We start from the raw sequence: 230,686 nt of genomic DNA, 5'->3' as shown, positions 1-230,686 counted from the left end.
GAGCCATGCATGGCGCGAGATCGTCCGATGAAACGAACGGCAGTGGCGATCGGTCCAGTCCATCATCGGGGCGACGGACACCCGGCGCGGACTGAGGGCAGGCGAAGCGGACATAGGCGGTACGGAAAAGCGCCGGGGCGCGTGGACAACCCGGCATTTTACCGCAAGGCGGCCATCGGGCGTCGCGGGCCGGGCGTGCCGCCGCCGGCTTGGCGCGGACGATCGGGAGCGGCCCGGCCTGTGCGAGTGCGCGCGCTACACGCGCTCCGTGATTTGCGGCGATTCGCGCGACGCGTGGCCGCTGTCGGGGTCGGCATCGTCGCGCGGGTCGTCGAGCTGGCCTTCCCACTTCGCGACGACGGCGGCCGCGATCGAATTGCCGACAGCATTGGTCGCCGATCGGCCCATGTCGAGGAACATGTCGACGCCCATGATCAGCAGCAGGCCTGCTTCGGGCAGGTGGAACTGGTTGAGCGTCGCCGCGATCACGACGAGCGACGCGCGCGGCACGCCGGCCATGCCCTTCGACGTCAGCATCAGCAGAAGCAGCATCGTGATCTGCGTGCCGAGCGGCAAGTGGACGCCGTATACCTGCGCGATGAACAGCACCGCGAACGTGCAGTACATCATCGAGCCGTCGAGGTTGAACGAATAGCCGATCGGCAGCACGAAGCTCGAAATCTTGCGGTTCACGCCGAAGCGGTCGAGCGCGTCGAGCAGCTTCGGATACGCGGCCTCCGAGCTTGCGGTCGCGAACGACAGCAGGAACGGCTCGCGGATCAGGCGGATCAGCGTGAACGTGCGCTTGCCGAGAAACACGATGCCGGCGAGCGTGAGCACGCCCCACAGCAGCGCAAGTGCGATATAGAAGCTGCCCATGAACTTCGCGAACGTGAGCAGGATGCCGAGCCCTTCCGTCGTGATCGTCGACGCGAGCGCCGCGAACACCGCGACGGGCGCGAACCACATCACGGCGCCCGTGACCTTCAGCATCACTTGCGCGAGATCCTCGATCACGCCGGTCAGCCGTTTGCCGGCGTCGCCGAGCGCGGACAGCGCGGTGCCGAAGAAGATCGAGAACACGACGATCTGCAGGATCTCGTTGTTCGCCATTGCCTCGGCGATCGACTTCGGCACCAGGTGGATCACGAAGTCCTTCAGCGTGAACGAGCTGGTCTTCAGATTGACGGCGGCATCGGTGGCGGGCAGCGGCAGGCTCAGATGACTGCCCGGCTGCAGGACCGTTGCGGCCAGCAGGCCGAGCAGCAGCGACGTGAACGACGCGATGAAGAACCAGCCGAGTGCCTTCACGCCGACCCGGCCGACCGCTCCGGTGTCGCCCATGTGCGCGATGCCGACCGTCAGCGTCGCGAACACGAGCGGCGCGATGATCATCTTGATGAGACGCAGGAACACGTCGGACAGCAGCGAGACGTAGCCGGCGATTTCCTTCGCGATCGCCGGGTCCGGAAACGCACTGTGGCAACCATAGCCGACCGCGATGCCGAGGATCATCGCAATCACGATGTACGAGGTGATGTTGCGTCTTTTCTTCATGAGGAGTCCAAATTGCACGGCAGGTATTGCAAATGACGGCGCGGCTCGCCGGCGTGCAAGCAGTGGACTGACAACCTGAGCTGTTCGCGCGCCTTCCGGTACGGCACGCACCAGACAACGCTCGCGGGAGACGGGCGGCAGGAGGCGGCCGCTCGACGCAAGCGGGCCCTATGTTACCTCAATTGACCGGGGCGCTTTCAAAAATGAAAGCGTTCGCTCGGGACAGGGTGTCGCATGTCTGTCGCGCGACTGTCGTCGCGCGTGCCCTCGGGCCTGCGGCGGCGCGGTGCGCGCCGTTTCGGCGACTCGCGATCGCGCTCGAGCTGGGGCGGCCGAATGCGGTCGCGCCGAACCGGCGGCCGATGGCCGCGATCGTCCGTCTTCATCGGTCGCCGCGGCGTTTTCTTCGGTGCCGCGTTTCGCCGCCGCGCAGCGGACGGTGTTTGCGGGGCGGCGCGCGACCGCGCCGGTTCGCAGATCACGAGGGCTTGCCGCGCCGATCGGAGAGGTGCCGCGCGTCTTGCATTCGGTTGGACGAACGGTTCGCGCTCCGAAGTTTCGTGTCCGGCGATCCGCGACGATGTGTCGCGCACGGCTGAGGCGATCGGGAGGCGCGCGCGGGGCATGGACGATTGCCTACCCGGCAATGGACGGTTCGAGCGGATCATGCCGCGACGGCCGTCGCAGCAGCGGTGGGGGCGATACGCCGTCTACGCCGCCGGCTGCGGCGGGATCGCGGTCGACTTCATAAGCGGAGTCGGCGATAGCGCTTGCGCCGTTGCGCGCCTCCTTGTCAGTCGCGCGATGAGGTCGCAGCGGAGCCGGTGCATTTGACGCGGCGCATGTCGATCGTCGCGGATGTCGCGAACGTCGGGCAGTACGAGCGATTGCCGCGGATTCGTGCGTGGCCGGGCTTGTCGCCGCTCCCGAGGCGCAAAAGCGGTCTTGCCGGCATGCGGAAAACCGTGGCCGGATCGGCCGCCGCCCAATTCGCGACGCGATGAGCGAGCGCGTATCGCGACGATCCGGCTCATTCTCGCGATCCGGCGGCTGCGCGTTGCGCGCGCAGCGCGTGTCATGGCGCGGATCGTTCGCCACGCGCTCGTCGGCCTTCCCTCATGCGGGCGCCGGATCGCGCCGCGAGCGTCGCCCTTGCGGACGGGAGCCGTCCGCGCCGTCACTCGACCTCCGCCTGTCGCTCGGCCCAGCCGGGCCCCGGCATCGGCTCGACTTCCCGCGGATCGATCGGCTCGCCGCATTCGGAACACACCATCACCGGGTGCATTACGCGAGCGCATCGGCGGTGACGCAGCACGACGGGCGGACCTTTGCCGTCGTCCTTCCAGCGGTCGCCCCACGCGGTGAGCGCGAGCAGTACCGGATACAGATCGAGGCCTTTCTGCGACAGACGATACTCGAAGCGCGGCGGCCGCTCCTGATACGCGCGCTTCGTGAAGATGCCTTCCTCGACGAGCCGCGCGAGCCGCTCCGCAAGCACGTGTCGGGTGAGCCCGAGTTGCGTCTGGAACGCTTCGAAGCGGCGATGGCCGAGAAACGCGTTGCGCAGGATCAGCATCGTCCAGCGGTCGCCGAGCACGGCGAGCGTGCGAGCGACCGAGCACGGCATCGAGCCGACGTCGTCCCATTTCATGATCGGATTCCGTGAAAGCAGGGGAAAGTGCGTTCGATTATAGAACGCACGCTCGAGTCGGCCGCGCTTTCGTATGTTGACAGCCGATGGGCGTCTGCCAATAATGGGCGTCGCATTAAGTTCTTTTTTGGAACTAACGGTGCGTCGCGCCGCGTTCCGCGTCACTGCAAGGAGTGTTGTCGATGAATCCGCTTTCCCTGTCCGGTCTCGAACTGTTGCGCGCCGCGGCGGCGGGCGACTTGCCCGTCGCGTCGATCGCCGAGACGATCCCGATGCGGCCCGAGAGCGTCGAGCTCGGTTACGTGAAGATGACCGCGCGCGCCGATGGCCGGCATCTGAATCCGCTCGGCGGCGTGCACGGCGGTTTCGCCGCGACGGTGCTCGATTCGGTCACGGGGTGCGCGGTGCATACGATGCTCGATCCGGGCGTCGGCTACGGCACCATCGATCTGCACGTGAAAATGCTGCGCCCGGTGCCGCGCGACGTCGATCTCGTCGCCGAAGGGCGCGTGATCCACCTGTCGAAGAGTCTCGGCGTCGCGGAAGGCACGTTGAAGACGCCGGACGACAAGGTGGTCGCGCACGCGTCGGCGACGTGCTTCATTCAGCGGCCGGCATGAGCGGCGTGTGGCACGTGTGGTGCGTTCCGCGCCTGACGCCTGCTGGGCGATGCCGTGCGCCCGGGGGCCGGCGCGCGGCAGCGGCGCAGGCAGGCGCGGAGCGATTCCGGCGCGGGCGGAATCCGAGAGCATCGCTGCCGCGCCGGCGTCGCGAGCGCGGCTCCGGCGGCAACAACGGGGCGATGCCCTGAAGCAATCGTTCCGATGTGTTAGGTTCGGATCTTTGCATCCGAAGCGACAGGAACCTCAGCATGGAATACCGCACACTCGGCGATTCAGGCGTCAAAGTCAGCCTGATCGGTCTCGGCACGATGACCTGGGGCGAGCAGAACACCGAAAGCGATGCGCATGCGCAGCTCGACTACGCGATCGACCAGGGCGTCACGCTGATCGATACCGCCGAGATGTATCCGGTGCCGCCGAAGGCGGACACGCAAGGCCGCACGGAGGCATATCTCGGCAGGTGGCTCGCGAAGCGCCCGGCGCTGCGCGAGAAGCTGACGATCGCGACGAAGATCGCCGGCCCCGCGCGCCAGCCGCACAATCCGACGCACATTCGCGGTGCGGGCAACCAGTTCGATCGCAAGAACTTGACCGAGGCGCTCGACGGCAGCCTGAAGCGCCTGCGCACCGACTACGTCGATCTGTACCAGTTGCACTGGCCGGATCGCAGTACGACGACGTTCGGCCGCCCCGCATATCCGTGGATCGACGATCCGTACACGGTGCCGATCGAAGAGACGCTCGCCGTGCTCGGCGATTTCGTCAAGGCGGGCAAGGTACGTCACATCGGCGTGTCGAACGAGACGCCGTGGGGCGTCGCGCAGTTTCTCCACGCGGCCGAGAAGCTCGGCCTGCCGCGCATCGTCGGCATCCAGAATCCGTACAGCCTGCTGAACCGCACGTTCGAGAACGGCTTGTCGGAGTTCAGCCACCGCGAACGAATCGGGCTGCTCGCGTATTCGCCGCTCGCGTTCGGCTGGCTGTCGGGCAAGTACGAAGGCGGCGCGCGTCCCGAAGGCGCACGCATCACGCGGTTCGAGCGCTTTCAGCGCTACAGCAGGCCGCACGCGGTGCAGGCGACGTCGCGCTATGTCGCGCTTGCGAAGCGGCACGGGCTGTCGCCCGCGCAGCTCGCGCTCGCGTTCGTCAACAGCCGGCCGTTCGTGACGAGCAACCTGATCGGCGCGACGTCGCTCGAGCAATTGCGCGAGAACATCGCGAGCGTCGGCGTGAAGCTGTCGCCCGAGATCCTTGCCGAAATCGACGCGCTCCACGAACAGCAGCCGAATCCCGCGCCGTAGCGGCCGGCGGGCTGTCGGCCTGTCGGACCGCGCGGCGCGCCGCCGCGTCGCCGGACATCGTTCGGCAGGGTGCCGAGCGACGCCGTCGCATATGTCCCGATCGGAGAATCGCGCGCCGCGTGCGATAATCGCCGCTTTCCGTTGACTGTCCGGCCTGTCGGGCCGGACGCGTAATCACGCATCCGAAACCGAGGAAGCCGAGGCGTCGATAAGCCGCCGTCCGTCGCGCATGGTGCGACGCGGCATGCGTCCGCTTCCGGTTTCCGCTTCGATGCGCCATACCATTCAAACACACGCATACACGGCGACCAGCATGAGCAGCTCCCGTTCCTACACCCCGCATCCGGCGCTCGGCCTCGCGACGTTCGTCGTGTTGGCCGTCGCGGGCCTCTTCTATGTGAAGTGGTTTCCGTACTATCACAAGGCGTTCGTCGCGGCCGAGCACCACTCGATCGGCCAGTCGATCCTGATGGGCACCGCGGCTCACGCGCCGGAGCCGTCGCTGCAGGCGGCGCTCGACTATGCGTGGGCGTACGGCAAGGCGATCTGGCAGGCGATGGTGCTCGGCCTGCTGCTCGGCTCGGCGGTGCAGGCGCTCCTGCCCGCGCACTGGGTCGCGCGCGCGCTCGGCGGCACGGGTTTCGGCAGTGTCGCGGCGGGCGGCCTGCTCGCGCTGCCGGGCATGATGTGCACATGCTGCGCGGCGCCCGTCGTCGCGGGCCTGCGCGAGCGCGACGCGTCGCCGGGTGGCGCGCTCGCGTTCTGGCTCGGCAACACCGTGCTCAATCCCGCCGCGCTCGTGTTCATGGGCTTCGTGCTCGGCTGGCACTGGAGCGCGCTGCGGCTCGTGCTCGGCGTTGCGATGGTGTTCGGCGTCGGTTATCTGATCAATCGTCTCGCTGGCGCGCAGACGCGCGTCGTCGACGATGCGTTGCGCGCGAGGCTCGTCGCTGAGCAGGCGGCGGCCGGCAACGCGTTCGTGCGGTGGATGAGGATTTTCGCGCGCATGACGGTGCGCCTCGTGCCCGAATATCTGGTGCTCGTGCTGCTGCTCGGCGCGGCGCGCGCGTGGCTGTTTCCGCACATCGGGCCGGACATCGGCAACGGGATCGGCTGGATCGTCGCATTCGCGATCGCGGGCATGCTGTTCGTGATTCCGACCGCGGGCGAAGTGCCGATCATCCAGGCGATGCTGTCGCTCGGCATGGGCGTCGGCCCTGCGGGCGCGCTGCTGATGACGCTGCCGCCCGTCAGCGTGCCGTCGCTCGCGATGCTGGCGCGCTCGTTCAAGCCGACGACGCTCGCGCTTGTCGCGGCGCTTGTCGTCGCATTCGGGGTGGTCGGCGGGCTGGCGGCGGTCGCGCTCGGATTCTGAGCGGGCTTGGCCGAACCGCGGGCGGCCAGCCGGCGAAATCCGTTCGGCGCGCGCGTGCGGCGTGACCTGGGCATCGGCGCGTACGCGGGGCGGGCGATGCCGGAACGCGTGACGGGCCTCGTGCGACCGGCTGCCGGCGAGCGCCATCGCGCACGATGCGCGTCAGACGACGCCGATCGCGCGACGGGCCGGGCGCGGCGAGCCGGCATGGCCGCCGCGCGGACAAACCGGCCGTCCGCATGCGGCGCATTCGATTAGGCCGGTCTCGGAAGAATCGAGGCCGGCCGTCATTTTTCAGAAGCAGAAGCAATCGGGAAAACGCATGACGCAACACAAGGTACATCCCCGCCTCGAACAGGCATTGACGCGCGGCGATCTCGCGATTCGCCAGGCCAACTCCACGCGCGCGACCGCCGTGCTGAACGCGCTCGGCAAGATGATCGTCGAGGCGTCGGCGACGATCGGCGTCGAGGCGAGCATCGACATTGCGCAGGGCGAGCGTGTCTACGATCCGGTCAACGGCGTGTGGCCGCAGAAGATGCTCGTGTCGTTCGACGGCCCGGTCGAGGATGCCGATCCGGAGGAGTTGCGTACCGTGTATCTGCTTGCCGACGACCCGGGCACGATGTTCCGCGTCGAATGGCACCGCGCGGACGGCAAGCTCGGCCGGCAGGAGGGCGGGCCGCTTGCGACCGTCGCGTTCCTGACCGACGTCGAGATGCCGTGGAGCGACGACGACGAGTAAGCGGCCGCGTGAAGGTTGCGTGGGCGGCCGCGCGCCGCATCGGGGCGGCGCGGGCCGAACCGCCGGCTCGTCCGGCGTTCGGCGCCGCGCGCCGACCCGCGCGGGCCGGTTCGGTCAGCGCATCATTCGGCGCCTGAACAGGCGCGCGCAGACGAAGAATCCGCCGACCGCATATGCGGCGAGTATGGCGACGTGAAGCGCGACGTCGGTCGCGGGACGATCGAGCATCGCGGGGCGGATCAGGTCGACCGCATTCGCGAGCGGCAGCGCGTGTGCGATGTGTCGCGCGAATTCGGGCAACTGCGCGAGCGGGAAAAACACGCCCGACAGCAGCAGCATCGGCGTCAGCACGAGCGTCTGATAGAACATGAAGAAATCGTAGGACGGCGCGAGCGAGGTGACGATCATCGCGAGGCTCGCGAACGCGACGCCGGCGAGCGCGATCACCGGCAGCGCGACGAGCATCGACGGAAACTTCGCATAGCCGAGGACGCCGGCGACGAGCATGATCGCCGCGCCCGACAGCATCGCCTTGCTCGCGGCCCAGATGATCTCACCGAGCACGATGTCGCCGAGCGACAGCGGCGTGTGCATGATCGCTTCCCATGTGCGCTGCACATGCATGCGCGAGAAGCCCGAGTACATCGACTCGAAGCTCGCCGAGATCATCACGCTCGATCCCACCGTTCCGGCCGCGAGGAACGCGATGTACGACACGCCCTCGACGTGCCCGACCATCAGCCCGAGCCCGAGACCGAGGCCGAACAGATAGATCATCGGGTCGGCGAGATTGCCGAACATCGACGCGATCGCGAGCTTTTGCCAGACGAGATAATTGCGACGCCAGACGGCGATCCAGTTGGTGGCGTTCGCGGGCAGCGCGAGCGCGAACGCCGATTCGCGCCGGCGGGGGGCGACCGCCGGCGACGGCGTGTAGTGGCGTGTATCCATCGTTTCAATCCTGCATCTCGCGACCCGTCAGCCGCAGGAATACATCTTCGAGATTCGCGGGGCGGTGCAGATAGCGCAGACCGGCGCGGCCCTTCAGGCGCGCGTTGACCGGCTCCGGATCGTCGACGTAGCAAAAGAGCGTTTCGCCGCTGATCTCGGTTCGCTCGGCGAACGGCGCGAGCTCCTCGCGAAGCTGCGCGGGATCGGGCCCGTAGATCTCGATCACGTCGCAGCCGATCTCCGATTCGATCAGCGTGCGCGGCGCGCCTTCCGCGATCTTGCGGCCTTCCTCGATCACGCACAGGCGGTGGCACAGGCGCTCGGCCTCTTCCATGAAGTGCGTGGTGAGCAGGATCGTCTTGCCGCGAACGAGAAGCGAGCGCAGCCGCTCCCACATCAGATGCCGGGCTTGCGGATCGAGGCCCGTCGTCGGCTCGTCGAGCACGAGCACGTCGGGATTGTTGACGAGCGCCCGCGCGAGCGTGAGCCGCCGCTTCATCCCGCCCGACAGCTCGCCCACTTTCGCATCCGCCTTGTTTTCGAGTTTCGCGAACTCGAGCAGCGGAGGCACGAGCGCGCGCGCTTCGTGCGCAGCGAGTCCGAAGTAGCGGGCGAACACGAGCAGGTTCTCGCGAACGGTGAAGTCGGGGTCGAGGTTGTCGAATTGCGGCACGACGCCGACGCGCCGCCGCGCGTGCCGCGCGCGGGACGGCACGGGCTCGCCGCACAGGCTGATCGAACCCGCGTCGGGATGCGTGATGCCGAGCAGCATCTTGAGCGCCGTCGTCTTGCCGGCGCCGTTCGGGCCGAGCAGGCCGAAGCATTCGCCGGGCTGCACATGAAACGACAAGCCGTCCACGACGAGCTTGTCATCGTAGCGTTTCTCGACTTGTTGAAAATCGATGGGTGCGACAGACATGGGCAAGTGACTTTCAATTGGAATCGTGCGACACGAACGGGCCATTCTAGTGCATCGGCCGCATTGCTTCAGCGCGCTTGCTTCATCCCGGCGCAGATGTCGCTGCTTCCTGCGTCGCATCATCGCGCGTTCCCGGTGCGACGCGAATCAGCGTTTTCCAGCGCTTGCATCCGGAATTGCGGCGCAGCATGATGAATCTATGCGCGGGTCGCGCATTGGGGAGGCCGCTATGGCTAGCTACAAGAAAATTCTGCTGTGCTACGACGGCACGCTCGAAGGCCGCAAGGCGTTGCGATGCGGCGCCGATCTGGCGCTCGATCTGAAGGCGGAGACGCATCTGCTGTCGGTCGTCGACATGCGCTCGAGCATTGCGCAAAGTGCAGGCCTGCTAACCGACGTCGCGTGCAGCCGCTTCGAGGAAACCGCACGGGAGATCCTTCAAGAGGGCGTCGACTGGCTGACCGAGCGCGGCGTGCACGCGCAGGGGCATTTCGCGTTCGGCTATCCGATCGACGAGATCGCGAATCTCGCGACGAAGCTGAACGTCGATCTCGTCGTGGTCGGCCATCGTTGCCGCAGCGGCTTGTCGCGATGGTGGATGGGGGCCGGCAATACGCAACTGCTCGATCGCGTGTCGTGCAGCATTCTGGTTGCGTGTTCGTCGCCCGCCGAGCAGAAAGCGGAGAGCGCGAAGGAAGCTACCGCGACAGCCGGGCACTGACGGGCTGCCGGTTTCGCCGGCCGGCGAAACCGGGATCGACGGAGCGGCTCTCCCTGGCCGCCGGCCTTCGGCGGTATCGGCTCGATCGGGACAATGGACCAAACCGGTTCCACCCCGTCCACGACGAAGGGCGCGCGGACGAATATCCCGGCGGTTTGCTTCGACGCGGGGCGCATGCCACCGTCAGTCAGCTCGCGCGCGGCTGACGCGCCCGCGCAGCATGCGGCAGGCGCATGTGCCGATGTGCGTCACCCCAGACGGGCGTACAGCGCACCGGCCCTCGAGTCCCGGGCCGGATTCAATCGTCGTGTAAATCGACCGCCGACAATTTCCAGCCGAAGATCCCGCTGCGACGAAAGACTGCGGCATAACGCGCGCCGCCGTCGTCGCGGCGATACGTGACGACGAATTCGTCGACGCTTCGATAGCCGGCGCTTGTTTGCGGCGATCGGCCGGACGGCGCGCCCGATGCGGCGGACGGCATGCCCGGCGTGGGGGCGGCTTGCGCTGCCGCACCGCTTGCCGCAGGCGACGGACCCAGCGCGGCCGCTGAGTCGCCCGCGCTGCCCGACGGCGTGCTTGCGGCGTTGGAGGCGGCCACGGTTGGACTTGCCGCTTGATCGCCGGGCCGATTCAATCCGGGGAGCCGTTGTCCGGGCCGCGCACGCGGCGGCACGCCGCTCATCAGCATGGCGACGCCTTCAGGTGTCGCATAGGCATCGACGAGCGGGCCAACAAGCGCCGACCCGATCATCGCGCCGATGATCGCGAGCGGGTTGTCGCGCGTCCGCGCGTCGATGCGCCGCATCAATTCATCGGTCAATTGCTGCTTCAGGCTGATTCGCAGCGCGGGGAAATCGACATACGCGCTGATCGCCTGCGCGTCGCGCGCGTCGATCGCCTGCTTCATCTGCCTGAGCGCGAGATAGGGCGATGCGTACGCATACACGACCAAGCCCGCGGCGACAATCAGCGCCGCGATGATCGACGCCGGTTTCAGGAAGCGCCCTCGCGGGCGCGCAGTGGAATTCAAAGGGCCTCTCCGACGAAAGGAACGGACCAGGGGCTTCGTCATTCGCGTGAACAGGCCCTAGCAGGCTGCTGAAAGCCCCTCGCCTTGACCACGAGATCGCTGCGTAAAAGGATGTCGTATGCGATGGGTCGCAACGCTGCTGACGGATCGTCGTGGCTGGACCGCTCGCGAGCGGTCCGGCCACGGTGCATTGCCGTATGACGGCCGCGCTTGGGCAGCCAGCCGCAGCGGCCTCAACGGGTGATCGACCGGCACAAGATCTTCCAGCTTTACCGTCGTGAACTGCGGTTCTTGCATCTCGTCCGTTCCACGCGTCGGCTCACCTGCTCGAGGTCGTGAACACGATATCTCTAACGCACCGCTCTGTGGGCCCGCTTGCACCGTTCCCAATTTCAACAGCCTGCTAGGCCATCACAGGCCTTGTTGCGTCAGCGAACGTTCCTCGGCGATGCATCGATCGATCATTCGGCAGATCGCGTCGACCGTGCCGACCATGATGAATCGCGACGGCCCATGATAGACGCGAACCGGGGCGCGCCTCGCGGGCTCCGCATGATGGAGCGAACCGTTCAGCGATACGCGCGCGAACGCCGGAAGCGCAGACGGCAGCAGCGACGGCTGCGCGTTGGCGTTGTCGCGAGCATGAGCGGCGACGAGCGGTGTGCACGGCGTACGCCCGCGCAGATGGCGCAGACGGCCGAATTGGCGGAAGGGCAGCAGGCGGGCGAGGCGTTCCATAGGGTTCTCCAGATCCAGTCGAATGGCGGATAGACGGGCGGGGCCGCGGCTGGCCGAAAGGCGATCAGAACTCACCCGGGCGGATCAGCCCGACGGCGATGCCTTCTAGCGCGAATTCCGCGCTGCCGGCCTTCACGAAGATGTTCTCGTAGTCGGGATTCTCGGCGATCAGCTCGACGCCGCCCGGCCGGCGCTTCAGGCGCTTGACCGTGACGTCGTCGCCGAGCCGCGCGACGATGATCTGGCCGTCCTTCGCCTCGGCGCGCTTCTGCACGGCGAGCAGATCGCCGTCGAGGATGCCGGCGTCGCGCATCGACAGGCCGCGTACCTTCAGCAGGTAATCCGGCTTGCTCGAGAAGAGCGCCGGGTCGCACGCGTAGTGCTGCGAGATATGTTCCTGCGCGAGGATCGGGCTGCCCGCCGCCACACGGCCGACGAGCGGCAGCGACAACTGCATCAGCGCCGCATGCGGCAGCGTCAGCTGATGCGGCGCGTCGTCGAGGCCGAGCAGACGGATGCCGCGAGACGCGCCCGCCGCCAGTTCGATCACGCCCTTGCGCGCGAGCGCCCGCAGGTGCTCCTCGGCCGCGTTCGGCGAGCTGAAGCCCAGCTCGGCGGCGATTTCCGCGCGCGTCGGAGGAAAGCCCGAGCGCTCGATCGCGCGACGAATCAAGTCGAACACTTGCTGCTGGCGGGCGGTGAGTTTGATCATGGCATGACTGTATGGATAGACAGTGAGCTGTATTTTTATACAGTGTCGCGGGAAATTCAAGCGTTACTTGAGGTTCCGCGCTATCGCGGCGATTCCGTCGCGATCCGGCCGCGTCGAAGCGGCGCTTCGGGCGCGATAGCCGAGATCCGGGCGCGCCTTACCACTTTTGAGTATTAAAAAATGAGGAACGATTATTTTTAATGATGAAACCTGTTCGTTAGACTGGCCCGACATCGCAAACAAATCGCAAGAAACCGTAACGAACGACCCACGCATTTGGAGAACAACGGATGGTCAAGCGCAACACGGGGCCGGCAGGCGGGGCGCGCCGTCTCATCGCATCATTCGCGCTCGGCGCGGCGGCGGTGCTTGGCGCCCTCACGCCGGCGCTCGCGGACACGACGTTGCTGAACGCCTCATACGATCCGACGCGCGAGCTCTACCAGGACGTCAATCAGGCGTTCGGCAAGGAGTGGAAGGCGAAGACGGGCGAGACGGTGAACTTCAAGCAGTCGCACGGCGGCTCGGGCGCGCAGGCGCGCTCGGTGCTCGACGGGCTGCAGGCGGACGTGGTCACGCTCGCGCTCGCGTACGACATCGACGCGCTCGCGAACAAGGGCCTCATCAACAAGGATTGGCAGAAGCGCTTGCCGGACAACGCGTCGCCGTACACGTCGACGATCGTGTTTCTCGTGAGGAAGGGCAATCCGAAGGCCATCAAGGATTGGGACGATCTCGCGAAGCCGGGCGTGTCGATCGTCACGCCGAACCCGAAGACCTCGGGCGGCGCGCGCTGGAACTACCTCGCCGCGTGGGCGTATGCGCAACACAAGCCGGGCGGCAGCGTGCAGACGGCGAGGGATTTCGTCACGAAGCTGTACAAGAACGCGGGCGTGCTCGATTCGGGCGCGCGCGGCGCGACGACGAGCTTCGTGCAGCGCGGCATCGGCGACGTGCTGATCGCGTGGGAAAACGAGGCGTTCCTGTCGATCAAGGAATTCGGCGCCGACAAGTTCGAGATCGTCGTGCCGTCGGCGAGCATTCTCGCGGAGCCGCCCGTGGCGGTCGTCGACAAGGTCGTCGACAAGAAGGGCACGCGCAGGCTCGCCGACGCGTACCTGAATTTCCTGTACAGCCGGCAAGGGCAGGAGATCGCCGCGCGCAACTACTACCGGCCGCGCTCGAAGGACGTGCCGGCGGCGCTCACGAAGCAGTTCCCGAAGCTCAAGCTGTACACGGTCGACGACACGTTCGGCGGCTGGACCCAAGCGCAGAAGACGCATTTCGCCGACGGCGGCGTGTTCGATTCGATCTACCAGCCGCAGTGAGCGCGCGCGTGTGCGGCGCGCCGCACGCGCGCGCCGTTTCGCGACAACACGATATCGGGTTCGGCGGACGCGCGTTGCAGCGCGTCCGCCGAGCCGTTGAACCCATGTGCATCACCCTGGAAGAGCATTCCGCATGACGACGTTCACCTTCCGCAAGCCGAGCGCGCTGCCCGGATTCGGCGTGACGCTCGGCATCACGCTGGCCTATCTGAGCCTCGTGGTGCTGATCCCGCTCGCCGCCACCTTTCTGAAGACGGCCACGCTCACGTGGGACCAGTTCGTCGCCGCGACGACGTCGCCGCGCGTGCTCGCGTCGTACCGGCTCACGTTTGCGGCCGCGCTGGGCGGCGCGCTCGTGAACGCGGTGTTCGGCTTTCTCGTCGCGTGGGTGCTCGTGCGCTACACGTTCCCGCTCAAGCGGCTCGTCGACGCGATCGTCGATTTGCCGTTCGCGCTGCCGACGTCGGTCGCGGGCATTTCGCTCGCGGCCGTGTACGCGCAGAACGGCTGGATCGGCAGCCGTCTCGCGCCGCTCGGCATCAAGATCGCGTTCACGCCGCTCGGCGTGCTCGTCGCGCTCACGTTCATCGGCCTGCCGTTCGTCGTGCGCACCGTGCAGCCCGTTCTCGAGGATTTCGAGCGCGAGCAGGAGGAGGCGGCCGCGTGCCTCGGCGCGTCGCGCTGGCTCACGTTCCGCCGCGTCGTGCTGCCCGCCGTGACGCCTGCGCTGCTCACGGGCTTCGCGCTCGCGTTCGCGCGCGCGCTCGGCGAATACGGCTCGGTGATCTTCATCGCCGGCAACGTGCCGATGAAGTCGGAAATCACGTCGCTGCTCATCATCACGAAGCTCGAGCAGTACGACTACGCAGGCGCGACCGCGCTCGCCGTCGTGATGCTCGTCGTGTCGTTCGCGATGCTGCTCCTCATCAACACGCTGCAGTGGTACCTACAGCGCCGCACGAGCCGCGGCGCGAGCGGCCCGGCGCCGGCCGCGCACGCAGCGGCGGCGCTCGGAGGCACGCAATGAGCCGCGATACCGTTCGATCCGTCGCGGCAGCCGCTCATGCCGACGCCGGCCGCGATTTCAGCCGTGAATCCGGCCGTGAATCCGTCCGTGAGGTGCGTCGCGCCGCCGGCGCTCCGGCGCGAGCGCGCCGTCTCGATCCCGTGAGCGAGCCGCGCGCGGTGCGCTGGCTGCTCACGGGCGCGGCGCTCGCGTTCCTTGCGCTCTTTCTCGTCGTGCCGCTCGCCGCGGTGTTTTTCGAGGCGCTGCGCAAGGGCGTCGATTTCTATCTCGAATCGCTCGCCGATCCGGACGCGTGGTCGGCGATCAAGCTCACGCTGACCGTCGCCGCGATCGCGGTGCCGCTCAATCTGGTGTTCGGCGTGTGCGCTTCGTGGGCGATCGCGAAGTTCGAGTTCAAGGGCAAAGCGCTGCTGACGACGCTCATCGACCTGCCGTTCTCGGTGTCGCCCGTGATCTCGGGCCTCGTGTACGTGCTGCTGTTCGGCGCGCAGGGCTGGCTCGGCCCGTGGCTGCAGGCGCACGACGTGCAGATCATCTTCGCCGTGCCGGGCATCGTGCTCGCGACGATCTTCGTCACGTTCCCGTTCGTCGCGCGCGAGCTGATTCCGCTCATGCAGGCGCAAGGCTCCGACGAGGAGGAAGCGGCGCGCGTGCTCGGCGCATCCGGCTGGCAGATCTTCAGGCGCGTCACGTTGCCGAACGTGAAGTGGGGCCTGCTGTACGGCGTGATTCTCTGCAACGCGCGCGCGATGGGCGAGTTCGGCGCGGTGTCGGTCGTGTCGGGGCACATCCGCGGCCAGACCGACACGATGCCGCTGCACGTCGAGATTCTCTACAACGAGTACAACTTCGCGGCCGCGTTCGCGGTGGCGTCGGTGCTCGCGCTGCTCGCGCTCGTCACGCTCGCGCTCAAGCTCTTCGCCGAGCGGCGGCTGTCCGCCGAACTCGCGCACGGCCGCGACGACGCGCCCGCCGCCGCCGCGCACCCGGGCGCGGCCGTCACTTCGTCGATTTCGTAAAGAGGCAAACCAGATGGGCATCACCGTTCGTAATCTGCACAAGCGCTTCGGCGATTTCACCGCGCTCGACGACGTCACGCTCGATTTTCCGGCGGGCGAGCTCGTCGCGCTCCTCGGGCCGTCCGGGTGCGGCAAGACGACGCTGCTGCGCGTGATCGCGGGCCTCGAGCACGCGGATTCGGGGCAGGTCGTGCTGCAGGGGCTCGACGTCGCGTCGGTCGGCGCGCGCGAGCGGCAGGTCGGCTTCGTGTTCCAGCACTACGCGCTGTTCCGGCACATGACGGTGTTCGAGAACGTCGCGTTCGGGTTGCGCGTGAAGCCGCGCCGCGAGCGGCCGGGCGAAGCCGCGATCCGCGCGAAGGTGCACGAGCTGCTGTCGCTCGTGCAGCTCGACTGGCTCGCGCAGCGCTATCCGTCCGAGCTGTCGGGCGGCCAGCGGCAGCGGATCGCGCTCGCGCGCGCGCTCGCCGTCGAGCCGAAGGTGCTGCTGCTCGACGAGCCGTTCGGCGCGCTCGACGCGAAGGTGCGCAAGGAACTGCGCGGCTGGCTGCGCCGGCTGCACGACGATCTGCACATCTCGACGATCTTCGTCACGCACGACCAGGAGGAGGCGCTCGAGGTGGCCGACCGGATCGTCGTGCTCGATCACGGCCGCGTCGAGCAGGTCGGCAGCCCGCAGGATGTCTACGATCATCCGCGCAGCGCGTTCGTCTATGAGTTCCTCGGCGCGGCGAACCGGCTCGACGGCACCGTGAGCGGCCAGGGCTTCGTCGCGCACGGCGCGGCGCAGGCGATCGCCGTCGACGCGGATTTCGCGGGCCCGGCGCGCGCGTACGTGCGCCCGCACGATCTGGAGCTCGCCGCGCCGCACGCGCGCGCGGACGGCATCGCGGCCGACGTGCGGCGCGTCGTGCCGCTCGGCGGCTCGGTGCGCGTCGAGCTTGCCGCGCGCTCGGGCGGCGTGCTCGAGGCGGAGCTCGATCGCAACGCGTGGCGCGCGCTCGCGCTCGACGTCGGCGACGCGCTGACCGTCGTGCCGCGCGCGGTGCGCGTGTTTCCGGCGCGCTGACGGCGCTCCGGCGAGCGGCGCGCGCATGCGGATTTCACAGACCAACAAAGACATCGCCTGAGAGGCTACCCATGAATTTCCAACAGTTGCGCTTCGTGCGCGAAGCGGTGCGGCAGAACATGAACCTGACGGAAGTCGCGAACGTGCTGTACACGTCGCAGTCGGGCGTGTCGAAGCAGATCAAGGATCTGGAGGACGAACTCGGCGTCGACATCTTCATTCGCCGGGGCAAGCGCCTCACGGGGCTGACCGAGCCCGGCAAGGCGGTCCATCAACTGATCGAGCGGATGCTGCTCGACGCGGAGAACCTGCGCCGCGTCGCGCGCCAGTTCGCGGACCAGGACAGCGGCCACCTCGTCGTCGCGACGACGCACACGCAGGCGCGCTACGCGCTGCCGAAGGTGATCCGCCAGTTCACGGAGGTCTATCCGAAGGTGCATCTCGCGCTGCGCCAGGGCAGCCCGCAGCAGATCGCGCAGATGATCCTGAACGGCGAGGCGGATCTCGGCATCTCGACCGAGGCGCTCGACCGCTATCCGGACATCGTCACGTTTCCGTGCTATTCGTGGCATCACGTCGTCGTCGTGCCGAAGGGGCATCCGCTCGTCGGCCGCGAGAGCGTGACGCTCGACGACATCGCCGAATATCCGATCATCACGTACGACCAGGACTTCACCGGCCGCTCGCACATCGACCAGGCGTTCGCGGATGCGGGCGCGGTGCCGGACGTCGTGCTCACGGCGATCGACGCGGACGTGATCAAGACCTACGTCGAGCTCGGGATGGGGATCGGCGTCGTCGCCGCGATGGCGTATGACGCGCAGCGGGACACGGGGCTCGTCGCGCTCGACACGCAGCATCTGTTCGAGGCGAGCACGACGCGCGTCGGCCTGCGTCGCGGCGCGTTCCTGCGCGCGTATGCGTACCGGCTGATCGAGATGTTCGCGCCGCATCTGTCCGAAGGCGAGATCGCCGGGCAATTGCGGGAAGCGGCCTGACCGGGCCGGGGTGTGAGTCGGGTATGAGTCGAGCGTGAGCGACGGCGCGGTTCGGTTCGGCCTTCGCGCTTTTCGCCGCCACGCGCCGCCGTTCGATTTCGTGCCGCCGCGCCTGTCGTTTGCCTTTCCGCCGGGGCTCCGCACAAACCCTTAATTGCCCGAATCGGCGTTGCGTAATGCGAAGAAAAAGCTGACGATAGGCGCTCCCGATATCAAGAAAAAGGACCGGGATGCGCAGTTTGCGCGACCTACCGGACGCAGGCAGTCTCTTCCGACGTATTCCCTTCGTGGCGCAGATGTTTGACACGCCTTGCCGGTTTGGTCTTCGCAAACGTTTGCTCGTCGTGAAAACGACACTCGATCCGTCCGGGACCACAACCACTGCCAGGAGAGTCGCATGGATGTCAGCCTCCGCCGCCGCGTGCTAGCCGCCGCGGCCGTTTGCGTCGCCGTCGCCGCCGCCGGACCGTTCTCGATCGCGCGCGCCGAGACCGCGCACAAGCCGAAGGTCGCCCTCGTGATGAAGTCGCTCGCCAACGAGTTCTTCCTCACGATGGAGAACGGCGCGAAGGAATACCAGAAACACAACGCGAGCCAGTTCGATCTCGTCACGAACGGCATCAAGGACGAAACGGACACCGCGAGCCAGATCCGCATCGTCGAGCAGATGATCGTGTCGAAGGTCGACGCGATCGTGCTCGCGCCCGCGGATTCGAAGGCGCTCGTGCCCGTCGTCAAGAAAGCCGTCGACGCGGGGATCATCGTCGTCAACATCGACAATCGGCTCGATCCGGACGTGCTCAAGTCGAAGAACCTGAACGTGCCGTTCGTCGGCCCGGACAACCGCAAGGGCGCGCGGATGGTCGGCGACTATCTCGCGAAGCGGCTGAAGGCGGGCGATCAGGTCGGCATCGTCGAGGGCGTGCCGACGACCACCAACGCGCAGCAGCGCACCGCAGGCTTTCAGGACGCGATGAAGGCGGTGGGCGCGAAGGTCGTGTCGGTCCAGTCGGGCGAATGGGAGATCGACAAGGGCAACGCGGTCGCCTCCGCGATGCTCAATGAATACCCGAACCTGAAGGCGCTCCTCTGCGGCAACGACAACATGGCGATCGGCGCCGTGTCCGCGGTGCGCGCGGCGGGCCGTCAGGGCAAGGTGTACGTCGTCGGCTACGACAACATCAACGCGATCAAGCCGATGCTCAAGGACGGCCGCGTGCTCGCGACGGCCGACCAGTACGCGGCGAAGCAGGCCGTGTTCGGCATCGACACGGCGCTCAAGGCGCTCGCCGAGCATCGCAAGCAGGCCGACATGACGGGGGTCGTCGCGACGCCTGTCGATCTCGTGACGAAGCCGTAACCCGGCGCGGCGGCGCGCGGCGCGCCGCTCAAGAACGCCGCGTGGCGGCCGATATCAGGTCAGAGCGTGACCTCGGCCGCCTCGCGCCCTCGTCCGCGCGGCTCGCGCGGATCGCGACAACCGCATTTCACCAGGATCGCGATGGATTCGACCGACCCAGATTCGACGCCCGGTACGTCGACCATGCCGGCTGCGCCGACGCTCGTCGTGACGGGCATCGGCAAGACCTACGCCGAGCCCGTGCTCGCCGACGTGTCGCTCACGCTCTATCCGGGCGAGGCGCTCGCGCTGACGGGCGAGAACGGCGCGGGCAAGAGCACGCTGTCGAAGATCGTCGCCGGGCTCGTCGCGCCGACGACGGGCGCGATGCGGCTGGCGGGCGCGGAGTATGCGCCGCAAAGCCGCGCGCACGCGGAGGCGCTCGGCGTGCGGATGGTGATGCAGGAGCTCAACCTCGTGCCGACGCTCACCGTCGCCGAGAACCTGTTTCTCGACCGCCTGCCGCACCGGTTCGGCGTGATCGACCGCAGGCGGCTCGCGGCCGACGCGCGCACGGCGATGGCGCGCGTCGGGCTCGATTCGCTCGATCCCGACACGCCCGTCGGCGCGCTCGGAATCGGCCATCAGCAGATGGTCGAGATCGCGCGCAGCCTCGCGGGCGACTGCCGCGTGCTGATCCTCGACGAGCCGACCGCGATGCTGACCGCGCGCGAGGTCGAGCTGCTGTTCGACCAGATCGCGCGGCTGAAGGCCGACGGCGTCGCGCTCGTCTACATCTCGCACCGGCTCGAGGAGCTCGCGCGGGTCGCGCAGCGGGTGGCGGTGTTGCGCGACGGCCGGCTCGTGCACGTCGACCGGATCGACGCGCAGCCGATCGATCGGCTCGTCGCGCTGATGGCCGGGCGCGAGATCGCCGAGCAGGCGGTGCACGGCACGCGCACGCCGGGCGCGCCTCGCCTGAAGGTGGAGCGGCTCTCGCGCGGCGGCGCGGTGCGCGACGTGTCGTTCGACGTGCGCTCGGGCGAGATCTTCGGCGTTTCCGGGCTGATCGGCGCGGGGCGCACCGAGTTGCTGCGGCTCGTCTACGGCGCGGACATGGCGGACGGCGGCACCGTGTCGGTCGGCGATCCGCCGCGGCCCGCGGCGATCCGCTCGCCCGCCGACGCGGTGCGCCACGGCATCGCGCTCGTCAGCGAAGACCGCAAGGGCGAGGGGCTGCTGCTGTCGCAGTCGATCGCGGCGAACCTGTCGCTCGGGCAGCTTGCGCGCGTCGCGCGCGGCGGGGTCGTCGACGGCGAGCGGGAAAACGCGCTCGCCGCCCGGCAGATCGACGCGCTGCGCATCCGCGCGCGCGGCCCCGCGCAGCCGGTGTCGGAGCTGTCGGGCGGCAATCAGCAGAAGGTCGCGATCGGCCGCTGGCTCGGCCGCGACATGGGCGTGCTGCTGTTCGACGAGCCGACCCGCGGGATCGATGTCGGCGCGAAGTTCGACATCTATGCGCTGCTCGACGCGCTCGCGCGCGAGGGCCGCGCGATCGTCGTCGTGTCGAGCGACCTGCGCGAGCTGATGCTGATCTGCGACCGGATCGGCGTGATGTCGGCGGGGCGGATGCATGCCGTGTTCGAGCGCGGCGCGTGGACGCAGGACGCGCTCCTCGCCGCCGCGTTCGCCGGCTACGCGCGCCGCGATGCGGCGTTGCACCCGCCCGGCGGCGCGCGAACCGCCGCGTAGCGGGCCGCGCTCGACGCGGCTCGGAAGCCGGCGCACGGGCTCACTCCATATCGACGCAGCAACACACAGGATTTTCACGATGAACGACCGATCCATCGACCGAAACGCCGATGCCCCGTCCGGGCAGCCGGGGGCCGTCGCGGCGAAGCCGGCTGGCGTGCGGCTCGGCCTGTCGAACTACGTCGGGCTCGCGCTCGCGCTGATCGCGCTGATCGCGCTTTTCTCGACGCTCAGCTCGCATTTCCTCACGTACGACACGTTCAGCACGATCGCGAACCAGATTCCGGACCTCGTGGTGCTGTCGGTCGGCATGACCTTCGTGCTCATCATCGCGGGGATCGACCTGTCGGTCGGCTCGGTGCTCGCGCTCGCGGCGTCGGTCGTGAGCGTCGCCGCGCTGCGCTGGCAGTGGCCGCCGCTCGCCGCCGCGCTCATCGGCGTCGCGGCCGCCGCCGCGACGGGCACGCTCACGGGCGCGGTGACGGTCGGCTGGCGGATTCCGTCGTTCATCGTGTCGCTCGGCGTGCTCGAGGCGGCGCGCGGCGTCGCGTATCAATTGACGAATTCGCGCACCGCCTACATCGGCGATGCGTTCGACTTCCTGTCGAACCCGATCGCGCTCGGCATCTCGCCCGCGTTCCTGATCGCGGTGGCGGTGATGATCGTCGCGCAGTTCGTGCTCGCGCGCACCGTGTTCGGCCGCTACCTCGTCGGCATCGGCACGAACGAGGAAGCGGTGCGACTGGCCGGGGTTAACCCGCGGCCGTATAAAATCATCGTTTTCGCGCTGATGGGCGCGCTCGGCGGGCTCGCCGCGCTGTTCCAGATCTCCCGGCTCGAAGCCGCCGATCCGAACGCGGGCGCGGGCCTCGAGCTGCAGGTGATCGCGGCCGTCGTGATCGGCGGCACGAGCTTGATGGGCGGTCGCGGCTCGGTCGTCAGCACGTTCTTCGGCGTGTTGATCATCTCGGTGCTCGCGGCGGGGCTCGCGCAGATCGGCGCGAACGAACCGACCAAGCGCATCATCACCGGCGCCGTGATCGTCGTGGCCGTCGTGCTCGACACGTATCGCAGCCGGCGCGCGCGGGGATAGCAAAGAACAACGAACCAGAGAGAAACGGAATGGCGACGATCAAGGATGTGGCGGCCATCGCCGGCGTATCGTTCACGACGGTATCGCACGTGGTCAACAACTCGCGGCCCGTGTCGGCTGACGTGCGTGCCAAGGTGGAGCGGGCGATCCGCGAGCTCAACTACGTGCCGTCGGCCGTCGCGCGCTCGCTGAAGGCGCGCTCGACGGCCACCATCGGCCTCGTGGTGCCGAACAGCACGAACCCGTACTTCGCCGAGCTCGCGCGCGGCATCGAAGACCAGTGCGCGCTGTCCGGCTACTGCGTGTTCCTGTGCAACTCGGACGACGATCCCGAGAAGCAGCGCAACTACCTGCGCGTGCTGCAGGAAAAGCGCATCGACGGGCTCATCATCGCGTCCGCGGGCGACGACGCGGTGCTCGCGCAGACGCTCGCCGACACGCGCGAGCCGCTCGTCGTGGTCGACCGGAACATCGAGGGGCTCGCGGCCGATCTCGTGCAGATCGACCATGAGCGCGGCGCGTATCTGGCCACGCGCCATCTGCTCGAACTCGGCCACGCGAAGATCGGCTGCATCACGGGCGCGGTGTCGACCGCCGTGAGCGCGATGCGCGTGCACGGCTTCATTCGCGCGATGGCCGAGCGCGGGATCGACATCGTGCCGGGCGCGATCGCCGAAAGCGACTTCTCGTGCATGGGCGGCTATCACGCGGCCGTGCGCCTGTTCGATAGCGTGCGCCCGAGCGCGATCTTCGCCGGCAACGATCTGATGGGGCTCGGCGCGCTGCGCGCGGCCGCCGAGCGCGGCATCCGCGTGCCCGCCGACTGCTCGATCATCGGCTTCGACGACATCGAGCTGTCGCGCTACACGTATCCGGCGCTGTCGACGGTCGGCCAATCGGTGCGCGCGCTGGGCGAGATGGCCGCGCAGACGCTGATCGAGCGGATCGGCGGCGGTGCGTCGGGCGCGCCGCAGCGGCGGCGCGTCGTGTCGCCGCGCCTCGTGCTGCGCGAATCGACGACCGTCTATGTGGAGCCGGCCGACGCCGGATATCGCGGATGACGGCCGCCGTCGAACGCGCCGCCGGGCGGGCCGCGCCCGTGCGCACCGGCAAGGTGATGGTGGTCGGCAGCCTGAACATGGACCTCGTCGTGCGCTCGCCGCGGCTGCCGCAGCCGGGCGAGACGCTCGCCGGGCGCTCGTTCGCGCAGGCGGCGGGCGGCAAGGGCGGCAATCAGGCGGTCGCGGCCGCGCGGCTCGGCGCGCAGGTCGCGATGCTCGGGCGCGTCGGCTCGGATGCGCACGGCGCCGCGCTGCGCGCGGGGCTCGTCGCCGAGGGGATCGACTGCGGCGCGCTGTCGGTGAGCACGACGGCGACGACGGGCGTCGCGCTCATCGTCGTCGACGACGCGAGCCAGAACGCGATCGTGATCGTCGCGGGCAGCAACGGCGAGGTGACGCCCGAAGCGATCGCCGAGCACGACGCGGCGATCGCCGCGGCCGACGTGCTGATCTGCCAACTCGAAACGCCCGGCGACGCGGTCCGCGCGGCGCTCGCGGCCGGCCGCCGTCTCGGCAAGACGGTCGTGCTGAATCCGGCGCCCGCCGTCGGGCCGCTGCCTGCCGACTGGCTGCCGCTCGTCGACTATCTGATCCCGAATGAAATCGAGGCCGCCGCGCTGACCGGCTCGCCGGTGCGCGATCCGGCGAGCGCCGAGGCCGCCGCGCGCGCGCTCGCGGCGGCGGGCGCGCGCAACGTGATCGTCACGCTGGGCGGCCAGGGCGCGGTCGCGCTGACGGCGGACGGCGTCGCGCGCCATTACCCGGCGCCGCGCGTCACGCCCGTGGACACGACGGCCGCCGGCGACACGTTCATCGGCGGCTTCGCCGCACGGCTCGCCGCGGGCGACACGCCGCACGACGCGATCCGGTTCGCGCAGCGCGCGGCCGCGCTGTCGGTCACGCGCGCGGGCGCGCAGCCGTCGATTCCGACGCTCGCCGAGCTCGACGCGTTCGCGCCGGACCCGGCGTGACGCGCGCCACGTCGCGCCGGGTTTCGTAAGTAAATAGAAAGAAAATATCGAATCCGGCGGTCGTGGCGAACAAGATTTTCTTTGCGCGGGCGGCTGCCCGGATCAAGTCTTCCTGTCGAAAGCCGTAAACAAGCATGGCCGTGCAAACGTTTCGCCGTCGCGGAACGGGCCGCCTTCGTCGTCTTTGCGACGCATCACAGGAAGAACCATGCTGCTGAAGAACCTCTCGATCAGGACACGCCTCGCCGTCACGATGACGCTCCTTTCCGTTCTGCTGTGCGTCGTCGGCGCACTGGGCCTCTTCGGCATGAGCCGGGCCAACGATGCGAACGAGCAAACGTCGTCGAACCAGTTGCCGAGCACGATCGACGTCGCGAGCGCCGAGCTGTTCGCCGCGCGCGAGCGCCTCGTGCTCGACCGCGCGGCGCTTCTCGCGGGCACGCCGGACGCCGCGCCGACGATCGAGCGCGCGCGCCACATGCGCGGGGTCTCCGATTCGTGGTGGAAAAAGTACCTCGACTTGCCGCGCAACGGGCAGGAGGATCGCCTCGCGCAGGACGTCGCGGCGAAACGGCAGGTCCTGCAGCGCGAGCTCGACGGATTCGTCGAGCTCATCAACGCGAACGATCGCGACAGGATCATCGAATCCGCGAAGCGGATGCAGAACGTGTTCAACGATTTCGCGCTCGCGAGCGAGGCGCTGCGCGCGTTTCAGCTCAAGCAGGCGAGCGTCAATTTCAGCGATGCGCAAAGCGTATATGGGGCGAGCCGAATCGCCAGCATCGCGGCGCTCGTGCTTGGCCTCGCGATCTCGCTCTATTGCTTCCTGAGCCTGCGCGCGGCGATCGCGCGGCCGCTCGCCGACGCGCTCGGCCACTTCGACGCGATCGCCGCGGGCGAATTGCGCCGGCCGATCGTCGTCGCGCGGCGCGACGAGATGGGGCTGCTGCTCGAAGGGCTCGCGAAGATGCAGGCGAGCCTTGCGGACACCGTGCGCTCGGTGCGCGTCGGCAGCGAATCGATCGCGACGGCGGCCAGGCAGATCGCGGCGGGCAACATCGACCTGTCCTCGCGCACCGAACAGCAGGCGGCGGCGCTCGAGGAGACGGCCTCGAGCATGGAGGAACTGACGGGCACGGTGCAGCGCAACGCGGACAACGCGCGCCAGGCGAGCGCGCTGGCCGCGAGCGCATCGGAGATCGCGAACAAGGGCAATGCCGTGGTCGGCCAGGTGGTCGGCACGATGGGCGACATCAACCAGAGCTCCGCGAAGATCGCCGACATCATCACGATCATCGAGGGAATCGCGTTCCAGACCAACATTCTCGCGCTGAACGCGGCCGTCGAGGCGGCGCGCGCGGGCGAGGAAGGGCGCGGCTTCGCGGTCGTCGCGGGCGAGGTGCGCAGCCTCGCGCAGCGTTCGTCGACGGCCGCCAAGGAGATCAAGGAACTGATCGATACGTCGGTCGAGCGCGTGCGCACGGGCTCGTCGCTCGTCGACGACGCGGGGCGCACGATGAGCGAGGTGATCGGCGCGGTGCAACGCGTGACCGACATCATGGGCGAGATCGCGGCGGCGTCTGACGAACAGAGCACCGGCATCGACCAGGTATCGCGCGCCGTGTCGCAGATGGACGAAGTCACGCAGCAGAACGCGGCGCTCGTCGAGGAGGCCGCGGCGGCCGCGCAATCGCTCGACGAGCAGGCCGCGCGGCTGCGCGAGACCGTTTCGGTATTCCGCGTCGATGACGGTGACGCGCGCGAGGTCGCGCCGCGTGCGCCAGCGCGGCCTGCGGCCGGCGTCGCGCACCGGGCGGGGCGCGACGCCGCGCCGACGCAGGCCGCTGCGCCTTGCGGCGCGGCGGCCGCCGTCGCAAAGGGCAAGGCGCCTGCGAGGCCCGCGCGTTGCGAATCGGCCGTGAAGGCTGAATCGGCCGCATCTGCGCCGGCGCCCGCCGCCGCCCCGGCAGCCAAGCCCAAGCCGGCGCCTGCGGCGCCGCGCGCGGTGCCGGCTGCTGCGGCGTCCGCCGCAAGCGACGACGATTGGGAGACCTTCTGATATGAACGGGAAAACACATCGGACAACGATCTATCCCCAATTTGATTGAACGACGACGCCCGCTGCCCGCGGGCGTTTTTGCATCGCAATCGGTCGGTCGCAGGTCCGTCTCGCAGGTGGCAGCGGGAGCGCAATGCGTGAAGAGGGAGGCATCGGTATCTCGATATTCGCTGCAGAAAGACGCGCGTCGTTGCAGCCGACGTGTCCCGAACAGGCATGTCCCGGACGGGCATGTCCCGGACGGCAAATCCCTCGCTGCGCGCATTGTCATTGCGCCCGTCATCGGCGCATTCACCGGCATCGCGCGCGACCGATCTCGCCACGGGGCCGCGATGCCGCCGATGCGCGTGCGCCGCCTGCAATCGCCCGCATGGACGTCAGGGACGTCGCGCCGTCGCACGCACCGCAAAAAATTTGTAACGGCGCGTTCTCGCTGTCGTCGCAATCGATGCGTCGTGCGTATATGGAAAGAAGCGGGGAAGGGAGCGGCGAGCGCCGGAACGTCAACCGACGAGCCGATTCGCTGCCGGAGTGGAGAGCGCCGATGCAGCGTTGACGCGAAGCGGGAGAACCATTCTAGAGCAGCGCAAAGTGCTTTCCAAGCAGCGTTTTCCGCAATGTTGAAAACCGCTGCAAGGCCGTTGAAGTAGTTCGTGAAAAAAAAAGTAAATGGGTTTAGGATGAAATCGAACGGTCCTGCTTCGACACGATCTATACGAAGGCAAGATCGTCTTCAGACTCAGGCGAGGAGGTAGCATGGATATTTACAGCAGCTTCGCGAACCGCTTCGAAAAAACGCGAGAAGAAGAGTTCTCGCTGGAGGAGTATCTCGCGCTCTGCAAGAACGATCCATCGGCGTACGCCGCGGCGGGTGAACGCATGCTGGCGGCCATCGGGGAACCGGAACAGATCGACACGCGCAACGATCCGCGCCTGTCGCGGATTTTCGCGAACAAGGTCATCAAGGTGTACCCTGCGTTCCGCGAGTTCTACGGGATGGAAGAGGTGATCGAGCAGGTGGTCGCCTACTTCCGCCATGCGGCGCAGGGGCTCGAGGAGAAGAAGCAGATTCTCTACCTGCTCGGTCCGGTGGGCGGCGGCAAGTCGTCGATCGCCGAGCGCCTGAAGCAACTGATGGAGCGCGTGCCGTTCTATGCGCTCAAGGGCTCGCCCGTCAACGAGTCGCCGCTCGGCCTGTTCGACTACGACGAAGACGGTCCGATCCTCGAAGAGCAATACGGCATTCCGCGCCGCTACCTGAAGAGCATTCTGAGCCCGTGGGCGGTCAAGCGCCTGCACGAATACAACGGCGACATCCGGCGCTTTCGCGTCGTGCGCCGCTTCCCGTCGATCCTGCGGCAGATCGGCATCGCGAAGACCGAGCCCGGCGACGAGAACAATCAGGACATCTCGTCGCTCGTCGGCAAGGTCGACATCCGCAAGCTCGAGCAATACGCGCAGGACGACGCCGACGCGTACAGCTACTCGGGCGGCTTGTGCCTCGCGAACCAGGGCCTGCTCGAGTTCGTCGAAATGTTCAAGGCGCCGATCAAGGTGCTGCACCCGCTCCTCACCGCGACGCAGGAAGGCAACTTCAAAGGCACGGAAGGCTTCGGCGCGATCCCGTTCGACGGCATCATCCTCGCGCACTCGAACGAGTCCGAATGGAAGGCGTTCCGCAACAACCGCAACAATGAGGCGCTGCTCGACCGGATCTTCGTCGTCAAGGTGCCGTACTGCCTGCGCGTGTCGGAAGAGATCAAGATCTACGAGAAGCTGATTCGCAACTCGTCGCTCGCTGAGGCCGTGTGCGCGCCCGGCACGCTGAAGATGATGGCGCAGCTCTCGGTGCTCACGCGCCTGCACGAGCCGGAGAACTCGAGCCTCTTTTCGAAGATGCAGGTGTATGACGGCGAGAATCTGAAGGACACCGATCCGAAGGCGAAGTCGTATCAGGAGTATCGAGATTACGCGGGCGTCGACGAGGGGATGACGGGCGTGTCCACGCGCTTCGCGTTCAAGATCCTGTCGCGCGTGTTCAATTTCGATTCGACCGAAGTGGCGGCGAACCCGGTGCACCTGATGTACGTGCTCGAACAGCAGATCGAGCGCGAGCAGTTCCCGCCGGAAACCGAGCAGAAGTACTTGTCGTTCGTAAAGGACCTGCTCGCATCGCGCTATGCGGAGTTCATCGGCAAGGAGATCCAGACCGCGTACCTCGAATCGTATTCGGAATACGGTCAGAACATCTTCGATCGCTACGTCACGTACGCGGACTTCTGGATCCAGGATCAGGAATTCCGCGATCACGACACGGGCGAGAGCTTCGATCGCGCGGCGCTCAACGCCGAGCTCGAGAAGATCGAGAAGCCGGCGGGCATCAGCAATCCGAAGGATTTCCGCAACGAGATCGTGAATTTCGTGTTGCGCGCGCGGGCGGCCAACGGTGGAAAGAACCCGGCATGGGTCAGCTATGAGAAGCTGCGCGTCGTGATCGAAAAGAAGATGTTCTCGAACACGGAGGAATTGTTGCCGGTCATTTCGTTCAACGCGAAGGGCTCGGCGGAGGAACAGCGCAAGCACGAAGACTTTGTGAACCGGATGGTCGCGAAGGGCTATACGCCCAAGCAGGTGCGGCTCCTGTGCGACTGGTATCTGCGCGTGCGCAAGTCGTCATGACGCGTGCGACGCGACGCCCGCGCGGCCGCGCGCGGGCACCTTGAGAGACGCCGCCCGCATCGCGGCAGCCCCGCGTGCGCGGCGTGCGTCCCGGCGTATCGACATTCGAGCGGGAGACCGGGCGTGCTTCATCAAATCATCGACCGCAGACTGGCCGGCAAGAACAAGAGCATTGCAAATCGCGAGCGCTTCCTGCGCCGCGTCAAGAACTACATTCGTCGTGCAGTGTCCGACGCGGTGCGCGATCGCAGCATCAAGGACATCCAGAGCACGCAGAGCATCACGATTCCCCGCAAGGACATCGCGGAGCCGACGTTCCGGCACGGGCCGGGCGGCAAGCGCGAACTCGTGCATCCGGGCAACGCCGACTACGTGCGCGGCGACAAGATCCCGCGTCCGCCAGGCGGCGCCGGGGGCGGAGGCAGCCAGGCGAGCAACGAAGGCGAGAGTCAGGACGACTTCGTGTTCGAGCTGTCCCGCGAGGAATTCATGCAGTACTTCTTCGACGATCTCGAACTGCCGCGCCTCGTCAAGACCCATCTGCTGACCGTGCCGAGCTGGAAGAACGTTCGCGCGGGCTGGGCGGCGGAGGGCACGCCGAACAACATCGACGTCGTGCGTTCGCTCAGAAGCGCCCTCGGCCGTCGCATCGCGCTCGGCTCGCCGCTCGTCAACGAACTGCGCGAGCTCGAGGAAAAGCTCGCCGCGCTGAAGGAGGAGCAGGGCGATCACCGCGTCGAGATCGCGCAGCTCGAGGATGCGATCCACCATCTGAAGGGCCGCATCTGGCGCATTCCGTTCATCGATCCGTTCGACCTGCGCTACGTGAATCGCGTGAAGCTGCCGCAGCCGTCGAGCCAGGCGGTGATGTTCTGTCTGATGGACGTGTCGGGATCGATGGACGAGCAGCGCAAGGATCTCGCGAAGCGCTTCTTCATCCTGCTGTACCTGTTCCTGAAGCGCAACTACGAGCGGATCGAAGTCGTGTTCATCCGCCATCACACGCGCGCGGAGGAAGTCGACGAGGACACGTTCTTCCATTCGACCGAAAGCGGCGGCACGGTCGTGTCGAGCGCGCTCGAGCTGATGCGCAAGGTGATGGACGAGCGCTATTCGCCGACCGAATGGAACATCTACGGCGCGCAGGCGTCCGACGGCGACAACTGGACCGACGATTCGCCGAAGTGCCGCAAGATCCTCGACGAGGACATCCTGACGAAGGTGCGCTACTTCGCGTACATCCAGGTGACGCCCGAGGAGCAGAACCTGTGGCTCGAATACGCGCAACTGGCGTTGTCGCAGCCGCATCTCGCGATGAAGAAAGTGGAATCGGCCGCCGACATTTACCCCGTGTTCCGGGAACTCTTTGAAAAGCACGTGGAAACCTGATGACGACACGCCACTTGCACAACGAAGCGCGCGGCTACGAGCCGCGGCGCAAGAGCGACGAAGCGTCGGGGCCCGCCGCGCGCGAGCGCGGGGCATCGCCCGAGGCGGCGGCGCAGCACCCAGAAGCGCCCGCGAGCGGGCTCAAGGAAGCGCGTATGAACGTTGCCGACCGCAAACCGTTGCCGTGTCCGTCCGATTGGACTTTCGAGCTGATCGAGGAGTACGACACCCACATCTCGCAGGTCGCGGAGCAGTACGAGCTCGACATCTATCCGATCCAGCTCGAGCTGATCAGCGCCGAGCAGATGATGGACGCGTACGCATCGGTCGGGATGCCCGTCAACTACCGTCACTGGTCGTTCGGCAAGCACTTCCTCGCGACCGAGAAGAGCTACCGCCGCGGGCAGATGGGGCTCGCGTACGAGATCGTCATCAACTCGAATCCGTGCATCGCGTACCTGATGGAAGAGAACACGATGACGATGCAGGCGCTCGTCATCGCGCACGCGGCATACGGACACAACTCGTTCTTCAAGGGCAACTACCTGTTCCGGCTCTGGACCGACGCGCACGCGATCATCGATTACCTCGTCTATGCGAAGAACTACGTCGCGGAATGCGAGGAGCGCTACGGGCTCGATCGCGTCGAGGAACTGCTCGACTCGTGCCACGCGCTGATGAACTACGGCGTGGACCGCTACAAGCGGCCGCAGAAGCCGTCGCTCGCGAAGGAATCCGAGCTCAGACGGGAGCGCGAGGCGTATCTGCAGTCGCAGGTCAACGAGCTGTGGCGCACGCTGCCCGCGCGGAAGCCGGAGTTCGCCGACGAGGAGCAGGAGGATCGCTATCCGCCGGAGCCGCAGGAAAACCTGCTGTATTTCGCGGAGAAGAACGCGCCGTTCCTCGAGCCGTGGGAGCGCGAGGTGATCCGGATCGTGCGCAAGATCGGCCAGTACTTCTATCCGCAGCGGCAGACGCAGGTGATGAACGAAGGCTGGGCGACGTTCTGGCACTACACGCTGCTCAACACGATGTACAACCAGGGCAAGCTCGCGGACGGCTTCATGATGGAGTTCCTCCATTCGCACAGCAACGTGATCTACCAGCCGCCCGTGACGAAGCCGTACTACAGCGGGATCAATCCGTACGCGCTCGGCTTCTCGATGATGAGCGACATCCGCCGGATCTGCGAGGCGCCGACCGACGAGGACTACAAGTGGTTCCCCGAGCTCGCGGGCAGCCCGTGGCTGCCGGCGCTCCACTACGCGATGCGCAACTTCAAGGACGAGAGCTTCATCGCGCAGTACCTGTCGCCGCACCTGATCCGAGAGATGCGCCTGTTCTCCGTGCTCGACGACGACATGCGCGACGCGCTCGAAGTGTCGGCGATTCACGACGATTCCGGCTACCAGTACGTGCGGCAGGCGCTGTCCCGGCAGTACGACATCCATCACCGCGAGCCGAACATTCAGGTGTGGTCGGTCAACACGCGCGGCGACCGCAGTCTCACGCTGCGTCACTTCATGACCGACAACCGGCATCTGTCGAACGATAGCGAAGAGGTGCTCAAGCACATGGCGCGGCTCTGGCAGTTCGACGTGTTTCTCGAGAGCGTCGACGAGACAGGCACGGTCCGCAAGCGCTACGAGTGCCGCTACGCGGCGCCGGAAATCCGGCTCTGACTGGCGGTGGGGCGCGCCGCTCGGGCGCGCCCGCGCCGACTCGATCGGCCCGCCCGGCCGTGGATGCCGCCTCGACGCCGAAGTCGACGATGGCCATGTTCGCGCGCCCGCGTCGCGCGTTCCGCCCGCCGCTTGCGCGGTGCGCCGCCTTGCGCGAAACGCGAGCCCGACGGCACGCGTTTTCGTTGGATGAGCGGCCGGTCGGAAATTATTTTTCGACATCGGGGCGATCCCGGGCATCCAGAGACATTACATTTCGCTAAAATCGCCGCCACGCCGAGGTGGAACCGGTGTCACCGCGTGCGTTGAACAAGAAGGCGGCAGTTGTCGTCTCCGCCAGGCCATCCAGAGAACTTCAAGGAACAGACCATCCATGAATGACCAGACCGCCGTTGCCGCCGTCGCGCGGCAAGACGTCCGGCGTCGCGTGCTCGCGATCGTCGGCGCTTCGTCGGGCAACCTCGTCGAGTGGTTCGACTTCTATATCTATTCGTTCTGCGCGCTGTACTTCGCGCCGGCGTTCTTCCCGAGCGGCAACACGACCACGCAGCTTCTCAACACCGCGGGCGTGTTCGCCGCGGGCTTCCTGATGCGTCCGATCGGCGGCTGGCTGTTCGGCCGGATCGCCGACAAGCACGGCCGCCGCGCCGCGATGATGATCTCGGTGCTGATGATGTGCGGCGGCTCGCTCGTGATCGCGGTGCTGCCGACGTACGCGCAGATCGGCGCGTTCGCGCCGTTGCTGCTGCTCGTCGCGCGGCTGTTCCAGGGCCTGTCGGTGGGCGGCGAGTACGGCACGAGCGCGACGTACATGAGCGAGGTCGCGCTCAAGGGCCGCCGCGGCTTCTTCGCATCGTTCCAGTACGTGACGCTGATCGGCGGCCAGCTCTGCGCGCTCCTCGTGCTCGTGATCCTGCAGCAGACGCTTTCGACCGCCGAGCTGAAGGCGTGGGGCTGGCGGATTCCGTTCGTCGTCGGCGCGGCGGCCGCGCTGATCTCGCTGTATCTGCGCAAGTCGCTCGACGAGACGTCGACGAGCGAATCGCGCAAGGCGAAGGACGCCGGCACGATCCGCGGCGTGTGGCAGCACAAGGGCGCGTTCCTGACCGTCATCGGCTTCACGGCCGGCGGCTCGCTGATCTTCTACACGTTCACCACGTACATGCAGAAGTACCTCGTCAACACGGCGGGCATGCACGCGAAGACCGCGAGCAACGTGATGACGGCCGCGCTCTTCGTCTACATGCTGATGCAGCCCGTGTTCGGCGCGCTGTCGGACAAGATCGGCCGCCGGATGTCGATGATCCTGTTCGGCACGGGCGCCGTGATCGGCACGGTGCCGCTGATGAATGCGCTCGGCGGCGTGACGAGCCCGTTCGCGGCGTTCGGCCTCATCGTCGTCGCGCTCGCGATCGTCAGCTTCTACACGTCGATCAGCGGCCTCATCAAGGCCGAGATGTTCCCGCCCGAGGTGCGCGCGATGGGCGTCGGCCTGTCGTACGCGGTCGCGAATGCGATCTTCGGGGGCTCGGCTGAATACGTCGCGCTGTGGTTCAAGTCGGTCGGCAGCGAATCGAGCTTCTACTGGTATGTGACCGTGCTGTGCGCGATCTCGCTTTTCGTGTCGTGGCGGATGCGCGATCCGAGCAAGGACGGCTACCTGCGCAACGAGCCCTGAGTGCGGCCCGGCCGCGCGGCGGGCGGCGTCCGGTTCGGCGCCCGCCGCGCGACGCGCCTTCTGTGGCGGCGCGGCGGGGAATCCGTGTCGCGCATGCACACGGCGTTTCGCGCGGCCCGCGAAGCGCCGTTTGTTCATTGCGCGCACCGTTATCGCCACGGCCGATAAGCGTAGCGGATTTGCTTCGTTGACCCGCGCGCGCGAGCGCTCCTGGATTTGCTGTCTCGACGCAATTCAAGGAGCATCGCGACACGCGCATCGTCTTTCACGCGACGTTCGCTCGCGGCCGCTGGCCGTCGTGCTTGCCGCCGCATGGTTTCTCGCCACGCCCTCCGCACGCGCGGCCGGACGTATTCGGAACGTTTCGGCAAGATTCGGCGCGAGATGCGAGATGCGAGATGCGAGATGCGCGGCGCCGCGATTGATGCGGCCGGCATCCGGCATCGAAGCCACGTCAATGCCACGTCAATGCGGCGCGCGCGATATCCATATCGAAAATGCTTCGTTGTGCGCGCCGACGGCGAGCCTTAATCTGAACCCGTAGTTCGTGTGACACCTCCTTGACTGGGATTCTCGCCCGCTCTCGCAGCGGGCATTTTTTTGTGACATCGTTCCGGCGGGGGGCGTTTGAGCGCGATACATGGCGGCAGAGCCGTCAACCCTGTTTTCGAATCCGGCAGCCGCGGCGGATGTGCGGGCGACGAGCCGGGCAAGCTCGTCGCCGTCAACGGTGTGGCGCGCGAATACCGCAATCGCGAACGCATCACGCGCGCGACGCAGCCGGTCAGCTTCGACGTCTACGGCGCGGATCGCTTCGTGCTGCTCCGGTCGTCCGGCTGCGGCAAGTCGACGGTTGCTCAAGGCGATCGCGGGTTTCGTCGTGCCGTCGAAGGTGCGATCACGCTCGCGGGCGACCCGGTGCGTGGTCCGGGCATCGACCGGATCGCGGTGTTCCAGGCGTTCGATCGACTGCCGCCGTGGATGGCGGTGCTCGGGAACGTCGCGTTCGCGCTTTCCGCGCTGGCGGTGACGACGCGCGTCGGCCGCGACCTGCTGACGATGCTGACCGCGATGTTTAATCCGCTGCGGTCGATCGCGTGGCGGTGATTCGGCCTCGGCACGGACAGCCTGCCGTTCGTGCTCGTGCATGCGGTGCTCTGGCCGCTCGCGTTGAACGCGTTCGCGGGCTTTCAGACGGTGCCCGCGACGCCCTGGATGCGTCGGCCGCAATGACGGGCTGACGGGCTTGGGTCACGTCGTCGCGATCCTGATTCCGGCCGCGCCGCCTTCGATTCTCGCGGGCCTGAAGCTCGGCTGGGCGTTCGCGTGGCGCGCACGATCGCGGCCGAACTCGTGTGCGGCGCAAGCGCGGGCGGCGTCGGTCTCGGCCGGTACATCTTCCGGACCCGCAACGAGCGCTACACGAACCACGTGTTCGCCGGCCTCGCCGCGATGATCGCAATCGGGCTTGTCGTCGAGCACGGCGTGTTCGGCGCGCTCGATCGCGCGACCATCAGGCGCTGGGGCGTGCGCGCGCAGCGGCGGGCACGCTCGGCGAGGATTCAAACAGGATTCAAACGACTGAAGAAAGCGACGCGCCGAACGCGGCGCAAACTCGCGCATTCGCCGGTGCCGCACACTCGCGCGCCGCCGACGATTCCGGCGCCGCGCGATTCGGCCCGGCCCCGCGGTTCCTGCGGAACGATGCCGAGATCGGGTATCGGCCGCGCCCGCCATTTATTCCGGATGCCGAACCATCTGCCGGAAATCCGCCGCCATTCGCCCGCGCGTTTCTTCATTCGATTGGCCGCGTAACGGTGAAATCTGACGGTTGAATTTCATCCGGCCTTCGAAGCTTGCGTCGGAGCCCGAAATATATAACGGGCGTGAGGGTTTGCCCGACTATGGAACGTTTGCGCGGCGTCCGTTATTCGGTATGGAAAGTCAATCTTTCCGGCGCCGTGCTCGCGGCGCTTCATCTTGCAGCCGTTCTATCAGGAGACTCTCATGCTGCGTTTCATCCAATCGCTCTTGCGCGACGAGCGCGGGGTCAGCGCACTCGAATATTCGGTGCTGGCCGGTATCGTGGTGGTGGCAGTCGCTGCGGCAGGCGCTATTTTCGGTGGCGGTTCCGGCCTGCCGAACCTGTTTCAGAACATGATCACCAAGGTGACGAGCGTACAGACCAACGGTCATTGACGATGATCGGCCGGCGCTGCTCGCCGTGGCGCGCCGGCCGGGTTCCCCGATTTCACGAATGCTCATGATTCTCCCGCTCAAGATCGTCGCCAGCTGGACGCTCGCGTCGCTCGCGCTCGCCGATCTGCGCACGCGGCGGCTCGCGACGTTCGCGGTCGCGCTCGTCGGCGCGCTGTATGGCGTGCAGGCGCTCGCGGGCGCGCCGGGCGACGGCGGCTTCGCGCCGCATGCGGCGATCGGCGCGATCGCGTTCGCGTTCGGTGCGGCGATGTTCCGCATCGGCTGGATTGCCGGCGGCGACGTCAAGCTCGCGGCCGTGGTGTTTCTGTGGGCAGGCCCCGCGCACGCGTGGCCGGTCGCGTTCGCGATCGGCGTCGGCGGTCTCGCCGTTGGCGTTGTCTGCATCGCGGCCCGGCGCGCGCCGCGCGCGCTCGCGTGGTTCGCGCCGGCGCGCGGCGTTCCGTACGGGGTCGCGCTCGCGGCGGGCGGCGTTCTCGCCGTGTGGGCGCCGGCCGCTTGCCGGCTGCCCGCATGTCTCGGATGACAGGCGGCCGACATGTCCCATTTTCTCAAGCTCGCCGGTCTGATGCTCGTCGCGGTGGTCGGCGCGTTCCTGTTTCGCGCGCTGTACGTCGCGGCGTCGCAGCCGCGCCCGGCCGCGCCGCCGCAGCAGGTGCGCGTGCGCGTCGCGGCCGCCGATCTGCCGGCGGGCCTGCTGCTGCGCGACGTCGATCTCGGCTGGAAGACGATGGCGCGCGGCGACGTGCCAGCCGGCGCATTGATCGAAGGCGATGCGCGCGGCGACGGCCGGACTGCCGGCGCGGCGGTCGATGCGAGTGCAGCCGCAGCCGGCGATCTGAAGGGCGACTTGCTGCGCCATCCGGTGCGCGAGGGCATGCCGCTCGGCCCGGCCGACGTGATCTTGCCGAGCGCGCCCGGCTTTCTCGCGGCCGCGCTCAAGCCCGGCATGCGTGCGATCTCGGTCGCGATCGACGACGTATCCGGCAATGCCGGCCTGATTGAACCGGGCGATTACGTTGACGTGCTGCTCACGCAGCAGCTCGCCGCGCCGGGCGGCGCGCCGGCCGACCCGGAGCGCGCGGTCGAATCGGAGACGATCGCCGCGCGCGTGCGCGTGCTCGCGGTCGGCTCCGCGTTCCAGCGGCCGAAGGACGACGCCGCGCAGCCGAACACGCGCGCGCGCACTGTGACGTTCGAAGTGAGTTCGCACGACGCGCAGGTGATCACGGTCGGCGCGCATCTGGGCGCGCTGTCGCTCGCGCTGCGCAGCTTCGCGACGAGCGATCGCGGCGCGGTCGGCTTGGCGTCGGCGGAGCCGCCCGCGCCGCCCGTGTGGGCGGGCGACGTGTCGCGCGCGCTGCGCGCCGAGGCGCCGGCCGCGACGTCGGCGCAGCCGCGTCGCGTCGGCGCGCGCGCGGGAGGCGAGCGGCACGTGATTGTCTATCGCGGCTCGAAACAGGATGACGGGGCGGGCGCCGGCGCGCCGCTGCCGGGCGGCGTGCCGCCGATTCCGACGCTGCCGCCGCTGCCGGGAACGGCGGCGGCGCCCGCCGGCGCGCGGCCGGCGGCGTGAACGATGTCGATCGATCTGGAGGACGAGTCGAAATGTGGAGCGTGATCGGCGGGATCGGCGTGCGGCAATCGGCGTCGGTTCGGGCATTGGCTTTTGCTGCGGCGTCGCCGCACGCGGCGCGAGCGCGGGCGCATGCGATCGGGCGGCGCGCGGCGGCGGCCGCGCTGTGGTGGCTCGCGCTCGCGCTGGGCGCGGCGGTCGCGCCGCGGCTCGCTCGTGCGGCCGAGCCCGCGGCGGTGCTCGCGGTGCCCGCCGGCGGCGGCGAGATGGTGAAGCTGCCGCAGCCCGCGGTCGCGGTGTTCGTCGCGGACCCGGACGTCGCCGACGTGCACGTGCCGACGCCGCAGGCCGTGTTCGTGCTCGGCAAGAAAGCCGGCACGACGACGCTTTTCGCGCTCGGCGCGAACGACCGGACGATCCTGCGCGAGACCGTCGTCGTCAACGTCGACACGCCGTCGCTGCAACGCATCCTCGATGCGCGCTTCCCGCAACTGCATCTGACGCTCGCGGGCGCGCCGGGCTCGCTGATGGTGAGCGGCCGCGTGCCGAGCGCCGCGGACGCGGACGCCGTGGTGCAGACGCTCAAGCCTTACCTGCGTCAGCAGGAGTCGCTCGTCAACCGCCTCACGCTCGCGCGGCCGATTCAGGTGCATCTGCGCGTGCGCATCACCGAGGTCGACCGCAACATCACGCAGCAGCTCGGCATCAACTGGAGCGCGCTCGGCGCGAGCGGCAATTTCGTCGGCGGGCTGTTCAACGGACGCACGCTGTTCGACACGGCGTCGAAGGCGTTCGATCTGTCGCCGTCGGGTGCGTTCTCGGTGGTGGGCGGCTTTCACACGTCGCACTACTCGATCGACGGCGTACTCGACGCGCTCGATCAGGAGGGCCTCATCACGATGCTCGCCGAGCCGAACCTGACCGCGATCTCCGGCCAGACCGCGAGTTTTCTCGCGGGCGGCGAGTTTCCGATTCCGGTCGCGCAGGACACGACGGGTGCGATCACGATCCAGTTCAAGCCGTACGGCGTGTCGCTCGACTTCACGCCGACCGTGCTCGCCGACAACCGGATCAGCCTCAAGGTGCGCCCGGAGGTGAGCGAGATCGATCCGACCAACAGCGTGACGACGGGCAGCATCAAGGTGCCGGCGCTGACGGTGCGGCGCGTCGACACGACGGTCGAGCTGTCGAGCGGACAGAGCTTCGCGATCGGCGGCCTGCTGCAGAGCAAGAGCAGCGACGTGCTCGCCGAGCTGCCGGGGCTCGCGCGGCTGCCCGTGCTCGGCAAGCTGTTCTCGTCGCGCAATTATCTGAACGACAAGACCGAGGTCGTCGTGATCGTCACGCCGTACATCGTGCAGCCGGCGAATCCGGGCGAGCTGCGCGACGCGCTCGACGACATCACGCGCCCGAGCAGCGACATCGAATTCGTGCTGCAGCGCTCGCTCGGCATCGATCCGCTCGGCGGCGACGCGCCACGGCTCACGGGCCCGGCGGGATTCGTCTACTGACGGCGCAAGGCAAGAGGGACACGGAGGCATTCGATGGCGATTCGATCGGAACACCCGCTGCGCCGCCATGCATCGCGCGCGGTGGCCGCGTGCGCGTGGGCGGCGCTCGCCGCGCTCGGCGGCTGCATGTCAGGGCATCCGCCGTTCGGCATGCCCGATGCATCGGCGATCGGCTACGACGCGCGCACCGGGCTCGCGCGCGCGCCCGACTGCGCGGCGCTCGAGCAGCGCTCGCAGATGATCGACGCGGGGCGTGCGCGGCCCGGCGTGAGCTTCGGCTGCGCGACCTACGGCAACCTCGCGGCGATGCTCGCGCGGCCCGCCGATCTCGTCGCGCCGCTGCCGTACTCGGGCGCGGACGCGGCGCTCGGCGCGAGCGCGGTGCGCCGTTACGACGAAGGCCGCGCGATGCCGCTCAACCCGACATCGACGACGACGTCCGTCACGCATTAGCGGAGGCGCAATGGGAGCATTCGACTTGATGGGCGGCGCGCAGCGCGCGAAGGACCTGCGCGCGGCGGCGGGCGGCGCGCGCCTGATCGCGATCGTCGCCGACGCGGCGAGCGACGAAGTGATCCGCAATCTGATCGTCGATCAGGCGATGACGGGGGCGCATGTCGCGCGCGGCGGGATCGACGATGCGATCGCGCTGATGCGCGATTTACCGCACGGGCCGCAGCATCTGCTCGTCGACGTGTCGGGCGCGGCGATGCCGCTGTCCGATCTCGCGCGGCTCGCCGACGTCTGCGATCCGTCGGTGAACGTGATCGTGGTCGGCGAGCATAACGACGTCGGCCTGTTCCGCAGCATGCTGCGCGTCGGCGTGCGCGACTATCTCGTCAAGCCGCTCACAGTCGAGCTCGTGCATCGTGCGCTGTCGGCGGCCGATCCGAACGCGGCCGCGCGCACGGGCAAGGCGATCGGCTTCGTCGGCGCGCGCGGCGGCGTCGGCGTGACGAGCATCGCGGTCGCGCTCGCGCGCCATCTCGCGGACCGCACGCGCCGCCGCGTCGCGTACGTCGATTTCGATTGCCACGGCGGCGCGGCCTGCTCGATGCTCGGCGTCGTCAGCAATCAGGGGCTCGTCGAGCTGCTGCAGAATCCGCAGCGGCTCGATGCGCAACTGATCCACCAGGCGATGGTCGCGCAGAGCGACCGGCTCTCGGTGCTGTCGGCCGAGCTGCCGTACGACAGCGAGGCGCCGCTGCGCGCGGGCGCGGTTGCGGGGCTCGTCGGCGCGCTGCGGCATCAGTTCCATTACGTGCTGCTCGATCTGCCCGAGCGCGCGGGGCGGCTCGTCGACGAGGCGCTCGCCGCGTGCGCGAGCGTCTACGTGGTCGCCGACCGCTCGGTGCATGCGGCGCGCGAGGCCGCGCGGCTGCTGCATCACGTGCAGGCGCGCGACGGCGACGCGCACGTATCGCTGATCCTCAACAATGCGCAGCAGCCGGTGCGCGGCCGCGTCGAGCCGGCCGACTTTGCGCGAGCGGTCGGGCGCGCGTCGGCGCTCGAGCTGCCGTACGAGCCGCTCACGCTCGCCGTCGCCGAGAATCTCGGCGCGGCGCTCGACGCGCCGCGCAGCGGCGGCTTCGCGGCCGGCATCGCCACGCTCGCGCAAGGGCTGACGGGGGCCGACGCGGCGAGCGCGTCGCGCCGGCCTTGGTACGCGCGGCTCACCGGCGCGCGGGGAGCGCGGTGATGTTCGGCCGGCGTCCGGCGTCTTCGTTCGCGCCCGGCTCAGACGGCGCCGCGCGCGAGTTCGCGGGCGACGCCGCGTCAGCGGGCGCGGCGCCCGCCGTCGGCCATGCATCGGCGCCAGCCGCGGGCGGTGCGGCGTGCGCGGGCGATCCGGCCGGCGCTTCGCGCGCGAACCCGCCCGCCGGCGTCTTGCGGGAAAGCGGCGCACCCGACGGCCATGCGCATGCGCCACGCGACGATCGCGACGGCGCGGACGACCCCGGTCACGCGCAAGACCACCACGAGGCGCTGATCCGCTCGGAGACGTTCAAGACGATCCGCACGGTCGTCTTTTCGTCGATGAACATGTCGGCCGCGCTGATGATGTCGCGCGCCGAGGTGCGCGAAGGCATCGAGCAGACGGCCGCCGACGTGATCGCGCGCGAGCGCCTGACGGTGACGCTCGCCGAGCAGGCGCTCATCGTCGAGGAGATCCTCAACGACATGTTCGGCGTCGGCCCGATCGAGCCGCTCCTCGCGGACGAGCGCGTGACCGACATCCTCGTCAACGGCCCCGACCAGGTGTACGTCGAGCGCGCGGGCAGGCTCGAGCTCACGCCGCTCAAGTTCCGCGACAACGCGCATGTGATCAACGTCGCGCAGCGGATCGCGGCGGCCGTCGGGCGGCGCGTCGACGAGAGCAGCCCGATGGTCGACGCGCGGCTCGCGGACGGCAGCCGCGTGAACGTCGTGCTGCCGCCGATCGCGATCCGCGGCGCGTCGATCTCGATTCGCAAGTTCGCGAAACGCAACATCACGCTCGCGCGAATGGCGCAGCAGGGCAACCTGTCGCAGGCGATGGTCGAGGTGCTGAAGATCGCGAGCGCGTGCCGTCTGAACATCGTGATCTCGGGCGGCACGGGTTCCGGCAAGACGACGCTCCTGAACGCGCTGTCGCACTTCATCGATTCGCACGAGCGCATCGTGACGATCGAGGATGCGGCGGAGCTGCAATTGCAGCAGCCGCACGTGGTGAGCCTCGAGACCCGTCCGGAGAACAGCGAGGGGCTGGGCGGCGTATCGCAGCGCGATCTCGTGCGCAACGCGCTGCGCATGCGCCCCGACCGGATCATCCTCGGCGAGACGCGCGGCCCGGAGGCGTTCGACGTGCTGCAGGCGATGAACACGGGCCACGACGGCTCGATGACGACGATCCACGCGAACACGCCGCGCGACGCGATCACGCGCCTCGAGAGCATGGTGATGATGGCCAACGGCAATCTGCCGCTCGTGTCGATTCGCCGGCAGATCGCGAGCGCGGTGCACATGATCCTGCAGATCGAGCGGATGCGCGACGGCGTGCGGCGTGTCACGCGCGTGACCGAGATCGCCGGCATGGAAGGCGACGTCGTGATCACGCAGGATCTGTTCGCGTTCCGCTACGACGCGAGCGCGTTCCAGGAGCAGGTGCACGGGATGTTCGAATCGTCGTCGCTGCGCCCGGCGTTCGCGCAGCGCGCCGCGTATTACGGCCTCGAGGGCGCGCTGCTCGGCGCGCTGCAGCCGTGAGCGCCGCGGACGTCGTCGCCGTCGGCGCGTTCTTCGCGATCGTCGTCGCGGGCTTCATCGCGCGCGCGTTGCGCGACCTCGCGCGGCGGCGGCCCGCCGCGCGCGTGCGCTCGCGCGTCGACGCGCTGCGCGATGCGCGCGCGCACGTGCGGACGCCGCCCGCGCGCGCGTCGCGCGTCGGCCTGCCATTGTTCGTCCGCACGCACGGCGACGGCGAAGGCGGCCCGCTGCGCGCGTGGCTGCGTGTGCGCGGCGAACGCGTGCGCACGGCGGCGGGCGGCGGCGGCGTGCGCGCGATCGCGCTCGCATCCGTGCTCGCGGCGCTCGCGGGCTTCGTCGGCGCATCGCTCGCGGGCGTCGCGCCGTGGCTGCGCATCGCGCTCGCGGCGGCGCTCGCGGCCGGCGTGGCGCGCGCCGTCTACCGGATGCTGATCGCGCGCTTCAAGCAGCGCTTTCTATCCGTGTTCCCGGACGCGCTCGATCTGATCATCCGCGCGGTGCGCGCGGGCATTCCGGTCGCGCAGGCGATCGGCACCGCGGGCCGCGAAAGCGAGGAGCCCGTGCGCGCGACGTTTCGCGCGATGGGCGACGCGCTGCGCGTCGGCGCGGACATGAAGGACGTGCTCGAGCAGCAGGCCGCGCGGCTGCAACTCGCCGATTTCTCGTTCTTCGGCGTGTGCCTCACGCTGCAGCGCGAGACGGGCGGCAATCTGACGGAAACGCTCGAGAACCTCTCGGGCATCATCCGCGCGCGCCGCGACATCCGGATGAAGACGCGCGCGCTGACGGCCGAAGGGCGCATCGCGAGCAAGATCATCGCGGCCGTGCCGTTCGCGATCGCCGCGTTCCTGTTCGTCGTGAACCGGCCGTACATCGAGCTGCTGTTCCACACGCGCGCCGGGCACAAGATGCTGATCCTCGCCGTGGTGCTGCTCACGATCGGTCTCGCGATGATTCGCAAGATCGCCAACCTGGACACTTCGCGATGAACCGGGCCGCGCTGTCGATCGCCGTCCTGCTCGCGCTCGTCGCCGTCGCGGCGCTCGCGCGGCTGTTCGTGCGCGACGTCGCGGTGCGCCGGCGCGTCGCGCAGCGTGCGCGCACGAGCGCCGCGCGCGCGTCGGCCGTCTACGGGCCCGCGGACGACGGCGCGCGCAGCGTGCCGCGGCGCGTCGCGCAGCGGGTGGCGTCGCTCGGCGAGCGGGTGCCTGTCGTCGACGCGACGCAGCGGATGAAGCTCGCCGCGCGGCTCGCGAGCGCGGGCTTTCGCGAACGCCGCGCGGTGTCGGTGATGGCGGGGCTCAAGCTCGTCGTCGGCGCATGCGCGGGGCTCGCCGCGCTCGTCGTCGGCGCGCATGTGCCGCGCGTCGGCGATTATTTCGTGCTGCGCGTGCTGATGATGGCGGGCGCGTTCGTGATCGGCATGATGCTGCCCGAGCACGCGCTCGGCTTCGCGGTCGCGCGCCGCCAGAAGACGATCGCCGCGTATCTGCCCGATGCGCTCGATCTGCTCGTGATCTGCACGAACGCGGGCAACAGTCTGGCGGTCGCGATCCGGCGCGTCGCGTCCGAGCTTGGGACGATCTGCCCGCCGCTCGCCGACGAATTCTCCGTTTGCGCGGACGAACTGCAGATCGGCGGCGACGCGGCGTTCGCGCTCAACGCGATGGCCGCGCGCATCGGCCTGCCGTCGATGCGCGCGCTCGTGACGACGCTCGTCCAGTCTCAGCAGTACGGCACGCCGATCACGCAGTCGCTGCGGATGCTCTCGCGCACGGAGCGCGCGATGCAGATGATCGCGCTCGAGGAAAAGGCGGCGAAGCTCGCGCCGAAGATGACGCTGCCGATGATGCTGTTCGTGATGCCGACCGTCGCGTTGATCGCGGCGGGGCCGGCGGTGATTCGACTGATAGCGGTGTTCCACAAATGAATGAGCGACATTTCGACGACGCATGCGTTCGCGCATGCACGGCGCGGCGCATCGGCCGCGGGGCGCGCGCGGGCCGCGCGGGAAGCGGCGGGCGTGCGCGCGGCGCGATGCCGGCCGCGCTGCTGTGCGCGCTGTTGTTCGCCGCGACGCTTGCGGGCTGCGCGAGCCACGGCGTGTTTCAGCCGCGGCCGGTGCTGTCGCAGCGCGGCACGGTCGGCGACAGCGATCTGAACGTGGCCGAGAGCGCGCTCGCGGCCGGCAACGCGGAGCTCGCGGCGACGCTCTTCGAGCGCGCGCTGAAGGCCGACCCGCGCTCGCTGCCCGCGCGGGTCGGGCTCGGCGATGCGATGTACCAGACGGGCGAGCTCGCGCGAGCGGGCGTGCTGTATGCGCAGGCGGCCGCGGCCGCGCCGGACGATCCGCGCGCGCAGTTGGGCCTCGCGCGCGTCGCGCTGCGCGAGCGGCATCTCGACGACGCGCTCGCGCGCTATGCGAAGCTGAACGCCGCGCATCCGGACAACATCGCGGCGGCGGCAGGCCTCGGCACGGTGCTGGATCTGCTCGGGCGGCACGACGACGCGCAGCGCGTGTATCGCGCGACGCTCGCGCGCCATCCGGACGCGCACGCGCTCACGACGGATCTCGGCCTGTCGCTCGTGCTCGCGAACCGCGCGCGCGAGGGCGCGAACGTGCTGCTCGACGTCGCGGGGTTGCCGAACGCGCCCGCGCAGGCGCGCGAAGACCTGGCGCTCGCGTACGGGATGCTCGGCAACGACGATGCCGCGAAGCGCATCCTTGTTCACGACCTGCCGGCGGCCTCTGCGGAGGATAACCTGCGTTTCTACCGGAACGTGCGCGAGCGCCGTGCGGCGGGCGTGGGGGCCGGCAGCCCGGCCGGCGCGCCGGGTGCGGCGGCCGGGCCGCACGCGGCAACTGCGGCGGCTGCGGCAACCGCGGCGAATGCGGCGAATGCAGCGGGCGCGATCGCCGACGCCGGCCCCGCGCCGGTGCGCGCGGAGATCGTCAAATGAGCCGCGTCGCCGATCTCGTCCGCGACGAGCGCGGCGTCGTGTCGCTCGAGTTCGTGCTCGCGTTTCCGTTCATGATGCTCGTGCTGTTCGGCATCGTCGACACGAGCCTGCTGCTCTGCGACAAGGCGGTGATCACCAATGCGAGCCGCGAGGCCGCGCGCGCGGGCGTCGTCGTGCGCGTGCCGCAACTGGCCGCGGCCGACATCGAGAACATCGCGCTGTCGTACGCGCAGGGCAGCCTCGTGAGCGGCGGCACGGTCGGCGCGCCCGTCGTCTACGTCGACCAGTCGGCCGGCACGTCGCCCGGCAGCGCGCTGAAAGTGACCGTCAGCTACACGTATCAGGGCCTCGTGCTCGGCTCCGCGCTGAGCTCGCTCACGGGCCCGATCACGCTGACGGCCGTGACGGTGATGAACTATGAATGAGCGTCGCGCCGCCGCCGCCGCGTGCCACCGCGAGCGCGGCTCCGTCGTGCTGTGGTTCCTGCTGTTCCTGCCGGTGCTGCTGCTGTTCGGCGCATTCGCGATCGACCTGCCGCGCGTCGCCACCGCGCGCAACGAACTGCAGAACGCGGCGGACGCGGCCGCGCTCGCCGGCGCGGCGTCGCTCGAGTCGAGCCCGGGCGCGCCCGCATGGGCGGCGGCCGCGAGCGCGGCGAGCGCGGCGCTGTCGCTGAACGCGTCCGACGGCGCGACGCTAGCGAGCGGCGTCGTCCAGACGGGCTACTGGAACGTGACGGGCGCGCCCGCCGGCCTCGAGCCGACGACGCTCGCGCCGGGCGCGTACGACGTGCCGGCCGTGCAGACGACCGTCACGCGCGCGACGAACCAGAACGGCGGCCCGCTTTCGCTGCTGATGGGCGGCTTCCTCGGCATCCTCGGCACGCCGGCGGCGGCGACGGCGGTCGCGGTCGCCGCCGCGCCGTCGACGGTCGGCGCGGGCGGACTCTTTCCGATGGTCATCGATCAATGCGTGCTCGATCAATACTGGGACGCGCAGGCGGGCGCGCCGCGCGTCGATCCGACGACGGGCGCGCCGTACGAGTTCCAGGTGGGCAACGGCCAGACGTACGGCGGCACCTGCTATGCCGGCCAGTGGACGACGTTTCTCGTGAACGCGAACGACGTGCCGACCGTGCGCGGACTGATGGCGAACGGCAACCCGACGCCGCTTTCGATCGGCGACAGCATCTGGATCGAGCCCGGCGTGAAGACCGCGCTCTACTACGACGTGCCGGTCGGCGTGACGGTCGTCGTGCCGGTCGCCACGCAGATCAGCAGCAAGACCTACGTGCCGATCGTCGCGTTCGCCGCGTTCTACGTCGACGCGTCGGACGGCGCGAATATCAAGGCGATCACCGGCCACTTCGTCGGCGGCTACCGGATTCCCGTGAGCGCGGGCGGCGTCGGGCCTGCATACGGCGCATACGTCGCGCCGCGTCTCGCGAATTGAACGGGGCCGCGCGCCGGCGCGAACGCGTCGCGCCGCAGCGCATGCCGCCCGCGCGGGCGATAGCACGAAAGCTGCTGAGTTCAGCAGCATTTCTTGGTTCGAAAACGGCGGATGCGCTGATACGGTGACGGACTCGCGGCGCATCGCGCGCCGCGTCGCTCATCGGCCGGACGCACCGCGCCGGCGTCACCCGGAACAAGAGAAACGCGCCAATGAAATTCAAGCCATTCGCTGCCTGGCTCATCGGTTTGTCGCTCGCCGCCGCGCATGCGGCCGCGCACGCGGACCGGCTCGACGACATCAAGAAGGCCGGCGTGCTGCGCGTCGCGACGTTCGACAGCAACCCGCCGTTCGGCTTCGTCGACCCGAAGACGAACCGGATCGTCGGTCTCGACGTCGACTACGCGCGGGCGCTTGCCGACAAGCTCGGCGTCAAGCTGAAGCTGCAACCGACCAATCCCGCGAACCGCATCCCGTTCCTGACGTCGGGCAAGGTCGATCTCGTGCTCGCGAACTTCACGATCACCGGCGAACGCGCGAAGCAGGTCGACTTCAGCATTCCGTATTTCGCATCCGGCCAGCAGTTCCTCGCGAAAAAAGGCGTGCTGAAGTCGGCCGATCAACTGAACCGCCTGCGCATCGGCGCGGACAAGGGCACGACGAACGAAGTCACGCTGCGCGAGAAATATCCGCAGGCGACGATCGTCGCGTACGACGACACGCCGTTCGCGTTCGCCGCGCTGCGCGCGGGCAACGTGCAGGCGATCACGCAGGACGGGCCGAAGCTGATCGGCCTGCTCGCGAACGTGCCGGACAAGCAGAATTACGAAGTGCCGGCGTTTTCGATCTCGAACGATTACATGGGCGTCGGCGCGCCGAAGGGCGAGACGCGGCTCGTCGCGTTCGTCAACGACACGCTGGCGGAGCTCGAGGCGAACGGCCGCGCGGGCCGGATCTACGACGCATGGTTCGGGCCGAACACGAGGACGCCGCTCGCGCGGATCTTCAGGATCGGCGACAAACGCTGAACCGCGCGCCGAACCGCGCACCGCATGCGGCGCGCATTCACGCTTGACGCAAGCAGGTGCGCGCGATCGCCGCGACACGCCTCGACGCGCAATCCCGCGCAAGCGGTGCGATACGCCACTTGCGGCCGCGCATACAGGCGGCCCGAAGCAACGAGATGAACGCCTGGCTCGCTCCCAAATATCTGATGTGGTTATGGCAGGGTTTCCTGCTGACGCTCGGCCTGTCGTTCGCGGCGGCCGTCGCGGCGACGCTCGCGGGCTTCGCGCTCGCAAGCGCGCGGCACGCTAGGCGCGCATGGCTGCGGCGCGCGGCGGCCGCGTACGTCGTCGCGTTTCGCAACACGCCGCTCGTCGTGCAATTGCTGTTCTGGTATTTCGGCGTCGCGTCGCTGCTGCCCGAGCCCGTGATGGCGTGGCTCAACACGCGCCGCGCGGCCGTGGTGGGCGGCGTCGAACTGCATTGGCCGTCGTTCGAATTCGTCGCCGGCTGGGTCGGCCTGAGCGGCTACACGAGCGCGTTCGTCGCCGAGGAGTTCCAGGCGGGGCTGCGCGGCGTGCCGGCCGGGCAGTATCGCGCGGCGGGCGCGCTCGGCTTGTCGCCGCGGCAGACGTTCCGGTTCGTCGTGCTGCCGCAGGCAGTGCGGATCGCGCTGCCGCCGCTCTTCGGCCAATACATGAATCTGATCAAGAACTCGTCGCTGACGATGGCGATCGGCGTCGCGGAGCTGTCGTACGCGTCGCGCCAGGTCGAGACCGAGACGTTCCGGACCTTCGCCGCGTTCGGCGTGTCGACCGTGCTGTACATCGCGGCGATCGCGGCCGTCGAGGCGTTCGCGCAATGGACGGCGCGGCGACGCGATCGCACGTTCGCGGGGCGTTGACGATGGATCTGTCGATACTCGCGAACAATCTGCCGTACCTGCTCGTCGGCGCGTTTCCCGACGGCCCGCTCGGCGGCGCCGCGTTGTCGCTCACGCTCGCGCTCGCGTCGGCGCTCGCATCGGCCGTGCTGGGCGTCGCGCTCGGCGTCGCGCTCGCGCTCGCCACAGGCGCGCTGCGCGGCGCGCTCATCGTCGTGATCGGTTTTTTTCGCGCGATTCCGGTGCTGATGCTGATCTTCTGGACGTACTTCCTGCTGCCGGTGCTGCTGCACGCGGACGTGCCGGGGCTCGCGGCCGTCGTGTGCGCGCTGTCGCTCGTCGGCGGCGCGTATCTCGCGCACTCGGTGCACGCGGGCATTCGGGCGGCGGGCGACGGGCAGCGGCAGGCCGGGCTGTCGCTCGGGCTCACGCGCCGGCAGACGGTGCGCTACGTGCTGCTGCCGCAGGCGGTGAGGATCATGACGCCGTCGTTCGTCAATCAGTGGGTGTCGCTCGTGAAGGACACGTCGCTCGCGTACATCGTCGGCGTGCCGGAGCTGTCGTTCGTCGCGACGCAGGTCAACAACCGGCTGATGGTGTACCCCGCGCAGATCTTCCTGTTCGTCGGCGTCATCTACCTGATTCTCTGCACCGCGCTGGACGTCGCGGCGACGTGGCTGCTCGCGCGCCGTCGGCGCGGCCCGGCGCGCGCCGACGGCGCGTGTCGCGCGGCCGCCGCGCAGCCGGCATCGGGCGGGCCGCGATAGCGCCGGTGCGTTCCGCCGTTCGGCGAAACGCGTCGAAGGGCAGGGGCGCATTCCCGTCTCGGGCGGCGCGACGGATGCGGGCGTTCGCCGCGCGCCGGCGCACGCGGCATGCAATGCGCTACCGCGCCGTCACGACGACGCGTAATGCGTGTTGAAGATCGCGCGCAGCGTCGACGTATCGGTCGCGAACTCGGCCCACAGCGGCGCGCTGACCTGCGCGAAGCCGAGCGGGCGCGCGCTGCCCGACGCGAGCCGGAAGCGCGCTTCGCTCGCGGCGCGCCTGAACGCGTCGAGCTGCATCGCCGACAGCGTGTTTTGCGCGTCGGCGAGCGCGACGAGCGGGTCGACCGGCTGATCGTCGACGCGCACCTCGAAATGCAGATGCGGCCCTGTCGCCGCGCCCGTCGAGCCGACCGCGCCGATCCGCTGTCCCTGCGCGACCGTCATCCCGATGTCGAGCCCCGGCGCGAACGCCGACAGATGCGCGTAGTAGGTCGACCGGCGGTCCGGATGGTCGATGACGACATACTTGCCGTAGCCGCCCGGATCGTAGCCGACGAACGACACGACGCCCGCCGCCGCCGCATTCACGCGCGTGCCGCTCGGCGCGGCCAGATCGACGCCCGTATGCATCTGCAGGATGTGCGACAGCGGATGCACGCGTTCGCCGAAGTACGAGCTGATGCGCGTGCTGACGACGGGCATCGTGAGCGCGGGCGCGTCGAGCGGTTCGCCGTCGAACGCGTAGTACGCGCCGCTCGCCGCGCCCGGCGGCTTGAACCAGACGGCGCCGAACCGGCGGCCCGCGACGCGCAGCTCGAGCGCGGTCACGCGCGGCTTGCCCGACGCGGCGTCGAACGCGATCCGGTAGCGGTCGCCCTGCCGCGCGCTCGCGTGCGACTGCACGCGGTCGGCGATCAGATCGCCGATCTGGATGCGCACCTCGGGCGGAATGTCGATCCGGTTCAGCGTGTCGGCGAGCGTGTCGTCGATCGGCCCGGCGCGCACGCCGCTGCTCGCGAGCGCGAGCACCGAATCGGCGAGCGAGAACGCGCGGCCGTCGTAGCCGAGCAGTTCGTTGCGGTGCTCGGCGAGCGGCGCGAAGAGTCCGGGCCGCGCCGGCCCGGGCTGCGCGACGTCGGCCTGAGCGTTGCCGAGCGCCGGGCCCGCGGCCGGCGAGGCGGCTCGCGCGGCGAGCGTTCGCAGCGGCGCGGCGGGCGGGTTCTGATCGGCGATCATGCGCTCGAGCTCGCCCGTGACGAAGCGTTGCGCGCTCGGGAACGGCGCGTCGGCGAACACGCGCTGCGGCGCGCGCGCGGCGTTCGTGCTCGACGCATCGGGCGACTTCGACACGGCCGGCAGCGCCGCTAGGCTGCACGCGATCAGCGCGCCGAGCGCGCCCGCCGCGGGCAGCTTGCGTGTGAACGAACGAGGGGGCGCGGAGCGAGCCGCCGACCGGGCGACGGGCGCGGGATCGGCGCGAAAGGGGGAAGCGGAGGAAGAAGCGGAAACGGGTTGTGCGGTTGGCTTGGCCAAGGGTGTCCACATCCTTGAAAAAAGCGGTTCGAACGAAAAAGGTGTGGGCGGCGACTGCGTCAGAACCCGCGTCGGGGCGGGCCGGCAGCGCATGGGCGTTCAACGCGGCGGGGCGCGACCGTGAACGGACCGCGCCCCGCTGCGCGCCGCTCGGCCCAACGACGCGGACCACGTCCGCTCCGAGCGGCAATTCGATTTTCGAGGGTTCAAACCCGGATAAAGAATCGACGCCAGCAAAAGTGACCGTGCGGCGCGAGCAATTGTTCCGGAGAACTCGATATTTTTATGTGGGGGCGGATACTCAAAGCGCTCGATGCGCGCTTGGCGCGCATTGGCGCGCGACAAAGCGCGCGATGCGCAATCTTAGGCCGCGCGCAGCGCGGGCGATGCGCGCAGCGTATCGACGCCCGCGTCGAGCATCGCTTCGGCGTCGCGCCATCGATCGCCGCGCAGCCGAGCCGACCACATCATCGAGCCGAAGATGCCCTCGAGCAGCGACAGCAGATAGACGCCCGCGAGATGCACGTCGAGCGACGCGTCGAGTTCGCCCGCGGCGACCGCGCGGCGCAGCAATGCCTTGACGATGCGCAGCGTCTGCAATTCGTAGAGCGTGCGCCGGCGCATCAGCGGCGCGTTTTCTTCGCTGTGCTCGCATTTCATGTAGAGGATCTCGAGCACGCGCTGCATCGAGCCGGGTTCGCCGCATTGATGCAGATAGTGCGACGCGGCGAGCCGCAGCGTCGCGAGCGCGGGCCGCTCGTCGGACAGATCGAAGCCCTCGGCCGCGCGCGAGAACGCACGGTCGCACACCGCCACGCACACCTCGATCTTGCCCTTGAAGTGCCCGTAGACCGCGCCGCGCGACATGCCGGCCGCCTCCGCGATGTCGGCCATCGCGGTCTGGCCGACGCCCCTTTCCAGCAGCACGAGCTCGGCGGCGTCGAGGATCCGGTTCTTCGTGTTCAGCGACTCTTCGCGCGTCTTGCGGGCCATGTGGGTGATGCTCCCTTTCAAATCCGTGTCGCTTTCTTACGACAATATGTCGGACGACATTATTTAATCAATCGTGACTGATTATAATCGATCGCCCCGACCGGCCCCAAATTCGTCCCGGTCGAGCGACTTGCGAGGAAAACGATGAAATACGAATGGGCACGCATGCGCCGCAGGTGGGCGGCGCTCGCGGTCGCGGCGTTCGTCGCGGCCGGCTGCGGCAAGCGCGAAAGCGCCCACGAGGCGGCCGCGTCGCGCGAGGCGAGCGTCGTCACGGTGAAGAAGACGTCGGTGCCGCTGTCGGTCGAGCTGCCGGGCCGGCTCGACGCATACCGGCAGGCCGAGGTGCGCGCGCGAGTGGCGGGCATCGTGACCGCGCGGACCTACGAGGAAGGGCAGGAGGTCAAGCGCGGCGCGGTGCTGTTCAGGATCGATCCCGCGCCGTTCAAGGCGGCGCGCGACGCGGCCGCGGGCGCGCTCGAGAAGGCGCAGGCCGCGCATCTCGCGGCGCTCGACAAGCGCCGCCGCTACGACGAGCTCGTGCGCGACCGCGCGGTCAGCGAGCGCGACCACACCGAGGCGCTCGCCGACGAGCGGCAGGCGAAGGCGGCCGTCGCGTCGGCGCGCGCCGAGCTCGCGCGCGCGCAACTGCAGCTCGACTACGCGACCGTCACGTCGCCGATCGACGGCCGCGCGCGCCGCGCGCTCGTGACGGAGGGCGCGCTCGTCGGCCAGGATCAGGCGACGCCGCTCACGACCGTCGAGCAGCTCGATCCGATCTACGTGAACTTCTCGCAGCCGGCCGCCGACGTCGAATCGCTGCGGCGCGCGGTGAAGAGCGGGCGCGCGGCGGGCATCGCGCAGCAGGACGTCGAGGTGACGCTCGTGCGTCCGGACGGCAGCACTTACGCGCGCAAGGGCAAGCTGCTGTTCGCGGATCTCGCGGTCGATCCGTCCACCGACACGGTCGCGATGCGCGCGCTCTTTCCGAATCCGGAGCGCGAACTGCTGCCGGGCGCGTACGTGCGGATCGCGCTCGATCGCGCGGTCGCGCGCGACGCGATCCTCGTGCCGCGCGACGCGCTCCTGCGCACGGCCGACAGCGCGACCGTCAAGGTCGTCGGCGAGAACGGAAAGATACGCGACGTGACGGTCGAGGCCACGCAGATGAAAGGCCGCGACTGGATCGTCACGCGCGGGCTCGCGGGCGGCGAGCGCGTCGTCGTCGTCGACGCCGCGCAATTCGATGCGGGCGCGACCGTGAAGGCGGTCGAGCGCGGCGCCGCCGCGCAGCCGGCCTCCGGCGCCGCCGCGGCTGCCGCGCCCGACAAGCGCCAAACCTGACAGGCACAACTCGATCATGGCTCGTTTCTTCATCGATCGCCCGGTGTTCGCATGGGTGATCTCCTTATTCATCATGCTGGGCGGCATCTTCGCGATCCGCGCGCTGCCCGTCGCGCAGTATCCGGACATCGCGCCGCCCGTCGTCAGCCTCTACGCGACGTATCCGGGCGCGTCCGCGCAGGTCGTCGAGGAATCGGTCACGGCCGTGATCGAGCGCGAGATGAACGGCGTGCCCGGCCTGCTGTACACGTCGGCGACGAGCAGCGCCGGCCAGGCGTCGCTGTCGCTCACGTTCAAGCAGGGCGTGAGCGCCGATCTCGCGGCCGTCGACGTGCAGAACCGCCTGAAGACCGTCGAGGCGCGGCTGCCCGAGCCCGTGCGGCGCGACGGCATCTCGATCGAGAAGGCGGCCGACAACGCGCAGATCATCGTGTCGCTCACGTCGGAGGACGGCCGGCTGTCGGGCGTGGAACTCGGCGAGTACGCTTCGGCGAACGTGCTGCAGGCGCTGCGGCGCGTCGAGGGCGTCGGCAAGGTGCAGTTCTGGGGTGCCGAGTACGCGATGCGGATCTGGCCGGACCCCGTCAAGATGGCGGCGCTCGGCCTGACGGCGTCCGACATCGCGTCGGCCGTGCGCGCGCACAACGCGCGCGTGACGATCGGCGACGTCGGCCGCAGCGCGGTGCCCGACAGCGCGCCGATCGCGGCGACCGTGCTCGCCGACGCGCCGCTCACGACGCCCGACGCGTTCGGCGCGATCGCGCTGCGCGCGCGCGCCGACGGCTCGACGCTCTACCTGCGCGACGTCGCGAGAATCGAGTTCGGCGGCAACGACTACAACTACCCGTCGTTCGTGAACGGCAAGACGGCGACGGGCATGGGCATCAAGCTCGCGCCCGGCTCCAACGCGGTCGCCACCGAAAAGCGCGTGCGCGCGACGATGGACGAGCTCGCGAAGTTCTTCCCGCCGGGCGTCAAGTACCAGATTCCGTACGAGACGGCGTCGTTCGTGCGCGTGTCGATGAGCAAGGTCGTGACGACGCTCGTCGAGGCGGGCGTGCTCGTGTTCGCGGTGATGTTCCTCTTCATGCAGAACTTCCGCGCGACGCTGATTCCGACGCTCGTCGTGCCCGTCGCGCTGCTCGGCACGTTCGGCGCGATGCTCGCCGCGGGCTTCTCGATCAACGTGCTGACGATGTTCGGGATGGTGCTCGCGATCGGCATCCTCGTCGACGACGCGATCGTCGTCGTCGAAAACGTCGAGCGGCTGATGGTCGAGGAGAAGCTGCCGCCGTACGAGGCCACCGTGAAGGCGATGAAGCAGATCAGCGGCGCGATCGTCGGGATCACCGTCGTGCTCACGTCGGTGTTCGTGCCGATGGCGTTCTTCGGCGGCGCGGTCGGCAACATCTACCGGCAGTTCGCGTTCGCGCTCGCGGTGTCGATCGGCTTCTCGGCGTTCCTCGCGCTGTCGCTCACGCCGGCGCTCTGCGCGACGCTGCTCAAGCCCGTCGCCGACGACCATCACGAGAAGGACGGCTTCTTCGGCTGGTTCAACCGCTTCGTCGCGCGCTCGACGCACCGCTACACGCAGCGCGTCGGGCGGGTGCTCAAGCGTCCGCTGCGCTGGCTCGTCGTCTACGGCGCGCTGACGGCCGCCGCCGCGCTGCTGATCACGAAGCTGCCGGCCGCGTTCCTGCCCGACGAGGATCAGGGCAACTTCATGGTGATGGTGATCCGCCCGCAGGGCACGCCGCTCGCCGAGACGATGCAGAGCGTGCGGCGCGTCGAGGAATACGTGCGCACGCATTCGCCGAGCGCGTACACGTTCGCGCTCGGCGGCTACAACCTGTACGGCGAGGGGCCGAACGGCGGGATGATCTTCGTCACGATGAAGGACTGGAAGGAGCGCAAGCGGGCGCAGGACCAGGTGCAGGCGATCATCGCGGGGATCAACGCGCATTTCGCGGGCACGCCGAATACGATGGTGTTCGCGATCAATATGCCGGCGCTGCCGGACCTCGGCCTGACGGGCGGCTTCGACTTCCGGCTGCAGGACCGCGGCGGGCTCGGCTACGGCGCGTTCGTCGCCGCGCGCGAGAAGCTGCTCGCCGACGGGCGCAAGGACCCCGTCCTCACCGATCTGATGTTCGCCGGCACGCAGGACGCGCCGCAGCTCAAGCTCGACATCGATCGCGCGAAGGCGTCGGCGCTCGGCGTATCGATGGAGGAAATCAACGCGACGCTCGCGGTGATGTTCGGCTCGGACTACATCGGCGATTTCATGCACGGCTCGCAGGTGCGCCGCGTGATCGTGCAGGCGGACGGGCAGCACCGGCTCGATCCGGGCGACGTGACGAAGCTGCGCGTGCGCAACGCGAAGGGCGAGATGGTGCCGCTCGCCGCGTTCGCGACGCTGCACTGGACGATGGGCCCGCCGCAGTTGACACGCTACAACGGCTTCCCGTCGTTCACGATCAACGGCGCCGCGTCGGCCGGGCACAGTAGCGGCGAGGCGATGGCCGCGATCGAGCGGATCGCGTCGGCGCTGCCCGCGGGCATCGGCTACGCGTGGTCGGGCCAATCGTACGAGGAGCGGCTGTCGGGCGCGCAGGCGCCGATGCTGTTCGCGCTGTCGGTGCTCGTCGTGTTCCTCGCGCTCGCGGCGCTGTACGAGAGCTGGTCGATCCCGTTCGCGGTGATGCTCGTCGTGCCGCTCGGCGTGATCGGCGCGGTCGCGGGCGTCACGCTGCGCGGGATGCCGAACGACATCTATTTCAAGGTGGGGCTGATCGCGACGATCGGGTTGTCCGCGAAGAACGCGATCCTGATCGTCGAGGTCGCGAAGGACCTGGTCGCGCAGGGCATGTCGCTCGCCGACGCGGCGCTCGAGGCGGCGCGCCTGCGGCTGCGGCCGATCGTGATGACCTCGCTCGCGTTCGGCGTCGGCGTGCTGCCGCTCGCGTTCGCGACGGGCGCCGCGTCCGGCGCGCAGATCGCGATCGGCACCGGCGTGCTCGGCGGCGTGATCAGCGCGACGCTGTTCGCGATCTTCCTCGTCCCGCTCTTTTTCGTATGCGTCGGCCGCGTGGTCGACATCGTTCCGCGTCGCCGCGGCGGCGCGCGCGCGGCACTGGAGATCAAGTGAAAACGATGATGAAACCCCTGGCCCGTCAGGGCGGGCCGCACGGTTCGCGGCGGCCGGGCGGGCTGCGGGCATGGCCGGCCGCCCTCGCGGCCGCGCTCGTCACGGGCTGCACGCTCGCGCCGCGCTACGAGCGTCCGGCCGCGCCCGTGCCGGCGAATTATCTGCCCGCGGCGGCGGGCGCGCCGCGCGCCGCGAGCCCGGCGGCAGCCGGCAGCGGCGCGCGCGACGCGCAGCCAGCGTCCGACGCGCGCGGCGGCGGCAATGTGCAGGAGATGCACGATGTGCGCCTCGACGACTGGCGCGCGTACTTCACCGATCCGGCGCTGCGCGCGCTGATCGACGCGGCGCTCGCGAACAATCGCGATCTGCGGATCGCGACGCTGCGCATCGAGGAGGCACGCGGCCTTTACGGCGTCGCGCGCGCGGACCGGCTGCCGTCGATCGACGGCAGCCTCGGCTACGAGCGCACGCGGCTCTACGACCCGGTGCTGCGCGAGAGCGCGACGAGCTCGCTGTATCGCGCGAGCGTCGGCTTGAGCGCGTTCGAGATCGACCTGTTCGGCCGCGTGAAGAGCCTGTCGGACGCGGCGCTCGCCGAGTACTTCGCGACCGCCGAGGCGCAGCGCGCGGCGCGCGTCAGCCTGATCGCCGAAGTCGCGTCCGCCTATGTGCGCGAGCGCGCGCTCGTCGACCAACTGAAGCTCGCCGAACGCACGCTCGCCGCGCGCGACGCGACTTACGCGCTCACGCAGCGCCGCTACGCGGCGGGCACGAGCACGGCGATCGAGCTGCGCACGGCCGAGATGCTCGTCGCGTCCGCGCGCGCATCGAAGGCGGCGCTCGAGCGCGAGCACACGCAGGCGGCGAGCGCGCTGAAGCTGCTCGCGGGCGACTTCACGGCGGCCCTGCCCGCCGATGCGCCCGCGCTCGACGAACTCGCGGTCGCGCGGGTGTCGCCGGGGCTGTCGTCGGACCTGCTCGAGCAGCGGCCTGACATCCGGCAGGCCGAGCAGCGGCTCGTCGCGGCGAACGCGAACATCGGCGCGGCGCGCGCGGCGTTCTTCCCGCGCATCGCGCTCACGACCGACATCGGCTCGGTGAGCGACGCGTTCTCGGGGCTCTTCTCGGCAGGCTCGAGCGTGTGGACGTTCGCGCCGCGGCTCACGCTGCCGATCTTCGCGGGCGGACGCAATCGCGCGAATCTCGATGTCGCCGACGCGCGCAAGCATATCGCGGTCGCCGAATACGAAAAGACGATCCAGACGGCGTTCCGCGAAGTGGCCGACGCGCTCGCCGCGCGCGATCAGATCGATGCGCAGCTCGCCGCGCAGCAGGCGGTCTACGGCGCGGACGCCGAGCGGCTGCGGCTCGCGGAGCGGCGCTACGGCAGCGGCGTCGCAAGCTATCTCGAATTGCTCGACGCGCAGCGCAGCACGTTCGAGTCCGGGCAGGAACTGATTCGCCTGAAGCAGTTGCGGCTCACGAACGCCATCACGCTGTATCGCGCGCTCGGCGGCGGCTGGTCGCGCGCCGCGTGCGGCGGCGAAGACGCGTGTGCGTGAACGCGCCGCACGCGCTCATCGGCGGCGATGGCGCGCCGTTCGTCTTCGTTCGCATGAGGTGACGAAGCGGCCGGCCGCTGGCGCGACGGCGGCGATCGGTCGCCGCCGCCGCGATCGGCCCGATCGCGATCGCGCGCTCCGGATGGTTCGCGAAACGCGCCATCGCCGCTTCTAGCGTGCGGCCGCGCGCAAGCTCGTGTTCGACAACCCGACGCCGTACCACGTGACGGTGGTCGCGCTCGCGGGGGGACGCGAACAGGGCGGCGCAGCCGCTCGATCCGGTGATGGTGAATCCGAAGAGCACGGCGAGCGTGCCGTTCTCGGCGTCGGCGGCGGGCGGCCTGTTCGTCACGCACGTCGACGACTACGGCGGCCAGGTGACGGTCGAATACGCGTGCGACGGCAACGCATGCCGGAGCGTGAAGCGATGAGCGCGCGCCCGCCTTCTGCCTCGGCGCATGCCGGGCTGGCTCGCGAGGGCGAGCGCGGCGCTTCTCGTCGCGCTCGCGCAGCCCGCGTGGGCGGTGCGCTGTCTGACGAACAGCGGCCAGAGCTCGCTCGCCGAGCCGATCGGCGACGTCGCGTCGTATCCGACCGACGCGCCGGACGGCCACGTGATCTGGATTTCCGCGCCGCGCACGACGGACGGTTACTGCTACAAGGATCTCGGCGGCGCGGGCAACCTGAACATCGTCGACAACATCTACTTCTCCGCGAATCCGGACGGCAAGAACCCGGCCGCGTGGGGGCTCGGGATCGGCATCCGCTATCGGGGCGTCGACCATTTCGGCGCGGGCAGCCGTCCGGGCACCGGCGTGCCGACGGGCTTCGCGGTGCCGCCGTGCTCGCTGACGGATTTCAACGCGAAGCGCTGCCCGAAGATTCCGGTCAGCATCGCCTACCAGGTGGTCGTGCGCAAGAACGGCGCGTGGGTGCAGCCGCCGGGCGACGTCGACACGGTGTTCCAGTTCGACGGCGAGAAGGGCTTGAACAACACGAACCCGAGCTTCCAGTACAAGCTGAGCGGCCTGCAAAACCTGAAGCCGACGCCGTGCATGGTCGACGTGACGGCCACGCCGGAGCCGGGAATCGTGAAGTTCGGGCAGATCCAGGCATCCGGCAACGGCTTTTCGCCGGCGGTGCCGCGCAGGCCGTTCGGTCTGGCGTTGACGAGGAAATGCAGCATAGCGGTGCGTATCGACGGCTACTTCGAGACGTCGCAGACCGTGCGCAACGGCCTGCTCGTGCCGCAGAGCGACAGCAACTTCGGAATCGGCATCGAGGACAGGAACGGCAATGCGATTGCCTTCAACCAGCAGTTCGTGCTCACGCAGATGCCGGGCAACGTGTCGTTTCAGAACGTCGTGCTCGACGCGGTGCTGAAGTCGTTCGGCGCGCCGAAGATCGGGCCGTTCAGCGGGACGGCGACGATTCGATTGTTCATCTACTGAACGGGATTCGCCCGCGTTCGTCCGCGCATCCGCGCGTATGCGTGCGCGCCGGTGAGGCGCGCGCCGCGCAAGCGCGGCCGCCCGCGCATCACGCCTTCGCGTCGGCGGGTTCGGGCTGGCGGCGCCAGAACGTCCGGTATTCGTCGCAGGTGTCGACGAGGCGCCGGTGCGGGCCCGCCGCGACGAGCCGCCCGCCGGACAGGAACAGCACCTGGTCGGCCGCCTCGACGTTCGCGATCCGGTGGGTGATCAGGACGAGCGTCGTCCGTCTGCCGAGGCGCTCGCGCAGCATCGCGATGCCGAGCGTGTCGCTGTGCGGGTCGAGCCCCGAAGTCGTTTCGTCGAGGACGATCGCGGGGACGTCGACGCCCATCAGCCTGACGAGCTCGACCTTCTGCACCTGGCCGCCCGACAGGCGCGCGCCGCCTTCGCCGACGTCGCCGTCGAGATCGATGCGCCGGCCGTCCTTGTGGAACGCGAGGCGCTCGAGCAGCCGGGCGGCATCGTCGTCGGTGAGCGTCGACGGGGGGTAGCGGACGTTCTCCCGCAGCGAGCGGTTCAGGAGCGCGACGTCCTGCGGCACGTACAGCGCGAAGCGGTGGCGTGCGTCGCCGGCGACGCCGTACAGGTCGACGCCGTCATACGCGACCCCCCCTTCGTCGGGCGGCAGCAGCCCGGCGACGATCTTCGCGAGCGTGGACTTGCCCGAGCCGTTGTGGCCGACGATCGCCGTGTAGCTGCCCGCCGGCAGATCGAACGACATCGGCTCGATCGCGAAGCGCCCGGCCCGGCGAAACGCGAGCCGGCGCACCGCGATGTGCGCGGCCGAGCCGCCTGGGCGCGGCTGCGCGAGCGCGCCGCCGTCGCCATCGCCGCCGCCCGCGCGCGGCGCGATCGCGAGCGCCTCGCGCACGTTCGCGAGCGCCGCGCCCGCCTGGCGGAGCACAAACCCGTACGCGCCGAGCGGCAGCGCGAACTGCAACACGTAGGTCTGCAGCAGCATGAAATCGCCGAGCGTGATCCGGTGCGCGGCGATGTCGCGCACGCACAGCGCGAACATCGCCGCCATGCCGAGCGCGATGATGCCGTACTGATAGGCGGCCGCGCGCGTGAGCAGCCATGACCGGCGCCAGTTGACGTCGAGGCGCGCGTCGGCGCGCGCGGCGACGTAGTCGATTTCGCGCGGCACCGCGCCGTTGTAGACGACGCGCGGCGCGTTTGCCAGCACGTCGCCGAGCGCGGCCGACAGCTCGCCCGCCGCGTGGTTCGTCGTCGCCGCGCTGTTCTCGTATTGCTCGGCCGACAGGTGAGAAAAGACGAAGTAGGCGGCCAGCACGGCAAACAGGATCGCCGCGTATCGGAGCGGCACGAGCAGCGCGATCAGCGCGAGCGCGACGACGAGCTGGATCGCCACCGGCGCGATCTTCCACAGCACGCCTTCGATAATCACCTGCAGGCTGTACGGCAGGCGCTCGAGGAGGCCCTGCACGTAGCCGCTGTCGCTCGACGCGCGGCTCGCGAGCGCCGGCAGTTGCGCATGCAGCGCGCGGCGCAGCAGGGTATTCGACGTCGCGTGCACGATCTTGCCGGTGTACGCGAGCAGCGCGATCGACGAGACCGCGGACGCGGACCAGAGCACGGCGAACAGCACGATATCGACGGCAGCCTTCGCCGCGTCGAACTGCGCGCGCGACATCTCGTCGACCGCGAGCTTCAACGCGAGCGGGCCGAGCAGCATGAAGGCCGACGTCAGCGCCTCGATCAGCACGCCGGCGACGATCAGCTTTCTCGCCTTCGTTTCCTTGTCGACCATCAGGCGGACGACGTCCGCCAACGAGCGTAGCGCAGCAAGCTTCATGTCGATTCGCGATCGGGCCGGCAAGCCGGCGTTTCGGATGGGAAGGGCCATGTTCCGGCGCGCGGCGGGACCGGGTGCGGCCGCGCGCGCGCCATCGGGGATGCGGCGAAACGGTTCGTCAGCATACCGCGGCGTGCCGGTTCGTCACGAAATTCTGCCAGGACGCGCAAAAAACCTCCACGCATCCGACGAGCGCGACGCTGATCGCGGCCGCGTTCTGTCCGACGCGCACGGCCTTGAGCGCGTGCTCGAGCTCCGCTTCGTCGAGCCTGCCGCTGCGCATCAGCACGCCGTCGCGGATCAGCTCGCGCAACGCGTCGTAGTGCGACACGATGCCCTTCACGAAGCCGATGCCGAACGATCCCTTGGTTCTGCGCCACAGCACGTCGACGGGCGTGTGCGCCGACGCGATCTCGCGCAGCACGATCCGGTCGTTGCGGTGATCGAAGCTGTCGTAGCTGTGCAGGCCGAACGCCGCCTCGACGACCGGTTGCGCGAGATACGGATTGAGCCGGCTCGTGTACGCGGCGTCGGTGACGGGCGTCATGATCGACACGAACCGGTCGAGCATCGAGATCGATTCGTCGAGCGGCGCGTCAGCGCGCGGCGCGTGACGGCGCGACCGCCCGGCCGCCGCGCGCGGCGCGTACGACGCGAACAGCCTGGACATCGTCTGCCGCGAGGCCGGCGCGTCCTGTCCGAACAGCCGCCTTCTGAGCGCGATCTTCGCGGCCATCAGCAGGATGCGCGGAATCGAATCGTTGTGAAGCATCGCGAGCTTTTCCGCCGTGCGCAGCGCGAACGACCATCCGTTGCTGCGCAGTGCGTCGAGCACCGCGTTCGCGTCGGGCACCGCCCTGAACAGCAGATCGCCGCCCTGGCCCTCGAGCAGCACCGACGACGGGCCGAGCGCGTTCGACACCGCGCGGTCGATGCCGAGAAATAGCATGTCCTGGTTCAGCGCGGCGGGCGGGGTCCGCACGATCCGCTCGGAGAACGGCAAGTGGCGATCGATGTCGATGCAGATGAGCTGCGCGCCGATCGAATCGGCGACGCGCGCGGCCATGTCCCGCTCGTAGCAGTCGGGCGACGACGTGGAGTACAGGTGGACGGCGGCGAGCGGCGCGTTCGCGCCGAGCGCCTTGCGCAGGAAGATCGCGCCCGCGGAAGAATCGACGCCGCCCGACAGCGCGGCGCACACGTTCGGATGACTGTGCGCGATGCGCGAATAGACGTCGTCGAGCGCCGCCGCGCACGATGCGCGCACGTCGCCGGCGGCTTGCGCGCGCGGCAGCCACGCGCGCTCGATCGCGCAGCGCCCGTCGGGGCCGACGACGAGCGCGCATCCGGGCGGCACCACGCGGACCGACGCGAACGGCGTTTCGTCGAGCGGACCGAACTGCGTGCACGCGAATTCGATCAGGTAATCGAGATTCCAGTCGATCGACGCGCGATCGAGCAGGTTCGCCGCCCGCGGATCGACGTCGACACGCCCGCGCTCGTCCGTCCGGTAATAAAGCCGGACCGAATGCAGCGGGTCGGGCATGAACAGGCGCCGGCCGCTCGCCGCTTCGTCCAGCACGAGGAGGTACGCGCCCCACACGGAGCGCGTGACGGTGTCGCGCGCTTCCTGCAGCGTGCGGGCGCGCGCGAGCGAGCGCTCGATGCGCGAGTGCGCGTCGCGCAGGTACGCGCGGGCGCGGTCGCCGGCCTCGAGCAGCGTCACGCCGATCGGCCGGTCGGGGGCGGCGTCGAGGGACAGCAGCGCGCGATACCCGCGCGCGTCCGTCCACGCGCCCCGTTCAAGCCGCCAGCCCGAACGGGCCGGCGCGTTCGTCATGTCGCGGCGTTCGATAGATTTCGCCATAGCTCTTTTTCAGCTCCGGTTCGTCGCCGCACACGCGCCCGTCGATTTCGACCCAAGCATGGGCGACGAACGGCATCGGCCTCACGCCGATCACCAGTTGAGCGGGCACGTTCTCCCGCCGCAGGTGCGTGGCGAGCGCGAACGACATTTGCAGGCACGTGATGCGAAAGGGCGACCAGATCGACGCGCGCAGGTAGCGCTCGGCCGTGCGCGACGGACCGCCGTCGGCGCGCACGCGTTGTTCCGCGCCCGCGTCGAGCCGAGCGAGACGGTCGAGCGCCGAGAGCGCGCGAAAGCCTCGCATCTTGAGCGACACCGCGCCGCGCACGATGCGCCAGAACGGCAGCCACTCGAAGCCGGCCGCGCTTCGCTCGCCGAGCGTGCGGCTTGCCCAGATGCCCGAATCGAACGTGTCGAACGCCCACCCGCGGTAATCGGCAATGCGCTTCGGGACGGACGCTGGCGATGCGGCGACGACGATCCGGTCGGATATCAACGGCTTCAATGCATGCGGCGCATCGATCGGCTTGAAATCCAGATAATGATCGGCAAAAGCCTTCGCGCATGCTTCGTCGTAAAGAAAATAGCGCGACCGTTGCATATCGAGTGCGACGATCGCCTGATCGAATACCGCAATATGGCAATGGCTGGCTGGCGTCATGGTGATTTTTTCCGGTGGGGCAAAATGCCCCACCAGCTTCATGAAGCGTTACTCAATCGAGCACGAAGCGCGATTTAATTGAACCCGAAGCGCGAAATGACGCGAGCGTCCGGGGTTTGGAAACCCGGGGTGCCGTGCGTCGAGGAAACCGCGTCCAGGCTGACACCGTTGGAGCCGTGGATCGTCGAACGAAGCAGCTTCGCCAAAAGTCGAACCATTTTAATCTCCTAAAAGATATCGAGTGTGCCGGTGTCCTTTCATGATAGTAAGGCATCCGGCGTTAGGTTTATAGCATCGCCCGAAAGGAAATTCAATCGGAATATTCTTTTCTCCTTGCCGGGAATTTTATATTCGGTAATTTAGGGATTTATCTTGATCGGATGATTTATCTTTGTCGAAAAATGGAAATCGTGATTTGTCGACTTAATCCATTAATTTGGAGGCGGAATCAATCCCGCGTGATTCGCATCGCGCTGCGGGCGGCGTGTCTTCGCGGCGGCGGCGATCGGCGTGCCCGGCGCGATCTCGCGAACGATCCCGGCGAACGGCCGGAGGCGGCGGCGCGCTGCCGCGCCGCCGAATGCGCGCAAGACCACCTGTTGCTTCGCACCAAATTTGACGCCTCCGGCCTGCGTATTCGTCCGAATTCAAAAAAATACCAGTCCGGTGTCTGATTTTTAGTGGCCGACCGGATGGCCGGCCACTATCGTTCGAACGACACAAAACGAACGGCGGAGCGCGCCGCTGAGCGCCCCGTCGCATTGGAGACGCGGCGCGCGCGCCGTGGCATGAGCAATAGGAGGAGCGTGTGCAGCCCGATCTCGAAGTCGTCGACGTGCGCCGCGGCGAGTCGTTCAAGGCGTGGTCGCACGGCTATCCGTACCGCACCGTGCGGTGGCACTTCCATCCGGAGTTCGAAGTGCATCTGATCGTCGAGACGACGGGCCAGATGTTCGTCGGCGACTACGTCGGCGGCTTCGGCCCCGGCAACCTCGTGCTGATGGGGCCGAACCTGCCGCACAACTGGGTGAGCGAGGTGCCGGAAGGCAAGACGATCGCCGAGCGCAATCTCGTCGTGCAATTCGGCCAGGCGTTCGTGTCGCGCTGCGCGGACAGCTTCACCGAATGGCGGCATGTCGACGCGCTGCTCGCCGACGCGCGCCGCGGCGTGCAGTTCGGCCCGCGCACGAGCGAGGCGATCCGGCCGCTCTTCGCCGAGCTGATCCATGCGCGCGGGCTGCGGCGCATCGTGCTGTTCCTGTCGATGCTGCAGATCCTTGCCGACGCGGCCGACCGCGAGCTGCTCGCGAGCCCCGCGTACGAAGCCGATGCGTCGAGCTTCGCGTCGACCCGCATCAACCACGTGCTCGCGTACATCGGCAAGAACCTCGCGAACGACTTGCGCGAGACCGATCTCGCTCGGCTCGCCGGGCAGAGCGTGAGCGCGTTCTCGCATTATTTCCGGCGGCACACCGGCTTGCCGTTCGTGCAGTACGTGAACCGGATGCGGATCAATCTGGCCTGCCAGTTGCTGATGGACGGCGACGCGAGCATCACCGACATCTGCTTCAGGAGCGGCTTCAACAACCTGTCGAACTTCAATCGCCAGTTCCTCGCGGTGAAGGGCATGTCGCCGTCGCGCTTTCGCCGCTATCAGGCGCTGAACGACGCGAGCCGCGACGCGTCGGAGGCGGCCGCGAAGCGCGGCGCGGGCATCGCCGGCGCGCCCGCGATCGTGCCCGCCGCGCAGGCGCGCGGCGAGGTCCGGCCGCCGCCCGAAATCCTGCTGTCCGGCTGAAGCCGGCCCGCGCTCCCGAGCAACCCAGCCCAAAACGCGTCGTGAGGCGCGCCGCTTTCGCGGCGTGCGGGGCGCGCTCATACCTAGAAAACGGAGACAACCATGATGCTTATCGCTTCCTCGACGCCGCTTTCCGGCAACCGGGCCGCGCGCATGCTGCGCGCCGCGGCGCTCGCGCTTTTCTGCGCCGCAGGTGCGGGCGTCGCGCACGCGGCGCCGCTGAAGATCGGCATGACGTTCCAGGAGCTGAACAACCCGTACTTCGTGACGATGCAAAAGGCGCTCAACGAAGCGGCCGCGTCGATCGGCGCGCAGGTGATCGTCACCGACGCGCATCACGACGTCAGCAAGCAGGTGAGCGACGTCGAGGACATGCTGCAGAAGAAGATCGACATCCTGCTCGTGAATCCGACCGATTCGACAGGCATCCAGTCGGCCGTCGTGTCGGCGAAGAAGGCGGGCGCGGTCGTCATCGCGGTGGACGCGAACGCGAACGGCCCGGTCGATGCGTTCGTCGGCTCGAAGAACTTCGACGCGGGCGCGATGTCGTGCGACTACCTCGCGAAGGCGATCGGCGGCAGCGGCGAGGTCGCGATCCTCGACGGCATCCCGGTCGTGCCGATTCTCGAGCGCGTGCGCGGCTGCCGCGCGGCGCTCGCGAAATTCCCGAACGTGAAGATCGTCGACGTGCAGAACGGCAAGCAGGAGCGCGCGAGCGCGCTCACCGTCACCGAGAACATGATCCAGGCGCACCCGTTGCTGAAGGGCGTGTTCAGCGTCAACGACGGCGGCTCGATGGGCGCGCTGTCCGCGATCGAGGCATCGGGCAAGGACATCAAGCTGACGAGCGTCGACGGCGCGCCGGAGGCGATCGCCGCGATGCAGAAGCCGAACTCGAAGCTCATCGAAACGTCCGCGCAGTTTCCGCGCGACCAGATCCGCCTCGCGATCGGCATCGGGCTCGCGAAGAAGTGGGGCGCCCATGTGCCGAAGGCGATTCCGGTCGACGTGAAGCTGATCGACAGGGGCAACGCGAAGACCTTCAGTTGGTGAGCGGGCGCAACGACGCGGCCGGCGACATGGGCGACGGCATGGACGAAGCGAGTGACGCGCGCCGCGCCGCGACGGATGCGGAGGATGCGGCGAACGTGACGGATGCGGCGAAGAGCGCCGCGCGCGCGAGCGAGGAAGCGATGGACACGATATTGGCGCTCACCGGCATCACGAAGCGGTTCCCGGGCGTGGTCGCGCTGCGCGGAATCGATCTGCGGGTCGCGCGCGGCGAGATTCACGCGCTGCTCGGCGAGAACGGCGCGGGCAAGTCGACGCTGATGAAGATTCTCTGCGGGATCTACCCGCCGGACGAAGGCACGATCGCGATCGACGGCGAGCCGCGGCGCTTCGCGAACCATCACGACGCGATCGCGGCGGGCGTCGGCATCGTGTTCCAGGAGTTCAGCCTGATTCCGGATCTGAACGCGGTCGACAACCTGTTTCTCGGCCGCGAGTGGCGCGGCCGGCTCGGGTTGCGCGACCGCGCGCGGATGCGGCGCGCCGCGGCGGACATCTTCGCGCGGCTCGGCATGGCGGTCGACCTGTCGGCGCCCGTGCGCGAGCTGTCGGTTGCGCAGCAGCAGTTCGTCGAGATCGGCAAGGCGCTGTCGCTCGACGCGAGGGTGCTGATCCTCGACGAGCCGACCGCGACGCTCACGCCCGCCGAGGCCGCGCGCCTGTTCGGCGTGATGCGCGAGTTGAAGCGCCAGGGCGTCGCGATGATCTTCATCTCGCACCATCTCGACGAGATCTTCGAGGTGTGCGACCGGATCACCGTGCTGCGCGACGGGCAGTACGTCGGCACGACGCAGCGCGCGCGCACCGACGTCGGCGCGCTCGTCGAGATGATGGTCGGCCGGCGGATCGAGCACAGCTTTCCGCCGAAGCCGCCGCTCGCGCGCGACGCGGCGGCGGTGCTCGAAGTGGACGCGCTGCAGGTGCGCGAGAACGGGCCGGTGAACCGCTTCGCGCTGCGCGAGGGCGAGATTCTCGGCTTCGCGGGCCTCGTCGGCTCGGGGCGCACGTCGAGCGCGCTCGCGCTGATCGGCGCGAAGCCCGCGCGGGTGCGGCGCATGCGCTTGCGCGGGCGCGCGGTGCGCCTTTCGGGCCCCGCCGACGCGCTCGCCGCGGGCATCGGCCTCCTGCCGGAGAGTCGCAAGACGCAGGGGCTCATCACCGAGTTCTCGATCCGGCACAACGTCGCGATCAACAACCTCGGCAAGCATCGCCGCCTGCGCTGGTTCGTCGACGCGGCGGCCGAGGCGCGCGCGACGCGCGAGCTGATGAAACGGCTCGGCGTGAAGGCGCCGACGCCCGACACGCGCGTCGACACGCTGTCGGGCGGCAACCAGCAGAAGGTCGTGATCGCGCGCTGGCTCAACCACCACACGCGGATTCTGATCTTCGACGAGCCGACGCGCGGCATCGACATCGGCGCGAAGGCGGAAATCTACCAGCTGATGCGCGAGCTGACCGCGCGCGGCTATTCGATCGTGCTGATCTCGAGCGAGCTGCCGGAGATCGTCGGCATGTGCGACCGCGTCGCGGTGTTCCGGCAGGGGCGCATCGAGGCGGTGCTCGACGGCGACGCGATCGACGCGAACACGGTGATGACTTATGCGACTTCGGACGCACGCGGAGCGAATCATGAACATGCATGACCGGACGGCGACGCCGTCGTCGTCTTCTTCCGCGCCCGCCGCCGCGGGGGCGGCGCAGATCGGGGCGCCCGGCGCGCCGCTGCCCGCCGGCTCGCGGGCGCGGCGCGCGCTTGCCGCGCTCAGGCGCTCGACGACGTTCTACCCGCTCGTCGGGCTCGTCGCCGTGTGCGTCGCGATGATGTTCGCGAGCGACGGCTTCCTGAGCGCGGCGAACCTCGAGAACGTGCTGCGGCAGGTGTCGATCAACGCGATCATCGGCGTCGGCATGACCTGCGTGATCCTGACGGGCGGCATCGATCTGTCGGTCGGCTCGGCGATGGCGCTGTCCGGCACGCTGACGGCGGGCCTGCTCGTCGCGGGTGTGAACGGCGCGGCGGCGCTTGCCGCGGGCATCGGCGTCGGGGTCGCGCTCGGCGCGGCGAACGGCTTTTTCGTCGCGTTCGCCGGGATGCCGCCCATCATCGTCACGCTCGCGACGATGGGCATCGCGCGCGGCCTCGCGCTCATCTACACGGGCGGCTATCCGATCGACGGGCTGCCCGACTGGGTCCGCTTCTTCGGCAGCGGCAAGGCGCTCGGCGTGCCGGCGCCCGTGCTGACGATGCTCGTCGTCTACGCGCTCGCGTGGCTCATGCTCGAGCGCATGCCGTTCGGCCGCTACGTCTACGCGATCGGCGGCAACGAGCACGCGACGCGGCTCTCGGGCGTGCGCGTCGCGCGCGTGAAGCTTGCCGTCTACACGTTCGCGGGGCTCACGTCCGCGCTCGCCGCGATCGTGCTGACGGGACGCCTGATGAGCGGACAGCCGAACGCGGGCGTCGGCTTCGAGCTCGACGCGATCGCGGCCGTCGTGATGGGCGGCACGTCGATCGCGGGCGGGCGCGGCTCGATCGTCGGCACGCTCGTGGGCGCGCTGCTGCTCGGCGTGCTGAACAACGGCCTGAACATGATCGGCGTGAATCCCTACGTGCAGAACGTGATCAAGGGCGCAATCATCCTGCTCGCGATCTACATCGGCCGCGAGCGCCGCAAGTGAGCTTCGCGGCGCTCGCGACGTCGATGTGCGCGGCGCGCGGCGTCGCGGCGAGCGGCGGCCCGCCCGGCGCGTTCGCCCGCCCGCCGCTTCATCCGGCATTTCATTTCTTCGAACCCAGCCAGGCAAACCGAAACCATGACGAATCGAAACGACGACACGCAGCAGATGACGGCGATCGTCTGCCACGCCCCCGAGGACTATCGCGTCGAGCGCGTCGCGAAGCCGCGCGCGAACGCGCGCGAGCTCGTGATCCGCATCGGCGCGTGCGGAATCTGCGCGAGCGACTGCAAGTGCCATTCCGGCGCGAAGATGTTCTGGGGCGGCCCGAGCCCGTGGGTCAAGGCGCCCGTGATTCCCGGCCACGAGTTCTTCGGCCATGTCGAGGAACTGGGCGAGGGCGCGGCCGAGCACTTCGGCGTCGCGCTCGGCGATCGCGTGATCGCCGAGCAGATCGTGCCGTGCGGCAATTGCCGCTACTGCAAGTCGGGCCAGTACTGGATGTGCGAGGTCCACAACATCTTCGGCTTCCAGCGAGAAGTCGCCGACGGCGGGATGGCCGAGTACATGCGGATTCCGTCCACCGCGATCGTCCACCGGATTCCGCTCGGCATCTCGCTCGAGGACGCGGCGATCATCGAGCCGCTCGCGTGCGCGATCCACACGGTCAATCGCGGCGACATCCAGCTCGACGACGTCGTCGTGATCGCGGGCGCGGGGCCGCTCGGCCTGATGATGACGCAGGTCGCGAAGCTGAAGACGCCGAAGCGGCTCGTCGTGATCGATCCCGTCGGCGAACGGCTCGCGCTCGCGCGCGAATACGGCGCGGACGTGACGATCGACCCGACGCGCGAGGACGCGCTCGCGATCGTGCACGAGCTGACGGGCGGCTACGGCTGCGACGTCTACATCGAGACGACCGGCGTGCCGGCGGGCGTCACGCAGGGGATGAGCCTGATCCGCAAGCTCGGCCGCTTCGTCGAGTTCTCGGTGTTCGGCAAGGACACGGCGCTCGACTGGTCGATCATCGGCGATCGCAAGGAGCTCGACGTGCGCGGCGCGCATCTCGGCCCGTATTGCTATCCTGTCGCGATCGATCTGCTCGCGCGCGGGCTCGTCACGTCGAAGGGCATCGTCACGCACGGCTTCTCGCTCGAAGAATGGGACGAGGCGATCCGGGTCGCGAACTCGCTCGGCTCGATCAAGGTGCTGATGAAGCCGCGCGGCTGAGTGCGCCGCTCATCGAAACGCGGAGGCGATATGGCATGCGTGATTGGTGTCGACATCGGCACCCAGAGCACGAAGGCGGTCCTCGTCGGCATCGACGGCGCGATCGTCGCGCAGCACGCGGCGGCGTACCGGCCGGACACGCCGAAGGCGCGGTGGGCCGAGCAGTGGCCGCACGTGTGGTTCGACGCGGTGTGCGAATGCATCGCGCGCGTCGTGGCCGGCGCGCGCGCGGCCGGCATCGGCGCCGAGTCGATCGAGGCGCTGTGCGTGAGCAGCCTGTACGGCGGCTCGGGCATTCCAGTCGATCGCGAGATGCGCCCGGTCCATCCGTGCCTGATCTGGATGGACCGGCGCGCGACCGACGAGGTCGACTGGGTGCGCGCGCACGTCGACGTCGCGCGGCTTCGCGAGATCACGGGCAACGGCGTCGACAGCTACTACGGCTACACGAAGATGCTGTGGCTGCGCGAGAAGCGCCCCGACGTGTGGGCGAACATCCGCTACTTCGTGCCGCCGAACGCGTACGTCGCGTATCGGCTGACGGGCGAGCTCGCGGTCGATCACAGCGCGGCGGGCAACATCGGCGGCGTCTATGACCTGGGCCGCCGCGACTGGTCCCACGAGGCGCTCGACATGCTCGGCATCCCCGCGACGATGATGCCCGAGCGGCTCGTCGATTCGGACGCGGTGGTGGGCGGGCTTCTCGCGCAATGGGCGCGCGCGCTCGGCCTCGCGGCGGGCACGCCCGTCGTCGCGGGCGGCGTCGACGCGGCCGTCGCGACGTTCGCGGCGGGCGCGGCGCGCCGTGGCCAGCACGTCGCGATGATCGGCACGAGCATGTGCTGGGGCTACATCGCGGAGACGACCGACGCGCGGCACGGGCTCGTCAGCATGCCGCACGTGTTCGACGGCCGGCGCGACCTGTACGTGTTCGGCGGCGCGATCACGGCGGGCGCGTCGGTATCGTGGTTCCGAGAGCAGTTCTGCCACGCGGAAATCGAGGCCGCGCGCGCGGCGCCGGGCGGCGACGCGCACCGCCTGCTCGAAGCCGCCGCCGCGCGGGTGAGCGCGGGCAGCGACGGCGTGCTGTTCCTGCCGTACCTGATGGGCGAGCGCAGCCCGGTGTGGGACCCGAAGGCGAGCGGCGCGTTCGTCGGCCTGTCGCTGCATCACACGCGCGCGCATCTGTATCGCGCGGTGCTCGAAGGGCTCGCGTATGCGCTCAGGCACAACATCGAGGCGGGCGCGGCCGGCGCGCGCGCGCTCGACGATCGGCTCGTCGTGGTCGGCGGCGCCGCGCATTCGGATCTGTGGATGCAGAGCATCGCCGACATCACGGGCTACCCGGTGTGGACGATCGCCGAGGACGTCGAGGCGGCGATGGGCGCGGCGCTGCTCGCCGCGCTCGGCGCGGGGCGCATATCGCGCGACGCCGCGCGGCGCGGCTGGGTCACGCTCGCCGAGCGCGCGCGCCCCGACGCGCGGCACGCGGCGTTGCACGACGCGCGCTTCGCGCTGTACGCCGGGCTCTATCCGGCGCTCAAACCCTTCATGCACGGATTGCAGACATCATGAGCGTCGCTTTCGATTTCAATGGCCGGTCGTTCCTCGTGACGGGCGCATCGAGCGGGATCGGCCGCGCCGCGGTCGTCGCGCTGCGCGGCTGCGGCGCGCGCGTCGTCGCGGCCGCGCGCAACGTGCGCGAGCTCGATCGGCTGGCCGGCGAGACGGGCTGCGAGCCGCTCGAGCTCGACGTCGGCCGCGATGCGTCGGTGAGCGCGGCGTTTTCCGGCGAGCGGATGCGCGACGCGTTCGACGGGCTCGTCAACTGCGCGGGCGTGACGAGCCTCGCCGCGGCGATCGACGCGACGGCCGACGAATTCGACCGCGTGATGGCCGTCAACGCGCGCGGCGCGATGCTGGTCGCGCGGCATGTCGCGCGCGCGATGATCAGCGCGGGGCGGGGCGGCAGCATCGTCAACGTGTCGAGCCAGGCGGCGCTCGTCGCGCTGCCGTCGCATCTCGCCTATTGCGCGTCGAAGGCGGCGCTCGACGCGATGACGCGCGTGCTGTGTGTCGAGCTCGGGCCGCACGGGGTTCGCGTGAACAGCGTCAATCCGACCGTCACGCTCACGCCGATGGCCGAGCGCGCATGGAGCGATCCCGACGCGAGCGGGCCGATGCTCGCGGCGATTCCGCTCGGGCGCTTCGCGAGCGTCGCGGACGTCGTCGGGCCGATCCTGTTCCTGTTGAGCGACGCGGCCGCGATGGTGAGCGGCGTCGCGCTGCCCGTCGACGGGGGCTACACCGCGCGATAGCCGCCCGCCGTTCGCGGGCGCCGCGCGCGCGGGCGGGCTTCGCGGCGGGGCGTCATCGGGCCGGCAATCTCGCGAGCCGCAATCTCGAGCCGGCAGATCGCATGCACGCGCGCGCCGGCTGGCCGCCCGGCCGCGCGCATCACGTTCGCAAGAGGCGCGCGAGCGCGGCGCGGGGCACCGTGAGCGGCGGCGGCCCGAGCGTCACGTCAGGCGCGGCGATCGCCATCGACGCCTGCGCGAACGCGACGACATCGTAGCCTTGCGCATACGCGGCGTCGGCCGCCCGCGCGAGCCGCGCGCGATAGCCGGCCGCATCGCCCGCATGAAATCGCGCCCACGCGTCCGGGACGATTCGCACCTCCATCCGCGCGCCCGTCGCGCGCGCTTCCCGCTCGAACAATGCACGCGTCGGCCGCTCGCTGCTCGGCGCCGCGCACAGCACGGCGATCCGCTCGCCGGCGCGCGCGCACGCGCGGGCGAGCGCCGCGTCCGCGCGCACGATCGATTTCGGGGGCGCGGCGAGCGCATCGACGCTCGGCCCGAGCGTCGAGCACGTGAGCACCACGGCATCGGCGTCGCGCGCAAGCGCGACGAGCGCCGCGCGAGTGTGCGCGGCGAGCGGCTCGGGCAGCGCGCCGGCGGCGGTCTCGGCCGCGCGCTCGGCGGCGGCGAGCAGATCGGGGCGCACCGCGTGCGTGAGCGCGCCCGCGGCGAAGCCGAGCGCGGCGGCCGCTTGCTCGAAGAGCGGCACGTTGCTGGCGGCGGTGTGCAGGCAGGCGATCACGGCGGGCATCGGTCGACGGACGATCAAGAAAATTCGAAAGGGCCCCGGGGGGCGGAGCGGGGGGGCGAACGCAGGATCGTACCGCCGTTCGTTGCGCCGCCGGCAATGATCGACGAGCGAAGTGCTGCAAAACGACAAATCCCGCGAGATTATCGGGTTATCAATAAATCAGATTGAGAACGATTCGCGTTTACGTTAGATTGCTTGCCATTGAGCAAATATCTGGAGAATCCATGGCGGAAGTGCTCGCTCGGCCGGCGCCGGCAAAACCGTTACCGATCCTCGCTTCGGACGCGGCGTTCGCGCCCGCCTCGGCGCCCGGTTTGCGCGCACCATCGCGCGCCGCGGCGCGCACGCCGGGCGCGCGCGAGCACGGCGCGCTCGTCGACGTGCTGGTCGCGAACCGGCCGATGCTCGTCAAGCTCGCGCGCGGCTTCGTCGGCTGCGCGAGCCGCGCGGAGGACGTCGTGCACGACGTGTTCGTGAAGCTCGTCGATTTCCCGAACCAGGATGCGATCCGGCAGCCCGTCGCGTACGTGACGCGGATGGTTCGCAACGCGTCGATCGACGCGTGCCGCCGCCAGACGCTCGAGAACACCTACCACGCGGACGAGGACGACGGCCTCGACGTGCCTTCGTCCGAGCTGTCGCCGGAGGCGGCGCTCGTCGTGCGCGACACGTTGCGTCACGTGTACGACGCGCTCGCGCAACTGCCCGCGCGCAGCCGCGCCGCATTCGAGATGGTCCGGCTGCGCGAGGAGACGCTGCAGAGCGCCGCACGCGCGCTGAACGTGTCGCAGACGCTCGTGCATTTCATGGTCCGCGACGCCGAGCGGCACTGCGTCGCGTGCGTCGACGCGTCCGAGCGCGGGCTCGCGTGCCCGGCGTTTTGCGGCGCGCGCGCGCGGCCGGTAAAAAAATGCGTGCGCGATTCGTCTATCGAGTAAACGCGGCGCGCCCGGCGCGCCGTCCTTCGAACTTTTCCAGCGAGCTTTCCCGATCATGACGCAAGCCCAGCAATCCGCGAGCGCGCCCGCCGACGCCAACGCCGACGACGTCGTCTACGCGGTCGTCGTCAACGACGAAGAGCAGTACTCGATCTGGCCGACGTTCCGCGCGGTGCCGGCCGGCTGGCGCGAAGTCGGCGTGCGCGGCCCGAAGGCCGATTGCCTCGCGCACATCGAGGCCGTGTGGACCGACATGCGTCCCGCGAGCCTGCGCCGTCATCTGGATGGGGCGAACGCGTCGTGATCCGGCGCGCGCTCCGTTCGCATCGTTCGTATCGCCAGAGCAAAAGGATTTCCGGATGACTCAGCTTTCGATGCCGGCCGCGGCAGCCCGCCCGACGCTCGACGATCTGCGCGTCGAGCCCGGCCTGCCGACCGTCGTGTCGCCGCGCGAGGGCGCGGATATCGCGCTGCACGAGGCCGCGCCGCTATTGCGCGAGATCGCGAACGACGTCGTCGAGCGCGCGGGCGGCGTGCTCTTCACGGGCTTTCGCGTCGCGTCGATCGAGACGTTCCAGCGCTTCGCGGCCGATTTCGGCGATCCGCTGATCGGCTACGAGTTCGCGTCGACGCCGCGCAGCCAGGTCGAGGGCGCCGTCTACACGTCGACCGAATACCCGCCGCACCGCTCGATTCCGCTGCACAACGAGCAGTCGTACACGCGCGAGTGGCCGATGCGGATCTGGTTCCACTGCGCGCTCGCCGCGCGCACGGGCGGCGCGACGCCGATTGCCGACAGCCGCGCGGTCTATCGCGCGCTCGATCCGGCGCTCGCCGCGCGCTTCGCCGAACGCGAGCTGCTGTACGTGCGCAATTTCGGGCAGGGGCTCGATCTGCCGTGGCAGCAGGCGTTCGGCGCCGACGATCCGCGCGAAGTCGAGCGCATCTGCGCGGCGCGCGGGATCGACTGCGAATGGCGCGAAGGCGACGACGGCGAGCCGCTCCTGCGCACCCGCGAGCGCTGCCAGGCGGTCGCGCGCCATCCGCGCACGGGCGAGCTCGTGTGGTTCAACCAGGCGAACCTCTTTCATCTGTCGACGCTCGACGAGGACATGCAGGAGGCGCTCGTCGACGCGGTCGGCATCGAGAACGTGCCGCGCAACGTCTATTACGGCGACGGCGCGCCGCTCGAGCCGGACGCGCTCGCCGAGATCCGCGCGGTGCTCGACGGCCAGCGGATCGTGTTCCCGTGGCGCACGGGCGACGTGCTGATGCTCGACAACATGCTGAGCGCGCACGCGCGCGATCCGTTCGAGGGGCCGCGCAAGGTGGTGGTCGCGATGGCGCGCAGCCACCGCGAAACGGGCGGTGCTTAGCGGATTGGGCGGATGACGACACGATGAACAACAAAGCGGTGCCGGCGCTCGCGGCGCGCGCGTTGAGCGTGGGCTACCGGGATCACCGGGTGCTCGACGGCCTCGATCTGTCGGTCGCGGCCGGGCGCGTGACCGCGCTGTGCGGCCCGAACGGCTGCGGCAAGAGCACGCTGCTGCGCACGCTCGCGGGGCTGCAGCCCGCGCTGTCGGGCACGGTCGAAGTCAACGGCGCGCCGCTCGGTTCGTACCGGCGGCGCGCGCTCGCGCGCACGCTGACGATGCTCGCGCAGTTCAACCAGATTCCCGCGGGGCTCACGGTGCGCGAGCTCGTCGCGTATGGCCGCTACGCGCACGGCGGCTGGCTGCGCGGGCTCGCGCGCGCGGACCGCGACGCGATCGACGAGGCGCTCGCGACGGCGGGCCTCGAAGCCGACGCGGCGCGCGACGTGGCCGCGCTGTCGGGCGGCGAGCGGCAGCGCGCATGGATCGCGATGGCGCTCGCGCAGCAGGCGCCCGTCGTGCTGCTCGACGAGCCGACCACCTATCTCGACATCCATCACCAGCTCGACATCCTGCGCGAGCTGCGTCGGCTCAATCGCGAGCGGGGCCTCACGATCGTCTGGGTGCTGCACGACCTGAACCAGGCGGCCGCGTACAGCGACGAGATCGTGCTGATGCGCGCGGGGCGGATCGTCGCGCAGGGCACGCCCGACGCGATGCTCGAGCCGCATCACCTGCTGGCGGCGTTCGGCGTGACGATGCTCAAGACCGCGCATCCGCTCACGGGCGCGCCGATGTGCGTGCCCGCGTATGAGGGCGTGCTCGATGCCGATCCGGCGGGCGCGATGGGCGAGCGCGGCACGTCCGGTGCGGCCGATGCGTTCGACGAGCGCGGTGCCGGCGCCCGCACGCAACGGGATCTCGCCGCATGACGACGCTCGCGGTTCGCAAGCGGATGCGCCGCGGCGCATCCGCGCAGCAAACGCCGCCGGCATCGTGCTCGGCCACGCGCGGCCGTGTCGGCGCGATCGGCGGGGCGCTCGTCGCGCTGATCGTCGTCACGGCCGCGATGCGGCTCGCGCCCGAGTTGCACGTGTGGCTCGCCGCGCCGGCGGGCAGCGACGCCGCGCAGCTCGCGCACATCATGCTGTTCGAGCTGGCCGCGCCGCGCGTCGCGGCGGCGCTCGTCGCGGGCGGCTGCCTCGCGATCGCGGGCGCGCTGTTCCAGTCGCTCACGCGCAATCCGCTCGCGGCGCCGGATCTGCTCGGCATCACGGGCGGCGCGCAACTCGGCCTCATCGCCGCGATGCTCGTGCCGGCGCTCGCCGGCCACGCGTCGGTGCCGCTGCTGTTCGCCTGCGGGCTCGCTGCGGCCGCGTGCGTGTCGGCCGCGGCCGGCGGCTGGCGCGCGACGCCGCTGCGCCTCATTCTCGCGGGCAGCGTCTGCATGCTGCTGTTCTCGGCGGTCACGACGCTGTTGCTCGCGTTCTTCGAGGAGACGGTGGTCGGCGCATCGCTGTGGGCGAGCGGCAGCCTGTATCAGCCGGGCGCGGCCGGGCTGCGCGACGCGCTGCTGTGGCTCGTCGCGCCGCTCGCCGCGCTGCCGCTCGTGATCCGGCCGCTCGATCCGCTCGCGCTCGGCGACGACGCGGCGGCCGCGGCCGGCGTGCGCGTCGACGCGACGCGGCTCGCCGGCACCGTCGTCGCGGTCGGCTTCGCGAGCGTCGCGGTCAGCATCGCGGGGCCGCTGTCGTACATCGGCCTGATCGCGCCCAACCTGATCCGGCAGATGCGCGGCGCGAAGGCGTCGAGGCTCGGCGCGCTCGTGCCGCTCGCCGCGCTCGCGGGCGGCGCGCTCGTGCTCGTCACCGACAGCGCGGTGCTCGCGCTCGGCCTCGATGCGACGCTGTCGACGGGCGTCGCGATCGCGTTCGTCGGCACGCCGCTGATGCTCGCGATGATTCGTCGCGGCGCGGCGTGGTCGGGCGCCGCGCAGCAGCCGGCGCAGGTGCAGGCGAACGCGCGCGGCGGCGCGCGCGTCGTGCGCGCGATCGTCGCGCTGCCGTGGCCGGCCGTCGCGGCGCTGCTGCTGGCGGCGGGCGCCGCGGTGTTCGTCGTCGGCGCGTCGTTCGGCACCGTGTGGATCGGCCCCGGACGCTGGCTCGCGGCGCTCGCGCAGCGCGACGACGTCGCGCGGATGGTGCTCGATCTGCGCGCGCCGCGGCTCCTGTGCGCGTTGCTCGCGGGCGCGCTGCTCGGCGCGTCCGGCGTGCTGATGCAGAGCATCGTGCGCAATCCGCTCGCGGGGCCCGAAGTACTCGGCGTCACGCAGGGCGCGGGGCTCGCGACGCTCGCCACGCTGGTTGCCTGGCCGCTCGCCGCGCACGGCACGCTCGTCGCCGCGTCGCTCGCGGGCGGCGGCGCGACGCTTGCGCTCACGCTCGCGCTCAATCGCCGGCATCGCTATGCGCCGCTCGCCGTCGCGCTGACGGGCATCGTGATCGGCACGCTGTGGACGACGCTCGCGCAGTGGCTGATCACGCAGGAGAGCGTGCAGCCCGCGCGCTTTGTCGTCTGGCTCGTCGGCGGCACGTACGGGCGTAGCTGGGGCGAGGTCGTCGCGCTGCTGCCGTGGTGCGCGCTCGCGGTGCCGACGCTCGTGCTGCTCGCGAAGCCGCTCGATCTGCTCGCGCTCGGCGACGAGCAGGCGGCCGCGCTCGGCTTGCCGATCGCCGTGCTGCGGCCGCTCGTGCTGACGATCGCCACGCTCGCGGCTTGCGCGGCGGTCGCGGCGGTCGGCCCGGTCGGCTTCATCGGGCTGATGGCGCCGCATCTCGCGGCGATGCTCGGCGCGCGCACGCACGCGACGCGTCTGTGGGTGGCCGCCGCGTGCGGCGCGCTGGTGCTCGCCGCCGCCGATGTCGTCGCGCGCACGCTGCTCGCGCCGCGCGAGATTCCGGCGGGCGTGCTGACCGCGCTGATCGGCGCGCCGTACCTGCTCGCGCTGCTGATCGCCGAAGCGCGGCGCGAGCGGCGGAGCGGGCGGTGAGCGCGACGCGCTTTTCGACGTTCGCGCCTGCCGCGATCGAGCATTACCTCGAGCACGTGTGGCTCGGCGCGCCCGACGCGCGCGACGAGCCCGCGCTTGCGGCCGACGGCGGCGCGCCGCCGGAGCTGATCCCGGCCGCGGCGCTCGCGCTCAGGCGCGATGCGCTCGTCGGCGCGATGGTCGCGCTGTACGGCGGCGATGCGTGCACGCATGCGCGTGCGCTCGTGTCGCAATGGAGCAAGTACTATTTCAACCTGGCCGCGTCGGCGGGCTTCGCGGCCGCGCTGCTGCTCGGCCGGCCGCTCGACATGACGCCTTCGCGCATGCGCGTCGCGCTGCGCGCCGGAATGCCGGTCGCGCTGATTTTCGACGCGGACGCGCTGCGGCCCGCGCAAGCCGAGCCGGCGCCGCGCTATGCGGCGCTCGTCGATCATCTGCGCGCGACGATCGAAGCGCTCGCCGCGCTCGCGAAGCTGTCGCCGCGCGTGCTGTGGGCGAACGCGGGCAACTTGCTCGACTACCTGTTCGAGCAATGCGCGGATGCGCCGCGCGCGGCGGCCGACGCCGCTTGGCTGTTCGGCCCCGTCGACGCCCACGGCGAAGCGAATCCGCTGCGGCTGCCGGTGCGCCGCGTGAAGCCGTGCTCGGCGCGGCTGCCCGATCCGTTCCGCGCGCGCCGCGTGTGCTGCCTGCGCAATGAAATTCCTGGGGAAGACCAACTGTGTGGAAGCTGTCCGCTGTTGTTGACGATGTGCGACGACGCGCTCGCGAAGCAGGACGCCGCGCATTGACGGCGCGAGCGCGGCGCGCGCCGCGATTCGCCTGGTTGCCGATCGGCGGCCGGGCGGCGGCGTTCGTTCGGGCGATGCGGGCGACGCGCGCGGGGCTGGTGATGCCGGTGACGCGCGCGTGGCGCTTGCCGCCGCCGAGCCGCACGGCGCGGGGCGCGCGAGCGGCGCACTCGCGGGCGGCCGATGTTGCGGCCGCGCTCGCGGCCGCCGCGGGGCTCGTCGCCGGCGCCCTGGCGTTCGCGCCGCCCGCCCGTGCCGGCGAGCCGCCGGGCGTCTGCCGGCCGCTCGCCGACGATCCGACCGTATCGCAGTTCAGCCGCACGCTGCCCGCGCGGCCGGCGCGCATCGTCGTGCTCGAATTCATGTTCGCCGAGGATCTCGCGGCGCTCGACATCACGCCGGTCGGCATGGCCGATCCCGCGTATTACCCGATCTGGATCGGCTACGAGGACGCACGGCTCGCGCGCGTGCCCGACGTCGGCACGCGGCAGGAGCCGAGCCTCGAAGCGATCGCGGCCACGAAGCCGGCTTTGATTCTCGGCGTCGGGCTGCGCCACGCACCGATCTTCGACGCGCTGTCGCGGATCGCGCCGACCGTGCTGTTCAAGTACAGCCCGAATTACGTCGAGGATGGCCGGCAGGTCACGCAGTACGACTGGGCGCGCGCGATCCTGCGCACGATCGGCTGCCTCACCGGGCGCGAGCGCGCCGCGCGCGCGGTTCAGGCGCGCGTCGACGCGGGGCTCGCGCGCGATGCGCGGCGGATCGCGGCGGCCGGGCGCGCGGGCGAGCGCGTCGCATGGCTGCAGGAGCTCGGCCTGCCCGATCGCTACTGGGCGTTCACGGGCAACAGCGCGTCGGCGGGCATCGCCCGCGCGCTCGGCCTCGAACCGTGGCCGGGCGAGCCGACGCGCGAAGGCACCGCGTACGTGACGTCGGAGGATCTGCTGAAGCAGCCGGATCTCGCGGTGCTGTTCGTGAGCGCGACCGCGCCGGGCGTGCCGCTCGACGCGAAGCTCGATTCGAGAATCTGGCGGTTCGTGCCGGCGCGCCGGGCGGGCAGGGTCGCGCTCGTCGAGCGCAACATCTGGGGGTTTGGCGGACCGATGTCGGCGCTAAGGCTCGCCGACGAGATAACGCAGCGGGTGTTGGCGTTGCCGAAGCCCGCCGCTGGTGCGTCGCCGCGGTGATGCCGGTGCCTGGCTCGGATCGTCGGGGCGGGGAGGCGCTCCGGTAGTCTGCTTGACGGCCGCTGTCGCGGCCGACCGCAATCGCCGATTGCCGATTGCTGAGAGACGAGAGACGAGAGACGAACACAGGCCCCGGACCGCGGCCGTCGGGCGCTCGCCCGATGCGCGGCTACCGATCCTGCGGCATCGTCCCGGGCCGAAGGTACGCGAACATGTGCGAGACGTAGTCCGGCTTGCCCAGCGCGACGCCGTGATTGCGCAGAATCGCATACGCGGCGATCGCGTGGAAATAGAACTGCGGCAGCGCCCAGTCGCGCAGATACTGCTCGCCCGTCATGTCGAACACCGCGCCGTCGGGCAGCTCGAGCGCGATCGGCCGCTCGGCGCCTTCGTCGAGCGCGTGCGGCGCCAGCCCGGCGAGGAAGGCGCGCGCATCGGCGATGCAAGTCTGCGCATCGCGCAGCGAACTGGGCGTCGCGTCCGCATTCCATCCCGCGCGCCGCACGTCCAGCAACGATTCGGGAAGCGCGTCGCCGCGCAGGCGATAGACGGGCTCCTGCGCCTGGAAGGCCGTGAAGCGGACTTGCGCGGCGAGCGCAAACATGTCGGCGGCGAGCCGCTTCGTCAGCACATCGTCCGGCTCGGCGCCCGATGCCTGCTCGTGGGCGGCGGCCTTGTCGAGCCACGCGGACAAGCTCTGCAGCATCTGCGTGAACGTCGGAACGAGCAGCGCGGTCGGCGACATGGGCGATCTCCGGAAGGTGTCGTGCGTGCAACGATACCAGCGAAGGGCGGCGAACGGCGTGTGGCGGCGAAGGGCGCGGAACGGCCGCGAGATGCGATGGAGTGTGGAGTGCGCGGCGCGTGCGGGCGAGCGCGATCGGTGCGTGGGCGCTGCGACGGCCGGCCCCGAGCGGCGCGGCGCATCGCCGAGCGCAGCGGATGCGGGCGATGACGCGCGCTGCCGCCCGTCACAGCGCTCAAGCGCCGGCCGGGGCCGCGGTCGCTGGCCGAAGGCGGCGCGGCCGCGAGCGCGCTGCGTCGCCCCGCACGCGGCCGGTGCGCGATCCGCGCGTGTTTCGGGCGCGGCGGGCGCATCCGGGCCGGAGGAAGCGCGCTCGTGAGCCGCGCTCCATCGCCCCCGTCATGCCAGCGATGCCCGTCATGCCCCATCGCGTTCGAACGCACTCGCTCGCGCGCTCACTCGCATTCGGCGACCGGATCACCCCTCGATCTCGTTCGCGAGCGCCGCGTGCCTCGCGCCGCGCGTCTCGCTGACGATCTTCCCGTTGTCGAGCTTCAGCACCCGGTCCGCGATCGGGAAGTAGCGGTCGTCGTGGCTGATCACGATCACCGTCTTGCCGCGCGCGCGCAGCTCCGGCAGCAGTTGCTCGTAGAACACCGCCTTGAACGCCGGGTCCTGGTCGGCCGCCCATTCGTCGAACAGATAGAGCGGCCGGTCCTCCAGATACGCGACGACGAGCGCGAGCCGCTTGCGCTGCCCGGTCGACAGCGCGCGCGTCGAGAACGCGCCGTCGACGACCTGCACCTTGTGGTCGAGCGAGAGCTTCGCGACGAGCGCGTTCGCGCGCGCGTCGGCCTGCGCGCGCGCCGCGTCGTTCGGGTCGACGATGCCGAGCAGCGCGTCGAACAGATGGAAATCGTTGAATACCGCCGAGAAGCGCTCGCGGTACGCGGCGCGCTCGGCGAGGCCGATCGGCGCGCCGTCGAGCTCGATCGTGCCGCCTTCGGGCTCGTACAGGCCCGTCAGCACCTTCGCGAGCGTCGTCTTGCCACTGCCGTTGCCGCCGACGATGAACACGAGCTCGCCCGGCTTGAGCGTCAGGTCGATCGGGCCGACGCGGAACATCCGCTCGTCGCGCTCGTGGAAATACGAATGCGTGACGCCGCGCAGCGCGAGCGTGTCGAACGGCGCGTGCGACGCGTTTTCGTCGGGCGGCGGCGCGGTGCGCAGCGCGCCGAACTGCGCCATCAGCTTCTCGATCCGTTCGAGCGACACGCGCGCCGCGTTCAGCGTCGGCACGTTGTTGAGCAGGCCGTCGAGCGGCAGCAGCATGAACAGGAACACGACGACGTAGCCGGACGCCGCGGGCCCGTCGCCGCGCACGCCGAGCGCGGGCCAGAACGCCGCGACGCCCAGGAACACGTAGAACAGGAACACGATCCAGCCGACGCCGATCGCATACGCGCTGAACGCGCGGCGGCGATGGTCGCGCACCTCGGCGATCGCCGCGCCCAGTTGGCCATCGACGAACTGGCGCGAGCGCGCCTGATGCAGCTTCAGCTCCTTCGCGCCCGAAAAGAGCGCGCCGAGATAGCCGAACAGCTTGTCCTGCGAGCGGCCCGCGTCCTCGAGCCACGCGATCGCGCGCTTGTCGCCCGCGTGGTAGCCGAGCGAGCCGACGAGGATCGCCGCGACCGCGAGCAGGCACACGGGCCACGACAGCCACGCCAGATAGCCGAGGCAGCCGAACACGATCGAGCCGTGCATCACGAGATTCGGCAGCGCGAAGAACAGCATCGACACGTTGGTCGCGTCGTCGGTCAGCACCGACTGCACGGGAGCCGCGCCGATTCGCTCGACGTCCTGCAGCTCGGCCGCCGCGACGCGCCGCGCGACGTGCTCGCGCAACTGCGCCATCGTGTCCTGCGACAGCCTAGCGAACAGCACGCCGGTGACGATCCGGGTGACGAGCGCGATCACCGCGCACAGGCCGAAGCGCCACGCGAGCGACGCGTCGGCGGCTTGCGGCTCGGAGAGCGCGCGGCTCAGCGTCGCGACGAGCAGCACGCTCGACGCGCCGTTCAGCACGCACGCGGCGAGCGCGATCGCGAACGCGCCGCGGGAGCGCTTGAGCAGCGCGACTATCAGACGCCGCGCGTGTTTCACGGCGGGGCGGGAATCGTTCGGGGGCGGGGCGTCGAGACGCCCGATGGCATCGGTCATCGGCAGAGCACGGGTCAATAAAGGAATCGGATCGGCGCTTCGGCGGCGAAGCGAACGGCAAGGCGCTAAGAGGCCCCTTCAGTCTGCTAGACGAATGGGCGCGCCGAATCTTTACCCGCGCTCGGCTTGCTCGGCCGCGCTTGGTGCTGCGTGGTCCTGCTTGGTCCTGCTTGGCCCGTGCGGCGCGCAGGAGGGCGTCGCGCGCGCCGGGAACCGTGCGGCCGGACCGCACCGAGCCGCCGGCGCTGCGCACCCGAGCCGCACCGGCGCCGCTGCGGCTGCGCGCGGCCGATGCGCGTGTCCGTCGCCGCCAAACGTGAACAACCCGGTAAAAAATTTCGAGCGTGATTCGTCTCACAGTTGAAGCGGCCCTCTTGTGGCCGGCGACTTGAACGAAACGGCCGAGGCGGCCGGATCCAACGGACTTCACGCCCTATGACGAGCTTTCCGACTGCGCTGCATCATCGAATCCATGCGCTCGCGCGACTGGCCCCCGACGCGCCCGCGCTCGCGTCGTTCGCGCCCGACACCGTGCGCCTCACGCGCGGCGAACTCGACGACCGGGCCGCGCGCCTCGCGGCGCAGCTGCGCGCGGCGGGCGTGGGCGCGGAGGTGCCGGTCGGCGTGTGCGTCGCGCGCTCGTGCGATCTGTTCGTCGCGCTGCTCGCGGTGATGAAGGCGGGCGGCGCGTTCGTCGCGCTCGATCCGCGCCATCCGGCCGCGCGGCTCGACTGGGTCGCGCGCGACGCGGGGCTCGCGCACGGCATCGTCGACGCATCCGCCGACGCCGCGATGCGCGCGCGCTTCGCGCGGTGCTTCGACGTCGGCGGCGTCGCCGAGGCGGACCCCGCCGCGCCGCGCGAGCACGGCGGCGACGTGCATCCGCGCGCGGCCGCGTACATGATCTATACGTCGGGCTCGACGGGCACGCCGAAGGCGGTCGTCGTCGAGCACGGCCCGCTCGCCGCGCACGGCGACGCGCTCGCCGAGTCGCTGCCGATCGGGCCCGACGATCGCGTGCTGCATTTCGCGTCGGTGAACTTCGACGTCGCGATCGAGGCATGGCTCGTGCCGCTCGCAGTCGGCGGCAGCATCGTCATCAGCGATCCGCCGCCGTTCGCGCCCGATGCCGCGCATGCGCTGATCTCGCGCGAGCGCGTGACGAACACGACGCTGCCGCCCGCGTACCTGCGCGAGTTCGCGGCCGTGTGCGCGCGCGAAGGCGTGCCGCCGTCGCTGCGCGTGCTGCTGTTCGGCGGCGAGGCGATGTCGCAGGACGCGTTCGAGGAGATCCGCCGCGTGTTCCCGGCGCTTCGCCTCGTCAACGGCTACGGGCCGACCGAAACCGTGATCTCCCCGATGCTCTGGCCGGTCGCGCCGGGTGCCGCGCCCGCGCTCGACGAAGGCAACGGCTACGCGTCGCTGCCGATCGGCTGGCCGATCGGCCGGCGCGTCGCGCGCGTCGAGCGCGCCGACGGCACGGTTGCGCGCGGCGAAGCGGGCGAGTTGCTGCTCGGCGGCGCGTGCCTCGCGCGCGGCTATCACGGCCGCGCCGCGCTGACGGCCGAGCGCTTCCTGCCCGATCCGGCGGGCGAGCCCGGTGCGCGGATCTACCGCACGGGCGACCTCGCGCGCGAGCGGGCGGACGGCTCGTTCGACTATCTCGGCCGGCTCGACGATCAGGTGCAGGTGCGCGGCGTGCGCGTCGAGCCGGGCGAGATCGCCGCGTGCCTGCTCACGCATCCGGGCGTGCGCGACGCGGGCGTGCTCGCCGAGACGGCGGGCGGGCGCACGCAACTGATCGCGTGCGTCGCGCTCGCGGCGCCGCAACGCGAAACGTCGGCGGGCGAGCCGTGTTCCGATGCGCAGCCGGACGACGACGCGCTGCGCGCGCACGTCGCCGCGCATCTGCCGGCCGCGTGGCTGCCGCACCGGATCGCGCGCTTCGACAAGCTGCCGTACACGCTGAACGGTAAGCTCGATCGCGCCGCGCTGCGCGACGCGGTCGCGGCGCTGCCGATCGAGGCCGCCATCGACTTCGACGCGCCGCATACCGACACCGAGCGCCGCGTCGCCGCGCTGTGGCGGCGCCTCCTGAACGATCCGGCGCCGATCGGCCGCGTCGACCGCTTCTTCGTGCGCGGCGGCGATTCGCTCGCCGCGATGCAATTGCAGGCGGCGATCCGGCTTGAGTGGCGCGTCAACCTGCGGCTCGACGCGATTTTCGACGACGCGCCGCTCGCCGAGCTCGCCGCGCGCATCGATGCGGCCGAGCGCGAAGCGGGGCGGCCGGCCGCGATCGCGGCGCCGGCGGCGCGCGCCGTCACGGCCGGCGCGAGCAACGTGGGCAACGCTGGCAACGCGGCCGGCACGCTCGAGCGCGCCGCATCGTTCGCGCAGCAACGCTTCTGGGTGCTCGCGCGCACGCAGGACGCGGGCGCCGCGTATCACGTGTCGTTTCACTGGGACGTCGACGGCGCGCTCGATCTCGATACGCTGCAGCGCGCGCTCGACACGCTGATCGCGCGTCACGAGGCGTGGCGCACGACGCTCGTCGAGAACGACGACGGCGTCGTCGTCCAGCGCATCCACGCGGCGCTGCCGGTGCCGATCGCGGCCGTCGACCTGCGCGGCGAGGCCGGCGCGTCGCGCGCCGCGCGTCTGGCCGAGCTGACCGAGCGCCACGCGAGCGCGCCGTTCGACCTGTCCGACGGCCCGCTCGTGCGCGCGCTGCTCGTCACGCTCGCCGACGGCGCGCAGCGCTTTCTGCTGACGACGCACCACGCGGTCAGCGACGGCTGGAGCTCGCGCTGCGCGTTCGCCGAGCTGACGGCCGCGTACGCGGCGTTCGCCGAAGGCCGCGAGCCCGAACTGCCGGCGTTGCCGATCCAGTACGCCGACTATGCGCAATGGCAGCGCGACGCGCTCGATGCGAACGAGACCGCGCGCCAGCTCGCATATTGGCGTGACGCGCTCGCGAACGCGCCCGCGCCGCTCGCGCTGCCGCTCGACCGGCCGCGCTCGGCCGAGCGTGACTATCGCGGCGGCCGGCTCGCGCGGCGCCTTTCGCCCGCCGCGTCGGATGCGGTGCGCGCCGTCGCGCGCCGGCTCCATGCGTCGCCGTTTACCGTGCTGCTCGCCGCATTCGACGCGTGGCTCTTTCGCCTGACGGGCGAGCGCGATCTCGCGGTCGCCGCGCCGATCGCCCAGCGCGCGCGGCCGGAAACCGCGCCGCTCGTCGGCCTGTTCCTCAACACGCTCGCGCTGCGCGCGCACGTGTCGCCCGTGCAATCGTTCGAATCGCTCGTCGCGTCGGTGCGCGACGCCGCGTTCGGCGCGTTCGCGCATCAGGACGTGCCGTTCGACAAGGTGGTCGACGCGGTGAAGCCGCCCGTGCGGCGCGGCGACGAGTGGCTGCGCGTGAAGTTCGCGCAGCAGTTCGATCTCGAGCTGTCCGCGTCGCTGCCGGGCGCGACCGTGCGGATGGCGCCGGGGCTCGACACGGCCGCGCGCTTCGATTACGCGCTCGATTTCACCGACGATGCGCGCGGCATCGAATTCGTCGCCGCGTACGCGCAGGACGGGATCGACGAGGCGACCGCGCAGGCGTGGCTGGACAGCTTCGCCGCGCTCGTCGACGATGCGACGCGCGATCCGCGCCGCGCGATCGCCGAGCTCACGATCGCGCAGGGCGGCGCGCCGCGCGCGCTGCTCGCGGGCCGGCCGCTCGCGACCGCGCCCGACGTGCTGGCGCTCTTCGCGCGCGAGGCGGCCGAGCATCCGCATCGGATCGCGCTTGCCGACGCCGACACGCAGCTCACGTTCGCCGAGCTCGACGATGCGTCGAACCGCGTCGCGCTCGCGCTGCGGCGCGACGGCGCGCGCGAGAAGGCTGGCGGCGCGGAAATGCCCGTCGCGATCTGCATCGAGCGCTCGGTGCGCTTCGTCGTCGCGTTCGTCGGCGTGCTGAAGGCGGGCGCGTATGCGGTGCCGCTCGATCCGGCGTCGCCGCGCGAGCGCCTCGCCGCGGCGCTCGCGGCGTGCGGCGCGCGCCGGATGCTCGCGGCGGGCGACCTCGGCGCGCTCGGCGAATTCGACGGCGTGGCCGTGCAGGACGTCGACGCATGCGCGCACGACGCGTCGCTCGCGAACGCCGCCGCGCCGCGCGTGCCGCCGCACCCCGAGCAGGCCGCGTATCTGATTTTCACGTCGGGCTCGACGGGCGCGCCGAAGGGTGTCGTCGTATCGCATCGCGCGCTCGCCGACTACGTCGCCGGCATGCTCGACGAACTCGCGTTCGCGCCGCACGCGTCGATGGCGATGGCCTCGACCGTCGCGGCCGACCTCGGCCACACGACGCTGTTCGGCGCGCTGTGCTCGGGCCGCACGCTGCATCTGCTGCCCGCGCACGCGGCGTTCGATCCGGACCGCTTCGCGCACGAGATGGCGACGCGCGAGGTCGACGTGCTGAAGATCGTGCCGAGCCATCTGCATGCGCTCCTCGACGCGCAGCGCGCGGCCGACGTGCTGCCCGCGCACGCGCTCGTGACGGGCGGCGAGGGGCTGCCGTGGTCGCTCGTCGAGCGCATCGCCGCGTTGAAGCCGGACTGCCGGGTGATCAATCACTACGGGCCGACCGAGGCAAGCGTCGGCGCGCTCGTGTGCGACACGTCCGCGCCCGCGCAGGCCGATCTGCGCGCGGCCGCGGCGGGCGCGAGCGATGCGCGGGCGCGCGGCGTGCCGCTCGGGCGGCCGCTGCCGAACGCGCACGCATGCGTGCTCGACGCGCACGGCGCGAGCGTGCCCGTCGGCGCGATCGGCGAGCTGTATCTGGGCGGCCCGGGCGTCGCGCGCGGCTATCTGGGCCGCGCGGCGGCGACGGCCGAGCGCTTCGTTCCGCATCCGCACGAGGCGGGCGCGCGCGTCTACCGGACGGGCGACCGGGTGCGGCTGCGCGCGGACGGCCGGCTCGATTTCCTCGGGCGTCTGGACGATCAGGTGAAGATTCGCGGCTACCGCGTCGAGCCGGGCGAGGTGAGCGCCGCGCTGCGCGCGCTGCCGGGCGTCGCGCAGGGAGAGACGCTCGCGCTCGAGCACGACGGACGGCTGCGTCTTGTCGCATTCGCGACGCCCGCCGCGGGCGCGCGGCTTTCGGGCGATGCGCTGCGCGATGCGCTCGCCGCGCGCCTGCCCGACTACATGGTGCCCGCCGCGCTCGTCGTGCTCGACGCGCTGCCCGTGACCGCGAACGGCAAGATCGATCGCGCGGCGCTGCGCGCGCTCGCGGCGGCGCCCGCGCCTGCAACGGCCGCCGACGAGGACGCGCCGCGAGGCCCGATCGAAGAGACGCTCGCGGCGGTCTGGCGCGACGTGCTGAAGGCCGCGCGCGTCGGGCGTCACGACAATTTCTTCGAGCTCGGCGGCGATTCGATTCTCGTGTTGCAGGTGATCGCGCGCTCGCGCAAGCGCGGCGTCAAGTTCACGCCGAAGCAGCTGTTCGACGGCCCGACGCTCGCCGAGCTCGCGCGCGTCGCGGCGTCGATCGAGGCCGTCGCGCCGAAGGAGGGCGCGGCCGTCGCCGCGAAAGCTGCCGCCACGCAGCCGGCTTGCGCCGCCAACCGGAATGAAGCGTCGCTCACGCCCGCGCAACTGCGCTTCTTCGATCTCGACATCCCGTGCCGGGGCCACTGGAATCAGTCGATCCAGCTCGAGGTCGCCGGCGCATTCGATTTCGACGCCTTCGCACGCGCGTTCGACGCGCTGCTGAACCATCACCCGGTATTCCGCGAACGCTTCGCGCCGACCGGCGAAAACGGCGCGTGGCGGGTTTCCGCCGCGCCGCGCGCGTTCGACACGCTGCCGCTCGCCGCCGGCGCCGCGCGCGACGAAGCGGATGCGCTCGCGCAGTTCGACGCGCTGCAACGCACGCTCGACCTGGCGCACGGCCCGCTTGCGTGCGCATTCGCGGCGGCGCTGCCGGACGGGACGGCGGCCGGCGCGACGAAGCTGTATCTGGCGATCCATCACGCGATCGTCGACGGCGTGTCCTGGCGCGTGCTGCTCGACGATCTCGACGCCGCGTACCGCGCCGCGTGCGAGCGCCGCGCGGTGCGGCTCGCGCCGACGGGCGCGAGCGCGTCCGAATGGGCGGCGCGCCTTTCGCGCGCGGCCCGCGATCCGGCCGGGCCGTTCGCGAGCGAGCTGCCGTACTGGGCGGCGCTCGCCGCGCCGCACGACGATCTGCGGCTCGACCGTCCCGACGCGGCGGCGGCCAACGCGGACGCGGATGTCGTGATCCAGACGCTCGATCCGTCTCTGACGCGCGACGTGCTGACCGACGCGAACGCCGCATACCGCACGCACGCGGTCGAGCTGCTGATCGCGGCGCTCGTCTCGGCGCTCGGCCGCCGCACGGGCGCGGCGTCGTGCCGGCTCGAGCTCGAAGGGCACGGCCGCGAGGCGCTCTTCGACGACATCGACGCGAGCCGCACGCTCGGCTGGCTGACGAGTCATTATCCGGTCGCGTTCGCGGTGGAGGCGACGCCCGCCGCGACGCTCGCCGGCGTGAAGGACGCGCTGCGCGCGGTGCCGAACAAGGGGCTCGGCTTCGGCGTGCTGCGCCATTACGGCGACGACGCGACGCGCGCCGCGCTCGCGCAGGTCGCGCGCCCGCGCGTGACGTTCAACTATCTCGGCCAGTTCGACGCGCCGCGCGACGCCGCGCTCGTGCCGCGCTTCGGCGGCGCGGGCCGCGAGCGCGATCCGGCGGGGCCGCTCGGCAACGCCCTTGCGATCCACGCGTACGTCGACGCGAACGACGACCGCGCGCTGAAGGTGCACTGGGTGTACGGCGCGACGCAATTCGACCGCGCGACGATCGATGCGCTCGCCGCACAGTTCGACGCGGCGCTGCGCGCGCTCGCCGCCGCGTGTCGCGCGCGCGTGGCCGAGCGCGGCGCGGGCGCGACGCCCGGCGACTATCCGCTCGCGCGCGCGGCCGGCCTCACGCAGGAAGCGCTCGACCGGCTGCCGTTCGACGCGCGCGCGATCGACGACATCTATCCGCTGTCGCCGATGCAGCAAGGCATTCTGTTCCATTCGCTGTTCGCGCCGGAGCGCGCGACGTACGTGAACCAGCTCGTCGCGACGCTCGTCGATCCCGACGTCGAGCGGCTGCGCGGCGCGTTCGACGCGGCCGTTCCGCGCCACGACATCCTGCGCACCGGCTTTGCCGCGCACGAGGCGAAGCCGATGCAGATCGTCCATCGCCACGCGCGGATGCCGATCGAGATCGTCGACTGGCGCGGCGCGCACGCGAGCGCCGGGGCGCTCGACGCGGCGCTCGACGCGTGGCTCGCCGCCGACCGCGCGCGCGGCTTCGATCTCGCGACGCCGCCGCTGATGCGCGTGACGCTGATCCGCACGGGCGAGGCCGACTGGCGGCTTGTCTGGACCCGCCATCATCTGCTGCTCGACGGCTGGAGCACCGCGCGCCTGTTCGCGGACGTGCTGCGCGACTACATCGAGCCGCCGCGCGCGAACCCGTTCGCCGCGCCGGCGCGCACGCGCTACCGCGATTTCATCGCGTGGCTCGCGCGGCGCGATGTCGGCGCGGACCGCGCGTTCTGGCTCGAGCGCGTCGCGCGGCTCGGCGAGCCGACGCGCGTCGCCGAGCTCGAACGAAGCGCGAGCGGCGCGCCGGACGGCGACGCAGGCGCGCGCGAGACGGCCGGCCGCGCGAACTGGCGCGCGACGCTGCCCGCCGCGGACACCGCGCGCATCGCGGAGGCGGCGCGCCGGATGAAGGTGACCGTCAACACGATCGTGCAGGGCGCATGGGCGCTCGCGTTGCAGCGGATCACGCACCGCGCGGCGGTCGCGTTCGGCGCGACGGTCGCGGGGCGCCCGGACGCGCTGCCCGAGGTCGACACGGTGCTCGGCCTCTTCATCAACACGCTGCCTGTGATCGCCGCGCCGCTGCCGCAGCGCGTCGCGCGCGACTGGCTCGCGAGCCTGCAGCGCGACAACGCGGCGGCGCTCGAGCACGCGCATGCGCCGCTCTACGAGATCCAGCAGTGGGCGGGCTTGGGCGGCCCGCTGTTCGACACGCTCGTCGTGTTCGAGAATTACCCGGTCGACGAAGCATGGCAGGGGCGCGATGCGCGCGCGCTGCAAAAGCGCGACCTGCGCAACATCGAGGCAACCGACTTCGCGCTGACGCTCGTGATCGAGGCGGGCGACACGCTCGCGATCGACTACGGCTACGATCCCGCGCGCCTCGGGCAGGCGCGTGTCGAAGCGCTGCATCGTGCGTTCGCCGCGTGCATCGCGGGCCTCGTGAATCATCCCGACGCGCCGCTCGGCGCGATTTCGTGCGCGAGCGCCGACGATCTCGCACTGATCGCGCGCAGCAACGCGACCGATGTCGACTGGCCCGACGCGCAGCGCGCGCCGCTCTTCGCGCAATTCGAAGCGGCCGCGCGCACGCGGCCCGACGCGATCGCGCTCGAATTCGCCGATGCGGACGCCGACGGCACGGTCGCGCGGATGCGCTACGGCGAACTCGACGCGAAGGCCGGGCGCGTCGCGGCGGCGCTCGCCGCCTGCGGCGTGCGGCCCGATTCGATCGTCGCGCTGTGCGTCGAGCGCTCGTTCGACATGGTCGTCGCGCTCGTCGGCGCGATGAAGGCCCGCGCCGCGTATCTGCCCGTCGATCCCGATTATCCGGCCGAGCGGATCGCGCATTTGCTCGGCGACGCGAAGCCGCCCGTCGTGATCACGCAGGCGCATCTGCGCGCGCGCGTCGAGGCGGCGCTCGCGGGCGCGCACGCGGAGGCCGTCGTCGTCACGATCGACGAATGGCTCGAGCGCGCGCCGGCCGCTTTCCCGGGCGCGACCGAAACCGGCGCCGGACGCATCGCGGCGGCGGCCGACGTCGCGGCGGACCAGCTCGCCTACCTGATCTACACGTCCGGTTCGACCGGCCAGCCGAAGGGCGCGGGCAACACGCACGGCGCGCTCGCGAACCGGATCGCGTGGATGCAGCGCGCATACCGGCTCACGCCCGATGACGTCGTGCTGCACAAGACGCCGTTCGGCTTCGACGTATCGGTGTGGGAGTTCGTGTGGCCGCTCTCCGTCGGCGCGAAGCTCGCGATCGCGGCGCCCGGCGATCACCGCGATCCGGCGCGCCTCGTCGCCGCGATCGACGCGCACCGCGTGACGACGCTGCACTTCGTGCCGTCGATGCTCGCCGCGTTCGTCGCGTATCTCGACGATTTCGGCGCGGCCGCGCGCTGCGCGAGCGTGCGCACGATCGTCGCGAGCGGCGAGGCGCTCGCGCCCGAGCTCGTCGCGCGCGTCGCCGCGCTGCTGCCGCACGCGCAGCTTCACAACCTGTACGGCCCGACCGAGGCGGCGATCGACGTGTCGCACTGGCGCTGCACGGCAGCCGACGCCGCGGCCGCCGCGGTGCCGATCGGCCACCCGATCGCGAACGTGCAACTGCACGTGCTCGACGCGGCGCTGCAACCGGCGCCCGTCGGCGCGACGGGCGAGCTGTATCTCGGCGGCGCCGGGCTCGCGCGCGGCTACGTCGGCCGCGCGGCGCTGACGGCCGAGCGTTTCGTGCCCGATCCGTTCGTGCCCGGCGCACGCCTGTACCGCACGGGCGACCTCGCGCGGCGGCGCGCCGACGGCGCGCTCGACTATCTCGGCCGCATCGACACGCAGGTGAAGCTGCGCGGCCAGCGCATCGAGTTGGGCGAGATCGAGGCGCTGCTGCGCTCGGCGCACGGCGTGCGCGATGCGGTCGTGATCGTGCGCGGCGATCGGCTCGTCGGCTACGTCGCGTGCGCGGCGCCCGCCGGGTTCGACGCGGCCGCGCAGATCGAGCGGCTGCGCGCGCGACTGCCCGCGTACATGGTGCCCGCGCAACTCGTCGCGCTCGATGCGCTGCCCGTCACGCCGAACGGCAAGTGCGACCGCCGCGCGCTGCCGGAGCCCGCGTTCGACGCGCGCGTCGTCGAAGCGCCGCGGACGGATACCGAGCGCGCGCTCGCCGCGATCTGGCAGCGCGTGCTGAAGCTGCCGGACATCGGCCGCGACGAGGATTTCTTCACGCTCGGCGGCCATTCGCTGCTCGCCGCGCAGGCGAACGCGCAGGCGAATCTGCAGTGGTCGCTGACGCTGCCGCTGCGCACGATCTTCGACGAGCGCACGCTCGCGCGCTGCGCGGCGGCGATCGACCGCGCGCGCGAAGCCGGCCGCGACCACGACGCCGCGAGCGCGATCGACGCGCTGCTCGGCGAGCTCGAAGCCCAGTAAGTCGCCCAATCAGGAACACGCATGAGGAGCACGCATGAAGGAGCCCGCATGACCCCCCCCGATCTGCTGTCGCTCGCCGCGCGCTTCGCGCGGCTGCCCGACACGCAGCGCAAGCAGTTCCTCGCGAAGCTCGGCGACGCGGGGATCGATTTCCGGATGCTGCCGATTCCGCCGCGCGAGGACCGCGCGGCGAGCGTGCCGGCGTCGTTCGCGCAGACGCGCCTCTGGCTGCACGCGCGCCTGCTCGGCGAATCGGCCGCGTACCACATCACCGAGCGGCTGCGCCTCGACGGCGCGCTCGATGCGAACGCGCTGCGGCTGTCGTGCGACGCGCTGATCGCACGCCACGAGGCGCTGCGCACGACGTTCGCCGAAGGCGCCGACGGCGTGCTGCAGACGGTTCACGCGCCGATGCGCTGCCCGTGGCGCTTCACCGATCTCGCCGGCGTGCCCGCCGCGACGCGCGACGCGCGCGCGGCGGCCGTCGCCGAGCGCGACGAGGCCGAGCCGTTCGATCTCGCGCACGGCCCGCTCGTGCGCGCGCACCTGATCCGGCTCGACGCCGCCGCGCACTGGCTCGTGCTGACGACGCACCACATCGTGTCGGACGGCTGGTCGGCCGACGTGATGCTCGCCGAGCTGTCGTCGTTCTACCGCTCGTATGCGACGGGCGACGCGGTGTCGCTCGCGCCGCTGCCGGTGCAGTACGCGGATTACGCGCTCTGGCAGCGCCGCTGGCTCGAAGCGGGCGAGGGCGAGCGGCAGCTCGCGCACTGGCGCGCGACGCTCGACGCGAGCCGCGACGTGCTGCTGCTGCCGGGCGCCGCGACGCGGCCCGCGCAGCGCGGCGCGAGCGGCGCGCGGCATGCGTTCGACGTGCCCGCCGCGCTCGCGCAACGCGTGCTTGCGCTCGCGCAGGCGCGCCGCGCGACGCCGTTCGCCGTGTTGCTCGCCGCGCTCGCGACGCTGCTCGCGCGCGCGAGCGGCGAGCATGAGATCCGGATCGGCGTGCCGTCGGCGAATCGCGAGCGCGCCGAGACCGTCGGGCTGATCGGCTTTTTCGTCAATACGCTGACGCTCGCGGCGAAAACGCCCGCGACGCTCGCGTTCGACGCGCTCGTCGACGCGACGCAGCGCGGCCTGATCGACGCGCAGTCGCACCAGGACGTGCCGTTCGACCAGGTGGTGGATGCGCTCGGCGTCGCGCGCAGCGCGAGCCACCATCCGCTCTTCCAGGTGATGGCCGCGTACGGCGCGCGGCGCGTGCTGCCGTCGTTCGCGGGCGTGCGCGCGGCCGAGCTGCCGTCGGGCATGCCGTACGCGAAGTTCGACCTCGCGCTCAGCTTCGACGAGCGCGACGACGGCGGGCTCGACGTGCGCTTCGTCTATGCGACCGACCTCTTCGACGCCGACGCGATCGAGCGCTTCGCCGCGCGCTACGCCGAGCTGCTCGCGCATGCGCTCGAAGCGCCCGGCGCGGCGATCGGCGATCTGCAATGGCTGCCCGAGGCGGAGCGCCGCCAGCTCGCCGCGTGGAACGGGCAGACGCACGATTTCGCCGATTCCGGGCGCGGCCGCGCGCAGTCGGCGCGCGCCGCGGCCGGAACGCCCGGCGAGCGGGGCGGCCAGCCTGCCGGCACCACCGTTTCCGGCGACCTTGCCGGCGCGCGTGCGGGCGATTCGGTCGAAAAGCCCGTTGATGAGCCCGTTGATGAGCTCGTTGGCGAGCCTGTCGGCGAGGATTCGGGCCGGCCTCGCGGCATGCCGTTCGTCTCGGTCCACGACCGGATCGCGGAGCATGCGCGCCGCCGCCCGGACGCGCGCGGCGTCGCCGATGTCGAGCGCGCGCTCACGCGCGGCGAAGTCGAAGCGCGCGCGGCGCGGCTCGCGAAGCGCCTCGTCGCGGCGGGCGTGCGCGCGGAGATGCGCGTGGGCGTCGCGTTGTCGCGCTCGGTCGATCTGCTCGTCGGGCTGATCGCCGCGCTCAAGTCGGGCGGCGCGTTCGTGCCGCTCGATCCGAGCCACCCGCGCGAGCGCCTCGCGCAGATGCTCGACGACGCGCAGATCGCGCACGTGATCACCGAGCGCGGCAGCGTTCACGCGCTGCCGCTTGCGGGCGCGACGCGCGCGTGGCTCGTCGACGACGCGATCGCCGACGCGGCGATCGAAGGCGTCGCGCTGCCCGACGTGTCGCCGCATCAGGCCGCGTACGTGATCTACACGTCGGGCTCGACCGGCAAGCCGAAGGGCGTCGTCGTCGATCACGGCGCGTTCGCGCGCCACTGCGAGGCGATCGCCGCGCGCTACGGCGCGACCGAGCGCGACGTGTTCATGCTGTTCCAGTCGGTCAATTTCGACGGCGCGCACGAGGGCTGGTTCTCGCAGTACATGTCGGGCGCGGCCGTCGCGGTGACGGCCGACACGCTGTGGCCGCCCGCGCGCACCTGCGCGCTGATCGCGCGCGAACGCGTGACGATGACCTACGTGCCCCCCGGCTGCGCGACGCAGCTCGCCGAATGGGCGCTCGAGCACGGCGCGCCGCCGTCGCTGCGCTCGATCACGGTGGGCGGCGAGGCGACGTCGCGCGAGGCGTTCGCGCTGATGCGCCGCGCGTTTCCGAACGCGCGCGTCGTCAACGGCTACGGGCCGACCGAGACGGTGATCACGCCGATGCTGTGGATGTTCGCGCCGGGCGACGATCCGGCCAAGCTCGCGGACGCCGCGTATCTGCCGATCGGCACGCTGGTCGGCGCGCGCACCGCGCACGTGCTCGACGCGCGCCTGAATCCGCTGCCCGTCGGCGTGATCGGCGAGCTGTATCTGGGCGGCGAGGGCATCGGGCTCGCGCGCGGCTATCTGGGGCGAGCGGCGCTCACGGCCGAGCGCTTCGTACCCGATCCGTACGGCGCGCCGGGCGCGCGGCTGTACCGCACGGGCGACCTCGTGCGCCGCCGCGCGGACGGCGTGTTCGATTTCATCGGCCGCATCGACCACCAGGTGAAGCTGCGCGGGCTGCGGATCGAACTGGGCGAGATCGAGGCGCAGCTCGCCGCGCACGACGACGTGCGCGAGGCGGTCGCCGTCGTGTTCGGCAAGGGCGGTGAGGCGCGGCTCGTCGCGTTCGTCGAGCTGACGGGCGACGCGCGCGAGCGTGCGCGTCGCGCGGATTCGGCCGAGCTCGACGCGCATCTGCGCCGCACGTTGCCCGACTACATGGTGCCCGCGCACATCGTCGTGCTCGACGCGCTGCCGCGCAACGCGAACAGCAAGGTCGACCGCGCGGCGCTGCCGGAACCCGCGCACGTCGCACGCGCATACGAGGCGCCAGAAGGCGACGTCGAGGCGGCGCTCGCCGAGATCTGGCGCGAAGTGCTCGGGCTCGAGCGGGTCGGCCGCGGCGATCATTTCTTCGAACTGGGCGGCCATTCGCTCGCGGCGGTGCGCGTGGCCACGCGCGTCGCCGAGCGGCTCGCGCGCGACGTGCCGGTGCGCGCGCTGTTCGAAGCGCCGATTCTCGCGCCGTACGCGCAGCGCGTCGCCGCCGCCGCGCGGGCGAGCGCGCCGCACGGCGCGCTCGACGCGAGCGACGCATCGCATGCGCCCGACGCCGACGGCGTGCTGCCGCTGTCCGCCGCGCAGCGCGGCCTGTGGTTTCTGTGGCGCGCGCAGCCGGAGAGCGCCGCGTACAACATCCCGGTCGCGCTGCGGCTGCGCGGCGCGCTCGACATCGATGCGCTCGCCGACGCGTTCGCGCGCGCGGCCGCCCGTCATCCGGCGCTGCGCACGCGGATCGTCGCGCGGGCGGACGGCGCGCCGGGGCAGCGGATCGCGCCCGTGCAGCCCGTCGATCTGCCGATCGTCGAGCTGCGCGTCGCGGACGACGACGCGCGGCTCGCCGCCGCCGCCGCGCTGACCGACGACGACGCGCTCGCGCCGTTCGATCTCGCCGCCGACGCGCCGCTGTGGCGCGCGCGCGTGATCCGGCTCGGCGAGCGGGATCACGTGCTGTCGCTCGTCGTTCATCACATCGTGTCGGACGGGCAGTCGATCGATTTGTGGCTCGACGAGGTTCGCGCGGCGTACGTCGCGCGGCGCGCGGGCGGTGGGGCGCCGCCGGCGGCGTCCGACGCATCGGGCGCGCGGGCCGGAACGCTCGGCGGCCCGGGCGCGGGATTGCCTTCGCAGACGCTTGCGCAAACGCCCGCGCGGCCCCGTTCGGCCTCGCGCGACGCGCTGGTGCTGCCCGCCGCCGCGCCGCGCGCGCGCCTCGCGTTCTGGCGCGAAGCGCTCGCCGGCGTGCCGTCGTACGCGTTGCCGCCGCCGCGCGCGGGCCGCGCGGTGTCGCCGCGCTGGGACGCCGGGCGTCTCGCGTTCGAGCTCGACGGCGCGCTCGTGCGCCGCGCGCGCGCGATGGCGCTCGACGCGCACGCGACGCTGCCGATGCTGCTGCACGCGGCGCTGAACGCGGCGTTCTACCGGGCGACGGGCGCGACCGATCAGCCGGTCGGCGTGCTCGCGTCGACGCGCGAGCTGACGGGCGACGCCGCCGAGCGCGCGCTCGGGCTCTTCATCAACGCGGTCGTCGTGCGCACGCGGCTTTCGGGCGCCGATACGCCGGCCGCGCTCGTCGCCGCCGTGCGCGACGCCGCGCTCGCCGCGTATGCGCACGCGGACGCGCCGTTTGGCGACGTCGTCGCCGCGCTGCGCGCACCGCGCGCGGTCAACGGCAATCCGCTGTTCCAGGTGATGTTCAACTACCTGCGGCCGACGGGCGCCGCCGCGCGCGACTGGGCGGGGCTCGCGGTCGACGAATTCAACGACGTCCGGCACCGCGTCGTGTTCGAACTCGAGCTCGACATCGTCGAGCATCCGGACGGCCGCGTGACGGGCGCGTTCTCGTATGCGACCGAGCGCGTCGACGGCGCGTTCGTCGCCGCGCTCGCGGCCGACTATCTCGACGTCGTGCGCGGCTTCGTCGACGCGCCCGCGCGCGCGCTCGGCGCGTGCGCCGCACGGTTTGCGCTCGACGCGCACGACGTGTGCGCGCCGCTGTCGCCGCCCGCCGCCGCAGCGAACGCGTCCGCCGCCGCGCACGCCGCGCGCGCGCTCGCCGACGTGTGGCGCGCGGCGCTCGGCCATGCCGCGCCCGCGCCCGACGACAACGTGTTCGAAGCCGGCGCGACGTCGTTCGACGTCGTGCGCTTCGTCGACGCGGCGCGTTCGGCCGGCTTCGCGCTCGCGATCGCCGACGTGTTCGCCGCGCCGAGCTTCGCGGCGCTCGGCGAGCGCGCCGCGCACATCGCCGGCCAGCCCGCCACGCAGGCGCGCGATGCCGATTGAGCGCCGCCCGCCGCAGCCGCGCCTGGAGCGCAGCGGCCGCAATCGCCGCATAGGCGGCCTCGACGATGCGCGCGATCCGCATCACGTTTTTGTCCGGCCGGCGCCGTTCGCGCGCCGGCCACACCGTTAAGGGAATCAGAGACATGCAGAGAGATACCGTATTCGACCTGATCGGCGTCGGCTTCGGACCGTCGAACCTCGCGCTCGCCGTGCGCCTCGCGGAAGCACGCGGCACGCCCGCGTTCACGCAGTGCTATGTCGAGCGCCAGCCGGCATTCGGCTGGCACCGCGGGATGCTGCTCGACGACTGCCGGATGCAGATTTCCTTCCTGAAGGATCTCGTCACGCTGCGCGATCCGAAGAGCCGCTTCACGTTCGTTAACTACCTGTACGAGCACGGGCGCCTGAGCGAATTCGTCAACCTGAAGAACTTCTACCCGACGCGCGTCGAATTTCATGACTACCTGAGCTGGGTCGCGAACGCGTTCGACGAGCACGTTCACTACGGCGAGACGGTGACGGCGATCGAGCCCGTCGCGGCGTCGGGCGCGCGCGGCGAGATCGACGCGCTGCGCGTGTTCTCGAAGGGCGCCGACGGGCGCGAGCGGCACCGCGTCGCGCGCGCGCTGTCGGTGGGCGTCGGCGGCGCGCCGAGCGTGCCGGACGCGTTCGCCGCGCTCGGGCCGGAGTGCGTCGCCCATTCGTCGAACTACCTGACGTCGATCGAGCGGCTGGTCGGCGCGCCGGGAACCCGTACGCCGGATGCCCGTATGCCGGATGCCGGCGTGAAAAAGCGCGTCGCGGTGATCGGCGCGGGGCAGAGCGCGGCCGAGGTGTTCATCGATCTCGCGCGGCGCTTCCCGCACGTCGAGGCAAGCCTCGTGATCCGCTCGGGCGCGCTCAAGCCCGCGGACGACAGCCCGTTCGTCAACGAGATCTTCAATCCGGCGTTCACCGACGTCGTCTACGCGCAGCCGGCGAACGGCCGGCGCTCGCTCATCGAGCGCTTTCGCGACACGAACTACGCGGTGGTCGACCGGCCGCTCATCGAGCAGATCTACGAAATGCTCTATCTGCAGCGCGTATCCGGCGCGTCGGACGGCGCGCCGCGCCACCGGCTGCTCGCGAACACCGCGATCGAGTCGGCCGCGCGCACGGCGCACGGGCAGGTCGAGCTTGCGTTGCGCGACCGCCTGACGGGCGACGCGCGCACCGAGCGCTTCGATGCGCTCGTGCTCGCGACCGGCTACCGCCGCGACACGCATCTGCCGCTCCTCGAAGGGCTTGCGCCGCATCTGGGCGACGCGCTCGCGGCGGGCGACGTCGCGCGCGACTACCGGCTCGCGACGCCCGCGCACTTCAAGCCGAGGATTTATCTGCAAGGCTGCTGCGAGGACAGCCACGGGTTGTCCGACACGCTGCTGTCGGTGCTCGCGCGCCGCGCGGACGAAATCGCCGCGTCGCTCGCGGACGGAATCGGCGCGGCCGAACACGAAGATGCCGCCCGGCCCGAAGGCCGCGCGCGAGCACGACACGATAACAACGGGGTGAGCGACGGCCGGCTGGCCATCGCTCTTTGATGAAGGTGCGGCCTCGCGGCCGCTTTGCAACTTGGAGCAACGGAAGATGGAGTGGGCAACCAGCACGCGCGTGCGTGCGATCGCGGCCGCGGCAGGCGTGGCGTTCTGCGCGGCGGCGAGTCATGCGCAGGCACAGGCGGTGCGGCCGGGGGCAGACGCGCGGCAGCCGGGCAGTCAGGTGAATGGGGACACTGCGGCGGGCGGCACGTTGCCCGCGATCTCGGTGTCGGCGGGGGCGGAGCGCGACGCGAGCGTCGGCCTCGTCGCGCGGCGCAGCACCACGGGCACGAAGACCGATACGCCGATCGTCGAGATCCCGCAGACGATCAACATCGTCACCGCGCAGCAGATCGAGGCGACGGGCGCGACCGACATCAATCAGGCGTTCCGCTACATCCCGGGCTTCTCGACCTACGGATCGGACAACCGCTCGGACTGGTACGCGGCGCTGCGCGGCTTCACGCCGACCGTGTTCGTCGACGGGCTGCAGGTGCCGAACACGATCAACCTGTCGAGCTGGCGCGTCGATCCGTACATGATCGACAGCATCGCCGTGCTGCGCGGCCCGACGTCGGTGCTGTACGGGCAGGGCGACCCGGGCGCGATCGTCGACGTGCAGAGCAAGCTCGCGAACGGCGAGCGCATTCGCGAGGTCGGCGTGCAGGTGGGCAACTACGCGCGCAAGCAGCTGATGTTCGATATCGGCGACAAGATCGACAAGGATGGCACGCTGTCGTACCGGATCGTCGGCGTCGGCCGCGACGGCAACGCGCAGACGGGGCCGCTCGCCGACCAGCGCGTGTCGTTCGCGCCGTCGCTCAAGTGGCAGCCGAACGCAAACACGTCGCTCACGCTCGCCGCGACGTACCTGCAGGACTGGGGCGACACGTCGAGCAACTTCCTGCCGTCGCGCGGCACCGTGCTGCCGAATCCGAACGGCATGATCTCGGACGACCTGTACACGGCCGATGCGAACTTCGACCACTACCGCAAGAAGCAATGGTCGATCGGCTATCAGTTCGAGCACAAGCTGAACCCGGTGTGGACGTTCCGGCAGAACGTGCGCTGGATGCACCTGGCGCTCGACGACGCGTCCGTCTACGGCGGCGGCCTCGACGGCGCGGACCCGACGATGGCGACGATGACGCGCTACGCGGGCCTGTTCCAGTTCAACTACAGCCGCTTCGACGTCGACAACCAGGCGCAGGCGAAATTCACGACAGGCCCGTTGAGCCACACACTGCTGTTCGGCTTCGACTACAACCGGCAGACGACGACCGACAGCGAATGGCTCGCGAAGGGGCCCGGCCTGAACCTGTACCGGCCCGTCTACACGCCGATTCCGGCCGACATCTTCAGCGGGCCGAACGCGTACCCGCGCACCGACACGAAGACGACGCTCAACGCCTTCGGCCTGTACGTGCAGGACCAGATCAAGTGGCAGCGCTGGGTGCTCACGCTCGGCGGCCGGCAGGACTGGACGCGCACGTCGCAGGACGACATCGCGAACTCGGCGAGCTTCAAGCAGAACGACCACGCGTTCAGCGGGCGCGTCGGCCTGACCTATCTCGGCGATTACGGCCTCGCGCCGTACCTCAGCTATTCGACGTCGTTCAATCCGCAGATCGGCGTGAAGCTCGCGGGCGGCGGGCTCGCGACGCCGACCAAGGGCCGCCAGATCGAGGCTGGCCTGCGCTGGCAGCCGCCGGGCAAGAACCTGATGCTGAACGCGGCCGTCTACCAGATCAACCAGACGAACGTCGCGATGAGCAATCCGAACGATCCGACGAGCAGCACGTTCGTGCAGGTGGGCGAGGTGCGCTCGCGCGGCGTCGAGCTGAGCGCGGTGGGCAACCTGTCGCGCGAGCTGTCGGTGATCGCCGCGTACGTCTATCAGGACGTGAAGAACGTGCAGGCGAATGACAACACGCTGAACAAGTGGCCCGTCGACGTGCCGCGCCCGCGCCAGATCGCGTCGCTGTGGGCCGACTGGACGTGGCGCAACGGGCCGCTCACGGGCTTCGGCGTCGGCGCGGGCGTGCGCTACATGAGCGCGGCGGCGGGCGCCGCCGACAACTCGCTGACGGTGCCGAGCTACACGCTGTTCGACGCGGCGCTGCACTACGAGCTGCGCAACTGGCGCTTCGCGCTCAATGCGACGAACCTGTTCAACCGCCGCTACGTGGCCGGCTGCCAGTCGGATTCGGTGTGCATGTACGGCAACCAGCGCACCGTGATCGCGACGGCGAAATACAACTGGTAAGCGCGTTTCATCATCCCATGGGCGGCGCGGCCGCGCGCCGCCCGAACGAGAGGACAACACCGCGATGGCAAGGAAGAAACTCGTCTACATCTGGTCGCTGAGAAACGCCGCCGCCGACAAGGCGGGGCAGCAGGTGGACTACAAGGGCGGCGCGCGCTACATGAAGTCGGTGCTCGAATCGCTCGTCGACGCATTGAACGACACCGAGCTCGGCGAAGCGTACTCGCTCGAGCGCGTGATCTACGACGACGACGCGGGCTCGCCGCTCGACCGCGAGAAGCTCGCCGAGTACGGCTTCGCATACGAGCCCGGCAAGCGCTGGTTCTATCCGCCCGAGCTGCGCGTGCAGGGCCGGCTCGTCAACGATCTGCTGCTCGCGATTCCGTCCGAGTACCGGCGCGAGCCGCTCGCGTCGCCCGCGCGCCCGGCGGGCAAGCGCGCGTTCGAGGCGCGCCTGCGCGAGGCGCTCGACGCGCTCGGCGCCGATCTCGTCGTGCTCGACGGGCTGCTCGTGATCCTCGACGAGCTCGTGCGCCCGGGCGCGCCGTATTGCCGGCGCATCGTCAACATTCATCCGGGCATCACGCGCGCGGAGTCGCCGTACGAGCGGCGCGGCGCGTACGCGACGCTCGACGCGCTGTTCGGCGCGCGCGGGCAGAAGGTCGTCGACTGGACGACAATGCGGACCGTGCCGGTCGAGCCGCTGCGGATGACGGGCGCGTCGTTCCATTACGTCGACAACGGCGTCGATTCCGGCGAGGTGATCCACGACGTGCTGAACACCGAGATCGACCCGGACGACACGATCCTCGAGCTGCGCTGGAACAACTTCAACCGCAGCCTGTTTCCGGCGCTGCACGAAGGGCTCGCGATCATGGCGGGGCTCGACGCGCGCGTGGCGTGAGCGCGGGCGGGGCGGCGACCTGTCCGGCGCCCGCGCGCGAGACGCGCACGGGCGCGCCGCGGGTGCGGCCCGCCCGCTTCACGGGAATCCGTCCGCACGATGGCGCGGCGAACGCGCGGATGACGGCTCAGGCGACGTTGACCGTCGGGTCCCACTTGACATACCCGGCGAGCACCTGCTTTTCGCCGCTGTCGTCGAGCGTAAACAGCGCGGCCCACACGTAGAAGTTCTTGGCCTGTCCTTGCTGGGCCACCTTCGCGTCGCAACTCGAAAAGGCCACCGGCGCGGTCGTGAACGGATAGCCGTTGGACGGGGTCGGCTGCGCCGCGTTCTGGAGCTTGATCACCTCCACGTGGGAAGGATCGAGATGCGGATCGCCGCCCGTCAACCTGTAGATGAAGGCGGCATATTCGGAATTGTCGCTCGTGCTCGCGCAGAAGAACGACAGCGTGTCGCCGACGTGAGCGTTGAGCGTGATGTTGCCGGGATCGTTGCCGACGCTCCAGCCGCGCGGGTCGTCGGACGACATGTAGATGTACTTGTGGCCGATCGACGTTGCCGTGTCCGGCGTTTGCCCAAGCTTTTTCTCTTGCGCCTTGAGCTCGTCGATGATCGCGGCGACGTCTATCACCGTCATGACGTTGATTGTGATGTGACTCGACGCGCGCGCGCTGTCGACTCTCGAATTGACCGTGACCATGATCCACCTCGTTCCGATGTGAAGTATCCGATTTTCCGTCGAGCATCGCGCGGCGCGATGGGTGATTCGCGATCGCCATCCTGGCGAATGCCGCCCCGTGCTCGCTGTCGCCGGCGATGCGTGCCGACGATATGACCATGCTAGGAAGGCGCGAATCGATGCGCCATTACACGGAATTACACCCGTGCCTTCGAGGCGGTCGCGCGGGGGCTACAGCGCGTCGAGCGCGAAAAGCGCGGCCGCCGCACGCGGATTCGACGGCCAGTACGCGTGCAGATACGTCGCGACGATCGGCCCGTGCCGATACACCGCTTCGCCCGCCGCGCCGTCGTCCGGCCGCGTCGCGGCGGCGACGGGCGCGAGCGGCGTCGCGAAGCGCGAATAGTGGAACGTGTGGCCGGTCATCGCGCCGAAGCGCGTCGCGAGGGTCTGCATGCCGAGCGCGGCGAAGCGCCGCTGCATCGTCGCGTGGCCGGGCACGAGGCCGAGCATCGGCGTCGTCGCGCCGTCGGCGTCGGTGAGCGTTTCGCTCAGGTACAGCATCCCGCCGCACTCGGCGACGACGCGCCGGCCCGCCGCGACGTGCGCGGCGATCGAGCGCGCGGCCGTCGCGTTCGCCGCGAGCCGCGCCGCATGCAGCTCCGGATAGCCGCCCGGCAGATAGAGCGCGGCGGAACCGTCGGGCACTGGCTCGTCGGCGAGCGGCGAGAAGAATGCGAGCTCGGCGCCGAGCGCTTCCAACTGATCGAGGTTCGCCGGATAGATGAACGAGAACGCCGCGTCGCGCGCGATCGCGATCCGCCTGCCGGCAAGGGGCGGTTCGGCGCGCGCCGCGCCGGCCGATGCGCCGGACGCGCCGCCGCCGTGCGCCGGGCGATTTGCCGCCGCATTCGCTTCGTTGGCGGAGTCGACGGGGGGCATCGCCGCCGCGGCATCGTCGCGGTCTGCGGCCACGCTTGCCGCCGACGGCGCGCGACGATGGCCGCGCGCGGCATCCAGCGTCGCAACCGTTCCGCCGCCGTGGTCGTCGACATTCGCATCGTCGCCGAGCGCGAACTCGACGACGGGCGGCAGATCGGCGAGCGCGGTGCGCGCGATCGCGTCGGCCGCGCGGTCGAGCCGCGCGTCGAGATCGGCGACGTCGTCCGGCTGGTGCAGCCCGAGGTGGCGCTCCGGCAGCGCGATCTGCGCATCGCGCGGCAGGTGGCCGAGCCAGCGGATCGACTCGGGCAGCGCGCTGCGCAGCAACCGCGCATGGCGCTCGGAGCCGACGCGGTTCGCGAGCACGCCGTGAAACGGCACGCCGGGCCGGAAATGCACGAGCCCGAACGCGAGCGCGGCGAAGGTCTGCGCCATCGATTGCGCGGCGATCACCGCGGCGACGGGCACGCCGAACGCCTGCGCGAGATCGGCGCTCGACGGCGTGCCGTCAAAGAGCCCCATCGCGCCTTCGATCAGGATCACGTCCGCTTCGGCCGCGGCGCGCGCAAGCAGCGCGCGGCAGCCGCGCTCGCCGACCATCCCGAGATCGAGCGAATAGACGCTCGCGCCGCTCGCGCGCGCGAGCAGCATCGGATCGAGAAAATCCGGGCCGGTCTTGAACACGCGCACGCGCCGGCCGAGCCGCCGGTGATGGCGCGCGAGCGCCGCCGTCACCGACGTCTTGCCCTGGCCGGACGCGGCGGCGGCGACGAAGAGCGCGGGGCAGGCGGGCATCGCGTCAGAACTCCACGCCGCGCTGCGCCTTCACGCCTTGCTCCTTGTACGGATGCTTGACGAGCCGCATCTCGGTGACGAGGTCGGCCGCGTCGACGAGCGCGTCGGGCGCGTGCCGCCCCGTCACGACGACGTGCAGCGCCGGATCGCGCGCGGCGAGGGTCGCGAGCACTTCGTCGAGCGGCAGGTAGTCGTACTTGAGCACCGTGTTCAGCTCGTCGAGGATCACCATCCGGTAATCGCCGCTTTCGATCATCCGGCGCGCCTCGTCCCAGCCGCGGCGCGCGGTCGCGATGTCGGCGTCGCGGTTCTGCGTGTTCCACGTGTAGCCGTCGCCCATCGTGACGAAATCGCATTGCGCGTGCGCGCCGAGAAAGTCGCGCTCGGACGTGTGCAGCGCGCCCTTGATGAACTGCACGACGCCCGTTTTCATGCCGTGGCCGAGCATGCGCACGGCCATCCCGAACGCGGCCGTGCTCTTGCCCTTGCCGTTGCCGGTATGGACGATCAACAGCCCCTTCTCGACGGTCGCGGCCGCCTGTTTCTTCTCGTGGCCCGCGCGGCGGCGCTCGGCCATGCGTTGATGCGATTCGGAATCGGTTTTCATCGGCTGAAGTCCTGTGAGTCGTGGGGTTCGTGAATCGGAAGACGTCGCGAGGCGCGCGTCACAGCGGGCCGGCGAGCGCGGCCGTCACGCCGTCGAGCGCGAGCTTGCGCACGATGAGCGCGCCGTTCGGCGCGGCGAGCAGCGCGCACGGCTCGCAAACGCCGTCGACGCCGAAGCGCGCGCGTGCGGCCGCGCACGGCGGCGCGCGCGCGGCGAGCGACGCATCGCGGCCGAGGCGAGCGAGCCGGGCGAGCCGGGCGAGGTGCGCGGCGATCTCGTCGCGCGAGAACGCCGCGAGCGGCCAGCCGTGGCGCGCGCAGCATTCGACGAGGCCGGGCTCGCGCGCTTTCGCGTCGAGCGTCGCGACGACGCCGACAGCGGCGAACGACGCCCCCGGCAAACGCGCGAGCGCCGCGCGGATCGCGGCCTCGATCGCGTCGGCGGGCCGTCCCGCGCGGCAGCCGATGCCGAGCGCAACGCGCATCATCGGCGGGCCGCGCGCGCATCGCGCTCGCGCGGGTTGCGGCTGCGTGAATCGGAAGAAGTCATGCGGTTTCGGCGATCGACGGCCGGCTGCCGGCCGGTTGTCGAATGGCATCGGTTGCGTGGATGGCGCGCCCGTTTCCGCCTCCCGCGGAAAACCCGGCGTTCGGCGAGCGCGGCTCGCCCCGTGCGTCGGCCGGTATCCGGGCTGACCGCTTGCCATCCCGCCGCCTTCCCGTCCGTGAGGACAGTGGCGCGAAGGCGGGATGCGCGACGCGCGTCGGCGCGCGTCGCAGGCGGCGTACCGTTGCGGGGGCAGCACAGGCTGCGCGGGCTGGCCGCTTCCTGTTTCCCGTTTGCCCGGGCGCGCGAGTGCGCGCCCGGGCACCGAACGCGCGCATACGATAGCACAGCGCCGGCCGCGCGGCCTGCCGAGCCGCTTCGCCGCGCGGCCCGCGCCGATCGCGCGCGGCGGCGCCCCGGCGCAGCCTTGGCGGAACCTTTTGTCCGCCTTGACGCGCCGCGTCCGCACGGCCTACACTCGCTCGCGTTTCGGTGCTCGCATGCGGCTTCTGTCGCACGCAGTCAAACGGGAAACAGGGAGCGCCGCCGCATCGCGGTTCGCCAACCTGTGCTGCCCCCGCAACGGTAAGCGAAGGCATCGCGCAAGCGGTGCGACGCCGGCTTCTCCGCGTGCCTGACGGCATGCGCGGCCAACCACTGGACGCATCGCGTCCGGGAAGGTGAAGCGGCGTTTTCGTCAGCCCGGATACCGGCCGAGACACGGGGGTCGTTCGCCGGTCGCGCGCATGCGCCGCACGGCGGCGAGCGGCTCCGGGGTTCAGCGCCGCGGGGAGGCGGCGTGTCGTCCACGGCTGCATCGCGCCGCTTGTCGCGGCTCGCCCGTTTCATCCCCGTCCGTCGCCGCGCGCTTCGGCGCGCGCCGCGCATGTCGCAGGCATCTGCAGATGCGCGCATCGCGGACGCGCACGTCGCGGACGCGCATGTCGCGAACGCGCATGTCGCGAACGCATGCCGGCGCGCGGACGGCCGATGGACGAAGCGGGGGGCACGCGCATCGCGCGCGATGCCGCGCGTGTTGGCATTCACCTTGTTTGTCGACCGTTCGCAAAGGGAGCGTCATGCTCAAATCGTTTCTCCGTCTCTTCAACGACAGCCCCGTCGAGCTGCGCAGCAAGATCGTCGGGATCTACGCGATGCTGATCGCATTCAACGTCGGCGCGTGGATCTGGGCGTTCGCCGCGTTTCACGGCCAGCCGGTGCTGCTCGGCACCGCGCTCCTCGCGTATACGTTCGGGCTGCGCCACGCGGTCGACGCCGATCACATCGCCGCGATCGACAACGTCACGCGCAAGCTGATGCACGAGAAGAAAAACCCGCTCGGCGCGGGGCTCTTCTTCTCGCTCGGCCATTCGAGCGTCGTGATCCTGATGACGGTCGCCGTCGCGCTGACGGCCGCGACGCTCGCCGAGCGTTTCGAAGGGATGAAGGCGTGGGGCGGCGTGATCGGCACGAGCGTGTCGGCGTTCTTCCTGCTCGTGCTCGCGTTCGCGAACCTGCTGATCCTGATCTCGGTGTACCGGACGTTTCGCGCGGTGCGGCGCGGCGAGCCGCTCGTCGAGCAGGATCTCGACATCCTGCTCAACCGGCGCGGCTTCTTCGCACGGATCTTCCGGCCGCTGTTCGCGATCGTGTCGCGCAGCTGGCACCTGTATCCGATCGGCTTCCTGTTCGGCCTCGGCTTCGACACCGCGACCGAGATCGCGCTGTTCGGCATCTCGGCGACGCAGGCGCACGGCGGGCTGTCGTTCTGGTCGGTGATGGCGCTGCCCGTGCTGTTCACCGCGGGCATGACGCTCGTCGACACCACCGACGGCATCATGATGATGGGCGCGTACCGCTGGGCGTTCGTGCGGCCGATCCGCAAGATCTACTACAACATGACGATCACGTTCGTGTCGGTGCTCGTCGCCGTGGTGATCGGCGGCATCGAGGCGCTCGCCCTCATCGGCGGCAAGCTCTCGCTCAAGGGCGGCCTGTGGGATTTCGCCGCGATGGCGGCCGAGCACTTCGGCATGCTCGGCTACTTCGTGATCGGCCTCTTTGCCGCGAGCTGGATCGTCTCGGCGCTCATCTACCGGATCAGGCGCTACGACGATATCGAGGTGACGATCTCCGTGTGACGTTTCCCCGTCAAGTTCCGCATGACCCGCGCGCGTTCGCGCACCGCCCTTACACTGACCCGATACCGACCAACGGAACCACCATGCAGATGCGCAAAATCCCCGTGACGATCGTCACGGGCTTTCTCGGCAGCGGCAAGACGACGCTCTTGCGCCACATCCTCCGGCATGCGGGCGGCCGCCGGATCGTCGTGATCGTCAACGAGTTCGGCGAGCTCGGCATCGACGGCGAGATCCTCAAGGGCTGCGGCATCGGCTGCGACGAAACCGGCCGCGAAGCCGACGGCCAGCTCTACGAGCTCGCGAACGGGTGCCTGTGCTGCACCGTGCAGGAAGAGTTCTACCCGGTGATGGAAAAGCTCGTCGAGCGCCGCGCGGAGATCGACCACGTGCTGATCGAGACGTCCGGCCTCGCGTTGCCGAAGCCGCTCGTGCAGGCGTTCAACTGGCCGTCGATCAGGAACGGCTTCACGGTCGACGCGGTGCTGACCGTCGTCGATGCGCCCGCCGCCGCGCTCGGGCAGTTCGCCGAGAACCCGGTCGCCGTCGACGCGCAGCGCCGAGCGGACCCGAACCTCGATCACGAATCGCCGCTGCACGAGCTGTTCGCCGATCAATTGGCGTCCGCCGATCTCGTGATCGTCAACAAGACCGATCTGCTCGACGACGCGGCGCTCGCGTCCGTCGAGACGGCGATCCGCGAGGAGGTGCCGCCGCAGGTGAAGCTCGTGCGCGCGCAGCGCGGCGAACTCGATCTCGCGACGCTGCTCGGGCTGAACGCCGCGTCGGAAGAGACGATCCATCTGCGCCACGATCATCACGGCTCGGCCGACGATCCCGACCATCATCACGACGAGTTCGATTCGGTTGTCGTCGAGGCGCGCGCGGGGTCGCGCGAGGCGGTGCTCGACGCGCTCGCGGCGCTCGTCGAGACGCACACGATCTATCGCGTGAAGGGCTTCGCGGCGCTGCCCGGCGCGCCGATGCGGCTCGTCGTGCAGGGCGTCGGCCGGCGCTTCGACAGCTATTTCGACCGCCGCTGGCGCGAAGGCGAAGCGCACCGGAGCCGCTTCGTGCTGATCGGCGAGGGGCTTGACGCGGCCGCGCTGCAGCGCGCGTTCGACGCGGCGCTCGCCGCGCGCGGGCAGCCCGCGTGATGCGGCGGTAAGCGCAAGTGGAGCGGGAGTAGAGCGATGCATCTGTTGCGCACGACGCCTGGCGGCTTCGTCGACGATACGGCGGGCGTCGTCCGGATCGACCAGCGTCCGGCCGACATCGTGATCCTCAGCTCGGCCGACACGACGCTGTCGCTGCTCGCGAGCGTCGTGCCGACGCTCGGCGGCGGCTTTCCGAGCGTGCGGCTCGCGAACGTGACGTTCCTGAGGCAGCCGGCGTCGGTCGATTTCTACGTCGACGACGTGCTGCGGCACGCGCGCGTCGTCGTGATCGATCATCTCGGCGGCGAGGCGTACTGGCCGTACGGGATCGAGCAGGCGGTCGCGCTCGCCGGGCGCGCCGGGCAAAAGCTCGCGATGTTCTCGGGCGACCTGCAGGAAGACCCGAACCTGATCGCGAAGAGCACCGTCGAGCCCGAGCTGTGCCGGCTGTGGTGGCGCTATCTGCGCGAGGGCGGGCCGGCGAACGCGCAGGCGCTGCTGCGCAGCATCGCGCATCACGGGCTCGGCGTGGGCGACGCGCCCGAGCCGCCGCGCCCGCTGCCCGCCGCCGCGCTTTATCATCCCACGCTCGCGAGCCCGAGCCTCGACGACTGGCGCGCGCGCTGGCGCGAGCATGCGCCGGTGGTCGCGATCCTCTTCTACAAGGCGCACTGGCAGGCCGCGAACACCGCGGTGTTCGACGCGCTCGCCGACGCGCTCGCGCGCGCCGGCCTGAATCCGCTGCCGATCGCGGTGACGTCGCTGAAGGACGCGATGAGCCGGGCGGTCGTCGATGCGCTGTGCGCGGACGCGAACGTGTCGCTCGTGCTGAACACGACCGCGTTCGCCGCCGGCGCGCTCGACGCCGCCGAGCCCGAGGCGCTCGCGGGCGATGCGCCCGTGCTGCAGGTGATCCTGTCGGGCGGCAATCGCGACGCGTGGCTCGCCGACGCGCACGGGCTGAACGCGCGCGACATCGCGATGCACGTCGCGCTGCCCGAGGTCGACGGCCGGATCGTCACGCGCGCGGTGAGCTTCAAGGGGCTCGCGTACCGCTGCCCGCACACCGAGGTCGACGTCGTGCGCTACCAGCCGGACGACGAGCGGATCGCGTTCGTCGCCGAGCTGAGCCGCCGCTGGTGCCGGCTGCGCACGCTCGACAACGCCCGCAAGCGCGTCGCGCTCGTGCTCGCGAATTATCCGGCGAGCGAAGGGCGGATCGGCAACGGCGTCGGGCTCGACACGCCGGCGTCCGCGCTCGCGGTGCTCGCGATGCTGCGCGACGAAGGTTACCGGATCGGCGAGCTTCCCGGCGACGGCGACGCGCTGCTCGCGCGCATCACCGAGGGCGTGACGAACGATCCGTCGACGCGCGCGCTGCGCCCGGCGTTCCAGAGCTATTCGCTCGACGATTACCTGCGCCGCTTCGCGCAGTTGCCGGACGCGGCGCGCGATGCGCTCAACGAACGCTGGGGGCCGCCCGAGGCCGATCCGACGCTGCGGCAGCGGCGCTTTCCGATCGCCGGCTGGCGCGCGGGCCACGTGTTCGTCGGCGTGCAGCCGTCGCGCTCGCGCGGCAGCGACGACTACGCGAACTACCACGACGCCGATCTCGTGCCGCCGCACGCGTATCTCGCGTTCTACTTCTGGCTGCGCGACGCGTTTCGCGTCGACGCGCTCGTCCATGTCGGCAAGCACGGCAATCTCGAATGGCTGCCCGGCAAGAGCGTCGCGCTGTCCGATGCGTGCTGGCCCGACCTGATCCTCGGGCCGATGCCGCACCTGTACCCGTTCATCGTCAACGATCCGGGCGAGGGCAGCCAGGCGAAGCGGCGCGCGCAGGCGGTGATCGTCGATCACTTGATGCCGCCCCTCACGCGCGCGGAGAACTACGGGCCGCTGCAGGATCTCGAGCGGCAGGTCGACGAATACTACGACGCGCTGATGGTCGACCCGCGTCGCGCGAAGGTGCTGCGCGAGACGATTCTCGCGACGATCGTCGAGCACAAGCTGCACGAGGAGCTGAGCATCGCGCCGCCCGCCGGGCGCGACGCGGAGGACGCGCTGCTCACGCGCGTCGATGCGTGGCTCTGCGAGCTGAAGGAGGCGCAGATCCGCGACGGGCTGCACACGTTCGGCAGTTCCCCGCGCGGCCGGCAACGCCGCGACACGCTGGCGGCGCTCGCGCGCTTTCCGTCTGGCGACGGCCGCGGCGAGCACGCCGGGCTGATCGGCGCGCTCGCGCGCGATCTCGCGCTCGGCGAATCGTTCGATCCGCTCGCGTCCGACTGGGCCGCGCCGTGGACGGGCCCCCGGCCCGCCGCGCTCGGCGCGGTGAGCGACGAGCCGTGGCGGCATGCGGGCGACACGCGCGAGCGGCTCGAGGCGCTCGCGAGCCGGCTGATCGAGCGGCTGGGCGGCGATGAGCGCGATGAGAGCGATGCGCCGGACGGCGCGGCGCGCTTCGTCGCGCCCGGATACGTCGCCGCGCACTGGCCGCACACGCACGCGGTGCTCGAGCGCATCGCGCGCGACGTGCTGCCGCGCCTCGACGCGTGCGGCGACGAAGAACTGCGCCAGTTGAGGCGCGGCCTCGAAGGGCGCTTCGTGCCGCCGGGGCCGAGCGGCTCGCCGTCGCGCGGCCGGCCGGACGTGCTGCCGACGGGGCGCAACTTCTACTCGGTCGACACGCGCGCGGTCCCGACGCAGGCCGCGTGGACGATCGGCCTCAAATCGGCGCAGCAACTGGTCGAGCGCCACCTGCAGGAGCACGGCGACTACCCGCGCGCGGTCGGCCTGTCGGTGTGGGGCACGGCGACGATGCGCACGGGCGGCGACGACGTCGCGCAGGCGCTCGCGCTTCTCGGCGTGCGGCCGAAGTGGGCGCACGGCAGCCATCGCGTGACCGATTTCGAGATCCTGCCGATCGAGATCTTCGACCGGCCGCGGATCGACGTGACACTGCGCGTGTCCGGCTTCTTCCGCGACGCGTTCGCGAATGTGATGCATCTGTTCGATGCGGCCGTGCAGGCGGTGGCCGAGCTCGACGAACCCGAGCACCTGAACCCGGTGCGCGCGCGCGTGCGGCGCGAGGCCGACGCGCTCGTCGCGCGCGGCATGCCCGCCGACGAGGCGCGCCGGCGCGCCGGCTGGCGCGTGTTCGGCGCGCGGCCGGGCGGATACGGCGCGGGGTTGCAGGAGCTGATCGACGGCCGCCGCTGGCAGACCGACGCCGATCTCGCGCACGCGTACCGGAACTGGGGCGGCTACGCGTACGCGCAGAACAGCGCGGGCGAAGCCGCGCACGACGCGTTCGGCGCGCGCCTCGCGACGATCGACGCCATCGTGCAGAACCAGGACAACCGCGAGCACGACATCCTCGATTCGAACGACTACTATCAGTTCCAGGGCGGCATGGCGGCGGCGGTGCGCCACGCGTCGGGCCGGCAACCGGGGCTTTATCACGGCGACCACAGCAATCCGGCCGCGCCGCGCATGAATACGCTGCGCGAGGAGATCGCGCGCGTGATCCGCTCGCGGGTCGTCAATCCGAAGTGGATCGACGGCGTGAAGCGGCACGGCTACAAGGGCGCGGCCGAGATCGCCGCGACCGTCGACTATCTGTATGGGTACGACGCGACCGCGCGCGTGATCGCCGATCACCAGTACGCGCTCGTCGCCGGCGCATATCTGCACGATCCCGACACGCGTGCGTTCCTCGAGCGCCACAATCCGCATGCGCTGCACGGGATCTGCGAGCGGCTCGTCGAAGCGATGCAGCGCGGCCTGTGGCAAGCGCCGGGCGCGCACCGCGACGCGATCGAAGGCTATCTGCTCGCGAGCGAGCAACGCCTCGAAGGCGGGCGGCGATGAGCGGCGCGGCGGGCGGCGCGCGGCTGGCGCGGGCGGCGAACGCCGGGGCAGGCGCCGCGCGCACGGCGTCGGCATCGTCGTCGGCTATGATGCGGCGCGCGCATGCTGTGCGCGGCCTTCGCCGTGCGCGTGCGCCCGCCGGCGTGCGCGCGGCGCGAAGCGCGCGGACCGGCCGATCGCCGCGACTGGCTGAACCGACGCATTCGACGCCTCCAACGCCTCCTGCATCTCGGCCGCATTCGGGATCGCCGGCGTACTCGACGCAGCCGAGGCAAACGTCACCATCACGGGAACTCAGGTGAACCAAACGAACGAAGCCGTCTCCGACGACCGCGCATTGCCGGCCGCCTATCCGTTTTCCGCGCTGATCGGCCAGGCGGCGTTGCAGCAGGCGCTGCTGCTCGTGGCCGTCGATCCGGGCCTGGGCGGCGTGCTCGTCGCCGGCCCGCGCGGCACCGCGAAGTCGACCGCCGCGCGCGCGCTCGCCGAGCTGCTGCCCGAGGGGCGCTTCGTCACGCTGCCGCTGTCGGCCACCGACGAGCAGGTGACGGGCTCGCTCGATCTCGCGAGCGCGCTCGCCGACAACGCGGTGCGCTTCTCGCCCGGCCTCGTCGCACGCGCGCATCTCGGCGTGCTGTACGTCGACGAGATCAACCTGCTGCCGGACGCGCTCGTCGACGCATTGCTCGACGCGGCCGCGAGCGGCGTCAACACGGTCGAGCGCGACGGCGTGTCGCACAGTCACGCGGCGCGCTTCGCGCTTGTCGGCACGATGAATCCGGAAGAGGGAGAACTGCGGCCGCAACTGCTCGACCGCTTCGGGCTGATGGTCGAGCTCGCGAACTGCTACGACGCGGCGACGCGGCAGCGGATCGTCAAGGCGCGGCTCGCGTTCGATCTCGATCCGCATGGCTTTCGCGAACACTATCGCGACGCGCAGGCGGCGCTCGTCGCGAAAATACGCGCGGCGCGCGCGGCGCTGCCGGCGCTCGCGTTCGACGATGCCGCGCACGCGCGTGTCGCCGAGCTGTGCATCGACGCGGCCGTCGACGGGCTGCGCGGCGACCTCGTGATGCTGCGCGCCGCGCGGGCGCTCGCGGCGCTCGACGGGGCGGCGAGCGTCGCTGCGGCGCACGTCGAGCGCGTCGCCGCCGACGTGCTGCGCCATCGACGCACGCGGTTCGAATCTCAACCCGAATTTCAACCCGAATTTCAACCCGAATTTCAACCCGGATCTCAGCCGGAGGCTCGGCTCGGGCCTCAGCCCGACTCGCGATCGGGCGGCGGCCACGCGCTGGGCGGGCTCGCGGATGCCGCCGAAGCCGAAGCCGCGCGCGCGCCGACGCCTCGCGACGCGCGGCCGCGCGAGGCGGCCGACGCGCGGTCCGCCGGCGCGAGCGGATCGGCGCATCCCCCTGCGCGCGCGTCGTCCGACGCGGAACGGCGCGCGGCGGGCGATCGCGACGCGTCGCGCGACGGCGGCCGCGGGCCGGCCGTCGACGACGGCGACTGGGGCTATCTGCCACCCGAGCCGGCGGGCATCGCGCCCGTCAAGGGCGTGATCCCGCTGCCGCTAAAAAAACGCTGAGCCATCGGGCGGATGCCGCCGCTGTCGCCGCGCACGCGCCCGACAGCGGGCTTCGATGGCTCGAACGAGGCATGCGGCATGACGATGCGCGCGGCCGCCCCGGCACGCGCATCGCGTGGCGCGCGACGTTCGCGGCGAAGCGCGGCGAGGCGTTGCGCGCCGACCATCTGCGCTATCGGCCGCAGGCCGGCTCGCCGGGGGCGCTGCATTGCTTCGTGCTCGACTGCTCGGCGTCGATGCTGACGGCCGAGCGGCTCGCGCGCGCGAAGGGGCTCGTCGTCGCGCTGTTCGATTCGCTTGCGCGCGAGCGCGCCGACGCGGCGCTCGTGTGCTTCGGCGGCAACTCGGCCGGCGTGCGTTTCGGGCCGGCCGTGCCGCGCTGGTGGAACGAGCGCTGGCTCGCGCCCGTCGGCGCGGGCGGCGGCACGCCGCTCGCGCGGGGCATCGGCGCCGCGACGCGGCTGCTCGCGCGCGCCGCCCGGCGCCGCCCGCGGCAGCAGCGCTGGCTGTGGCTGCTGTCGGACGGGCGAACCACCGAAGCGCCGGCGCGGCCGGCGTTCGCCGACCGGATCGTCATCGTCGACTTCGACGACGCGGCCGTGAGGCTCGGCCGCTGCGAGCGGCTCGCGCACGCATGGGGCGCGGCGCTCGTCACGCCGCAGGCGCTCGAGCGCGGGGGCGGATGAACGACGCGCCGACGGTTGCATGCGAGGCGGCGGTGCGGTGTGCGGGCTGCGTCGGCCGCATCGATCAGGAAACGGCGGCGAACACGCCGGCGCGATGCGCGGGCCGTTCACGCGGGCCGCTCGCGCGATCATGCGCAGGCGGGGCCGCGAGGCGGACGGCAAGGTCGCCGAGACAGCGACACGCGTCACGAGCGCGTCACGACGTGTCACGAAACGCGGCCGCCCGTTGCGCGTGCAAGCGGCTGCCGGTCATCCCGATGTGCGATCATCGACGCGTTTTCTTCCGATCCCCCATCTGAACGGAGCCCCAGCATGCTTGACGAAACGCCGACGATCGAAATCGAGACCGGCCCGAACCCCGCGTTCGCGGTGATCCTGATGCACGGCCTCGGCGCCGACGCGAACGATTTCGTGCCGCTCGTCCCTGAGTTGCGGATCGCGAACGGCCCGGCGGTGCGCTTCGTGTTCCCGAACGCGCCCGAGATCGCGGTCACCGCGAACAACGGCTACATGATGCGCGCGTGGTACGACATCCTGTCGTTCGAAGGCGTGAACCGGCAGGTCGACGAAGCGGGAATCGACGCATCGTGCGCGGCCGTGCGAAGCCTGATCGCCGAGCAGAACCGGCGCGGCATCCCGACATCGCGGATCTTCGTCGCGGGCTTCTCGCAGGGCGGCGCGATGACGTATTCGGCGGGGTTCACGCATCCGGACGCGCTCGCGGGGCTGATCGTGCTGTCCGGCTACGTGCCTTCGCCGCGCTTCATCGACGCGCGGCTCGCCGGCGCGAATCGCACGACGCCGATCTTCGCCGCGCACGGCACGGACGACGACATCCTGCCGATCCGCCTGGGCGAGGCCGCCCGCGATTTCGCGCGCGAGAAAGGCGCGAGCGTCGACTGGCACGCGTATCCGATGCCGCATGCGGTGTGCATCGAGGAAATCGACGCGCTGCGAAGGTGGCTGCATGCGCGGATCGCCGCGCTGCAAGCGGCATGACCCGTCCGCCGTCGCGCCTCGTTCCACGCGTGGCCGGCTTGCTTGCCGTCCGGCGCCTCGGGTGGCGAGCACCGCGAACGGCGGCTCACCTGTCGCGCGTCACGTCTCGCGTGCCACGCGCCGGCTGCCGGACGCGGCGTCTTGCCTCCGACGGCGAAACGGTGGTCGATGTATTGCCCCGCTAGCCGCGCGGGAGCGCGCCGCCAATGTCACGGATGCGAATAGAAGCGATCGTTCTGCGCGCTGCGAGCGCGGCGGTGTGTCCGATGAGGCTTGTTGCGGCGCACGGGATGCCGATGCGGCTTCGCCCGCTGCATGCGCGCCCGAGCCGGGGCGGAGGCCGGTTGCGACGTGACGCCCGTGGGCGTCGTGCCGCCTTCGTCGAAGTGGTAGGTCTGCGTTTGCGCCTGCGCGGCGGGCAACGCGAAGCAGACGAGGGCGATGCACGACAGGAAGCGTTTCATGGCGGCTCCGGGAAGATCGACGCGCTCAGGATACTGCAGTCGCGCGGCGTCGCTCCATCGTCCGATCGTCATATGGCCGCCGTCCGCCGCCGAATGGACGCCGTGCCGCCGGTTGCCTGCCGCTCGACGCGAGCATGCGGGGCCGTGATTTTGTCCACGGACGGTTCCTGCGAAAGGCGCGCGCTCCGCCGCCGATCGGCGGCGACGGGGCCCGGCAACGCGCGCGCCATCGTGCGAAGCCGCAGCCCGGCGTCGACACGACGCATCCGAAAAGAGGCGCGCGCGCCGTGCGCCGAACGGCCCGCGCGGCCGCATGCAAGGGACCGGCCGGCGACGCGCCGGTCCCACGGCCGGCTACCGCGCGGCGATGCGCGGGCCGGCCGCCGCGATCACGCTTGCGCCCACGGTCCGCCCGCGGTCGGCACGTCGCCCTGCGTCCACCATTTCGCGCAATACTTCGCGCCCTGATACATCACGCACGCGCCGCCCGGATACGCGGTCGTCGACGACCACGCCGGCACATTGCCGCCGACGGGCTTCCACACCGCCGCTTGCCCCGGAATATCGCCCTGCGTCCACCATTGCGCCTGATAGGTCGTGCCCTGGTAGGTGACCGTCGCGCCCGCCGTGTAGACCTGCGTCGCGGACCACGGCGCGCCCGGCTGCGGCGTGCCGCCGCCGTCCGAGCCGCCTCCGTAGTTCGGGTCCTGGGTGACGCCCGCGCCCCAGTGGCCGCTCAACTGCTTGAAGACCGACGAGAACGCGTACGGCTGCTGCGCGACGCCCGAGCAGATCGGCGACGCGTACTGCGAGCCGCCGTCGCACGCCTTGTCGCGCGTGATCGACCAGATGCCGACGAAGCCGTAATTGTTGTTCGCGGCCGCCGTCTGCACGCTCTGCGCGTTCGCGAGCGTGAAGGTTTCGCCCGCGACGTCGTTCACGCCGATCATCGGCGTCACGCCGACGAGCTGCTTCAACTGCGCGTCCGTCTGCGGCTTGCCCACCGATTTGTACGCGGTGTCGAGCTGCGAGTAGAGGCCCTGCGCGGCGCTGATCGCGGCCGCTCCCATGTCGATGCCGGACGGGCCGTAATCCATCGTCATGATGTTCACCGCGTCGAGCGCCACGTTGTTCGCGAGCGCCGCATTCAGCACGTTCAGGCCGTCCTGCACGAGGCCCGTGGGCATTGCCGGCAGCGTGAGCGTCACGTGCAGCGGCTTGCCTTTCGCCGCGTAGTCGGCCTGCAGTTGCGCGACCGCCTGGAAGTTGCGCGCGACGGCGGCCGAATCCTGCTGCGACGCGCCCTCGATGTCGAAATCGACGTGCGTGAGGCTGTACGTGTCGATCACGGTCTGATACGCGCTCTTCAGCGCGGCGACGCTCGTGCACGCCTGCATCAACGGCTGGCCGGCCGCGCCGCCGAACGACACCGCGACGTCGCCGCCTTTCGTGCGATACGCCGCGACCGACGTCGCGATCTTGTCGAGCAGGTCGCCCGTCGCGCCGTTGCCGATCGGCTGCACGCCGCCCCATGACGGCACGCACTGGTTGCCGCCCGACACGACGAACGCGAGCATGAATTGCTGGATGCCTTGCCGCACGCCGATCTGGTCGACGAGCGGCGTCGGATAGAGCGTCACGTCGACGTAGGGCGCGTAGACGCCCGCCGCCTGAGACGCGCCCGTCGCCGCGAACAGACAGCCCGCCGCGATCGCGCGCGGGACGATGCGTGACAACATGCTGAAGGTCATTGTTCTCTCCATGTTGATGGGGGGATATGCTGGCCCGCATACCGCCGTCGCGCCGCCGCGCTCGATGGGCGGCCGGCGTTTCGGCTTGCACATCATGGAGGAATCCACCGCATGATGGAATCGTGAGTCGTGCTTTTTATTATCCGGATTCAAGGTTTGGTGGGCGCCTTGATTCGATATCCGAAACGATTGCGGGAATTGAATGCGCGGATGGGGTCGCGGTGCGGACGGGAGCGTCAGGCTCGCGCGGATCGCGGCTCGGGCGCGCTCGGCGCCCGATCGTTCGTGGCCGATTCACGAAGCGACGCGAGCCGAGCGTCGCTTCGCCGTCAGCGATACCAGCGCGGCGTGTACACCCATTCGCGCGCGCCGTCGCGCACGACGCGGCGCGTCGTCGACGAGCCGACGATCACCATCGTGCGCATGTCGACTTGCTGCGCGGACAGCGCGGCGAGCGTCGTCGTCGCGAGCGTCGCGCCCGGGCGGCCGATGTCGCGGCCGAGCACGACGACCGTCTCCGGCGCGCGATGCCGGCGCACGACGTCGAGCGCGCGGTCGAATTGCACGGGCCGTGCGCGCGACACCGGGTTGTAGAACGCGAGCGCGAAATCGGCGGCCGCCGCGTGGTCGATGCGCTTTTCGATGATCGCCCACGGCTTCAGGTTGTCCGACAGCGAGATCAGGCAGAAGTCGTGGCCGAGCGGCGCGCCCGCCTCGGCCGCCGTCGCGAGCGCGGCCGACACGCCGGGCACGATGTCGAGCTCGACGGCCGCCCAGCGCGTGTCGTTGGAGCCGTCGAGCGCTTCGAGCACGGCCGCCGCCATCGCGAACACGCCGGGGTCGCCCGACGACACGACCGCGACCCGCCGGCCCTGCGCGGCGAGCTCGAACGCGTGGCGCGCGCGCTGCAGTTCCTCGCGGTTCTCGGAGAGGTGCAGTTGCTGGTCGGCGCGCAACGGGCCCGCCATGTTCACGTAGGTCGCGTAGCCGACGATGTCGGTCGCATCGGCGAGCGCCGCGCGTGCGGCGGGCGTCATCAGGTCCGCTCGGCCGGGGCCGAGGCCGAGCACCGTCAGGCGGCCGCGCGCGACGCCGAGCGTATCGGCGTCGACGGGCGCGCCGGCGACGGCGATCGCGATGTCGTGCGGCGTTTGCGTCGAGCCGGAGCACGAGCCGGCGCGCGATGCGTCGGCGCGCGGCGCGAGCGCGGCGGGCAGCGCGGCATTGAGCACGCCCGCGGCGTCACACGCGTTCGTTTCGACGAAGCGCAACGGCACGCGCAGCGCGCGCGCCGCGTCGGTCAGCGCGCGATCGGCGATGCGCCGCGCCGGCGCGACGATGGCCGCGAGCGCGAGCGGCGCGAGATCGCGCGCGGCGAGCGCCGCGACGATGCGCGCGGCGAGCGGCGGCAGGTCGGGCGATGCGGCGAGCGCGTTCGCGGCCGCGCTGGCGCGTACGATTGCGTCGTGCTCCGAAACGTTGTCCGCGTCGTCGCCGAGCGCGGCGACGACGCTGCGCGGATGAATCAGCAATTCGCGTGCGCCGCCGCGCGACGCGTGCGGCGTGACGCGGATCGCATGCGCCGCGTGCGCGTCGCGCGGCAGCGCGACGTCGTCGAGCCACCGCGCGTCGCCTTCGATGCGCGTGCTTTCGCCCGCGAGCAGATCGGACACGAAGCGCTTGCCCGCGTCGAGATCGGCGAGCGCGTAGCCTTCGGGCGGATTGAGCATGCACGCGCCGAAGCGCAGCTCGCCGCTCGTCGTGATCGCGGCGGCGACGCCGAGCGTGTCGGCGATCTCGCGCGCGAGCGCGTTCGCGCCCGCGAGGCCGCCCAACAGCGGCACGACCGCGCTGCCGTCCTCGGCAACGGCGAGCACGGGCGGCTCCGCGCCCTTGTCGGCGAGGCACGGCGCGACGCAGCGGATCGCGATGCCGGCCGCAAACAGCGCGACGATCGGCGCGCCGCGCGCGTACAGCTCGCGCAGATGCGGGCCCAGCTCGCGGAACGTCACGTCGGCTTCGGCGCGCCCCGCGAGCGCATGCACCCGAGCGCCGTCGTAGCGGGCCTGGATTCGGCGCGCGGTATCGAGCGCGCCGGGCCCGAGTATCACGATCGCGGGCGCGGCGGTCATCCTTGCCATTTTTCCCCCGGCACGACGAGCAGCGAAAAATACGGCGACGCCATCGGATCGACTTCCGCGAGCGGCACGATCCGCTGCGCGGCCATCGTCGCGCGCTCGACGTACAGCGCGCGGCGCGCGAGCCCGAGCTCGTCGAGCACGCGGCGCACCTTGTCGAAGTTGCGGCCGAGCTTCATCACGACGGCCGCGTCGGCTTTCGCGAGCCGCTCGCGCAATTCGTGCTCGGGCAGCACGCCGGAGAGCACCGAGAGGCTCTGGTTCCGGTAGACGAGCGGCACGCCGAGCACCGCCGCGCCGCCCAGCATCGAGCACACGCCCGGCACGACCTCGGCGTCGTAGCGCGGCGCGAGCCGGTCGTGCAGGTACATGTACGAGCCGTAGAAGAACGGATCGCCTTCGCAGATCACCGAGACGTCGCGGCCCGCGTCGAGATGCGCTGCGACGAGCGCGGCCGCCGTGTCGTAGAAGTCGGCGATCACGGTTTCGTAGCAAAGGGGCGGCGGCAGCGTCTCGGTCGTCACCGGATAGACGAGCGGCAGGTGCGTCTGCGCGTCGCTCAGATGGCCCTCGACGATGCTGAACGCGTTGCCTTTCTTGCCCTTCGCGACGAAATACGCGACGACGGGCGCGGCCTGCAGCACACGCAGCGCCTTGATCGTCAGCAGTTCGGGGTCGCCCGGCCCGACGCCGAGCCCGTAGAGGCGCCCAGTCTTGCGCGTCATTCGGCCTCCGAGGCGAGCGCGTTGACGGCGGCGGCGACCATCGCGCTGCCGCCGCGGCGGCCCGCGACCGCGACGAACGGCACGCCGCGGCTGTCGGCGGCGAGGAGCGCCTTCGATTCGGCCGCGCCGACGAAGCCGACCGGAAAGCCGAGAATGAGCGCGGGGCGGGGTGCGCCCGCGTCGATCATGTCGAGCAGATGGAAGAGCGCGGTCGGTGCGTTGCCGATCGCGACGACGCTGCCCGCGAGATGCGCGCGCCACAATTCGAGCGCGGCCGCCGAGCGCGTGTTGCCGAGCTCGCGCGCGAGCCGAGGCACGTCCGGGTCGCCGAGCGTGCAGATCACCGGGTTGTTCGCGGGCAGCCGCGCGCGCGTGATTCCTTCGGCGACCATCCGCGCGTCGCAGAGGATCGGCGCGCCGGCCGCGAGCGCCGCGCGGCCCGCTTCGCCCGCGCCATCGGAGAACCGCAGGTCGCGGACGACGTCGACCATTCCGCACGCGTGGATCACGCGCACCGCGAGTTTTTCGAGGTCGGGCGGCACGCCCGTCAGATCGGCTTCCGAGCGGATCGTCGCGAACGATTCGCGGTAGATCGCGCAGCCGTCGCGAAGGTAGTCAAGCATCGAGGTCATCCTGAGTGGGCCGCGCGTCGCGCGCGAGCGCGGCGGCGGCCTGGTCGATCGTCAGTTGGCGCGCGACGGCTAGGCCGAAGCCCGTCGCGCCGTCGCGCCGGTAGAGGTCGTAGCGGCCGGCCGCGCTCGCGACGAGCGTGTGCGCGGCCGGATGCGGCAATGCGCATGAGCGCGCGCAGCCCGTCACGTGCACGTCGACGGGGGCGGCGAGGCGCGCGGCGAGCGCGAGCGCGTCGGTTTTCGTATCGGCGGGCGAGCGCGCGCAGCCCGTCGAGCCCGCGCATGCGACGACGTGCGCGAGCGGCGCGCACGCGTCGCACACGAAGCCGAGCGCGGCCAGGCGCGCGAGCGCGTCGGGCGCGGCCGCGCGCGCGACGGCGGGCAGCATCACGCCTTGCCAAGGCGTGATTCGCAGCGTGCCGTCGCCGTGCGAGTCGGCGAGCGCCGCGAGCGCCGCGAGCGCGTTCGCGTCGAGCCGGCCGAGCGGCGGTTGCGCGCCGACGGCGCAGCGCGCCGGGTCGCGCTCGGGGCGGATGCCGAAACGCAGCGTCGCGTCGACGCGCGCGCGCCGCCAGCCGGCGAGATCCGCATCGCGGCGCAGCGCGAACGGCGGCTGCGATTCGGACAGCTTCGATTCCACGTGCGAAAGGAACGCGTCGGGCGGGCACGTCGCGAGCAGGTCGCGCATGCGCGTGGCACCCGCCGGCGCGAGCTCGACGAAGCTCGTCACGAGCGCGCGCACGCACTCGACGGCCTGCGCCGGCGCGATGGTCGCGAGCGCGCCGGTACGCGGCGCGCTCGGCATGACCGGCTCGCCGTCGGCGGGCGGGCAGCCGGCGAGCCCGATCGCGAGCCGGGTGTCGCCGCGCGCGTCGCGCAGCGCGGACAGCCAGATGTCGTGCGGATGGTCGAGCGCGGCGAGCCGTTCGCCGCCGTCGAGCAGCACCGAGAATTTCGGCGACAGCGCGGCGCAGCGCGGCTCGGTCTGCAGCATCGTGAGGAGGCGGGCGGCGAGCGCGGCGCTGTCGACGAGCGTATCGGGGTCGCGCCCGGCCATCGGGCTCAGCATCACGTTGCGCACGTCGTCGCGCGCGGCGACGCAGGCGTCGAGCGACGCCGCGCCCGGGCCGTCCATCAGCGGCCCGAGCCCCGCGTCGATCAGCGCGCGGCTCACGCAAGCCTCGCTGCCGGCCCGCACGCCGCGCAATTGCAGGTTCGCGCGATTGGTGGCCTCGATCACGCCCGAGCCGAATGCACGCGCGGCGGCGGCCACCGCGCGCGCCTGCGCGGCGCCGAGCGCGCCGCCCGGCAGCTTGATCCGGCACAGGCCGCCGTCGCGCGCCGCGACGATGCGCACGAGCCCCGGACACGCGCTCGCGGCGCGCGCGGCGTCAGATGAAAAAACAGCGGCGGAAGGACTCAACAGCGCTCCGGATCAAGCGTCGCGCGGCGGCCCGAGACGGCCGATCCCGCGCGGCAAGCGCGCGGGCGGCGGGCTACGGCATCGGTACACCCCGCCCGATGAAGGCTGGCACGAACGAAACGTCCCGGCAGGTCTCCTGGCTGGCAGGTCGTCATCCGCAGCGGGCCTTCCCGGCAGCCGCGAAAAGGGCGGCGTGGCCAGTGGCGTGGATCGGATGCGGACTCGCTGCTCACAGTTGCGGGGGCAGCCGCAGCGGCGCGGCGCGCCCTGCGTTCCCTCTTGGGCCCCGTGGGGCGCCGGTCGACGGACGCTGTATTATGCCTTTTTTCGCGACGCCCGAGCGCGCAGATGCGCGATGCGGGCGTCGCTTTCAGGATCGACGGGAACACGATGGAGTACGACGGATGACCGCGTGGCTGACGGTGGTTGGCATCGGCGACGACGGCTACGCGGGGCTCGGCCGGCCGGCGCGGCGCGCGCTCGCCGACGCGGCGGTGGTGATGGGCGGCGAGCGGCATCTCGCGATGCTGCCCGCGCGGCACGGCGCCGAGCGCGTGCCGTGGCCGAAGCCGTTCGATCTCGCGCCGCTCTTCGCGCGGGCTCCGGCGCGCGTGTGCGTGCTGGCGAGCGGCGATCCGATGCTGTTCGGCGTCGGCGCGACGCTCGCCAGCACGCTCGCGCCGAACGAGTGGCGCGTGCTGCCCGCGCCGTCGTCGCTGTCGCTCGCGGCCGCGCGCATCGGCTGGCCGTTGCAGGACGTCGATGCGGTGTCGCTCGTCGGCCGCCCGCTCGCGTCGCTTCACCGGCATCTGTATCCGGGCCGGCGCCTGTTCGTGCTGAGCGCGGACGGCGCGACGCCCGCCGCGATCGCCGGCGCGCTCGCCGCGCGCGGCTTCGGGCCGAGCGCGATGACGGTGTTCGAGCATCTCGGCGGCCCGCTCGAGCGGCGCGCCGACGCGCGCGCCGACGCGTGGGGCGACGCGCGTGCGGCGGCGCTGAACGTCGTCGCGATCGAATGCCGCGCGAGCGCCGATGCGCCGCGCCTGGCGCTCACGCCCGGCTTGCCGGACGATGCGTACCGCCACGACGGCCAGCTGACGAAGCGCGATCTGCGCGCGCTCGCGCTCGGGCGGCTCGCGCCCGCGCCGGGCGAATTGCTGTGGGACGTCGGCGCGGGCTCCGGCTCGATCGGCATCGAATGGATGCGCGCGCATCCGAGTTGCCGGACGATCGCGATCGAAGCGCATCCGGCGCGGCAGCGCATCATCGAGCACAACCGAGATGCGCTCGGTGTGCCCGCGCTCGAGCTCGTCGCGGGCCGCGCGCCCGAAGCGCTCGCGGGCCTGCCCGCTCCCGACGCGGTGTTCGTCGGCGGCGGCGTGAGCCGTGAGGGCGTGCTCGACGCGTGCTGGGCCGGGCTGAAGCCGGGCGGCCGCCTCGTCGCGCACGCGGTCACGCTGCAGGGCGAGGCGGCGCTCGTCGCATGGCGCGAGCGGCACGGCGGCGCGCTCGCGCGCGTGTCGGTCGCGCACGCGCAGCCGCTCGGCGGCTTCGACGCGTGGCGGCAGGCGCTGCCCGTCATGCTGTACGACGCCCGCAAGCCGCAGGAGCACGAATGATGCGCGACGAAACCCCCGAGCAGCCGGCGCCGCTGCGCTTCGGCTATACGACGGGCAGCTGCGCGACCGCGACGTCGCTCGCGGCCGCGCGCCTGCTGCTGACGGGCCACGCGAGCGACATGGTCGACATCGTGCTGCCGAAGGGGCAGCACGTCGCGATGCGGCTCGCGTTTTGCCGCGCGACGGACGGCGGCGCCGAGGCGGGCACGATCAAGGACGCGGGCGACGATCCCGACGTCACGCACGGCGCGCTCGTGTTCGCGCGCGTACGGCTCGTTCACGAGCCGGGCGTGCGCTTTCGCGCGGGGCCGGGCGTCGGCACGGTCACGCGCGCGGGGCTCACGATCGGCGTCGGCGAGCCGGCGATCAATCCGGTGCCGCGCCGGATGATGACCGAGCACCTCGCGGCGCTCGCGGCCGAGCACGGTTATGCGGGCGGCTTCGAGGTCGCGATCGGCGTCGAGAACGGCGAGGCGCTCGCGCGGAAGACGATGAACCCGCGCCTCGGCATCGTCGGCGGATTGTCGATCCTCGGCACGACGGGCATCGTGCGGCCATTTTCGTGCTCCGCGTACATCGCGTCGATTCATCAGGGCATCGACGTCGCGCGCGCGAACGGCGTCACGCACATCGCCGCGTGCACCGGCAACGCGAGCGAGGACGCGGTGCGCGCGCGCTACGGCCTGCCGGACATCGCGCTGATCGAGATGGGCGACTTCGCGGGCGCGGTGCTCAAGTACCTGCGCCGCGCGAGCGTCGAGCGGCTCACGCTGTGCGGCGGCTTCGGCAAGCTGAGCAAGCTCGCGGCGGGCCACCTCGATCTGCACAGCCGCCATTCGAGCATCGACTTGCCGCGCCTTGCGCAATGGGCGGGCGAAGCGGGCGCGAGCGCCGTGCTGCAGCACGAGATCCGCGCGGCGAACACCAGCCAGCAGGCGCTGTCGCTCGCGCTCGCGCATCACGTGCCGCTCGGCGACGTCGTCTGTGCGCACGCGCGCCGCGTCGCGCGCGACATCGTGCCGGACGAGGTCGACGTCGAGACGCTCGCGATCGACCGAGAGGGCCGCATCGTCGGCGTCGCGCGATGAGCACGCACCGGGTGTTGCTGCTGGGCGGCACGGGCGACGCGCTGCGCGTCGCGCGCACGCTCGCGCCGCACGACGTGTACAGCCTCGCCGGCCTCGGCAAGGCGCCCGACGATCTCGCGTGCGACGTGCGGGTCGGCGGCTTCGGCGGCGCCGAAGGGCTCGCGCGCCATCTGCGCGAGCATGCGGTCGCGCTCGTCGTCGACGCGACCCATCCGTTCGCCGCGCGGATCAGCGCGAACGCGGCCGCCGCGTGCCGCGCGGCGGGCGTTCCGTATTGGGCGCTGCGCCGTGCGCCGTGGCGGCCGCGGCCGGGCGCCGACTGGCGTTGCGTCGCGGATTGGGCGGGCGTGCTCGCCGCGATCGCGCCGTTCGCGCGGCCGCTTTTCACGCTCGGGCGAGAGCCGCTCGCGCATCTCGACGAGATTCCGCTGCATCAGCACTGGCTCGTGCGCTGCCTCGACGCGCACGAAGGCAACGCGCGCGCGCGCGTGCTCGCCGCGCGCGGGCCGTTCTCGATCGACGGCGAGCGCACGCTCTTCGCGACGGCCGCGATCGACGTCGTCGTCAGCAAGAACAGCGGCGGCGCGGCGACGGAGGCCAAGCTCGAGGTCGCGCGCGAGCGACGTATTCCGGTCGTGATGGTCGGACGGCCGGCGCTGCCGGACGCGGATCGCGAGTTCGGCGATACGGCCGCGCTCGTCGACGCGCTGCGCATATTTCGTGCGGTTGGCGCGCATGGTGCGCATCGTGCGTTTCGCGCATCGTGACGGCCCGCGCGCGGGCCGCCGGCATGGCCGCGGCGCGCCAGCGGCCCGACTTCGCGGATCGGATCGACGCGCGGCGCGCAAGCCGCGTTGCGCGCAACGCGCGCCGTGACCGCAGCCCGTGCCAGCCCGCATCGCGACCGCGCTGCGCCCGGCCGATGCCCGCGACGCGCGGCGCACGATGCGCACTTCGTGGCGTGCGGCGCGCCCTCGAATCGAATCATCGAACGAATGACGGAGTATTCTGAATGACGGTGTATTTCATCGGCGCGGGTCCGGGCGACCCGGAACTGATCACGGTGAAGGGCCAGCGCCTCGTGCGCAACTGCCCGGTGATCCTGTACGCGGGTTCGCTCGTGCCGGCCGCGGTGCTCGACGGCCATCGCGCCGAGCTCGTCGTGAACACGGCCGAGCTCGATCTCGACGCGATCGTCGCGCTGCTCGTGCAGGCGCACGGAAAAGGGCAGGACGTCGCGCGCGTGCATTCCGGCGATCCTTCGCTATACGGCGCGATCGGCGAGCAGATCCGCCGGCTCGCGGCGCTCGGGATTCCTTACGAGATCGTGCCCGGCGTGACGGCGACGGCTGCGTGCGCGGCGGCGCTCGGCGTCGAGCTGACGCTGCCGGGCGTCGCGCAGACCGTGATCCTCACGCGCTACGCGGGCAAGACGACGATGCCCGAGGGCGAATCGCTCGCGAGCCTCGCCGCGCACCGCGCGACGCTCGCGATCCATCTGGGCGTGCGGCATCTCGCGCGGATCGTCGAGGACGTGCTGCCGCACTACGGCGCCGATTGCCCGATCGCCGTGATCTATCGCGCGAGCTGGCCCGACGAGGCGCGCGTGACGGGCACGCTCGCCGACATCGTCGACAAGGTCGCGGGCACGCGCATCGAGCGCACCGCACTGATCCTGATCGGGCGCGTGCTCGACGCCGAGGGCTTCGACGAGTCGACGCTCTACGCGAAGGGGTGAAGGCCGAGGCGCGGCACGCGCGTGCCGCGCGCCGGGTGTTCGGATGAGCGCGCGATAGGCAAGGGCATCGGGGGCGCGCTCGGATCGTCAATGCGGGTGCGCCGCAGGCAGCGTGACGTCAACCGGCTCGCTCTCGTTCCAGAGGCGATCGAGCGCCGTGACCGCGTACCGGTAGTCGCGATCCGCGCGCGCGGCGATATCGACGAACTCCGTTGTCCGAACGGTCGCGAGCAGATGGCGCGCGTCGTGGTCGCTGCACATGTCTTGCCGCCCCGGTTCGTGTCGGTAGATCGCGTACGACGTCGCCGCATTCGAGCGCGGCTTCCATCGCAGGCGCACGCCGTCGGGCGTGCGCTGCGCATGCAGATTCCGCGCGGGCGGCGGCGCTGATCCGCCGAGCGCAGGCATCGCCGGCACGAGCGCCGGGCGCGAGTACCAGGTGCGGTTCACGCGCGTCGTCGCGCCGAGCCGGTCCGCGCGCTCGTCCTTCGCGGAAAAGTAGACGTCGCCCTTCACCTCGGGCGCGGTGCGATTGAACGCCAGATGGCTGCTCAATTCGTCCGGATCGGACCAGCCGGGCGATTGATTCGACGTGCCGACCTTGTAGGCCGCCTGCCCGATGTACAGGTGCACGTCGCGCCCGCGCGCCTCGTTCGCCCACCACGACACGACCTTGTCGTAGTCGGCGGGCGCGAAGCCTCGCGCCCAGTACGCCTGCGGAACGATGTAGTCGATCCAGCGCTCGCGCAGCCAGCGGCGCGTGTCCGCGTACAGGTCGTCGTAGGTCTGCACCGAAGCCGACGTCTGCGAGCCTTGCGGGTCGGTCGCCGCATTGCGCCAGACCGCGAACGGGGAGACCCCGAACTTCACCCACGGCTTCGCGGCCTTGATGCGCCGCGCGAGCGACTCGACGAGGCGATCGACATTGTCGCGGCGCCAGTCGGCGAGCGTCGCGAAGCCCGCGCCGTATTGCGCGTATGCGGACGCATCGTCGAACGCCGCGCCCGCGACCGGATACGGATAGAAATAATCGTCCAGATGCACGCCGTCGATGTCGTAGCGGCCGACCGCGTCCAGGATCGCATCGACGACGAACGCGCGCGCGGCCGGCACGCCCGGGTTGTAATACAGCTTGCCGCCGTAGCGGACGATCCAGTCCGGATGAAGGCGCGCCGGGTGCGTGGCCGCAAGCGCGTCGACCCGCTCGTCCATCGCGACGCGATACGGATTGAACCACGCGTGCAGCTCGAGATTGCGCCGGTGCGCTTCGGCGACGGCGTATGCGAGCGGATCGTAGCCGGGGTCGCCGCCTTGCGTGCCCGTCAGGTATTCCGACCACGGCTCGAACGGCGATGGCCAGAACGCGTCCGCGGTCGGGCGAACCTGCAGGATCACCGCGTTGCGGTTCATGCGCACCGCGTCGTCGAGCCACGCGCTCAGCTCGGCCTGCTGGTCCGCGGCCGGAAGGCCCGCGCGGGACGGCCAGTCGATGTTGGCCACCGACGCGATCCACGTGCCGCGAAACTGGCGCTTGGGCATCGTCTCGTCCGGCCGGCACGCGACTTCGCGCTCCGCGTCCGGCGAAGCCGCGCACGCGCTGGCCGACAGCACGAGCGCGGCTGCGGCGAGTTGACGAAGGCGGGTCGACAGCATGGGCAGGTCCTTGGATCGCGTCGGCGCGTTCAGATGAAGAGATTCCATAGGGACCTCGACGCTCGAAGCGAGTTCCGGACCGGGCGGCACGCGAGCGCCGCCGCTCATGCGCCGCTTCGCGCGACGGTGAGCCGCGGCGGCGCGAGGCGCGCGGCCATTGCCGCCATCACGACGCACACCGCGGCCATGAAGCCCCAGGCCGGCGACAGGTCGGCGACGTTCTGCCGGATCACGCCCGCCGCGAACGGAAACAGGCCCGCGACCAGATAGCCGACGCCCTGGACGAAGCCGGTAAGCGTGCCGGCGTCGGCCGCGCTCGTCGCATGGTCGAGCGCGACGATCAGCGACAGCGGAAACAGCGCGCCGATGCCGAGGCCGAGCAGCAGCGACGCGGGCAGCGCGAAGCCGAGCGGCGCGGCGATCAGCGCGATCAGGCCGACGAACAGCGACGCGATCGCCGCGAACAGCGCGGGACGGCGGTCGGGCAGCCGATCGATGAACGCCGACACGGTGAGCCCCGAGGCGACCTCGGCGAGCGTCACGCCGCCGAGCAGGCCGCCCGCCGCTTGCGGCGACCAGCCGAGCGACATGTAATAGGGCGGCAGCCACGCGAGCACGAGCGTATAGGCGCCCGTGCCGAGGCCGAAGAACGCGGCGAGCAGCCACGCGCGCGCGCCGTGCGCGCGGCGCGCGGCCGGTGGCGCGTGCACGGCGCGCTTTGTCGCGCCGGTCGCGAGCGGCCACAGCAGCGCGGCCGCGACGGCGGGCAGCGCCCAGCCGGCGAGCGCGGACGTCCAGCCGATCGCGCGCGCGGCGAACGGCGTCGCGACGCTCGCGAATACCGCGCCGCCCATGATCGATGTCGAATAGAAACCCATCACGCCGCCCGCGCGCGCGGCGAACTCCGCCTTGATGAACGCGGGCAGCAGCGCCTGCACGGCCGCGATGCCGAGCCCCGCGCACAGCGCGGACGCGAGCAGCACCGCGGGCGCGCTCGCCGCGCCGCGCACCGCGCACGCAAGCCCGATCAGCGCGACGCCGAGCCAGACGCCCGCGCGCACGCCGGCGCGGCGAGCGAGCCACGGCGCGGCGAGCGCGCCCGCACCCATCAGCAGGATCGGCAAGGTCGTCAGCAGGCTCGCCGCGCTGTCGGACAAGCCGGTCGCGCGCTGGATCGCGTCGAGAAGCGGCCCGACCGACGCGAGCACAGGACGCAGATTGAGGCCGACGAGCACGATGGCGGCAAGCCGCCATGCAGGAGAATTAAGCATGGGCATGGATGCGGCGCGTCCGGACGGCTGCCGGGCGCGCGTTGCGTATAATTGTCTCGACATCAAGATAGATTCGACATGTCTCTACGTCAAGATAACTTGGACGAGCAGGAGGGTTAATGGATCGCGCAGCTCATGCGGTCGAGCAGTGGCGCAGCGAGCGCCCGGATCTCGATCCGTCGTCGATGATCGTGCTCGGGCGGCTGCAGGAGGCGGCGCTCGTCATCGCGCGCGACCGGCTCAATCCGCTGTTCGCGCGCTACGGCCTGCAGCCGGGCGAGTTCGACGTGCTCGCGACGCTGCGCCGCAGCGGCGCGCCGTATGCGCTGACGCCGACGGCGCTCTACGACGCGGCGATGATTTCGTCGGGCAGCATGACGAACCGGATCGATCGGCTCGAGAAGGCGGGGTGGGTCGAGCGGCGCGCGAACCCGGCGGACGGGCGCGGCACGCTCGTCGCGCTGACGTCCGCGGGGCGCGCGCTGATCGACGACGCCGTGGTCGCGCACGTCGACAACCAGCGGCGCGTGCTGTCCGCGCTCAGCGCGGCGGAGCAGCGTCAGCTTGCGAAGCTGCTCGACAAGCTGTTGCAAGGGCAGGCCGCCGAAGGCTGACCGTTAGGCGTCGCGCGGCGCGCTCGGCGGTTGGCCGACTCGCCGCATTCGTCAAGCTCGCGGCGCGCACGCGGGCGCCCGGTCGGCGGCGCGCCGCATCGCAGCGCGCTCGCAGGGCAGGCAGCCGCAAGCGCGGCGAAAACACGGCGAGTGCGAAGATGGGACCGAGCGCCGGCCCGCGCCTGCACTCGACCGTGTAGTTGGCGTTGTAGTTGGCCTTGTAATGGGCGTTGTAATGGGCGTTGTAATCGGCCGTGCGTTCAGCCCAGAGACGGTCGGCGGCGCGCCGCGACGAAGCCGTTGAAGAAAGCGGAAGAAGGCGCAACGAAACGCTTACGGCCGCGCCGGAACGTTCAGCCCGCGCACCACCGCCGGCCGCGCGACGAACGCATCGAGCACGCGCGCGACGTTCGGATAGCGATCGAATTCGACGAGCTCGCGCGCCTCGTAGAACCCGATCAGGTTGCGCACCCACGGGAAAGTCGCGATATCGGCGATCGTATAGGCGTCGCCCATGATCCACTGGCGATTCGCGAGGCGGCCGTCGAGCACGCCGAGCAGGCGCTTCGCCTCGCCGACGTAGCGGTCGCGCGGACGCTTGTCCTCGTACTCGCGGCCCGCGAACTTGTGGAAGAAGCCGAGCTGGCCGAACATCGGCCCGATGCCGCCCATCTGGAACATCAGCCACTGGATCGTCTCGTAGCGGCGCGCGGGATCGGCCGGAATGAGCTGGCCCGTCTTCTCGGCGAGATACAGCAGGATCGCGCCCGATTCGAACAGCGCGAGCGGCTTGCCGCCCGGGCCGTGCGGATCGATGATCGCCGGGATCTTGTTGTTCGGGTTCAGCGACAGGAACTCGGGCGACATCTGGTCGTTCGTGTCGAAGCGCACGACGTGCGCTTCGTACGGCAGCCCCGTTTCCTCCAGCAGGATCGACACTTTCACGCCGTTCGGCGTCGGCAGCGAATAGAGCTGGATGCGGTCCGGATGCTGCGCGGGCCATTTCTTCGTGATCGGGAACTCGGAGAGATCGGACATGGATGGACTCGGTCGGTGAATCGATGAAGAAGTCGCGACGCGCCCACGGCGCCAGCCTGGGCGGGCGACGCGATCCGCACAATGTAGCCGATCCCGCGCATTGTTGCTGGCGGCTGCGCGAAACGGCGAAAGCGCGCCGTCGCGTTGCGTCGCGCAGCGTCGAGAGAACGCCATCGTCAGCGGCGGCGAATCGCGTCGCGCAGCGTCGCGTCCGGGCGCGAACGAAGCGCGACACGCAATGGCGCCGCGACGGTGCGGGCCGGCCTTCAGCGCCGCCCGTCCGCCGCCGCATGCTCGCGCAGCACCGCGATGAACGCGCGCAGCTTCGGCGGCACGTGCTTGCGGTTCGCGTAGTAGAGCCACATCGGCGGCAGCGTCCTGCATGCGCCCGGCAGCACCTCGCGCAGCGTGCCGCGGCGCAGGTCGTCCTCGATCCGCTCGCGCATGAACACGAACGCGATGCCCGCGCCCGCGCGCGCGGCGTCGATCACCGCGCCCGTATCCGTGCTGACGAAGCGCCCGGCGACGTCGAGATCGACGTCGCGGCGGCCGTCGCGCAGCGGCCACTTGTGCAGGCGGCCGCTTTTCGGGAAGCGAAAGCGGATGCACATGTGCCGCGCGAGATCGGCGACCTTCGCCGGCGTGCCGTGCTGCGCGAGGTAGCCGGGCGTCGCGACGAGCGCGCACGTGAGCGCGGGCGCGATCTTCACGCCGACCATCCCGGGCTGCAGCCGGTCGGCGAGGCGTATCCCCGCGTCGAGGCGCTCCTTGACGATGTCGACGAGATGATCCTCGTAGCGGATCTCGACGCTCACCTTCGGGTAGCGTCGGAAGAATTCGGCGAGCACGTCGGCCGTCACGACGGATTTCGCGAGATGCAGCGCGCTGATCCGCAGCAGGCCCTCGGGTTCGTCGCGCGCGTCGTTCAGCGCGTCGCGCGCGTCGACGACCTGCCGGTACGGCTGCGCGGTCGCGTCGTAATAGCGCTGGCCGGCTTCCGTCAGGCTCACGCCGCGCGTGCTGCGGCTGAACAGCTTCACTTTCAGCTCGCTTTCGAGCTGGCCGATCGCAAGGCTCACCGCCGCGGGCGTGAGACCGAGCGCCGCGGCCGCGCGCGTGAAATTGCCGTGCGTGACGACGCTCACGAACACATGGAGGCCGCCGAGCGGATCGCGTCGCAGAGTCATTAGAAAAACTTGATACGTTTGTGAGCGGAATGCCGATTCTCTCAGATACCGGCGATCCCTACACTGGCTCGCAGTCGAACCGCACAAGGAGCCGCCGATGTCCGCCGAACTCACGCTCGAACGCGCGCAGCGCATCGTCGATGCAGGCGCGGCGCACGCCGCGCGCCTGAACGGCGCGGGCGCAGCCGTCGCGATCGCCGTCGTCGACGCGGGCGCGCATCTCGTCGCGTTCGCGCGGATGGACGACGCGTTCATCGGCGCGATCGACCTCGCCACGCGCAAGGCGGGCACGGCCGCGCGCTTCCGGATGCCGAGCGCGTCGCTCGGCGCGCTGTCGGCGGCCGACGGGCCCATTCGCTCGATCGAGCACAGCAACGGCGGGCTCGTCACGTTCGGCGGCGGCGTGCCGCTCGTCGACGCGCGCGGACGCTGCGTCGGCGCGGTCGGCGTATCGGGCGGCACGGTCGACGACGACGTTGCGGTCGCGCAGGCATGCGTCGACGCTTTCGCCACTTTTCTGAACGCATCACAAGGAGCAAGGACATGACTGGAAAACGCATTCTGGTGACGGGCGCGGGCTCGGGTTTCGGCCGCGAGGTCGCGCTGCGGCTTGCCGCGAAGGGCCACCACGTGATCGCGGGCGTGCAGATCGCCCCGCAGGTCACTGAGCTGAACGCCGAGGCCGCGCGGCGCGGCGCGGCGCTCGACGCCGTGAAGCTCGATGTGACCTCCGCGCGCGACCGCGCGCAGGCCGCGCGCTGGGATATCGACGTGCTGCTGAACAACGCGGGCGCGGGCGAGGCGGGCGCGCTCGCCGACCTGCCCGTCGATATCGTTCGCGAGCTGTTCGAGACGAACGTGTTCGGCCCGCTCGAGCTCACGCAGCAGGTCGCGCGCGGGATGATCGCGCGCGGGCGCGGCAGGATCGTGTTCGTATCGTCGATCGCGGGGCTCATCACGGGCGCGTACACGGGCGCGTATTGCGCGTCGAAGCATGCGGTCGAGGCGATCGCCGAGGCGATGCACGCGGAGCTTGCCGTGCACGGCATTCAGATCGCCGTCGTCAACCCGGGGCCGTACAGCACGGGCTTCAACGACAGGATGATGGAGACGCCGCGCCGCTGGCTCGACCCGGCGCGCGACGCGGCGACGCCCGAGAAGCTGACGTTCCCGCTCGAGCAGTTCGATCCGCAGGAGATGATCGAGAAGATGGTCGAAGTGACCGAGAGCGAAGGCGGGCTGTTCCGCAACTTGCTGCCCGCCGCCGCGGAGCAGTTCGTGCGCGACGAGCAGGCGCACGCGTGGACGCGCCTTCAGAACGAACGGCGCGGCGCGTGAGCGGACGGAGGACGGCGGGGCGTTGAACGGCGCGTGACCTGCTGCCGCCGGACAGGGCGAGCCGCGCCGTCCGCCGATGCCGATATCGGGACGGCCTGGCGCCACGCGCATCGCGACCGCGTCGGCAGCGGCAGCGGCAGCGGCGATGATCGCCGCGCCGCCGTGGCCGCGCTGCCGCTCGCGGCAGCGCCTTCGGCCGCCCGCCGCAGTCCCCCTTCGAGGCCGCCGCGCCGCTACTGCGGCTTCCGGTAGCGAATCCCGTCGACCTGCGTGCTGACCCGCGTGCCGGCGCGGCCTTCGGCGATCGCGACGATGTCGGCGAGCGAGCCGATCACCGCGTCGTGCCCGGTTTGCCGCGCGAACTCGGCCGCCGCCTGCACCTTCGGCCCCATCGAGCCGGCCGCGAAGCCGAGCCGTTCGAGCGCGTCCGGATGCGCGGCCTCGATCAGCACCTGCGTCGGCTTGCCCCAGTCGAGGTACGCGCCGTCGACATCGGTCGCGATCACGAGCAGGTCCGCCTGCAATTCGCGTGCGAGCAGCGACGCGCATAGATCCTTGTCGATCACCGCCTCGACGCCCGAGAGCTTGCCGTTCGCGTCGTAGCGCGTCGGAATGCCGCCGCCGCCCGCGCAGATCACGATCGTGCCTTTCTCGAGCAGCCACTTGACCGGCCGGATCTCGAAAATGCGGCGCGGGCGCGGGCTCGGCACGACGCGGCGGAACTGGTCGCCGTCGGGCGCGATGTGCCAGCCTTTTTCCTGCGCGAGCCGCTCGGCCTCGTCGCGCGAGTAGACGGGGCCGATGGGCTTCGTCGGATGCTCGAACGCCGGGTCGGCCGGGTCGACCTCGACTTGCGTGAGCAGCGTCGCGAACGGGGCGTCGGGCGGCAGCAGGTTGCCCATTTCCTGTTCGATCAGATAGCCGATCATCCCTTCCGTCTGCGCGCCGAGCACGTCGAGCGGGTAGGGCGCGACCGCGGTGTACGCCGCGCCCTGCAGCGCGAGCAGGCCGACCTGCGGCCCGTTGCCGTGCGCGATCACGAGCTCGTTGCCGGGCGCGATCTGCGCGATCTGCGAGACCGCGATCTTCACGTTCTCGCGCTGCTGGGCCTCGGTCATCGGCTGATTGCGCTGCAAGAGCGCGTTGCCGCCCAATGCGATGACGATACGCATCGTGTTTCTCCTTGTAGTGCGGACGGTGCGGACGGCGAGGCGTCGCGCCGTCCGGTTCGATGGTGCGCGCCGAGCGTCAGATGCCGCCCAGAGTCGACACGAGGACCGCCTTGATCGTGTGCATGCGGTTTTCCGCCTGCTCGAACGCGATGCAGCGCGGCGACTCGAACACTTCGTCGGTCACTTCGATGCCGTCCTTCAGGTGCGGATAGCGCTCGGCGATCTGCTTGCCGACCTTCGTGTCGCAGTTGTGGAACGACGGCAGGCAGTGCATGAAGCGCGTGCGCGGATTGCCCGTCGATTCGATCAGCTTGCGGTTCACCTGATACGGCAGCAGCGCGTTGATCCGCTCGTCCCACGCCTCGACGGGCTCGCCCATCGATACCCACACGTCGGTGTGAATGAAGTCGACGCCCTTGACCGCTTCGTACGGGTCCTCGGTCAGCGTGAGCCGCGCGCCGCTCTCGGCCGCGAACGCCTCGCACTGCGCGATGAAATCGGCGGCGGGCCAGAGCGACTTCGGCGCGCCGATGCGCACGTCCATCCCAAGCTTCGCGCCGATCAGAAGCAGCGAGTTGCCCATGTTGTTGCGCGCGTCGCCGAGATACGCGTAGCTGATGTCGTGCAGCGGCTTGTCGCTGTGCTCGCGCATCGTCATCACGTCGGCGAGCATCTGCGTCGGGTGGTATTCGTCGGTAAGCCCGTTGAAGACGGGCACGCCCGCATGGTGCGCGAGCTCCTCGACGATCTCCTGGCTGAAGCCCCGGTACTCGATCGCGTCGTACATCCGGCCGAGCACGCGCGCCGTGTCCTTCATGCTTTCCTTGTGGCCGATCTGCGACGAAGCCGGATCGATGTACGTGACGTTCGCGCCCTGGTCGTACGCGGCGACTTCGAACGCGCAGCGCGTGCGGGTGGACGTCTTTTCGAAGATGAGCGCGATGTTCTTGCGCAAGAGGCGCGGCTGCTCGGTGCCGCTGTACTTCGCGCGCTTGAGATCCCGCGCGAGGTCGAGCAGATAGCGCAGCTCGCGCGCGCTGTGGTGGATCAGGCTCAGCAGGTTGCGATTGTGCAGGTTGAAGCTCATCTGGTTTCTCCGTGGGTTGTCGGGGGCGGCGGCGCGAGCGCCGTCGCGACGCTTGGCATCAGTAGTCGACGGGATCGCGCAGCACCGGGCAGGTCATGCAGTGGCCGCCGCCCCGGCCGCGGCCGAGCTCGCTCGAGCCGATCGTGATCACCTCGACGCCCGCCTTGCGCAGCAGCGTGTTCGTGTACGTATTGCGGTCATAGCCGACGACGACGCCCGGCTCGATGCAGACCATGTTGTTGCCGTCGTCCCATTGCTCGCGCTCGGCCGCGAAATCGTTGCCGCCCGTCTCGACGACGCGCAGCGCCTTCAGGCCGAGCGCGTGCGCGACGACGTCGATGAACGGCTTGTCCTCCCGCTCGATGTCGACGCCGTAATGCGCGTCGCCGCCCGGGCGCAGCGAGAACGGGACGATCCGGTTCACGACTTCGGGGAAGACCGTCACGAGATCGCGGTCGCAGAAGCTGAACACGGTGTCGAGGTGCATCGACGCGCGCGAGGTCGGCAGCCCGGCGACGATCACGCGCTCGGCGGCGCCCTTGGCGAACAGCGACTGCGCGAGCTGGCCGACCGCCTGACGCGACGTGCGCTCGCCCATGCCGACGAGCACGACGCCGCGGCCGATCGGCATCACGTCGCCGCCCTCGAGCGTCGCCATGCCGTGATCGCGGTCGGGGTCGCCGTACCAGACGTCGAACTTCGCGTCGGCGAACGCCGGGTGGAATTTGTAGACCGCCGCGACGAGGAGCGTCTCCTGCCGGCGCGCGGGCCAGTGCATCGGATTGAGCGTGACGCCGCCGTAGATCCAGCACGACGTGTCGCGCGTGAACATCATGTTCGGCAGCGGCGGCAGCACGAACGACGACTTGCCGAGATAGTCGCGGAACAGCGTGAGCACCTTCGAGCGCTCGGCGCCGGGAATGTCGCTCGCCGCGACGCCGCCGATCAGGAACTCCGCGAGCGCGCGCGGCTCGAGGCTTTCGAGCCACGCACGCACTTCGTCGACGAGGCCGATGCCGACGTTGTCCGGCGTGATCTTGCGATCGAGAATCCACTTGAGCGCGGCCGGGTTCTGGACGGTCTCGGTCAGCAGGTTGTGCATCTCGAGCACCTCGACGCCGCGCTCGCGCATCTTCGACACGAAATCGAAGTGGTCGCGCTTCGCCTGGTTCACCCACATCACGTCGTCGAACAGCAGCTCGTCGCAGTTGCTCGGCGTGAGGCGCTGGTGCGCGAGGCCCGGCGAGCAGACGAGCACCTTGCGCAATTTGCCGACTTCGGAATGGACGCCGACTTCAGGGATGGCTTGGGACATGTTGATTACCTCTTCGATCAAAGGGTGATGAGCCCGCTGTGGAGCGCGTAGGCCGCGGCGAGTGCGGCGGCGGCCGCCGCCGCGAAGATCAGCTTTTCGGCGGCGGTGAAGACCGGCTTGCCGAGCTCGCGCTTCGCCTTCGCGAAGAAGAGCGCGCCCGGCGCGTAGAGAAGGGCGGACAGCAGCAGATACTTGACGCCGCCCGCGTACAGCAGCCACACCGCATACAGCACGGCGAGCGCGGCGACGAAAAGGTCCTTGCGGCGCGCGCGCGCGTCGCCCTCGTAGGTCTCGCCGCGCACGGCGATGAGGAGCGCATAGGCGGCCGACCAGAAGTACGGAATCAGGATCATCGACGTCGCGAGATAGATCAGCGACAGATAGGTGCTCTGCGAGAACAGCGTGATCAGCAGGAACACCTGGACCATCGCGTTCGTGAGCCAGAGCGCGTTCGCCGGCACGTGGTTCGCGTTCTCCTTGCGCAGGAACGCGGGCATCGTGTGGTCCTTCGCGGCCGAGAACATGATTTCCGCGCACAGCAGCACCCACGACAGCAGCGCGCCCGCGAGCGACACGACGAGGCCGACGCTGATGAGCACCGCGCCCCAGTGGCCGACGACATGCTCGAGCACGGCCGCCATCGAAGGGTTCTGCAGCTTCGCGAGCTGCGGCTGCGTCATGATGCCGAGCGACAGCACGTTGACGAGCACGAGCACGAGCAGCACGCCGGCGAAACCGATCACGGTCGCGCGGCCGACGTCGCTGCGCCTTTGCGCGCGCGCCGAGAAGATGCTCGCGCCCTCGATGCCGATGAACACCCAGACGGTCACGAGCATCATGTTGCGAACCTGGTTCATCACCGAGCCGAGCGACGGATTCGCGCGGCCCCAGATGTCGGTGCGGAACACGTCGAGCCTGAACGCGAAGAAGCAGATCAGGATGAAGACGGCGAGCGGGACGATCTTCGCGACGGTCGTGACGAGATTGACGAATGCCGCCTCCTTGATCCCACGCAGCACGAGGAAGTGCACGGCCCACAGCAGCACCGATGCGCCCGCGATCGAGGCGGGCGTGTTGCCTTCGCCGAACACCGGGAAGAAGTAGCCGAGCGTCGAGAACAGCAGCACGAAGTAGCCGACGTTGCCGAGCCACGCGCTGATCCAGTAGCCCCATGCGGACGAGAAGCCCATGTAGTCGCCGAAGCCCGCCTGCGCATACGCGTAGACGCCGCCGTCGAGCTGCGGCTTGCGGTTCGCGAGCGTCTGGAACACGAACGCGAGCGTGAGCATGCCGACTGCGGTGATCGCCCAGCCGATCAGGATCGCCCCCGCGTCGGCGGTGGCCGCCATGTTCTGCGGCAGCGAGAAGATGCCTCCGCCGATCATCGATCCGACGACGAGCGCGGTGAGCGCGCCGAGCTGCAACTTGTTCGTCGCGGATGTCGTCGCGACGTCTCGTTCTTGTGTCACTTCAGCCATGATGTTTCCTCGCAATCGCATTCGCGCAAGAACGCGGCGCGCATGCGGCCATCGCGCATCCGCTCGGGCGGCGGTGCGCGGCGGTGTGCCGCTTGCGCGCGGTTCGGCCGAACGCGCGTCGTTTGAAATGGTTCGGTGCGTGCCCGTTCGGGCCTTATCGGCGGAGCGTCGTCATGGGCGTGCTCCGTGCCTGTTGTGTGCGGGCTTCGCGTTGACGCCGCACCTCGGCGGCATCGCTGCGGTCCCAGAACGAAAAGAGCCACACGCCGATCCGGCGCCGCTTCCAGTACATGCCGTGCAGCCGGCGGCGGATTTCCGCGAGCGCACTCCAACTGGTGCCGGCGATGTCGAGCAGTGCGCCCGGCCTCGGACCCGACTGTCCGATGAATTGAATATCGGTAAATGTCTTTCCGGTGTATTTGAATAAGAAAGCCTGTAGCTCTTCTCGTGTGATCCCCGGTTGAATATTTTCAATGCAGATTCTCATCGTGCTTTCCTGCTTTTTTTCGTTCGAATCCGCTCGCGATCGCTTTTGGCGCCGCATTTCCGCAAGCGGCCGAATCAGGCTTTGAATCCCGGTTTCCGCGCGCAGAACGAGCCGATCGAACGCGTTCCAAATCCGTCAAATTTGGCATTTGAATTCGCTTTCGTCGATTCAATTCTTCCCGATGAGCTACCGATTGGAAACAATTTAAACGGCACTTTATGTCATGGATCAAAAAACGCCGGACGGCCGCCGGAGCGTGTGCAAACGGTGCTGGGTTCGGTGTGCATGTCGCTGTCGTTCGCGCATGCGGCGAGTGCGCTCCATCCGCGTCGACCGACATTCGTCCGACATGCGCGCGCCGAGATGACCTTGCTCGACACGATTCCCTCTTGCTGAAATCGTCGCGGGCCGCGCGTTGAGCACGCCGCGGGCGAACGCGCGTGCATCGGCGGTGCGTGCGTTTGTTGCGGAGGAAAGGACAAATGCATCGCGATGCCGGCTTGCGTGTCCGCTGCGATGCAGCGAAAGGGACGCATGCGAGGGGCGGTCGTCGGCTATTGCACATCCGGCGCGCGGGCGTGCGCCAACGCTCGGGGCACGCCGGGAGACGCGCGCAATAGGACGTCGAGATGGGAATGCGCGACCGATGCCGCCGCGCGTGCGGAAATCGGTCTCGCGGGCGGGCCGGCGCGGGGCGAGACGAAACGCGAGGCCATGCGCCTGTCAGCGCTCATGCCGCGCGGCAGCCGCTGCCGCATCGCTTGCCGTATCGCGCGGCGCGAGAGCGCCCCGCATTCGCGCGCCGCGCACAGCCGGACTACGCGCCGCCTTCTCGCCGCGCCGCGCTCGCCGGCGCGAGCCATCGGCCGATCACGCCGAGCGCGTCGTAGATCAGCACCGCGAGCAGCGCGACGACGAGGCCGCCTTGCAGCACGAACGCGGTGTTCGACGTCTGCAGCCCGGCGATGATCACGTCGCCGAGCCCCTTCGCCGCGACGGTCGAGCCGATCGTCGCCGTGCCGAGGTTGATGACGACCGCAAGCCGGATGCCGTTCAGGATCACCGGAAATGCCAGCGGCAGCTCGACCCACGCGAGCCGCTGCAGCGCGCTCATCCCCATCCCGCGCGCGGCGTCGACCGCATCGGCCGGCACGTCCTGCAGCCCCGCGATCGTGCTTTCGAAGATCGGCAGCAGTCCGTACAGGATCAGCGCGATCAGCACGGGCTTCACGCCGAAGCCGACCGCCGGCACCGCGAGCGCGAGCACCGCGACGGGCGGAAAGGTTTGCCCGATGTGCACGACGCTGCGCGCCACGGGCAGGAATTCCGCACCGGCGCGCCGCGTGACGAAGATCCCGGCGGCGAGCGCGGCGATCGCGCCTGCCGCGCTCGCCGCGGCGACGATCGCGAGATGCGACAGCGTCAGATCGAGGAGGCTCGCGCGCGGGTAGATCGCGGGCGCGCCGTTGTCGGCGAACGGCGCGAAAAGGGGCGCGAGCCAGCCGGGCCGCGCGAGCATCACGGCGAGCGCCGCCAGCGCGCCGCCGCGGGCGAGCATCACGGCCGCGCGCCGGCACGCGGTGCCAAGCGTGCCCGGCGCGCCGGCCGTGCCCGTCTTGCGCGCGGCGCCCGAGGTTTTCATCGCGCGCCTCATGCCGGCCGCTTCGCCTGCGCGACGATCGCATCGAGCGTGATGCGCCTGGCCGCCGCGCCGTCCGCGCTCGATACGGGCAGCGCGCTCGCGCCGCGCCACAGCAGCTCGGAGATCGCGTCGCGCAGCGTGAGCGCGCCCGATATCGGCTCGCCGGGCGCCGCGCCGGGTTCGGCAAGCGCGTCGACGCGCGTGAGCGCGAGCAGGCGCAGCGGCCGGTCGAGGCCCGCGACGAGCCGCTCGACGACGCCCGGCTGCGGCCGCCCGAGAATCTCGGCGGGCGGGCCCGCCTGCAGGATGCGCCCCGCGTCCATCACCGCGATCTGGTCGCCGAGCCGCAGCGCCTCGTCGATGTCGTGCGTGACGATCACGATCGTGATCCCGAGCCGGCGCTGCAGCGCGGCGAGATCGTCCTGCGCCTTGCCGCGGATGATCGGATCGAGCGCGCCGAACGGCTCGTCCATCAGCAGGATCGCGGGCTCGGCCGCGAGCGCGCGCGCGACGCCGACGCGCTGCTGCTGGCCGCCCGACAGTTGGTGCGGCAGCTTGCGCGCGTACGTGTCGTAGTCGAGCTCGAACAGCGCGAGCAGCTCGCGCACGCGCGCGTCGATGCGCGCCGCGCGCCAGCCGAGCAGGCGCGGCACGGTCGCGATGTTGCGCGCGACCGTCCAGTGCGGGAAGAGGCCGTGCCCCTGGATCACGTAGCCGATCCCGCGCCGCAGCGTCTCGGCGGGCACGCTCGCGGTGTCGACGCCGTCGACGCGAATCGTCCCGCTCGTCGGCGCGATCAGCCGGTTGATCATTCGCAGAAGCGTCGACTTGCCGCTGCCCGATGCGCCGACGAGCGCCGTCACCGTGCCGCGCGCAACCGCGAGCGACACGTCGTCGACCGCGGCGATGTCGCCGAACAGCCGGCTCACGCGTTCGATCTCGATCATCGGCGCGCTCCTTTCGCGATGTCGGTCGCCGCCTCGAACAGCACGGCGGTGACGAGCGCGAGCGCGATCGTCGGCAGCGCGCCGAGCAGCACGAGATCGGTGGCGGACTGGCCGAGCCCCTGAAAGATGAACGTGCCGAAGCCGCCGCCGCCGATCAGCGCGGCGACGGCCGCGAGGCCGATGTTCTGCACGAGCACGATGCGCACGCCGGACAGCACGACGGGCAGCGCGAGCGGCAGCTCGATCGCGACGAGCCGCTCGCGGCCCGTCATCCCCATCGCGAGCGCCGCCTCGACGACGGCGGCGGGCACCTGCGCGAAGCCGACGACGACGCTCGACACGATCGGCAGCAGCGCGTACAGGAAGAGGGCGATCAGCGCGGGCGCGACGCCGATGCCGCTCACGCCCGCGCGGGCGGCGAGCGGCACGCGCGCGGCGAGGATCGCGAGCGGCGCCATCAGCAGGCCGTACAGCGCGATGCTCGGGATCGTCTGCACGACGTTCAGCAGCGGCAGCAGCGCGCCGCGCAGCGCGGCGAAGCGCGTGCAGGCGATGCCGAGCGGCACGCCGATCGCGACGGCCGCCGCCACCGAGCCGGCGACGAGCGCGACGTGGCGGATCGCCTCGCTGCGGAACGTGTCGGCGCGCACCGCGTATTCCTGCATCACCGACAGCCCGTCCCAGAAGCCGCCGTGGATGAACGCCGCGAGCGCCGCGAGCGCCGCCGCGAGCGCGACGACGCGCTTCGCGGGCGCAAGCGAGATGCGGGCGAGCGCATCGGCGATCAGCACCGCGAACGCGAACAGCAGCAGCCAGGCACCCGCCGCGGGCGATACGCGCGCGAGCGGCGTGTCCGGCGTGACGAGATGCGCGGGCGCCGCGCCGAGCGCCACGCACAGCGCGAGTACGAGCACGGCGCCGATGGCCACGCGCAATGCGGCGCGGCTGCGCACGAGCGCGAAGAGCGCGCCGGCCGCCCACAGCGCATCGAGCGCGTGCGCGCTCGGCGCCGGAAACACCGCGCCGAGCGTGAGCGCCGTGCCCGCCGCGATCCGGTTCGCGCGCAACGTGACGAACGGTTGGACGAATGCCGCATACGCGACGAGCGCGGCGATCAGCACGCCGACCTTGTCGACGCGCGCGGCCCATGCGGGAGCCGCGCGCGGGCGCGGCGCGAGGGCGGGCGCGCCGACCCGGCCCGCCGTGCGCGCCGTCATTTGACGAAGCCCTTCGCTTTCAGATAGCTCGCCGCGACGCTCGCGGCCGGCTCGCCGTTGATCTGTATCCGCGCGTTGAGCGTCTGCAGCGTCTTCAGATCGAGGCCCGCGAACACGGGCTTCAGATAATCGGCGATCTGCGGATGCGCTTTGAGCACCGCCTCGCGGATGATCGGCGTGGGCGCATAGACGGGCTGCACGTGCTTGTCGTCGTCGAGCACCGTGAGCCCGGCGGCCGCGATGCCGCCGTCGGTGCCGTAGACCATCGCGGCGTTCACGCCGTCCGTCTGCTGCGCGGCGGCCTTGATCGTCGCCGCGGTGTCGCCGCCCGACAGCACGAGCATCTGCTCCTGCTTCAGCTTGAAGCCGTACACCTTCTCGAACGACGGCAGCGCCGACGCGCTGTTGACGAACTCGGCCGACGCGGCGAGCTTCACCTTGCCCCCCGCGCCGACCCATCTGCCGAAGTCGCTGAACGTCTTCAGATGCTGCGCTTGCGCGACCGAGCTCAGCACCGCGACGCCCCACGTGTTGTTCGCGGGCGCGGGCGCGAGCCAGACGATCCGGTTCGCCGCGTAATCGAGCTGCCTGGCGAGCGCGTAGCCTTGCGCGGCGTTCTTCCACGCGGGATCGTCGGCCTTGTTGAAGAAGAACGCGGCGTTGCCCGTGTATTCCGGATAGATGTCGATTTCGCCCGTCGTCAGCGCCTTTCTGACGATCGGCGTCGCGCCGAGCCCGATCTTGTCGACGACGGCGATGCCGTGCGCCTTCAGCACCTGCGCGATCACGTTGCCGAGCAGATTGCCCTCGGTGTCGATCTTCGACGCGACGGTGATCGCGCCGGCGGCGTGCGCGCCGGGCGCGGTGGCGCAGACGGAAACGGCGAGGGCGGCGGCAGCCGCGCGCAGGGAACGGCTGAAGCGGGGAACTTTCATCGGGGCAGGCACTCCTGTCGGGCAGCAAATGAGCGGATGCAATGGCCGCCGCCCGCCCGGGAGGCGGCACTCGGCCGGGGGCGAAGCGGGGCCGATCGCAGGCGGCAGGGGGTCAAGGTACTTGAGCGGGCGCGCTTTGGCAAACAAGGGCGCGTTCACGCGCGGGGCCGAATAGTCGCGAATAATCGCATCCAATCGCTTTGGACTGCGCATTTCCGTATCGCGGCGATACAATGCAACCGACGGCGCCGCGCGCCGAACGGATATTGCGCCGCACCGTCGCCTCGAATCGTCTTGAGCCGCTTTCCGCCGATTGCCGTCTACGTCAAGGAGCGTTCATCGTGAGCAGCGATCCCAACCCGGCGCCGCCGTCCGCGCCGCAAAACATCTACGACGACGCATCGTTCTTTGAAGGCTACCGTACGCTTCGACAAGGCGATACCGGCCTGAACGGCGCACTCGAATTTCCCGCGATGAAGCGTCTGCTGCCGGACCTGGCGGGCCTGCACGTGCTCGACCTCGGCTGCGGCTTCGGCGATTTCGCCCGCTATGCGCGCACGCACGGCGCGGCGTCGGTGACGGCCGTCGACGTGTCGTCGCGAATGCTCGACGAGGCGCGCGCCCGCACCGACGACGAAGCGATCACCTATCTGCAGCGGTCGATCGAGACCTATCACGCGGCGACGCGTGCGTTCGACCTCGTCGTGTCGTCGCTCGCGCTGCATTACGTCGAGGATTACGCGGGCGTCGTCGCGCGGATCTACGACGCGCTGCGCTCGAACGGCCGCTTCGTGTTCTCGGTCGAGCATCCGATCTGCACCGCGTATCCGCACGGCTGGGTGCGCGACGACGACGGCCACAAGCAGCACTGGCCCGTCGATCGCTATCGGCAGGAGGGGCGGCGCGACACGCGCTGGTTCGTCGACGGCATCGTCAAATACCACCGGACGGTCGAGACCTATGTGAACACGCTGCTGAAGGCAGGCTTCACGCTCACGCACCTCGGCGAGCCGGCGCCGATTCCCGATGCGCTCGCGGTGCGGCCGGACCTCGAGGCGGAGTGCCGGCGCCCGCCGATACTGTTCCTCGCGGCGATCCGGGCCGGGAGCTGAGCGGCGGCGCGCGCCGCCGCGCTCGCCTTCGGCGGTGCCGCCCCGGCGGCGCGGCGGCGGCCGCGCGGTTCTGCCGTCGCGCATCCGGCGCGCCGATCCGCCCAGACGGCGGGCCGCCAGACCGGGACACGATTCATCGCGCGCCCGGCGTCGGCGGGCATCAGGATTCAGCCCACGTGGCGAATCGACGCGGAAAGCGACGAAACGGCGGGCGGCGCGCGGCGCGGGGAGGCGCTCACGGCGTGCGCTCGGGCGCGGCGGCCTCGTCGCGCGTCGCCCCGGCGGCCTGCGCGTGCGTGCCGTCGCCGCTCCAGTCGACGGCGAACGCATAACGCGCGAGCCGCTCGGCGAGCGCCGCGCGTCCCCCGCGCACGGCGACCTTCGCGACGAGCCCGCGCCGCGCGTCCTGCACGACGTCGACCCGTTCGAGGGCGACCTGCGCATCGCGCGCGCACGCGGCGACGACATCGGCGATCTCGCGCCGCTGCAGTTCGGGCTTGAAGATCTTGCCGACCGCGGTGGTCGGCACCGCGTCGAGGACCCGCACGTGCTTGGGCACGGCCGCGCGCTCGCGGATCGTGTCCGCGGCGAACGCGAGCAGCGCGGCTTCGTCGGCGCTCGCGCCCGCCTTCAACTGCACGTACGCGACGGGCAGCTCGCCCGCGTGCGCGTCCGGGCGGCCGATCGCCGCGGCGAGCGCGACGGCCGGATGCGCGGCGAGCGCCTCCTCGATGATCCGCGGATCGATGTTGTGCCCGCCGCGAATGATCAGTTCCTTCTTGCGGCCGACGAGCCAGAAATAGCCGTCCGCGTCGCGGCGGCCGAGGTCGCCCGTATTCAGCCACCGCTCGCCGGCGATGTCGATCCACAATCCGCGCTCGTGTGCCGGATCGAGATAGCCGCGAAACACGTTCGGCCCCGCGAGCGCGATCAGCCCGACCTCGTCGACGAGCGCGTCGCGCACGTAGCGCCCGACATCGTCGACGATCACCGCGCGCATGCGCTGATAAGGCAGGCGCAGGCCGATCGAGCCGATGCGCCGCTCGCCGTCGAGCGGATTGAGCGACGCGACGCACGCGCTTTCGGTGAGCCCGTAGCCTTCGACGATCTTCACGCCGGTCGCGCGCTCGAAGTTGCGCGCGAGCTCGACGGGCATCGGCGCCGCGCCGCACGCGGCGTATTCGATCGAGCCGATGTCGTGCCGGCCGACGGGCTGTTGCAGGAGCGCGGCAAAAAGCGTCGGCACGCCGGAGAACGCATTGATCCGGTAAGTCTCGACGATTTCCCAGAAACGCGCGATCACGTTCTTGCCGCGATAGCCCTGCGGCGTGCCGAGCACCACGTGATGGCCGCGCAGCCACGCCATCAGGCCCGTCACGAGCTGGCCGTTCACATGAAAGAGCGGCAGCCCGCAGAACACCGTGCGCGCGTCCTCGCCGTCGCGCGCCTGCGTCTCGCTCGCCGCCCACACGTCGAACACCTCGCAGCCGTGCGTGCGCACCGCGATCTTCGGGCGGCCCGTCGTGCCGCCCGTGCAGAAGTACGACGAAGGCTCGTCGGGCCCGATCGTGCGCGGCCGGATCAATCGGTCGCCCGGCTGCCGCGCCATTTCGGCATGAAGATTAACGATCCTGATCCGCTCGCCGCGCAGGCGCGCCTTCTCCCGGCGCTCGATCCAAGCGAGCACCGCGCGCTTGACGAGCGGCACATAGGGCCGCAGGTCGACCCACACGACGGTTTCGACGGTCGGCATCGCGCTCAGGTGCGGCGCGAGCTTCGGCCAGATGTCGACGCCCGGCGTCGGCGCGACGCAGATCAGCACCTTCGCGCGCGCCGCGTCGACGAGCTCGGCGATCTGCGCGCCGTCGAGGAGCGGATTGATCGCCATCGCGATGCCGGCCGCCTCGCCGCCCCAGATCGCGAAATGCGTGTCGGGCAGGTTCGGCAGCACGAATGCGGCCACGTCGCCCGCGCCAATGCCGACGCTCGCGAGGACGTTCGCCGTCCTGACGATGTCGGCGCGCAACTCGGCGAAGGTCCACGTGTGCGATCGGTCGAGCCGGTCGGCGTCGAGAAAGAAGGTGAGCGCGGGCGCATCGGGCGTTTTCGCCGCGCGCTCGTCGAAAACCTGCAGCGTGTTGGCGGGCAGCGCGCGCGCGTGCAGCGGCACGCGCTCGATCTGCTCGATGTCGTGAATGTCGCGAACCGCCATGCGTGAACTCCTGTCGGACTGCGAAAGTCGTGTATCGGATGTGAGCCGCGGCCGGGCGCGCAAATGGCGGCGGTTCGTTCGGGCGGCGCCGGGGCGCAATGGCGCGAATGCGACGAGAGTGTAACGTGCCGCGCGCGGGATCGCCGGACATCGGCATCCGACCCTCCATTGCGTCGCAGCCGCGGCGCGAACGCCCCCTTCGAAATCGCGGATGCGCGGCGGCGCCCGGCAGATGCGGCGGATTCGTCCGAATAGAGAGGCCGGAGGCCATATCGCCGCGCTCATAGATCGATTCAATTTGCGCCGGCGCTTTTGGCGGCATTCAATAGGCGTCCCGCCCCAAGCCGTTTTTGTCCGTCTTTCCTCCCAGCGGAGCGCAAACATGGTTCAGAACCGCGTCGACGAGATCGTCCAGGCGATCGCTTCCGAAACCCGCACGCCCGCCGAGGCGGTGTCCCGGCTTTACGAGGAAACGCTCGCCGAATACAGCGAAGGCGCGCGGGTGCGGGATTATCTGACCGTGCTCGTCGCGAAGCGGGTGAGGGAGACACTGCGCAATCGCACGCACTGATCTCGCGCGACGCGCAAGAATTCGTGCTCGCCAGTTCTTAATCAACAGCGCAAGCCGGGCGCGCCGCGCGTGATTCGCCGCGTGCGTGCCGTCTGTCGCGACACTTGCGCGGGCCGTGCGGCGGCGTATGGCAACGCCGCGCCGCGTGACACGCGATCGTCATCGAAAACCGCGAAGCTGTTCGCCGCCTGCTTCGCTTGACGCGCCAGCCGGCGCGAACACATTTTTCGCGGACGTCTTTCGCGTCGTCGAATCGGCGTCGCTCTCGGCGATGAAGGCATGCGGCCTTCGTCGGGCCGTGGGAGACCGGCGCGATTGGCCCGTTTTTTTCCGCAGTCTCCTTGTCCCTTCCGGCCGCTGCGCGACCGGGTCGACGCGCACCCGAGTGACGCCAGTGAGGCCGGCATCGATGAAGCGGTTCGCACTCCGACGCTTGCGTCTCCGAAATTCGCTCAGTTGTGCGAATCCGCCTACGTTCCGTTCGACGTCCGCCTACATGCGGCCGAGCCGAAATTCACCCGCCAGATGACGATTGGCCGACATTTCGGCTGACGGAGCGATTCGCCCAGACCGTAAACCCTGACGCAAACGATTTGCACATCGAACCGCTGCTCAAGCATTCGCCCGGGCAGCCGTTAGCAGGTGTCAATGCGTCGCACAGTGCAACGCACACTCCAATGTCGGATGAACCGAGGTGAACAATGAATTTTCAGAAAATGACCGTGGGCGCGAAGCTCGCGACCGCGTTCGGCGCACTCGTCGGGCTCGTGTTGCTCGTGTCCGTCCTGGCGCTGCATGCGCTCGGCGATGCGAATGACCGCTTCGCGAGCTATGTGAGCGGCATCAGTGCGCGCGCGGAGGCGGCCGAAGAGGTGCGCACGGCCGTGGACCGACGCGCGATCGCCGCGCGCAATCTCGTGCTCGTGACGAAGCCCGCCGACGTCGAGCTCGAAAAAGCCGCCGTGACACAGGCGGAGGACGACGTGCAGACGCAACTGCGCCGGCTGAAGGAACTGATCGCGAACGCGCCGGATTCGGGCGCCAAGGCGCGCAGCCTCGTCGCCGACATTGATCGCGTCGAGGCGCAATACGGGCCGGTCGCGCTCGCGATCGTCAATGCCGCGCTCAACAATCGGCATGACGAAGCGATCACGATGATGAACGATCAGTGCCGGCCGCTCCTCGCGCAGCTCGTCAAGGCGACGAACGCGTACAGCGAATACACGCGCGTGCGCGCACAGGAAATGGTGCGTGAATCGGCCGACCACTATGCGAGCCAGCGCCTGCTGCTGCTCGCCCTCTGCTCGGCCGCGATCGGCGCGGCGGCGATCGCGGCGATCCTGATCGCGCGGGGCCTGACTCGCGCGCTCGGCGCGGAGCCCGCGACGCTCGGCGACGTCACGCGGCGCGTCGCGAACGGTGACCTGAGCCCGGTCGCGGGCGCGCAATCGGCGCCGTCGGGCAGCGTGCTCGCGTCGATGGGCGAGATGCAGGCCAGCCTCGTGCGGCTGATCGGGCAGGTGCGAACCGCGGCGGACAGCATTGCGACGGGCTCGAGCCAGATCGCGTCGGGCAACCAGGACCTGTCGTCGCGCACCGAGCATCAGGCGTCGTCGCTGCAGGAAACGGCCTCCAGCATGGAAGAGCTGACGTCGACGGTCCGCCAGAATGCGGAGAACGCGCAGCAGGCGAGCTCGCTCGCCGCGAATGCATCGGAAGTCGCGCAAAAGGGCAGCGCGGTGGTCGGGCAGGTCGTCGATACGATGACCGACATCAGTCAGAGCTCGGAGAAGGTTGCGGAGATCACCGGCATCATCGAGGGCATCGCGTTCCAGACGAACATCCTCGCGCTGAATGCGGCCGTCGAGGCGGCGCGCGCCGGCGAGCAGGGGCGCGGCTTCGCGGTCGTCGCGAGCGAGGTGCGCAGCCTCGCGCAGCGCTCGTCGAGCGCGGCGAAGGAGATCAAGGATCTGATTAGCGCGTCGGTGCAGAAGATCCACGATGGCTCGGGGCTCGCAAGCGAAGCGGGCAAGACGATGACCGAAGTCACGCAGGCGGTCGCGCGCGTGACCGACATCATGGGCGAGATCGCCGCGGCGTCCGGCGAGCAGAGCCGAGGCATCGAGCAGGTGAATCAGGCGATCGCGCAGATGGACGAAGTCACGCAGCAGAACGCCGCGCTCGTCGAGGAAGCGGCGGCCGCGTCGAAGTCGCTCGAAGAGCAGGGACGCCAGTTGACCCAGGCCGTCTCGTTCTTCCGCGCGAATACGGATGGCGCGGCGCCGCAAATGCGGCACGCGGCCGACACGCCGGCTAAACCTGGCGCGAAGCGCGGCGTTGCGATGCCGGCGCCGCGCCCGCCGCGCGCCGCGCCGACGTTCGGCAAGCCGGCGGCGCTTGCCGTTGCAGCCGCGACCGCGTCCATGGCCACGACCACAAGCGACGACTGGCAGACATTCTGACGGCGGCGCCCAACCCACGCGTGGAGGACAACGCAATGAACGCAATTCTGGAGGCGCCGCACGCGGCGCGCATGAGCAGACAGGACGCGGCGCGCGATGCGCAGGAATTCGTCACGTTCCGGCTCGGCTCCGAGGAATATGGAATCGACATCCTGCGCGTGCAGGAAATCCGGTCGTACGAAGAACCGACACGCATCGCGAACGCGCCCGCGTTCATCAAGGGCGTGATCAACCTGCGCGGCGTGATCGTGCCGATCGTCGATCTGCGCCTGAAGTTCGCGCTCGATTCGGCCGAGTACAACACGTCGACGGTGGTCATCGTGCTGAACGTCGCGGCGCGCACGGTGGGCGTCGTCGTCGATGCGGTGAGCGACGTGCTCGAGCTCGCGGCCGCCGACCGGCGGCCGGCGCCCGAATTCGGCGCGGCGATCAACACCGGCTTCATCACGGATCTCGGATCGGTCAAGGGCGAAGACGGCGACCGGATGCTGATTCTGCTCGACATCGAGCGGCTGATCGCGGCGGCGGACATCGGGCTCGTCGGCTGACCGGGCGTCGCCGCCCAGCGGGGCGTTCGTGGGCGGGGTGGGCGAGGTCGGCACCGCCCGTTCGCGCCGGATCGATCGCTTCAGGCCGCTTCCCGCGAATCCGCCGCGCAGGTGCCGGCCGAGCGTTTCGCGCCGCGCCGCGGCCGCAGCGCGCCGACCAGCACGCCCGCCACTACCATCGCGATGCCGGCGAATCGCATCCCGCCCGGCGATTCGCCGAACACCGCCGCCGCGAACAGCACCGCCGAGGCCGGCGCGACGGCCGTGAACAACGCCGCCTCGGTGCCGCTCGTGCGCGCCGAGCCGGCATACCAGCACAGATAGCCGAGCACGGTCGGCACGAGCGCGTAGTACGCGGTGGCCGCCAGCGCGGCGGGCTGCCATGCGGCCGTCGCGGCCCGCCACTCGAACGCCGCCGGCACGAGCGCGAGCGCCAAGCCGAGCACCGACATCGCGGTCGACTGGACGAGCGGCGCGAGCGGCACGGCAAGCCGGCGGTTCATCAAGATGAAGACGGCCTCGCATGCGACCGCGGCAAGCACGAGGGCGTCGCCGACGAGCGCCCGCATCGACGGCGTCGCGCGGCCCGGCGTGAACGTGACGAGCAGCACGCCGGCCGTCGCGAGCGCGGCGGCGCTCCAGTCGCGCGGCGTCTGCCGCTCGCGCAGCACGACGGCCGCGAGCAGCGTCGACATCGCCGGCAGCGTGCCGAGCATCACGCCCGCGTCGACGGGCGACGACAGATGCGTGCCGGCCAGCAGCAGCACCGTATAGCCGACGCCGCCGCACGCCGCCTGCACGACGAGCAGCCCGACGTCGCGCGGCGCGAGACGCGGCCAGCGGTGCCGCTGCGCGCGCATCAGCGCGTACAGCGGCACCGACGCGATCAGAAAGCGCAGCGCGGCGGCGGTGAAGGGCGGCAGGCCGTCGCCCGCGATGCGGCTCGCGACGACCGTGCTGCCGACACCCGTCATCGCCGCGACAAGATACAGATAACCGACGAGTTTCGTTTTCATACATGCATCGTCGCCGCGCGTGCGGACTGCGTCTTGAACAAAATTGCAGCCGGCGGGCGGCGGGGAGCGCTGGCTGCGCGGCGGACGATCGGTCGGGATATCGGATCACGCGATGCGCGCGACGTCGCCGCGCAGCATGCGCTCAGCGCGGCGAGAAGCGCCCGGGCGTGATGCCGAACTGGCGGGTGAACGCACGGGTCAGATGGCTCTGATCGGCGAAGCCCGCTTCGGCGGCGGCATCGGCGATCGACAGGCCGCGCGCGAGCAACGTGCGGGCTAAGCGCGTGCGCGACTGGATCAGATAGGCATGCGGCGTGATGCCGAGCTCGCGCGCGAAGCCACGCAGCAGTTGAAAACGGCTGACGCCCGCCAGATTCGCGAGTTCGGCAAGCGATACGGCATCGGCGGGCGACGCATCGAGCCGCTCGCGCGCGGCCCGGATCGCGGGCGCGCTTTCGTCGCGCGGCGCGCGCCCGTTCACATGCCGGGCGAGCAGCGCGGCGACGAGCTGCGCGAGCGCCTCGTCTTGCGCCACGGACGTTTTGTCGCCCGCCACGACATGCGAGAACAGCCGCCCGACGGCAGCCGCGAGCCGCACATCGCGCACGACCGGACTGACGAGCTCGATGCGGCCGAGTCCTTCCTCCTCGGCGAAGCCCGCCACGAGCGCGGGCGCGAGATAGAGCATGCGCCAGCTGCGCGTGGCGCGCGCACCGAGCGGCATGCCGTCGTGGACTTCGCCCGGATTGACCATGATCGCGTCGCCCGCGCGCGCGTCAACCGTTCCGCGCCCGCTCCACGAGCGATGCGCGCCGCTGACGATCACCCCGACGCCGAACTCGTCGTGCGCGTGACGAGGAAACGCGCGATCGGTATCGAGGCTGATCGCTTCGATGCCGTCGCCGATGCGGCGGTAATGGGTGACACGGTGCATGTGCGCTCCTCGGACGGCCGTCGGTCGGCCGCGACGCCATTATGCGCCGGAAGCGGCAAGCAGACGACCGCCGGCATCGGCTCGCTCGGCCGCAAGCGCGGCATGCGACGAGCGTCGGGGCAATGGGCATGCCCCGCGCGCGTTCGCGTGCATTCGCGATCGATGGAGATTGACCGCGATTTTGCAGAGGACCTTTCCTGTTCGGCGGGTTAATCGACACGCATGTCGTCTCCAATAATGGCGCTCCGTCCGCCAATCGGCGCCCGGGCGCGCACCGGCAATCGCGCCTGCCAACATAACAATTAATATGCATAACCAACGATACAAGACCTCACTCAACGGGATTTCCGCTCGCACATCCAAGCGATTTTTCGGCCGCCGGCGGCTCACGCCCGTGGCCGGCGCCATCGCAACGGCATGCGTTGCCGGCCTCGGTACCGGCGCGGCCCATGCGCAAAGCAGCGTCGTGCTGTACGGCCTGATCGATACGTCGATCACCTATGCGAGCAACCAGCGCACCCATGGAGCGGGCTCGCCGGGCAGCGGCGGTTTGGCCGTGACGAGCGGCGCGCTGAATGCGTCGCGCTGGGGATTGCGCGGCCGCGAGGAGCTCGGCGGCGGGCGGTCCGCGATCTTCGCGCTCGAGAACGGCTTCTCGGCGTCGAACGGCGCGCTGTCGCAAAAGGGTGTCGCCATGTTCGGCCGACAGGCGTGGCTCGGCTTGAAATCGAAGGAAGGCGGGGCGCTCACGTTCGGCCGCCAGTACGACCTCATTCTGGATTTCGTCACGCCGCTCGGCGCGTCGGGGCCCGGCTGGGGCGGCAATCTTGCCGTTCACCCGTACGACAACGACGACTCGAACCGCAACATCCGCATCAATCACGCGGTCAAGTACAAGAGCCCGACGTACCGGGGCTGGACTTTCGGCGCGATGTACGGCTTCTCGAACACGGCGGGCCAGTTCGGCAACAACGCCGCGTGGAGCGCGGGGCTGTCCTATGCGAACGGCCCGCTGAAGCTCGGCGCCGGCTATCTGGGAATCAACCGGAATCCGAACGCCGCGAACGCGAACGGCGCGGTCAGCACGGCGGACGGCTCGGCGACGATCACGGGCGGCAGTCAGCAGATCTGGGCCATCGCCGGCCGCTACGCGTTCGGGCCGCACTCGGCCGGCGCCGCGTGGTCCCATTCGGCGACCGACCGCGTGAGCGGCGTGCTTCAGGGCGGCGGCATCGTGAAGCTCGACGGCAATGCACTCGTCTTCGACAATTTCTCGGTCGACGGGCACTACGTCGTCACGCCGAGATTGAGCCTGTCGGCGGCGTATACGTACACGATGGGCCGCTTCGATTCGCGCTCGGGCGAAACCCGTCCGAAATGGAATCACGTGGTCGCACAAGCCGATTACGCGTTCTCGAAACGCACGGACGCGTACCTCGAAGGCGTCTACCAGCACGTGAGCGGCGGCAACGGCAATCCGGCGTTCAACGCGACGATCTGGACGCTGACGCCGTCCGCGAGCGGCAATCAGGTCGTCGTCGCACTGGGGCTGCGGCATCGGTTCTAGGCGAGGCGTTCGCGGCGGCGTCCGAGCGGTGGCGCGCCGCGGGATAGGCGCAGGATGCGGCGAACGAGTTCCGGCATGCTGCCGGACGCGGCGACGTGACGGTGCGCACGTCGTCGTCGATCGCCGGACTCGGCGTCGCGGAGCTTCCGTGCGCTCGCGCGGACTTGGGGCCGGAGTTCGCACGGATCGCGGTCGAATTGAAGACGCCGCCGGCTGGTCCCGAATACGCGGGCAGTTCAACTTCTTCCGGCGGCGTTCGCGGCACGCAATCGCGATCGGCCTCGGGCTCATTCCGGATTCCGCCGGCCCAGCAAGCGGCCATTTGCCGAGCCCTGCGTGACGGCCGCGCGGCCTCGTGCCGGCGGCGACTCCGTTTCGCTTGTGGCTCGTCGGTGATCGAACCGTATGAGTCGCGCAGCACGGGCGACCGCGACGCGGGGCAACATCGTTGTCAGCTGAATTGTGACGACTGTGTTTCGATATACGTAGTTTGCGCGACTTCGTCAACGGACATCAGATAGCAGCGCGGAGATTGCCCGGTGACCCGGCGGAACGAGCGCGACAGCTGAGTGTTGCTTTGGAAGCCGACTTCGATCGCGATGTCCAGCAGCCGCATGTTTCCCCGGCGCATCAGCCGTTTTGCTTTCTCGATTCTTCTTTCCGTGATGTATTTGCACGGCGGCACGCCGAAATGATGCTTGAACGTACGGGAAAAATGGTAAACGCTGAGCCCGACCACGCCAGCCAGGTCCTTCAAAGTGATCGACGAATTCAAATGCTCGTCGATGTGATGGGTCAGCCGGCGGTGCTGCGCGCTGGAGAATCTCTTGCCGCTCGCGTTGTCCTCGGTCGATTGAAGCCGGAGCATCTCGGACAGCAGCGCGACCGCCATGTGATCGTGGAAGTACGGCCATTTGTGGCGATTGGTCGCCGTGTCCACGATGTGCCGCATGAGCTTGAGCAGCACATCGCCGGTGACGTTCATCGCCGGCTTGAGCATCGAGGACGCGCTGTTCACGAAGCCCATTTCGCGAGCATCCACGGCAAATATGAAGTAGCTGACCTTGCCGCCGGCGCCGCCCTTGCAACTGAGCGCGTGCAGCGGCGGCAAGTAGTCGAGCCCGACGTCGAGCCGGCGCGGCCCTGCGACGCGCCGCCCGTCGATCCACGTGCTGCCCGTGGACACGGCGTGCCGGTCGTATAGGAAAAACAGGTGGCGATTGCTCTCGATCTCGACCTGGTATGTCTCGGACAATACTTCGCACCGGTACATGCCGCATACGTCGGTCTGCATGAGCGGAGTCACTCTCGCATGATCGCGGTCTTGATAGTGAAGCCATGTGGGCGCATCGGCTGAGACGGGGATGTTGTCGCGGGTAGTGACGGAATGCATGGGTGGCCTCAAGTTTCTTATGCTTGCAACAAACGGGGTCACGGGTGAAAGCTCGGGCGGAAAGGGGCGCTTAGCGTAATGCTCGACGTGTTCCGCGAGGAAGCGCTCGAACAGAGCCGGGAGGCACCGGATAGAGTGAGGGCGGAATGTGTGATGTCGCTGCACATGATCCAGTGCTATGCGGCCTGATTCGAGGGCGGTGAGCGAAGGCGCTTCCCGCGGACTTGCGCGGACTCGCGCGAACTCGCTGTGACGTAGGCGAAGCGGGTGTTCGATTTAAGAAGTCGCTGTGCGCATCTTTCGGGCTCCTTGGTTGGGATGACGAAGAATCACTTTTCATTCGCCAACAGACGGGAATCGATGATGAGTATCGGTGATCGGTTTTCGATAGCCGTTTTGCATTTTCCTGCTGGCTTGTGGCCATCAGCGCCATGTGACTTATATAAACAAAAAACGTTCAAATCGGAATCAGAATTTCATAAATTAGATGTCCGTCTCACGAGATAAAAATGACTTTTCCAGATTGCATTCTCATATTCTGAATGCGGCGCGGATGTCATGAAGCAATGCGTGTGCACTGATGTGCGCGCCTCGATTGCGAGGGACTTTCCGCCATATTGGCATGTGCCCTCGTGCAATCGGGCCAAGGGCAGACAATGTTGCTCTCTTGCCGGTTTCCCGGCTCATCCCTCGATCCAATCGAGCGTGCTTGCGTCCGCCTTGCCGCGGTTGGGTCTCGTGGGCCGGCGGGATACGGAGGGGCGAGCCAGCTACGGGGCTCGATACGCTGGACGATGCCGCGTCGCTGAATCGTGGGCGTCACGAGTGGCCGGGAATGCATCGCTAAACGAAAGGCGGTATGCGCCAAATGCGACGCAATCAACCTTAACATAGAAAATAATTTGAGATTGGTTGTTAATCATTGTCGATTGACGATCAATTAGATGTTGGTTCTGCGCATGTTTTAAATGAATCGATATGGATCGAAAGCAATTTTCAGCAAATTTCCGCAATGGAGATGGTGACGAGGAAACGCGGTTATAGACAATGTGATCGCATATCCGATCGTTGATAAAGAGTTGCACGAGTGGTCGAGCCCCGAAGCGATGCGCATCTGAAAAGCAAGGTTAAGTCGGAGCCGCTCGCATTTTGTTCGTACGCGTGCAGGCGCACGTCTTTTCACGCGGCGCACGCGGCGAGGCACACGTGCCGCGGTCATTCATGGCAGGAAACCTTCGCCGACGGCCCGGCCGTTCACGAGGCGGCGTCCGGCAAGCCGTCGATGCTCGGCTCGTGACATGTCCGATTTCAAGCGACAGCGGCTCGCAGTCGACGTGATCGTGAATGGGGTTGCGCAGCCGGATATTGAAGCAGGTGTGACAAGGAGATACTCGATGATTTCCGATGTGAGCCGGCAAGTTTGCAGTGTCAGTCGAGAACTACCCACGGACGGATGCGTGACAGTGCGCCGGCGCATGAAGCCCGGTGACTCCCACGCGCGGCGCGCCGAGCGAAAAGGACGGCGCGCGCTTCGTTCTCCGCGCGCGGCGGCATGCGGCCCCCTTCGGCGCGCCTGCACCGCCAGCCGGAACGAAAGCCGAAATAGGAAAGCGACGTCATGAGCACCTCTCGTATCGGCGCATCGCCCCCGCCGCCCGTCGACGACAAGGCTCGGAACGGCCGCTCTTCCACGTATTCCGACGCCGAGTCGATCGCCGGGCAATTGATGTCACGTGCCGAAGCGGCCCCCGATTTTCCTGCGTTCGCTTCCGTCGGCTCATCGGAAGACGTTTGTTTGACCAATGCGTGTCTGTGCGAACGCGCATCCGCGATTGCGTTTCGCCTGGCGCGCGTCGCGTCGGTCGGCGATCGCGTGATGCTGGCTTTTCGGAATCCTCTCGATTTCGTTCCCGCCTTCTTCGGCTGTTGCCTGGCCGGCACGATTCCTGTTCCCGTGGCGCCTCGGCATGGCCGCGACACGATGCTCGCGATCGCGCAGGATTGCGGCGCGGCAATCGCGTTGACTGCCGAGGAGCGTGAGGCGCTGCCGGGTATTCAGTGGATGCGCACGGACGACGGCGAACGTCGCGCGCCGTTCCTGAGCGTGGTCACCGACGATCATCCCGCCCTGTTGCAATACACATCCGGCTCGACGCGAACGCCGCAAGGCGTCGCGGTGACCCACTCGGGGCTGCGCGCGACGATCAGGGACCTCGACAGCGCCGCGCTGCATGACACCGACAGCGTCATGGTCAGCTGGTTGCCGTATTTCCACGACATGGGTCTCGTCTACGGCATTCTCACGCCGTTGTACTGCGGCTTCACCGCGTATCTGATGCCGCCGGAAAAGTTCATCGCACAGCCGATGTCATGGCTGCGGGCGATCGCGACCGTGCGCGGCACGCACACGGCAGCCCCCAATTTTGCGTACGCGTTATGCGCGGATCGCGCCGCCGATCTCGCGCCCGAAACCGATCTTTCCTCGTTGCGCTTCGCGCTCAATGGAGCCGAGCCGATTCGGTGCGAGACGGTACGCCGCTTCGAGGCGGCGTTCGCGCCGTTCGGCTTGCGGCCATCAGTGGTGATCCCCGGTTACGGGCTGGCCGAAGCGACTCTGAAGGTGGCGTCGGGACGCAGTGGCGAGGGGATGCGCAGCGCGCGTTTCGAGCGTGATGCGCTAGCGCTCGGCCGCGTCGTCCCGCATCGGGACGGTGTCGAACTCGCATCGTGCGGCACCAGCCTGATCGACACGCGCGTGAGGATCGTCGATCCGCAAACGTGCCGGCCGTGTGCGCCGGATGTCATCGGCGAAATCTGGGTGGCCGGGCGAACCGTCGCCGGGGGCTACTGGCGTCGTCCTCAAGAAACGCAGCGCGTTTTTCGCGCGCGACTCGACGATGGCGAAGGTCCGTGGCTGCGGACCGGCGATCTCGGCTTCGTGCACGACGGCTCGCTGTTCGTCGCAAGCAGGCTGAAGGATCTGATCATCGTCGGCGGCCGGAATTTTTATTGCCATGATATTGAGGACTCCATATCCGGATGCCACCCCGCCATCCGGATGGGGCGGGTATTCGCCGCAGCGATCGAAGGCGCGGACGGCGAAGGGATACTGGTCGGCGCCGAGGTGCGCAGCGGCTGCGACGAGACGGCGGCCCGCGCGATCATTCCGGTGATTCGCTCGGCGTTGATGAACGAACACGGCGTCGCGCCAGCGCGCATCGTGTTGCTGCGGCGGGGGAACATCCTTCGTACGTCGAGCGGCAAGACCCGCCGGGCGGCGACGCGCGACGCGCTTTTGCGCGGTGACTTGCAGATCGTTGCCGATGACGGCGGCGGCATGACCGGCGACGCCATCCTGGCCGAGATCGCGCGATTTGTGCCGGGGGCTGCGGCGCAGCCGGCCGGTCGGCTCATCGACCTCGGACTCGATTCGCTGTCGGCCGCTCGGCTGGCCGCGTCGGTGCGCGCGCGCCATGGCGTGGACCTGACGTTCGCGACGCTGTTCGCCGCGTCGGCCGATAGTCTGAAGCGCGAGATCATCGACAGGCGCATCGACGGGCGCGGCGCGCCGACGGCGGCCCCCGCGGCGCCGCCGCACTACGAGGCCGACCAGCCGTTCGAGTTGTCCGAGATGCAGCAGGCGTATTGGATCGGCCAGCAAAGCGGCGTGCCGCTCGGTCGTGTCCAACCGCATATTCGAGTCGACTTCGAAGTCGACCATGCCCGCGTGCCCGATCTGGGCCGGCGGCTGGCGCAGCTTGTCGAACGCCACCCGGCGCTGCGGATGGCGGTGCGTGGCGACGGGCGCGCGGTCTTCGAGGCGCACGCCTACGATCCGGTCCTGCCGCAGCAGGACCTGCGCAATCTGGACGAGTCGACATTGGCCGAGCGCCTGCGCGCCGTGCGCGCGGCGCTGGCCGACGGCAGCGGACGCCCCGTCGCCGCGTGCTTTAGCCGCATCACGGACACGATGGCGATCCTGCATGTGCGCCTGGGGCTGCTCGCCGGCGACCTGCGCAGCTTTTTGCTGCTGGTGCGCGAACTGGTCCACGGCGCGTCTCGCGAGCCGTCTCCCGGCATCGTGCCGCTCGCGCCGCCGCCGTTGCCCGATGAACGCCGCGAAGCATGGCTGCGCCGCATCGACTCGATTGCGCCCGCGCCGGAGTTGCCGGCGGCGATGGCGCTCGCCGACGTCGTCGATCCACGTTTCGTCATTCTTCGCCGGGAATTGCCGGAGCCGCTGTCCGCGGCGCTGACGGCGCGCGCGCAGGCGCTGGGCGTCACGCTCGCTTCGTTGTGCACCGCCGCGTTCGCCGACGTCGTGCGGCTGTGGTCGGCGGCGCCCGAGTTCACGCTCAACGTGACCTGCAATACGCGTGCGGCGCAAGCCGGGGAAGCGATCGGCGACTACACCAGCAATACCTTGCTGTCCCTGCGCGAGCGTCACGCTTCGTTCGCCGAGCTTGCCCGGGCGGTGCAGCGGCAAGTCTGGGCCGACCTGGACGAGCCATGGTGCTCCGGCGTGGCGATCCTGCGCGAGCTCGGTCGCCGCAACGGCGCGCCGGTGCTGATGCCGGTGGTCCTGACGAGCCTGCTGTCTGGCGACCCGGCGGACGATCTGGCGGCGCTCGATGCGCTCGGGCGGGTGGTCGACATCGCCAATCCGACGCCGCAGGTCTCGCTGCACGCCATCCTCGGTCGGCGCGGCGAGCGTCTCGTCGTGATGTGGGAGTACGTCGCGCAACTGTTCCCCGAACGGATGGTGGACGCGATGTTCGCCGCGTTCGTCGATTCGCTCGCGACGATCGCGGCCGAACCGTTGGCCGTCGAGCTTCCCGTCGTCGCGAAGCTTGCGCCGGACGAGGCCGCACGGCGCGCGGCGACCAATGCGACGGACGTCGAACGCGCGCCGCGTCGTCTGGAGACGCCGTTCGTCAGGCACGCGAATGCGCACCCCGATGCCGTCGCCGTGAGGCAGGGCGGTGCGGCTCTAACCTATGGACAGCTGTTGCGCGACGCCGAAGACATCGGCAGCGCGCTGCAGCGGCTCGGCGTCGCGCGCGGCGATGTCGTGGCGGCCGTCGTCGAGCCGGGGCCGCGCGCGGTTGCGGCGCTGCTCGGCATCGAATTGGCCGGCGCGGTCTATCTGCCGGTCGAGCCGTCCTGGCCGTCGGCGCGCATCGACGCGCTGCTGCGTGAGGCGGGCGTCCGCCACGCAGTCGCGACGACGGGCGACTTCGATCTGCCGGTGCCGTCGCTGCGCCTCGATCGTCCGCTCGCGCGCGCCACGCCCGCGCCGGTGGCGGATGCGGGCCCGAGCGACGCCGCCTACGTGATCTTCACGTCCGGCTCGACGGGCCGCCCGAAGGGCGTGGTCATCACGCACGAAGCCGCGGCGAACACGATCGACGACATCAACGCGCGATTCGCCGTCGGCCCGGCCGATCGGGCGCTCTGCGTGTCGTCGCTCGCTTTCGACTTATCGGTCTACGACATATTCGGACTGCTCGCGGCAGGAGGCGCCGTGGTGTTCCCCGAGCGCGCGCGCGATCCCGATGCGATCTCGCAGGCGTTGAGCGATGCCGCGGTGACGATCTGGAATTCCGTGCCGGCCGTGCTCGAACTGTTGCTCGACGTGGCCGCGCCGCGCTCGGCGCATCTGCGGCTCGCGCTGCTGAGCGGCGACTGGATCGCGCCGACGCTGCCCGAGCGGCTGCGCGACGCGTTCCCGAACGTCCAGCCGATCAGCCTCGGCGGTGCGACGGAAGCGTCGATCTGGTCGGTCGTCCACCCGATCGCGCCTGCCGACGCGGCGCTCGCTTCGATTCCGTACGGCAAGCCGCTGTCGAACCAGCAGTGCTTCGTGCGCGCGCCCGACGGGCGTGAGCGTCCCCACGGCGTCGCCGGCGAACTGCTGCTCGGTGGATGCGGCCTCGCGCTCGCGTACCTCGGCAACGAGGCGGAAACCGCCCGCCGTTTCTTCGTTGATGCGGATGGCCGGCGGCTCTACCGGACGGGCGATCTCGCGCGCTGGCTGCCCAGTGGGGAGCTCGAGTTGCTCGGGCGGATGGACGGCCAGGTCAAGGTGCAGGGCTATCGGATCGAGCTGGGCGAGATCGAGGCCGCCGCGATGCGTGCGGGCGGCATCTCGCGCGCGGTGGCGTCGGCGGTCCGACGCAACGGCGCGGCGGTGATTCAGTTGCACGTGGTCGCGTTGCCGGAGCGGCGCGGCGACATCGTGGCGGCGGTGCGCGCCGAGCTGGTGTTGCATTTGCCCGCCTACATGCAGCCGCACCACGTCGCCGTGCTCGACGCGCTGCCGCTGACGGCGAACGGCAAGGTGGATCGCGCGCGGCTTGCCGCGCTGCCGGCCCCGGTCTCGGCCCCGGCGGCACGGGTCGCGGCCGCGGCGCGGCGCGACGCGTCGCTCGAAGCGACGATGCTCGATGCGTTCGCCGAGGTGGTCGGCGTCGACATCGATCCGCAACAAGGGTTCTTCGACGCCGGCGCAACCTCGATGCACATCGTGCGCTTGCGCGCGCTGCTGGCGTCGCGGGGCGTGGCGGTGGCGCCGCTCGTCGATTTCTTCTCGCTCGCCACGATTCGCGCGCTCGCCTCGCGTTCCGCCGCGAGCGGCGCAGACACGCTCAACGCGAAGGACGTCGCCGGCGTGCGCGCCTACAGACAGCGCGCACGCGCACGCAAGGAGGCTATGTGACTGTTTACCAAACACCGGTGGATGCAGTGGCGATCGTCGGCGCAAGCTGTCGGCTGCCGGGCGCGGCCACGCTGGAACAATTCTGGTCGCTGATCGCCGATGGCCGCGTCGCGATCGAGCGCTTCACCGCCGATGCGGCCCGCCGCGAGGGCGTGCCGGAGGATGTGCTGGCGCAGCCCGGCTTCGTCGGGGCGGGCGGGCCGCTCGACGGCGTTGATCTGTTCGACGCGGCGTACTTCGGCATTGCGCCGTCGCAGGCGGCGGCGATGGACCCGCAGCAGCGGATCTTCCTCGAATGCGTGCACGAGGCGCTCGAGCGCGCCGGCCACGGCGCGGTGCGCGGCCCTCGCGTCGGGATCTGGGCCGGGTCGGCCACCGTCGATTATCTGGTCGACCATGTGCGCGACCGGCTCGATCGCGCGTCGCCGAACCGTTACCTGCAGCAATGGGTGGGCGTCGACAAGGACTATCTCGCGACGCAGGTCGCGTACCGGCTGGACTTCGGCGGGCCCGCGGTCACGCTGCAGACCGCCTGTTCGACGTCGCTCGTCGCGGTGGTCCATGCGCTGCATGGGCTGCTGAGTTTCCAGTGCGACTTCGCGGTGGCGGGCGGCGTCAGCATCGCGCTGCCGCAGCGGCAAGGGCATGTGTACGAGGAGGGCAGCATCCTGTCCGCCGACGGCGCGTGCCGGCCATTCACGACGGAGAGCGGCGGCACCGTCTTCGGCAACGGCGCGGGGGTCGTGGTCCTGCGGCGCCTGGAGGATGCACTCGACGACGGCGACCCGATTCTGGCGGTGATTCGCGGCGGCGCGATCAACAACGACGGGGCGGCGAAGGTCGGCTTCACCGCGCCGGGCGGCCGGGGGCAGCGCGAGGTGATCCGTCACGCGCTGGCGTTGAGCGAAGTCGACGGCGCGTCGATCGGCTATGTCGAGACGCACGGCACGGGCACGGCGATCGGCGACGAGGTCGAACTGGCGGCGCTGACCGAGGCGCTGGGCGATCGACGGCCCGGCGATGCGCGGTGCGCGCTTGGATCGCTCAAGGCGAACGTCGGGCATCTGAACGCGGCCGCGGGAGCGTGCGGCCTGATCAAGGCCTCGCTGGCGGTGGCGCACGCGCAGCTTCCGGGGGCGGTGGGCGCCGAACAGGCGATCGGGACGCTGCGCGGCGAATCCGCGTTCTACCTGCCGACGAACACGGTGCCGTGGGACGCGCCGCTCCGGCGTGCGGGCGTCAGCTCGTTCGGCATCGGCGGCACCAATGCGCACGTGATCGTGGAGGCCGCGCCGCCGCGCGCCCCCAGGACGCCGCAAACGGTGCCGCTGCTGTTGCTGTCGGCGCGCGGCACGGCGCTGCGCGAGCTGTGCGCGAATTATGCGACGTTTCTCGAAGGCGCCCCGGACCTGCGGCTCGAGGACGTGTGCTTGACGGCGGCCATAGGCCGCCGCCATTGGGAGCAGCGCGCGGCGTTTCGCGCCGAATCCCGCGAGCGGTTGATCGGTTCGCTGCGGGCATTCGCCGCGGGCGATTCCGATGCCGACGTGATCAGCGCCGAAGTGCCGGCCCGCGTGCCGGAAGTGAGCTTCGCGTTTGGCGGCGCACGCGATCTCGACGCGGTCCTCGCCCGCGTGCGGGCGTGCGGCGTCGTGCCGGCGAGCGTGTGCGCGACGGGCGACGGCGTGTTCGCGGCGGCCTTCGCCGCCGGCGCGCTGAGTCTCGACGACGCACGGAACCGTCGCGCGGACAACGTCGCCGCGCCGGCGCTGCTGTGGATCAGCGCATCGTCGGGCTTGCCCATCGACAGCCCGGAGGCGGTGCGCGACGAACTGGCGCGCGCGAACGACGCCGCGCACGATGCCGCGGCGGCGCTGGAGGCCGCGGGCGCCGCGCTGGTGCTGGAGTTCGGCGACGTGGCATTGGGCGCGGGGGCCGCGGGCGTGGTGTCGCTCGATCCCGCGTCGCCGGAGGCGATCGCCCGCATGTGGACGGCCGGCGTGGCGCTCGACCTGACGCAGCACTATCGCGACGGCAACCGGGTCGTGCTGCCGACCTATCCGTTCCAGCGCCAGCGCTTCTGGATCGAGCGCGCGCCACGCTTGGCCGAAGGCGGCGTGTCGCCGTTCCTCGGGCGGCGAACCGACGCGCCCGCGCTGAATGCGACGCTCTTCGACGCCGACTGGAGCGTGGCGACGCTGCCGTTTCTCCAGGATCACGTCATCTACGGAAAGATCGTCGTGTCGGGCGCGGCCCTCGCCGTGATGATCGCCGACGGCGTGCGGGAGCTCACCGGGGCGGATGCTTGCGTGTTGAGCGACCTGCGCTTTCCGGCGGCACTGGTGATTCCGGCGGGCGCGGCGCGGCGGGTGCAACTGCAACTGGTGCGCGACGGCGACGGTTTCGAGGCGGCCGTGCTCACGCCCGAGCCCTTCGAAACCCATGCGACGGCACGTGCCGAAGCGGGCGCGGATCAAGACGTCGCGCCATCGGCGCAGGTGCGCGGCGAAGCGATCTCCACCGACTTGCTGGATACCTGGCTGCGCGCTCGCAGCGTCGTCATGGGGCCGACGTTCCGCCGGCTCTCGGAGATCGTCGTGAGCGGCAGCGAGGCTGCCTGCGCGATGCGTGCCGATCCCGGCGACGCGGGCTGGCCGCTGCACCCCGGCATTCTCGACTCGGCGCTGCAACTGGTCGCGGCCGCCGCGCGGCCCGATGGAAACGACGCGTTCGTGCCGACTCGCATCGCACGGTTGACGATCCGCGGGCGCGCCGGCGCGCAGATGCGCTGCTATGCGGCCGCCGACCGCGGTTACGCGAGCGTGTTCGACGGTAACGGCGCGCTCGTCGAGCTGACGGGCCTCGAATCGCGCGAGGTCAGCCGCAACGAGCTGCTGCGAATCGAGCCGCTGCGCGACGGCTACGCGGTTCAATGGCGATGCGTGACGGACGGTGCGCCATTCGCGTTGCCGGAGCCGATCGTCGTCGTGCGCGATGCGGGCGAGGTCGCATCGGGGCTCGCGTCGATCTTGCGCGACGAGGCCAAAGAGACGCTCGTCGTCGCGACGCCGGACGAGATCCCGTTCGAGCGGGCCGGCCTGATCATCGATTGCCGCGGCATCGACGCGCGCTCGGCCGCGCCGGCCCCGGCGCTCTACGAGGGCGCCCTTGCGCTGTTCGCGGCGGCCGCCCGGCGCGACGAGCCCTGCCGGATCGCCGTCGTCCTGGCGCCGCAGGCACCGGCGTCGGCACCGTTGCAGGCGCTCGCGCGAGCGGCCGCGATGGAAACCCCGCACCTGCGCACGCTCGCGCTGCATGCGGGCGACGCCCACGCGATTCGCCGCGGCCTCGACTGCTTCGATCGGGAAACCGAGGTCTCGGTCCGCGGCACGGAGGTCACGGCGCCGCGCCTCGACGAGCGCGCGCTGCCCCGGCGCGCCGAATATGCGCCGGCGGGCGAGGGAACCTGGCTGATCACGGGCGGCCTGGGCGATCTCGGGCTGCAAGTCGCGGGCTGGCTCGCGGCACTCGGCGTGCGCTCGCTGATGCTCGTCGGCCGCCGGCCACCCGGCGACGCGGCCGAGGAGACGCTCGCCGCATTGCGGCGGGACGGCGTCGATGTGCAGGTGAGGCAGGCCGACCTGTCGCGGGAAGCGGACGTCGATGCGCTGCTGCACGAAATCGGCGCGACGATGCCGCCGCTGCGCGGAATCTGCCATCTCGCGGGCGTCGTCGAAGACCGGCTGGTGAGCGACGTCACGCCGGCGTCGCTCGCCGCGACCTTTGCCGGAAAGGCTCAGGGCGCGTGGCTGCTGCACGAGCGCACGCGCGGCCATGCGCTCGAACACTTCGTGCTCTTCTCGTCCGCGGCCGCCGCGTTCGGCGCGCCGGGGCAGGCGAGCTACGCGATGGCGAATGCGTACCTGGACGCGCTGGCCGCGCATCGCCGCTCGCAGGGCCTGCCCGCGCTGTCCCTCGCATGGGGGCCATGGCAGGACGTCGGCATGCTGGCCCGCACGGCGGCGAGCGCCAAGCGCCGGCTGGCGCAACTGGGCATCGGTCAGATCGAAACCGAATGCGGACGCGCGACGTTCGAGATCGCGCTGGCCGCCGATTTGCCGCCGCATGTCGTGCTGTTGCCGATCGACTGGCAGCGGCTCATCGATCAATGGCCGCCGCACGTTCCCGCAAGCCGCTTCGACGGCATCGCCACCGCGCGGCCCGGCGCCGGGCTCACTTCGTCGGTCAGCGAATTGCTGGCGCTTCCTGCGGCCGAGCGCCGGCATCGATTGTTCCAACTGCTCGCCGAGGATGCGGCGGCCGTGACCGGCACGAGTCTCGCCGCGCTCGATCCGGAACGCTCGCTGTTCGACTACGACCTGGATTCCCTGCTGATCACCGACCTGCGCGTGCGGCTCGAAAAGCGCTTCGGCCGCACGATCTCGACCACGGTCATCTTTTCGAACCCGACGATCGCCGCGCTTGCCGACTACTTGGCTCGGACGATCTTCGGCGCGGCGCTCGACGCTCCCGCCGCCGCAGCAGCAGACACGGATACGGCGGCGCCCGCGCCCGGCGACGCGCAACCGCAGGCGCCGGCGGAGCGGCTGTCGCAAGAGGAGATCGTCGAACTGCTGTCCGCAAAGTTGGACGAGCTTCGGGGGGCGGACTCGCGATGAATACGATCGACCCCACTGCGCTGATGCAGGACGCGCTGCTCGAAATCGAGCGCCTGCAACACAAACTCGGCAAGTTCGAGCAGCAACGGCATGAGCCAATCGCGGTGATCGGGATGGGCTGCCGGTTCGCCGGCGCGAATTCGCCGGACGACCTGTGGCGACTGCTGCTGGACGGAACGGACGGCGTTCGCGAGGTGCCGCCCGATCGATGGGACGCCGAGCGATATTTCGACGCCGATCCGGATGCCGCCGGCCGCATCTACTGCCGGGCCGGCAGTTTCCTCGACGACATCGCCTCGTTCGACGCCGGCTTCTTCGGAATTTCCGCGCGCGAAGCGGTGATGCTCGACCCGCAGCAACGCATGCTGCTGGAGGTGGCGTGGGAAGCGCTCGAGCGCGCCGGCATGCCGGCGTCCGCGCTGAAAGGCACGGCGACGGGGATGTTCGTCGGCGTGATGCATCAGGATTATGCGCACCGGTTCCGCCGCGCGGCCGACGTCGATCTCTACACCGCCGCGGGCAACGCGCCCAGCGTGCTCGCCGGTCGCGTATCGCACGTGCTCGGCCTGCACGGGCCGTCGCTCACGATCGATACCGCGTGTTCGTCGTCGCTCGTGGCGGTGCATCTCGCGTGCAACGCATTGCGCGCGCGCGAATGCGACATCGCGATCGTCGGCGGCGTGAACGTCGTGCTGTCGCCGCTGTCGACCGCCGCGGAATGCCGGGCGCACATGCTGTCGCCGAGCGGGCGCTGCCGGTCGTTCGACGATGGCGCGGACGGCTTCGTGCGCGGCGAGGGATGCGGCGTGGTGGTGCTGCAGCGGCTTGGCGACGCGCAGGCTGCGGGCCGCACGATCGACGCGCTGATCGCGGGCTCGGCCGTCAACCACGACGGCCGCAGCGCAGGCCTGACCGTGCCGAACGAGCACGCGCAGCGCGAACTGGTGCGCGGCGCATTGCGGGCCGCGCGTCTCGACGCGTCGCAGGTCCGCTACGTCGAGGCGCACGGCACCGGCACCGCGCTCGGCGATCCGATCGAAGCGGCGGCGCTCGCGTCGGTATTCGCGGGCCGCGCGAAGGACGCGCGCGTGCTGCTCGGCTCGATCAAGAGCAACTTCGGGCATCTCGAAGGCGCGGCCGGCATCGCCGGACTGATCAAGGCGATCCTCGCGGTCCGCCACGGCGTCGTGCCCGCCACGCTGCACGTCACGCAACCGAACCGAGGCATCGACTGGGACAACTTGCCGCTGCGGCTCGCGCTTCGCAACGAGCGGATCGATCTGGACGGCGGGCCGTGCATCGCGGGCGTCAGTTCGTTCGGCTTCAGCGGCACCAACGCGCACGCGCTCGTCGTCGCGCCGCCGCGCGTCGAGCAGGCAGCCCCGCCGGACGACCGGCCCGGCCTGCAACTGCTCACCGTGTCCGCCAAATCGGATGCGTCGCTGCGGGCGAACGTGGCGCGATACGCCGATCACCTGACAGGCCTCGATGCGCGCGCGTTCGCGGCCGCCTGCCACGCATCGCGCGTCGCGCGCTCGCATTTCCCGCACCGGCTCGCGGTCGTCGCGGCGAGCGCGGACGACATGGCGCGCGAACTGCATCGCTTCGCGCGCGGCGAGGACGCGGCCGTCAGCGCGGGCGTATGCGGCGCGATGCCGCTCGACCGCGAGCCGTCGTCGAACCTTGCCGGCGGCGCGAACGGACTCGACCTGCTGCCGTCGCTCGCGCAGCGTTACGTGGCGGGATTGCCAGTCGACTGGGCGGCGCTAGGCGGCGCTGACCGCCGTCTGGCGCGGTTGCCGACCTATGCGTTCGAGCGGCAGCGCTACTGGGTCGACGAGCGCGCCGTCGGTGCGCCGTCGCAGCTCTTCCGGATCGCATGGCAACCGGCCTCGACGCCGGCGCTCGCGCGCCGCACGGGGGCGCGCATCGTTGCGGGCGACCCGGCGCTCCGCGCGGAAGTCGAGCGCGCGCTCGAAGCCGCGGGTGAATGCTGCTCGATCGTGGCTGCCGACGCCGATGCGATCCTGCAAGCGGGCCCCGCCGGGCTTGGCGTCGTGCTCGCGTTCGACGGCGCGGTGCAGGACGGCGAGCCTGTCGAGGCCGTCGCGTGCCGCGGCGCGCTCGTCGGCGCGCTTGCGCGCCGACTGGCGGCGGCGCCCGCGGCGGGGCCGGTGACGCTCGTCACGCGCGGCGCGGTTGCCACCGGGCCCGCGGAGGATGTCGATCCCGTCGTCGCCGCCATGAACGCCGCCGTTCGCGTGGCGCGGCGCGAGCAGGGCCGCGCGTGGCGCGGCACGATCGATGTCGACGGATCGGCGGCGTCGTTCGCGACGCTTGCCGCGCTGCTCAGCGGCGATGCGGAAGAAGAACAGATGGCGGTGCGCGGCGCGACCGTGCTCGTGCCGCGGCTGCGCCACGCCGGAGCGGGCGCGGCGGGCGAGGTCCCGGCGCTCGACGGCGACGCCGCCTATGTCGTGACCGGCGGCACCGGCGCGCTCGGTCTCGCGACCGCCCGCTGGCTCGCGGGTCGCGGCGCACGCCATCTGCTGCTGATCAGCCGGCGCGGCGAAGTCGGCGACGGCGTGCGGGCAACCTGCGAGCGCCTGCGCGGCGACGGCGTCGACGTGCGGGTCGTCGCCTCGGATGTCGCGGACGAAGCATCGCTGCGCGGTGCGCTCGCGGCGGCCGCGCGGCCGATCCGCGGCGTCGTGCACTGTGCCGGCATCGTTCAGGATGCGCCGCTCGCCACGCTGGATGCCGCCGCGTTCGCGAACGTGCTGCGCGCGAAGGTGGGCGGCGCGGCGCTGCTCGACCGCCTGACCGATGCACAGCCGCTCGACTTCTTCCTGCTCTATTCGTCCATCTCCGTCGCGGTCGGCCGCCACGGCCAGGCCGCGTACGCCGCCGCGAATGCGTATCTCGACGCGCTCGCGCAACGCCGCCGCGTGCGCGCGCGTCCCGCGCTGTCGATCGGCTGGGGACTGTGGGCGTCCGGCATGGGCGCGGCCGATGCGAAGACGGCCGAGCGGGTCCGCTCGAGCGGTCTCCATCCGCTCGCCGAGGCCGAGGCGTTCGCGTCGCTGGAGCAGGCATTCGCGGGCGAGCCGCACATGATCGTCGCGGCGATCGACATCGATCGAATCGCGGCGCAGCCGGATCTACCGCGCGCGATCGAGGGCATCACCGGCCGCGCCCAGGCCCCGCGCGCACGCGCCTTCGACATCGAGCAACTGCGCGGCCGCCCGGCCGCCGCGCGCCGCGCGCTGATCGCCGGCCATCTCGAAGCCGAATTGCGGGCGGTGCTGTCCAGCGCCTCGGCGCTCTCACATCAGGCGTCGCTGATCGAGCTCGGCGTCGATTCGCTGACCGGCTCGGAGCTGCGCAATGCGATCGAGCGCTCGATGGGCGTATCGGTGTCGATTTCGAACCTGATCGACGGTTCGTCGCTCGATGCCGTGATTGAAACCGTGGCGGCGCAAATCGAGCGGCGACTCGTCACTGAACACAGCTCGACGACCGGAGCCGAGACGGAGGAAATCACGCTATGAATATCGTTCGGCTCATGGCCGATTTGGCCGATGCGGGGATCACGCTGCGCCGCCGCGGCGACGGGCTCCATGTGGAGGGACCGCCGGGCGCGCTCGACGCCGCGCTTGTCTCGCGGCTGCGAGATGCGAAGGACGGGCTGCTGGCGATGCTCGACGGCGACGCATCGCGCGCGGCTGCGCTGCCGCCGCCGTTGCCGGGCGAGGGCGGCGACGCGGGCGCGCTGTCGCCGGGACAGGCCCGCCTCGTTGCCGCGACGCGGCTCGGCGATCCGGCGATGTACAACGAGCAGATGGCGATCGAACTGGCGGACGCCGTCGACGCGCAGGCAATCGGCCGTGCGTTCGTCGCGCTTGCGCGCAAGCACGACATCCTGCGCACCGTGTTCGTTGGCGGCGAGCCGATGCGACAGACCGTGCTGCCCGAGCCGGCGGTGCAGATCGAGTGCACGTCGGTCGACGGCGACGGTGCGTTGCGTGCGCGCGCCGCGGAGATCGCCCGTCTGCCGTTCGCGGCCGGGCGGCCGTTGTGGCGCATCGATCTGTTCTCGACGCACGAGCGGCCGCTCGTGCTCGTGCTGACGATTCATCACGCGATTTTCGACCGGTGGTCGATGAGCGTGCTGATCCGCGACTTCAGCGCGTATCTCGCATCGCCGGACGAAAGCGATGCGCCGGGGGGCCGGCTGAGCTACCGCGACTTCGCGGCCTGGCAGCGCCGCTGGATGGAGACGCCCGACTACGTCGCGCAACTGGACGCGTGGGTCGCCGCGCTGGCGGACCTCGACGAGGTGCCGGCGATTCGCGGCGACCGTTCGCGTCCTCCCGTTCCCAGTTGGCGCGGCGGCACGGAGCGCTTCGAGATTCCGGCCGACTGCATCGAGGCGGCCGCGGCGTTTTCGCGCACGCGCAACACGACGCTGTTCACGACATTGTTCAGCGTGTTCGCGCTGCTGCAGCATCGGTACACCGGCGATCCGCGCGTCGTGACGCTCACGCCCGCGGCCAACCGGCCGTTCCAGGCGGCCGAGGACATCGCGGGCTACTTCGTCAATCTCATCGCGCTTGCGACGAGCGTGCGCGACGACGACAGCTTCGGCTCGCTAGTCGAGCGGATGCGCGACACGACGGCGCGCGCGTTCGCGCATCAGGGCGTGCCGCTCGACGCGATCGTCGAGCGGTTGCGCGCGCGCGGCGGCCCGCAGCACGATCAGTTCGCGCAGACGGCGTTCGCATTCCAGAACGTCCGCCTTCCGGCGGTGCGCACCGCGAGCGGCACCGCGACGCCGTTCGATCTCGACAGTCCGTTCGCGCGTTTCGACCTCTATCTGTCGATCGAGGGGGATGAGCGCGGGACGTTCGCGGTCTGGCAATACAACGCCGATCTGTTCGACGCGCAGACGGTGTGCCGGCTCGGCGAGCACTACGTCGCGTTGTTGCGCGCGGCGCTCGCGGCGCCGGAGGCGAACGCGCATGCGCTGCCGATGCTGTCGGACACGGAGCGCGCGCAGCTCCTGGCGGACTTCAACGCGACCCGGGCCGACTTCTCGCACGATGCGCCGATCCACCAGTTGTTCGAGGCGCAAGCGCAGCGCACGCCCGACGCCACCGCGGCGGTGTTCGAGGAGCGGGCGCTCAGCTATGCGGAGCTGAACCGCCGTGCCAACCGGTTGGCACATCATCTGATCGCACGAGGGGTGCGGCCGGACGACCGCGTGGCGATATGTACGGGACGCGGCTTGGATGCGGTGGTGGGCTTGCTCGCCGTCCTCAAGGCGGGCGGCGCCTATGTGCCGCTCGACCCGGCGTATCCGGCCGCGCGGCTTGCCTACATGCTCGACGACGCGGCGCCGGCGGCGGTGCTGACCACGGCAGCGCTGGCCGATGAGCTGGCGTTCAAACTGCCGACGATCCTGCTCGACGCCCAGAATCCGTCTTTCGAGTCGCAGCCGAATGACAATCCCGACCCGGCGGCACTGGGGCTGACGTCGCGCCATCTGGCGTATGTGATCTACACCTCGGGCTCCACCGGGCAGCCCAAGGGGGTCATGGTAGAGCACGGCAATCTGGTCAATTTGATCCAGTCCAATCGGCAGCATTTTTCGGGAGTCGGCCAGGCGCGCACGTGTTGCTGGACCAGCTTCGGCTTTGATGTTTGCGTTTTCGAGATATTCATGTCGCTCGCGATGGGAGGCACGGTCCATGTTGTGCCGGATCGCCTGCGCATCAGTGCGGACGGTTTCTTTCAATGGTTGATCGCGCAACGTATCGAGGTCGCGTATCTGCCGCCATTTCTTGTTCGGCGCTTGCGCGAGTATTCGGATGAGCTGGTAGCCTCGCTGTCGCTTCGTCGCATTTTGGTCGGCGTCGAACCGCTGCGTGAAAAGGACCTTTATCGGCTTGAAAGGCTGCTGCCCGAGCTGATCGTGGTTAACGGGTATGGGCCGACGGAGACGACCGTCTTCAGTACGTCCTATCTCGACATGCGGGATTACGATCGCGCGGCGCCGATCGGCCGCCCGATCGCCAATACCCGGATCTATATCCTGGATTCTCACGGCCAGCCGGTGCCGATCGGCGTGGCGGGCGAGATTCACATTGCCGGCGCCGGCGTCGCGCGGGGGTATCTGAACCGTCCCGAGCTGACCGCCGAACGCTTCGTGTCCGATTCGTTCGCGGCCGCCCCGAACGCGCGCATGTATAGGACCGGCGACCTCGGGCGCTGGCTGCCCGACGGCACCATCGAGTACCTCGGTCGCAACGACTTCCAGGTCAAGATCCGCGGCTTGCGCATCGAGCTGGGCGAAATCGAGGCGCGCCTCGCGCGATGCGACGGGGTGCGCGACGCGGTGGTGATCGCCCGCGAAGACACGCCGGGCGACAAACGCCTGGTCGCCTATGTGCTGCCGCAGTCCGGTGTTGCGCTCGTCCCGGCCGAATTGCGTCGGCAACTCGCCGGGCAACTGGCCGAGCACATGTTGCCCAGCGCCTTCGTGATGCTGGACGCGCTCCCGCTCACCCCGAACGGCAAGCTCGACCGCAAGGCGCTGCCGGCGCCGGATCAAACGGCGGTCGTGTCCCGTGGCTATGAAGCGCCGACGGGCGAAGTGGAAACCGCGCTGGCGCGGATCTGGCAGGACCTGCTGGGCCTGGAACAGGTGGGCCGTCACGACCATTTCTTCGAGCTCGGCGGCCATTCGATGCTGGTCGTCAGCATGATCGAGCGGCTGCGGGACCTCGGCTGGTCGCTCGACGTGCGCAGCATGTTCGTCGCGCCGGTCCTGGCCGATCTGGCTCAGGCGATCGACACCCGGCGCGGCGACGCGCCCGCTTTTGCGGTGCCGCCCAACCGCATCCCCGCCGGTTGCCGTGCCATCACGCCCGCCATGCTGCCGTTGGTTGCGCTTTCCCAGGCCGAGATCGACGCCGTCGTCGATACGGTTCCCGGCGGGGCGGCCAATGTGCAGGACATCTATCCGCTGGCGCCGCTGCAGGAAGGCATCCTGTTTCATCATTTGCAGCAGACGCAAGGCGATGCCTATCTGTTGCGCAGCCTGCTGGCGTTCGATACCCGCGCGCGCCTCGATGCCTTTCTCGCGGCCTTGCAACAGGTCATCGATCGGCATGACATCCTGCGCACCGCCGCCTGCTGGAAGGAGCTGTCGCAGCCGGTTCAGGTCGTTTGGCGTCAGGCGGCACTGCACGCCGAGATCTTCAGTCCCGCGGAGGAGGGCGATGTTCCCGCCCAGTTGTTGAAGCATACCGATCCGCGCGAGCGCCGCCTCGACTTGAGCCGTGCGCCGCTGTTCGCGCTCGACATCGCTCGCGATCCGGAGCGGGACGAGTGGCTGCTGGCGCTGACCTTCCACCATCTGATCGCCGACCATCTGACGCTGGAGCTCGTCGTCGCCGAAATCACCGCGATTCTGCACGGGCGGGCCGAGGCCCTGCCGGCGGCGCTGCCTTACCGAAACTTCATCGCGCAAGTCACGAGCGTGCCGGCGGATGTGCACGAGACCTACTTTCGCGAGGTGCTCGGCGACGTCGATGAGCCGACCGCTCCCTTCGGCGTGCTCGAGGCACGGGACGACGGAAAGGACATAACCGAGGCCCATCTCGCGCTGGCCGACGACCTGGCTCGGGCGATTCGCAATCAGGCGCGGCGGTTGGGTATGAGTCCGGGCGTGCTGTTCCATGTCGGCTGGGCCCAGGTGCTCGCGCAGACCAGCGGCCGCGACGACGTGGTCTTCGGGTCGGTGCTGCTGGGTCGTCTGCGGGAATTGACCGGCGCCGATCGGGTGATGGGCGTGCTTATCAATACCCTTCCGGTACGGATATGCCTGGCGGAGCGCAGCGTGCAGGAGGCGGTTGGGGCCGCCCACCACGGTTTGGCGCGGCTGCTGGAACACGAGCAAGCGCCCCTGTCGCTGGTTCAGCGCTGCAGCGGGGTGGTGCCGCCGCTGCCGCTGTTCAGCACCTTGCTCAATTATCGCCACAGTACCGCTGGCATCGCCGACGGGACCTGGGAGGGAATGCGCCAGCTGCACTCGGAGGAGCGCACCACCTATCCGGTGACGCTCTCGGTGGATGACCTGGGCGAGGGCTTTGGCTTGACCGCCCAGACAGTTGCCGGGATCGACCCGGCCCGGATTGCCGCCTATCTGTCGACTGCCATGCGGGGCCTGGTCGAGGCATTGGCCGGCGAGCCGCAACGGCCGATCCTGAGCCTGTCCATCCTGCCGCCGGAAGAGGAGCGGCGTCTGATTCACGAGCTGAACGCCACGCCGCCGGAAGGCGACGGTTATCTGCTGCACGCCGGCATCGAGCGCCACGCCGCGCTCACGCCGCTCGCGCCCGCGATCATCTGCGCCGAGGGCTGCATGCAGTATCGCGAACTGGCGGCGGAAACGCGCCGCGTGGCCGGCGCGGTCGTTGCGGCTGGTGCGCGGCGTGAACCGGTTGCGGTGCTGCTGCCGCGCTCGGTCGGCGCGATCGCCGCGTATTCCGGCGTGATGCGTGCGGGTTGCGCGTATGTGCCCATCGATCCGGCGACGCCGCCGGAGCGCATGCGCGACGTGCTCGCCACGCTCAACTACGTGCTGACGACGCGCGCACTCGCCGCGGCGCTCGACGGCATCGACGCGCGGGTGATCCTCGTCGACGAGGCCGCAGCCGCCGATGTCGCGCCTCCGACGGTCGCGCTCGACGATCTCGCCTATGTGATGTTCACGTCCGGCTCGACCGGCAAGCCCAAAGGCGTGATGATCGACCATCGTGCCGCCTCGCTGACTATCGAGAGCATTCTCAGGCGTTACGCGATCGGCCCGGCCGACCGGCTGCTGTGCGTGTCGTCCGTGGGATTCGACCTGTCGGTGTTCGATTTCTTCGGCGCGTTCGCGGCGGGCGCCGCGGTCGTGCTGGCGCCGGAATCGTCGAACGTCGAGCCACACGTCTGGCTCGACCTGATGGAGCGTGAGCGGGCGACGGTGTGGGAGTCCGTGCCGGCGGTGATGGAACTGCTGCTGCTCGAGTGCCGCAACAGCGGGCGAAAGCTGCCGCCCTCGCTGAAGCTCGTGATGCTGAGCGGTGACCGCGTGCCCGTCAGTCTGCCCGCGCGAATCCGAGAAGCCGCGACCGCCGAACTGCACGTGATCGCTCTCGGCGGGGCGACCGAGGCGGCGATCTGGTCGTGTTACTACGACACGCGCCACCTTCCCCCCGACGCCTCTTTCGTGCCTTATGGGCGGCACCTCCCGGGGCAGCGGCTGTACGTGCTGTCGTCGTCGCTGCGACCGTTGCCGATCGGCGTGCCCGGCGACCTCTGGATCGCCGGCGCGGGCGTCGCGCGCGGCTATCTCGGCCAGCCGGACCTGACCGCCTATCGCTTCGTCGCCGATCCGCACGTGCCGGGTGAGCGGATGTACCGCACCGGAGACCGCGCGCGGGTGCTCGCCGACGGCAACCTCGAATTCCTCGGGCGCGTCGACGATCAGGTCAAGATTCGCGGCTTTCGCATCGAAATCGGCGAAATCGAGGCGGCGCTCGGCGCGGCGCCCGGCGTTGAGCGCGGCGTCGCGACGATTGTCGAGCACCATGGGCGCCAGACGATCGCGGCATATGTAGTGGCCCGCGCCAACGCCGTGCTGGACCATGCCGAGATTCGCGACGCGCTCGCGCGGCGCCTGCCGCCATACATGCTGCCTGCGTCGATCGTCTCGATCGACAGCGTGCCGTTGACCCGGAACGGAAAGATCGATCGACGTGCACTCATGCAGGTGCGTGCACCGGCATCGCCGGCCGAGGGGCCGCGGAACGTCGTCGAGAAGGCACTCGCGTCGATCTGGCAAGCGGTGCTGGGGCGCGAAGCCATCGACGTTCACGAGAATTTCTTCGACGCCGGCGGCGACTCGATGCTTGCCATTCGCATCGTGACTCGCGCACGGGAGCAGCGGATTCACATCATGCCCCGCGACGTGCTCCAGTTGCAGACGATTGCCAAAATCGCGGCCGCCGCGGGAGCCGCCACCGATGTTGCCGAACCGGACGGCGAAACCGCCGCTCCGTTACCGCCGATGGCTCGCTGGTTCTTCCTGCAGCAACCGCGGGAGCCCGACTGGTTCCACCAATCGGTCCTGCTGCAGGTGCCGCCGCAGATCGAAGCCTCGGCCATTCGCGGCGCGCTGGGAACGCTCGTGACGATTCACGAGGCTTTGAGGACCGCTTACTTTCGCGAAGAGGGGCAATGGCGGCAGCGGGTGAGCCAGCGGGTGACGCCCGTCCTTGAAACCGTGAAGCTTGCCGTCTGCGACGACGATGCGGTTGACGAGGTCGCGGATCGATTGCGGGCGTCGATCCGCATCGAGCACGCCGCATTGCTCGCCGCCGGGCTGCTCGAATTCCCGGACGATTCGCGGCGCCTACTGCTCGTCGCGCATCATCTCGCCGTCGATGCGGTGTCCTGGCAGATCGTCATTGACCAGATTGCCTCGCTTTGCGCGGGCAACGATCTTGGCGCCGTGCCGACCACGATGCGGCGCTGGACCCGGCGTCGCATCGACTGGGCGGCCGCGGCGCCCGCGGGCCTGATCGACGAATTGCTCGGCGGCGCCGCATCGTCCGAGTCGCTGCCGCTCGACGGCACGGACGACGCCGGCGACGTGGCGGCATCCGGCGAACAATCCTGCGTGCTGGACAGGGCGACCACGTCGCGGATCATCAGCGGCTTTGCCGTTGCCGAGGGCTATCGCATCGACGAGGTGACGGCCGCCGTTGTCGCCGGCGCGATCATGCGCTGGTCCGGCCGGCACGAAGTCGTGATCGATCTGGAGTCGCACGGACGCAACGGTTTCGCCGACGATCCGGAGGTTCCGTTCACCGTGGGCTGGTTCACGACCATCATGCCGACCGTGATTCGCGGCGGGACGTTCAAGGAAACGCTGCTGAGCGTGCGCGCGGCGATCCGGTCGAGCAGCGCGCACGGCGCCGATTATCAGGCGCTGCGCTATCTGACGGGGCGAGCCGACTGGTCGCCGCGCCCGCTGTTGTTCAACTTTCTCGGACGACTGGAGGCCACGGCGGGGGAATGGCGACTGCTGCGCGCCGGGATCGGAAACGACCGCGCGCCTTCGACACCACGCTCGCATCTGCTCGACGTGGGGGCGGCCATCATCGACGGCTCACTGAACGTGAGTATCGAATACAACCCCCGTGCGCATCGCGACGACACCATCGCGAGCCTGCTCGACGACATCCGCACGACGCTGGACGAGTTGGGTTCCCGCACGGCGGTCGGCGATTCGTCGAGCATCGACGTGGAGGACGCCTACCCGCTCACGCCGATGCAGGAGGGGATGCTGTACCACGCGCTCGGCGGTGACGGGATGTATGTGGAGCAACTGACCTGCACGCTCGCCGGCGCCGTGAACGAACAGGCGCTGAGGAACGCCTGGAGCGACGTGGTCGCGTCAAATCCGGTGCTGCGTACCTCGTTTCATTGGGAGGGGGTGGCGCAGCCGGTTCAGGTGGTGCACACGTCGGTGTCGGTGCCGTGGCAGCAGGAGTCGTGGCCGCGGGGGCTGGATCTGGACGCGTGGCTGCGTGCCGATCGCGAGCGGGGACTGGATTTACGCGCGGCGCCATGTCTGCGCTGCGCGCTACTGAAAACGGACGAGGATCGATGGGAGCTGGTGGTGACGTACAGCCATCTGCTGCTGGACGGCTGGTCGCTGTCGCTGCTGATCGGCGACCTCGTGCGCGCGTATGCGGCCCGGGTGGCGGGCGAGGTGGCGCAGCGGCCGCCGCGCAGCCCGTTCAGCGGCTATGTGGCGTGGTCTCGGTCGATCTGGGAGCAAGGCGCCGGCGAGGGCTTCTGGCGGGCGGAACTGGGCGATTTCGAAGGCACGCGCGAGTTGGTGCTGCCGACGCCATCGCCGGGCGGCGAAGACGGCGCGCCGGTCATGGTCGAAGTCGATCGCGGTGCGCTGGAAGCGCTGGAGAAGCGCGAGCGGGTGACGCTCGCGAGCGTGGTGGCCGGATGCTGGGCGGTGCTGCTGAGCCGCTACGGCGCAAGCGACGATGTCCTGTTCGGGATGACGAGCTCGGGACGCCGGGCGGAAGTGAGCGGCAGCGAGTCGATGGTGGGGGTGCTGATCGAGACGCGGCCGGCGCGGATCAAGGTGGACGCGGAGGCGCCGCTGGGAGCCTGGCTGAGATCGGTGATGCAGGCGGAGGCGAGACGGGAGGAGGCGGGCGCGGTGTCGCTTGCGCAGATCGAGGGCTGGGGCGGGGCGCAACGCGGTGCCCGGCTGTTCGATACGCTCGTGGTGGTGGAGAACTATCCGATGGCGAAGCCGAGCGATTTGCTCGGAGGCGGGATCGGCGTGGTGTCGGTGCGTACGGTGGAGCGCACGAACTGGCCGCTGACGGTGGTGGCGGTGCCGGAAGGCGGGTGCTTGAAGCTGACGTTGCTGTACGACCCGGCGCGCTACGAGCGCGCGTCGATCGCGCAGGTGGCGGGCCATCTGGCGCGGCTGTTGAACGCGGCGGCGCGGGCGGCGACGGTCGGCGACCTGGCGGCGGCGATGCTCGATGACACCGAGCGCGAGACGCTGCTGTTTCACTGGAGCGGCGGGGACCAGGCGTTGCCGCCGCCGTGCCGGACCATCGTCGAGCGGATCGACGAGCAGGCCGTTGCGCGGCCCCAAGCTACGGCGTTGCGGCTTGGCGATCGGCGGCTCAGTTATGCGGAGCTGACGGCGCGGGGCCGACGAATGGCGGCTTGGCTGCAGGGGCAAGGCGTGGGCGTGGGCGGGCGTGTCGCGATAGTCGGCGAGCGGACGATGGAGACGATCGCCGCGATGTACGGGATTCTGGCAAGCGGCGCCGCCTACGTGCCGTTGGACCCCGACTGGCCGGACGAACGCAAGGCGCTCGTGATCGAGGACGCGCAGCCGCTGATGGTGATCGGAGGCGGCGGGGCATGGTGCGGCGCGGTGCGGCAGGTCGAATTGGCGGAACTCGATGTCACGCCTGACGCGGCGCTCACGCCACATCAGGCGACGGTGGACGATCTGGCATACGTGATCTATACGTCGGGATCGACCGGCCGGCCAAAGGGCGTGATGGTGCGGCACGGCGACGTGATGCACCTGGATGGTTTGCGCGAGCGGATGGCGCTGAGCGAAACCGATGTATGGACGGCCTTCCATTCCTACGCGTTCGACTACTCGATCCTGGAGATCTGGTATCCGCTGATGACGGGCGCGACGGTGGTGCCCGTGCCGTACTGGGTCACCCGTTCGCCGGAAGCGTTTCACGAATTGCTGCGCACGGAAGGCGCGACGATCGTGTGCCAGACACCGGCGGCCTTCCAGCAGCTCGTGGCGGTGCCGCATCGAGGCGTGCGGCTGCGATGGGCGGTCGTGGGCGGCGAAACCTATCACGCCTCGCTGCCGGCCAGCGCCGATCCCGCCCAATACCCGCGCATCGCGAACGTGTACGGCATCACCGAGACAACGGTGATCACGACGTTCGAGCCGCTGGAGCGCGGCCAGCCGGTGACCATCGGACGGCCGTTTCCGGGCCAGAGAATCTATCTGCTGGACCGGCACGGGCGCCTCGTGCCGCCGGGAGCCGTGGGTGAGATTCACGTTGCGGGCGAAGGCATCGCGGCCGGCTATCTGGGGGCGCAAGCGCTGACGGCGCAGCGGTTCGTCGCGGACCCGTATCGGCCCGGCGAGCGAATGTACCGCTCGGGGGATCTGGGACGATTCCTGCCGGGCGGCCGTATGGAGTCGCTGGGCCGGGCGGATCGACAGGTCAAGATTCGCGGTTACCGGATCGAGCTGGGCGAGATCGAGTGCGCGCTGTCTTCGCTGGAGGGAATCGGCGGCGCGGTGGCCGACGTTCGCGAGGGCGCAAGCGGCCGTCAGTTGGTGGCCTGGTATGTGGCGGCCGCCGACATGGATGCGCAACGGGTTCGCACGGCACTCAAGCAGAGGCTGCCGGACAGCATGATGCCGTCGGCACTGATTCGGGTCGACGGATTCGCGTTGACGGCGAACGGCAAGATCGACCGGCGGGCGCTCCCCCGGGAGGCCGCGCCGACGGCGCCGGCGCAGGGACCGCGCAACGCGCTTGAAGAAGCGCTCGCCGCGATCTGGTGCGAGGTGCTGGGCCGCGAGGCAATCGGCATCGATGAAAACTTCTTCGACGCGGGCGGCGACTCGCTCGCGATCGTTCGGGCGCACGGCCTGATGAGCACCCGCCTGCCACGCGCCGAAAGTCTGCGCGTGGTCGATCTCTTTCAGCAGCCCACGATCGCCGCGATCGCTTCGCAAATCGCCGCCGGCGAAACCCGCCAAGCCACCGCCGACGAACCGGACGAGCGCGCGCTGCGCCGCCGCCGCCGGACCATGGAACGCCGTCAAAAGATCGAGAGGGAACACGAATGAGCACTCCGCACGTTGCAATCATCGGCATGGGTTGCAGGTTTCCGGGCGCGAGCTCGCCCGAGCAGTTCTGGGACAACCTGGTGCACGGCGTCGAGTCCGTCACGTTCTTCGGCCCCGTCACGCCGACCGACGCCGGGTACGAGGTTCATGCCGCGGGCATCCTCGACGATGTCGCCGGGTTCGACGCGGCGCTGTTCGGGCTCAGCGCGCGGGAAGCCGAACGGATGGACCCTCAGCATCGCGTATGGCTCGAATGCGCATGGGAGGCGGCCGAACGCGCCGGCTACGATCCGAGGCGGCTGCCGGGCCGCACCGGCATATTTGCCGGCGCCGGTTTCAACGAATACCTGATTCGCAATCTCGTGCCGTCGGCGCTGCACGACGATCTGTCGTTGCTGCTCTCCAACGAGCCGTCGTTCCTGCCGTCGCGGCTCGCCTATCTGCTGGGTTGCACCGGCCCGGCCGTCTCGGTGTCGAGCGCCTGTTCGACATCGCTCGTCGCCGTGCATCTGGCCGTTCAGGCGCTGCTCGCCGACGAATGCGACACGGCCATCGCCGGCGGGGTTCGGATCACCACGCCGCAACGCCGCCCCTACCGCCACGAGCCCGGCGGCATCGGCTCGCCGGACGGCCATTGCCGCGCATTCGACCGCGAGGCCAACGGCACCGTCGGCGGCAACGGCGCGGGTGCCGTGGTGCTGCGCCGTCTGGACGACGCGCTGGCCGACGGCGACCCCGTCGCCGCGGTCATTCTCGGCAGCGCGGTCTCCAACGACGGCGCGCGCCGGGTCGGCTTCACCGCGCCCGGCGTCGACGGGCAACGTTGCGCGATTCGCGAAGCGCAAGTGCTGGCCGACGTGCCGCCCGATTCGATCGGCATGATCGAGGCGCACGGCACCGCGACGGCGCTGGGCGACCCGGTGGAATTCGAGGCGCTGGCCGCCGCGTTCCGGCAAGGTACGGCGCGGCAGGGCTTTTGCGCGCTGGGCTCGGTCAAGACGAACATCGGCCACCTCGACGCGGCCGCCGGCATCGCGGGGCTGATCAAGACGGTGCTCGCGCTGCAGCATCGCGTGATTCCGCCATCGCTGCATTTTCACGAGCCCAATCCGCGCATCGACCTGGCGAACTCGCCGTTCTTCGTGAACGCCGCCGCACGCCCGTGGCCCGATGCCACGCGGCGTGCCGGCGTCAGCTCGTTCGGCATGGGCGGCACCAACGCGCACCTCGTGCTGGAGTCCGCCGCCGAGCCGCAGCCCGACGCGGCCGGCGGCGACGCCGGCGGCCCGTGGCCGCTCTTGCTGTCGGCGCGTTCCGAGGCGGCTGTGCGGCGGCTCGCGCGGGATCTCGCGGATCATCTCGAGCGCGAGCGGCCGCCGCTCGCGGATGTCGCATACACGCTCGCGATGTCGCGCGGCGCGTTCGAATGGCGGATCGCCTGCGAGTGCGCGTCGCTCGACGAGGCGATCGAAATCCTCAGAGGCGATCTCCCGGTGACGCGCGCCGCGGCCGGCGCGGCGGCCGTCGCCGCGCGCGGACGCCGGGTTGCGTTGCCGCCGACGCCGTTCGAACATCAGCGCTACTGGATCGATCCGCCGTCGCCGCTCGCGCGCGTGGCGGACCCCGGCGGCTGGCTGTATGCGCCGCGCTTGCGCCAAAGCGCACCGCTCGAACGCGCGCCGATCGACACTCGGCGGCACTGGCTGGTGCTGCTCGACGAGCATGGCGTGGGCGCGCGCGTCGCGACGAGGCTGCGTGAGGCAGGCGCGCAGGTGGCGGAAATCGCGTATGCCGACGAGATGGATGCGCAAGCGATCGATGCGGCCGCCGCCGCGGCCGCAGATCGTCCTTCCTCCGTCATCGCGCTGTGGGGCCTCGCCGCGGAACCCGCCCGCGACGACGATTCGATGCTGAAACGGCATTACATCCGCCCGGCGCGGCTCTTGCGCGCGTGGGCGGACCGCACGGGCGCCGATGTGGACGTCACCTTCGTCGCCGACGGCGCGCTGGCCGCGCAGGCCGGTTTCGGCGCGCCGGCCGCGCCGGAAAAAGCGATGCTGCTCGGCCTCGCGCGCGCGCTGCCGGCCGAATATCCCGGCTGGCGCGCGCGGGTTGCGGATGTCGACGCCGCCGCGGCCGATCTCGTCGAATGCATCGTCGCCGAAGCGTGCGCGCGCTCGGCCGACGACGCGGCGATCCATCGGCACGGATCGCGCTGGGTCGAAACCTTGGAACCCATCGGGGCCGCGACGACGCAGGCGATGGCGATCCGTCGCGACGGCGTCTACCTCGTCACGGGCGGCAACAGCGGCATGGGGCGCGCGATCGGCCGACATCTGGTCGAGCGCGGCGCGCGCGTGGTCGCGTTGAGCCGGCGCGGCGGCCAATCGATCCCCGGGCTGACCGCGATCGCGGTCGACGTGAGCGACCTCGATGCGTTGCGCCGAGCAGTCGCGCAGATCCGCGCCGAGCATGGCCCCATCAACGGCGTCGTGCATAGCGCGGGGATGCCGCCGCATGCATTGCTGCGCACGGCGGCCGATACCGCGATGCGCGATGTGCTGGCGGGAAAATTCCTTGGCGCGCGCAATCTGCGGCAGGTGCTATGCGCCGACTCCCTCGATTTCGTCGTGCTGTGCTCGTCGCTGCGCGCGCATGTGCCGGCCGCCGGCGCGAGCGACTATATGGCGGCCAACCTCGCGCTGGAAGCGCTGGGCGCTTCGTGGGCGGCCGACGGTACGCGCGTGCGTGCGATCGCATGGGACACATGGACCGAGATCGGCATGGCGACGGTGTCCGACGAACGCTTCGTGCCGGAAGATCTGCGCACGGCGGGCCTGAGCGCCGACGAGGGCGTCAGGGTGCTCGAGATGGCGTCGGCTTGCGAATCGCCGCGCATCGCCGTCAGCACGCGCAAGCTGGACCCGCTGAAGGCCCGCGCCCGCGAGGCGTTTTCGCTGGCGCGCGCGGCCGACGCGCATCAGCCGGCCGCCGGCTCGCGGCATCCGAGGCCGGTGCTCGCGGTGCCGTACGTACCGGCGCGAACCGCGCTCGAAGCCCGGCTCGCGACGATCTGGTCCGACGTGCTCGGCTTCGAGCCGATCGGCGTCATCGACGACTTTTTCGACCTCGGCGGCGATTCCGTCGCCACCTTGCAGATCGTCGCGCGCGCGAAGGAGCAGGGCATTCATCTCGATACGCATTTGGCTTTCGGCGCGCACACGATCGAAGAGCTTGCCGCCGCCGGCGTCGAGCGGACGGCGCAGGCCGTGCCGCGAGAAACGCCGCTGCCGCTCTCGCCAACTCAGCAATGGCTGTTCAATTGCGGATCGGGCGACATCAACCGCTTCGTGCAAGGCGTGGTTCTCAGCGTGCCGGCCGAGATCGATGCGACGGCGCTCGGCACCGCCATCGACGCCGCGATTGCGCACCACGCGGCGCTGGCGGCGCGCTTTGAGCAAACGGAATCCGGCTGGAAGCAGGTGCTCGGCACGCCCGCGCCTGTCGTCGTCGCCGTTCATCAGCACTCGGGGCCGGCCGACGAGCAACTCGGTTTCGCCCAGGAGATCGGCGCGGCGTTGCAGTGCTCGCTCGACATCCGGACGTCGCCGCTGCTGCGCGCCGCGCTCGTATTGGGCACGGCCGGCTCGATGCTGGTCCTCGTCGTCCATCACTTGCTGATCGATGCATTCAGTTGGCGAAGGCTGCTGGGCGACCTCCACGGGCGCGTCGGCGCATCGGCGCTGGCGGCAGGTCAGCAACGGGCGGCGGCCGATGAGTCGTTTTTCCACTGGGCGATCGCGCTCGAACGCGTCGCCGCGGCAGGGGAGCTCGACGACGATGCGGCGTTCTGGTCATCGCTCGATACGCCGCCGGATGCGTTTCCCGTCGCGCGGCGCGATGGTGTGCGCCGCGCCCTGAATTCGACGCTCCCGGTCGCGCAGACGCTTGCGCTGAGCGCCACCCGTCGCCCGCTCGAAGCGCTGCTCGCGGTTGCCGTCGCGCGTGCGATCCGTAGCGTGGGCGAATCGGATCGGGTGCCGGTCGACATCGAGTCCTTCGGGCGCGGCTGGTCGCGCGTGCCATGCGACGTTTCAAGCGCGATCGGCTGGTTCACCGCCATTCATCCGCTCGTCGTGGACACATCGGCGGACATCGAGGCCGCCGCGACGCATGCCGCGGCGCTGTTGCCGGACGCCCGCCGTCGCGCCGTCGCCTACACGGTGCTGCGCCAGGCCGCGCCGGAGCGCCTGCCCAAAGCGTTGCGAAGCGACGCGCCGATATCGATAGCGTTCTTCCCCGCGGAATCCGCCGCGCCGGCGTGGCCCATCGCCGCAATCCTGTCAGCGCCGGAGCAAACGCCGGCGCCGCACGCGATCGCGCTCGCCGCGACGATCGAGGACGGCGCGCTGCGCATCGTGTGGCATGGCCAGGACGAGCCATTCGCCGGGTTGACGCTCGACACCATCGCCGCACGGGCCATGAACGAACTGCGGGCGCTGGCGACGGCGGGAACGGCCAGGATGAGCACCATCCTCGCGCAGTTGGACATGTCGGAGGCAACCAATGATTGAACGGGTCGCAGCATTTCGGGACGTCGAAGCAGCGCTCGCGGAACCGGAGGCGGCGCTGGCGGCGGGCGATTTCGCCGCGGTGGAGCGCTTGATGGCCGGGGTTCGCGCGGCCAACCGGGCGCGAGGCCTCTGGCTTCCGCAGGCGCCGCGCGCGGACGGCGGCATGGGGCTGAGCCTGCTCGAACTGGTCGAGGCCGGAGAGATCCTCGGCCGCTCGCCGCTCGGTCACTATGCGGTCAACTATCAAGCGCCCGACACCGGCAACATCGAGGTGCTGTTCGAGTATGGGACAGCCGCCCAGCAAGCACGCTGGCTCGCCCCCTTGTTGCGCGGCGAGATCCGCAGTTGCTTCGCGGCGACGGAGCCGGATTCCGCCGGCTCGAATCCCGCCTCTCTCAAGTCGAGGGCGGTGTTCAAGGATGGCGCATGGCATCTGAGCGGCCGGAAGTGGTTCGCGTCCGGCGCCGATCAGGCGGCGTTCGCGATCGTGCTGGCCGTTACCGACGAGACGGCGCCATTGCATGCGCGCACCAGCACCTTCATCGTGCCCGCCGACGCGCCGGGCTACCGGCATGTTCGCAACCTGCGCGTGATGGGCGATGAAGGCTGCGGCTGGGCCAGTCACGGCGAACTCGAGCTGGACGACTGCAGGGTGGGCGAAGATGCGCTGCTGGGCAAGCCCGGCGAGGGGTTCATCGTCTTGCAGGCGCGCCTGGCAACCGGACGCTTGCATCATTGCGCGCGCTGGATCGGCGTGTGCGAGCGCGCGTTTGCGATCATGTGCCGGCGAGCGTGCCGCCGCGAACTGGCTGCGGGCGAACTGCTGTCGTCGCGTCAAACGGTGCAGAACTGGATCGCCGAGAGCCGCGCGTCGATCGATGCCGCGCGGCTCCTCGTCACCCAGGCGGCGTCGCGTCTGCAAAGCCGGCACGAGCGCGCTCAGATCGACATCTCGATCGCGAAATTCTTCGTGGCCGGCGTGACGCAAACCGTCCTCGACCATGCGTTGCAGGTGCAAGGCGCGCTCGGCGTCAGCGGCGACACGATTCTCAACGTGCTCTGGCGCCATGAGCGAGCGGGGCGCATTTATGACGGTCCCGACGAAGTCCACAAGGCGCTCGTGGCGCGCCATGCGCTGGCCGCGTTTCGGGGGGAAGCCCGATGAGCGCCGAAATCGCGCAGCGTGCGATGGCGGCGCTCGGCCGCCCCGGCGGCCCCGCTCAGGCGACGCGCATCGGCGGCGGACGGGCCAGCGAGGTTTTTCTCGTGCAGGCAGGCAATCGCGACGTGATTGCCTACCTGCTGCCGGCGGGCGCGCCGAGAGAGGCGCAGCGCCGATTCGGCGTACTGGAGCGAATCGGCGAGCATTTTCCGCTGGCGCCGAAACCGCTCGCGGTTGGCGGCGGGGCCGACGACGGCTCGACGTTGCTGCTGGTCGAACGGCTCGACGGCGTCTTGCCGGCCGCGTGCGGGCCGCTTTCGCCCGACGTCGTGCGCCGCCTCGCCAGGAATTTCATCGCCGCGCTCGCCGCGTTGCATGCCGTCGAAATCGCGCCGGCCGAGCGGCCGCCCGATTATCTGCGCCGAAGTCTCGGCGAATGGCGACGGCGCTGGAACGAGGAAGAAGCCGCGGGCGCCGACGGCGACTTCAAGGCGGTCGCTCGGTGGCTGACGGAACGGCTTCCCGACGCATCGCCGGCGGCATTCCTGCACAACGACTTCAAACTGGACAATACCCTCGTCGATCCGGGCGATCCGGCGCGGGTGGTCGGGGTTGTGGATTGGGAACTGGCCGCCATCGGCCATCCGCTCGCCGATCTCGGGATCGCGCTCGCCTACTGGATCGAGCGTCGCGATCCGCCGCTGCTGCGTCTCGACGCGCCGGGGCCGAGCTGCGCCCCGGGCGCTCCGACGCGCGAGGCACTCGTTGACCTGTACGCCGAGGCCAGCGGGCGCGAAGTGGCGCAACCGGCGTACTGGTATGCCTATGGCCTGCTGCGACTCGCCGTGATCACGCAGCAGCTCGCGCTGCGCCACCGCGGCGACGGGCAGCGCGTGCCGCGCAGTCGGTTGATCGTGCGCTGGCTGCTGAGCCGCGCATCGGAAGTTTGCGGGAGCGCACGGCTATGAAGGCGAAAGTTCAGGACATTCACGCACTCGCGCCGTCGCAGCGCGGGATGCTGCTCGAAAGCGCGCACGGCGCGATCAAGGGCGGCTTGTTCATCGAGCAGACCGTGCTGTCGGTTCGCGGGCATCTCGATCGCAGCCGTTTCCTCGCGGCCGTCGAGCGCACCGCCGAGACTCACGCGAGCCTGCGCTGTTGTTTCGCATGGGACGCCGAGCAGCCGGTGCAGGTCGTGTTCGAGCGGATTCAGCCCGAAGTGGCATGGGAAGACTGGCGAAACACCGACGACGCGGACAATCCGCAGGCGCTGACGGCTTGGCTGGACGAGGATCGCGCGCGAGGCGTCGCCGTCAACCGCGCGCCGCTGTGGCGCTTCGCCGTGATCCGGCTGCGTGATGACGCATACCGGGTCGTCTGGACTCACCACCATCTCATCACCGACGGCTGGTCGATCGCGGTGGTGCTTTCGGATCTGCTCACCTGCTACGAGGGTGTTCGGCCAGTGCCGCCGGCGCGGCCGCTACGCGATTACGTCAACTGGATCGACGCGCAGGATGCGGCGGCCGCGGCCGCGTTCTGGCGTCAGCGCCTCAGCGCATTGCCCCGCCTGCCCCCGATGGCGCCGCGCGCGTCGGGCGACGGCTTCGCAGAGGTCACGGACATCAACGCGAGCGCGCTCCTCGACGTCGCGCGCGCCCACGGCGTCGCGTTCGCGATTACGGTGTTCGCCGCATGGGCGCTGGTTCTGCGCGCGTTTCGCGCGACCGGTGACGTGGTGTTCGGCGTCACCACGCACGGCCGTCCCGCGACGCTTGCGGGGGTTGAGCGCATCGTCGGGCCGTTCATCTCGACCTTTCCGCTGCATGTGCGGATGACCGATATGGCAACGGTCGGCGAGTTGCTGGGCCGGATCGAGGCGATGCAGCGCGAGCAGCGCCCGTTCGAATATCTGTCGTCCGCCGAAGTGCATCAGGCCGCCGCCGTTGCCACGCGTCTTTACGATACCTTGGTGGTGGTCGAGCACCTGCCGCAGCAAGACGCGCCCGCCGATGCCGGTTTATCCGTCGCGGCCGAGGCGGGCAGTGGGGCGCGCTCGCATCATCCGTTGCTGTTGCGCGTCTCGCCTGACGGGATCGCGCGCTTGCTGTACAACCGGCGGTTCATCGACGACGCAACGGCGGCCGGGCTGGCGTCGCTGTTGCGCGAGGCGGCGGCGCGACTGGCGGCGGACGATGGTCTGCCGCGCCTCGCAGATCCGGCAATCCCGCTCGCCGTCGCGCAGCCGGCCGCGTCGCGCGCGCCTGAAACCCCGCAAGAGCGGGTGGTCGTCGCGCTCGCGCGCGATCTGTTCGGCGGCCACGCGGGGCTCGACGACAGCTTCTTCGATCTCGGCGGGCATTCGCTGCTCGCCGTCGACTTCCTGCATCGCATCGCGAACGCAACCGGGGTGCGCTTGCCCTTGACTCAGTTGTTGCACGACGCCCGCCTGGGTGCGATCGCGCAGGCGCTCGCCGAGCGCCTCGCGGGCAACGCCGGCTCCTCCAGCGCACCGCGGATTTTCTTCATCCCCGGCAATCCCGGTTCGCCGTTGTACGCCGCTCGTCTCGCCGCGCATCTGGGCGGCCCGAACGGCTGGCGCTTGCACGGCCTTGAAGCGCCGGGACTCGACGGCGCGCAAGCGCCGTTGCCGAGCGTCGAAGCGCTCGCCGAACACCATCTGGCCAGTCTGTCGGACGCCGACGATCCGGCCGTGCTGGTCGGCCATTCGTTCGGCGGGTGGGTGGCGTTCGAGATGGGGCTGCGCTTGCAGGCAAGTGGCCGGGCGGTGGTGGTGATCCTGCTCGACACGCTCGCCCCACATCGGCTGCCGTCACGCGGGGATGTCGGCGATGCGGGTTTGCGAGCCGAAGTCGCGAGGCTCGCGTCTCGCGCCAACGATGCGGGCTTCGCTATCCATGTCACGCCCGCAGCATTCGCGGTCTATGCCGCCGCGCGGCGCGCGACCTATGCGCCGTCCGCCCGGGCCGAGTTTCCGCTCGCGCTGTTTCGCGCCGCCCGCGCGCACCCCGAGGACGGCTGGGACAGAAGCGATTCCGCCTATGGCTGGACTGAACTCTGCCGCAAGGTTCATGTGGATTGCGTCGACGGAGATCATCTGTCGATGATGGCGGAGCCCGCCGTCGAAGTTCTGGCCGAGCGGATCGGGCATTGGCTGCGTCAACTGGGAGGTTGACGCCCGCGGGCAGTGCGGCCGGGTGCCGCGCATCCGCTTTTCTCAATCGCGGTTTTCCCCTTGTCAAAGGATGAATCATTCATGAATACCGAACGTTCCTCGACGCACTTCGATGTCGTCGTGATCGGTGGCAGCTATGCGGGACAATCGGCCGCCATGCAGCTAGCCCGTGCGCGTCGGCGCGTGCTCGTGGTGGACGCCGGCTTGCGCCGCAACCGCTTCTCTCCGGTCTCGCACGGCTTGATCGGGCAGGACGGGCGTCCGCCCGACGAGATCGCGGCAAACGGCAAGGCGCAGCTTCTTGCGTATCCGAACGTGCAGTGGCTGGAAGACACCGTGATTCACGCCGAACGCGCCGATGCCGGTTTTGTTTTTCGCAGTGCTTTGGGGCAGCACTTCAACGCGAGCAGCGTGGTGCTCGCGTTCGGCGTGGTGGACGAGATTCCGGACCTGGAAGGCGCGGTCGAACGATGGGGGCGCAGTGTGTACCACTGCCCGTACTGCCACGGCTACGAATTGAACGAGGGGCGCATCGGCGTGCTCGGGAACGGCTCGATTTCGCCTCTGCTGGCGCTGTTGATGCCGGACTGGGGCAAGACCGTGCTCCTGACCAACGGGACATTCGAGCCCAACGACGAGCAACGCGACGCGCTGGCCGAGCGAGGCGTCGCGATCGAGCCCGAACGGGTGACGCGCATCGTCGATACGGCGAGCGTCGAGCTCGCCGACGGACGGCGCATCGCACTCGACGGCCTGTTCACCATGAACCGCACCCATCTGTCGAGTCCGGTCGCGGAACGATTGGGGTGTGCGATCGAAGAGGGGCCGCTGGGGCCTTATATCCGTACCGACGACTCCATGGAAACCTCCGTGCCGGGCGTGTTTGCATGCGGCGACGCCACGCAGCGAGGCGGCAGCGTGGCGCTCGCCGTGGGCAGCGGTGCGCTCGCGGGCATCGTCGCGCATCGAAAGCTGGTCATTCCTTGATGCGTCGGAGAGTCCATTCGGACGACAACTTTTCGAGCGACCGATTTTTCTTCATCTACCGGGAACATGATCGTGAGTTGGCAAAACTGGTGCTTTTCCTGGCTATCGCGTAGAACGACCAAGTCCCTGACCAGAAAACCGGCGCTGTCCGCTCACGACATGCGAGCGCACAGCGCCAAATGGTCCAGCCGTGGCGTGAAACCTCCCCGGGGCTGGCGCGTGCGCGAAATGACCGCGCGGCCGCTATGTGGCGAATGGATCGAACCGGCGGACCCGGTTCGCCGCGACTCGCTTCGCCGCATCGTCATTTATTTGCATGGCGGAGGATATTGCTTTTGCTCTCCCCGCACGCATCGAACGATTGCCTGTGCGTTGGCCAAAGGGGCGGACGCGCGCACCTTTTCATTGGATTACCGGCTTGCTCCGGAACATCCGTTTCCCGCCGCGGTGGAGGATGCATTGGCCTCCTATCGGCAACTTCTCGCCGATGGCGCATCTTCAGACCGGATCGTCATCGGTGGGGATTCCTCCGGCGGGGGGCTCGCGCTTGCTCTGTTGCTGTCGTTGCGCGATGCCGGTGATCCGATGCCGGCTGGCGCGGTATTGTTTTCTCCGTGGACGGATCTGGCCGCGACCGGCGCGTCCCTGAAGGCGAATGACGAAGCCGATGTCATGCTGACCGCAGCCGCCGTAGCGAATTTTTCCCAGTATTATCTGGGCGGCACAGCTGCTGATCACCCTATTGCTTCACCTCTCTATGGAGAATATGCGGGTTTGCCGCCCTTGTTCGTCCAGGCGAGCGACACGGAGGTATTGCTGGACGACGCCGCGCGGGTCGCGGAAAAGGCCCGCGTTGCCGACGTCGCGGTGGACTTCAAGGTCTGGCATCGGCTTCCGCACGCCTGGCCCACGCTGACGCCTTATCTGCCCGAAGCGAAGGCGGCCGTAAAAGAGGCCACCGACTTTATTCGGAGGGTGGTGCCGTGACCTTCGAATCGACGGAGAAAGCCGGCGCCGGCCGCTGGATCGAGCCGTCACCGTCGGCCGTGAACGCCGTGCAGCGGTTGTTCTGCATCCCTTATGCGGGCGGCGGCGCATCCGTGTTCCGCGGCTGGCCGGCACGGCTTGGGGCGACGGTCGACGTGCGTCCGCTGCATCCGCCCGGGCGAGGCCGCCGTTTCCGCGATGCGTTGCTATATCGGGTGGACCGGATCGCCGACGAGGTGACGGAGGCGATCGCGCCGCTGCTCGACCGGCCCTATACCCTGTTCGGCCACAGCATGGGCGCCAGCGTGGCGTTCGAGGTGGCGTCACGCATCCAGGCCCGCCGCCTGCGGGAGCCGACGTGTTTGATCGTTTCCGGCCGCGGCGCTCCGCATCTGCCTACGCAGCGGCGGCCGATACACGATTTGCCGGACGATCAATTTCTGGACGAGGTGATACGCATGAACGGCACGCCGCCTGAAATTCTCGCGCATCCCGAAGTGATCACATTGCTACTCCCGATTCTTCGTGCCGATTTCAAGGCGGTCGAGACTTACCGGGCGGAACCGCATCCCCCTCTGAACTGCCGGATCGTTGCACTGGGGGGCAGTGGCGAGCCGGACAGCGCGGAGGCGGTGGAGTCGTGGCGCACTTACACGACCGGCGGCTTTCGCGTCGAGATCCTTCCCGGCGATCACTTTTTTATACATGGCCATGCTGAGCGGCTGTTTTCAGTTCTCGGCGAGGAATTGACGGATGCGCTGCGTTGCGCCGCAACCCCGTTGGCAACACCGGTGCATCAGCCATCCGCAGATTCATGTGATGCGCCGAAGTGATCGCGCCAAGACTCGGAACGCAACACCGCCAGATATCCGCATCATGTCAAAGCCATTCCTGAAGGTCCGCTTTCCTGTGCGGCAGCGAAGTCCGGTCTTTGCGATGTGTCTTCTGTCTCTCCACAGTTGATCGATGCGCGTCAGGACGGCCGGTATCCGAGCGGGCAGGAGCGCACGAATGGTCTTCAGCGTGCTCGTGCGGACCGCCGGCCTATCGTGCGCGAGCCCGCTTGCGAACGCGCCCGTCGTACACTCAGTAGATGTTCTGCAGCCCGAGCACGTTGCCGACGATCGCGCCCAAATTGGCCGGAACCTGCACGGTATCGTCGTTGGCGAACACCGGACGGCCCTCGTACATGAAAGTCTTCACGCCGACACGAAACGCCTTCGAGACATTCGCGATCGTTCCTTGCGCCCGGATGCTGAACCGATTGGGCGCCGCCTCGATATGCGTGAAGCCGTTTTGGCGCAGGTAGGAAACGACGGAATCAACTTGCGCTTGGCTAGGCGCAAAGCGATTCGGGTCCTTGGCGGAAAAGCGGGCTTTCCGCGCCGCGGCGGCGGCCGCGGTCGAGTCGGACGGAACCGGGTTGCTCGGCTTCAAGAGAACCTGCAAATCGAACAACTGTCCCGCCGGAACCTGCGGCGCGCGTTCCGCCGCGACAGCGAGGCTCGATTTGCCGTTCGTCGAACGCGCGTCTCCGTCGACGGGAGCGGACAGGGGAGAAATGGTCTGGGTTCTTACCCATCCGGCTTCCTCGGAGAACGCCCCCTTGCCGAGGAAAAGTCCGAGGGCGGCCGTCAAAGCAATGCGTGTGATATTCACGGGGATGTCTTCCTCAATCAGTCATGTGAAGCGGTATGTCGAACGGGATCGCGAGGCGGCACGGAACATGCCGCCGCGCGCGTTTGTTTCAGGCGACGTCCATCTCGAATGAAACGGATAGGGCGAGCGATTCGCCCATGCCGATCCGTTCGCGGACTTCGCCGTCAGCGGGAAACGAAGCTCGCGATCGCGTGGGCCACTTCGTCCGGATGCGAGAGTTGCACCCAGTGGCCGGCCTGGATGCGCGTGATTCTCGGATCGGCGACGACGCCGTTCAGCGAGTCGACGGCCGTGGATTCCTTCACGTACAAGTCCCGGGTCGGAACGATCAATTGGATTTTCTTGACGGCGACGTCCTTGTAGGTCGGAAACAAGAGTCGTTCCAGGACGTTGGCCCGATACAGGTTGAGCGCCGTCGCGCCGTCTCCGGATTGGTAAGGCTCGCGCGTTCCGCCTTCCAGCATCACGAGGAAATTCAGGACGCCGCTCGGCAGCCCGGTCGCCCACGCCACCTCGGGCAAGACAGGAAAGTCCAGGCCGATGATGTACGCAGACGAGACCGCCTGATTGATCAGGTTTCCCCATTGAAAAGGATTGAGCAGCGATTGTCGCGCCCAGTGGCTGACCAGGTCCAGGCTCGGTCCGGAGATGCTGGTGTAGGAAGCGATCTTCGACGCCACCGCTCCCTTGGCGACAGATTCCCAGCTTTGAATGCTGCCCCAGTCGTGGCCGACTAAATGAACCGGTTGGCCGTTCGACGTCGCGTCAATGACCGCATTCAGGTCGGCCGATAACCGTGCGAGCTTGTACGGGGCGTTGAACAGGCCGGGAGACGGATGCTCGCTGTCGCCGGAACCGCGCGTGTCATAGGCGACGACGTGGTGGGTCGGCGCCAGGCGGGCCACGACCTGATCCCAGACCCGAGACGTGTCCGGATAGCCGTGAACCAATACGATCGTGGGCGCTTCGCTCGCGCTCAACCCGTACTCATGCGCGACGATGCGCGCGCCGTCGGTGCTGACCACGACTCTGTCGCGCGAGGCGGGCATCGCAAGCCCGGCTTCCGTGCTGGACGCCGCCGCGTTGGCCGGCGAGTCGTCGCTGAACTGCTGTTGTGCCGCCGCCTGCGACGAAGCCGCGGCGAGGAACAATGGGAGGATGCCCAATCTCAGGAGCCGAAGGAGAGTCATTGCCGATTTCATGGTGATTTCCTCATAGTCAAGCCAATGTCAGATCGATTGCCGCTCAAGATCACCGCGTGCCGGCGCCGACCGTCACGGCCGCCGGCAATCCGACCCAGCGCGCATGGTGAAAATGCAGGCTGCGGTCGCAGGTACTGCTGACGACCGAATCGGTCAATTCGATGTAGCCGATCTTTACCCACGTCTTTAAATCGGGAAATCGGATGCCGGCATCCGACGCGAGGATGTCGAAACGCAGTCCGTTCGGAAAGTTCTTGATGTTCAATTCGTCGCGGAAATCGTCGCCGTCGTTACGGGGAACGTCGGCGGAGCCGACGAACCGAAGCCAGACCGGCGCCCGGTGTGGCTGATCGCCCGGCTCGCCGAGTTGCGCGACCGGATACTGCTGGCGCATCGCGGCTTGCGTGAGGTCCGGCGTCAACTCCGCGGCCGCGAACGTCGTGGCGATCGCAGTACCTTGCACCATGAACAAGGGAATGCCGATGAGACTCAGGTTGATGATGTCCGTATTCAGGTTCGCGTCGAGAAAGTGTGCGATCGGCGCGCCGGGCGCATTCGAAATCGCGTGGAAATTCGCGGTCTTGACCACTTGATTCGGATCGAGCGTGGGGAAGATCTTGCCTGCCAGACCAAAGGAGCGAAGCTGGTTGCGCTTCTCGTTGCCCCCGATCTCCGACGCGCGCACGACGATCAGCCCCTTGCTGCCTTGGCTGAAATAGCCCGTCCATTTGGTCGCCGCCGTGATGTTCCACGTGCCCGCGAGACAGATTCCGATCGGGTGCACGAGCTTCTGGGTCGGCGCCACGAAGTCCTCGGACGAGTTCAGCGTGCGTTTCGCGTCCTTGTAGAGCTGGTCGCCATGCGAATACATATCGACGATATTGGACTTGTAGTGCGGATATCCGCTCGCGTAAGGATCGGATTTCACTTTGCTCCACACATCGCTGAAGCTCGATCCCCGATAGCTGTCCTCAGCGTGTGCGTTGACGGCGCCGATCGCTGCGGCAACGGAAAGAAGTGAAAGAAGGGCGTTGAATCGCTTCATGAAGATCACCGTTTCAAAATGAGATTGCGTGTTGAACCCGTTGCGGGGAGACGCGTCCGGGAATGCGGTTGCGAAGAGGAGGGCGTTGACTCGTCCCGCCTCCGAGCGGCGGATCAAATGTTCGTGCTTGCCGGAATCCGGCTCGGCAGCAGATATTCATAAGGCGTCTTGCGTATGCTGTTGCGAGCGTTGATCTGCGATTCGACGTCGCCGAGCGCCTGTCGGAAATGCTCGAGCGGCCCGTTGCTTCCGGTGATCGCGGGGTCCGTGATGAGCGGCCGATATGGAAATACGTTGCTGCGATACTGGCCCAACGCGCTGTGCTGGACGCCCGCCAAGATCTCGTAGATCGCAACCCGCTCGATCCCTGAAACGAGGGGAGGGAGCATCTTCAGCCAATCGGCCTTGCTTTTTCCCACGGCGCTTGTCGGGGCCGGCGCGGACAGCAGTGCGGAAAGCGCGGGCGCGTAGGTCGAAAAATCCGACTGCGAGAAGTTGACGGCGGCGTGCTGGGCGCTTGCGGTAAAGATGATCATGGTCAGCACGTCGATCAATTGCGCCTTCGAACGCACCGGCCGGAATCCCTTGACCTTGCCGTTGGCGATGATGTCGGCGGCCCAGGACCTGAGCTCGTAGTCATCGACGACATCCTGATCGGACTTGTAATAGACATCGACATACGCCTTCGCCCATTCGGCGATGGCGTTCCAAATCAGGAGGCCGTCGTCGCGATACGGATAGTCCGGCAGGTTGGCCGCGCCGACTCCGCGCATTTCGATGTCGTTGGGCAACATGTGATCGTAGAAATCGAACGCGAGCCGATCGCTTGCGACCATCTGTTGCGTCTGCTGGATGGGCGCGGCAAACAGCGTATCGATGAACATCAACGGTGGAAGCAGCGTGAGCGCGGCGAGTTCGTTGATGTACAAAGTGCCCTCGAAGTGCGGCATCAGAAGCGCGTAGAGCGGATGCGTCGACGCGAGATTCCGGTGAGTGGCGACGCAAATCGCGCCGGTCACCAGGTGCGTTCGCGCGAGATGAACAAACATCTCGTGATAGTTTTCCTCCGCGCATTGAACGACCGTCTTGGCCATTTGCCACGCCCAATAGGCGGATTCCTGACTGGGATCGGCAGGGAGGAACAGGGGATTCGTCGCGGGATCCTGATCGCATTGAATCGCCACGGGAACGAGGGACGCGCCGCCCCTCGGCAGCGCGAAAAGTGCGATGGGCGCATAGGAGTAGCCGATGCCCGTGAGTGGTTTGGCCACGGCCCGCGACGTCGCCAACAGACCGTTGTCGACGTAATCGAGGAGATACAGCCGATTCTCCGCGGCGGCGCTGACGAGATTGTCGGCGGGCCCCATGACTTGCTGGAATTGAGCGTTCGTCAGTGGGAACTTCGACGGCAAGCCGGAGATGCGCTTGATCAACACCGGATTCTGGCCGGCAACCCGGAGAGACGCGAAATGATCGTCCCGCTGGTACGCGGCGGAGATGTCGGGAAGCGGGAAGGTGGAAAACAGCGCCTTGAAGTTCTCTTCGCTTCGAGTGTCGTGGTTGGAGACGATTTCGCCCAATCTTGAAATGATGTCCTTCGACAAGACGCCGACGTTCGCCAACAGCGCGATCAAGGCCGCCTGAATGCTCGCTGCCTGAGCAATGGCAACCGGGTCTTGCAAGTTCGGATCGTGGGTGAGATCCGAATACAGGTTTTCGAGGGAAAGCAGATCCACCCTGATCTTGGCGAACTGATCGCGCCAGAGGGCAACCGCCGTCGCGGGTGCGGAGCCGAGAAAATTCTCGATGACGCCCACAACGATCGCGATGAATTTGATCAGCCATTCAATGGTTGGAAGATCTTGCGGCGTGACCAGCGCAAGTGGAATGCCGCTCGCGGTCGGCACATGTTCCGTCCAGATGTAACTCAGTCTTTGCGTGGCGAGAAAACCCGCCCGTGCGATCCTGCCTGCGGCCGTGTCTTTTTGCGGCAGCACCGGCGCGGCTGCGCGAACCGCCTGCGGCGACGAAATGCCGATGCCGGCGTCGAGCGTGCGAGGGCTTGCGGTGATCGACGACGCGGCCGGTGACGACAGAGTCGACCTGACGAGCCCCGCAAACGCGGTTCCGCTGGCGGCGAAGCTCAAGAATTTAATTAAATCCCTTCGGTTCATATTTGACCCGGTTTTGTGATTGACCAACGAGGCCGCACGGAATCGGCCGTTGAAATAAAATCAAATCCAGCTGATATCTGGCGCATCGATATTCGGAGCATGCGCCGCCCCTCATTTCATCGCCCATGAAAATCGCATGCGCTTTGCGCATCAAGACGCGATGGACGTGCACGGGACGCGCGTGAAAATACGGCGCGTTCCATTACGCAACGCCACGAGAAAACATGGGGCATCGCCAAGCGTTCCCACGTTTGTTGAACTCCCCCTCCCACATGTCAGGGACGACATCCCTCCGAACCTGACTCGGCATGCCTTCAGCCTTTATTCGACGGCTTTCGGATTGGAAATCGATGGTCTTGAAAGTGGCGGTCGATCAAAGTGTTTCTTGCGGAATCATTGATTTTCCCTCGGTTTTAAAAATGGTTAATTTTCTTAAAGTTGTTTGGTTTGCGTAAACCGTAGCATACGGCGCGTAATTTATTTTAATTTTTCGTTATCTCGAATTAAGGCTCTAGCCGGTTATCTGATTTCCGAACTGCGCGGGCGATCCCATTATGTGGGAGGGCGCTGTATTTATGATGAAGGAGGGCGGTTGAGCATCGACATCGAGAATTTATTTTGCGGATGTCGAATTATTGACGCTTGAAAAAGGGTAATGCGGCGATTTTTCGTCTCAGAATGAGACAGGTCGCTTTCGGGGCTTAATGCGGAGCCCGGCTCACGCTTTAAAATTGAATTCGCCGTCGATCGCGTGGTTGAGTGATTAAAATTCCGTTATCGCAGATGGGGGATCGACGACGGGAAACACGGCGTATGGCCGATGCAATCGAAGAAGGAGATGCCGCGCGCGGATTCGCATGATCGGTGGCGACACCGATCGCGCGTCGGTGACGAACGCGGCGGCAGGCGCGCCGTGCTCGTGGCCGATAGACCTTCGGTGGCCGCTGCCGGCGTGGCATCCACAAACCAGCTTCCGTCATCAGCCGCCGTACCGTTTCCTTGGCGAGCTGGATGCCGTGGCATTCCCGGAGCTTCTCGCACGCCAGTGTCGGCCCGAAATCGGCGTAGCGATCCCGGATGATCGTCAGGGCCCGCTGAGCTAACTCCGCACCCAGCCGCCGGTTGCCAGGACCGCCACGCTTGCGCGAGGTCAGGCCCACCGCGCCAGACTCCCGGTATCGAATCACCAGCCGCTCGATCTGCCGGACCGTCAGGCCCAGGCGTTCGGCCGCGCGGCCAGGCTTCAGACCCAAATCCGCTACGGCCTGGATTACCTTCAGACGGTCGAGTTCTCGCATGTTCAATGTCACCAGAGCTGTTCGGGGCATCGCCGGCTCCATGAGCTGACGGCGAGCCGGCAAGCTTACCGAGGTCTAAACGCGACATTTCTAAATAGCTAGAACACGACATTTCTAAAAGCTACTACAACGTTAAATATTGATAATTGATATTATGTCAAATATCGCACGTAGACTGACTGCGACGATTCGGGCAATCAAAGCAGCCCTGTCCCTGACAATCATGCGTCCGGCAACAGCGTAGCAAGCCCAAAATCATCTCCTCCGACACGCCTGCCATGAGCAGGCGTTTTTTATGCTCGGCAATCTTGTAATACACGCGCCGTCGCTTCGCGTCATGGATTCCGCGCCGAGTATTGCGGATCACCCAGTAGAGATTCCTGATATCCCGAGCCACGTCGGCCAGCTCTTGCGCCGACAGATACGGCCGTTCCAGCAATTCAAGCTGCATCTTCAATTCCCACGACTCGGACGCCGGAACAGTCGATTCGCTCCACACACAACCGCTACTGCCACAATCAGCGACACCAGCAACGACGAAACCAGATAAACATCCTCGACGCCCTCGTCACCGTACGCCCCGAAAAACCCCGCAAAACGGACCAAGGCGTTTGTAGCCCACGGTGCGAACTGGATCGATCCGGCCACCTTGGCGAGCGCCAACGTAACCGCCAGCGTCGTCGCCACGTTAAACACGATTCGAGACGTTTTCATCTAACATCGACCGTACCATATGCGTGCCCGGCGAAACCGGGCACGCTGATTATGGGCGTTGCCTTGAGGGCGGCTCGAAGCTTTACGAAGTCCTGCTGATTCACCAGAGTGACGCAGCCTTCACTCAAGCCCCTCGGCCCGACCCGGCGTTCCAGCAATGTACGAATCCAGCCGCGCACGATCCAGTTCGAGCGACAAGGCGTCAGCGAAAACCGCCGCCGCGTATTCATCAACAGATTGGCCCGACCGATGCGCCGCTGTCATGATGGCGATTTCCAGCTCGGCGGGTAAAGTCACCGTAAGCATATGCTTCCCCTAATTTTGGTTGACCTATTGTAAGACCTTCTCGGGCGCCGAGAGTACTTCGCGCCAGTTCGTGTCACTCAGTCAGCCCTCAACGTTCCCCGTCGCCATCCAGAACACCCCCACTCCCTGATTCCAATAGAACTGCGCCCCGTCGCACGTCGCGCCGTTCTCAAGCACGCACCGATGCGCAGCCACAACCGCATCCATCGCGCCCGCCTCCGAGCCCAAGTGCGCATAGGTCGTCGTCTCCGGCACAACAATGCCCTTGCTCGTCCGATATCGCTTCTTATTGAACGTCGACGCGTCCGCATCCTTGCCAACATACTTTGTGATGTACGTCGCAATCCGATGCCGCATTGCCCGCCCCTTGCCGCCGATCCGCCGAAAAAAGCCGTTCTTGCCGAAGCCACGCGTGCTGTCATTCACCGCGCCGTCAGTACCCGCCTTGCTGATCACCGAGAGCCAGATCGAGCGCAACAGCTTCCAGTTCTGCCGACCGCTCACGGCCACGTGGATATGCCACGCGCCGCGCTGCTGACGTTCGAGCACTGCCACGTAATGGAAATCCTGCAACTTGTTCAGCCGTCGCCGGAACTCATCCCACCACTTCGCCCACACTTCGATCCGGGTCTCGTTCGCCCGTGTCGAGAGCGTCAACATACGATCGGCGCGGATCGCCTTGCAGCGCTTACGAATCATCCGCTTCGATCGCTCGATCGACGTACGAAGCGACTTGTCCGACTTCGCGGCTACATCGTCTTCCGTCTCGCCCTCCAGAGCCACACGCTTCCCACGAAGGCCACGCGGCCGCAAGCGCAGCTCGTGAAAGTGGCGCTGCACGGCCACGCTGAACGCTACAACTTCCTGCTGCCCGTCTTCGAAACGTTGTGTGCGCACGATGTATTCATCGCTGAACGGCGAATAGTCCGAGCACTGGACCGCCGACGCGCCGTCAAGGCGTGAGTGATTCAGCGCCTGCATCGAACCGGCTTCGTTCAGCAGACTTTGGAACGAACGCGCTTCCTGTCCTACAATGGCTGCATCCACGTTGGATACCTCGTATATCCGATGTTGATCTCGGCCCGGGATCGCTGCGAACGATCGCCGGGCTTTTCTTTTTCTCACGCCTGTTCCGGGCGTCAACGTGAGCTATTTCCGTTAAGGCAATGCTGATCAAGTCCACCACTTATGGCTGTCATGCGTTATAGCGTGGACATGCGACGGTAAAAGCAAAAACGATGAAACAACTGACACCGGCGATGGCGGTCGATCAATGCGCGGGATTCAGAGCACAGCGCAAACCTACGCGACGTGAGGCTTTTCTCGATGAGATGAACAGGCTCGTGCCGTGGGCCGAACTGTGCGTGGTGGTCGAGCCGTATTACCCGAAACGCGGCAACGGTCGGCCGCCAATCGCGCTGGAGAGCATGTTGCGAATTCATTTTGTGCAGCACTGGTTCAACCTTGCCGACCTTGCGTGTGAAGAGGCGCTGTACGACAGCCTCAGCCTGCGCCGTTTTGTGGGCATTGACCTGGGCAGCGAAACCGTTCCGGACGCGACGACGCTGCTCAAATTCCGGCACCTGCTGGAAGAGCACAAACTGGGCGAGCGAATCTTCGCAGAGGTCGGCCGGGTGTTGCAGGCACGCGGAGCAAAGCTCAAGAGCGGCACGATTGTGGATGCCACGCTGATCGGCGCGCCTTCTTCGACGAAGAACAGGGAGAAAGCGCGGGACCCTGAAATGCATCAGACGCGTAAAGGCCAGCAGTGGTATTTCGGCATGAAGATTCATGTCGGCGTGGATATACGATTCGACGCACCTCGGGCGGATAGGCAAAGAAGGGAATCACCTGTTCCGAGCCTGTCAGATTTTTAGTGTGCTGAGGTCATGAGACGATAACGGAACTAACGTCCTATGACCGATGCAACAGTGAGCAAGAAGAGCAAGAATCCGAAGGCACCAAAGCTGTTTCCCGATGAGCTGATCGATCAGTTGCTTGCCCAGGTTCAGGGCAAGGATGCCGAGTCGATCCTGGGCGAATCGGGGCTGGCCGGCCAGCTCAAGAAGCAACTGGCCGAGCGCATGCTCGCGGCCGAGTTGAGCCACCATCTGGCAGCCGAGACCGAGCAAGGCAGGGCCGGTAACCACCGCAACGGCACCAGCGCCAAGACGGTCCTGACGCCCAACGGCGAACTGAAGCTGGATATTCCGCGCGATCGACAGGCGACGTTTGAGCCGCAGTTGGTTGGCAAGTACCAACGCCGGCTGCCAGGCTTCGACGACCACGTGATCAGCATGTATGCGCGCGGCATGAGCGTTCGCGAGATTCAGGGCCATCTGCTGGAACTGTACGGGTTGCAGGTGTCGCCCGACCTGATTTCGACGGTCACCGACGAGGTGCTGGCCGACGTCGAACAGTGGCAGCAGCGCCCGCTCGAGGCCATGTATCCGATTGTGTACTTCGACGCGCTGCGGCTGAAGATCCGCGACGAAGGCACGGTCAAGAACAAGGCGGTCTATCTGGCGCTGGGCATCCGCGCCGAGGGCCGCAAGGAAGTACTGGGTTTGTGGATCGAGCAAACCGAAGGCGCCAAGTTCTGGCTGAAGGTCTTCAACGAGCTGAGGACGTGTCAGGAATTTCGTGTGCTGAGGCCGGTTAAAGGTCTCAGTTGATGGCGGAGGTGAATCGCTCGCCGAACAGAATGGCGAACTGATTAACTGCTTGCCGCCAAGTGATAGGCGGCATCTTCCAATCCTTTTCGATGTTGCGCAAGGCCAGATACAGCAGTTTGCTGTCGGCTTCGTCGCTCGGGAAGTGGCCGCGGTTCTTGACGATCTTGCGCAACTGCATGTGCATGCTCTCGATAGCGTTTGTCGTATATACGATTCGACGCACCTCCGGCGGATAGGCAAAGAAGGGAATCACCTGTTCCCATTGGCGCTGCCACATGGCCGCGACGGTAGGGAATTTGCGGCCCCACTCGCTCTGCGCAAAGGCGTCGAGCGCCGCTGCCGCCGCCTCGGCCGTGGCGGCCTGGTAGATCGGCTTGATCGCGGCAGCCAGCGGCTTGCGATCCTTCCAGCTCGCCAGATTCAGCGAATTGCGGATCAGATGCACGATGCAGGTCTGGATTTGGGCGGCCGGATAGACCGCCTCGATCGCTTCGGGGAAGCCGCGCAACCCATCGACCACCGCGATCAGGATGTCGTGCAAGCCGCGGTTCTTCAGCTCGTTGAAGACCTTCAGCCAGAACTTGGCGCCTTCGGTTTGCTCGATCCACAAACCCAGTACTTCCTTGCGGCCCTCGGCGCGGATGCCCAGCGCCAGATAGACCGCCTTGTTCTTGACCGTGCCTTCGTCGCGGATCTTCAGCCGCAGCGCGTCGAAGTACACAATCGGATACATGGCTTCGAGCGGGCGCTGCTGCCACTGTTCGACGTCGGCCAGCACCTCGTCGGTGACCGTCGAAATCAGGTCGGGCGACACCTGCAACCCGTACAGTTCCAGCAGATGGCCCTGAATCTCGCGAACGCTCATGCCGCGCGCATACATGCTGATCACGTGGTCGTCGAAGCCTGGCAGCCGGCGTTGGTACTTGCCAACCAACTGCGGCTCAAACGTCGCCTGTCGATCGCGCGGAATATCCAGCTTCAGTTCGCCGTTGGGCGTCAGGACCGTCTTGGCGCTGGTGCCGTTGCGGTGGTTACCGGCCCTGCCTTGCTCGGTCTCGGCTGCCGGATGGTGGCTCAACTCGGCCGCGAGCATGCGCTCGGCCAGTTGCTTCTTGAGCTGGCCGGCCAGCCCCGATTCGCCCAGGATCGACTCGGCATCCTTGCCCTGAACCTGGGCAAGCAACTGATCGATCAGCTCATCGGGAAACAGCTTTGGTGCCTTCGGATTCTTGCTCTTCTTGCTCACTGTTGCATCGGTCATAGGACGTTAATTCCGTTATCGTCTCATGACCTCAGCACACTAAAAATCTGACAGGCTCCGAGCTGAAGAACCGCGGCTTGCACGACATCCTGATCGCGGTGGTCGATGGGTTGCGCGGCTTCCCCGAAGCGATCGAGGCGGTCTATCCGGCCGCCCAAATCCAGACCTGCATCGTGCATCTGATCCGCAATTCGCTGAATCTGGCGAGCTGGAAGGATCGCAAGCCGCTGGCTGCCGCGATCAAGCCGATCTACCAGGCCGCCACGGCCGAGGCGGCGGCAGCGGCGCTCGACGCCTTTGCGCAGAGCGAGTGGGGCCGCAAATTCCCTACCGTCGCGGCCATGTGGCAGCGCCAATGGGAACAGGTGATTCCCTTCTTTGCCTATCCGCCGGAGGTGCGTCGAATCGTATATACGACAAACGCTATCGAGAGCATGCACATGCAGTTGCGCAAGATCGTCAAGAACCGCGGCCACTTCCCGAGCGACGAAGCCGACAGCAAACTGCTGTATCTGGCCTTGCGCAACATCGAAAAGGATTGGAAGATGCCGCCTATCACTTGGCGGCAAGCAGTTAATCAGTTCGCCATTCTGTTCGGCGAGCGATTCACCTCCGCCATCAACTGAGACCTTTAACCGGCCTCAGCACACGAAATTCCTGACACGTCCTCTGTTCCCATTGGCGCTGCCACATGGCCGCGACGGTAGGGAATTTGCGACCCCATTCGCTCTGCGCAAAAGCGTCGAGCGCCGCTGCTGCCGCCTCGGCCGAGGCGGCCTGGTAGATGGGCTTGATCGCGGCAGCCAGCGGCTTGCGGTCCTTCCAGCTCGCCCGATTCAGCGAATTGCGGATCAGATGCACGATGCAGGTCTGGATCTGGGCGGCATCGCGATCAGTCGCGTTTACACGGCTTGATCAGCATTGCCCTAAGATCGGCGCGGCAATGGGCACTGTGTCCAGCCGAATTGAGCGCCGACGGTGTCCGCCACGAACGATGTTGCCGTTCGCGAGCGCGGACCCACCTCTCCGTCTCAGCGCCGTATCCGCGTCGCCTCGACGCTCCACGCTTGCATTGAAACATCGGGGACGGCCCGCGCCCCGCCCGTCTCCGCCGCGCCCCGCTTCATTCCCGTGCGCCGCCGCGCCGCGTGCCGCTCGATGACCCGCTGCAACACGCAGAACACGCACAGCAGCGCGCCGATCACGATCCGCGTCCACCACGAGCTCAACGTTCCGTCGAACGTGATCAGCACCTGGATCGTGCCGAGTATGCCGACGCCGAACACCGAGCCGATCACGTACCCGACGCCGCCCGTGAGCAACGTGCCGCCGATCACGGTCGCCGCGATCGCGTCGAGCTCCATGCCCTGTGCCTGCAGCCCGTAGCCCGACAGCACGTACAGCGTGAACACGACGCCGCCGAGCGCGGAGCAGAAACCGCTCAGCGCATAGACGCCGACCTTCGTGCGCGCGACCGGCAGCCCCATCAGCAGCGCCGAGCGCTCGTTGCCGCCGACCGCGTAGACGTTGCGACCGAAACGCGTGAAATGCGCGACGTAGATCGCGGCGGCCAGCGTCGCGAGCGCGATCAGCGCGCCCGCGCTCAGCGCGCCGCCGGCGATCGGCACGCTGAGCGCCGCGATCGCGCTGAAGGTCGGCTCGTCGATCGTGATCGACTGCGTCGTGATGAGAAAGCACGCGCCGCGCGCGAGAAACATGCCGGCCAGCGTGACGATGAACGGCTGCAGCCGGAAGAAATGAATCAGTGCGCCCATCGCCGCGCCGTACAGCGCGCCGAACGCGAGCACGAGCGGCACGATGATCCATGCGGGCCAGTGCAGCCGCTCGGCGCCCACCGCGCAGAAGATCGTCGTCAGCGCGACGACCGAACCGACCGATAGGTCGATGCCGCCCGACACGATCACGAATGTCATCCCGATCGCGACGATCAGCAAGAACGCATTGTCGACGAGAAGCCCCGTCAGCACCTGCATCGAGAAAAATCCCGCGTACCTCACGGACCCGAATCCGAACAGCGCGGCGAACAGCATGATCGTCACGACAATCGGCAGCGCGCGCGGGTCGGCGAGCCGGCCAAGGCGCTTCTTCATCGCGGGGTCGCTCCCGTGGTTGCGCGCGAGCGCGCGAAGGCCGTCAGCCGCGACGCGCACCGCGCGACGAGCGCGCGCGCCGCGTCCGCCTGGATCAGCGTCACGACGATCACGACGGCGGCTTTCACGACGAGCGTCGCCTCCGGCGGCACGCCGATCGAATACGTCGTGTAGGTCAGCGTCTGGATGATCAGCGCGCCGAGCACGGTGCCCGCGAGGCTGAAGCGGCCGCCGAGCAGCGACGTGCCGCCGAGCGTCACCGCGAGGATCGCGTCGAGCTCGAGCAGCAGGCCCGCGTTGTTGCCGTCGGCGCTGCGCACGTTCGAGCTCGCGAGGACCCCGGCGATCGCGGCCATCACGCCCGAGCACAGATAGACGCTGAATACGACCGCGCCGGATCGCAGCCCGACAAGCCGCGTCGCGACCGGGTTCACGCCGATCGCGCGAATGAACAGGCCGAGCGCCGTGCGATCGACGAGCAGCGCCGTTGCGGCGATCGTCGCGATCGCGATCCATGCCGAGCACGGCACCGTCGCGAGATAGCCGCCGCCGAGCGCGAGGTAGCCGGGCGCGCCGATCGGAATGATCTGGCCGCCCGTCAGCAATTGCGCGACGCCGCGGCCGGCGACCATCAGGATCAGCGTCGCGATGATCGGCTGCATCCCGACGAACGCGACGAGCGCGCCGTTCCACGCGCCCGCGAGGACGCCGACGCCCGCCGCGGCGGCGAGCGCCGCGCCGATGCGCGACGGGTCCGCGTCGAGCACGATCGCCGCAGCCGCGCCGGCGATCGCGACGATCGCGCCGACCGATATGTCGATCCCGCGTGTCGCGATCACGAGCGTCATCCCGAGCGACACGATCACGAGCGGCGCCGCACGGTTCAGGATGTCGATCGGCGCGCCGAACAAATGACCGTCGAGCAGCTTGATCGACAGGAATCCCGGGCGATGCGCGACGTCGAGCGCGAACAGCAGCGCGAGCGTCAGCGCCGGCCATACGAGCGGGTGGCGCAGCAGTGTCCGCATTCGCGTCATGACTCGCCTCCCGCGATCAGCCGGTAGATCCGCTCCTCCGATACGTCGTCGCCCGCAAGTTCCGCGACCTTGCGCCGGTCGCGCAGCACCGCGATCCGGTGGCTCACGCGCACCACCTCGCCGATCTCCGACGAGATGAACAGGATCGCGAGCCCTTTCGCGCACAGCGCGAGCACGCGCTCCATGATGTCGAATTTCGCGGCGACGTCGATCCCGCGCGTCGGCTCGTCGAGAATCAGCAGCTTCGGGGCCGTCGCGAGCCAGCGCGCGAGCAGCACCTTCTGCTGGTTGCCGCCCGACAGCAGGCCGATCGGCTGCTCCGCGTCGCGCGCCTTGATGTCGAGCCGCTCGATGTACGCGTCGGCGATCTCGCGCTGGCGCGCGCGGCCGATCAGTCGCCACCAGCCGCGCCGCGCCTGCAGCGCGAGAACGATGTTCTCGCGGATCGACAGCGCGGCGACGATCCCCTCTTTCTTGCGGTCTTCCGGGCAGTAAGCGATCCCGCGCCTGAGCGCGTCGCGCGGCGACGCAAGCCGCGCGCGCGCGCCGTCGATCTCGATCGCGCCGGTGTCCGTGCGCTCCGCCGCGAACGCGAGTCGCGCGGTTTCCGTGCGGCCGGAGCCGAGCAGGCCGGCGAGGCCGAGGATCTCGCCCGGCCGCATGTCGAGATCGAACGGATGCATCATCCCGCGCCGGCCGACGCGTTGCATCGACAGGAACGGCGCGCGCGCGCCGGGCTCGCGCGCGAGCGCCCCCGCCCGCAGCGTGTCGGACATCCGCTCGCGTCCCGTCATTTTCGCGACGAGCGTGTCGACCGGCAGGTCGCGCGCGAGATACTCGCCTTCGCGCTCGCCGTTGCGCATCACGGTGATCCGGTCGGAGACCGCATAGGTCTGCTCGAGAAAATGCGTGACGAACAGGATCGCGATCCCCGACGCCTTCAGCCGGCGCAACACGTCGAACAGCCGCTCGACCTCGCCGTCGTCGAGGCTCGACGTCGGTTCGTCGAGAATCAGCACGCGCGCGTCGACCGACACGGCCCGCGCGATCGCGACCATCTGCTGCACCGCGATCGGATAGGCGTCGAGCGAGCGCGTGACGTCGATCGACAGCTTCAGATCGGCGAGCGCGTCGCGCGCGCGCGCATGGATCGTCTTCCAGTCGATCGCGCCGCGCTTCATCGGCTGCCGGCCGGCGAAGACGTTCTCGGCGACCGACAGGTTCGGGCACAGATTCACTTCCTGGTAGAGCGTCCGGATGCCCGCCGCCTCGGCTTCGCGCGGCGCGGCGAAGCGCACGGGCCGGCCGCCGACGCGGATCTCGCCGGCGTCGTGCGCCTGCACGCCGGTCAGCACGTTGATCAGCGTCGACTTGCCCGCGCCGTTCTGCCCCATCAGCGCGTGGATCTCGCCCGGAAACAGGCGAAAGCACACGCGCCGCAGCGCGCGGACGCCCGGAAATGCCTTGTCGATGTCGATCATCTCGACTGCCGGCGAATGCGTCATGCGCGCTCCTGCGAAAAAGATGTCGAACGGCGGGATGTCGACCGGCGCGATGCCGCCCGCGCCGCGTGCCTCAGTATTTGCGCGTCGGCAGCACTTGCGCGGCGACGCTCATCGGAAACACCGTCTCGTCGGTCACGATGCGCTTGGGCAGCGGCTTGCCGGCGACCACCTCCTTCACCGCGCTCATCAACTGGGGGCCGAGCAGCGGACTGCATTCGACGTCGACGTTGATCTTGCCCGCGACCATCGCCTGGAAGCCGCCCTTCGTCGCATCGAACGACACGACGCTCACGTCCTTGCCCGGCTTCATCCCCGCCTCCTCCATCGCCTGGATCGCGCCGAGCGCCATGTCGTCGTTGTGCGCGTACACGACGTTGATTCGCTTGCCGTAGGTCTTCGCGAACGCTTCCATCACCTGCTTGCCGCCGGCGAGCGTGAAATCGCCGCTTTGCGATGCGATGATCTTGAATTTCGGATTGTTCCGGATCACTTCGAGCAGGCCCGCGCGGCGATCGTTGGCCGGCGCGGAGCCGACCGTGCCCTGCAGCTCGACGATGTTGATCGGGCCCGCATCGTTCCTGTAGCGCTCCTCGAGCCAGCGGCCCGCGCGCCGGCCTTCCTCGAGGAAGTCGGAGCCGATCATCGTCACGTACAGCGAAGGGTCCTTCACGTCGACCGCGCGATCGGTCAGGATCACCGGAATGTGGGCCGCCTTCGCTTCGCTGAGCACGGGTTCCCAGCCGGATTCGACGACGGGCGAGAACGCGATCACGTCGACCTTCTGCGCGATGAACGAGCGGATCGCGCGAATCTGGTTCTCCTGCTTTTGCTGTGCGTCCGAGAACTTCAGGTTGATGCCGGCGTCCTTCGCCGCGCTCTTCACCGAAACGCTGTTCGCGGTGCGCCACGCGCTCTCCGCGCCGACTTGCGAAAACCCGAGCGTGATCGGCTTTTGCTGCGCGAAAGCGCCGGGGGCCAGCCACGTCGTCGCGGCAACGATCGCGCCGGCCGCAAGCGTCCTGATGCATGTCATGGTCGTCTCCAATGATGTTGTCGTTCGCCGCGGCGCCGGCTCTCTCGCTGTTCTGTTTTTCCGTGACGCGAGCGCGGTTCGGGGTTGCGCCGCCGGCGGCGCCGGCCGATCGGATGTGCGCAGACCCCGGATCAGTCTAGGGACAAGGCCGATAACCGCCCAATGAAAATTTGGATTCGGCCGATATCCTTATCGGCATGGGTATAAAAACCCCGGCGCGCAACAGGCGTGCCGGCGGCGTCACCGCCGGTTCGACCGCGACGCCACGTCGATCCACACCGCGAGCACCAGCACCCCGCCCTTGACGATCATCTGCCAGTACGCGTCGACGTCCAGCATCGACATGCCGTTGTCGAGGCTCGCCATCACGAGCGCTCCGATCAGCGCGCCATAAACGGTGCCGGACCCGCCGCGCATCGACGTGCCGCCGATGAAGCACGCGGCGATCGCGTCGAGCTCGCCCATCGCGCCCGCCGACGGCGAGCCGGCGGCAAGCCGCGCGGTGTTGACGAGGCCCGCGAACGCGCACATCAGCCCCATCAGCGCGAAGATCGCGAGCTTCACGCGGTCCGTGTCGATGCCCGAGAGGCGCGTCGCCTCGAGGTTCGAGCCGACCGCATAGATGCGCCGGCCGAACACGGTCTGCGTCGCGACCCATGAAAACGCGCCGAGCAGCGCGAGCAGCAGCAGCACGGGCACCGGAATGCCGCCGTAGCGGTCGAGCGTCGCGACGAACGCGAACAGTACCGCGCCCGCGCCGGCGATTTTCGCGACGTCCTGCCACGGCGGCGCGACCGCGAGCCGGTAGCGCCGCCGGTTGCCGCGCTGCCGCACGACGAGCAGCACGACGAACGCGAACAGCGCGAGCGCGAGCGCGTCGCCGGCCGCGCGCGGCAGATAGCCCTGCCCGATGAACACGAAGCCGTCCGATACCGGCGCGATCGTCGAGCCGCCCGTCACGCCGAGCAGTATCCCGCGGAACGCGAGCATCCCGCCGAGGCCGACGATGAACGACGGCACGCGCCGGTAGGTCGACCACCAGCCGTTGAAGAGCCCGATCGCCACGCCGAGCGCGAGCACCGCCGGCACCGTCGCGGCGACCGGCCAGCGGCGGTTCGCGTCGAGGATCGCCGCGACGCCGCCGAGCAGCCCGAGCAGCGAGCCGACCGACAGATCGATCTCGCCCGCGATGATCACGAACACCATCCCGCACGCGAGCATGCCGGTGATCGACATTTGCCGCAGCAGGTTCGACACGTTGCGCGGCGTGACGAACGCGCCGTCGGTCAGCACCGAGAAGAACGCCCAGATCGCCGCGACCGCGAGCAGCAGCGCGAGGACCTTGTAGCGCGCGAACAGCCGGCGCGACGGCAGGCCGCGAGCGCGGCGGCCGCGGGCTGCGCGCGCACGCGCCGGGGCGGAAGACAGTTCGGTATTCATGTCGCACTCGCTGCGGTGGGTTCGGCGCGGCGCCGCCGGCTCTTCAGCGCGGCGGCGAGGATCTGTTCCTGCGTGAGCCCGTCGTTGACGAAATCGCCGCACACTTCGCCTTCGCCGATCACGAGCACGCGGTCGGCAAGGCCGAGCACCTCGGCCAGCTCCGACGACACGACGACGAGCGCGACGCCGCGCCTGGCGAGCGCGAACACGAGCCGGTAGATCTCGGCCTTCGCGCCGACGTCGACGCCGCGCGTCGGCTCGTCGAGGATCAGCACCTGCGGATCGGTCAGCAGCATCTTCGTGAGCACCGCCTTCTGCTGATTGCCGCCGGACAGGCCCGCGATCGGCAGAAATGGGTGCGCCGCGCGCACCGACAGCCGCTGCATCCCGGCGCGGATCGCGTCGAGCTCGGCCGCCGCGTCGATCCGCCCGCGCGTCGCGAAGCGCTGCAGCACCGACAGCGTGATGTTGTGGCCGACGCCCAGCTGCGGGACGATCCCGTGCCGCTTGCGGTCCTCGGGCACCATCGCGATGCCCGCGCGGATCGCGTCGGCGGGCGAGCGGATCGCGAGCGGCCGGCCGTTCATCAGCACGCTCGCCGCGCACGCTCCCGGATACGCGCCGAAGATCGCCTGCATCAGTTCGGTGCGGCCCGCGCCGACGAGCCCCGCGACGCCGAGGATCTCGCCGCGCCGCACGCTGAACGACACGTCGTCGACACGCTTGCGGCGCGGGTTCGTCACGTCGTGACAGGTCACGTTGCGCGCCTCCAGCACGACGTCGCCGATCTCGTGCGGCTCGCGCGGATACAGGTTGCGGATCTCCCGGCCGACCATCATCGCGATGATCCGCTCGGTGCTCAGCGCGCGCATCGGCTCCGTCGCGACATGGCGCCCATCGCGGATCACGGTGACGGTGTCGCACACGGCCTCGACCTCCTCGAGCTTGTGCGAGATGTAGACGCACGCGACGCCGCGCCGCTTCAGGTCGCGCACGATGTCGAGCAGGCCCTGCGTCTCCGCCGCGGTCAGCGACGACGACGGCTCGTCGAGAATCAGCAGCTTCGCGCGCTTGTTCAGCGCCTTCGCGATCTCGATCAGTTGCTGGTGCCCGCCGCCGTAATCCATCACCGGCCGCGCGACGTTGATCGCATCGATCCGCAGCTCGCGCAGCAGTTCGTGCGCGCGCCGGACCATCGCCGCGTAATGCATGCGGCCGCCGGGCAGCGTGATCTCGTTGCCGAGGAAGATGTTCTCCGCGACCGACAGCTCGGGCACGAGCATCAGTTCCTGGTGGATGATCACGATGCCCGCGCGCTCGGTGTCGCGCACGCCGGACGCGACGAGCGGCGCGCCCTCCCAATGGATCTCGCCGTCCCACGTGCCGTGCGGATGGACGCCCGAGAGCACTTTCATCAGCGTCGACTTGCCTGCGCCGTTCTCGCCGCACAGGCCCACGCACTCGCCGGGCCGCACGGTCAGGTCGATGCCGTCGAGCGCCTTCACGCCGTCGAAATCCTTGACGATGCCGCGCATCGTCAGCAAGGGTTCGGTCATACGTTCATGCCTCGCAGTGTGCGCGCGGCCCGAGCCGAGGCCGGCCGCGCGCGAGTCGCCGTTACTGGCCCGCCAGTTGCGCCTGCGTGTAGAAGCCGTCCTTCACGACGACGTCGACGTTGCGCTTGGTCAGCAGCGTCGGCTGCAGCAGCACCGTATCGACCTTCTTCTTGCCGTTGTCGTATTGCGCGTTGTACGCGGGCTTCGTGCCTTTCGCGAGATCCACGGCGAGCCTCGCGGCTTCGCTTGCGATCAGCTTCAGCGGTTTATAGACAGTCATCGTCTGCGTGCCGGCGATCACGCGCCTGAGCGCGGCGAGATCCGCGTCCTGCCCCGACACCGGCACCTTGCCCGCGAGATGCTGCGCGGCCAGCGCCTGGATCGCGCCGCCCGCGGTGCCGTCGTTCGATGCGACGATCGCGTCGATCCTGTTGTCGTTCGCGGTCAGCGCATCCTCGACGATGCGCAGCGCGGTCGACGCGCTCCATTCGGGCACCCACTGCTGGCCGACGATCCGGATGTCGCCGCGGTCGATCGCGGGCTTGAGCACCTTCAACTGTCCTTCGCGCAGCATCTTCGCGTTGTTGTCGGTGGGCGCGCCGCCGAGCAGGAAGTAGTTGCCCTTCGGCTTCGCGTCGTAGACGCCCCGCGCCTGCAGCTCGCCGACCTTCACGTTGTCGAACGAGATGTACGCGTCGACGTCGGCGTCGAGGATCAGCCGGTCGTACGACACGATCTTGATGCCCGCCCTCTTCGCTTCGGCGACGACGTTGCCGAGCGTCTTCGAATTGAACGGCACGATCACGATCACGTCGACGCCTCGCGAGATCAGGTTTTCGATCTGCGAGATCTGCCGCTCCTCGCTCGCGTCCGCCGACTGCACCGACACCTTCGCGCCGAGCTTCGTCGCGGCCGCGACGAAATAATCGCGGTCGCGCGACCAGCGTTCCACGCGAAGGTCGTCGATGCAAAAGCCGATCTCCGGCTTGTCCTTGCTCGCGTGCGCGAGCGGCGCGGCGAGCGCCAGCGCCGCCAGCGCCGCGGCGCCGGCAAGCGAACTCAATACGGTACGACGCGTGACGGATCTCATGTCTGCTCTCCTCTCTTGTTGGACGAACGCACGAAACGGCGGGCAGCAACCGGCATGCGCCGCCCGTGTCAGCGCGCGGCGCTGCGCCGCGCGGCCGGAATCGGCCATCAGGGGCCATCAGCGGCCAGGCGAATCCTGCGGCGGCCGGCCGGTGCGGCGCGGGCTGCGCCTGCGGGTTCGAGCCCGCGGAACGCCGGCGGCCGGGGCGAGCCCGGCGAACCTCGAATCAGCGCAACGCGTAGATCGCCTGGTTCACGATGTTCTCGAGCCGCTCCTGCGCGCCGCTTGCGTGCTGCGGGTTCACGCCGCGCGCGAGCGCGTCGGCCGCGAGCGACTGCAGCGAATAACCGCCCGCGAGTATCTTGCGGCCGAACTCCGAATCCCATTGCGCGTAGCGGCGCCGGCGCAGCGCGTCGAGCCGGTCGTTCTCCACCAGCACGGCCGCGCGCTCGAGCGCGAGCGCGAGCACGTCGATCGCGCCGATATGGCCGTGAAACAGGTCCTCCGGATCGACGCTCTGGCGCCGTACCTTCGCGTCGAAGTTCATGCCGCCCGTCGTGAAACCGCCGTGGCGCAGGATCTCGTAGAACGCGAGCGTCAGCTCCTCGACGCTGTTCGGGAACTGGTCGGTGTCCCAGCCGTTCTGCGGATCGCCGCGGTTCGCGTCGACGCTGCCGAACACGCCGAGCGCGAACGCGTTCGCGATCTCGTGATGGAACGAATGGCCGGCGAGCGTCGCGTGGTTCGCCTCGATGTTCACGCGGATCTCGTTCTGCAATCCGTATTGCGTGAGCAAGCCGTGCACGGTCGCGACGTCGTAGTCGTACTGGTGCTTCGTCGGCTCCTGCGGTTTCGGCTCGATCAGCAGCGCGCCGGTGAAGCCGATCCGGTGCTTGTGCTCGACGACCATCGCCAGAAACCTGGCCAATTGCTCGCGCTCGCGCGCGAGATCCGTGTTGAGCAGCGTCTCGTACCCTTCCCGGCCGCCCCACAGCACGTAGTTCTCGCCGCCGAGCCGGTGCGTCGCGTCGAGCGCGTGGCACACCTGGGTCGCCGCCCACGCGAACGCATCGGGATTCGGGCTCGTCGCCGCGCCGGCCGCGAAGCGCGGATGCGAGAACAGGTTCGCGGTGCCCCACAGCAGCCGCACGCCGCTCGCCTGCTGGTGCTCGCCGAGGTAGTCGACCATCCGCGCGAAGTTCTCGACGTACTCGTGCAGGTTCGCCCCTTCCGGCGCGACGTCGGTGTCGTGAAACGTATAGAACGGCGTGCCGAGCTTCGTGAAGAACGCGAACGCCGCATCGGCCTTCTGCCGCGCGCGCTCGAGCGGCTCGCCCGGCTGCTGCCACGGCCGCCGCAACGCGCCCTGGCCGAACACGTCTTGCCCCGGCCACACGAACGTGTGCCAATAGCAGACGGCGATCCGCAGGTGCTCCTCGAGCGTCTTGCCGAGCACCCGCTTCGTGCGGTCGTAATGCCGGTACGCGAGCGGATTGTCCGATTGCGGGCCTTCGTAGCGAATCGCGGGAATGTGTTCGAAATACGACATGGCGTCTCCATTCAGGACCGGTCTTGTTGCGGCGCAACGCGCGTCGCCGTGACGTGCGGGGCCGAATTCGGTCTGGCTGGATCGTGCTCGCGCGCCCTCGCGCCGGCAATTGCGAAATTGCGCAGCGCGCGTAACGTTTCTTGCCAGCCTCACGCGCGCGGCGCGCATCCCGTCCTACAATGGCCGCAGCCCGACGGCCGCGCGGCATCGCCCGCGCCCCGTCGGAAACACCGGCACGGCGCCGCCCGCGGCGCACGCCTCGAGATCGAGATGAACCGCGCCCCTTCCGCCCAGACGCCGCACCGCATCGCGCTGCTGTTCAATGCAAACAAGGTCTACGACCGCGAGATCATCAGCGGCATCGGCGATTACCTGCGCTCGACGCGCGTCGCGTGGGACCTGTTCCTCGAAGACGACTTCCGCTGCCGGCTCGCCGGCATCGAGCGCTTCGACGGCGACGGCATCATCGCGGACTTCGACGACCCGGCCGTCGCCGCCGCGCTCGCCGGCTCGCCGCTGCCGATCGTCGCCGTCGGCTCGTCGTACGAAGACCCGGCGCAGTACCCGGACGGCCTGCCGTACATCGCGACCGACAACGCGAAGCTCGTGTCGCTGGCCTACACACATCTGATCGCCGCGGGGCTGCCGCGCTTCGCGATGTACAGCCTGCCCGTCGCGCAGCACAACCGCTGGGCCGAACAGCGCGAACGCGCGTTCGACAGGCTCGCGCGCGCGGACGGGCTCGATGCGCCGATCTACCGCGGGCTGTCGACGAGCGCGTCGGCGTGGAATCACGCGATCGAGCAACTGGTGGCCTGGCTGCATGCGCTGCCGAAGCCGATCGGCGTGATCGCCGTGACCGACGCGCGCGCGCGGCATCTGTTGCAGGCGTGCCTGATCGCCGGCATCCCGGTGCCCGAGCAGGTGGCGATCGTCGGCATCGACAACGATCCGCTCACGCGCACGCTCACGCGCATTCCGCTTTCGTCGGTGATCCAGGGCACCGAGGAGATGGGCCGCACCGCCGCGCATCTGCTGCATCAGATGCTGGGCGGCGCGCGTTTTCCGGGGCGGCGCATCCTCGTGCCGCCCGTCGGGATCAACGTGCTCGAATCGACGCGCCACCTGCCGCTCGCGAGTCCGCACGTGATGCGCGCGCGCCATTTCATCCGCCAGTACGCGTGCCAGCGCATCAAGACCGAGCAGGTGGCCGACTACGTCGGCGTGTCGCGCTCGCTGCTCGAGGAGCACTTTCGCCGTGAGCTGCAGCGCACCGTGCACCAGGAAATCCTGCGCCACAAACTCGAAGCGGCGCAGGCGCTGCTCGCGGGCCGCAACGCGTCGAGCGCCGAGGTGGCAATCCGCTGCGGGTTCACGTCGCTGCAGTACATGCACGCGGTGTTCCGCCGCGAACTCGGCTGCACGCCGCGCGAATATCAGGAACGCGCCGCGTCCGCGCGGTGAAGACGACCGTCCACGAACCGATTCTCCCCATGCACATCGACCCCGACACTCGCACTTCTCGCCTTGCTCCCGGCCCTGCCCGCGTGCCGTCCGAGCCGTGGGGCACGCTGCCCGGCGGCGATCCGGTGCGCCGCTACACGCTGCGCAATGCCGACGGCGTGCGCGTCGTCGTCAGCGATCTCGGCGCGACGGTCGTGTCGTGGCTCGCGCCCGACCGCACCGGCAGCTTCGCCGACATCGTGCTCGCGCACGACGCGCCGGCCGATTACGTCGAATCGGCGGCCTACCTCGGCGCGACGATCGGCCGCTGGGCGAACCGCATCGCGGGCGCGCGCTTCACGCTCGACGGCGTCGAACACGCGCTGGATCGCAACGAGAACGGCAATCTGCTGCACGGCGGCGCGAGCGGCTTTCACCGCGCGCGCTGGGAAGTCATCGACGACTGCGGCGGCCTTGTGCTGCGGCTCGAGTCGCCCGAAGGCGACGCGGGCTTCCCCGGCAACGTGACGGTGCAGGTGCGCTACACGCTCGACGACGACGGCACGCTGACGATCGATTACACCGGCGCGACCGACGCGCCCACGCCGCTCAACCTGACGAATCACAGTTATTTCAACCTGAGCGGACGCCCGGGCGGCGACATACGCGGCCATCTGTTGACGATCGACGCCGACGCGTTCCTCGAGGTCGACGATGCGCTGATCCCGACGGGCGCCGCCGGCGTGACCGGCACCGCCTTCGATTTTCGGCACTGCGCGCCGCTTGGCGCGCGGCTCGACTGGCCGCACGCGCAGCTCGCGCGGGCGGGCGGCTTCGACCACTGTTACGTGCTGAGCGGCGCCGGGATGCGAGGCGTTCGGCCCGTCGCGTGTGTGTACGATCCCGAGAGCGGGCGCGAATTGACGGTATCGACCGACCAGCCGGGGCTGCAATGCTACACGGGCAATCATCTGCACGGGCTGCGCGTGCGCGACGGCGCGCGCTGCGTGCGCCACGCGGCGCTGTGCCTCGAGGCCGGCGGGTTTCCGAATCAGATCAACATGGCCGGCCTGAGCGATGGCGTCGTGTTGCGGCCCGGGGGCACGTATCGGCAGACGACGAAGTATCGGGTCGGCGTGCGTGCGTAACTTCCGCCCTGTCACGCCCAGCGAATGCTGCCCCGTGCTCGCGTCGCCCGCCCCCCCGGCGCGCGCTACGGCGTGACGATCGCGCTCACATCGCCGCCGCGAAGATCGCGATGACCTGCGCGAGCGTCGCCTTGCGCGGATTGGTCAGCATGCACGCGTCCTTCTGCGCGTTGCTCGCCATCACCTCGTGATCTTCGGCCTTGACGCCCAGCGCGGCCAGGCCGGCGGGGATGCCGATCGAGGCGCTGAGCCCGCGGATCGCCGCAATGGCCGCCCGGGCGGCGTCGACGGTGCTCGATCCGGCCGTATTGACGCCGAGGAGCGACGCGATGGTGGCGAACCGTTCGGGCGCGGCAATCAGGTTGAACTCGCACACGTGCGGCAGCAGGATCGCGTTGCAGACCCCGTGCGGCAGGTTGTAGAACCCGCCGAGCTGGTGCGCCATCGCATGCACGTAGCCGAGCGACGCGTTGTTGAACGCCATCCCGGCGAGGTACTGCGCGTAGCACATGGCCGCGCGCGCCTCCATCGATTCGCCGTTCGCGACGGCCTTCGGCAGCCATTCGCCGATCAGCGCGATGGCCTTTTCGGCGCAGGCGTCGGTGATCGGCGTCGCGGCGGTGGAAACGTAGGCCTCCACCGCGTGGGTGAGCGCGTCCATGCCTGTCGCGGCCGTCAGCGCGGGCGGCATCGCCACCATCAGGCACGGATCGTCGATCGCGATGAGCGGCGTGCAGCGCCAGTCGACGATCGCCATTTTGACGTGATTGCTGGAGTTCGTGATGATGCAGAATCGCGTCATCTCCGCGGCCGTGCCCGCCGTCGTGTTGATCGAAATCAACGGCGTCATCGGCACCGTCGATTTGTCGATCCCTTCATAGTCGCGGATATGCCCGCCTCCGGCCGTGACGAGCCCGATGCCTTTCGCGCAGTCGTGCGACGACCCACCGCCGAGCGATACGATGAAGTCGCATCCCTCGCGCTGAAAGCGCTCGACGCCGTCGTGCACGTTGACGTCGGTCGGGTTGGGCTCCGCGCCCGCGAAGATCACGGCCTGAAGCCCCGCGTCGCGGATATGGCCCGCGACGATCTCGGACAGCCCCATCTTGTGCAGCCCCGCGTCGGTCACGATCAGCGCCTTTTTCGCGCCCAGCGATTTGGCGCGCACGCCCGTCTCTCGCGCGCAGCCCGGGCCGATCAAGGTCACGCAGGGAATGAAGAAACTGTCGGTGCGCTGCGCGATGTTCAGATAGCTCATGTCGTCTCCTGGTTGTGTCAGTGCGTCTCGTGTGAAATCGCCTGTCTGTCCGGGAAACGAAAACGCACGAACCGTACCATCCCGCGAAAACGCCGTGCTTTCATGAACGGCCGATTGGATAGCGCGCATCGCCTGTTCGAATTCGGCACACGCTGCTCCGTTTCGGAGCGATCGAGCGCGGCGTCGCTTGCGTCGCCGCGCATCGCCGAGCGCCGCCGACGCGGGCCGCGCTGCGCCGTGCGGCGTCCGATTTTGCCGGTCCTCGCCCCGGCCGGACAGGCGCGCCGAATCCCCGCGCCGGCCCGCCGCCGACGCGAACGCCCGCGCGCTACTGATCGCCGCATGGCGGCACACGGGGAGGATCGCGACGGACACCACGGCCCGCGCCTTCGCGGTCGGAGCCCGCCGGTACGCGAACCTCCGCGCCGACGTGATCGCCGCGAGCACGGCGCAGTACAGGTTCAGCGCGTTGTGGCGCATGACGCTGCGCAGGAACAGCACGAGCATCACGGATGCCGAACGGGCCGCTCGCCTGCCTGGTGCCGAACGCGACGGCGCCGAACCCGGTGGAGCCGGTGGAGCCGGTGGAGCCGGTGGAGCCGGCGAGCCGCATCGCTTTCGCCCGCTCGCGCGGCCGACGCGCGCTCCAGCGTTACCTGGCCGAGAAGTTCGCCGAGCAAAATTCTCAATCCGACCGTTTACCGCAATCACGCCAAATTGCATTATTACCGTAAAAATCAATCCTTCAAATCATCAAACACCATTTATCAAATTCAATTACCAATCGGTTTTTAATTTTTATAAAAATCCGGGTCTCCATCATTCAATTCGCCTTTAAAATTCCATCTCCCGTTTCATTGACATATCCGGATTTGCACCTAGACTCCGTCGTGAGGCAGGACAATCCGCCCGGCTTTCAATGCTTCGCCAAGGCCCAAAACCACAATACGGCCCGTCACCACAGGAGTTTTCGCCATGAGGGAAATTATTGAAACAATTCATGAAAAAAAGGCCGCTCTCCTCGATCACCCGGTCTTTCCGCAGCTCGAAGCGGTCACGCTTGCCCAAATCAAGGAAATGATGCGCGTCTGGTCGCCGCTTCTGATTCACCTGGCCATGACGTTTCGCGACATCAACCGCATGTATTACCACTACGAGAAGCCGGAAGACGAGTTGCAGAACGCGATCAACGATCACGTCGACGTCGACAGCGAGCATTGGCACATGATGGTGACGGACATCAAGACGCTCGGCGTGAACAATCGCGCGTTCGATTGCGAAAGTGCGATCAACGTGATCTGGGACGATCTCGGCGGCCCCGTGCGCAAGTACATGTACTCGCTCGTGTCGCGCGCGCGCCGCTGCGGAAACTGCCCGCTGCTGAAGATGGCGTCGATGGAGGCCGGCGAGGCCACGTCGAAAGTCTTTTTCACGACGTCGCGCAAGCTCGCGGCGGCCTACGAAGCGGATACGGGCAACACGCTTCGCTATTTGGGCGCCGAGCACATCGACAGCGAACTCGATCATTCGATCAACGAATCGGTTTTCTTCGACGCGCCGCTGTCCGCCGACAAGCGTGCGGAGGCGCAATCGATCGTCGACGATCATTTCCGCAGCTTCATTGCCTTCCTCGATTACAAGTACGAGGTCAACAAAATGGCGCTCGCCAACTGACGAGCCCCCGGGGCACCGCCCGGGGCATGATCCGCGAGGCCGGCGTCCGGCCGATTCGGCATGCGACCCGAATCGAATGGCCGGTCCGAAGTGTGCGCGCGTTCGCGATCATGACGTCCCCCCATACAAGGAGAAACAACATGCGTCTGCCTAATCGCACACGGGTCCTCGTCATCGGCGGCGGGCCGGCCGGCGCGACCAGCGCGGCATTTCTCGCCCGTGAAGGCGTCGAGGTCACGCTCGTCGACAAGGAGGTGTTTCCCCGCTATCACATCGGCGAATCGCTGCTGCCGTCGTGTCTCGAAATCCTCACGTTGATGGGCGCGCGCGACACGTTCGACCGCCACGGCTTTCAGCGCAAGCCCGGCGCGTACTTCAACTGGAAGGGCGAGACCTGGAAGCTCGATTTCGGCGAGCTCGGCGGCACCTATCATTACAGCTATCAGGTGCGCCGCGAGGAATTCGATCAGTTGCTGCTGCAGCATGCGCGCGCGGTCGGCGCGCGGGTGCACGAAGGCGTCGGCGTGCGCGAGATCCTGTTCGACGACGGCCGCCCGTGCGCCGCGCTGTGCGTTGCGCAGGATTCCGTCGAGACGGCCACCGTCGAGTTCGACTACCTCGTCGACGCGTCCGGGCGCAACGGACTGATGTCGACCCGCTATCTGGACAACCGCAAATTCCACGAGATCTTCCGCAACGTCGCCGCGTGGGGCTACTGGGAAGGCTTGAGCTGGCCCGACGATTGCGCGCCGGGCTCGATTCTCGTCAGCTCGATTCCGGACGGCTGGTGGTGGGCGATCCCGCTCGCCGATCGCCCGACGAGCGTCGGCGTCGTCATGCACCGCGACGCGTTCGTCGCGGCCAAGCGCGCGGGCTCGCTCGAGCAGGTGTACGAGCAGGCGCTCGCGCTGAGCCCGGTGATGACGAAGCTCACGCAACGCGCACGCCTCGTCACGCCGCTGAAGACCGAACAGGATTATTCGTACAGCTGCGATTCGTTCGCGGCCGACGGCTACTTCCTGTCCGGCGACGCCGCGTGCTTTCTCGATCCGCTGCTGTCCACGGGCGTGCATCTCGCGATGTACAGCGGCATGCTCGCCGCCGCGTCGCTCGCCAGCATCCTGCGCGGCGAGGTGTCCGAGCGGGAAGCCGCCGCGTACTATCGCGACAGCTACCGGCAGGCCTATCTGCGCTTCCTCGTGTTCGTGCAGACGTTCTACGAGGCGCACGGCAAGCTCGGCTACTACAGCAAGGCCGACGAGCTGAGCCACTACATGATCGAGACGGGCGACATCCGGCGCGCGTTCCTGAACCTCGTCTCGGGCCTCGAGGACATTGCCGACGCCGAGCAGGCCACGTCGCACCTGATGGGCGAAATGTCCCGCCGCATCGACCAGAACCTCGCGCTTCGCAAGGACAAGCGCGTGCTCGCGTCGGCGATCGGCAGCGCGGAAGTCGAGGACAACGCGCGATTCTTCGATGCGATCGAGGGCCTGCCCTGCCTGTCGGCGAACATGGCGCTCGACGGGCTCTACGTCTCGACCCAGCCTCGACTGGGCCTGCAGCGGGTCGCCGCGATGTAGCCGCCGCGCGCAGGCCGGTCGCCGCGGCCGAGCCGCCGGCATCGCCGGCGGGCACGCGCGCATCGAACGCGAGGAGCGAACGAAGATGACTGACTGGATACTGCAGCTGTGCGTCGTGGTCATCGTCGCATTCGCGCTCGGCGCGCTCGCGCAACGGTTCGGGCCGGGCCGGGTCGTCGGCGAACTGCTCGCCGGGCTGCTGCTTGGCCCGTCGGCGTTCGGCACGCTCACCGTGGCCGGGCACGGCGCGCTGATCGGCGAGGACACGGCCGCGCTCCTGTCGAGGCTCGGCGAGCTCGGGCTCGTGTTCCTGATGTTTCAGACGGGCATGCACATTACCTGGCGGATTCCGCAAAAGCGCTCGGCCGGGTTCGTCGCGACCGTCATCGCGGGATTCGGCATGGCGCTGCCGTTCGCGGCGGGCTGCGCGATCGCCGTCGCGTCATCCGGATCGTTCCGGCCGCAGGCGTCGCATCTCGCCTATGTGCTGTTCTGCGGCATCGCGCTGTCCGTGTCGGCGTTGCCCGTCATGATGCGCATCGTCGCGGATGCGCGCATCGCCGAGCGCCCGTCGGCGACGCTGTCGATTCTCTCGGCGACGTTGACCGACTCGCTCGGCTGGCTGATGCTCGCGGCCGTCGGCGCGATCGCGACCTCGGGTCTGTCGCCCGCATCGACGGTGCGCGCGATGTGCGCGCTCGCCGCGTTCGTCGTCGTGTCGATCACGCTCGTGCGCAAGATCGTCCTCGGGCTGCTCGATCGGACCCGCCGGGCCGGCAGCGGCTCCGCCACGTTGATCTGCGCGCTCTGCTACGTGCTGCTGTCGTCGTGGGCCGCGTCGCGGCTCGGTTTTCACGGCGCGTTCGGCGCGCTCGTCGCGGCCGCCAACCTGGCGGGCCGAGACGATCTGCGGCGGTTGTGGGACGCGCGCTTCGCGGGACTGGCCGACCTCGTCCTGATTCCGCTCTTTTTCGTGAGCATGGGCTTTCAGGCGTCGTTTTCGGCGCTCGACACGGGCGCGGCCTGGGGATGGCTCGCCGCCTTCCTGATCGGCGGCGTGGCGGCGAAATTCGCCGGCTGCTACGCGGGCGCGCGACTGTGCGGCATCGACCGCGCGGAAGCGACGCTCATCGGCGTGCTGATGAACTGCCGCGGCACGGTCGAGCTGATGGTGCTCGCGATCGGCCTCCAGTTGCGGATCATCCCCGCTTCGCTGTACACGGTTCTGCTGATCGCGACGCTTGCGATGACATGGTTGAGCGCGATGTCGACCCACCGGCTCGCGAAGCAGAGCCCGCTACGCTCGCCGCAGGCGGGTGCGTGCGATTCGCCGGCGGAATTTCGCGCGCCGCAGGCGCATGCGGCCGGCGGCGACGCCCGTCTGCCGGGATTGCCGGAGGTATCGCGCCCGTCGCGATAAATGCCCATGGATACCGTCGTTCCGCTTCTTTCCGACTCCGCCGCGCGCTGGCTGCCGCTCGCGCTGTCCGAGCAGGTGAGCGGCAAGGCCCCGCTCGCCGTCATGTGCATGGGGCAGCCGATCGTGCTGTTTCGCGATGCGGCCGGCGCCGCCCGCGCGATGGAGGACCGGTGCGCGCATCGGCGCGCGCCGCTGTCGCTCGGCCGCGTGACGCCCGAGGGCCGGCTGCAGTGCGGCTATCACGGCTGGACCTATGACGGCGCGAGCGGCGCGTGCGTCGCGATCCCCAATCTGTCGCACGACGAGCGGGTGCCGGCGCACTACGCGGCGCGCGCGTACGAGACGTTCGAGCGCGACGGCTACGTATGGGGACGCGCGGCGCTCGGCGTCGACACGCGTGAGCTGGCCGCGGCGTTCGCGCGCGCGTCGCGCTGCGCGCAGCGCTTCGCCGGCTGCGCGACGGTGACCGTCGCCTACGACGAATATGTCGCCGCGCTCGCCGACGGCCCGCACTTGCTGATGCGCATCGCGGGCCTGCGCATCACGGACTACGTGATCGCCGATCCCGAGCCGCGCGGCGGACGCATCGACATGGAGCGCGGCGTCACGTGGGCGGCGCGCCGGCACGATCACCGTTTCGGCGCGCATTATCCGTGGACGCTTCGGCTCGCGCCGCCGCAGGACGGCGCGCCCGCATCGGTCGAAATCGACACGCGCGACGGCGCGCCGATGCTGTGGGCGTCCGTGGCCATGACGCCCGCGGCGCGCGGCACGACGAACGTCCTGTGGCGCGGCGGCGTCTCGGCCGATACCGGCGGCCCCGGCGCCACGTTGTTTCGCCTGTGGGCGCGGCTGCGCCGCCCGCCGTTCGCGATGCTCGAACACGTCGACGGACGCGCGCTGTCGAAACTCGACGCGTCGTGCTCGCGCGACGCGCGCGTCATTCCGGTCGGGTCCGACCGATTGCCGTGCGAGAGGAGCAGATGATGGCGACCGTTGACGAAGAAGACATCGGCGCGACGAGCAGCCGCGACGAAGGCGACTGGGTGCCCAACCGGTTTTGCTTGCGCAACGCGTGGTTTCCGCTCGCCCATACGTTCGAAGTCGGCGAGCGCGCCTCGCGTTGGCAGATTTACTCGCAGCCGTGCTACCTGTGGCGCGCCCGCGGACGCGTTCATGCGTCGCGGCGGCATCCCGAGCTGCCCGCCGCGGGCCCCGCCGCCGGCTTGCCGGCCGATGCCGCCGGAAGCTATCCGGTGGTCGAGCGATTCGGTTACGTATGGATCTGGTATGGCGATCCGGAAGACGCGAGCGACGCGCTCGTGCCCGACGTGCCGTTCCTGCCTCGCGAAGGCGGGCTGCCCGTGCGCATGCAGGGCAACATGCGGCTCGATTGCTGCACGCCACTGTTCCTCGAGAACCTGCTCGACCTGACGCACGCGGACTACCTGCATGCGAATCTGCTCGGCGACGAACGATCCGACCAGGACCGCGTCGAGGTGCGCTTCGCGTCCGAGACGGTGACGATGATCCGGCGCTGCACGCACAAATCGATCGCGCCGATCATGCGCTGGTTCGGCGGCCTGCGCGCGACGTATCAGGACGTTCACGTGGCGATTCACGTGCACGTGCGCAGCTCGGTCGCGATCGCGTACGGACGCTACACGCCGGACATCGATCTGCCGATATTCCATCCCTGCGTGCCGGAATCGCGCGACCGGTGCCGGCTCAGCTTCGCACTGAACATGACGCGCGCGCCCTGGCTGCTGCGCGCGTTGATGCCGCTCACGCCGTACATCGTGCTGCCGCAGGACAATCGCATGGTCGGCCCGCAAAGCACGCGCTATCGGGACGCCGGCGAGCGCCGCGATCTGCATTCGCGCCTCGACCGCGCGGGCCTGGCTATCGGCTACTGCTGCAGCAGCTCGCCAATCGGCAGCGCGACGGCGATTTCTCGTACGCCGCCGATGCGCTCCCGGGGCAAGATGCGCGCGGCATCCTCGGCATGCCGGACTAGCGCCCGTTCACGCCGATGACGCGCCGCCGAAAGAGCCGTGCGCCGGTCGGCGACGATGCGACCGCGCAATGTGTTTTGAGCTTGCCGAACGGCGCTCGCCCGCCGGAAAGCACGCGACTCGCCGCTACGCGACGTGCGGCTGCAACGCGCGCATCCAGCACGCCACGGCCACCGCGCCGCCGTCGGGCGAGCCCACGGCGCGCTCGCCCAGATAGCTCGCGCGCCCCGCGCGCGGCGTCATGCCCGCGGTTTTCGCCGCGCCTGCCTCCGCGGCGCGCACCGCCGCCGCCCACGCATCGCTCGCGCTCCCGCCCGCCGACAGCGCGTGCTCGAACGCATCGACGGCGGGCACCAAGGCGTCGAGCATCGTGCGGTCTCCGGGCTTCGCGCCGCCCAGATCGCCGATCGCGTCGACACCGCTCCGGAACGCGCTCGCCCAGTCGCGCGCGGTCGGCGCCGATGCATCGGCGAGCCGGCGGCCCGCGCGCACCAGCGCCGTTGCGTAAAACGGCCCGGAGCTGCCCGCGATCGCCCGGCGCAGCGCCATGCCCAGCGCGGCGAGCAGGTTCGCCGGCCCTCGATACGCATCGGCGGGCAGCGCGAGCATCGCGTTCGCCGCGCGGCGCATGCTCGCGCCCAGATCGCCGTCGCCGGCGACGGAATCGAGCTCGGTCAACACGGGCTCGCTGTCGATCAGCGCGGCGGCAACCGCATGCAGCGCGGGCCGCAGTCCGTCGGAACCCGCCGCGCCGGCCGTCGCCCATTCCGGCTGTCCGTCT

General features: G+C 69.4%; 161 protein-coding genes, 8 pseudogenes and 3 riboswitches (2 of these 172 running past the window's edge). Of the genes and pseudogenes, 104 read left to right on the top strand and 65 right to left on the bottom strand.

Translation table 11 applies throughout. The features are described 5' to 3' along the window. From dusA to BTH_RS24905, 3 genes are all read right to left on the bottom strand, one after another. Positions 1–114, bottom strand: the 5' end (the start) of a protein-coding gene (dusA, locus tag BTH_RS24920) for a tRNA dihydrouridine(20/20a) synthase DusA (RefSeq protein WP_009891353.1). The gene continues 906 nt to the left of window position 1, outside the view; only the first 114 of its 1,020 coding nucleotides appear in the window; it begins with the start codon at positions 112–114; its stop codon lies beyond the left edge, outside the window. Between the two features lie 141 nt (positions 115–255). Beyond that, entirely contained in the window at positions 256–1,557 is a 1,302-nt protein-coding gene (locus BTH_RS24915; protein WP_009891350.1) for a dicarboxylate/amino acid:cation symporter, read from the bottom strand. A gap of 1,177 nt (positions 1,558–2,734) precedes the next feature. Then, positions 2,735–3,208, bottom strand: a complete 474-nt coding sequence (locus BTH_RS24905; RefSeq protein ID WP_009891345.1) for a winged helix-turn-helix transcriptional regulator — start codon at positions 3,206–3,208, stop codon at positions 2,735–2,737. A gap of 182 nt (positions 3,209–3,390) precedes the next feature. Here BTH_RS24905 and BTH_RS24900 point away from each other — a divergent pair, with 182 nt between their 5' ends. The 4 genes from BTH_RS24900 (at position 3,391) to BTH_RS24880 (ending at position 7,252) form a co-directional block, all read left to right on the top strand. Continuing rightward, on the top strand, positions 3,391–3,828 hold the full coding sequence (locus BTH_RS24900; RefSeq protein WP_009891343.1) for a PaaI family thioesterase: 438 nt from the start codon (positions 3,391–3,393) through the stop codon (positions 3,826–3,828). Between the two features lie 251 nt (positions 3,829–4,079). Next, a complete protein-coding gene (locus BTH_RS24895) occupies positions 4,080–5,132 on the top strand; it encodes an NADP(H)-dependent aldo-keto reductase (RefSeq protein WP_009891341.1) in 1,053 nt (350 codons plus the stop codon). A 313-nt stretch (positions 5,133–5,445) separates the two neighbouring features. Then, a complete protein-coding gene (locus tag BTH_RS24890) occupies positions 5,446–6,507 on the top strand; it encodes a permease (RefSeq protein WP_009891340.1) in 1,062 nt (353 codons plus the stop codon). A 322-nt stretch (positions 6,508–6,829) separates the two neighbouring features. Next, positions 6,830–7,252, top strand: a complete 423-nt coding sequence (locus BTH_RS24880; RefSeq protein ID WP_004526894.1) for a hypothetical protein — start codon at positions 6,830–6,832, stop codon at positions 7,250–7,252. Positions 7,253–7,366: 114 nt separating this feature from the next. Here BTH_RS24880 and BTH_RS24875 read toward each other — a convergent pair whose 3' ends face one another. Together BTH_RS24875 and nodI are read right to left on the bottom strand one after the other, a co-directional pair. After that, complete coding sequence (locus BTH_RS24875) at positions 7,367–8,203, bottom strand: ABC transporter permease (protein ID WP_009891328.1); 837 nt, start codon at positions 8,201–8,203, stop codon at positions 7,367–7,369. 4 nt (positions 8,204–8,207) lie between these two features. Further along, complete coding sequence (gene nodI, locus BTH_RS24870; protein ID WP_258007058.1) at positions 8,208–9,167, bottom strand: nodulation factor ABC transporter ATP-binding protein NodI; 960 nt, start codon at positions 9,165–9,167, stop codon at positions 8,208–8,210. A 184-nt stretch (positions 9,168–9,351) separates the two neighbouring features. Between nodI and BTH_RS24865 the strand changes: the two genes are divergently transcribed. Continuing rightward, positions 9,352–9,843, top strand: a complete 492-nt coding sequence (locus tag BTH_RS24865; protein ID WP_009891326.1) for a universal stress protein — start codon at positions 9,352–9,354, stop codon at positions 9,841–9,843. Between the two features lie 298 nt (positions 9,844–10,141). Here BTH_RS24865 and BTH_RS24860 read toward each other — a convergent pair whose 3' ends face one another. From BTH_RS24860 to lexA, 3 genes are all read right to left on the bottom strand, one after another. After that, a complete protein-coding gene (locus tag BTH_RS24860; protein WP_009891325.1) occupies positions 10,142–10,876 on the bottom strand; it encodes a DUF2939 domain-containing protein in 735 nt (244 codons plus the stop codon). A gap of 411 nt (positions 10,877–11,287) precedes the next feature. Then, positions 11,288–11,614, bottom strand: a complete 327-nt coding sequence (locus BTH_RS24855) for a hypothetical protein (protein ID WP_009891324.1) — start codon at positions 11,612–11,614, stop codon at positions 11,288–11,290. Between the two features lie 64 nt (positions 11,615–11,678). After that, positions 11,679–12,326 carry a transcriptional repressor LexA gene (gene lexA / locus BTH_RS24850; protein WP_009891323.1) on the bottom strand — a complete coding sequence of 216 codons (648 nt, stop codon included), beginning with the start codon at positions 12,324–12,326 and terminating at the stop codon, positions 11,679–11,681. Between the two features lie 3 nt (positions 12,327–12,329). Between lexA and BTH_RS35770 the strand changes: the two genes are divergently transcribed. The 32 genes and pseudogenes from BTH_RS35770 to BTH_RS24685 all read left to right on the top strand — a co-directional run bounded on the left by BTH_RS35770 (position 12,330) and on the right by BTH_RS24685 (position 49,088). Then, complete coding sequence (locus BTH_RS35770) at positions 12,330–12,503, top strand: hypothetical protein (protein WP_009905607.1); 174 nt, start codon at positions 12,330–12,332, stop codon at positions 12,501–12,503. A 113-nt stretch (positions 12,504–12,616) separates the two neighbouring features. Next, positions 12,617–13,654, top strand: a complete 1,038-nt coding sequence (locus BTH_RS24845; protein WP_009891321.1) for a sulfate ABC transporter substrate-binding protein — start codon at positions 12,617–12,619, stop codon at positions 13,652–13,654. Positions 13,655–13,787: 133 nt separating this feature from the next. After that, complete coding sequence (gene cysT / locus BTH_RS24840; RefSeq protein WP_009891318.1) at positions 13,788–14,681, top strand: sulfate ABC transporter permease subunit CysT; 894 nt, start codon at positions 13,788–13,790, stop codon at positions 14,679–14,681. Then, entirely contained in the window at positions 14,678–15,700 is a 1,023-nt protein-coding gene (cysW, locus tag BTH_RS24835) for a sulfate ABC transporter permease subunit CysW (RefSeq protein ID WP_011402389.1), read from the top strand. Before cysT ends, cysW begins: the two co-directional genes overlap by 4 nt. 13 nt (positions 15,701–15,713) lie before the next feature. After that, the gene (locus BTH_RS24830; RefSeq protein ID WP_009891312.1) at positions 15,714–16,769 is read left to right on the top strand and encodes a sulfate/molybdate ABC transporter ATP-binding protein; all 1,056 of its coding nucleotides are present in this window, start codon (positions 15,714–15,716) and stop codon (positions 16,767–16,769) included. A gap of 71 nt (positions 16,770–16,840) precedes the next feature. Then, positions 16,841–17,767, top strand: coding sequence for a CysB family HTH-type transcriptional regulator (locus BTH_RS24825; RefSeq protein WP_009891308.1), 927 nt, complete (start codon positions 16,841–16,843; stop codon positions 17,765–17,767). A 397-nt stretch (positions 17,768–18,164) separates the two neighbouring features. After that, a complete protein-coding gene (locus BTH_RS24815; protein ID WP_009891306.1) occupies positions 18,165–19,127 on the top strand; it encodes a sugar ABC transporter substrate-binding protein in 963 nt (320 codons plus the stop codon). A gap of 141 nt (positions 19,128–19,268) precedes the next feature. Next, a complete protein-coding gene (locus BTH_RS24810) occupies positions 19,269–20,858 on the top strand; it encodes a sugar ABC transporter ATP-binding protein (protein ID WP_025369403.1) in 1,590 nt (529 codons plus the stop codon). A 79-nt stretch (positions 20,859–20,937) separates the two neighbouring features. Next, entirely contained in the window at positions 20,938–21,951 is a 1,014-nt protein-coding gene (locus BTH_RS24805; RefSeq protein WP_009891304.1) for an ABC transporter permease, read from the top strand. A gap of 29 nt (positions 21,952–21,980) precedes the next feature. Next, positions 21,981–23,012: a LacI family DNA-binding transcriptional regulator gene (locus tag BTH_RS24800; protein ID WP_009891299.1), complete on the top strand. Its 1,032-nt coding sequence runs from the start codon at positions 21,981–21,983 to the stop codon at positions 23,010–23,012. Then, positions 23,009–23,983: a ribokinase gene (rbsK, locus tag BTH_RS24795; protein WP_009891298.1), complete on the top strand. Its 975-nt coding sequence runs from the start codon at positions 23,009–23,011 to the stop codon at positions 23,981–23,983. The genes BTH_RS24800 and rbsK overlap by 4 nt, the downstream gene beginning before the upstream one ends. Before the next feature lie 208 nt (positions 23,984–24,191). Continuing rightward, entirely contained in the window at positions 24,192–26,042 is a 1,851-nt protein-coding gene (locus tag BTH_RS24790; RefSeq protein ID WP_009891296.1) for a methyl-accepting chemotaxis protein, read from the top strand. Between the two features lie 756 nt (positions 26,043–26,798). Beyond that, complete coding sequence (locus BTH_RS24785) at positions 26,799–28,721, top strand: PrkA family serine protein kinase (protein WP_009891294.1); 1,923 nt, start codon at positions 26,799–26,801, stop codon at positions 28,719–28,721. Positions 28,722–28,844: 123 nt separating this feature from the next. Further along, positions 28,845–30,110 (top strand): YeaH/YhbH family protein, encoded by a 1,266-nt coding sequence (locus BTH_RS24780; protein ID WP_009891292.1) that lies wholly within the window; start codon positions 28,845–28,847, stop codon positions 30,108–30,110. Then, entirely contained in the window at positions 30,110–31,792 is a 1,683-nt protein-coding gene (locus tag BTH_RS24775; RefSeq protein ID WP_009909581.1) for a SpoVR family protein, read from the top strand. The genes BTH_RS24780 and BTH_RS24775 overlap by 1 nt, the downstream gene beginning before the upstream one ends. A 373-nt stretch (positions 31,793–32,165) precedes the next feature. Then, complete coding sequence (locus BTH_RS24770) at positions 32,166–33,470, top strand: MFS family transporter (RefSeq protein WP_009891286.1); 1,305 nt, start codon at positions 32,166–32,168, stop codon at positions 33,468–33,470. Between the two features lie 640 nt (positions 33,471–34,110). Beyond that, a pseudogene (locus BTH_RS35320) lies at positions 34,111–35,000 on the top strand (ATP-binding cassette domain-containing protein); the annotation flags it as partial. Positions 35,001–35,477: 477 nt separating this feature from the next. Continuing rightward, the gene (locus tag BTH_RS24755; protein WP_011402387.1) at positions 35,478–35,669 is read left to right on the top strand and encodes a Flp family type IVb pilin; all 192 of its coding nucleotides are present in this window, start codon (positions 35,478–35,480) and stop codon (positions 35,667–35,669) included. Between the two features lie 64 nt (positions 35,670–35,733). Next, a complete protein-coding gene (locus BTH_RS24750; RefSeq protein WP_025369398.1) occupies positions 35,734–36,213 on the top strand; it encodes a prepilin peptidase in 480 nt (159 codons plus the stop codon). 12 nt (positions 36,214–36,225) lie between these two features. Further along, on the top strand, positions 36,226–37,263 hold the full coding sequence (gene cpaB, locus BTH_RS24745) for a Flp pilus assembly protein CpaB (protein WP_009891273.1): 1,038 nt from the start codon (positions 36,226–36,228) through the stop codon (positions 37,261–37,263). A gap of 32 nt (positions 37,264–37,295) precedes the next feature. Continuing rightward, positions 37,296–38,774: a type II and III secretion system protein family protein gene (locus BTH_RS24740; RefSeq protein ID WP_009891271.1), complete on the top strand. Its 1,479-nt coding sequence runs from the start codon at positions 37,296–37,298 to the stop codon at positions 38,772–38,774. Positions 38,775–38,807: 33 nt separating this feature from the next. After that, positions 38,808–39,227, top strand: a complete 420-nt coding sequence (locus BTH_RS24735; RefSeq protein ID WP_009891269.1) for a CpaD family pilus assembly lipoprotein — start codon at positions 38,808–38,810, stop codon at positions 39,225–39,227. A gap of 10 nt (positions 39,228–39,237) precedes the next feature. Beyond that, a complete protein-coding gene (locus BTH_RS24730; protein WP_009891267.1) occupies positions 39,238–40,473 on the top strand; it encodes an AAA family ATPase in 1,236 nt (411 codons plus the stop codon). Further along, positions 40,473–42,020 (top strand): CpaF family protein, encoded by a 1,548-nt coding sequence (locus BTH_RS24725; protein ID WP_011402385.1) that lies wholly within the window; start codon positions 40,473–40,475, stop codon positions 42,018–42,020. Before BTH_RS24730 ends, BTH_RS24725 begins: the two co-directional genes overlap by 1 nt. Then, the gene (locus tag BTH_RS24720) at positions 42,017–43,009 is read left to right on the top strand and encodes a type II secretion system F family protein (RefSeq protein ID WP_009891264.1); all 993 of its coding nucleotides are present in this window, start codon (positions 42,017–42,019) and stop codon (positions 43,007–43,009) included. The genes BTH_RS24725 and BTH_RS24720 overlap by 4 nt, the downstream gene beginning before the upstream one ends. Then, positions 43,006–43,950: a type II secretion system F family protein gene (locus BTH_RS24715; RefSeq protein ID WP_009891262.1), complete on the top strand. Its 945-nt coding sequence runs from the start codon at positions 43,006–43,008 to the stop codon at positions 43,948–43,950. Before BTH_RS24720 ends, BTH_RS24715 begins: the two co-directional genes overlap by 4 nt. Beyond that, on the top strand, positions 43,947–44,981 hold the full coding sequence (locus tag BTH_RS24710; protein ID WP_009891260.1) for a tetratricopeptide repeat protein: 1,035 nt from the start codon (positions 43,947–43,949) through the stop codon (positions 44,979–44,981). The genes BTH_RS24715 and BTH_RS24710 overlap by 4 nt, the downstream gene beginning before the upstream one ends. Beyond that, complete coding sequence (locus BTH_RS24705; protein ID WP_009891258.1) at positions 44,978–45,406, top strand: TadE/TadG family type IV pilus assembly protein; 429 nt, start codon at positions 44,978–44,980, stop codon at positions 45,404–45,406. The genes BTH_RS24710 and BTH_RS24705 overlap by 4 nt, the downstream gene beginning before the upstream one ends. Continuing rightward, positions 45,399–46,433: a TadG family pilus assembly protein gene (locus tag BTH_RS24700; protein ID WP_009891256.1), complete on the top strand. Its 1,035-nt coding sequence runs from the start codon at positions 45,399–45,401 to the stop codon at positions 46,431–46,433. Before BTH_RS24705 ends, BTH_RS24700 begins: the two co-directional genes overlap by 8 nt. 212 nt (positions 46,434–46,645) lie before the next feature. Further along, positions 46,646–47,461: an ABC transporter substrate-binding protein gene (locus BTH_RS24695; protein ID WP_009891254.1), complete on the top strand. Its 816-nt coding sequence runs from the start codon at positions 46,646–46,648 to the stop codon at positions 47,459–47,461. 155 nt (positions 47,462–47,616) lie between these two features. After that, positions 47,617–48,342: an amino acid ABC transporter permease gene (locus BTH_RS24690; RefSeq protein WP_009909546.1), complete on the top strand. Its 726-nt coding sequence runs from the start codon at positions 47,617–47,619 to the stop codon at positions 48,340–48,342. 2 nt (positions 48,343–48,344) lie between these two features. Next, positions 48,345–49,088: an amino acid ABC transporter permease gene (locus BTH_RS24685; protein ID WP_011402382.1), complete on the top strand. Its 744-nt coding sequence runs from the start codon at positions 48,345–48,347 to the stop codon at positions 49,086–49,088. A 129-nt stretch (positions 49,089–49,217) separates the two neighbouring features. Here the strand turns inward: BTH_RS24685 and BTH_RS24680 are convergent, their stop codons facing one another. Both BTH_RS24680 and BTH_RS24675 read right to left on the bottom strand, forming a co-directional pair. After that, complete coding sequence (locus tag BTH_RS24680; protein WP_025369396.1) at positions 49,218–50,624, bottom strand: peptidoglycan DD-metalloendopeptidase family protein; 1,407 nt, start codon at positions 50,622–50,624, stop codon at positions 49,218–49,220. A 363-nt stretch (positions 50,625–50,987) separates the two neighbouring features. Continuing rightward, a complete protein-coding gene (locus BTH_RS24675; RefSeq protein WP_009891248.1) occupies positions 50,988–51,617 on the bottom strand; it encodes a TetR family transcriptional regulator in 630 nt (209 codons plus the stop codon). Positions 51,618–51,761: 144 nt separating this feature from the next. On the opposite strand from BTH_RS24675, the gene BTH_RS24670 reads away from it, so the two are divergent. The 5 genes and pseudogenes from BTH_RS24670 (at position 51,762) to BTH_RS24655 (ending at position 59,122) form a co-directional block, all read left to right on the top strand. Further along, positions 51,762–52,961, top strand: coding sequence for a MexX/AxyX family multidrug efflux RND transporter periplasmic adaptor subunit (locus BTH_RS24670; RefSeq protein ID WP_009891247.1), 1,200 nt, complete (start codon positions 51,762–51,764; stop codon positions 52,959–52,961). A 16-nt stretch (positions 52,962–52,977) separates the two neighbouring features. Next, positions 52,978–56,109 (top strand): multidrug efflux RND transporter permease subunit, encoded by a 3,132-nt coding sequence (locus BTH_RS24665; protein WP_009909530.1) that lies wholly within the window; start codon positions 52,978–52,980, stop codon positions 56,107–56,109. 5 nt (positions 56,110–56,114) lie between these two features. Continuing rightward, positions 56,115–57,671, top strand: a complete 1,557-nt coding sequence (locus BTH_RS24660; RefSeq protein ID WP_025988535.1) for an efflux transporter outer membrane subunit — start codon at positions 56,115–56,117, stop codon at positions 57,669–57,671. Between the two features lie 178 nt (positions 57,672–57,849). After that, positions 57,850–58,102 (top strand): annotated as a pseudogene (locus tag BTH_RS33975) (molecular chaperone); the annotation flags it as partial. A 27-nt stretch (positions 58,103–58,129) separates the two neighbouring features. Beyond that, positions 58,130–59,122 carry a fimbrial protein gene (locus tag BTH_RS24655; RefSeq protein WP_011402379.1) on the top strand — a complete coding sequence of 331 codons (993 nt, stop codon included), beginning with the start codon at positions 58,130–58,132 and terminating at the stop codon, positions 59,120–59,122. 88 nt (positions 59,123–59,210) lie between these two features. On the opposite strand, the gene BTH_RS24650 is transcribed toward BTH_RS24655, so the two are convergent. The 4 genes from BTH_RS24650 to capA form a co-directional block, all read right to left on the bottom strand. Further along, positions 59,211–60,980 carry an ATP-binding cassette domain-containing protein gene (locus BTH_RS24650; protein ID WP_025369392.1) on the bottom strand — a complete coding sequence of 590 codons (1,770 nt, stop codon included), beginning with the start codon at positions 60,978–60,980 and terminating at the stop codon, positions 59,211–59,213. Positions 60,981–61,098: 118 nt separating this feature from the next. Further along, on the bottom strand, positions 61,099–62,847 hold the full coding sequence (locus BTH_RS24645; RefSeq protein ID WP_011402377.1) for a lasso peptide isopeptide bond-forming cyclase: 1,749 nt from the start codon (positions 62,845–62,847) through the stop codon (positions 61,099–61,101). Then, on the bottom strand, positions 62,783–63,508 hold the full coding sequence (locus BTH_RS24640) for a lasso peptide biosynthesis B2 protein (protein WP_009891230.1): 726 nt from the start codon (positions 63,506–63,508) through the stop codon (positions 62,783–62,785). The genes BTH_RS24645 and BTH_RS24640 overlap by 65 nt, the downstream gene beginning before the upstream one ends. 74 nt (positions 63,509–63,582) lie before the next feature. Further along, complete coding sequence (capA, locus tag BTH_RS33970) at positions 63,583–63,726, bottom strand: capistruin family lasso peptide (RefSeq protein WP_009905508.1); 144 nt, start codon at positions 63,724–63,726, stop codon at positions 63,583–63,585. A 183-nt stretch (positions 63,727–63,909) separates the two neighbouring features. Between capA and BTH_RS34650 the strand changes: the two genes are divergently transcribed. From BTH_RS34650 to BTH_RS24605, 8 genes are all read left to right on the top strand, one after another. After that, entirely contained in the window at positions 63,910–64,182 is a 273-nt protein-coding gene (locus BTH_RS34650) for a hypothetical protein (RefSeq protein ID WP_154660008.1), read from the top strand. Between the two features lie 134 nt (positions 64,183–64,316). Next, entirely contained in the window at positions 64,317–65,306 is a 990-nt protein-coding gene (locus tag BTH_RS24635) for an AraC family transcriptional regulator (protein WP_009891228.1), read from the top strand. Positions 65,307–65,408: 102 nt separating this feature from the next. Beyond that, positions 65,409–66,359 carry an ABC transporter substrate-binding protein gene (locus tag BTH_RS24630; RefSeq protein ID WP_009891227.1) on the top strand — a complete coding sequence of 317 codons (951 nt, stop codon included), beginning with the start codon at positions 65,409–65,411 and terminating at the stop codon, positions 66,357–66,359. Beyond that, on the top strand, positions 66,353–68,020 hold the full coding sequence (locus tag BTH_RS24625) for a sugar ABC transporter ATP-binding protein (protein WP_025369390.1): 1,668 nt from the start codon (positions 66,353–66,355) through the stop codon (positions 68,018–68,020). Before BTH_RS24630 ends, BTH_RS24625 begins: the two co-directional genes overlap by 7 nt. Next, a complete protein-coding gene (locus BTH_RS24620) occupies positions 68,013–69,056 on the top strand; it encodes an ABC transporter permease (RefSeq protein ID WP_009891225.1) in 1,044 nt (347 codons plus the stop codon). The genes BTH_RS24625 and BTH_RS24620 overlap by 8 nt, the downstream gene beginning before the upstream one ends. 135 nt (positions 69,057–69,191) lie before the next feature. Next, positions 69,192–70,283 (top strand): erythritol/L-threitol dehydrogenase, encoded by a 1,092-nt coding sequence (locus BTH_RS24615; RefSeq protein ID WP_009891224.1) that lies wholly within the window; start codon positions 69,192–69,194, stop codon positions 70,281–70,283. Between the two features lie 30 nt (positions 70,284–70,313). Further along, positions 70,314–71,858: an FGGY-family carbohydrate kinase gene (locus tag BTH_RS24610; protein ID WP_009891223.1), complete on the top strand. Its 1,545-nt coding sequence runs from the start codon at positions 70,314–70,316 to the stop codon at positions 71,856–71,858. Next, positions 71,855–72,601, top strand: coding sequence for an SDR family oxidoreductase (locus tag BTH_RS24605; protein WP_009891222.1), 747 nt, complete (start codon positions 71,855–71,857; stop codon positions 72,599–72,601). The genes BTH_RS24610 and BTH_RS24605 overlap by 4 nt, the downstream gene beginning before the upstream one ends. A gap of 139 nt (positions 72,602–72,740) precedes the next feature. Here the strand turns inward: BTH_RS24605 and BTH_RS24595 are convergent, their stop codons facing one another. Then, a complete protein-coding gene (locus BTH_RS24595; protein ID WP_025369388.1) occupies positions 72,741–73,394 on the bottom strand; it encodes an aspartate/glutamate racemase family protein in 654 nt (217 codons plus the stop codon). Positions 73,395–73,618: 224 nt separating this feature from the next. On the opposite strand from BTH_RS24595, the gene BTH_RS24590 reads away from it, so the two are divergent. From BTH_RS24590 to BTH_RS24560, 7 genes are read left to right on the top strand one after another with little or no spacing between them, the layout of a single operon-like run. Then, positions 73,619–74,332: an RNA polymerase factor sigma-70 gene (locus BTH_RS24590; RefSeq protein ID WP_009891217.1), complete on the top strand. Its 714-nt coding sequence runs from the start codon at positions 73,619–73,621 to the stop codon at positions 74,330–74,332. A 55-nt stretch (positions 74,333–74,387) separates the two neighbouring features. Further along, positions 74,388–74,636, top strand: a complete 249-nt coding sequence (locus BTH_RS24585) for an MbtH family protein (RefSeq protein WP_009891215.1) — start codon at positions 74,388–74,390, stop codon at positions 74,634–74,636. 55 nt (positions 74,637–74,691) lie between these two features. Further along, a complete protein-coding gene (locus tag BTH_RS24580) occupies positions 74,692–75,708 on the top strand; it encodes a TauD/TfdA family dioxygenase (RefSeq protein ID WP_009891213.1) in 1,017 nt (338 codons plus the stop codon). A 23-nt stretch (positions 75,709–75,731) separates the two neighbouring features. Continuing rightward, the gene (locus BTH_RS24575) at positions 75,732–76,640 is read left to right on the top strand and encodes an ABC transporter ATP-binding protein (protein WP_009891211.1); all 909 of its coding nucleotides are present in this window, start codon (positions 75,732–75,734) and stop codon (positions 76,638–76,640) included. After that, entirely contained in the window at positions 76,637–78,757 is a 2,121-nt protein-coding gene (fhuB, locus tag BTH_RS24570; protein WP_009891209.1) for a Fe(3+)-hydroxamate ABC transporter permease FhuB, read from the top strand. Before BTH_RS24575 ends, fhuB begins: the two co-directional genes overlap by 4 nt. Further along, positions 78,754–79,548, top strand: coding sequence for a siderophore-iron reductase FhuF (fhuF, locus tag BTH_RS24565; RefSeq protein ID WP_009891208.1), 795 nt, complete (start codon positions 78,754–78,756; stop codon positions 79,546–79,548). Before fhuB ends, fhuF begins: the two co-directional genes overlap by 4 nt. After that, positions 79,545–80,738 (top strand): ABC transporter substrate-binding protein, encoded by a 1,194-nt coding sequence (locus BTH_RS24560; protein ID WP_025988534.1) that lies wholly within the window; start codon positions 79,545–79,547, stop codon positions 80,736–80,738. Before fhuF ends, BTH_RS24560 begins: the two co-directional genes overlap by 4 nt. A gap of 169 nt (positions 80,739–80,907) precedes the next feature. Here BTH_RS24560 and BTH_RS24555 read toward each other — a convergent pair whose 3' ends face one another. Together BTH_RS24555 and BTH_RS24550 are read right to left on the bottom strand one after the other, a co-directional pair. After that, the gene (locus BTH_RS24555; RefSeq protein WP_009891204.1) at positions 80,908–81,483 is read right to left on the bottom strand and encodes a DUF1993 domain-containing protein; all 576 of its coding nucleotides are present in this window, start codon (positions 81,481–81,483) and stop codon (positions 80,908–80,910) included. 477 nt (positions 81,484–81,960) lie between these two features. Then, entirely contained in the window at positions 81,961–83,649 is a 1,689-nt protein-coding gene (locus BTH_RS24550) for a cyclic peptide export ABC transporter (protein ID WP_009891203.1), read from the bottom strand. A gap of 492 nt (positions 83,650–84,141) precedes the next feature. Here BTH_RS24550 and BTH_RS24545 point away from each other — a divergent pair, with 492 nt between their 5' ends. The 5 genes from BTH_RS24545 to BTH_RS24525 all read left to right on the top strand — a co-directional run bounded on the left by BTH_RS24545 (position 84,142) and on the right by BTH_RS24525 (position 104,119). Further along, complete coding sequence (locus BTH_RS24545) at positions 84,142–94,032, top strand: non-ribosomal peptide synthetase (RefSeq protein WP_009891202.1); 9,891 nt, start codon at positions 84,142–84,144, stop codon at positions 94,030–94,032. 48 nt (positions 94,033–94,080) lie between these two features. Then, positions 94,081–99,372 (top strand): non-ribosomal peptide synthetase, encoded by a 5,292-nt coding sequence (locus tag BTH_RS24540; RefSeq protein ID WP_009891201.1) that lies wholly within the window; start codon positions 94,081–94,083, stop codon positions 99,370–99,372. 143 nt (positions 99,373–99,515) lie between these two features. After that, positions 99,516–100,952 (top strand): lysine N(6)-hydroxylase/L-ornithine N(5)-oxygenase family protein, encoded by a 1,437-nt coding sequence (locus BTH_RS24535; protein WP_009891199.1) that lies wholly within the window; start codon positions 99,516–99,518, stop codon positions 100,950–100,952. Between the two features lie 46 nt (positions 100,953–100,998). Then, positions 100,999–103,215, top strand: a complete 2,217-nt coding sequence (locus BTH_RS24530; RefSeq protein WP_009909458.1) for a TonB-dependent siderophore receptor — start codon at positions 100,999–101,001, stop codon at positions 103,213–103,215. A 64-nt stretch (positions 103,216–103,279) separates the two neighbouring features. Further along, entirely contained in the window at positions 103,280–104,119 is an 840-nt protein-coding gene (locus BTH_RS24525; protein WP_009891191.1) for a formyltransferase family protein, read from the top strand. A 127-nt stretch (positions 104,120–104,246) separates the two neighbouring features. On the opposite strand, the gene BTH_RS24520 is transcribed toward BTH_RS24525, so the two are convergent. From BTH_RS24520 to BTH_RS24505, 4 genes are all read right to left on the bottom strand, one after another. Then, positions 104,247–104,819 (bottom strand): inclusion body family protein, encoded by a 573-nt coding sequence (locus BTH_RS24520; RefSeq protein WP_009909455.1) that lies wholly within the window; start codon positions 104,817–104,819, stop codon positions 104,247–104,249. Between the two features lie 210 nt (positions 104,820–105,029). After that, positions 105,030–106,535 carry a cobyrinate a,c-diamide synthase gene (locus tag BTH_RS24515; RefSeq protein ID WP_009909454.1) on the bottom strand — a complete coding sequence of 502 codons (1,506 nt, stop codon included), beginning with the start codon at positions 106,533–106,535 and terminating at the stop codon, positions 105,030–105,032. Between the two features lie 4 nt (positions 106,536–106,539). Then, positions 106,540–107,142 carry a cob(I)yrinic acid a,c-diamide adenosyltransferase gene (cobO, locus tag BTH_RS24510; RefSeq protein ID WP_009891182.1) on the bottom strand — a complete coding sequence of 201 codons (603 nt, stop codon included), beginning with the start codon at positions 107,140–107,142 and terminating at the stop codon, positions 106,540–106,542. Between the two features lie 58 nt (positions 107,143–107,200). Beyond that, positions 107,201–107,629, bottom strand: a complete 429-nt coding sequence (locus BTH_RS24505) for a cobalamin biosynthesis protein (protein ID WP_025988533.1) — start codon at positions 107,627–107,629, stop codon at positions 107,201–107,203. 193 nt (positions 107,630–107,822) lie between these two features. Beyond that, a riboswitch (cobalamin riboswitch) is annotated at positions 107,823–107,983 on the bottom strand. 178 nt (positions 107,984–108,161) lie between these two features. Beyond that, a riboswitch (cobalamin riboswitch) is annotated at positions 108,162–108,421 on the top strand. Between the two features lie 346 nt (positions 108,422–108,767). On the opposite strand from BTH_RS24505, the gene BTH_RS24500 reads away from it, so the two are divergent. The 6 genes from BTH_RS24500 (at position 108,768) to BTH_RS24470 (ending at position 118,132) form a co-directional block, all read left to right on the top strand. Next, complete coding sequence (locus BTH_RS24500) at positions 108,768–109,829, top strand: HoxN/HupN/NixA family nickel/cobalt transporter (RefSeq protein ID WP_009891178.1); 1,062 nt, start codon at positions 108,768–108,770, stop codon at positions 109,827–109,829. A gap of 83 nt (positions 109,830–109,912) precedes the next feature. After that, on the top strand, positions 109,913–110,986 hold the full coding sequence (gene cobW / locus BTH_RS24495; RefSeq protein ID WP_009891171.1) for a cobalamin biosynthesis protein CobW: 1,074 nt from the start codon (positions 109,913–109,915) through the stop codon (positions 110,984–110,986). A 36-nt stretch (positions 110,987–111,022) separates the two neighbouring features. After that, positions 111,023–114,859 (top strand): cobaltochelatase subunit CobN, encoded by a 3,837-nt coding sequence (cobN, locus tag BTH_RS24490; RefSeq protein ID WP_009891169.1) that lies wholly within the window; start codon positions 111,023–111,025, stop codon positions 114,857–114,859. Positions 114,860–115,157: 298 nt separating this feature from the next. After that, positions 115,158–116,447, top strand: a complete 1,290-nt coding sequence (locus tag BTH_RS24480; protein ID WP_009891165.1) for an ATP-binding protein — start codon at positions 115,158–115,160, stop codon at positions 116,445–116,447. Positions 116,448–116,518: 71 nt separating this feature from the next. After that, positions 116,519–117,133, top strand: a complete 615-nt coding sequence (locus BTH_RS24475) for a vWA domain-containing protein (protein WP_009891164.1) — start codon at positions 116,519–116,521, stop codon at positions 117,131–117,133. 312 nt (positions 117,134–117,445) lie between these two features. Beyond that, positions 117,446–118,132 carry an alpha/beta hydrolase gene (locus BTH_RS24470; protein ID WP_009891162.1) on the top strand — a complete coding sequence of 229 codons (687 nt, stop codon included), beginning with the start codon at positions 117,446–117,448 and terminating at the stop codon, positions 118,130–118,132. A gap of 209 nt (positions 118,133–118,341) precedes the next feature. Here BTH_RS24470 and BTH_RS24465 read toward each other — a convergent pair whose 3' ends face one another. Together BTH_RS24465 and BTH_RS24460 are read right to left on the bottom strand one after the other, a co-directional pair. Next, the gene (locus BTH_RS24465; protein ID WP_009909436.1) at positions 118,342–118,596 is read right to left on the bottom strand and encodes a hypothetical protein; all 255 of its coding nucleotides are present in this window, start codon (positions 118,594–118,596) and stop codon (positions 118,342–118,344) included. Between the two features lie 389 nt (positions 118,597–118,985). Further along, on the bottom strand, positions 118,986–120,347 hold the full coding sequence (locus BTH_RS24460; protein WP_009891157.1) for a T2SS-translocated chitinase: 1,362 nt from the start codon (positions 120,345–120,347) through the stop codon (positions 118,986–118,988). On the opposite strand from BTH_RS24460, the gene BTH_RS35490 reads away from it, so the two are divergent. Further along, the gene (locus tag BTH_RS35490; protein WP_009909433.1) at positions 120,334–120,462 is read left to right on the top strand and encodes a hypothetical protein; all 129 of its coding nucleotides are present in this window, start codon (positions 120,334–120,336) and stop codon (positions 120,460–120,462) included. The two genes, BTH_RS24460 and BTH_RS35490, sit on opposite strands and share 14 nt — an antisense overlap. Before the next feature lie 214 nt (positions 120,463–120,676). Here the strand turns inward: BTH_RS35490 and cobJ are convergent, their stop codons facing one another. From cobJ to cobG, 4 genes are read right to left on the bottom strand one after another with little or no spacing between them, the layout of a single operon-like run. After that, entirely contained in the window at positions 120,677–122,479 is a 1,803-nt protein-coding gene (gene cobJ, locus BTH_RS24455; RefSeq protein WP_009891155.1) for a precorrin-3B C(17)-methyltransferase, read from the bottom strand. After that, on the bottom strand, positions 122,476–123,210 hold the full coding sequence (locus BTH_RS24450; protein WP_009891150.1) for a precorrin-2 C(20)-methyltransferase: 735 nt from the start codon (positions 123,208–123,210) through the stop codon (positions 122,476–122,478). The genes cobJ and BTH_RS24450 overlap by 4 nt, the downstream gene beginning before the upstream one ends. Then, on the bottom strand, positions 123,207–123,833 hold the full coding sequence (locus tag BTH_RS24445; RefSeq protein WP_009891148.1) for a precorrin-8X methylmutase: 627 nt from the start codon (positions 123,831–123,833) through the stop codon (positions 123,207–123,209). The genes BTH_RS24450 and BTH_RS24445 overlap by 4 nt, the downstream gene beginning before the upstream one ends. Further along, positions 123,826–125,265 carry a precorrin-3B synthase gene (gene cobG / locus BTH_RS24440; RefSeq protein WP_009891146.1) on the bottom strand — a complete coding sequence of 480 codons (1,440 nt, stop codon included), beginning with the start codon at positions 125,263–125,265 and terminating at the stop codon, positions 123,826–123,828. The genes BTH_RS24445 and cobG overlap by 8 nt, the downstream gene beginning before the upstream one ends. 108 nt (positions 125,266–125,373) lie before the next feature. Continuing rightward, a riboswitch (cobalamin riboswitch) is annotated at positions 125,374–125,581 on the bottom strand. Positions 125,582–125,669: 88 nt separating this feature from the next. Here cobG and BTH_RS24435 point away from each other — a divergent pair. From BTH_RS24435 to cobM, 4 genes are all read left to right on the top strand, one after another. After that, positions 125,670–126,884: a bifunctional cobalt-precorrin-7 (C(5))-methyltransferase/cobalt-precorrin-6B (C(15))-methyltransferase gene (locus BTH_RS24435; protein ID WP_009891144.1), complete on the top strand. Its 1,215-nt coding sequence runs from the start codon at positions 125,670–125,672 to the stop codon at positions 126,882–126,884. Beyond that, positions 126,881–127,972: a cobalt-precorrin-5B (C(1))-methyltransferase gene (locus BTH_RS24430; RefSeq protein ID WP_009891142.1), complete on the top strand. Its 1,092-nt coding sequence runs from the start codon at positions 126,881–126,883 to the stop codon at positions 127,970–127,972. Before BTH_RS24435 ends, BTH_RS24430 begins: the two co-directional genes overlap by 4 nt. Continuing rightward, positions 127,969–128,739 carry a cobalt-precorrin-6A reductase gene (locus tag BTH_RS24425; RefSeq protein WP_009891140.1) on the top strand — a complete coding sequence of 257 codons (771 nt, stop codon included), beginning with the start codon at positions 127,969–127,971 and terminating at the stop codon, positions 128,737–128,739. Before BTH_RS24430 ends, BTH_RS24425 begins: the two co-directional genes overlap by 4 nt. 245 nt (positions 128,740–128,984) lie before the next feature. Next, complete coding sequence (gene cobM, locus BTH_RS24415) at positions 128,985–129,710, top strand: precorrin-4 C(11)-methyltransferase (RefSeq protein ID WP_009891136.1); 726 nt, start codon at positions 128,985–128,987, stop codon at positions 129,708–129,710. 87 nt (positions 129,711–129,797) lie between these two features. On the opposite strand, the gene BTH_RS24410 is transcribed toward cobM, so the two are convergent. After that, positions 129,798–131,363, bottom strand: a complete 1,566-nt coding sequence (locus BTH_RS24410) for a glycoside hydrolase family 10 protein (RefSeq protein ID WP_009891135.1) — start codon at positions 131,361–131,363, stop codon at positions 129,798–129,800. A gap of 104 nt (positions 131,364–131,467) precedes the next feature. After that, positions 131,468–132,640 (bottom strand): MFS transporter, encoded by a 1,173-nt coding sequence (locus BTH_RS24405; RefSeq protein WP_011402355.1) that lies wholly within the window; start codon positions 132,638–132,640, stop codon positions 131,468–131,470. 113 nt (positions 132,641–132,753) lie between these two features. Here BTH_RS24405 and BTH_RS24400 point away from each other — a divergent pair, with 113 nt between their 5' ends. Next, on the top strand, positions 132,754–133,248 hold the full coding sequence (locus tag BTH_RS24400) for a MarR family winged helix-turn-helix transcriptional regulator (protein ID WP_009891131.1): 495 nt from the start codon (positions 132,754–132,756) through the stop codon (positions 133,246–133,248). A gap of 333 nt (positions 133,249–133,581) precedes the next feature. Here the strand turns inward: BTH_RS24400 and BTH_RS24395 are convergent, their stop codons facing one another. Together BTH_RS24395 and BTH_RS24390 are read right to left on the bottom strand one after the other, a co-directional pair. Continuing rightward, the gene (locus BTH_RS24395; RefSeq protein WP_009891130.1) at positions 133,582–134,286 is read right to left on the bottom strand and encodes a glutathione S-transferase N-terminal domain-containing protein; all 705 of its coding nucleotides are present in this window, start codon (positions 134,284–134,286) and stop codon (positions 133,582–133,584) included. 266 nt (positions 134,287–134,552) lie between these two features. Next, positions 134,553–135,473, bottom strand: coding sequence for a LysR family transcriptional regulator (locus tag BTH_RS24390; RefSeq protein ID WP_009891129.1), 921 nt, complete (start codon positions 135,471–135,473; stop codon positions 134,553–134,555). A gap of 97 nt (positions 135,474–135,570) precedes the next feature. On the opposite strand from BTH_RS24390, the gene BTH_RS24385 reads away from it, so the two are divergent. Then, complete coding sequence (locus BTH_RS24385; protein ID WP_009891128.1) at positions 135,571–136,020, top strand: GlcG/HbpS family heme-binding protein; 450 nt, start codon at positions 135,571–135,573, stop codon at positions 136,018–136,020. Continuing rightward, positions 136,017–136,811 carry an SDR family oxidoreductase gene (locus tag BTH_RS24380; protein WP_009891127.1) on the top strand — a complete coding sequence of 265 codons (795 nt, stop codon included), beginning with the start codon at positions 136,017–136,019 and terminating at the stop codon, positions 136,809–136,811. Before BTH_RS24385 ends, BTH_RS24380 begins: the two co-directional genes overlap by 4 nt. Before the next feature lie 233 nt (positions 136,812–137,044). Here BTH_RS24380 and arcC read toward each other — a convergent pair whose 3' ends face one another. The 5 genes from arcC to BTH_RS24355 all read right to left on the bottom strand — a co-directional run bounded on the left by arcC (position 137,045) and on the right by BTH_RS24355 (position 142,350). After that, on the bottom strand, positions 137,045–137,983 hold the full coding sequence (gene arcC, locus BTH_RS24375; RefSeq protein ID WP_009891125.1) for a carbamate kinase: 939 nt from the start codon (positions 137,981–137,983) through the stop codon (positions 137,045–137,047). A 76-nt stretch (positions 137,984–138,059) separates the two neighbouring features. Next, on the bottom strand, positions 138,060–139,070 hold the full coding sequence (locus BTH_RS24370) for an ornithine carbamoyltransferase (protein ID WP_009905325.1): 1,011 nt from the start codon (positions 139,068–139,070) through the stop codon (positions 138,060–138,062). Between the two features lie 58 nt (positions 139,071–139,128). Beyond that, the gene (gene arcA, locus BTH_RS24365) at positions 139,129–140,385 is read right to left on the bottom strand and encodes an arginine deiminase (RefSeq protein ID WP_009891123.1); all 1,257 of its coding nucleotides are present in this window, start codon (positions 140,383–140,385) and stop codon (positions 139,129–139,131) included. A 17-nt stretch (positions 140,386–140,402) separates the two neighbouring features. Next, on the bottom strand, positions 140,403–141,863 hold the full coding sequence (gene arcD / locus BTH_RS24360; RefSeq protein ID WP_009891121.1) for an arginine-ornithine antiporter: 1,461 nt from the start codon (positions 141,861–141,863) through the stop codon (positions 140,403–140,405). Positions 141,864–142,017: 154 nt separating this feature from the next. Then, positions 142,018–142,350 carry a hypothetical protein gene (locus tag BTH_RS24355; RefSeq protein WP_009905319.1) on the bottom strand — a complete coding sequence of 111 codons (333 nt, stop codon included), beginning with the start codon at positions 142,348–142,350 and terminating at the stop codon, positions 142,018–142,020. Between BTH_RS24355 and BTH_RS34645 the strand changes: the two genes are divergently transcribed. Continuing rightward, positions 142,324–142,746, top strand: coding sequence for a hypothetical protein (locus tag BTH_RS34645; protein WP_154660007.1), 423 nt, complete (start codon positions 142,324–142,326; stop codon positions 142,744–142,746). The genes BTH_RS24355 and BTH_RS34645 overlap by 27 nt on opposite strands. Before the next feature lie 421 nt (positions 142,747–143,167). On the opposite strand, the gene BTH_RS24350 is transcribed toward BTH_RS34645, so the two are convergent. The 4 genes from BTH_RS24350 to BTH_RS24335 are packed head-to-tail and all read right to left on the bottom strand — an operon-like array spanning position 143,168 to position 147,091. Further along, on the bottom strand, positions 143,168–144,004 hold the full coding sequence (locus BTH_RS24350; RefSeq protein WP_009891117.1) for an ABC transporter permease: 837 nt from the start codon (positions 144,002–144,004) through the stop codon (positions 143,168–143,170). Next, the gene (locus tag BTH_RS24345; protein ID WP_009891111.1) at positions 144,001–144,939 is read right to left on the bottom strand and encodes an ABC transporter ATP-binding protein; all 939 of its coding nucleotides are present in this window, start codon (positions 144,937–144,939) and stop codon (positions 144,001–144,003) included. The genes BTH_RS24350 and BTH_RS24345 overlap by 4 nt, the downstream gene beginning before the upstream one ends. Next, the gene (locus tag BTH_RS24340; protein ID WP_009891109.1) at positions 144,936–146,156 is read right to left on the bottom strand and encodes an ABC transporter permease; all 1,221 of its coding nucleotides are present in this window, start codon (positions 146,154–146,156) and stop codon (positions 144,936–144,938) included. The genes BTH_RS24345 and BTH_RS24340 overlap by 4 nt, the downstream gene beginning before the upstream one ends. Beyond that, positions 146,153–147,091, bottom strand: a complete 939-nt coding sequence (locus BTH_RS24335) for a glycine betaine ABC transporter substrate-binding protein OsmF (protein WP_009891107.1) — start codon at positions 147,089–147,091, stop codon at positions 146,153–146,155. The genes BTH_RS24340 and BTH_RS24335 overlap by 4 nt, the downstream gene beginning before the upstream one ends. A 341-nt stretch (positions 147,092–147,432) precedes the next feature. Between BTH_RS24335 and BTH_RS24330 the strand changes: the two genes are divergently transcribed. Then, a complete protein-coding gene (locus tag BTH_RS24330) occupies positions 147,433–148,203 on the top strand; it encodes a class I SAM-dependent methyltransferase (RefSeq protein WP_025369373.1) in 771 nt (256 codons plus the stop codon). Positions 148,204–148,438: 235 nt separating this feature from the next. Here the strand turns inward: BTH_RS24330 and BTH_RS24325 are convergent, their stop codons facing one another. Continuing rightward, entirely contained in the window at positions 148,439–150,799 is a 2,361-nt protein-coding gene (locus tag BTH_RS24325; protein ID WP_011402351.1) for an acyl-CoA synthetase, read from the bottom strand. Here BTH_RS24325 and BTH_RS24320 point away from each other — a divergent pair. From BTH_RS24320 to BTH_RS24305, 3 genes are all read left to right on the top strand, one after another. Continuing rightward, complete coding sequence (locus BTH_RS24320) at positions 150,798–150,986, top strand: DUF3562 domain-containing protein (protein ID WP_009891102.1); 189 nt, start codon at positions 150,798–150,800, stop codon at positions 150,984–150,986. The two genes, BTH_RS24325 and BTH_RS24320, sit on opposite strands and share 2 nt — an antisense overlap. A gap of 701 nt (positions 150,987–151,687) precedes the next feature. Then, positions 151,688–153,448 (top strand): methyl-accepting chemotaxis protein, encoded by a 1,761-nt coding sequence (locus BTH_RS24310; RefSeq protein WP_009891100.1) that lies wholly within the window; start codon positions 151,688–151,690, stop codon positions 153,446–153,448. Positions 153,449–153,483: 35 nt separating this feature from the next. Then, positions 153,484–153,996 (top strand): chemotaxis protein CheW, encoded by a 513-nt coding sequence (locus BTH_RS24305; protein ID WP_009891098.1) that lies wholly within the window; start codon positions 153,484–153,486, stop codon positions 153,994–153,996. A gap of 80 nt (positions 153,997–154,076) precedes the next feature. Here BTH_RS24305 and BTH_RS24300 read toward each other — a convergent pair whose 3' ends face one another. After that, the gene (locus tag BTH_RS24300) at positions 154,077–155,012 is read right to left on the bottom strand and encodes a DMT family transporter (RefSeq protein ID WP_009891096.1); all 936 of its coding nucleotides are present in this window, start codon (positions 155,010–155,012) and stop codon (positions 154,077–154,079) included. A gap of 142 nt (positions 155,013–155,154) precedes the next feature. Then, on the bottom strand, positions 155,155–155,946 hold the full coding sequence (locus BTH_RS24295; RefSeq protein ID WP_009891094.1) for an AraC family transcriptional regulator: 792 nt from the start codon (positions 155,944–155,946) through the stop codon (positions 155,155–155,157). Positions 155,947–156,340: 394 nt separating this feature from the next. Here BTH_RS24295 and BTH_RS24290 point away from each other — a divergent pair, with 394 nt between their 5' ends. After that, positions 156,341–157,513 carry a porin gene (locus BTH_RS24290; protein ID WP_009891092.1) on the top strand — a complete coding sequence of 391 codons (1,173 nt, stop codon included), beginning with the start codon at positions 156,341–156,343 and terminating at the stop codon, positions 157,511–157,513. A gap of 451 nt (positions 157,514–157,964) precedes the next feature. Here the strand turns inward: BTH_RS24290 and BTH_RS24285 are convergent, their stop codons facing one another. Beyond that, positions 157,965–158,906, bottom strand: coding sequence for a helix-turn-helix transcriptional regulator (locus tag BTH_RS24285; protein WP_223297058.1), 942 nt, complete (start codon positions 158,904–158,906; stop codon positions 157,965–157,967). 1,618 nt (positions 158,907–160,524) lie between these two features. Here BTH_RS24285 and BTH_RS24275 point away from each other — a divergent pair. From BTH_RS24275 to BTH_RS24225, 11 genes are all read left to right on the top strand, one after another. Further along, on the top strand, positions 160,525–165,624 hold the full coding sequence (locus BTH_RS24275) for a non-ribosomal peptide synthetase (protein WP_011402347.1): 5,100 nt from the start codon (positions 160,525–160,527) through the stop codon (positions 165,622–165,624). Further along, positions 165,621–170,303, top strand: a complete 4,683-nt coding sequence (locus BTH_RS24270) for an SDR family NAD(P)-dependent oxidoreductase (RefSeq protein WP_011402346.1) — start codon at positions 165,621–165,623, stop codon at positions 170,301–170,303. Before BTH_RS24275 ends, BTH_RS24270 begins: the two co-directional genes overlap by 4 nt. Beyond that, positions 170,300–173,854, top strand: coding sequence for a type I polyketide synthase (locus tag BTH_RS24265; protein ID WP_009891082.1), 3,555 nt, complete (start codon positions 170,300–170,302; stop codon positions 173,852–173,854). Before BTH_RS24270 ends, BTH_RS24265 begins: the two co-directional genes overlap by 4 nt. Then, on the top strand, positions 173,851–184,803 hold the full coding sequence (locus BTH_RS24260; protein ID WP_011402345.1) for a non-ribosomal peptide synthetase: 10,953 nt from the start codon (positions 173,851–173,853) through the stop codon (positions 184,801–184,803). Before BTH_RS24265 ends, BTH_RS24260 begins: the two co-directional genes overlap by 4 nt. Continuing rightward, positions 184,800–189,377 carry a type I polyketide synthase gene (locus tag BTH_RS24255; protein WP_009891079.1) on the top strand — a complete coding sequence of 1,526 codons (4,578 nt, stop codon included), beginning with the start codon at positions 184,800–184,802 and terminating at the stop codon, positions 189,375–189,377. The genes BTH_RS24260 and BTH_RS24255 overlap by 4 nt, the downstream gene beginning before the upstream one ends. After that, positions 189,370–190,542: an acyl-CoA dehydrogenase family protein gene (locus tag BTH_RS24250; RefSeq protein ID WP_009891077.1), complete on the top strand. Its 1,173-nt coding sequence runs from the start codon at positions 189,370–189,372 to the stop codon at positions 190,540–190,542. Before BTH_RS24255 ends, BTH_RS24250 begins: the two co-directional genes overlap by 8 nt. Next, entirely contained in the window at positions 190,539–191,507 is a 969-nt protein-coding gene (locus BTH_RS24245) for a phosphotransferase family protein (RefSeq protein WP_009891075.1), read from the top strand. Before BTH_RS24250 ends, BTH_RS24245 begins: the two co-directional genes overlap by 4 nt. After that, positions 191,504–193,735 carry an alpha/beta fold hydrolase gene (locus BTH_RS24240; protein ID WP_009891073.1) on the top strand — a complete coding sequence of 744 codons (2,232 nt, stop codon included), beginning with the start codon at positions 191,504–191,506 and terminating at the stop codon, positions 193,733–193,735. The genes BTH_RS24245 and BTH_RS24240 overlap by 4 nt, the downstream gene beginning before the upstream one ends. 81 nt (positions 193,736–193,816) lie before the next feature. Further along, positions 193,817–194,722, top strand: coding sequence for an NAD(P)/FAD-dependent oxidoreductase (locus BTH_RS24235; RefSeq protein WP_009891072.1), 906 nt, complete (start codon positions 193,817–193,819; stop codon positions 194,720–194,722). Between the two features lie 72 nt (positions 194,723–194,794). Continuing rightward, complete coding sequence (locus BTH_RS24230) at positions 194,795–195,709, top strand: alpha/beta hydrolase (protein ID WP_025369364.1); 915 nt, start codon at positions 194,795–194,797, stop codon at positions 195,707–195,709. After that, positions 195,706–196,542, top strand: coding sequence for a thioesterase II family protein (locus tag BTH_RS24225; RefSeq protein WP_009891068.1), 837 nt, complete (start codon positions 195,706–195,708; stop codon positions 196,540–196,542). Before BTH_RS24230 ends, BTH_RS24225 begins: the two co-directional genes overlap by 4 nt. A gap of 253 nt (positions 196,543–196,795) precedes the next feature. On the opposite strand, the gene BTH_RS35315 is transcribed toward BTH_RS24225, so the two are convergent. The 9 genes and pseudogenes from BTH_RS35315 to BTH_RS24180 all read right to left on the bottom strand — a co-directional run bounded on the left by BTH_RS35315 (position 196,796) and on the right by BTH_RS24180 (position 205,088). Continuing rightward, entirely contained in the window at positions 196,796–197,368 is a 573-nt protein-coding gene (locus tag BTH_RS35315; RefSeq protein WP_011402342.1) for a protease pro-enzyme activation domain-containing protein, read from the bottom strand. Between the two features lie 164 nt (positions 197,369–197,532). After that, positions 197,533–198,570, bottom strand: a complete 1,038-nt coding sequence (locus tag BTH_RS24215; protein WP_011402341.1) for an alpha/beta fold hydrolase — start codon at positions 198,568–198,570, stop codon at positions 197,533–197,535. A gap of 49 nt (positions 198,571–198,619) precedes the next feature. Then, positions 198,620–199,615, bottom strand: a complete 996-nt coding sequence (locus BTH_RS24210) for a hypothetical protein (protein WP_127446386.1) — start codon at positions 199,613–199,615, stop codon at positions 198,620–198,622. A 113-nt stretch (positions 199,616–199,728) separates the two neighbouring features. Further along, positions 199,729–201,762: a lipoxygenase family protein gene (locus BTH_RS24205; RefSeq protein WP_009891058.1), complete on the bottom strand. Its 2,034-nt coding sequence runs from the start codon at positions 201,760–201,762 to the stop codon at positions 199,729–199,731. 929 nt (positions 201,763–202,691) lie between these two features. Further along, positions 202,692–203,117, bottom strand: a pseudogene (locus BTH_RS32030) (helix-turn-helix domain-containing protein); the annotation flags it as partial. Positions 203,118–203,244: 127 nt separating this feature from the next. Then, positions 203,245–203,538: a hypothetical protein gene (locus tag BTH_RS24195; protein WP_223297054.1), complete on the bottom strand. Its 294-nt coding sequence runs from the start codon at positions 203,536–203,538 to the stop codon at positions 203,245–203,247. A 2-nt stretch (positions 203,539–203,540) separates the two neighbouring features. After that, positions 203,541–203,801 carry a hypothetical protein gene (locus BTH_RS24190; RefSeq protein ID WP_025369360.1) on the bottom strand — a complete coding sequence of 87 codons (261 nt, stop codon included), beginning with the start codon at positions 203,799–203,801 and terminating at the stop codon, positions 203,541–203,543. 120 nt (positions 203,802–203,921) lie between these two features. Further along, positions 203,922–204,107, bottom strand: coding sequence for a hypothetical protein (locus tag BTH_RS24185; RefSeq protein WP_009891055.1), 186 nt, complete (start codon positions 204,105–204,107; stop codon positions 203,922–203,924). 81 nt (positions 204,108–204,188) lie between these two features. Further along, a complete protein-coding gene (locus tag BTH_RS24180) occupies positions 204,189–205,088 on the bottom strand; it encodes a rolling circle replication-associated protein (RefSeq protein ID WP_009891053.1) in 900 nt (299 codons plus the stop codon). Between the two features lie 257 nt (positions 205,089–205,345). Between BTH_RS24180 and BTH_RS24175 the strand changes: the two are divergent. Both BTH_RS24175 and BTH_RS24170 read left to right on the top strand, forming a co-directional pair. Next, positions 205,346–205,912 (top strand): annotated as a pseudogene (locus tag BTH_RS24175) (IS5 family transposase); the annotation flags it as partial. Between the two features lie 111 nt (positions 205,913–206,023). Further along, positions 206,024–206,737: pseudogene (locus BTH_RS24170) on the top strand (IS256 family transposase); the annotation flags it as partial. A 37-nt stretch (positions 206,738–206,774) separates the two neighbouring features. Here the strand turns inward: BTH_RS24170 and BTH_RS24165 are convergent. Then, positions 206,775–208,043, bottom strand: coding sequence for an IS256 family transposase (locus BTH_RS24165; RefSeq protein WP_011402335.1), 1,269 nt, complete (start codon positions 208,041–208,043; stop codon positions 206,775–206,777). 56 nt (positions 208,044–208,099) lie between these two features. Here BTH_RS24165 and BTH_RS24160 point away from each other — a divergent pair. After that, a pseudogene (locus BTH_RS24160) lies at positions 208,100–208,669 on the top strand (IS256 family transposase); the annotation flags it as partial. 43 nt (positions 208,670–208,712) lie between these two features. On the opposite strand, the pseudogene BTH_RS32020 reads toward BTH_RS24160, so the two are convergent. The 9 genes and pseudogenes from BTH_RS32020 to xylA form a co-directional block, all read right to left on the bottom strand. Beyond that, positions 208,713–208,928: pseudogene (locus tag BTH_RS32020) on the bottom strand (transposase); the annotation flags it as partial. 146 nt (positions 208,929–209,074) lie between these two features. Beyond that, positions 209,075–210,154: a galactofuranose ABC transporter, permease protein YjfF gene (gene yjfF / locus BTH_RS24155; protein WP_011402332.1), complete on the bottom strand. Its 1,080-nt coding sequence runs from the start codon at positions 210,152–210,154 to the stop codon at positions 209,075–209,077. Continuing rightward, entirely contained in the window at positions 210,151–211,191 is a 1,041-nt protein-coding gene (locus BTH_RS24150; protein WP_009891042.1) for an ABC transporter permease, read from the bottom strand. The genes yjfF and BTH_RS24150 overlap by 4 nt, the downstream gene beginning before the upstream one ends. After that, positions 211,188–212,696, bottom strand: coding sequence for a sugar ABC transporter ATP-binding protein (locus tag BTH_RS24145; protein WP_009891040.1), 1,509 nt, complete (start codon positions 212,694–212,696; stop codon positions 211,188–211,190). The genes BTH_RS24150 and BTH_RS24145 overlap by 4 nt, the downstream gene beginning before the upstream one ends. Positions 212,697–212,766: 70 nt before the next feature. After that, the gene (locus BTH_RS24140; protein ID WP_009891038.1) at positions 212,767–213,729 is read right to left on the bottom strand and encodes an ABC transporter substrate-binding protein; all 963 of its coding nucleotides are present in this window, start codon (positions 213,727–213,729) and stop codon (positions 212,767–212,769) included. Positions 213,730–213,969: 240 nt separating this feature from the next. Continuing rightward, positions 213,970–215,169, bottom strand: coding sequence for a sugar ABC transporter permease (locus tag BTH_RS24135; RefSeq protein WP_009891036.1), 1,200 nt, complete (start codon positions 215,167–215,169; stop codon positions 213,970–213,972). Next, the gene (xylG, locus tag BTH_RS24130; protein ID WP_009891034.1) at positions 215,166–216,725 is read right to left on the bottom strand and encodes a D-xylose ABC transporter ATP-binding protein; all 1,560 of its coding nucleotides are present in this window, start codon (positions 216,723–216,725) and stop codon (positions 215,166–215,168) included. The genes BTH_RS24135 and xylG overlap by 4 nt, the downstream gene beginning before the upstream one ends. A gap of 61 nt (positions 216,726–216,786) precedes the next feature. Further along, positions 216,787–217,815, bottom strand: coding sequence for a D-xylose ABC transporter substrate-binding protein (gene xylF, locus BTH_RS24125; protein ID WP_011402331.1), 1,029 nt, complete (start codon positions 217,813–217,815; stop codon positions 216,787–216,789). Between the two features lie 226 nt (positions 217,816–218,041). Then, positions 218,042–219,364, bottom strand: a complete 1,323-nt coding sequence (gene xylA, locus BTH_RS24120) for a xylose isomerase (protein ID WP_009891030.1) — start codon at positions 219,362–219,364, stop codon at positions 218,042–218,044. Between the two features lie 270 nt (positions 219,365–219,634). Between xylA and BTH_RS24115 the strand changes: the two genes are divergently transcribed. After that, entirely contained in the window at positions 219,635–220,828 is a 1,194-nt protein-coding gene (locus BTH_RS24115) for a XylR family transcriptional regulator (protein ID WP_009891029.1), read from the top strand. 29 nt (positions 220,829–220,857) lie between these two features. Next, entirely contained in the window at positions 220,858–221,955 is a 1,098-nt protein-coding gene (locus BTH_RS24110) for an aldose epimerase family protein (RefSeq protein WP_025369357.1), read from the top strand. 85 nt (positions 221,956–222,040) lie between these two features. Here BTH_RS24110 and BTH_RS24105 read toward each other — a convergent pair whose 3' ends face one another. Next, on the bottom strand, positions 222,041–223,213 hold the full coding sequence (locus tag BTH_RS24105) for an iron-dependent methanol dehydrogenase (protein ID WP_025369356.1): 1,173 nt from the start codon (positions 223,211–223,213) through the stop codon (positions 222,041–222,043). 512 nt (positions 223,214–223,725) lie between these two features. On the opposite strand from BTH_RS24105, the gene BTH_RS35310 reads away from it, so the two are divergent. From BTH_RS35310 to BTH_RS24080, 6 genes and pseudogenes are all read left to right on the top strand, one after another. Next, a complete protein-coding gene (locus BTH_RS35310; protein ID WP_154660006.1) occupies positions 223,726–223,947 on the top strand; it encodes a hypothetical protein in 222 nt (73 codons plus the stop codon). 241 nt (positions 223,948–224,188) lie between these two features. Further along, the gene (locus BTH_RS24100; protein WP_009891023.1) at positions 224,189–224,887 is read left to right on the top strand and encodes a hypothetical protein; all 699 of its coding nucleotides are present in this window, start codon (positions 224,189–224,191) and stop codon (positions 224,885–224,887) included. Positions 224,888–225,027: 140 nt separating this feature from the next. Beyond that, positions 225,028–226,470 carry an NAD(P)/FAD-dependent oxidoreductase gene (locus BTH_RS24095; RefSeq protein ID WP_009891021.1) on the top strand — a complete coding sequence of 481 codons (1,443 nt, stop codon included), beginning with the start codon at positions 225,028–225,030 and terminating at the stop codon, positions 226,468–226,470. 85 nt (positions 226,471–226,555) lie between these two features. Further along, entirely contained in the window at positions 226,556–227,890 is a 1,335-nt protein-coding gene (locus BTH_RS24090; protein ID WP_009891019.1) for a cation:proton antiporter, read from the top strand. Positions 227,891–227,896: 6 nt separating this feature from the next. After that, positions 227,897–228,877 carry a Rieske 2Fe-2S domain-containing protein gene (locus BTH_RS24085; protein ID WP_009891018.1) on the top strand — a complete coding sequence of 327 codons (981 nt, stop codon included), beginning with the start codon at positions 227,897–227,899 and terminating at the stop codon, positions 228,875–228,877. Continuing rightward, positions 228,877–229,907: pseudogene (locus BTH_RS24080) on the top strand (oxygenase). The gene BTH_RS24085 and the pseudogene BTH_RS24080 overlap by 1 nt, the downstream one beginning before the upstream one ends. 124 nt (positions 229,908–230,031) lie before the next feature. Here the strand turns inward: BTH_RS24080 and BTH_RS24075 are convergent. Next, on the bottom strand, positions 230,032–230,686 hold the end of the coding sequence (locus tag BTH_RS24075) for a dihydroxyacetone kinase family protein (protein ID WP_009891016.1). Its footprint extends 1,049 nt past the window's final position; 655 of the gene's 1,704 nt are visible here — the last part of the coding sequence; the start codon falls outside the window, past its right edge; it ends in the stop codon at positions 230,032–230,034.

It is taken from the genome of Burkholderia thailandensis E264, from assembly GCF_000012365.1.
GTDB classification, from domain to species: domain Bacteria; phylum Pseudomonadota; class Gammaproteobacteria; order Burkholderiales; family Burkholderiaceae; genus Burkholderia; species Burkholderia thailandensis.
The sequence above is the reverse complement of the archived record's forward strand: the minus strand, read 5'-3'. Positions and strand labels throughout refer to the sequence as shown.

Excerpts from the sequence above, each read along its gene's own strand:
- BTH_RS24915 (WP_009891350.1), bottom strand. The coding sequence starts at position 1,557 with ATGAAGAAAAGACGCAACATCACCTCGTACATCGTGATTGCGATGATC.
- BTH_RS24905 (WP_009891345.1), bottom strand. The coding sequence starts at position 3,208 with ATGAAATGGGACGACGTCGGCTCGATGCCGTGCTCGGTCGCTCGCACG.
- BTH_RS24900 (WP_009891343.1), top strand. The coding sequence starts at position 3,391 with ATGAATCCGCTTTCCCTGTCCGGTCTCGAACTGTTGCGCGCCGCGGCG.
- BTH_RS24895 (WP_009891341.1), top strand. The coding sequence starts at position 4,080 with ATGGAATACCGCACACTCGGCGATTCAGGCGTCAAAGTCAGCCTGATC.
- BTH_RS24890 (WP_009891340.1), top strand. The coding sequence starts at position 5,446 with ATGAGCAGCTCCCGTTCCTACACCCCGCATCCGGCGCTCGGCCTCGCG.
- BTH_RS24880 (WP_004526894.1), top strand. The coding sequence starts at position 6,830 with ATGACGCAACACAAGGTACATCCCCGCCTCGAACAGGCATTGACGCGC.
- BTH_RS24875 (WP_009891328.1), bottom strand. The coding sequence starts at position 8,203 with ATGGATACACGCCACTACACGCCGTCGCCGGCGGTCGCCCCCCGCCGG.
- nodI (WP_258007058.1), bottom strand. The coding sequence starts at position 9,167 with ATGGCCCGTTCGTGTCGCACGATTCCAATTGAAAGTCACTTGCCCATG.
- BTH_RS24865 (WP_009891326.1), top strand. The coding sequence starts at position 9,352 with ATGGCTAGCTACAAGAAAATTCTGCTGTGCTACGACGGCACGCTCGAA.
- BTH_RS24855 (WP_009891324.1), bottom strand. The coding sequence starts at position 11,614 with ATGGAACGCCTCGCCCGCCTGCTGCCCTTCCGCCAATTCGGCCGTCTG.
- lexA (WP_009891323.1), bottom strand. The coding sequence starts at position 12,326 with ATGATCAAACTCACCGCCCGCCAGCAGCAAGTGTTCGACTTGATTCGT.
- BTH_RS35770 (WP_009905607.1), top strand. The coding sequence starts at position 12,330 with ATGACTGTATGGATAGACAGTGAGCTGTATTTTTATACAGTGTCGCGG.
- BTH_RS24845 (WP_009891321.1), top strand. The coding sequence starts at position 12,617 with ATGGTCAAGCGCAACACGGGGCCGGCAGGCGGGGCGCGCCGTCTCATC.
- cysT (WP_009891318.1), top strand. The coding sequence starts at position 13,788 with ATGACGACGTTCACCTTCCGCAAGCCGAGCGCGCTGCCCGGATTCGGC.
- cysW (WP_011402389.1), top strand. The coding sequence starts at position 14,678 with ATGAGCCGCGATACCGTTCGATCCGTCGCGGCAGCCGCTCATGCCGAC.
- BTH_RS24830 (WP_009891312.1), top strand. The coding sequence starts at position 15,714 with ATGGGCATCACCGTTCGTAATCTGCACAAGCGCTTCGGCGATTTCACC.
- BTH_RS24825 (WP_009891308.1), top strand. The coding sequence starts at position 16,841 with ATGAATTTCCAACAGTTGCGCTTCGTGCGCGAAGCGGTGCGGCAGAAC.
- BTH_RS24815 (WP_009891306.1), top strand. The coding sequence starts at position 18,165 with ATGGATGTCAGCCTCCGCCGCCGCGTGCTAGCCGCCGCGGCCGTTTGC.
- BTH_RS24810 (WP_025369403.1), top strand. The coding sequence starts at position 19,269 with ATGGATTCGACCGACCCAGATTCGACGCCCGGTACGTCGACCATGCCG.
- BTH_RS24805 (WP_009891304.1), top strand. The coding sequence starts at position 20,938 with ATGAACGACCGATCCATCGACCGAAACGCCGATGCCCCGTCCGGGCAG.
- BTH_RS24800 (WP_009891299.1), top strand. The coding sequence starts at position 21,981 with ATGGCGACGATCAAGGATGTGGCGGCCATCGCCGGCGTATCGTTCACG.
- rbsK (WP_009891298.1), top strand. The coding sequence starts at position 23,009 with ATGACGGCCGCCGTCGAACGCGCCGCCGGGCGGGCCGCGCCCGTGCGC.
- BTH_RS24790 (WP_009891296.1), top strand. The coding sequence starts at position 24,192 with ATGCTGCTGAAGAACCTCTCGATCAGGACACGCCTCGCCGTCACGATG.
- BTH_RS24785 (WP_009891294.1), top strand. The coding sequence starts at position 26,799 with ATGGATATTTACAGCAGCTTCGCGAACCGCTTCGAAAAAACGCGAGAA.
- BTH_RS24775 (WP_009909581.1), top strand. The coding sequence starts at position 30,110 with ATGACGACACGCCACTTGCACAACGAAGCGCGCGGCTACGAGCCGCGG.
- BTH_RS24770 (WP_009891286.1), top strand. The coding sequence starts at position 32,166 with ATGAATGACCAGACCGCCGTTGCCGCCGTCGCGCGGCAAGACGTCCGG.
- BTH_RS24755 (WP_011402387.1), top strand. The coding sequence starts at position 35,478 with ATGCTGCGTTTCATCCAATCGCTCTTGCGCGACGAGCGCGGGGTCAGC.
- BTH_RS24750 (WP_025369398.1), top strand. The coding sequence starts at position 35,734 with ATGATTCTCCCGCTCAAGATCGTCGCCAGCTGGACGCTCGCGTCGCTC.
- cpaB (WP_009891273.1), top strand. The coding sequence starts at position 36,226 with ATGTCCCATTTTCTCAAGCTCGCCGGTCTGATGCTCGTCGCGGTGGTC.
- BTH_RS24740 (WP_009891271.1), top strand. The coding sequence starts at position 37,296 with ATGTGGAGCGTGATCGGCGGGATCGGCGTGCGGCAATCGGCGTCGGTT.
- BTH_RS24735 (WP_009891269.1), top strand. The coding sequence starts at position 38,808 with ATGGCGATTCGATCGGAACACCCGCTGCGCCGCCATGCATCGCGCGCG.
- BTH_RS24730 (WP_009891267.1), top strand. The coding sequence starts at position 39,238 with ATGGGAGCATTCGACTTGATGGGCGGCGCGCAGCGCGCGAAGGACCTG.
- BTH_RS24725 (WP_011402385.1), top strand. The coding sequence starts at position 40,473 with ATGTTCGGCCGGCGTCCGGCGTCTTCGTTCGCGCCCGGCTCAGACGGC.
- BTH_RS24715 (WP_009891262.1), top strand. The coding sequence starts at position 43,006 with ATGAACCGGGCCGCGCTGTCGATCGCCGTCCTGCTCGCGCTCGTCGCC.
- BTH_RS24710 (WP_009891260.1), top strand. The coding sequence starts at position 43,947 with ATGAATGAGCGACATTTCGACGACGCATGCGTTCGCGCATGCACGGCG.
- BTH_RS24705 (WP_009891258.1), top strand. The coding sequence starts at position 44,978 with ATGAGCCGCGTCGCCGATCTCGTCCGCGACGAGCGCGGCGTCGTGTCG.
- BTH_RS24700 (WP_009891256.1), top strand. The coding sequence starts at position 45,399 with ATGAATGAGCGTCGCGCCGCCGCCGCCGCGTGCCACCGCGAGCGCGGC.
- BTH_RS24695 (WP_009891254.1), top strand. The coding sequence starts at position 46,646 with ATGAAATTCAAGCCATTCGCTGCCTGGCTCATCGGTTTGTCGCTCGCC.
- BTH_RS24690 (WP_009909546.1), top strand. The coding sequence starts at position 47,617 with ATGAACGCCTGGCTCGCTCCCAAATATCTGATGTGGTTATGGCAGGGT.
- BTH_RS24685 (WP_011402382.1), top strand. The coding sequence starts at position 48,345 with ATGGATCTGTCGATACTCGCGAACAATCTGCCGTACCTGCTCGTCGGC.
- BTH_RS24675 (WP_009891248.1), bottom strand. The coding sequence starts at position 51,617 with ATGGCCCGCAAGACGCGCGAAGAGTCGCTGAACACGAAGAACCGGATC.
- BTH_RS24670 (WP_009891247.1), top strand. The coding sequence starts at position 51,762 with ATGAAATACGAATGGGCACGCATGCGCCGCAGGTGGGCGGCGCTCGCG.
- BTH_RS24665 (WP_009909530.1), top strand. The coding sequence starts at position 52,978 with ATGGCTCGTTTCTTCATCGATCGCCCGGTGTTCGCATGGGTGATCTCC.
- BTH_RS24660 (WP_025988535.1), top strand. The coding sequence starts at position 56,115 with ATGATGAAACCCCTGGCCCGTCAGGGCGGGCCGCACGGTTCGCGGCGG.
- BTH_RS24655 (WP_011402379.1), top strand. The coding sequence starts at position 58,130 with ATGCCGGGCTGGCTCGCGAGGGCGAGCGCGGCGCTTCTCGTCGCGCTC.
- BTH_RS24650 (WP_025369392.1), bottom strand. The coding sequence starts at position 60,980 with ATGAAGCTTGCTGCGCTACGCTCGTTGGCGGACGTCGTCCGCCTGATG.
- BTH_RS24645 (WP_011402377.1), bottom strand. The coding sequence starts at position 62,847 with ATGGCGAAATCTATCGAACGCCGCGACATGACGAACGCGCCGGCCCGT.
- BTH_RS24640 (WP_009891230.1), bottom strand. The coding sequence starts at position 63,508 with ATGACGCCAGCCAGCCATTGCCATATTGCGGTATTCGATCAGGCGATC.
- capA (WP_009905508.1), bottom strand. The coding sequence starts at position 63,726 with ATGGTTCGACTTTTGGCGAAGCTGCTTCGTTCGACGATCCACGGCTCC.
- BTH_RS34650 (WP_154660008.1), top strand. The coding sequence starts at position 63,910 with ATGGAAATCGTGATTTGTCGACTTAATCCATTAATTTGGAGGCGGAAT.
- BTH_RS24630 (WP_009891227.1), top strand. The coding sequence starts at position 65,409 with ATGATGCTTATCGCTTCCTCGACGCCGCTTTCCGGCAACCGGGCCGCG.
- BTH_RS24620 (WP_009891225.1), top strand. The coding sequence starts at position 68,013 with ATGCATGACCGGACGGCGACGCCGTCGTCGTCTTCTTCCGCGCCCGCC.
- BTH_RS24615 (WP_009891224.1), top strand. The coding sequence starts at position 69,192 with ATGACGAATCGAAACGACGACACGCAGCAGATGACGGCGATCGTCTGC.
- BTH_RS24610 (WP_009891223.1), top strand. The coding sequence starts at position 70,314 with ATGGCATGCGTGATTGGTGTCGACATCGGCACCCAGAGCACGAAGGCG.
- BTH_RS24605 (WP_009891222.1), top strand. The coding sequence starts at position 71,855 with ATGAGCGTCGCTTTCGATTTCAATGGCCGGTCGTTCCTCGTGACGGGC.
- BTH_RS24595 (WP_025369388.1), bottom strand. The coding sequence starts at position 73,394 with ATGCCCGCCGTGATCGCCTGCCTGCACACCGCCGCCAGCAACGTGCCG.
- BTH_RS24590 (WP_009891217.1), top strand. The coding sequence starts at position 73,619 with ATGGCGGAAGTGCTCGCTCGGCCGGCGCCGGCAAAACCGTTACCGATC.
- BTH_RS24585 (WP_009891215.1), top strand. The coding sequence starts at position 74,388 with ATGACGCAAGCCCAGCAATCCGCGAGCGCGCCCGCCGACGCCAACGCC.
- BTH_RS24580 (WP_009891213.1), top strand. The coding sequence starts at position 74,692 with ATGACTCAGCTTTCGATGCCGGCCGCGGCAGCCCGCCCGACGCTCGAC.
- BTH_RS24575 (WP_009891211.1), top strand. The coding sequence starts at position 75,732 with ATGAACAACAAAGCGGTGCCGGCGCTCGCGGCGCGCGCGTTGAGCGTG.
- fhuB (WP_009891209.1), top strand. The coding sequence starts at position 76,637 with ATGACGACGCTCGCGGTTCGCAAGCGGATGCGCCGCGGCGCATCCGCG.
- BTH_RS24555 (WP_009891204.1), bottom strand. The coding sequence starts at position 81,483 with ATGTCGCCGACCGCGCTGCTCGTTCCGACGTTCACGCAGATGCTGCAG.
- BTH_RS24545 (WP_009891202.1), top strand. The coding sequence starts at position 84,142 with ATGACGAGCTTTCCGACTGCGCTGCATCATCGAATCCATGCGCTCGCG.
- BTH_RS24540 (WP_009891201.1), top strand. The coding sequence starts at position 94,081 with ATGACCCCCCCCGATCTGCTGTCGCTCGCCGCGCGCTTCGCGCGGCTG.
- BTH_RS24535 (WP_009891199.1), top strand. The coding sequence starts at position 99,516 with ATGCAGAGAGATACCGTATTCGACCTGATCGGCGTCGGCTTCGGACCG.
- BTH_RS24530 (WP_009909458.1), top strand. The coding sequence starts at position 100,999 with ATGGAGTGGGCAACCAGCACGCGCGTGCGTGCGATCGCGGCCGCGGCA.
- BTH_RS24525 (WP_009891191.1), top strand. The coding sequence starts at position 103,280 with ATGGCAAGGAAGAAACTCGTCTACATCTGGTCGCTGAGAAACGCCGCC.
- BTH_RS24520 (WP_009909455.1), bottom strand. The coding sequence starts at position 104,819 with ATGGTCACGGTCAATTCGAGAGTCGACAGCGCGCGCGCGTCGAGTCAC.
- BTH_RS24515 (WP_009909454.1), bottom strand. The coding sequence starts at position 106,535 with ATGCCCGCCTGCCCCGCGCTCTTCGTCGCCGCCGCCGCGTCCGGCCAG.
- cobO (WP_009891182.1), bottom strand. The coding sequence starts at position 107,142 with ATGAAAACCGATTCCGAATCGCATCAACGCATGGCCGAGCGCCGCCGC.
- BTH_RS24505 (WP_025988533.1), bottom strand. The coding sequence starts at position 107,629 with ATGATGCGCGTTGCGCTCGGCATCGGCTGCCGCGCGGGACGGCCCGCC.
- BTH_RS24500 (WP_009891178.1), top strand. The coding sequence starts at position 108,768 with ATGCTCAAATCGTTTCTCCGTCTCTTCAACGACAGCCCCGTCGAGCTG.
- cobW (WP_009891171.1), top strand. The coding sequence starts at position 109,913 with ATGCAGATGCGCAAAATCCCCGTGACGATCGTCACGGGCTTTCTCGGC.
- cobN (WP_009891169.1), top strand. The coding sequence starts at position 111,023 with ATGCATCTGTTGCGCACGACGCCTGGCGGCTTCGTCGACGATACGGCG.
- BTH_RS24475 (WP_009891164.1), top strand. The coding sequence starts at position 116,519 with ATGCGGCATGACGATGCGCGCGGCCGCCCCGGCACGCGCATCGCGTGG.
- BTH_RS24470 (WP_009891162.1), top strand. The coding sequence starts at position 117,446 with ATGCTTGACGAAACGCCGACGATCGAAATCGAGACCGGCCCGAACCCC.
- BTH_RS24465 (WP_009909436.1), bottom strand. The coding sequence starts at position 118,596 with ATGAAACGCTTCCTGTCGTGCATCGCCCTCGTCTGCTTCGCGTTGCCC.
- BTH_RS35490 (WP_009909433.1), top strand. The coding sequence starts at position 120,334 with ATGCTGAAGGTCATTGTTCTCTCCATGTTGATGGGGGGATATGCTGGC.
- BTH_RS24460 (WP_009891157.1), bottom strand. The coding sequence starts at position 120,347 with ATGACCTTCAGCATGTTGTCACGCATCGTCCCGCGCGCGATCGCGGCG.
- cobJ (WP_009891155.1), bottom strand. The coding sequence starts at position 122,479 with ATGACCGCCGCGCCCGCGATCGTGATACTCGGGCCCGGCGCGCTCGAT.
- BTH_RS24450 (WP_009891150.1), bottom strand. The coding sequence starts at position 123,210 with ATGACGCGCAAGACTGGGCGCCTCTACGGGCTCGGCGTCGGGCCGGGC.
- BTH_RS24445 (WP_009891148.1), bottom strand. The coding sequence starts at position 123,833 with ATGCTTGACTACCTTCGCGACGGCTGCGCGATCTACCGCGAATCGTTC.
- BTH_RS24435 (WP_009891144.1), top strand. The coding sequence starts at position 125,670 with ATGACCGCGTGGCTGACGGTGGTTGGCATCGGCGACGACGGCTACGCG.
- BTH_RS24430 (WP_009891142.1), top strand. The coding sequence starts at position 126,881 with ATGATGCGCGACGAAACCCCCGAGCAGCCGGCGCCGCTGCGCTTCGGC.
- BTH_RS24425 (WP_009891140.1), top strand. The coding sequence starts at position 127,969 with ATGAGCACGCACCGGGTGTTGCTGCTGGGCGGCACGGGCGACGCGCTG.
- cobM (WP_009891136.1), top strand. The coding sequence starts at position 128,985 with ATGACGGTGTATTTCATCGGCGCGGGTCCGGGCGACCCGGAACTGATC.
- BTH_RS24410 (WP_009891135.1), bottom strand. The coding sequence starts at position 131,363 with ATGCTGTCGACCCGCCTTCGTCAACTCGCCGCAGCCGCGCTCGTGCTG.
- BTH_RS24405 (WP_011402355.1), bottom strand. The coding sequence starts at position 132,640 with ATGCCCATGCTTAATTCTCCTGCATGGCGGCTTGCCGCCATCGTGCTC.
- BTH_RS24400 (WP_009891131.1), top strand. The coding sequence starts at position 132,754 with ATGGATCGCGCAGCTCATGCGGTCGAGCAGTGGCGCAGCGAGCGCCCG.
- BTH_RS24395 (WP_009891130.1), bottom strand. The coding sequence starts at position 134,286 with ATGTCCGATCTCTCCGAGTTCCCGATCACGAAGAAATGGCCCGCGCAG.
- BTH_RS24390 (WP_009891129.1), bottom strand. The coding sequence starts at position 135,473 with ATGACTCTGCGACGCGATCCGCTCGGCGGCCTCCATGTGTTCGTGAGC.
- BTH_RS24385 (WP_009891128.1), top strand. The coding sequence starts at position 135,571 with ATGTCCGCCGAACTCACGCTCGAACGCGCGCAGCGCATCGTCGATGCA.
- BTH_RS24380 (WP_009891127.1), top strand. The coding sequence starts at position 136,017 with ATGACTGGAAAACGCATTCTGGTGACGGGCGCGGGCTCGGGTTTCGGC.
- arcC (WP_009891125.1), bottom strand. The coding sequence starts at position 137,983 with ATGCGTATCGTCATCGCATTGGGCGGCAACGCGCTCTTGCAGCGCAAT.
- BTH_RS24370 (WP_009905325.1), bottom strand. The coding sequence starts at position 139,070 with ATGAGCTTCAACCTGCACAATCGCAACCTGCTGAGCCTGATCCACCAC.
- arcA (WP_009891123.1), bottom strand. The coding sequence starts at position 140,385 with ATGTCCCAAGCCATCCCTGAAGTCGGCGTCCATTCCGAAGTCGGCAAA.
- arcD (WP_009891121.1), bottom strand. The coding sequence starts at position 141,863 with ATGGCTGAAGTGACACAAGAACGAGACGTCGCGACGACATCCGCGACG.
- BTH_RS24355 (WP_009905319.1), bottom strand. The coding sequence starts at position 142,350 with ATGAGAATCTGCATTGAAAATATTCAACCGGGGATCACACGAGAAGAG.
- BTH_RS24350 (WP_009891117.1), bottom strand. The coding sequence starts at position 144,004 with ATGAGGCGCGCGATGAAAACCTCGGGCGCCGCGCGCAAGACGGGCACG.
- BTH_RS24345 (WP_009891111.1), bottom strand. The coding sequence starts at position 144,939 with ATGATCGAGATCGAACGCGTGAGCCGGCTGTTCGGCGACATCGCCGCG.
- BTH_RS24340 (WP_009891109.1), bottom strand. The coding sequence starts at position 146,156 with ATGACGGCGCGCACGGCGGGCCGGGTCGGCGCGCCCGCCCTCGCGCCG.
- BTH_RS24335 (WP_009891107.1), bottom strand. The coding sequence starts at position 147,091 with ATGAAAGTTCCCCGCTTCAGCCGTTCCCTGCGCGCGGCTGCCGCCGCC.
- BTH_RS24320 (WP_009891102.1), top strand. The coding sequence starts at position 150,798 with ATGGTTCAGAACCGCGTCGACGAGATCGTCCAGGCGATCGCTTCCGAA.
- BTH_RS24325 (WP_011402351.1), bottom strand. The coding sequence starts at position 150,799 with ATGTTTGCGCTCCGCTGGGAGGAAAGACGGACAAAAACGGCTTGGGGC.
- BTH_RS24310 (WP_009891100.1), top strand. The coding sequence starts at position 151,688 with ATGAATTTTCAGAAAATGACCGTGGGCGCGAAGCTCGCGACCGCGTTC.
- BTH_RS24305 (WP_009891098.1), top strand. The coding sequence starts at position 153,484 with ATGAACGCAATTCTGGAGGCGCCGCACGCGGCGCGCATGAGCAGACAG.
- BTH_RS24300 (WP_009891096.1), bottom strand. The coding sequence starts at position 155,012 with ATGAAAACGAAACTCGTCGGTTATCTGTATCTTGTCGCGGCGATGACG.
- BTH_RS24295 (WP_009891094.1), bottom strand. The coding sequence starts at position 155,946 with ATGCACCGTGTCACCCATTACCGCCGCATCGGCGACGGCATCGAAGCG.
- BTH_RS24285 (WP_223297058.1), bottom strand. The coding sequence starts at position 158,906 with ATGCATTCCGTCACTACCCGCGACAACATCCCCGTCTCAGCCGATGCG.
- BTH_RS24275 (WP_011402347.1), top strand. The coding sequence starts at position 160,525 with ATGAGCACCTCTCGTATCGGCGCATCGCCCCCGCCGCCCGTCGACGAC.
- BTH_RS24265 (WP_009891082.1), top strand. The coding sequence starts at position 170,300 with ATGAATACGATCGACCCCACTGCGCTGATGCAGGACGCGCTGCTCGAA.
- BTH_RS24260 (WP_011402345.1), top strand. The coding sequence starts at position 173,851 with ATGAATATCGTTCGGCTCATGGCCGATTTGGCCGATGCGGGGATCACG.
- BTH_RS24255 (WP_009891079.1), top strand. The coding sequence starts at position 184,800 with ATGAGCACTCCGCACGTTGCAATCATCGGCATGGGTTGCAGGTTTCCG.
- BTH_RS24250 (WP_009891077.1), top strand. The coding sequence starts at position 189,370 with ATGATTGAACGGGTCGCAGCATTTCGGGACGTCGAAGCAGCGCTCGCG.
- BTH_RS24245 (WP_009891075.1), top strand. The coding sequence starts at position 190,539 with ATGAGCGCCGAAATCGCGCAGCGTGCGATGGCGGCGCTCGGCCGCCCC.
- BTH_RS24240 (WP_009891073.1), top strand. The coding sequence starts at position 191,504 with ATGAAGGCGAAAGTTCAGGACATTCACGCACTCGCGCCGTCGCAGCGC.
- BTH_RS24235 (WP_009891072.1), top strand. The coding sequence starts at position 193,817 with ATGAATACCGAACGTTCCTCGACGCACTTCGATGTCGTCGTGATCGGT.
- BTH_RS24215 (WP_011402341.1), bottom strand. The coding sequence starts at position 198,570 with ATGAAATCGGCAATGACTCTCCTTCGGCTCCTGAGATTGGGCATCCTC.
- BTH_RS24210 (WP_127446386.1), bottom strand. The coding sequence starts at position 199,615 with ATGAAGCGATTCAACGCCCTTCTTTCACTTCTTTCCGTTGCCGCAGCG.
- BTH_RS24195 (WP_223297054.1), bottom strand. The coding sequence starts at position 203,538 with ATGCAGCTTGAATTGCTGGAACGGCCGTATCTGTCGGCGCAAGAGCTG.
- BTH_RS24190 (WP_025369360.1), bottom strand. The coding sequence starts at position 203,801 with ATGAAAACGTCTCGAATCGTGTTTAACGTGGCGACGACGCTGGCGGTT.
- BTH_RS24185 (WP_009891055.1), bottom strand. The coding sequence starts at position 204,107 with ATGCTTACGGTGACTTTACCCGCCGAGCTGGAAATCGCCATCATGACA.
- BTH_RS24180 (WP_009891053.1), bottom strand. The coding sequence starts at position 205,088 with ATGCAGGCGCTGAATCACTCACGCCTTGACGGCGCGTCGGCGGTCCAG.
- BTH_RS24165 (WP_011402335.1), bottom strand. The coding sequence starts at position 208,043 with ATGACCGATGCAACAGTGAGCAAGAAGAGCAAGAATCCGAAGGCACCA.
- yjfF (WP_011402332.1), bottom strand. The coding sequence starts at position 210,154 with ATGAAGAAGCGCCTTGGCCGGCTCGCCGACCCGCGCGCGCTGCCGATT.
- BTH_RS24150 (WP_009891042.1), bottom strand. The coding sequence starts at position 211,191 with ATGACGCGAATGCGGACACTGCTGCGCCACCCGCTCGTATGGCCGGCG.
- BTH_RS24145 (WP_009891040.1), bottom strand. The coding sequence starts at position 212,696 with ATGACGCATTCGCCGGCAGTCGAGATGATCGACATCGACAAGGCATTT.
- BTH_RS24140 (WP_009891038.1), bottom strand. The coding sequence starts at position 213,729 with ATGACATGCATCAGGACGCTTGCGGCCGGCGCGATCGTTGCCGCGACG.
- BTH_RS24135 (WP_009891036.1), bottom strand. The coding sequence starts at position 215,169 with ATGAATACCGAACTGTCTTCCGCCCCGGCGCGTGCGCGCGCAGCCCGC.
- xylG (WP_009891034.1), bottom strand. The coding sequence starts at position 216,725 with ATGACCGAACCCTTGCTGACGATGCGCGGCATCGTCAAGGATTTCGAC.
- xylF (WP_011402331.1), bottom strand. The coding sequence starts at position 217,815 with ATGAGATCCGTCACGCGTCGTACCGTATTGAGTTCGCTTGCCGGCGCC.
- xylA (WP_009891030.1), bottom strand. The coding sequence starts at position 219,364 with ATGTCGTATTTCGAACACATTCCCGCGATTCGCTACGAAGGCCCGCAA.
- BTH_RS24115 (WP_009891029.1), top strand. The coding sequence starts at position 219,635 with ATGAACCGCGCCCCTTCCGCCCAGACGCCGCACCGCATCGCGCTGCTG.
- BTH_RS24110 (WP_025369357.1), top strand. The coding sequence starts at position 220,858 with ATGCACATCGACCCCGACACTCGCACTTCTCGCCTTGCTCCCGGCCCT.
- BTH_RS24105 (WP_025369356.1), bottom strand. The coding sequence starts at position 223,213 with ATGAGCTATCTGAACATCGCGCAGCGCACCGACAGTTTCTTCATTCCC.
- BTH_RS35310 (WP_154660006.1), top strand. The coding sequence starts at position 223,726 with ATGCCGAACGGGCCGCTCGCCTGCCTGGTGCCGAACGCGACGGCGCCG.
- BTH_RS24100 (WP_009891023.1), top strand. The coding sequence starts at position 224,189 with ATGAGGGAAATTATTGAAACAATTCATGAAAAAAAGGCCGCTCTCCTC.
- BTH_RS24095 (WP_009891021.1), top strand. The coding sequence starts at position 225,028 with ATGCGTCTGCCTAATCGCACACGGGTCCTCGTCATCGGCGGCGGGCCG.
- BTH_RS24090 (WP_009891019.1), top strand. The coding sequence starts at position 226,556 with ATGACTGACTGGATACTGCAGCTGTGCGTCGTGGTCATCGTCGCATTC.
- BTH_RS24085 (WP_009891018.1), top strand. The coding sequence starts at position 227,897 with ATGGATACCGTCGTTCCGCTTCTTTCCGACTCCGCCGCGCGCTGGCTG.